At 44.6% G+C, this 230,686-nt stretch carries 166 protein-coding genes and 4 pseudogenes (1 of these 170 cut by a window edge); 150 read left to right on the forward strand and 20 right to left on the reverse strand.

What is annotated here, in order from left to right; translation table 11 throughout:
* The first annotated feature begins 368 nt into the window (after positions 1–368).
* The 4 genes from AC58U0_RS09955 to AC58U0_RS09970 all read left to right on the forward strand — a co-directional run bounded on the left by AC58U0_RS09955 (position 369) and on the right by AC58U0_RS09970 (position 6,742).
* On the forward strand, positions 369–1,256 hold the full coding sequence (locus AC58U0_RS09955; protein ID WP_497378859.1) for a LysR family transcriptional regulator: 888 nt from the start codon (positions 369–371) through the stop codon (positions 1,254–1,256).
* Between the two features lie 315 nt (positions 1,257–1,571).
* On the forward strand, positions 1,572–3,251 hold the full coding sequence (locus AC58U0_RS09960) for a type 2 periplasmic-binding domain-containing protein (protein WP_497378860.1): 1,680 nt from the start codon (positions 1,572–1,574) through the stop codon (positions 3,249–3,251).
* A 23-nt stretch (positions 3,252–3,274) separates the two neighbouring features.
* Positions 3,275–5,170: a sensor histidine kinase gene (locus AC58U0_RS09965; RefSeq protein WP_497378861.1), complete on the forward strand. Its 1,896-nt coding sequence runs from the start codon at positions 3,275–3,277 to the stop codon at positions 5,168–5,170.
* A gap of 6 nt (positions 5,171–5,176) precedes the next feature.
* On the forward strand, positions 5,177–6,742 hold the full coding sequence (locus AC58U0_RS09970) for a response regulator (RefSeq protein WP_497378862.1): 1,566 nt from the start codon (positions 5,177–5,179) through the stop codon (positions 6,740–6,742).
* Between the two features lie 209 nt (positions 6,743–6,951).
* Here the strand turns inward: AC58U0_RS09970 and AC58U0_RS09975 are convergent.
* A pseudogene (locus AC58U0_RS09975) lies at positions 6,952–7,113 on the reverse strand (IS110 family transposase); the annotation flags it as partial.
* Positions 7,114–7,361: 248 nt separating this feature from the next.
* Here AC58U0_RS09975 and AC58U0_RS09980 point away from each other — a divergent pair.
* On the forward strand, positions 7,362–8,258 hold the full coding sequence (locus AC58U0_RS09980) for a LysR family transcriptional regulator (RefSeq protein WP_060648314.1): 897 nt from the start codon (positions 7,362–7,364) through the stop codon (positions 8,256–8,258).
* A 638-nt stretch (positions 8,259–8,896) separates the two neighbouring features.
* Here the strand turns inward: AC58U0_RS09980 and AC58U0_RS09985 are convergent.
* A complete protein-coding gene (locus AC58U0_RS09985) occupies positions 8,897–9,040 on the reverse strand; it encodes a YodN-related protein (protein WP_156390177.1) in 144 nt (47 codons plus the stop codon).
* Positions 9,041–9,175: 135 nt separating this feature from the next.
* Positions 9,176–9,766, reverse strand: coding sequence for a hydrolase (locus AC58U0_RS09990; RefSeq protein WP_497318306.1), 591 nt, complete (start codon positions 9,764–9,766; stop codon positions 9,176–9,178).
* Positions 9,767–10,408: 642 nt separating this feature from the next.
* On the opposite strand from AC58U0_RS09990, the gene AC58U0_RS09995 reads away from it, so the two are divergent.
* The 7 genes from AC58U0_RS09995 (at position 10,409) to AC58U0_RS10025 (ending at position 15,336) form a co-directional block, all read left to right on the forward strand.
* Positions 10,409–11,356, forward strand: a complete 948-nt coding sequence (locus tag AC58U0_RS09995; protein ID WP_497378863.1) for a ring-cleaving dioxygenase — start codon at positions 10,409–10,411, stop codon at positions 11,354–11,356.
* Positions 11,353–11,577 (forward strand): (4Fe-4S)-binding protein, encoded by a 225-nt coding sequence (locus AC58U0_RS10000; RefSeq protein ID WP_497378864.1) that lies wholly within the window; start codon positions 11,353–11,355, stop codon positions 11,575–11,577. Before AC58U0_RS09995 ends, AC58U0_RS10000 begins: the two co-directional genes overlap by 4 nt.
* 14 nt (positions 11,578–11,591) lie before the next feature.
* Positions 11,592–11,867: a GNAT family N-acetyltransferase gene (locus AC58U0_RS10005; RefSeq protein WP_497378865.1), complete on the forward strand. Its 276-nt coding sequence runs from the start codon at positions 11,592–11,594 to the stop codon at positions 11,865–11,867.
* Positions 11,868–12,038: 171 nt separating this feature from the next.
* Positions 12,039–12,737 (forward strand): pirin family protein, encoded by a 699-nt coding sequence (locus AC58U0_RS10010; RefSeq protein ID WP_497378866.1) that lies wholly within the window; start codon positions 12,039–12,041, stop codon positions 12,735–12,737.
* A 20-nt stretch (positions 12,738–12,757) separates the two neighbouring features.
* Complete coding sequence (locus AC58U0_RS10015; protein WP_060648311.1) at positions 12,758–13,084, forward strand: hypothetical protein; 327 nt, start codon at positions 12,758–12,760, stop codon at positions 13,082–13,084.
* 49 nt (positions 13,085–13,133) lie between these two features.
* Positions 13,134–14,132, forward strand: coding sequence for a type I glyceraldehyde-3-phosphate dehydrogenase (locus tag AC58U0_RS10020; RefSeq protein WP_497378867.1), 999 nt, complete (start codon positions 13,134–13,136; stop codon positions 14,130–14,132).
* Positions 14,133–14,247: 115 nt separating this feature from the next.
* Entirely contained in the window at positions 14,248–15,336 is a 1,089-nt protein-coding gene (locus AC58U0_RS10025) for a low temperature requirement protein A (RefSeq protein ID WP_497378868.1), read from the forward strand.
* A gap of 121 nt (positions 15,337–15,457) precedes the next feature.
* On the opposite strand, the gene AC58U0_RS10030 is transcribed toward AC58U0_RS10025, so the two are convergent.
* Entirely contained in the window at positions 15,458–16,072 is a 615-nt protein-coding gene (locus AC58U0_RS10030) for a TetR/AcrR family transcriptional regulator (RefSeq protein WP_057305688.1), read from the reverse strand.
* 212 nt (positions 16,073–16,284) lie between these two features.
* On the opposite strand from AC58U0_RS10030, the gene kynU reads away from it, so the two are divergent.
* The 4 genes from kynU (at position 16,285) to kynB (ending at position 20,650) form a co-directional block, all read left to right on the forward strand.
* Positions 16,285–17,526 carry a kynureninase gene (kynU, locus tag AC58U0_RS10035; protein WP_442952726.1) on the forward strand — a complete coding sequence of 414 codons (1,242 nt, stop codon included), beginning with the start codon at positions 16,285–16,287 and terminating at the stop codon, positions 17,524–17,526.
* Between the two features lie 30 nt (positions 17,527–17,556).
* Positions 17,557–18,936, forward strand: a complete 1,380-nt coding sequence (locus AC58U0_RS10040) for an amino acid permease (protein WP_497378869.1) — start codon at positions 17,557–17,559, stop codon at positions 18,934–18,936.
* A gap of 58 nt (positions 18,937–18,994) precedes the next feature.
* Positions 18,995–19,843 (forward strand): tryptophan 2,3-dioxygenase, encoded by an 849-nt coding sequence (gene kynA / locus AC58U0_RS10045; protein ID WP_057305685.1) that lies wholly within the window; start codon positions 18,995–18,997, stop codon positions 19,841–19,843.
* 156 nt (positions 19,844–19,999) lie between these two features.
* The gene (gene kynB, locus AC58U0_RS10050) at positions 20,000–20,650 is read left to right on the forward strand and encodes an arylformamidase (protein ID WP_497378870.1); all 651 of its coding nucleotides are present in this window, start codon (positions 20,000–20,002) and stop codon (positions 20,648–20,650) included.
* A 148-nt stretch (positions 20,651–20,798) separates the two neighbouring features.
* Here kynB and AC58U0_RS10055 read toward each other — a convergent pair whose 3' ends face one another.
* Positions 20,799–21,725: a DMT family transporter gene (locus tag AC58U0_RS10055; RefSeq protein ID WP_497378871.1), complete on the reverse strand. Its 927-nt coding sequence runs from the start codon at positions 21,723–21,725 to the stop codon at positions 20,799–20,801.
* Between the two features lie 171 nt (positions 21,726–21,896).
* On the opposite strand from AC58U0_RS10055, the gene AC58U0_RS10060 reads away from it, so the two are divergent.
* Positions 21,897–22,796 carry a LysR family transcriptional regulator gene (locus AC58U0_RS10060; RefSeq protein ID WP_497378872.1) on the forward strand — a complete coding sequence of 300 codons (900 nt, stop codon included), beginning with the start codon at positions 21,897–21,899 and terminating at the stop codon, positions 22,794–22,796.
* A gap of 212 nt (positions 22,797–23,008) precedes the next feature.
* Complete coding sequence (locus AC58U0_RS10065) at positions 23,009–24,694, forward strand: glycoside hydrolase family 2 protein (protein WP_497378873.1); 1,686 nt, start codon at positions 23,009–23,011, stop codon at positions 24,692–24,694.
* A gap of 186 nt (positions 24,695–24,880) precedes the next feature.
* Here the strand turns inward: AC58U0_RS10065 and AC58U0_RS10070 are convergent, their stop codons facing one another.
* Positions 24,881–25,528: a GntR family transcriptional regulator gene (locus AC58U0_RS10070; protein ID WP_497378874.1), complete on the reverse strand. Its 648-nt coding sequence runs from the start codon at positions 25,526–25,528 to the stop codon at positions 24,881–24,883.
* A 398-nt stretch (positions 25,529–25,926) separates the two neighbouring features.
* Here AC58U0_RS10070 and AC58U0_RS10075 point away from each other — a divergent pair, with 398 nt between their 5' ends.
* The 49 genes and pseudogenes from AC58U0_RS10075 to garD all read left to right on the forward strand — a co-directional run bounded on the left by AC58U0_RS10075 (position 25,927) and on the right by garD (position 96,048).
* A complete protein-coding gene (locus AC58U0_RS10075; RefSeq protein WP_057305680.1) occupies positions 25,927–27,147 on the forward strand; it encodes a cystathionine gamma-synthase family protein in 1,221 nt (406 codons plus the stop codon).
* Positions 27,131–28,213 carry a homoserine dehydrogenase gene (locus AC58U0_RS10080; protein WP_497378875.1) on the forward strand — a complete coding sequence of 361 codons (1,083 nt, stop codon included), beginning with the start codon at positions 27,131–27,133 and terminating at the stop codon, positions 28,211–28,213. The genes AC58U0_RS10075 and AC58U0_RS10080 overlap by 17 nt, the downstream gene beginning before the upstream one ends.
* Positions 28,214–28,252: 39 nt before the next feature.
* Positions 28,253–29,698 (forward strand): aldehyde dehydrogenase family protein, encoded by a 1,446-nt coding sequence (locus AC58U0_RS10085; protein ID WP_497378876.1) that lies wholly within the window; start codon positions 28,253–28,255, stop codon positions 29,696–29,698.
* Positions 29,699–29,758: 60 nt separating this feature from the next.
* Positions 29,759–31,174 (forward strand): amino acid permease, encoded by a 1,416-nt coding sequence (locus tag AC58U0_RS10090; protein ID WP_497378877.1) that lies wholly within the window; start codon positions 29,759–29,761, stop codon positions 31,172–31,174.
* Between the two features lie 77 nt (positions 31,175–31,251).
* Positions 31,252–31,582 (forward strand): annotated as a pseudogene (locus AC58U0_RS10095) (malic enzyme-like NAD(P)-binding protein); the annotation flags it as partial.
* Between the two features lie 90 nt (positions 31,583–31,672).
* Positions 31,673–32,611 carry a homocysteine S-methyltransferase gene (gene mmuM / locus AC58U0_RS10100; RefSeq protein ID WP_497378878.1) on the forward strand — a complete coding sequence of 313 codons (939 nt, stop codon included), beginning with the start codon at positions 31,673–31,675 and terminating at the stop codon, positions 32,609–32,611.
* A gap of 110 nt (positions 32,612–32,721) precedes the next feature.
* Positions 32,722–32,865, forward strand: a pseudogene (locus AC58U0_RS10105) (RNA polymerase factor sigma-54); the annotation flags it as partial.
* 175 nt (positions 32,866–33,040) lie between these two features.
* The gene (locus AC58U0_RS10110) at positions 33,041–34,822 is read left to right on the forward strand and encodes a cache domain-containing sensor histidine kinase (protein ID WP_497378879.1); all 1,782 of its coding nucleotides are present in this window, start codon (positions 33,041–33,043) and stop codon (positions 34,820–34,822) included.
* A 4-nt stretch (positions 34,823–34,826) separates the two neighbouring features.
* Entirely contained in the window at positions 34,827–36,047 is a 1,221-nt protein-coding gene (locus AC58U0_RS10115) for a response regulator transcription factor (protein ID WP_497378880.1), read from the forward strand.
* On the forward strand, positions 36,044–37,324 hold the full coding sequence (locus tag AC58U0_RS10120; protein ID WP_497378881.1) for an ABC transporter substrate-binding protein: 1,281 nt from the start codon (positions 36,044–36,046) through the stop codon (positions 37,322–37,324). Before AC58U0_RS10115 ends, AC58U0_RS10120 begins: the two co-directional genes overlap by 4 nt.
* 213 nt (positions 37,325–37,537) lie before the next feature.
* Entirely contained in the window at positions 37,538–39,004 is a 1,467-nt protein-coding gene (gene sacB, locus AC58U0_RS10125; protein WP_497378882.1) for a levansucrase, read from the forward strand.
* Between the two features lie 182 nt (positions 39,005–39,186).
* Positions 39,187–40,659 (forward strand): glycoside hydrolase family 32 protein, encoded by a 1,473-nt coding sequence (locus AC58U0_RS10130; protein ID WP_497379159.1) that lies wholly within the window; start codon positions 39,187–39,189, stop codon positions 40,657–40,659.
* A gap of 223 nt (positions 40,660–40,882) precedes the next feature.
* Entirely contained in the window at positions 40,883–40,993 is a 111-nt protein-coding gene (locus AC58U0_RS10135) for a LacI family DNA-binding transcriptional regulator (RefSeq protein ID WP_497378883.1), read from the forward strand.
* A gap of 6 nt (positions 40,994–40,999) precedes the next feature.
* Positions 41,000–41,413, forward strand: coding sequence for a LacI family DNA-binding transcriptional regulator (locus AC58U0_RS10140; protein WP_497378884.1), 414 nt, complete (start codon positions 41,000–41,002; stop codon positions 41,411–41,413).
* A 263-nt stretch (positions 41,414–41,676) separates the two neighbouring features.
* A complete protein-coding gene (locus AC58U0_RS10145) occupies positions 41,677–42,684 on the forward strand; it encodes a substrate-binding domain-containing protein (protein WP_497378885.1) in 1,008 nt (335 codons plus the stop codon).
* Between the two features lie 38 nt (positions 42,685–42,722).
* The gene (locus AC58U0_RS10150; protein ID WP_497378886.1) at positions 42,723–44,327 is read left to right on the forward strand and encodes a response regulator transcription factor; all 1,605 of its coding nucleotides are present in this window, start codon (positions 42,723–42,725) and stop codon (positions 44,325–44,327) included.
* A 13-nt stretch (positions 44,328–44,340) separates the two neighbouring features.
* Positions 44,341–46,119, forward strand: a complete 1,779-nt coding sequence (locus AC58U0_RS10155; RefSeq protein ID WP_497378887.1) for a sensor histidine kinase — start codon at positions 44,341–44,343, stop codon at positions 46,117–46,119.
* 592 nt (positions 46,120–46,711) lie between these two features.
* The gene (locus AC58U0_RS10160) at positions 46,712–47,041 is read left to right on the forward strand and encodes a hypothetical protein (protein ID WP_497378888.1); all 330 of its coding nucleotides are present in this window, start codon (positions 46,712–46,714) and stop codon (positions 47,039–47,041) included.
* A 597-nt stretch (positions 47,042–47,638) separates the two neighbouring features.
* The gene (locus AC58U0_RS10165) at positions 47,639–48,637 is read left to right on the forward strand and encodes a substrate-binding domain-containing protein (RefSeq protein ID WP_497378889.1); all 999 of its coding nucleotides are present in this window, start codon (positions 47,639–47,641) and stop codon (positions 48,635–48,637) included.
* A gap of 197 nt (positions 48,638–48,834) precedes the next feature.
* Positions 48,835–55,797 (forward strand): GH32 C-terminal domain-containing protein, encoded by a 6,963-nt coding sequence (locus AC58U0_RS10170; RefSeq protein WP_497378890.1) that lies wholly within the window; start codon positions 48,835–48,837, stop codon positions 55,795–55,797.
* A 434-nt stretch (positions 55,798–56,231) separates the two neighbouring features.
* Complete coding sequence (locus AC58U0_RS10175) at positions 56,232–57,230, forward strand: substrate-binding domain-containing protein (protein ID WP_497378891.1); 999 nt, start codon at positions 56,232–56,234, stop codon at positions 57,228–57,230.
* A gap of 103 nt (positions 57,231–57,333) precedes the next feature.
* Positions 57,334–58,890, forward strand: a complete 1,557-nt coding sequence (locus AC58U0_RS10180; protein WP_497378892.1) for a sugar ABC transporter ATP-binding protein — start codon at positions 57,334–57,336, stop codon at positions 58,888–58,890.
* Between the two features lie 50 nt (positions 58,891–58,940).
* Positions 58,941–59,864: an ABC transporter permease gene (locus tag AC58U0_RS10185; RefSeq protein ID WP_497379160.1), complete on the forward strand. Its 924-nt coding sequence runs from the start codon at positions 58,941–58,943 to the stop codon at positions 59,862–59,864.
* A 20-nt stretch (positions 59,865–59,884) separates the two neighbouring features.
* Positions 59,885–61,939 carry a methyl-accepting chemotaxis protein gene (locus AC58U0_RS10190; protein WP_497378893.1) on the forward strand — a complete coding sequence of 685 codons (2,055 nt, stop codon included), beginning with the start codon at positions 59,885–59,887 and terminating at the stop codon, positions 61,937–61,939.
* A 655-nt stretch (positions 61,940–62,594) separates the two neighbouring features.
* The gene (locus AC58U0_RS10195; RefSeq protein WP_497378894.1) at positions 62,595–63,737 is read left to right on the forward strand and encodes a GntR family transcriptional regulator; all 1,143 of its coding nucleotides are present in this window, start codon (positions 62,595–62,597) and stop codon (positions 63,735–63,737) included.
* A 20-nt stretch (positions 63,738–63,757) separates the two neighbouring features.
* Positions 63,758–64,576, forward strand: coding sequence for an MBL fold metallo-hydrolase (locus AC58U0_RS10200; protein WP_497378895.1), 819 nt, complete (start codon positions 63,758–63,760; stop codon positions 64,574–64,576).
* Between the two features lie 71 nt (positions 64,577–64,647).
* The gene (locus tag AC58U0_RS10205; RefSeq protein ID WP_497378896.1) at positions 64,648–65,760 is read left to right on the forward strand and encodes an extracellular solute-binding protein; all 1,113 of its coding nucleotides are present in this window, start codon (positions 64,648–64,650) and stop codon (positions 65,758–65,760) included.
* An 83-nt stretch (positions 65,761–65,843) separates the two neighbouring features.
* The gene (locus AC58U0_RS10210) at positions 65,844–66,854 is read left to right on the forward strand and encodes an ABC transporter ATP-binding protein (protein ID WP_497378897.1); all 1,011 of its coding nucleotides are present in this window, start codon (positions 65,844–65,846) and stop codon (positions 66,852–66,854) included.
* A 12-nt stretch (positions 66,855–66,866) separates the two neighbouring features.
* The gene (locus tag AC58U0_RS10215) at positions 66,867–68,576 is read left to right on the forward strand and encodes an ABC transporter permease (RefSeq protein ID WP_497378898.1); all 1,710 of its coding nucleotides are present in this window, start codon (positions 66,867–66,869) and stop codon (positions 68,574–68,576) included.
* A gap of 403 nt (positions 68,577–68,979) precedes the next feature.
* The gene (locus AC58U0_RS10220) at positions 68,980–71,634 is read left to right on the forward strand and encodes an OmpL47-type beta-barrel domain-containing protein (protein WP_497378899.1); all 2,655 of its coding nucleotides are present in this window, start codon (positions 68,980–68,982) and stop codon (positions 71,632–71,634) included.
* A gap of 162 nt (positions 71,635–71,796) precedes the next feature.
* The gene (locus AC58U0_RS10225) at positions 71,797–73,347 is read left to right on the forward strand and encodes a response regulator (protein ID WP_497378900.1); all 1,551 of its coding nucleotides are present in this window, start codon (positions 71,797–71,799) and stop codon (positions 73,345–73,347) included.
* On the forward strand, positions 73,344–75,044 hold the full coding sequence (locus AC58U0_RS10230) for a sensor histidine kinase (protein ID WP_497378901.1): 1,701 nt from the start codon (positions 73,344–73,346) through the stop codon (positions 75,042–75,044). Before AC58U0_RS10225 ends, AC58U0_RS10230 begins: the two co-directional genes overlap by 4 nt.
* Positions 75,045–75,145: 101 nt before the next feature.
* Positions 75,146–76,042, forward strand: a complete 897-nt coding sequence (locus AC58U0_RS10235; protein WP_497378902.1) for an ABC transporter permease — start codon at positions 75,146–75,148, stop codon at positions 76,040–76,042.
* A 24-nt stretch (positions 76,043–76,066) separates the two neighbouring features.
* Positions 76,067–76,942, forward strand: a complete 876-nt coding sequence (locus tag AC58U0_RS10240; RefSeq protein WP_497378903.1) for a carbohydrate ABC transporter permease — start codon at positions 76,067–76,069, stop codon at positions 76,940–76,942.
* 62 nt (positions 76,943–77,004) lie between these two features.
* A complete protein-coding gene (locus AC58U0_RS10245; RefSeq protein ID WP_497378904.1) occupies positions 77,005–78,603 on the forward strand; it encodes an extracellular solute-binding protein in 1,599 nt (532 codons plus the stop codon).
* 25 nt (positions 78,604–78,628) lie between these two features.
* Complete coding sequence (locus AC58U0_RS10250) at positions 78,629–78,991, forward strand: cupin domain-containing protein (RefSeq protein WP_497378905.1); 363 nt, start codon at positions 78,629–78,631, stop codon at positions 78,989–78,991.
* Between the two features lie 14 nt (positions 78,992–79,005).
* On the forward strand, positions 79,006–80,004 hold the full coding sequence (locus AC58U0_RS10255; protein ID WP_497378906.1) for a Gfo/Idh/MocA family protein: 999 nt from the start codon (positions 79,006–79,008) through the stop codon (positions 80,002–80,004).
* A complete protein-coding gene (locus AC58U0_RS10260) occupies positions 80,001–81,794 on the forward strand; it encodes a glycoside hydrolase family 36 protein (protein WP_497378907.1) in 1,794 nt (597 codons plus the stop codon). Before AC58U0_RS10255 ends, AC58U0_RS10260 begins: the two co-directional genes overlap by 4 nt.
* 200 nt (positions 81,795–81,994) lie before the next feature.
* Positions 81,995–83,359, forward strand: coding sequence for a glucarate dehydratase (gudD, locus tag AC58U0_RS10265; protein WP_497378908.1), 1,365 nt, complete (start codon positions 81,995–81,997; stop codon positions 83,357–83,359).
* A gap of 35 nt (positions 83,360–83,394) precedes the next feature.
* A complete protein-coding gene (gene dapA, locus AC58U0_RS10270; protein ID WP_497378909.1) occupies positions 83,395–84,288 on the forward strand; it encodes a 4-hydroxy-tetrahydrodipicolinate synthase in 894 nt (297 codons plus the stop codon).
* A complete protein-coding gene (garR, locus tag AC58U0_RS10275) occupies positions 84,285–85,172 on the forward strand; it encodes a 2-hydroxy-3-oxopropionate reductase (protein ID WP_497378910.1) in 888 nt (295 codons plus the stop codon). Before dapA ends, garR begins: the two co-directional genes overlap by 4 nt.
* A gap of 113 nt (positions 85,173–85,285) precedes the next feature.
* Positions 85,286–86,428: a glycerate kinase gene (locus AC58U0_RS10280; RefSeq protein WP_497378911.1), complete on the forward strand. Its 1,143-nt coding sequence runs from the start codon at positions 85,286–85,288 to the stop codon at positions 86,426–86,428.
* Between the two features lie 90 nt (positions 86,429–86,518).
* Positions 86,519–87,220, forward strand: coding sequence for a FadR/GntR family transcriptional regulator (locus AC58U0_RS10285; protein WP_497378912.1), 702 nt, complete (start codon positions 86,519–86,521; stop codon positions 87,218–87,220).
* A 342-nt stretch (positions 87,221–87,562) separates the two neighbouring features.
* Complete coding sequence (locus tag AC58U0_RS10290; protein WP_497379161.1) at positions 87,563–88,495, forward strand: ABC transporter permease; 933 nt, start codon at positions 87,563–87,565, stop codon at positions 88,493–88,495.
* A 22-nt stretch (positions 88,496–88,517) separates the two neighbouring features.
* Positions 88,518–89,399, forward strand: coding sequence for a carbohydrate ABC transporter permease (locus tag AC58U0_RS10295; RefSeq protein WP_497378913.1), 882 nt, complete (start codon positions 88,518–88,520; stop codon positions 89,397–89,399).
* A gap of 54 nt (positions 89,400–89,453) precedes the next feature.
* Positions 89,454–90,962 (forward strand): extracellular solute-binding protein, encoded by a 1,509-nt coding sequence (locus AC58U0_RS10300; protein ID WP_497378914.1) that lies wholly within the window; start codon positions 89,454–89,456, stop codon positions 90,960–90,962.
* A gap of 99 nt (positions 90,963–91,061) precedes the next feature.
* The gene (locus AC58U0_RS10305; protein ID WP_497378915.1) at positions 91,062–93,311 is read left to right on the forward strand and encodes a helix-turn-helix transcriptional regulator; all 2,250 of its coding nucleotides are present in this window, start codon (positions 91,062–91,064) and stop codon (positions 93,309–93,311) included.
* 46 nt (positions 93,312–93,357) lie between these two features.
* Positions 93,358–94,467 carry a glycoside hydrolase family 88/105 protein gene (locus tag AC58U0_RS10310; protein ID WP_497379163.1) on the forward strand — a complete coding sequence of 370 codons (1,110 nt, stop codon included), beginning with the start codon at positions 93,358–93,360 and terminating at the stop codon, positions 94,465–94,467.
* Positions 94,468–94,509: 42 nt separating this feature from the next.
* Positions 94,510–96,048, forward strand: coding sequence for a galactarate dehydratase (gene garD, locus AC58U0_RS10315; protein ID WP_497378916.1), 1,539 nt, complete (start codon positions 94,510–94,512; stop codon positions 96,046–96,048).
* A 72-nt stretch (positions 96,049–96,120) separates the two neighbouring features.
* Here the strand turns inward: garD and AC58U0_RS10320 are convergent, their stop codons facing one another.
* Positions 96,121–96,903 (reverse strand): helix-turn-helix domain-containing protein, encoded by a 783-nt coding sequence (locus AC58U0_RS10320; RefSeq protein ID WP_497378917.1) that lies wholly within the window; start codon positions 96,901–96,903, stop codon positions 96,121–96,123.
* A 161-nt stretch (positions 96,904–97,064) separates the two neighbouring features.
* Here AC58U0_RS10320 and AC58U0_RS10325 point away from each other — a divergent pair, with 161 nt between their 5' ends.
* From AC58U0_RS10325 to AC58U0_RS10360, 8 genes are all read left to right on the forward strand, one after another.
* On the forward strand, positions 97,065–97,832 hold the full coding sequence (locus AC58U0_RS10325) for a phytanoyl-CoA dioxygenase family protein (protein WP_497378918.1): 768 nt from the start codon (positions 97,065–97,067) through the stop codon (positions 97,830–97,832).
* Positions 97,833–98,019: 187 nt separating this feature from the next.
* A complete protein-coding gene (locus tag AC58U0_RS10330) occupies positions 98,020–98,940 on the forward strand; it encodes an ABC transporter permease (RefSeq protein WP_497378919.1) in 921 nt (306 codons plus the stop codon).
* Between the two features lie 21 nt (positions 98,941–98,961).
* Positions 98,962–99,837 (forward strand): carbohydrate ABC transporter permease, encoded by an 876-nt coding sequence (locus tag AC58U0_RS10335; RefSeq protein ID WP_497378920.1) that lies wholly within the window; start codon positions 98,962–98,964, stop codon positions 99,835–99,837.
* 23 nt (positions 99,838–99,860) lie between these two features.
* On the forward strand, positions 99,861–101,495 hold the full coding sequence (locus AC58U0_RS10340) for an extracellular solute-binding protein (protein ID WP_497378921.1): 1,635 nt from the start codon (positions 99,861–99,863) through the stop codon (positions 101,493–101,495).
* 286 nt (positions 101,496–101,781) lie between these two features.
* A complete protein-coding gene (locus AC58U0_RS10345; RefSeq protein WP_497378922.1) occupies positions 101,782–102,873 on the forward strand; it encodes a response regulator transcription factor in 1,092 nt (363 codons plus the stop codon).
* Positions 102,873–104,675 (forward strand): sensor histidine kinase, encoded by a 1,803-nt coding sequence (locus tag AC58U0_RS10350; protein WP_497378923.1) that lies wholly within the window; start codon positions 102,873–102,875, stop codon positions 104,673–104,675. The genes AC58U0_RS10345 and AC58U0_RS10350 overlap by 1 nt, the downstream gene beginning before the upstream one ends.
* A gap of 351 nt (positions 104,676–105,026) precedes the next feature.
* Positions 105,027–110,609, forward strand: a complete 5,583-nt coding sequence (locus AC58U0_RS10355) for a golvesin C-terminal-like domain-containing protein (RefSeq protein WP_497378924.1) — start codon at positions 105,027–105,029, stop codon at positions 110,607–110,609.
* A 1,051-nt stretch (positions 110,610–111,660) separates the two neighbouring features.
* Positions 111,661–114,006: an FAD-dependent oxidoreductase gene (locus tag AC58U0_RS10360; RefSeq protein ID WP_497378925.1), complete on the forward strand. Its 2,346-nt coding sequence runs from the start codon at positions 111,661–111,663 to the stop codon at positions 114,004–114,006.
* Positions 114,007–114,084: 78 nt separating this feature from the next.
* On the opposite strand, the gene AC58U0_RS10365 is transcribed toward AC58U0_RS10360, so the two are convergent.
* The gene (locus AC58U0_RS10365) at positions 114,085–115,686 is read right to left on the reverse strand and encodes an AraC family transcriptional regulator (RefSeq protein WP_497378926.1); all 1,602 of its coding nucleotides are present in this window, start codon (positions 115,684–115,686) and stop codon (positions 114,085–114,087) included.
* A gap of 274 nt (positions 115,687–115,960) precedes the next feature.
* On the opposite strand from AC58U0_RS10365, the gene AC58U0_RS10370 reads away from it, so the two are divergent.
* From AC58U0_RS10370 to AC58U0_RS10380, 3 genes are all read left to right on the forward strand, one after another.
* Positions 115,961–117,037: a Gfo/Idh/MocA family protein gene (locus AC58U0_RS10370; RefSeq protein ID WP_497378927.1), complete on the forward strand. Its 1,077-nt coding sequence runs from the start codon at positions 115,961–115,963 to the stop codon at positions 117,035–117,037.
* A 48-nt stretch (positions 117,038–117,085) separates the two neighbouring features.
* On the forward strand, positions 117,086–118,987 hold the full coding sequence (locus AC58U0_RS10375) for a golvesin C-terminal-like domain-containing protein (protein ID WP_497378928.1): 1,902 nt from the start codon (positions 117,086–117,088) through the stop codon (positions 118,985–118,987).
* A 165-nt stretch (positions 118,988–119,152) separates the two neighbouring features.
* The gene (locus AC58U0_RS10380; RefSeq protein WP_497378929.1) at positions 119,153–119,962 is read left to right on the forward strand and encodes a polysaccharide deacetylase family protein; all 810 of its coding nucleotides are present in this window, start codon (positions 119,153–119,155) and stop codon (positions 119,960–119,962) included.
* Between the two features lie 47 nt (positions 119,963–120,009).
* On the opposite strand, the gene AC58U0_RS10385 is transcribed toward AC58U0_RS10380, so the two are convergent.
* The gene (locus AC58U0_RS10385; protein ID WP_497378930.1) at positions 120,010–120,870 is read right to left on the reverse strand and encodes an alpha/beta hydrolase; all 861 of its coding nucleotides are present in this window, start codon (positions 120,868–120,870) and stop codon (positions 120,010–120,012) included.
* A 344-nt stretch (positions 120,871–121,214) separates the two neighbouring features.
* The gene (locus AC58U0_RS10390) at positions 121,215–121,595 is read right to left on the reverse strand and encodes a DoxX family protein (RefSeq protein WP_497378931.1); all 381 of its coding nucleotides are present in this window, start codon (positions 121,593–121,595) and stop codon (positions 121,215–121,217) included.
* Between the two features lie 244 nt (positions 121,596–121,839).
* On the opposite strand from AC58U0_RS10390, the gene AC58U0_RS10395 reads away from it, so the two are divergent.
* From AC58U0_RS10395 to AC58U0_RS10460, 14 genes and pseudogenes are all read left to right on the forward strand, one after another.
* Entirely contained in the window at positions 121,840–122,409 is a 570-nt protein-coding gene (locus AC58U0_RS10395; RefSeq protein ID WP_497378932.1) for a TetR family transcriptional regulator, read from the forward strand.
* A 242-nt stretch (positions 122,410–122,651) separates the two neighbouring features.
* Complete coding sequence (locus tag AC58U0_RS10400) at positions 122,652–123,968, forward strand: spore germination protein (protein ID WP_497378933.1); 1,317 nt, start codon at positions 122,652–122,654, stop codon at positions 123,966–123,968.
* On the forward strand, positions 123,965–125,047 hold the full coding sequence (locus tag AC58U0_RS10405; protein ID WP_497378934.1) for a GerAB/ArcD/ProY family transporter: 1,083 nt from the start codon (positions 123,965–123,967) through the stop codon (positions 125,045–125,047). The genes AC58U0_RS10400 and AC58U0_RS10405 overlap by 4 nt, the downstream gene beginning before the upstream one ends.
* Positions 125,034–126,083 carry a Ger(x)C family spore germination protein gene (locus AC58U0_RS10410; protein WP_497378935.1) on the forward strand — a complete coding sequence of 350 codons (1,050 nt, stop codon included), beginning with the start codon at positions 125,034–125,036 and terminating at the stop codon, positions 126,081–126,083. The genes AC58U0_RS10405 and AC58U0_RS10410 overlap by 14 nt, the downstream gene beginning before the upstream one ends.
* 119 nt (positions 126,084–126,202) lie before the next feature.
* Positions 126,203–126,604 (forward strand): GNAT family N-acetyltransferase, encoded by a 402-nt coding sequence (locus tag AC58U0_RS10415; protein ID WP_497378936.1) that lies wholly within the window; start codon positions 126,203–126,205, stop codon positions 126,602–126,604.
* A 237-nt stretch (positions 126,605–126,841) separates the two neighbouring features.
* Positions 126,842–127,045: pseudogene (locus AC58U0_RS10420) on the forward strand (GNAT family N-acetyltransferase); the annotation flags it as partial.
* Positions 127,046–127,298: 253 nt separating this feature from the next.
* Positions 127,299–127,787: a MerR family transcriptional regulator gene (locus AC58U0_RS10425; RefSeq protein WP_497378937.1), complete on the forward strand. Its 489-nt coding sequence runs from the start codon at positions 127,299–127,301 to the stop codon at positions 127,785–127,787.
* 18 nt (positions 127,788–127,805) lie between these two features.
* Complete coding sequence (locus AC58U0_RS10430) at positions 127,806–128,252, forward strand: SRPBCC family protein (protein WP_497379164.1); 447 nt, start codon at positions 127,806–127,808, stop codon at positions 128,250–128,252.
* Positions 128,253–128,357: 105 nt separating this feature from the next.
* Entirely contained in the window at positions 128,358–128,945 is a 588-nt protein-coding gene (locus AC58U0_RS10435; RefSeq protein WP_497378938.1) for a hypothetical protein, read from the forward strand.
* 93 nt (positions 128,946–129,038) lie between these two features.
* Complete coding sequence (locus AC58U0_RS10440) at positions 129,039–129,923, forward strand: serine/threonine-protein kinase (protein WP_497378939.1); 885 nt, start codon at positions 129,039–129,041, stop codon at positions 129,921–129,923.
* Between the two features lie 60 nt (positions 129,924–129,983).
* Positions 129,984–130,910, forward strand: a complete 927-nt coding sequence (locus AC58U0_RS10445; protein ID WP_497378940.1) for a phosphotransferase family protein — start codon at positions 129,984–129,986, stop codon at positions 130,908–130,910.
* Between the two features lie 141 nt (positions 130,911–131,051).
* The gene (locus AC58U0_RS10450; protein WP_497378941.1) at positions 131,052–131,249 is read left to right on the forward strand and encodes a hypothetical protein; all 198 of its coding nucleotides are present in this window, start codon (positions 131,052–131,054) and stop codon (positions 131,247–131,249) included.
* Positions 131,250–131,362: 113 nt separating this feature from the next.
* Positions 131,363–132,331 carry an MraY family glycosyltransferase gene (locus AC58U0_RS10455; protein ID WP_497378942.1) on the forward strand — a complete coding sequence of 323 codons (969 nt, stop codon included), beginning with the start codon at positions 131,363–131,365 and terminating at the stop codon, positions 132,329–132,331.
* Positions 132,332–132,437: 106 nt separating this feature from the next.
* Positions 132,438–132,980, forward strand: coding sequence for a GNAT family N-acetyltransferase (locus AC58U0_RS10460; RefSeq protein WP_497378943.1), 543 nt, complete (start codon positions 132,438–132,440; stop codon positions 132,978–132,980).
* Between the two features lie 271 nt (positions 132,981–133,251).
* Here AC58U0_RS10460 and AC58U0_RS10465 read toward each other — a convergent pair whose 3' ends face one another.
* Complete coding sequence (locus tag AC58U0_RS10465) at positions 133,252–134,013, reverse strand: SDR family oxidoreductase (protein ID WP_497378944.1); 762 nt, start codon at positions 134,011–134,013, stop codon at positions 133,252–133,254.
* Positions 134,014–134,041: 28 nt separating this feature from the next.
* A complete protein-coding gene (locus AC58U0_RS10470) occupies positions 134,042–134,416 on the reverse strand; it encodes a MerR family transcriptional regulator (protein ID WP_497378945.1) in 375 nt (124 codons plus the stop codon).
* Positions 134,417–134,769: 353 nt separating this feature from the next.
* Between AC58U0_RS10470 and AC58U0_RS10475 the strand changes: the two genes are divergently transcribed.
* Entirely contained in the window at positions 134,770–134,943 is a 174-nt protein-coding gene (locus AC58U0_RS10475; protein WP_497378946.1) for a hypothetical protein, read from the forward strand.
* A 111-nt stretch (positions 134,944–135,054) separates the two neighbouring features.
* Here the strand turns inward: AC58U0_RS10475 and AC58U0_RS10480 are convergent, their stop codons facing one another.
* Positions 135,055–135,150, reverse strand: coding sequence for a hypothetical protein (locus AC58U0_RS10480; RefSeq protein ID WP_497379165.1), 96 nt, complete (start codon positions 135,148–135,150; stop codon positions 135,055–135,057).
* Here AC58U0_RS10480 and AC58U0_RS10485 point away from each other — a divergent pair.
* Positions 135,110–135,277, forward strand: coding sequence for a hypothetical protein (locus tag AC58U0_RS10485; protein ID WP_497379187.1), 168 nt, complete (start codon positions 135,110–135,112; stop codon positions 135,275–135,277). The genes AC58U0_RS10480 and AC58U0_RS10485 overlap by 41 nt on opposite strands.
* A gap of 230 nt (positions 135,278–135,507) precedes the next feature.
* The gene (locus AC58U0_RS10490; RefSeq protein WP_497378947.1) at positions 135,508–136,767 is read left to right on the forward strand and encodes an FAD-binding protein; all 1,260 of its coding nucleotides are present in this window, start codon (positions 135,508–135,510) and stop codon (positions 136,765–136,767) included.
* A gap of 69 nt (positions 136,768–136,836) precedes the next feature.
* On the opposite strand, the gene nagA is transcribed toward AC58U0_RS10490, so the two are convergent.
* Together nagA and AC58U0_RS10500 are read right to left on the reverse strand one after the other, a co-directional pair.
* Positions 136,837–137,982, reverse strand: a complete 1,146-nt coding sequence (gene nagA / locus AC58U0_RS10495) for an N-acetylglucosamine-6-phosphate deacetylase (protein WP_497378948.1) — start codon at positions 137,980–137,982, stop codon at positions 136,837–136,839.
* The gene (locus AC58U0_RS10500) at positions 137,972–138,766 is read right to left on the reverse strand and encodes a DeoR/GlpR family DNA-binding transcription regulator (RefSeq protein ID WP_497378949.1); all 795 of its coding nucleotides are present in this window, start codon (positions 138,764–138,766) and stop codon (positions 137,972–137,974) included. Before AC58U0_RS10500 ends, nagA begins: the two co-directional genes overlap by 11 nt.
* Before the next feature lie 198 nt (positions 138,767–138,964).
* Between AC58U0_RS10500 and AC58U0_RS10505 the strand changes: the two genes are divergently transcribed.
* The 22 genes from AC58U0_RS10505 (at position 138,965) to AC58U0_RS10610 (ending at position 163,690) form a co-directional block, all read left to right on the forward strand.
* Complete coding sequence (locus AC58U0_RS10505; protein WP_497378950.1) at positions 138,965–140,218, forward strand: MFS transporter; 1,254 nt, start codon at positions 138,965–138,967, stop codon at positions 140,216–140,218.
* 160 nt (positions 140,219–140,378) lie between these two features.
* Positions 140,379–140,747 (forward strand): hypothetical protein, encoded by a 369-nt coding sequence (locus AC58U0_RS10510; RefSeq protein WP_497378951.1) that lies wholly within the window; start codon positions 140,379–140,381, stop codon positions 140,745–140,747.
* Positions 140,748–141,035: 288 nt separating this feature from the next.
* On the forward strand, positions 141,036–143,297 hold the full coding sequence (locus tag AC58U0_RS10515; RefSeq protein WP_497378952.1) for an AraC family transcriptional regulator: 2,262 nt from the start codon (positions 141,036–141,038) through the stop codon (positions 143,295–143,297).
* Between the two features lie 255 nt (positions 143,298–143,552).
* Entirely contained in the window at positions 143,553–145,184 is a 1,632-nt protein-coding gene (locus AC58U0_RS10520; protein ID WP_497378953.1) for an extracellular solute-binding protein, read from the forward strand.
* 177 nt (positions 145,185–145,361) lie between these two features.
* Entirely contained in the window at positions 145,362–146,219 is an 858-nt protein-coding gene (locus AC58U0_RS10525; protein ID WP_497379166.1) for an ABC transporter permease, read from the forward strand.
* Between the two features lie 25 nt (positions 146,220–146,244).
* Positions 146,245–147,135 carry a carbohydrate ABC transporter permease gene (locus AC58U0_RS10530; RefSeq protein ID WP_497378954.1) on the forward strand — a complete coding sequence of 297 codons (891 nt, stop codon included), beginning with the start codon at positions 146,245–146,247 and terminating at the stop codon, positions 147,133–147,135.
* Between the two features lie 139 nt (positions 147,136–147,274).
* Positions 147,275–147,382: a YjcZ family sporulation protein gene (locus AC58U0_RS10535; RefSeq protein WP_497378955.1), complete on the forward strand. Its 108-nt coding sequence runs from the start codon at positions 147,275–147,277 to the stop codon at positions 147,380–147,382.
* A gap of 261 nt (positions 147,383–147,643) precedes the next feature.
* Complete coding sequence (locus AC58U0_RS10540) at positions 147,644–147,964, forward strand: NIPSNAP family protein (protein WP_497378956.1); 321 nt, start codon at positions 147,644–147,646, stop codon at positions 147,962–147,964.
* Positions 147,965–147,998: 34 nt separating this feature from the next.
* A complete protein-coding gene (locus AC58U0_RS10545; protein ID WP_497378957.1) occupies positions 147,999–148,949 on the forward strand; it encodes an aldo/keto reductase in 951 nt (316 codons plus the stop codon).
* Between the two features lie 12 nt (positions 148,950–148,961).
* On the forward strand, positions 148,962–149,723 hold the full coding sequence (locus AC58U0_RS10550; protein WP_497378958.1) for an SDR family NAD(P)-dependent oxidoreductase: 762 nt from the start codon (positions 148,962–148,964) through the stop codon (positions 149,721–149,723).
* A gap of 18 nt (positions 149,724–149,741) precedes the next feature.
* On the forward strand, positions 149,742–150,608 hold the full coding sequence (locus AC58U0_RS10555) for an NAD-dependent epimerase/dehydratase family protein (protein WP_497378959.1): 867 nt from the start codon (positions 149,742–149,744) through the stop codon (positions 150,606–150,608).
* 180 nt (positions 150,609–150,788) lie between these two features.
* A complete protein-coding gene (locus AC58U0_RS10560; RefSeq protein WP_497378960.1) occupies positions 150,789–153,023 on the forward strand; it encodes an AraC family transcriptional regulator in 2,235 nt (744 codons plus the stop codon).
* 157 nt (positions 153,024–153,180) lie between these two features.
* Positions 153,181–154,152, forward strand: coding sequence for an ABC transporter permease (locus AC58U0_RS10565; protein WP_497378961.1), 972 nt, complete (start codon positions 153,181–153,183; stop codon positions 154,150–154,152).
* 1 nt (position 154,153) lies between these two features.
* The gene (locus tag AC58U0_RS10570; RefSeq protein ID WP_497378962.1) at positions 154,154–155,053 is read left to right on the forward strand and encodes a carbohydrate ABC transporter permease; all 900 of its coding nucleotides are present in this window, start codon (positions 154,154–154,156) and stop codon (positions 155,051–155,053) included.
* A 60-nt stretch (positions 155,054–155,113) separates the two neighbouring features.
* Positions 155,114–156,781, forward strand: a complete 1,668-nt coding sequence (locus tag AC58U0_RS10575; protein ID WP_497378963.1) for an ABC transporter substrate-binding protein — start codon at positions 155,114–155,116, stop codon at positions 156,779–156,781.
* An 84-nt stretch (positions 156,782–156,865) separates the two neighbouring features.
* On the forward strand, positions 156,866–158,491 hold the full coding sequence (locus AC58U0_RS10580) for a glycoside hydrolase family 43 protein (RefSeq protein ID WP_497378964.1): 1,626 nt from the start codon (positions 156,866–156,868) through the stop codon (positions 158,489–158,491).
* Positions 158,448–159,281 carry a ThuA domain-containing protein gene (locus AC58U0_RS10585; protein ID WP_497378965.1) on the forward strand — a complete coding sequence of 278 codons (834 nt, stop codon included), beginning with the start codon at positions 158,448–158,450 and terminating at the stop codon, positions 159,279–159,281. The genes AC58U0_RS10580 and AC58U0_RS10585 overlap by 44 nt, the downstream gene beginning before the upstream one ends.
* Positions 159,278–160,276 (forward strand): zinc-dependent alcohol dehydrogenase, encoded by a 999-nt coding sequence (locus AC58U0_RS10590; protein WP_497378966.1) that lies wholly within the window; start codon positions 159,278–159,280, stop codon positions 160,274–160,276. The genes AC58U0_RS10585 and AC58U0_RS10590 overlap by 4 nt, the downstream gene beginning before the upstream one ends.
* Positions 160,277–160,283: 7 nt before the next feature.
* Positions 160,284–161,129: a sugar phosphate isomerase/epimerase family protein gene (locus AC58U0_RS10595; RefSeq protein ID WP_497378967.1), complete on the forward strand. Its 846-nt coding sequence runs from the start codon at positions 160,284–160,286 to the stop codon at positions 161,127–161,129.
* Between the two features lie 13 nt (positions 161,130–161,142).
* Complete coding sequence (locus tag AC58U0_RS10600) at positions 161,143–161,940, forward strand: alpha/beta fold hydrolase (RefSeq protein WP_497378968.1); 798 nt, start codon at positions 161,143–161,145, stop codon at positions 161,938–161,940.
* Positions 161,941–161,971: 31 nt separating this feature from the next.
* Complete coding sequence (locus AC58U0_RS10605; protein ID WP_497378969.1) at positions 161,972–162,868, forward strand: sugar phosphate isomerase/epimerase family protein; 897 nt, start codon at positions 161,972–161,974, stop codon at positions 162,866–162,868.
* Positions 162,869–162,871: 3 nt separating this feature from the next.
* Positions 162,872–163,690, forward strand: a complete 819-nt coding sequence (locus AC58U0_RS10610; protein WP_497378970.1) for a sugar phosphate isomerase/epimerase family protein — start codon at positions 162,872–162,874, stop codon at positions 163,688–163,690.
* Positions 163,691–163,755: 65 nt separating this feature from the next.
* Here the strand turns inward: AC58U0_RS10610 and AC58U0_RS10615 are convergent, their stop codons facing one another.
* From AC58U0_RS10615 to AC58U0_RS10625, 3 genes are read right to left on the reverse strand one after another with little or no spacing between them, the layout of a single operon-like run.
* Positions 163,756–164,184: a hypothetical protein gene (locus tag AC58U0_RS10615; protein WP_497378971.1), complete on the reverse strand. Its 429-nt coding sequence runs from the start codon at positions 164,182–164,184 to the stop codon at positions 163,756–163,758.
* Positions 164,185–164,215: 31 nt separating this feature from the next.
* The gene (locus AC58U0_RS10620) at positions 164,216–165,190 is read right to left on the reverse strand and encodes an aldo/keto reductase (RefSeq protein WP_497378972.1); all 975 of its coding nucleotides are present in this window, start codon (positions 165,188–165,190) and stop codon (positions 164,216–164,218) included.
* Positions 165,191–165,195: 5 nt separating this feature from the next.
* Positions 165,196–165,930: a phytanoyl-CoA dioxygenase family protein gene (locus tag AC58U0_RS10625; RefSeq protein WP_497378973.1), complete on the reverse strand. Its 735-nt coding sequence runs from the start codon at positions 165,928–165,930 to the stop codon at positions 165,196–165,198.
* Between the two features lie 133 nt (positions 165,931–166,063).
* Here AC58U0_RS10625 and AC58U0_RS10630 point away from each other — a divergent pair, with 133 nt between their 5' ends.
* The 25 genes from AC58U0_RS10630 to AC58U0_RS10750 all read left to right on the forward strand — a co-directional run bounded on the left by AC58U0_RS10630 (position 166,064) and on the right by AC58U0_RS10750 (position 202,051).
* Positions 166,064–166,906 carry a helix-turn-helix domain-containing protein gene (locus AC58U0_RS10630; protein ID WP_497378974.1) on the forward strand — a complete coding sequence of 281 codons (843 nt, stop codon included), beginning with the start codon at positions 166,064–166,066 and terminating at the stop codon, positions 166,904–166,906.
* A gap of 197 nt (positions 166,907–167,103) precedes the next feature.
* Positions 167,104–168,798 carry an ABC transporter substrate-binding protein gene (locus AC58U0_RS10635; protein WP_497379167.1) on the forward strand — a complete coding sequence of 565 codons (1,695 nt, stop codon included), beginning with the start codon at positions 167,104–167,106 and terminating at the stop codon, positions 168,796–168,798.
* Positions 168,799–168,865: 67 nt separating this feature from the next.
* Positions 168,866–169,798: an ABC transporter permease gene (locus tag AC58U0_RS10640; protein WP_497379168.1), complete on the forward strand. Its 933-nt coding sequence runs from the start codon at positions 168,866–168,868 to the stop codon at positions 169,796–169,798.
* A 95-nt stretch (positions 169,799–169,893) separates the two neighbouring features.
* Complete coding sequence (locus AC58U0_RS10645) at positions 169,894–170,742, forward strand: carbohydrate ABC transporter permease (RefSeq protein ID WP_497379169.1); 849 nt, start codon at positions 169,894–169,896, stop codon at positions 170,740–170,742.
* A 15-nt stretch (positions 170,743–170,757) separates the two neighbouring features.
* Positions 170,758–171,858, forward strand: a complete 1,101-nt coding sequence (locus tag AC58U0_RS10650; protein ID WP_497378975.1) for a fatty acid desaturase family protein — start codon at positions 170,758–170,760, stop codon at positions 171,856–171,858.
* A gap of 28 nt (positions 171,859–171,886) precedes the next feature.
* A complete protein-coding gene (locus AC58U0_RS10655; protein WP_497378976.1) occupies positions 171,887–172,207 on the forward strand; it encodes a MocE family 2Fe-2S type ferredoxin in 321 nt (106 codons plus the stop codon).
* Between the two features lie 200 nt (positions 172,208–172,407).
* Entirely contained in the window at positions 172,408–173,253 is an 846-nt protein-coding gene (locus AC58U0_RS10660; protein ID WP_497378977.1) for a helix-turn-helix domain-containing protein, read from the forward strand.
* A gap of 171 nt (positions 173,254–173,424) precedes the next feature.
* On the forward strand, positions 173,425–175,212 hold the full coding sequence (locus AC58U0_RS10665) for a family 43 glycosylhydrolase (protein WP_497378978.1): 1,788 nt from the start codon (positions 173,425–173,427) through the stop codon (positions 175,210–175,212).
* Positions 175,213–175,296: 84 nt separating this feature from the next.
* On the forward strand, positions 175,297–177,075 hold the full coding sequence (locus AC58U0_RS10670) for a cache domain-containing sensor histidine kinase (protein WP_497378979.1): 1,779 nt from the start codon (positions 175,297–175,299) through the stop codon (positions 177,073–177,075).
* Positions 177,076–177,078: 3 nt separating this feature from the next.
* On the forward strand, positions 177,079–178,683 hold the full coding sequence (locus AC58U0_RS10675; protein WP_497378980.1) for a response regulator: 1,605 nt from the start codon (positions 177,079–177,081) through the stop codon (positions 178,681–178,683).
* Positions 178,684–178,799: 116 nt separating this feature from the next.
* Positions 178,800–180,386: an extracellular solute-binding protein gene (locus AC58U0_RS10680; protein WP_497378981.1), complete on the forward strand. Its 1,587-nt coding sequence runs from the start codon at positions 178,800–178,802 to the stop codon at positions 180,384–180,386.
* 27 nt (positions 180,387–180,413) lie between these two features.
* Entirely contained in the window at positions 180,414–181,370 is a 957-nt protein-coding gene (locus AC58U0_RS10685; RefSeq protein ID WP_497378982.1) for an ABC transporter permease, read from the forward strand.
* Positions 181,371–181,383: 13 nt separating this feature from the next.
* Positions 181,384–182,277, forward strand: a complete 894-nt coding sequence (locus tag AC58U0_RS10690) for a carbohydrate ABC transporter permease (RefSeq protein ID WP_497378983.1) — start codon at positions 181,384–181,386, stop codon at positions 182,275–182,277.
* Positions 182,278–182,301: 24 nt separating this feature from the next.
* A complete protein-coding gene (locus AC58U0_RS10695; RefSeq protein ID WP_497378984.1) occupies positions 182,302–184,314 on the forward strand; it encodes an alpha-L-arabinofuranosidase family protein in 2,013 nt (670 codons plus the stop codon).
* 60 nt (positions 184,315–184,374) lie between these two features.
* Positions 184,375–188,229 carry a carbohydrate-binding protein gene (locus AC58U0_RS10700; RefSeq protein ID WP_497378985.1) on the forward strand — a complete coding sequence of 1,285 codons (3,855 nt, stop codon included), beginning with the start codon at positions 184,375–184,377 and terminating at the stop codon, positions 188,227–188,229.
* Positions 188,230–188,350: 121 nt separating this feature from the next.
* A complete protein-coding gene (locus tag AC58U0_RS10705) occupies positions 188,351–189,862 on the forward strand; it encodes a sulfatase family protein (protein WP_497378986.1) in 1,512 nt (503 codons plus the stop codon).
* A gap of 21 nt (positions 189,863–189,883) precedes the next feature.
* On the forward strand, positions 189,884–190,870 hold the full coding sequence (locus AC58U0_RS10710) for a formylglycine-generating enzyme family protein (protein WP_497378987.1): 987 nt from the start codon (positions 189,884–189,886) through the stop codon (positions 190,868–190,870).
* A gap of 91 nt (positions 190,871–190,961) precedes the next feature.
* Positions 190,962–191,888 (forward strand): ArsR/SmtB family transcription factor, encoded by a 927-nt coding sequence (locus tag AC58U0_RS10715; RefSeq protein ID WP_497378988.1) that lies wholly within the window; start codon positions 190,962–190,964, stop codon positions 191,886–191,888.
* A gap of 226 nt (positions 191,889–192,114) precedes the next feature.
* Positions 192,115–193,452 carry an extracellular solute-binding protein gene (locus AC58U0_RS10720; protein WP_497378989.1) on the forward strand — a complete coding sequence of 446 codons (1,338 nt, stop codon included), beginning with the start codon at positions 192,115–192,117 and terminating at the stop codon, positions 193,450–193,452.
* Positions 193,453–193,531: 79 nt separating this feature from the next.
* Positions 193,532–194,473 carry a carbohydrate ABC transporter permease gene (locus AC58U0_RS10725; protein ID WP_497378990.1) on the forward strand — a complete coding sequence of 314 codons (942 nt, stop codon included), beginning with the start codon at positions 193,532–193,534 and terminating at the stop codon, positions 194,471–194,473.
* A 1-nt stretch (position 194,474) separates the two neighbouring features.
* Complete coding sequence (locus AC58U0_RS10730) at positions 194,475–195,281, forward strand: carbohydrate ABC transporter permease (protein ID WP_497378991.1); 807 nt, start codon at positions 194,475–194,477, stop codon at positions 195,279–195,281.
* Positions 195,282–195,284: 3 nt separating this feature from the next.
* Positions 195,285–196,316, forward strand: coding sequence for a hypothetical protein (locus AC58U0_RS10735; RefSeq protein ID WP_497378992.1), 1,032 nt, complete (start codon positions 195,285–195,287; stop codon positions 196,314–196,316).
* 77 nt (positions 196,317–196,393) lie between these two features.
* Entirely contained in the window at positions 196,394–198,715 is a 2,322-nt protein-coding gene (locus tag AC58U0_RS10740) for a family 43 glycosylhydrolase (RefSeq protein ID WP_497378993.1), read from the forward strand.
* A 42-nt stretch (positions 198,716–198,757) separates the two neighbouring features.
* Positions 198,758–200,518 (forward strand): glycoside hydrolase family 2 protein, encoded by a 1,761-nt coding sequence (locus AC58U0_RS10745; RefSeq protein ID WP_497378994.1) that lies wholly within the window; start codon positions 198,758–198,760, stop codon positions 200,516–200,518.
* Between the two features lie 300 nt (positions 200,519–200,818).
* Entirely contained in the window at positions 200,819–202,051 is a 1,233-nt protein-coding gene (locus AC58U0_RS10750) for an MFS transporter (protein WP_497378995.1), read from the forward strand.
* Between the two features lie 391 nt (positions 202,052–202,442).
* Here AC58U0_RS10750 and AC58U0_RS10755 read toward each other — a convergent pair whose 3' ends face one another.
* Positions 202,443–204,860 carry a beta-propeller domain-containing protein gene (locus tag AC58U0_RS10755; protein ID WP_497378996.1) on the reverse strand — a complete coding sequence of 806 codons (2,418 nt, stop codon included), beginning with the start codon at positions 204,858–204,860 and terminating at the stop codon, positions 202,443–202,445.
* 489 nt (positions 204,861–205,349) lie between these two features.
* Between AC58U0_RS10755 and AC58U0_RS10760 the strand changes: the two genes are divergently transcribed.
* The 6 genes from AC58U0_RS10760 (at position 205,350) to AC58U0_RS10785 (ending at position 212,810) form a co-directional block, all read left to right on the forward strand.
* Positions 205,350–207,458: a hypothetical protein gene (locus tag AC58U0_RS10760; protein ID WP_497378997.1), complete on the forward strand. Its 2,109-nt coding sequence runs from the start codon at positions 205,350–205,352 to the stop codon at positions 207,456–207,458.
* A 124-nt stretch (positions 207,459–207,582) separates the two neighbouring features.
* Positions 207,583–208,692: an efflux RND transporter periplasmic adaptor subunit gene (locus AC58U0_RS10765; protein WP_497378998.1), complete on the forward strand. Its 1,110-nt coding sequence runs from the start codon at positions 207,583–207,585 to the stop codon at positions 208,690–208,692.
* The gene (locus tag AC58U0_RS10770; RefSeq protein WP_497378999.1) at positions 208,689–209,375 is read left to right on the forward strand and encodes an ABC transporter ATP-binding protein; all 687 of its coding nucleotides are present in this window, start codon (positions 208,689–208,691) and stop codon (positions 209,373–209,375) included. Before AC58U0_RS10765 ends, AC58U0_RS10770 begins: the two co-directional genes overlap by 4 nt.
* A complete protein-coding gene (locus AC58U0_RS10775; RefSeq protein ID WP_497379000.1) occupies positions 209,375–210,577 on the forward strand; it encodes an ABC transporter permease in 1,203 nt (400 codons plus the stop codon). The genes AC58U0_RS10770 and AC58U0_RS10775 overlap by 1 nt, the downstream gene beginning before the upstream one ends.
* Positions 210,578–210,640: 63 nt before the next feature.
* Positions 210,641–211,282, forward strand: coding sequence for a 4'-phosphopantetheinyl transferase family protein (locus tag AC58U0_RS10780; RefSeq protein WP_497379001.1), 642 nt, complete (start codon positions 210,641–210,643; stop codon positions 211,280–211,282).
* Positions 211,283–211,367: 85 nt separating this feature from the next.
* On the forward strand, positions 211,368–212,810 hold the full coding sequence (locus AC58U0_RS10785; protein ID WP_497379002.1) for an alpha/beta hydrolase family protein: 1,443 nt from the start codon (positions 211,368–211,370) through the stop codon (positions 212,808–212,810).
* Positions 212,811–213,297: 487 nt separating this feature from the next.
* On the opposite strand, the gene AC58U0_RS10790 is transcribed toward AC58U0_RS10785, so the two are convergent.
* Complete coding sequence (locus tag AC58U0_RS10790; RefSeq protein WP_497379003.1) at positions 213,298–214,887, reverse strand: esterase/lipase family protein; 1,590 nt, start codon at positions 214,885–214,887, stop codon at positions 213,298–213,300.
* A gap of 465 nt (positions 214,888–215,352) precedes the next feature.
* Between AC58U0_RS10790 and AC58U0_RS10795 the strand changes: the two genes are divergently transcribed.
* Positions 215,353–216,156 carry a thioesterase II family protein gene (locus tag AC58U0_RS10795; protein ID WP_497379004.1) on the forward strand — a complete coding sequence of 268 codons (804 nt, stop codon included), beginning with the start codon at positions 215,353–215,355 and terminating at the stop codon, positions 216,154–216,156.
* A 30-nt stretch (positions 216,157–216,186) separates the two neighbouring features.
* On the forward strand, positions 216,187–230,686 hold the 5' portion of the coding sequence (locus AC58U0_RS10800; RefSeq protein WP_497379005.1) for a non-ribosomal peptide synthetase. Its footprint extends 2,570 nt past the window's final position; the window shows 14,500 of its 17,070 coding nt (coding positions 1–14,500); it begins with the start codon at positions 216,187–216,189; its stop codon lies beyond the right edge, outside the window.

Here is a 230,686-nt window from a genome sequence, read left to right on the forward strand (position 1 = left end):
AACCAAAAACGTCCACAGAGAAAGTTAAAAAAACTGACGCCGGTTCAGTACCGACGCCAGTTTGCTGCCTAGAGGTTTTTTCTACTGTCTATAAAATGGGGTCTTGACCAATTGAGAAGCGGGCTCTTCATATTTTCAGACTACACACATAGTGTTCCAAACGCACCAACCCTAAAATCTAGCAACCTTCACCTGAAATCTAGCGGATATATTACATGACAGGTTCCTTGATATAATGTTTACAAAGTCCAGCAATCACCCGATACGGGAATTTTGGATGCAAAATACGCAAGTGTACCTTGAGAACAGGGATGGGCACTTGGGGGCGGTTTCATACATCAGTACTTTCCTATTCTGGGATGATCGGGGTGATCTATATAGAGCTTCGCCAGCTTGAATATTTTATTCAAATATGCAAATCGGGAAGTTTCACCAAAGCTAAAGAAGAATTAGGTGTGACTCAGCCTACACTAAGTCAGCAAATTCGGGTTTTGGAAGATGAGTATAATATTCCATTGTTCGATCGGGTAAGTAGGGGAGTTGAAGTAACGGAAGCGGGAAAAATTCTCTTGAATAAGGGCAACGCTATTATGAATCTTCTTGAAGAGGCACGAAATGAAATATACGGCCGAAACAATATATCTAGAGAAACAATTTCTATTGGATGTTGTCCTGCTGAGCTTGGATACCTTGCTCCTTATCTCATGAGATTTCGCGAAAAGTACCCAAATATTTTATTGAAAATTATCGCTGCAGAGGATGCCGAGAATAAAGTTTTGGAGCAAAGGGTAGACATTGGAATCACTGCAAATCCGATTTCTGATGCTTCGGTCATTTCGACTCATTTGTATAGACAAGAAATGGCGCTATTGATTCATTCAGAACATCCTTTAGCCGATAAATCTTCGATTCCTTTTCGATCCTTGAAGCAAATGAATTCGATCATGTTTCGAGAACAAAACAATTCATTAATTGAAATGTATTGTTTCTCTTATGGGTTTACCTTGAAGTCGATAATAGAAACGTCCTCCATTTCAGTATTGATTCATGGGGTTCGTCATGGACTTGGAGCAGCTCTTATACCAACATCTTTGCTCGAAAGTCTAAGGGACGATTCCTTGCGTATTGTAAAATTAGAAGGCAAAGTTCCATGTTGGGATATATCTCTTGTATATCTTAATTCCGTTACTACGAGGTCCGCTGTACGCAAATTCATTCAAGAGATGAATTCATATGTCCAAGCGGTGCTGCAATAATTATTTTGCCCTATAGCAGCTGCGATGATCTATCACGTAATGAATCATAACTAGAACATCATAGCTAACGAACGCGAGCAAGACGAAGGAATATTTCCTTGTCGTGCTCGCTTAGTGTTGGCGGCTTAAGAAACCTGAAATATAGTAACCCTATTTAAAATGTATGCTCTTTATTTTTCTTGCAGTAGCCTTTATACTAGCATGGGGGTTCTGCACGGCTTGAAAGCCTGTTTGCGTATGGCAAGATCACCTCTGTCCTATATACAATATAGGACATTAAGTTCGCCAACCTACACAGACGAAGGAGCATCATGAATGGGTAAAATGCGTAATTCAGCAATACTTTTGCTAGCTATGATGGCGTGTTTGACGTTAACAGCTTGTTATGGGAATACGGATGAGGATCATACGAACTCCAACGCCAATCTTATGAAAGCAGATGCTTCTCAAACGAAGCCTTCCCCGGATGAGCCTGCCTGGAAGCTAGACACGAAACCGATTACGTTTGACTGGTATATCAATTTCGATTGGTTCACCAGCAAGTGGGGAGGAAACATCGTTTCCGATTATATAACGAAGAAGACGGGCGTCAGCTTGAACTTTATCACGCCTGCTGGCGACGCCAGCGAGAAGCTCAACACGATGATGGCGGCAAGGACGCTCCCTGACTTCATCACGCTAGGCTGGTACGAGGATGCCGTGTTGAAGATGATTAAGGGAGATATGGTGCTTCCATTGAATAAGCTAGCGGATCAGTATGATCCTTATTTTATTAAAGTCGCAGACCCCGCAAAGCTTAGCTGGTATACACAGGCTGACGGCAATGTGTATGGCTACCCGAATGCATCATCATCCCCTGCGGATTATCGAAAATATGGTAAACTTATTACGTCTAATCAGACCTTTGTTGTTCGGAAAGACATGTATGAAGCACTTGGGAAGCCGGATATGAGCACGCCGGAAGGGTTTCTAGGCGCGCTGAAGGCTGCTAAGGAGAAGTTTCCGGAAGTGGACGGCCAGCCGCTCATTCCGATCGGCCTGCATGAATTTACGGAAACCGGGAACTTTTCGCTGGATACGTATCTTCAGAACTTTCTAGCCATTCCGCAGCAGAAAAACGGAAAACTGTACGACCGCCGAAGCGATCCAACCTATCTGAAATGGCTGAAGGTGTTCCGCCAAGCGCATGAGGACGGACTGATGCCGACAGATGTCTATATTGATGAAAAGCGACTCGAAAAGGATGAGAAAATATCGCAAGGGCGCTATTTTGCCATGCTGTACCAGTGGTCTGATTTTACAGAGATTAATCAAGCGTTGTATCAGAAGGACCCGAATAAGGTGTATATCGCGATTGATGGTCCGGCGAATGATACGAATGATACGCCAACACTTGCAGGAAATGGCGTCTCCGGTTGGACGGTGACGCTCATCTCGAAGAATGTCAAGGATAAGAAACGGGCAATTGCATTCCTTAGCTATTTGCTCAGCGAAGAGGGAAACAAGGATCTGTACTTAGGAGAGAAGGGCATTACCTACGATACGATAGACGGCAAAGATCAGTTCCTGCCGGAGGTCATGCATCTGCTCAACACCGACCGTAAAGCGTTCGATAGCAAATATGGCGGTTCTTATATGTACTGGATGTTAATGGATACGAACATGAATCTAGCATGGATGACGGGAATGGATGCTGAGCCTGCCAAACAAATTGCCGATTGGACGAGGGGCAAGACGATCAGCATGACCGAGTTCGATAATTTGGATCCGGACCCGACGACGAAGGAAGGTATTGCGGAAGACCAAAACGTGAGGCTCTGGGCCGAGACCCTGCCAAAGCTGCTGATGTCCAAGTCGGATGCTGAATTCGATCAACTGTTCACCGAATTTATGAAAAGCATTACCGAGGATCCAGAGTATGAAGCTCTCGTAGCTAGCCGCCAAGCAGCCTATGAACGAAATGTGCAGAAGCTGAAGTCGTCGCTTAATCAATAGTTCGATAGAGGAAGCAGCAGGATGTGAAACAGGAGATGGGATTCGCGGCAATCCGTAGGTTATTGGGGATACGTGCATTTACGTTTAAGCTTTCGCTTCAAGTCAAACTGATTCTGTCATTTGTGTTCGTTATCTTCATACCGGTTGTTCTATTCTCCTGGTATACGCTCAATGAAGAGTCTACCAAGGCAATGGAAGAATTGACGAAGAAAAACGAGAATGTGCTGGCGGTCGAGAAGATAAACATTGAGAATAACGTGGAGCTGATGGGATGGACCGATCAGCTTGCGTTATCCAACCGGGAAATGAACAATTATCTGCAAATTAAACAAATTCAGGACACAGCGCGTGTTATTCGTATTAAGCTTGATGTTGTCAACAACTTTCAATATTTTTTGTTCAACAATCCACGAATTGCCAATGTCCGATTGTTCACGGACAACCCTTATGTGAATGAGATTTGGCCAGTCATTCTAAAGGAATCACGTATTCAGGACAAGCCTTGGCATGATGAGGTGATAAAGCAGAGCGGTTTGCCCTGGTGGGAGATACAGGAGAACGTTGCCCTCACCGGTATGCCATCCGAACCATCGCAGAATGAGCCCTTCATGACGTACTTGCAGGAATTTAAATATGCGGATAACAAACATAACGGGATTCTAGAAATATCGATGAAGTTGTCGGATTTCTTCTCTCGAACGTTCAGTAGTGTGCAGGACAAGAACTCCCAGCTGATCATAGTAGCAAGGAGCGGACAGGTATTCAGCTTGAAGGCTTCACCTGTGTTCGAACAGCACAGTTCGGAGCAATTGATGAACAACGTGAAGCTGACGAGGAATACAAATTTCGAGACAGTACAGTTTAAGGTTAATGGGCAGTCCTACATAGCATTTCAGAGCTACATTCCATCGATCGACGTACATCTGGTCAATATGGTTAGTCTTGCGGACACGATGGAAGGCATTAACCATTCGAGAGTTCTTTATATTTCACTCATTTCGTTACTAGTGGCCTTTCTCGTACTGCTTTCTTACTCGATGCAGGCGATAATTTTGCGCAGGCTTAAGGCGTTAAGAGAATCGATGCAACAGGTAAGAAGCGGTAACTTCAACGTCGAGCTGCCGCCGATAACTGGTACAGATGAGGTAGGAGAGCTGGGCCTGCATTACCATAGGCTCATTCTGAAGATTAACGAGCTCATTCAAGAGCAAGCAGCTAGGCAGGCGGCAGGCAAAGAAGCCGAGCTCCGGGCGCTGAAGAACCAGATCGATTCCCACTTCCTCTACAATACGCTGGAGAACGTCAAGATGCTGGCGGAGATTGAAGGGCAGTACCTTATATCGGACATAATGACCTCGTTAGGCGGTATGATGCGGTATTCGTTGGAATGGAAGCAGGATCACGTGATGCTCAGCGATGAGATTCAGCAGGTCCAGCATTTTGTATCCGTCATGAACATCCGTTATGATGGAAGACTTGATCTCCGATTGTCGGTTGCACCGGAATGCCTCAAGCAGGAATCACTCAAAATGTCACTGCAGCCCTTAGTCGAGAATGCAATCAAGCATGGGACGAGCCGCATGCATTCCAGCGACGGAAATCTTGTCATTACGATCTCTGCCGTCTGGCGTGATCAAGCTTGTGTCATAGAGATCACTGACAGCGGCTGCGGCATACCGGAAGAGAAGCTGGGCTTATTGAATCGAATGCTACGAATGGAGGAGTCCGCATACCAGGATGTTCGGCAATTAGTCGTTCGCAAAAATAACCAGGACAGCAATGGAATTGGTCTGCGTAATGTGGACCAACGCTTAGTGATGAGCTATGGGACGGAATATGGGATTCAGATCGAGAGTCAGGAAGGAATCTATACACGCATAATCATGACTTTGCCATATCGGGTCATGGAAGGGGATTAGAGATCTATGATTAGCTTGCTAATCGTCGACGACGAGAAGATCATTCAGAGAGGCTTGCAATCGGTGATTGAGAGGCAGTTTCCTAATCTGTTCAACTACCGATTTGCCGAGAATGGTCAAGAGGCGCTGGAGCTGCTTAGCCAGGAGCCTGCGGATATTATGTTCACAGATATCCGAATGCCAATTATGGATGGGATTGAACTGCTCGAGCAACTGCAAGAGCATCCCGTAAGGCCCGAGATTGTACTGCTGTCTGGCTATAATCAGTTCGTATATGCGCAGAAAGCGATTCGCTATGCTGTGAAGGATTATCTCGTGAAGCCTGTGATACGGGAGGACTTGTTTGCCGTCCTGGAGCGATTAATTAGGGAGATAAGGATGAGAGAAGAGCGAGCAGACAAGGCAGGCGTAGATGCCAGCCTTGTTGCTGCCGAGCTAGTTACCCAGCATTTGACCCAGAAGGATGTGTGTGATGCGATAACACAAAACAAGCTGGAGCAGGCCGGCTTTAGCTGGTTGGATGCAGGATATACGCTGGGCTTGCTCACGCGACGCGGTGAAGGATCGCAGCCTAGCAGTACGGATGCTGCTTCTTTCAGGAATCAAATCGCTGAGCTGTTACAAGGGCATATGGATTGGATGCTCACGCGTGATGGAAAAGGCGGAACGATTATGATCGCACGCGATCCGGTTATGTTCTACCAGTTGGCGGAACGGTGGAAGTTGAGTATATACGAGACGCAGCTGCGAATCGCGATTAGCGAGTCTGTTCAAGGGATAGAGCAGATAAGGTTGGCATATAGCCAAACGAAACAAACCTTGAAATACAGTATTGTGCTTCCAGAACTCGACGTGCTGGACTACACCAGCATAAGTAAGCGCAATGAGCGGCATGTCGTTCCTGTTGAGTTGATTCAACGTTTATCGAATCTGATGGGAATGGGACGCGGGGACGAAATGAAACAGCTTCTCGATCAAATTCTAGATGCTCGTATCATTAGCTGCTGTGAAATCGGCTACCTGGAGCGGATTAGCCAGCTGCTCAATGAAGAGCTGTTCGACAAGGTGTTCCGAATATACGGAAATAGAGTGCTTGGCCTATTAAGTCAGTACGCCTCTGTTGGCCATATCGGGAATTTCGATCGATTTGAACATTATTATGCAGTTGTTGAGCAGCTTCTCGATAGATTGGATCGGTTCATCCAAGATCGGAGAGAGCAAGCGCCTACGGAGCCAAATACGATGCAAAAAGTTCTCGCCTACTTGCAGACGCATTATGCCGACGATTTGAACATGGCGGTCGTGTCCAACCACTTCTCACTCAATTACTCGTATTTCAGCCAAGCCTTCCAAGAATACTACGGTGAGAGTTTCTCGAACTATGTTCGCCGGTTAAGGCTGGACAAGGCGAAGGAGCTGCTGGTGCACTCCGATTTGAAGGTGTACGAAATCAGTGATCAGGTTGGATTCGAAAATGTGAAGCATTTTACGAGAATATTCAAGGATACCGAAGGCATCACAGCGTTGGAATACCGAAGCCAGCGAAGGCTGTTTGAAATCAAAATGGGTTAAAATTGCACTGAACTTCAGAACCCTCAAATCATGCGACTACACCTAAAATCGGTAACGACAGAAAACGATAACTCAAGCGAAGCTTAAGGCAGCTGGCCAGAACGGTCAGCTGCCTTTTCTCAACAAACGGGCAGGAAAGTTCTGATTCGAGGAGAATAGTGGTGAATAGTGAAGAGCGTAGTTTAGCGATAAAATTCATTCATACCTATATAAACTTGATCTAATACGGCTTGGAACTGAAGTTTCACCTGTACATACATTTGCTTAAGCGAGTCAAATTGACGCGTTAGATGCCTAAGATTCAGCAGTTGAACCCCTCGTTGTTTATGGTCTTTAAATTCCTCTTTGTAGTACAACTCACAACACACATAGTGTTCCCAACGCACCAACCCTAAAATCTAGCAACCTTTACCTGAAATCTAGCGGATATATTACATGACAGGTTCCTTGATATAATGTTTACAAAGTCCAGCAATCACTCCGATCACGCTCATCGGACCGACCAGGTGAGTATAGGTGTCTGGGCAATCGCCATGTTAAAGAAACCGAATGATAAAAACAAACCAGCAAATGCTTAAGTGTGTTACAACTTTATTGTGAAAACAGGAGTGAGATTTTCATGTTCAGGCAATTAGAATATTTCATTCAAATTTGCAAAGAAGGAAGTTATACTAAGGCTGCAGAAGTTTTAATGATTTCTCAACCTACTTTAAGTCAACAGATCCGATTTTTAGAGGGAGAAGTTGGAACCCCTTTGTTTGAGAGAGTTGGTAGAGGGGTAAAGATTACAGCTGCCGGGGAAATACTTTACCAAAAAGCTCTTTTCGTGATGAGGCTCATTGAAGAATCGAAGAAAGAAACTTACGAGTTACGCAATGCTCGAACAAATAAACTTTTGATAGGCATCTCGTCTATGGACTTTTTTTGTTTAAAACCCCGGTTTTTGAAATTCCATGAACAGTTTCCTGATATCACATTAAAATTTTCCAGTCAAGAGAATACATCACAGCAATTATTGAATAGTAGTATCGATATTGGAATTACCGACAATCATGAACCAAACAAAGAAATTCATATGATGCACCTATATAAAGAAGAACAAGCTTTGGTCGTTTATGAGGATCATCCATGGGCAGATCGAACCGTTATTTCTTTTCAGGAGCTAGAAGATTTAGAATCTGCCTTATTTGTTAGGGATATAAGTGTAATCGAGCAACTTCATACATTCAGCGATAAGATCACCAAATCTTTGCAATCAAAGTTTGAGTCAACTTCTGCGGAAATTCTTCTTTTTATGGTACTGCATAAGATGGGGGTAGCTATTTTACCTGCTTCTTTAATTGAAAGCTTTTTTGGTCAGAAATTGAAAATGATTCGTCTTGTAGATCCAACGCCTGTTCGTGAGATCAAGCTTATTTTTAAAAAGCATCATTACAACAATCCTTCGGTTCAAACATGTATCAACTTTTTTCTAGAACAATCGAAAAAGTGGGCAGACTATGGCCATCACAAATAGGAATTATGAAAACGCTCATTCGATTTGCCCTCCAGCCCATATTTTGCGATAGGGACTGACCCATAAAGTGAGACAAATCAAAACACCTTTCAAGAGAATGCATCCCATGTCGTAAGATGTGGAGGACAACTTGGAGGTGCTTTTGTGTTGGCAACTAGAGTAGCTATCCAATGGAAATGAAGATGAAGGCCAGTGAAATGAAGTTGGCGGGTGTCCTGTAAGTGAAGTGATGGAGGTATGGGGGATACGGAATTCAACACAGCTTAAGGTTTGGAAGAAATGGTATCGTGAAGGGGAACTACATCGGTTAAAGCAGCCTGTTGGTAAACATAGAGCTGCGGAAAAGGACCTGAGTTCTCCTCAGAACTCGAGAAATTGAAAGCAGAAACTCGGTTTCTAAGGCAGCAATTAGACATGCTAAAAAGTACAAAGAGATGAAAGGGGGTGGAACCGCGAATTGTTGTCGCCTGGATGGAGTCAATCCGATACGGACGAAGAGATCCTGCCGGGCAGCATATCTGGCCTCCGCCTCATGGACAGGTTGAATGAAGGAATGTAGGAGAGTTGACCACCATGAGCCATGGCCTCCTATAGCAACTGGTAATATCAAACTTCTGTAATTCTTTAACGAGATGCTTTCAAGCACTAGCACAAACATACTTTTTCATACTCTCCAATATTTCTTTTGCTTCATCAAAATATATTTGATCACCGAACATTTTATAGAGCAGCATATAGTCATTGTATTCGTCCAGCCATTCGTTTACCAGAATTGGTATCACTTTTCATCCACTTCCTTCCTCTGGCTTCATATCTTCTAGTATCTTGAATTTAACACTTATAGGAACGATTCAATTTGATTGATGAAAAAATTCACGAAGTAATATTTTACTTCGTGAATTTTGCTTGCTTATCGATTAATGTCCCTCTTTACCGCCAAACATTTCTTGTGAGTAAAAAATACCTAATCCATATGCGCCGCCGTGTTCTTTAGCAATATCTGTTGTCGCTTTGTACGTTTCGGAACGTGCCCAATCACGTTGCAATTCAAGCAGGTACTGTTCCCAAGTAATTGGTGTCACACCAGCTTGAATCATGCGCTGAATGGCCATGTCGTGAGCTTCTTTTGATACACCGCCTGAAGTATCGGTAACGATGTATACTTCATATCCTTGATCGATCGCGGAAAGCGCAGCTGATAAGTCGCAAACCTCTGTCCATAGACCAGAAATGACTAGCTTTTTATTACCATAGCTGTTCACTTTATCTACAACACGTTGATCCTCCCAGGCATCCATCGTTGTACGGTCGATTGGCTGCTGGTCAGGGAATACCGCTTGGATTTCCGGGAAAATCGGTCCGCTGAACGACTTTGAAGCTACCGTTGTCAAAACGGTCGGAACATTAAAAGCCTTAGCTGCTTTAGCAAGTCCAGTTACATTATTACGCAAATCCTGGATGTTAATCGACGATGTACCAAATGCCATTTGCGGCTGGTGGTCGATCATTAGCAGCGTATGGTTCGTTGGTGTCAGCAATCTTGGAGACGGAACCGCCTTTGCCTGAATGGCAGGTTTGTCTTTGCTAGCGGCAGTCGCAGCAGGCGTTTCTGCCTTTGCAACGATCATAGATCCGAATGCGCTTGTCGATACGACAGCAGTTAAAAGTGCTAGTGTTGTTACTGTGCGGCTTGTAAGTAATTTTTTCATGGTTGTTAGCTCCTTTTTTGTTGAAATATTAGACACCTTATCGACTTGTTTATAATTTGGTAAACATGCTGCCCCTTCGTGCCTCAGAGGTTCCACCCGCAGCATCTGCTACAATGGGTGCATTGAATACGAGAATCCCACCTTTCATTTTATTAGTTACGACAGCATCTGAAACAACTAGTTATGAAGTCCGTTGCATGTTTCTATAGTATTGAAACGTAATATATCAATCAATTCTCTTTTTTCTATACGTTCTATAGATTAAAATTATAATATCGTTCCTCGTTCCTCTACATAACTTAAGTATTCCCGAATAGCTTCGCCCTTGAAGATATAGCTTATGGCTATATGTGATATAGAAATAATGGAATTGTTCATGAAGGATAATTTCAATATGATAAGACATAAACAGTTAAAGATCATACAAGGAGTGTTTGCAAAATGGAAAAACAAACAGAAGGAATTCACCATATAACGGCTTTTGTAAAGAATGCTCAAAAAAATGTGGACTTTTATGCAGGGGTACTAGGTCTGAGACTTGTAAAAAAAACGATCAACTTTGACGCTCCGGAAGTTTACCATTTGTATTTCGGTAATGAATCAGGTCGTCCAGGTACTATAATTACATTTTTTCCATTTGAATTAGGTCAAAAAGGGCGTATTGGTGGAGGTCAGGTCGGTGTAACCACATATGTCGTTCCTATAGGTGCACTCGATTTTTGGAAAGAGCGCTTAGAAAACTTTAATATTCTTTATTCTATGAAGACGAGGTTTGATGAGAATTACTTAACATTTTCAGATCAGGATGGTTTGCAGCTAGAGATTGTAGAGCGCGAGGAAGGAGATTTGAGTCAGTGGTCTTTCGGTGGTGTTTCAATAGATAAAGCTATCAAAGGTTTTGGCGGTGCTGTCCTGTATAGTACTGCTCCCGAAAAAACGATGAATGTACTAGAGCAGGTCTTGGGTCTTCAAAAGGTGGAACAAGAAGGAGACTTTATGCGATATAAATCGACGGGGACTATTGGCAATATTATTGATGTAAATGTTGCGGCGATGGAGTGGGGCAGAAGTGGAGCTGGTACTGTTCATCATATTGCATGGCGCGCAAAAGATTATGAGGATCATGATTCATGGAGAACTCATGTAGAGCAACATGGCTTCCATCCCACTGACATTATCGACCGACAATATTTCAATGCGATTTATTTTCGTGAAGAAGGGGGCATCCTGTTTGAAATCGCCACGGATCCGCCAGGTTTTGCAGTTGATGAGCAACCAGATGTATTAGGTGAAAAACTGATGCTTCCGGAATGGTTTGAAGCTGAACGTGCAGAAATTGAAAAAGGTTTATCACCTATTCAAGTACGTGTGATGGAGTCAGATAAATGAAAGATTTCAAAATATATAAAGGGAAAGATATTGATGTTTTATTTCACTCTGGAAAATGCGGTCATTCGGCAAATTGCGTGAGAGGGTTACCAGGAGTGTTCAACGTTAAAAAGAAACCATGGATTCAAGCAGATGGAGAAACGGCTGACAAAATCGCAGATCTTATCGATAAATGCCCAAGCGGTGCTTTGCAATATATAAGAAAAGATCATCAAGCATGAATGGGGTAACAATAATGATTGAAATTAATAAAGATACGAACAGTTTTTATGTAGGAGATCAGGATAAGAGGGATGCAGAAATACATTATGTTCCATCTGGGAATGGAATTATAATCGTAGATCACACGTTTGTTTCCGATCATCTGCGAGGACAAGGGGTAGGACAAGAATTGGTTAGGCGCGTAGTCGAGTTTGCTCGGAAGGAAAGTTTAAAGATTATGCCACTATGTCCTTTCACCAAGAGTCAATTTGACCAACATCAAGATTATGATGACGTATTATTAAAATAATTTTGATACTTTTTCCCGAGAGGAGTGAGTTCATTTGACGATTGTGCCTATCTTATTGGTTGCAATAGGTAAGGGAGATACGTCCAAACAGCGGCCTCAAGGTTATCGTAAACCCGTTCGTGAGTTTGTTAGTCTTAATCAATTTAAATAGCTGATAAGGAGAGTTCTAAAATGATCCAGGTATTCCCGGCAGACTCCCGGTTTAGCGTAGATCATGGATGGCTGCGCAGCCGTTTAAGCTTCTCGTTCGGCAATTACTATGACCCCAATAACACCGAATTTGGGGTTTTGCGAGTATGCAATGACGATGACGTAGATCCCAGCAAAGGATTTGGTGCTCACCCGCATAGTGATATGGAGATTGTGACAATCGTACTTTCAGGATCCGTCCGTCATGAGGACAACTTGGGCAACACGGAAGTAACGAAAACTGGGGAAGTGCAGCGAATGAGCGCGGGATCCGGAGTTGTTCATGCTGAATACAACGCTTCGCAGGATGAGCCGATGAGAATTCTTCAATTGTGGTTCATGCCAAAGGAACGGGGATTAGATCCTTCCTATGAAACTCGCAGGTACAATTCAGAGAAGTTAAAGAATGCCTTGCTCCCGATCGTTGATCCGCAGGGATCAGAGCAGATTGTTAAAATCCATCAAGACCTAACTCTCTATTTATGCAGGTTGGATAGAGATAAAAAGATTACCTTTCGGCAGGAAGAGGGACGCCGGATATTTATTTTCGTCATTGAGGGACGACTCACAGTAAATGATACTCGGTTAGGTGAAGGAGATACGGCTCGAATCGAATCTTTGGCTCAGCTCGGCATCATGGCGGAGGAAGATGCATTTCTAATGCTGATTGACCTTCCATAAGAACGAATAGGAGGGTTTGTATGAAAGAGGTACTTGTGGTTAGGCATTCGGTTGGAGGTAGAACATTTATTCATACCGAACAACAACCCATGGAATATTCGGTGACACGTATGGGTCAGGGGTGGAGAATTACTTTAATCATTACACAGGACGTGGATATTCACGAGATTCTCCGTTGGAAACAGGAATTGAATGTGTTTCTATTTCGGGAATATGATGATCAACCTGCGAAAAAAATTTGGTTTTATGTGAAAGAAGGTCCTGTCACGTACGACGATCAGCTCAAGCAGATTACTATTTTCGCCGAGTCTCGGATCGAATATATCCCGGATGAATTTGGCATTTAAATCATCGATGGCTAAGATAATTTTATTTAACATTCTATGGAGGTTAACTATGGGCAAAATAGGAATATTCGGATTTGGGCGTATTGGAAGGCAATTATTAAGAGTCGCTTTGCAAGATCAACTTTTCGTTCCGGTTTCCATTTCAGATATTAAAGATGAAGCGACGCTTGCCGCTCTTTTCGAAGTGGATACTAACTATAAACGCTGGCCCGAAGATGTCTCCGGACGGGATGGTCTAATGGTTATCGGCGGACGAGAAATTCAGTTTATCAATTCGTCTAAAGAAGTTCCGGATTGGAAGGCCTTGGATGTGGATCTGGTAATCGACTGCACAGGCCGAGCCGTTACCCGTGCTATTGCTCAAATTCATTTGGATCGTGGTGCAAATCGAGTACTGGTTAGCGGACCTAGCAAGAGCCTTGAAGATTGTGATGCTGTATTACTTAAAGGAATAAATCTGGATAGTTTCGATCCGGAGAAGCACAAAATCATTAGTATGGCTAGTTGTACGACGAATGCATTAGCTCCTGTCGTCAAAATCGTAAGAGAAAACTTCGGGATCAAGTATGGTCTATTCTCGACCGTCCATTCCTATACAAACACGCAATCGCTAACGGATCAGCCTATGAAGGATCGACGGGATTCGTGGGCCGCTGCGGAAAATATCATTCCTTCTTCATCTGGAGCCGCAAAAGCCCTTAAATTCATATGGAACGATTTACAGATTACGGGTAAGGCATACCGAATTCCAACTCGTACCGGAAGTATTGCTGAATTAAACCTTGTTACGGAAAAACCATGTACGGTGCAGCAGGTAAATGATATTTTCCGTAGTGCCGCTACAGATGGTCAGTTGAAGGGAGTCTTGGATATTTTAGAAGGCGAATGGGCCTCTTCTCGTATCGTAGGCGATTCCCATTCCTCTATCATTGACCTTCCATTGACTCAAGTACAGGGCGAACTGCTGTCCATCGCAACATGGTACGATAATGAATGGGGTTACGCTTCACGATTAGCTGAAGTAGCGGCTTATCTAGTAAATAAGTAAAATTGCTAATATATTGAAATTTAATTTTTTATATTTAGGGCTATCGAACATTACCGATAGTCCTTTACCTCATTTATTAGTGAATATGAAGTCAAATAAAGGGGGTTTTGAAGTTATGGTTGAGAAAAAAGTAACCTGGTTGGAGCTTTTTTACGATCTACTTTTTGTAGCAGCCGTATCAAAAGCGAACCACGTCTTGCTGCATGTCGATCATGGGAGCATTTCCATTGAATACTTAACCAAATTTGTTTTAATCTTCATTCCAATCTGGTGGGCGTGGGTGGGACAAACACTCTTTAATAATCGTTTTGGTCAAGATATCGTTACTCATAGGATATTCATGTTCCTACAACTATTTTTTGTTTTAATTATGACTGCAAGCCTATCTGTTAATTTTGATCACTTCTATATTCCCTTCTTTGTAGGCTATATTGGTTCGAGAGCACTGACAGCTATTCAATATCTTACGGTACACAAAGCAACAGGCACACATCAACAAAAGACCGCTAAATACTTGGGGACTCGCTTTTGGATCGGAATATTGATATCTTCCTGTTCGCTATTCTTTGATTCATGGATCCGATACGCGATTCTATATGCGGGAATTGCTGTAGATATTTTGCTGCCGTTAATCGGCCGACGGTACCTAATAAAAACCCCCATACATACCCATCACTTATTGGAACGCTTTGCATTGTTTACACTTATTCTTCTTGGTGAATCAGTGATCAGTATACTTGCTGTATTGCAGTCAAGTGATTGGACATTGCCATCCATTTTGTTTGCCTCATTTACATGTATATTAGTTATTGCTTTGTGGTGGCAATATTTTGATCATATTGAACGGAAAGTGAGCAAAGAAATACAAACTGCCGGTCAAACGATTATTTATGGCCATCTATTCATTTATTTATCCATGAGTTCGATAGCTGCTTCGATCCAATTGTTATTTAAGGAACAACTCAATTATCTATTCATGTTGGGTTTTATTTTTGGATCCGTACTGCTTTATTTTTTCTCTACATATCTGGTTTTCTATCGATATAGACATAAACACCTACCCTTGAAGCACTATCATTTGGGGATTTTATTAGGAATAATTGGATGTTTTATGGCGTTGGACTTGGCTTTTCATGTACCTAATTATGCAATCATCGGAGAAATGATGGTATTTTTTATCGTGTACGCCAAATTAACGACTTAACAATCTTTTAAAACTGAAGAACACACAAGCGCGGAATCGAAGCCAAGCATATGATGAAGAGAAGGCAGGTCGAATGTAACCATTCATCTGCCTTCTCTGAGTTTCACCTATAAAAATATAGTCATAGATAAAGACCTGTCGTGTAAAGAGATGTGATTGTATTAGCAATCTCTTCTACAGAACGATGATGTTCGTTTCGAACAATTTCCCAAAGATACATTTCATTCGTGAAAAACCAACCTCGTGCAACAATTTCATAGTTTAATTCAGCTCTGGCTAGCCCATTTTGCTGTGAATAGGCAATATCCATAGATATTCGATGAATAAACTTTTCACGAATTGCCTTCCACTTATCCGAAATAACAGAGGATACCCCAATAGCCTGCTCGAAGATTTGCATCATATTACGTTCTGCCTCTGCCATTTTTAAAAAATCATGGGTTTGTTTTTTTATGATTTGCTCTGCTTCGTCTTTCGATTTCGGGAAGAAGGAGATCTCGGCAATTTCATAAAACTGAGCCATGACATTCTCCATTAATACGCAAAGAAGATCCTCTTTTCCTTCAAAATGAACATAGGCTGTTCCGTACCCAATGTTTGCTTTTTTGATCATTTGAGAAATCGTCGCTTTTTGAAAACCATCGTCTAGAAAAACTTCCCTTGCGGCTTCCAATAACTTTTGACGTGTCACTGCTGAGCGTAAATGTCGTTTATCCCCTATTTTGTCATTGCTCATTCCAATTCCCCCCTTTTAATAATTATCTTCTAGGATATAAGGATTTCTCTGAAAAGGAAAGATTTGTTTAGATTGAATCGTCTGGATAATAATATTGACACCATGTCATATTCATTGATATGATGTCTTTAGAAAAAGTGATTTTAAATAAAGAAGGGGATGATACGGTGCTTTCAAATTTCTTTCAACCTACATTAGATTTCGCAAAACAATTGGACATAGAGGATAACCTTTCGCGTTTTCGGGAAGAATTTTATTTACAGCCTGATTCCATCTATATGGATGGGAATTCATTGGGGCTGCTTTCGAGAAGAGCTGAACGTACACTTTTGGAGTCTTTAGCCGATTGGAAAGAACATGGCATCGATGGATGGACACAAGGGAATCATCCATGGTTTACCTTATCGGAGAAATTAGGCGAGATGAGTGCACCGTTAGTAGGAGCTTTTCCTAATGAAGTTATTGTAACCGGTTCCACGACTATAAATTTACATCAACTTGTTGCTACTTTTTATAAGCCTCAAGGGACACGTACCAAAATTTTGGCAGATGAACTAACGTTTCCATCTGATATTTATGCTCTTCAAAGCCAACTTCGCACCCATGGATACGATCCAGATACCCATCTCATCCGTGTGAAAAGCCGGGATGGCCGATTTTTAGAAGAAGATGATATGATCGAGGCTATGACCGATGACATTGCTCTGATCATCTTGCCTACCGTTCTGTATCGCAGCGGTCAAATCTTGGATATGAAGCGATTAACGGCAGAAGCTCATAGAAGAGGCATTTTAATCGGATTTGACGGATGTCATTCTATCGGGGCGATCCCGCATTCGTTTAGCGAATGGGATGTTGACTTCGCGTATTGGTGCAATTACAAACATTTAAACGGCGGACCTGGCTGTGTTGGCGGTTTATTCGTAAATCGTAAACATTTTGGAACTAACCCTGGATTGGCTGGATGGTTCGGGTCCAGAAAAGATAAACAATTCGACATGGAACATACATTAACACCAGCTGAATCAGCGGGAGCCTACCAAATTGGAACGCCCCACGTATTAAGCCTTGCACCTTTACTAGGATCTTTAGAAATTATTGCAGAAGCCGGTATTGCGAATATTCGCCAAAAGTCTCTTCAAATCAATCAATATTTAATGAACTTAATTGAACATGAGTTAGCAGATTATGGGTTCGCCATTGGAAGTCCCAGAGAAGACGTACGTCGCGGAGGTCACGTGAGCCTTGAGCATGGGGAAGCTGCGCGCATTTGCAAGGCTTTGAAAAAAAATGGCGTGATACCGGATTTCCGAGCGCCAAACATCATTCGTCTTGCTCCGGTTGCGCTGTATACTTCTTACGCAGAAGTTTGGGAAGTCATACAAATTCTCAAAAAAATCATGGCAGAAGAACAATACAAACTATTTCATAATGAACGTGAAGTGGTTGCATAAATGCCTTTTGACGAAAAAGGGGGATGAAATATGACAAATAAAGATACGCAATCGAATAATGGAGATGAAATAGAGAGTGGGCTAAAGCGTGATTTAAAAACAAACCAACTTATGATGATTGCCATGGGTTGTGCCATCGGGACGGGATTGTTCCTAGGCAGCGGGCTAGCCATCAAAACAGCAGGTCCAAGTGTATTGTTGAGTTATGGAATAGGCGCATTTATCGTATTGTTGTTAATGGGATGTTTAGCGGAAATGACGGTCGCACATCCTACTTCGGGATCTTTTGGAACGATTTCTGAAAAATACATCAATCCCATGGCAGGCTTTCTTGTTCGTTATTCATATTGGATAGCCAATGTTCTTGCTATTGGGGTAGAAGTAAGTGCAATAGCTGTTTATATGAAATACTGGTTTCCGACTGTGCCAGAAATCGTATGGATTTTATTGTTTGCCACTTTGCTAATTTATATAAATGCCAAGAGTGTTCATATATTTGGTACTGTTGAGTATTGGTTCTCTATGATAAAAATAAGTGCAATTGTCGGCTTTATTCTTCTTGGATCTTATATCCTATTTGGAACATCCGGACAGTCAAATATCGGACCCGGAAACTTAGTGAATGATGGAGGTTTTTTACCCTTTGGCTGGTGGGGCATGTGGGTAGCTATCTTTATTTCTTTATTCAGCTTTTTGGGAACAGAAATGATAGCGGTTACAGCTGGGGAGTCAAAAGACCCCGATGTAGCCGTACCTAAAGCATTGAAATCAACCGTATTCCGTTTGTCTACCTTCTATGTTTTGACAATTGGTATCATGCTAATGATTGTTCCTTGGAAATCAGCGGGGATCGATAAAAGTCCATTCGTAAAAGTAATGGAAATCTTGAATGTTCCTGGAGCATCTGGAATCATGAATTTTATCATTTTAACGGCTGCTTTATCGGCAATGAACAGTCAACTGTATGCTTCAACACGTATGATGTTCTCATTATCACGCGGTAATCATGCCCCTGCCTTTTTGGGGAAAATTAATAATAAAGGGGTTCCAGTCAGCGCTCTTGCTGTTTCTACACTTGGGATTTTTATTGCCGCAGCAATTAATGCAATACTCCCAGATTCATCCTATGCATTGATGATGGGAATTTCCATGTTCGGAGCTATATTCACTTGGCTTATGGTGTTCATTTCTCATTTATTTTTCAGAAGAAAGTGGGAGAAAATGGGTGGTCGCCATTTGCCGGTGAGAATGCTTGGTTTTCCTTATTTAACGATTCTGGGAGCGGTTCTTCTACTTAGTTTAATGATTTCTACATGGTTTACAGGTTTTAAAATTATGCTTCAATTTGGGATTCCATGGTTACTGTTTCTGTCTGCTGCTTATTTCGTTTGGAAAAAAAGGAACAAGTAATCATCATGCCGTGCAGCAAACTGTTGGATTTCTCTTACGAAGAGAGGGGCGTTACAGAATGAATAATAATGAACAAAACAAAAGTATGGGGCTCGAAAAAGAAATTCAAACAGATTTTAGCAAAGCGATGTCTTACGGAGATTATCTCCATCTGGATAAGATTTTATCTAGTCAACATAGATGTTCGGATCACCATGATGAAATGCTTTTTATCATTATCCACCAGGCTAGTGAGTTATGGATGAAGCTCATTTTACATGAGGTGAAAGCAGCAACCCTGAGTATACGCAATAACGATTTGGAACCATCATTTAAAATGTTGTCCCGTGTTTCGAGAATTCAGCACCAATTGATACAGTCATGGAGCGTCCTCTCTACGTTGACGCCAGCCGAATACATGGAATTTAGAGATAAACTGGGCCAATCTTCCGGGTTCCAGTCTCATCAGAATCGTTTGATTGAATTTGCGCTAGGCAACAAGAATGTCCATACGTTATCCGTATTTCAACATCAGAGCGATCTATACGAGCAAATGCAGCAGTCTCTTCATGAGCCAAGTATTTATGACGCGGCTATCAATGCGCTTGCATTGCGTGGATTACCTATTGATCAAGAAGCACTTAACAGGGATTGGTCGCAAAACTATCAACCAAATGCCAGTGTAGAAGAGGCGTGGCTGACCGTTTACCGCAATGTCGAGCAATATTGGGATTTATATGAGCTGGCAGAGAAACTAGTGGACATTGGAAGTCAACAGCAATTATGGCGTTTTAATCATATGACTACCGTGGAAAGAATTATTGGTCATAAACAAGGAACAGGCGGCTCATCAGGTGTTACTTATTTAAAAAGAGCTCTGGACCAACACTTCTTCCCGGAGCTATGGAGTCTAAGAGCGAAGCTATGAGATAAACCTCTATCGAGGTCATTCGAAGATGAGCGACCGCGTTTAAAGGTAGGTTTATTCGCCAATCTGAATGCCGCTCTACTCGCTTTAGCGCTGTAAAGAACTTGAACATTCTGATGTGGAGAGAAGAAATCGGAAGAAATGGAGGTAATATGCTTGGGTACATGGATTGATATTTCACAGCCGCTAGACAAAAAGGTTGCAGTCTGGCCAGGAGACACACCCTTCTCATACAAAGTGAATTGGAGTAAAGAAGAGAGTGGATCTGTCAATGTAGGTCAAATTAACATGAGTGTACACACTGGTACTCATATAGATGCACCTTTTCATTTTGATAATGAGGGAGAAAGAGTAATTGAACTGGATCTTGATTTATATATTGGACCTGCCCGTGTCGTTTATTTGCCAAACTATACATCCATCGGAGTGGGTGAAATATCCGGTATAGATCTAAACGGGATTACCCGTCTGTTAATTCGTACAGATGCATGGAAGGATCGGTGCGTGTTCCCACAAACAATTCCTCACCTCCAACCAGAATTAGCGGCTCATCTTGCAGAACTCGGTGTTCGTCTTATTGGTCTTGATTTGCCGTCCGTAGACCCATTAGATAGCAAAGAACTATTAGCTCATCATGAACTTGCCAGTCATGGCATTCACATCTTGGAAGGGCTTGTCTTAGATAATGTTTTACCAGGGGATTATGAATTGATAGCCCTCCCATTACCATTAGTTGAAGCCGATGGAAGTCCGGTACGTGCCGTGTTGAAGAAACTCCCTTTAAATGAATTGAATCGGCGTAAATAGAAAACTGATATCTGCAAATTTTCAGGTTTGATTATGCTGCGAAACTAGTTACGCGAACGAGAAACGATAGTTGAATAAAAAACTATAACACGGCTACCGGCATGGATCGGTAGCCGTGTTACGTTATCGGGAAGAAAGTGAAAATTCCTTAAGCCATGCCTGTGCGCCGTTTGGTTATCGTTTTGGTTTTTGCTCCTCTCACCCGATTCATCAGGTTAGCCGACAACAGCATGCCCACAATGACGATAACGCCACCTACGATTTGTGAGACCAGCAATTCCTGACCAACCATCACAGATATGATTGCTGTGAAAATCGGCATCAAATTCATTGTGATGCTGGCTTTGCTCGGTCCAAGCTCCTTAATGCCCTGGTTCCAGAACAGGAATGACCCGATGGAAGGGAATAAACCCAAATAGATGATACCTGTAATGCCGAAAGCGGTGATGTGCTCTTTATGTAAAGGCTGAATAAACAGCAGCGGGAGCATGCAAACGACGCCAATAGAAGCTGTAAATGCAACAAATGTAATCGGAGGAAGATGCTGCACTCTTTTGCTGATTATCGAATAGATGGCCCATAGAAATACCGCTACCAGCAGGATGCCGTCTCCTTGGTTATAATGTGTGCTAAATACACCAAGCAGATGCCCTTTCGTCAATACCGTGAGTACACCCAGGAAAGATAACACCAGCCCCACTCCCTGCCAAACGGTAATTTTGTCCTTCAGGAACAGCAAGGATAACACGATCATGACCGCCGGAGTCAAACTGTTGATCAGACTGCCGTTTGTAGATGAGGTGTGCTGGAGTGCCGTGTAGGTAAGAAGCGTGTAAGACACGACGCCTACCAGCGAGAAGAATAACAGAATGCCCCAGTTGTTTTTCCAAATCTTCAGCCAGTTCGGTTTCTCCACCAGTTGCGCAATCGGAATCAGCACCACGGCCGCAATCGCCCAACGCAAGAAAGAGGCCCAGATTGGATGGAAATCGGACGTAACCGATTTGCCGAATATCAGATTACCAGCCCAAAACAGATTCGCCAATACTAGAAAAATCCAGGCTCTTGTTTTCATAATCAGACTCCTATCCCATTGTATTCCAGGTCACAGCTCACTGCAGCAGCGTGTTTAAGGCCTGGTAAGTCTCTCAACAACATGTTCTTTCTCTTGTTCTATTATCATGATACAATAAGGTATATCATAAATAAAATGAATATAAGTCATGAGGGAGATAACAAAATTGATATGAATAAATCTCTGTTACAGTTGATCGTCGCTATTTCGGAAACCCGAAACTTTACGACTGCCGGGGAAAAAATGAATATGACGCAGCCGGCCGTCAGCCGTGCGGTCACTTCCCTGGAACGTGAGCTCGGGGTAACATTAATTATCCGAGATCGGCGTCACGGCGTTGCGCTCACGCCAGTTGGAGAGCGAACCGTTCGGGTTTTCCGGGAGATTCTTCAAGGATATGACAAAGTCGACCAGGAAATCGCCAAGGAAAAAGGACTGGAAACCGGCTGCGTCCGCATCGGCGCCTTCCCGGTAGCGGCGTCTTATTTTGTTCCGAAACTGATTAGCCAAATCAAACAGCATTATCCAAAGCTGGAGTTTAGCATCGTGGAAGGTACCATTGCGGATGTGCAGGAATGGCTAGATAACCGGCAAATCGATGTTGGATTGCTTATCCCCTCGGATAAAACCACCGATTCTTTCCCTCTTTACCGGGAAGGTATTTATGCGGTCATGAGAGACGAACACCGGCTAAATGGGAAGAGAATAATCCGCCCTGAAGATTTGCGGGAGGAACCGATGCTAATCTGTAAAGCGGGTTATGAACCGCCTGTCCTGAGTTGGTTTGAAAGTGCGGGGGAGACACCAAAGGTGAAGTACATTCTCTACAACTACAGAACCGCGCTTCAAATGGTTCTTGCAGGCGAGGGTTTGGCGGTAATGTCTGAGCTGTCCCTTTTGGACCGTCCTCAAGGCCTCACGCTAAAGCGTCTGTCTCCCCAGGCCTACCGGGATATTCACATAGCCACTGGACCCGTGGAGGACTGCACCATTGCGGTAAAACTGTTTATCGAGGCAGCTCAGAAAGTGTTCCCTTTTCAAGCTGAACATGAGCCCTTGATTGAAATTTAAGCTTTTCTCTCCCCTAGGCTATGGTAAGACCATTTCTGATTTTGTTCTCGATGTCCGCATAGGAAATGCTCAGGTACCAGAGGGCTGCTTATTTCGCTTACATTTTTAAAAAGGCAGTCGGTTGTACACCTCAAGAGTTCAGGGACTACCGCTAAAGCATTTATTCTATAGTTGACTATATCAAATAATCAAATAGAAGGAGCTGCGCTAAAATGTTACGACTTTTCCCGACAAATCAAATCCGTCAGGTGCAAGAATTGGAAGGCGATTGGGATTTTCAACCGATTGAACAAAACGAAGGTATCCCAAAGGACTATCATTACCGCCTACCTGTTCCAGGTTGTTGGGAGATGCATCCTGAATTGTTGACTTATCGGGGGAAAGGTGTTTATCGGAAGATAATCACCTTACACGAAACAACATCGGTCAGGTTGCTGTTCAAGGGTGTGAGTCACACAGCAGTTATCTATTTTGACGGAGAGGAGGTTGGGTTTCATTATAACGCTTATACTCCTTTCACAACCAAAGTTATCACGGATGCTGCTCCTGGCAGCCATGAAATCGTGGTCGTCGTTGATAATTCTTTTACGAAAGAATCCAAACTTCATTTTGCGAATGATTATTATACGTATGGCGGTATCATCCGGCCAGTTGGAATTGAGTGCATTTCTGATGTCTACATTAACCGTATTCAATTCACACCCTCATGGAAAGATGGCCAGTGGCATGGGGAAGCCAGTGTATATGTGACGAATGCCAGTCGCAATCCTACTGAGGTTGAGCTCAAAGGTACGCTCGGGGAATTCGCGCTGCAATGGAAGAAACAAATAATCGCATCGGGTGAAACATCCGTTTTCCGTGTCTCAAGCGCATTTCCGAACGTAAAGATTTGGTCCAACAAGACACCAAATATGTATTTGGTCAATGTACAACTATTTAGAGATGGGAATAAGAAGCCTTCTGATGATTTAATTGAACGGGTCGGTTTCCGCGAAGTCACGACCTTCAACGGTAAAATTCAAGTAAACAGGGAGGATATTATTCTAAAAGGGTTTAATCGTCATGAGGATCATCCGATGGTTGGCGCTGCTTTCCCGTACCAGCTCATGGTTCAGGATATGGAGCTCATGCTGGAAGCGGGATCCAATGCCGTACGGACAAGTCATTATCCGAATGACGAACGCTTTCTGGATTTGTGTGACGAGCGCGGAGTCTTCGTATGGGAAGAAAATCATGCCAGAGGATTTCAACTCGATCATATGCTGGATCCCCAATGTCAGGAGCAATGTATGGTATGTAATCAAGAAATGGTTGAAAACCATTTTAATCATCCAAGTATTATTATGTGGGGAATTCTGAATGAATGTGCCAGTAACACGATAGAAGGGAAAGAGTTATACCGTCAACAGCTGGAACAAATCAGAGGAATGGATCGTTCCCGCCCGTTAACCTATGCTACCCATCATCGCGAGCAAGAACTATGCTTCGATCTGGCAGATATCGTCTCATTTAACCTCTATCCAGGATGGTATACGAATGAGGATCCGGGTGAACTTAGCGACCAAGCCAGGAAATGGGCGGATGAGCTCGGTGGACTCGGCAAACCGATGATTATGAGTGAATTCGGCGGTGATGGATACTACGGGCTGCGTGATCCCAACAAAGTACGCGGTACGGAGGAAAGACAGGCTGAGATCATTGAGCAAAATTTGGCGGCATATACGTCTAAACCTTATATATCCGGTATGTTCATATGGCAATTTTGCGATTGTAAAGTGGTAGAGGATACAGGATGGCTCTTATCTCGAGCAGGGACGCAAAACAGTAAAGGCATCGTGGACAGATACCGCCGGCCGAAGTTGGCGTTTGAAATAGTGAAGAAGTATTTCCGGGAATAAAATGAAACGGCATTCAGTGAGTCTTAATAGAGACTAACTGAATGCCTTATTTACATTAGAAAGTCTGGTGCGAAAAGGTGTAATTTGCGGCCGCAAGCAGAACATTATCCTGAGCTGTATGCCAAATAAGCCTATTCAGCATTGTCTTTGACAGCTGAGTGGCTTATATTGTCAAAAAGCATTTATCTAGATCATATCCGTGTAACTGATGTGCCAATGAACATTTTTCACGAAATCTTCCATAACTGCTTTATTTTTTTCTTTAAATAATTGGATCATTTGTCTATGTTCCCTATTCATTTGCTCCAGTACCGAGAACAGTTTTGGTTTGTCGTCGCTTAAATACGTTTGTCTAACAAAACTGTTTTGCAGTGTTTTAAGCATGTCAATTAAAGTGCTGTTGTTGCATTTATGAAGGTATACGTTATGAAATTCGGTTTGGTAGAATTGGTAATCAGTGTAGCTTTCTTCTTTAATTGATGTTTCGATTTTATCGGCGATCTCCTCCATTCTTGATATCTCCTCATCGGAGATATGATCGATGGATAATGTGGCTGCCAATGCGTCCAATGTGCCAATGATTTGAAAAACGTCAAGTTTCTTCTTGGTATCCAGTTCTTTTACAACAAATCCTCGACGTGGCAAATATTCTAAATAGTTTTCGGAGGCCAACTGTATGAGTGCTTCTCGTACTGGAGTCCTGCTAACTTCAAGTTTTTCGCAGATGGAGAGCTCGCTTAACTTTTGATTGGGTAGAAGAGTTCCATTTTGAATGCGCTCGGCGATGTAAGTATAGACGTGGTCTTTTAACGACTGATATTTATTTTTATTCATAGTACTTACCTCCTAAATCACGAACAGAAAATACAATATATTATATAATAAGTATTTTGATTTTATCATTGAACATCTTTTTATACAAGTAATCCCATCTATGTCATCCTCATGTGAGCAAATAGGTTAAAAGATGCTAAAATTCATATTGAAAAAACAATTCTGCAATGGTAGTATAAATTGTATACAATATACAAAATACATTTTGTGAAAATTAAAACCGATAAAGTTAAGTTTTTTATGCATGCTTTTGAAAGAGAGGTGTAAAGTAGTAATTTGAGTAGTTAAAATACGAAGTATTATGTATACAATATTAAATATACAGTATAATCAAAAAAAGTTTGATTTCGTACTTTCATTTTTTTGCGGCATGGAAGTCAAACGAAAGGTGAGAGAACATGAACCAAGAAATCGATCATGTAGAGATGGGCACAAAAGTAGTCTGGGCAGGGGAAAAAGAATTCAGGGCTTTCGGGGCAACCCAAGTACCTGTGGTGATGAGTGTTGCTTACGATTATGACGACGTGGATGAATGGTATGAAACTGCTTTGGGCAATCGACCGGGCTACATCTATAACAGGATGACGAATCCTACTGTTAGGGCATTGGAAGAAAAGGTTAGGATTCTCGAAAGTGCAGAAGCAGCTGTTGGTTTTTCATCGGGGATGGCTGCAATCAGCAGTTCACTTTATACATTCTTAAGACCTGGAGACAGGGTTGTATCGGTTAAAGACACTTACGGCGGGACGAATAAAATCTTTACTGAATTCCTACCTAACATTCATGTAGATGTTACATTATGTACAACTGGCGATCATGCCGAAATTGAACGTGAAATAGCTAAAGGCTGCAAGGTCTTGTATTTGGAGACACCCACAAATCCTACGCTGAAGATTACGGATATCAAACGATTGGCTAAAGCGGCAAAAGCAGCAGGTGCCTTGGTGTTGGTAGATAACACGTTCGCAACGCCAATTAATCAAAATCCGCTGAAGCTGGGGGCAGATATCGTTATTCACAGCGCTACGAAGTTCTTAAGCGGGCATGCGGATGTGCTGGGGGGAGTGGTCTGCGGGGCCAAGATACTGATGGATCAAGTGTACCATTATCGCGAGATTAATGGGGCTACGATGGATCCATGGTCGGCTTATCTCATTCTAAGAGGAATGAAAACTTTGAAGCTTAGGGTTCAGCAGCAAGCGAGAAGCGCTATGGAGATCGCTAAATTTATGCAGACACAAAGTCTTGTAGAGGCCGTTTATTACCCTGGTTTGGAAACGCATACAGGACATGAGATTGCTAAAGAGCAAATGAGAGGATTTGGCGGTATTCTGAGTGTTGTCTTAAAAGATGAAATGGAGGCCATCAAGATTTTGCTTCCTAAGCTTAAATATGCCAATAGAGCGGGGAATCTGGGTGCTGTTGAAACCATATATGGACCCGCCAGAACGACCAGCCATGTGGAGTGCACGTTGGAAGAAAGGAAGTCGTTGGGGATTTCGGAAGGTCTTCTTCGGATCTCGGTGGGGATTGAAGACACGGAAGATTTGATTGAGGACTTGCGGCAAGCCTTGGCCTATTTACAATCAAAGCTTCCTGTATGTGAGAAAATCAACTAATTCAACGAGGTGTACTATGGAGCATAATGAGCATAAGATCGCATTGCTTGGCTTTGGCGTAGTCGGCCAGGGTTTGGCGGAAATTATTCTGGACAAAGGGAATATCTTATCGCAGGAGATTGGCTTAAACGCAAAAGTCGTAGCTGTTTCGGATCTCATGAAGGGTTCCCTTTATCATCCGAGCGGATTGAATCTTGCACAAGTTCTCCGTGTGGTTAAAGAAACAGGAAAGCTCGATGATTATCCCGATGAACCTGGCCTGATTCGGGGACTGGATAGTTTTCAGACGATTCAGGAAACCAATGCGGATACTGTAGTAGAATTAACCTTCACGGATGTCAAAACGGGCCAACCGGCGATTGATCACTGTAAGGCCGCATTCGAGAGTGGAAAAAATGTGGTGATGAGCAATAAAGGGCCGGTCGCCTTGGCCTATCAGGAATTAGCTGCATTAGCTCAAAAGAATGGCGTCCGTTGGGGATATGAAGGGACTGTTATGAGTGGAACACCTGCCTTACGCATGCCGATTGTTTCACTCGCAGGCAATATTATTTACGAAATCAAGGGAATATTAAACGGAACGACTAACTATATGTTGACGAAGATGGAAGAAGGAAAGAGCTATCAGGAAGCCCTTGCTGCGGCCCAAGCATTAGGCTATGCGGAGGCAGACCCGACTAACGATGTAGAAGGTTATGACGCCCAGTACAAAATTACGATTCTCGCTAATATCGTAATGAATGCTCCGCTTAAGAGAGAAGACGTGATTTGTGAAGGTATAAGCCATCTGACGCCAGATGACATTCAAAGGGCCAGGGAGGAAGGAAAACGCTGGAAGCTTATTGCCACCTGCACAAGAGATGGCGATAGGGTGATTGCGAAAGTAAGTCCCGAAGCTCTTCCGTTAACGGATCCCTTGGCAGCAGTTGGAGGAGCGATCAATGCCATTACGTACTATTGCGATTTGGCTGGTCCTATCACACTTATGGGAGCTGGAGCGGGTCGTAAGGAAACCGGTTTTTCCATCTTAATTGATTTGATCAATATAAGCCGTAGACAGCTTTAAGAGGAACGTTTTACAAATAAACCATTAGAGGTGACTGGGATGCTTATGGAAACATTGACAAAGAGAAAACAAATGCTTTTGGCCGGTGAATGGGTATTTCGGGAAAAAACCATCGATGTGTTCGATCCGCAGGATAATAGTCTAATCGCTACGGTTCCTTCTGCATCCGCAGAAGATATGCATTATGCGATTGAACAGGCAAAAGAGGGTTTTCGTATTGCAGCGGCCATGCCTGTTTATGAACGAATCGCTATTTTAAATCGGGCGGCGGCTTGGATTGAAGAGCATACGGAAGAGTATGCAGTTACGATCGCCCGGGAAGGCAGCAAGACGATTCGCGAAGCGAGAAAAGAAGTCAGGCGCTGTATGGAAACGCTTCGTATTAGTAGCGAGGAAGCTAGACGAATCCATGGGGAAACCATTCCGTTCGACCAAATGCCTGGAAGTGAAAACCGTATCGGATATTATTATCGATTCCCTATTGGCGTGATCGGGGCAATCACCCCTTTTAATGATCCGCTGAATTTGGTTGCACATAAGGTGGGGCCAGCCATTGCAGCCGGCAATGCCATTATAGTCAAACCTTCCCTTGCGACTCCCTTAAGCGCATTTATGCTGGCAGAAGCACTTGTTAATGCGGGGCTTCCTCCAAAAATATTATCCGTGATTACGGGAGAAAGCCGAGAAATCGGCGATGTATTGGTGACACATCCGGATGTACGGATGATTTCCTTTACGGGCGGACTTGAAACAGGCAAATCCATTATGCAAAAAGCGGGGCTGAAAAAAATGAGCATGGAACTTGGTTCCAACTCTCCTGCCATTGTTTTGAATGACGCAGATTTACCCAATGCTGTTGCCTCTACGGTATCCGGAGCATTCTGGGCAGCAGGTCAAAACTGTCTTGGTGTACAACGGATTTACGTACAGGAAGGCGTCTATGAGCAATTCGTCTCGGAATTCGTGTCGCAAACCAAACAATACCGCATCGGAGATAAGCTTTCAGAGTACACGGACATGGGACCGCTCATTAATGAAAAGGAAGCCAAAAGGATCGAAAGCTGGGTCAATGAAGCTTTGGAGAAAGGTGGTAAATTACTGTGCGGCGGCATTCGCGAAGGTGCCTTCTACTATCCTACCGCCATGGAGAGCGTTCCGACAGATTGTAAATTAGCCAAAGAAGAAGTCTTCGGGCCCGTTGTCACTATTTACCCTGTGTCTGATCTTGAAAGCGCTATTCAGCAGGCAAACAGTGTGGATTTCGGCTTGCAGGCAGGTATATTTACAAAGGATTTGGAGAAGGCTTTTATCGCGGTTCGTCAATTGGATGTAGGAGGCGTCATGATCAATGATAGTTCCGACTATCGCATTGATGCTATGCCTTTTGGCGGTGTGAAAGGATCGGGATTGGGAAGAGAAGGCGTTAAATTTACAGTTCATGAAATGACCGAACCGAAAGTGGTATGTGTAAAGTTATCCAATTAAATGGGAATCCGGGCTCCCGGTTATTTCCGCCAAAATTCCTTCTCTTAAGGAGAGATTAGAATGAGTAATGACGTCAACCAACGATCTGAATTGAAACGCTCGATGAAGAGCAGACATTTATTTATGATATCACTGGGAGGGGTCATTGGTACTGGGGTTTTTCTTAGTACTGGTTATACATTAAACCAGGCGGGTCCCGGAGGTGCTATGTTAGCCTATTTAATTGGTGGACTGATTATGTATCTTGTCATGCTTTGTTTAGGTGAGTTGAGCGTAGCAATGCCTGTGACAGGTTCGTTTCAGTCGTATGCAACGAAATATATCGGACCGGCGACCGGATTTACCGTTGGATGGCTTTATTGGCTAACTTGGGTTGTAACCGTTGGATCTGAATTTACGGCGGCAGGACTTTTGATGCAGCGTTGGTTTCCGGATGTTTCTGTTTGGATATGGAGTGCAGTTTTTGCCGTTTTGCTTTTTCTATTAAATGCCCTTTCTGCCCGTTTTTTTGCGGAATCTGAATTTTGGTTTGCCGGTGTGAAAGTTATTATTATTATCTTGTTCATCATTTTGGGCGGGGCTGCCATGTTCGGCTTTATTCACATGCAAGGAACCGAATCAGTACCCATGTTATCCAATATTTTCAATCAAGACGGTCTGTTTCCTAACGGTTTTCTTCCCGTGTTGTTCGTCATGATTTCGGTAAACTTCGCCTTCTCCGGCACGGAATTAATAGGTGTGACCGCAGGGGAAAGCGAGAACCCGGTTCGGGACATTCCTAAATCCGTTAAAAACGTGATATGGCGGACCATGCTTTTTTATATCGGGGCGATATTCGTTCTGGCTGGTCTTATCCCTTGGAGAGAAGCGGGAGTCATTGAAAGTCCTTTTGTTCTTGTTTTTGACAAAATAGGTATTCCTTACGCTGCCGATATTATGAATTTTGTTATTCTTACCGCGTTATTGTCCGTAGGAAATTCTGGTCTTTATGCTTCCACTCGAATGCTATGGGCACTCTCCCAAGAAAAAATGATCAGTCCGGCATTGGGGAAAGTGACCACCAGAGGGGTACCGCTAAACGCGCTAATCCTCAGTATGCTGGTTGCTTGCGTGTCTCTTTTCTCCAGTGTGATTGCGGCCGATACCGTTTATTTAGTACTCATAGCGATTTCCGGGTTTGCCGTAGTAGCTGTGTGGATGGCAATCGCAGCGTCGCAGTTTATGTTTAGAAGACATTATCTGAAAGAGGGCGGGCAACTCGGAGAATTGAAATTCAAGACGCCGCTATACCCGATCGTGCCGATTGCAGCCTTCATCCTGTGTTTGATCTCTTGTATCGGGCTGTATTGTGACCCTAGTCAACGAGCAGCTCTTTATTACGGCATTCCATTTGTTGCTTCATGTTACTTGTATTATTATCTGAAAAATAGGAGCAAGAGCAAGGTGATAGAGCAACGGATTCAGCCTATTGAATAGACAACGGATTGAAGAACACTCGCATTTAAAGAGGACAGTCAAAGGAGAGAAATACATGGTTACAGCTGCATCGGACAGCACGAGTATGTATGGCGATTCATGAAGACCCTTGGAAAGCCCATACGCTTACGATTAAACGAAACACGGTTGCCGTATTGTCAGATGGTTCTGCCGTGCTCGGGTTAGGGAATATAGGTCGGAGGCATCAATCTAGAGGACATTTCGTCGCCGCGCTGTTTCGAGATCGAACGCAGATTAATGGATGAATTGGATATCCCCGTGTTCCATGACGATCAGCACGGTACGGCTGTCGTCTTGATTGCTGGGCTCATGAATGCGTTGAAGCTCGTGAATAAACGATTAGAGAACTGCAAAGTGGTTATATGCGGGATCGGCGCAGCTGGGATCAATGAAGCGCCGGAACAACATTATCAAGCAATTTTTTAAGGAGGAAGGCAAGATGATAAAGAAAAGTCGGACACATCTTGCTGATTATTAATGAATCCTATAGAAAACATTCTTAAAGATTTTCCTGCGATGATTTTGGACGGTGCCTTATCAACAGAGTTGGAACGCCGTGGCTGTGATATTAACGACCCCCTATGGTCTGCAAAAATGCTGCTGGAAAACCCCGATCTGATTGGTCAGGTTCATACAGACTATTTTGCTGCAGGTGCGGATTGTGCGATTACGGCAAGCTACCAGGCAACCGTTGAGGGGTTTGTCAGACGAGGTTTAAGCGAAACTGATGCCATTGGCCTTATACAGAAATCTGTTCAAATTGCGGTAAAAGCAAGGGATCAGTTTTGGGATAACATGGTGGATAAAACCAAAAGACCAAGGCCGATCGTAGCCGCCTCAGTTGGCCCCTACGGTGCTTATCTAGCAGACGGGTCAGAATACCGTGGAGACTACAAGCTGACTGAAAACGAGCTCATTGATTTTCATCGACCTCGTATGAAGGCGCTGGTAGATGCCGGTGCAGATATCCTTGCATGCGAAACCATACCTTGTTTAATGGAAGCAAGAGCACTTGTCAGATTGCTAGAAGAATTCCCTGGGGTTTACGCATGGGTGTGTTTCAGTGCAAAGAACGAACTGCAAATAAGCAATGGGGATCGAATAGCCGATTGTGCTGCGTGGCTGGACCATCACGATCAAGTGGCGGCTGTCGGTGTTAATTGCACGCCTCCCTCGTATGTATCATCGCTGATCGGTGAAATCCATAGACAAACAGCGAAGCCAATTATCGTTTATCCAAATTCAGGCGAGCAATATGATGCAGGTACACGAGGTTGGAAGGGAGCTGCCTCAGAGGATACTTTTGGCTGCAGCGCCCGGGGCTGGCATGAACTTGGTGCCCGGCTAATAGGCGGTTGCTGTCGAACAAACCCTGACGATATCAAATCCATAGTTGCTTGGGTTAGAGAAGGATAGAGGTCTCAGATTCCGAAGAATTAGCTTTGAAAAAGTTGAAAACCTGCGCTCTGCCGTTCCCGGCATGTGCAGGTTTTTCTTTCTTTTTATTGATTACGGGTTAGGCGTATGTGCATCAAGAGGTGAAGACGCAGCCTTTATCAGACCAACAACTGACGGATTTGCTGAATAAGGAAGGTATTCAAATTTCGCGGCGTACGGTTATGAAGTATCGGGAGGAGATGAAAATACTTTCGTCGAGGCTTCGCTCGTAACAATGAAATGTCGTGGTTTAGTATAGCTTGAAACATTTCTACGGACTGATTTTTTCATCAAAGACCGAATCTTATAACAGTTGGAGGATCCCTTTACAGATATTGGCGAAACAAATCACATGGCTAAGAGGTTACAATAATAGCAAGGTGATTTTTAATAAAAGGAGTATTTTTTGTGAAAAGCATTCAAAGCCGTTTATTAATCATGCTGCTGGTTTTTATTATCCTTCCGTATTTTCTGTCCATGGTGTTGATTTATCGGCAAACGAAAGAAAATGTGGAACGGCATGAGCTTGAGAACAGCCGCGAGCAAATTGGGCAAGCGTCCGAAGACCTGGAGCAATATTTTGATGACATCGTTAATCTTCCGTATATTTTATACCGAAATCCTGACTTGTTCATGATTTTCGAAAAAGGCTTCGATAGTTCCCTTTATTTCAACCAGCTTGAAATCTATAAAGGCATGACAACCTTTTATCTGATGAGAAACGAAATTAGGCAGGTTCGGTTATACATCGAGGAAGGAAAAAACTCGTTTACGGTTTATAATGCGATGATAAGTTCCCGTAAGCGGCAGCCGGATTTATTGAAACAAGCCTCTATTCAGAAGCTAATAAACTCTGATTCGAACTTTCTAATCGAACCGCCGCATCAGATTGAAAATTATAACCATACAGCCATTATGCCCCCATCGGACAAAACGATGGTATTGACGATTCATCACAAAATCTTGGATGCCCTTTCGAAAGAATTTCTCGGTATTATCACGATAGACATCGATTTGGACAAATTTGCTCGCATCTCTAATCATTTTATTCAAAAAAATAAAGAATCTGTCTTGCTTTCCGATTCGGACGGTTATGTCGTCTATGCTAGTGATGCAGCCATGATAGGGAAGGCTGTTCCGGCAGAATTACAAAAGAAAATCAATCAGTCGGCAGCAGGCGCACAGTTTTCGAATGGCGATATTATCTTTTCCAAAACGTTGTCGGAACCGTTAAATCAATGGCACTTTGTTAAGATAACCTCAAGCAAATTTTTATTTAATGACGTGAGGAAAACCGCGTACACGAACATCATCGTCGGTGTAATCGTGGGAGTTCTGGGCTTAATCATGATAGGCATCATATCATACAAGATTACTCGTCCGATCAAGCTGCTTAGCCGGAAAGTACTGAGCATTGAAGGCGGGAACATGAATGCTCCGTTTGACGATAAGAGGGAAGATGAAATCGGTAATCTGGAGAGGCATATCAAGGAAATGATGAACCGGATCAATCGTCACATCGACCGTGAGTACAAGCTGGAGATTGAGAACAGAAAGAATCAGCACAGAGCGCTAAAGTCACAGATTAATCCGCACTTTTTATACAATTCCCTTCAATCCATTGGTGCGGTTGCCCTATTCACCGAATCTCCGAAAGTATACCAATTGGTAGTCTCCTTATCCAAAATGATGCGATACTCTATTCGTGTGGATCAAAAGGCCACAGTTCGGAGTGAAGTAGATTATGTAAGAGCGTATTTGAACCTTCAAGAGGAGCGTTTTCAAACCGATTTTAGTTATTCCATTGACATACCCAAGGACATTCTTGGTATTTCAGTTCCGAGTATGATTTTGCAGCCGCTCGTTGAAAACTTCTTTAAACATTGTTATGAAGAGGGATGCGAACAAGCCCACCTGCGTATTTACGGTGAAATGCGAGAAGAATATTTGAAGCTGGTTGTGGAAAATAACGGCCCGAGTATGACGGATGATGAGCTTACGGCATTAAAAAATAAAATCTACGCGCCGGTATACGAAGAAAACTACTCGCTTGAGCATATCGGCTTGAAAAATATTCATGACCGCTTGGTTCTTAATTATGATCCGACAGCGGGGATCCTACTTGATTCTATGCAGGGACAAGGATTTTCAGTGAAGCTGGTGATTCCACTCTACCTCAAGGAGGATTGACGTAATGAAAGCTCTTATCGTGGATGATGAGTCTAATGTAAGGAAAATTATTCGTTTTATGGGACAGTGGCAGAAACATGGGATTACTGATATTTTGGAAGCCAGAAATGGTGAAGAGGCAAAAGCGTTAATTGATTTAGAAAGTCCGGAAATCATCATGACAGACGTGAAAATGCCCAAAAAGAACGGGATAGAGTTGATCGAGTGGTTGGATGCCAATTCCTATCCGGGAAAAGTGATTTTGATTACAGGGTTTGACGACTATTCTTTCATGCGTAAAGCGATTAAGCACGGCAGCTTCGATTATTTGTTGAAGCCTATTGAAAATGAAATGCTAAATGAAACACTTGCGGGAGCGGTAGAATCGTGGAAAAAAGAAGAGGAAGAACGCAGCAATGTAGAGCCGGGCGTCTATGAAGAGGCTAAGAAGCTTCGCTTAAATAAGGGGGTTACCTCGGCATGTAACGGGGAACTTTTTGATCCGGGCGAAATTGCCTTGTCTCTTCCGCAAGCGGAAGCATACGATCTTACTTTGATTTATTTTTACCAAACCCATCATTCGGATCCCTACCTCCAGCATTTGACGGATGAGCTGGTTACTCGGGAATGGGGGAATGCCTATGCTCTTCAGAACGAACCTAATGTCTGTGTGATACTTTCTGTTCACGGCCAATTCTTCCCGGTAGAGGAATGGATTACCCAGCATATCGATATTCCCGTTCGTCTGGTTAGCGGCCTCCCACTGACATCGGTTAAAGAGCTCCCGCAATCTTTTCAATCTGCGCAAAGGGCAATGGCTGAGCAAAATTTCAGAGCCATACACCGTTTGACGGATTTGGATGATGCCAGGCGGATGCATGACATTGTCGCTTTTGTAAGCGAACATTATATGCAAGAGTTAAGTTTAGACAAACTTTCAAACCGATTCTTCCTGAGCCGCGAACATATCTCGCGACGATTCAAGCAAGAAAACGGGATGACCCTCTCCAACTACGTTATTCAATTAAGAATAAAACAAGCAAAACAGTGGTTAAGCCAAACGGACGAGAAAATGTACTCGATTGCATTAAAGCTCGGGTACCAGGATGAAACTTACTTTTCGAAGTTATTTAAACGAATTGTTGGCATGACGCCTCTTGAATATCGGAATAAGGAGGGAGACCGGGAAATAAGGGAATTGGAATTGCTTCATGAAAGTTGTAAATGTAACGAGGGGGTATTATGATAATCAAGGTTTTTCAATGCATGTTAGCCGGATTGCTTACCTTATCGCTTTCGGCTTGCGGGGCGGACAATCGTTCGGTGAAGGAAATAGATACAATAAGTGCTGATCAGAAAATCACTTTAGAGGTACTGAATCCCAAAGTAGAAATTTCCACGGAGTTCGAGCAGATGGTAAAGGAGTACGAGAAAGAAAATCCGAATGTTAAGATGAATATTTTAACCTTTGGCGGAGGGGCAAACTACCTTGCCGAATTAAAAGCAAGATTTGCAGCAAATAAAGGTCCCGATATCTTTCCTAACGGCGGTTATGAAGAAGCGGTAGTCTGGAAAAGGTATTTGGAGGATTTATCCGATCAGCCATGGGTGAAAAATGTGGTTGATGAGGCGCTTAAGCCGATGAAGATGGACGGGAAAATTTATGGGATGCCTATAAATTTGGAAGGCTACGGCTTTATCTATAATAAGGATTTATTCGCAAAGGCCGGTATCGAGACCCTGCCAAAAACGCTTACCGAATTAAAGGGTGCGGCGGAAAAGCTGCATTCCGCTGGTATTACCCCCTTTGCAGTCGGATATTCAGATAGTTGGTTTTTCATTCTCATGATGAATATTGCTTTTTCCCAGCAGGACGACCCGGACGCTTTTATTCAAGCTTTGAACGACGGGACGCAAACTATCGAAGGGAACAAAAAGTTCGAAGATCTGACTCGAATGCTGGATTTGACCGTTCAATACGGAAATAAAGATTTTCTGACGACCGACTATAATACTGAAGTCTCTTTGTTTGCAACCGGCCAAGCGGCGATCCTTAAACAAGGGAATTGGGCTCAATCTAAGATTGATCAAATAACGCCGAATATGAATATCGGTTTCTTACCCATTCCTATAAATGATGATGCCAGAAACGATGCCTTGGCGGTGGGTGTATCCAATAATTGGGTTGTAAATAAAGAATCTTCGCCGGAGAAAAAGAAAGAAGCCAAGAAATTCTTGAACTGGATGGTTTCGTCGGAACAAGGCAAAACGTTTATGAAGGACCAATTCCATTTTATTTCTGCGTTTAAAAATATAGAGACGGACCGTTCAGGACCGCTCGCGGCCGATATTATTCGTTACACAAAGGAGAAGAAAACATTGTCCTGGAACTGGTTTAAATTTCCCTCGAGGGCAAGAGAAGAGTTCGGCTATGCTATGCAAGCTTATGTAGGCAAACAGCTTAACCGCGATCAATTACTGCAGGAGTTCCAAAGATCCTGGAAAAAGGCTGAGCAGAAATAATTGGCTGGCACACATATTAGATACATAACCCTTTCGCCTCTGATGCTTAGTCTCAAGGCGGTAAGGGTTATTTTGTGCTTGATAAGCTCGTCGAGTTGAATCAATATAAGCCTGTAAATCTATCAATGTACGACATGTTCTTACCTGTTCCTTTGCCTTAAACTATAAATTGTGGAGAGAAAAAACATACAATAGAACAGGAGTTGTAAGATTATGAACATCAAAAAATTGGTTAAACGAGCAACAACAGTAAGCTTGACTACAGCAATGCTGGTAGGAGGTGGTGCTCAAGCATTTGCGAAAGAAAAAGACAATACGGATTACAAAGAAAATTACGGTTTTTCCCATATTACACGCTCTGACATGCTGAAAATTCCTGAACAACAAAAGAGTGCACAGTTTCAAGCGCCTAAATTCGATCCATCAACAATAAAAAATCTTCCTTCGGCAAAAGGTTATGATGAGCAGGGCAACTTGATCGATATCGATGTTTGGGATAGCTGGCCGCTGCAAAACGCTGATGGAACAGTAGCAAATTATAATGGCTACAATATCGTTTTTGCTTTAGCAGGAGACCCTAAAAGAGGATGGGACACATTTGTCTACATGTTCTATCAAAAAGTAGGCGATACTTCCATTGATAGCTGGAAAAATGCTGGAAGAGTATTTAAGGATAGCGATAAATTCGTTCCAAACGATCCTTTTCTCAAATATCAAGCAGAAGAATGGTCAGGCTCCGCAACCTTAACATCGGATGGAAAAGTTCGTTTATTCTATACGGATCGTCAAGGTTGGGACCCCAATCACGGGTTTTATGGTAAACAAACCTTAACAACAGCCCAAGTCAATGTATCACATCCAGATCAAAGTACGCTGAAAATTGATGGCGTTGAGGATCTCAAATCGATTTTTGATGGCGGAGACGGCAAAATCTATCAAAATGTTATGCAAGGAATCGAAGCGGAGAACTATTCGGATAATCATACATTAAGGGACCCTCATTATGTGGAAGACAATGGTCATAAATACCTTGTTTTCGAAGGTAACACAGGAACGGAAGTTGGTTATCAAGGAGAGGCATCGCTCTTCAACAAAGCTTTCTACGGCGGAAACACGCCATTCTTCCAGGATGAAAAAAATAAATTGCTGCAAGGTCCTAAAAAACGTGCTGCTGAGTTAGCGAATGGCGCATTGGGTATTATTGAATTGAACGACGATTATACGTTGAAAAAAGTCATGAAACCGTTAATTGCATCGAACACAGTAACAGATGAAATCGAACGTGCTAACGTTTTTAAAATGAATGGCAAATGGTATTTGTTCACGGATTCCAGGGGCTCCAAAATGACGATGGATGGAATCGGCGGGAATGATGTCTACATGTTAGGCTATGTGTCCGATTCCTTAACAGGAACATACAAACCGTTAAATGACAGCGGACTTGTATTAAATATGAATCTTGATCCTAAAGATCTTACCTGGACTTATTCTCACTTTGCAGTACCGCAAGCTGACGGTAAAAATGTGGTCATCACAAGCTACATGACAAACAGAGGTTTATATGCAGACCACAAATCTACTTTTGCGCCGAGTTTCTTGCTGAACATTAATGGTTCAAAAACTTCGGTTGTGGGTGATAGTATCCTTGCACAAGGGCAATTAACGATTGACACGAAGTAGGAAAAATAAAAGCATCCATCCTCAATAAAGCAAAAGAAAATGCCGATGTAAATCGGCGTTTTCTTTTTTACAAAAAGGAATAAACAGCAGCACAGCGAGGAGGTATCAACTTGAACTATACAACGAATCATAAGAAAGCAGTAAAACGAATAGGTGTCGTTATGATTTGTTTCATTATTTTGATGACGATAGGATTATTGAAGAACGAAACCATCGATTCCGTTATGCCAACGTATCGAGCTAGCTATCATTTCACTACGCCAGACAAATGGAAAAACGATCCTCAGCGGCCGATTTATTTGGATGGAAAGTATCATTACTATTATCTCTATAATCATGATTATCCGAACGGAAATGGAACCGAATGGCGGCATGCGACATCAACGGATTTGGTACACTGGAAAGATGAAGGGGTGGCCATACCTAAATATACGAATAAAAATGGTGATCCATGGTCGGGATCAGTCGTCGTAGATGATACCAATTCAGCAGGCTTTGGAAAAGGTGCTCTTGTGGCGATAGTCACACAGCCGTCTGCAAAAGGCGGAAAGCAGGAACAATATCTGTGGTACAGTACGGACAGAGGAAAAACATTTACTTCTTATAGTGAAGACCCCATTATGCCAAATCCAGACACAAAAGATTTTAGAGATCCGAAGATCATCTGGGATCATCAGATGAATAAATGGGTAATGGCATTGGCGGAAGGAACGAAAATTGGTTTCTATGAGTCTCCGAATTTAAAAGATTGGCAATATACGAGTGGTTTTATGACAGAAAATATCGGAATTGTGGAGTGTCCTGATCTTTATTTGATGCGTGCGAATGACGGGATTTATAAATGGATTCTTGGTGTCAGCGCAAATGGTAAGTCGGCAGGTCAACCAAACACTTACGCCTATTGGACTGGAAACTTTAATGGAAAGGGATTTTCCCCTGATCAAAGTGACCCTCAGTGGTTAGATTACGGCTTTGATTGGTATGGTGCTGTCACGTTTGAAGAAGGAAAAGACAACGATAAATACAATTATCGGTATGCTTTGGCTTGGATGAATAATTGGGATTATCCCCACAATAGTCCAACACTGCAAGAGGGTTTTAACGGAATGGATTCCATTGTTCGTCAAATTAATTTAAAACATGATGGCGATACGTATCGTTTGGTTTCACAACCCATTGAAGCATTGAATCAATTGACACAGTCAACGGATTCGTTGAAACAAATAGAGGTTAATGGCTCTGAAACTCTTCGTGTAACAGGCGATGCGTACCAGCTTGAGACAGATATATCATGGTCAGAGATCAAGAATGTAGGATTAAGACTTCGAGAATCAACAGACAAAAACCGCCATGTAGATGTAGGTGTTTTTGCAAATGGCGGGTACTCTTATGTCAATAGAGCTTTTACAGGTCAACCTGACAAGAGTGGAAAATATGTTGAAAGCAGGGCACCCTTTGATGTGAGTAAGAAGAATGTTCACTTAAAGATACTCGTCGATAAAACAAGCATTGAAGTCTTTAAGGATGATGGAACCATCGTTTTTTCCAATGAAATTTTCCCGAAATTAAACGATCAAGGGATTACCCTTTTTTCAGAAGGCGGCACCGCGATCTTTAAAAATGTTGTAATCAAGCACTTCAAATCCTCTGGATAGTGTTCATAGAAAATCAGATATATTTGTCGAATTAGATACCGGAAACTCCAAAACACAGGTTAAGGTGAATTCTTTGATTCCCTTACTAAAGGTTTGATGGGTAATAAAAAAAGCACCGCGTGGGAGGTATTGACACTAATGGTTGGTCGCGCTTACAATGTAATTAATTGATTACGTAAACGTTTACGTATTTCAAATTCCAAAAACTAATGGGGAAAAGCGAATGACCAGCATTAGAGATGTGGCCCGATCTGCGGGAGTTTCTACCGCAACCGTATCTCATGTTATTAACGAAACTCGCCTCGTGGCTGAAGAAACCAAAATTAAAGTTTAATAGGCGATGAAAGAGCTTGATTATCGCCCGAACTCGGTTGCACGCAGCTTGCGCAGCAGAAAATCCAAGATTATTGGATTACTGGTTCCGATCCTTCCTGAGGATACGTCCAACTTTTTCTTCATGTCTATTGCGCAAGGGATAGAGAGCGTTCTTAGAGAGAACGGATACAATCTTATCGTTAGCAACTCCAATGAAAACATACGGATAGAGCAGGAACAAATCAAACGCTTCAACTCTCAATTAATCGACGGGCTCATCTTGGCACCGACCTTTGAGGATCATCAGTGTTTGGACGAAACGTTGTCGGGGGATCCAGTCGTGTTCATCGACCGTAAGCACAGCATCCTGGCCGATGGGCTTAGCGGCACCTATGAAGCCGTAAGCCTGTTGCAATGTGATGACTATGGGCGCCATTAGGTTCTTGCAGATTACGTAATCGTTTACGCAAACGATTACAGTGGGGAATGGAAGTTGGAATGTGCATCAACCCTCATGATAAAGGCCATAAGGGAAAGTTTCACGGGGTGATCTAAAGATTGTTCTTCTCTATTTTGAGGCTGAAAAACAAAAGACCCTAGCCTGAAAGCTATTCTAGGTTTCGCTTATCATTATTATTTGGTTGGTTTGCTCGTTGTGATTGTTATTTATTTCTACAGCCATAAAATAGGGGATAGTCTAATATGAAAAGTATTAAAGTATTATCATTTATTTTAATTGCCTTTGCTTTGGTTGCACTTACCGCGTGCTCTTCAAGTAAAATAACGGAACCTTCAAAAACACCTGAAGAAACGGTTATACCTTTGGCAACAGAAAAAGCAGTACCGGCAAAAAAAGAGAAAGAAGTAGTGGTAGGATTTACTTTACAAAATTTAAGTAATCCATTCTTCGTTGCGATGTCCAAAGGCGCTACTGCTGGTGCTATGCTGCATGGTGCTAATGTAATCATAGTAAGTGCAGAAGGTGATTTGGCTAAGCAAACAGCTCAAATTGAGGACTTTATTACAAAAAAAGTAAGTGTGATTCTTCTAAATGCTGTAGATTCCAAAGGTATAGCGGGTGCTGTTAGTCAAGCTAGAGCGGCGGGAATCCCCGTTATTGCAGTTGACGTAGGTGCAGATGGAGGCGTGAACACGGTTGTAACCTCAGATAACTTTCTTGCTGGAAAATTAGCTGGGGAATATATTGTTAAGCGCTTAAATGGAAAAGGAAATGTTGTTGTCATTGATGGTCCTCCTGTATCTGCTGTAACAGAACGTATCGCTGGATTTGAAGAAGCAATTAAAGCTACTCCAGGAATTAGGGTAGTTGCTAATCAAAATGGGTATGGCAACCGTGAAACATCGGTTACATTGATGAAAACCATTTTGCAAGTCAAAGGAAAAGGAAAGATTGACGTTGTATTTGCAACGAATGATCCTTCTGGAGTTGGTGCTAAAATTGCTGTTGAACAAGCAGGTCGCGACAAAGAAATGTTTATTGTTGGTGTAGATGGAGCGCCAGATGCTGTTAATGCGCTTAAAGAAAAGAAAAGCTTTGTTGCAACCTCAGCACAGTATCCATTTGAAATGATTAAATTGGCAATGGATGAAGGCTTTAAAGTTCTAAAAGGCGAAAAGGTAGAATCGTTAATTAAAATTCCAGTTGACTTGATTACTCAAGATAATGTTGAAACCTACAAAGGTTGGTAATATTCTTTGAAAAATTCGAAAGCGTAGTGGTGAAATGTATGTATAAGATTATCATTGCGGATGATGAAGACAACGTAAGAGAAGGAATACGAGATAGTCTAAACTGGAATGAGTTGGGATTTGAGGTGGTTGGCGACTTTGAAAATGGCCGTGAGGTGCTTCAGGCCCTCGAACAGCTTCAACCCGATGTGGTTTTAACGGATATTAACATGCCTTTGATGGATGGTTTAGAAGTGTCACGCTACCTCTTTGAACATTATCCTCAGACCAAAATCATTATTCTTACGGGCTACGATGAATTTGAATATGCTCAGCAAGCCGTGAAGTTGAAGGTGCATGATTATATCTTAAAGCCGAATACAGCTGATGAATTACGTCAGATCCTCTCCAAAGTAAAGGCGGATCTTGATGATGAGAATCGTAAGGTGGAGGATTTAAGCAAGCTTAAGCAGCAGCTTAGAGAGAGTTTGCCTCTCGTAAGAGAGCGGTTCTTGAATCAGTTGGTTACCGGAGATCTACGAGAAAGCAAGCTTGAGGATAAGCTTGTCTATTTGGATATTGATTTACCCGGAAGCCATTTTATGGTCGCAGTCATTGATGTAGATGATCATGGGGAACTTCAAAGATTTTATCCAGAAAGCGAGAGCGAACTGCTTTATTTTGCCGTGTGTAATATTGCCGGGGAAATTATTTCAAGAAAAAAGAACGGAATGGTGTTCCAAAACAATAATGAAAAAACAATTATCATCCTTTCTGGCGAGAATGTGGAAACGCTCCGTGAAGAGGCAGTGGGAATTTTTGAAGAAATCAACCTATCCGTAAGAGAGTATCTGAAGTTTACTGTGTCCATTGGTGTAGGAGATATTTGCTCATCACTTAATAAAATTCATTATTCTCATAAAAGGGCTTCACTTGCTCTTGATTATCGTTTTTTTCTTGGAAAGAATCGGATCATACATATTGGCGACATTGAAGGGGGATCGAGTGAGAGCATTCCTTACGATAAGCATTGGGAAAGAAAGCTCGTCACTTGCTTAAAGTCAGGCACGCAGCAGGAAATCGAAGTGATCGTAGAGAAAATCATTGAAAATCTGAAGGAATCCTATCTGCCAATGGATCGCTGTTATATTCATATACAGCAAATCATCGTCTCGATTTTGGATCTTTTAGATGAACTTGAGATTCGCGAAACACTTCAGAGCATGTCTTCAAGCCCATTGACCGAAATTTACGGGTTAAAAACACTGGATGAAGTGGAAGATTGGCTGAAAAATTATTGTTTGCATACCACGGGTTCCATCCTTGAAACAAGAAACAATGCTTGCAAGATTCAAGCTTTGATGGCGGAAGGATATGTGAAAGAAAATTATGCGGATGCGAATATGTCCATGGATATGGTTTGTAAGTATCTGGTTCTAAGCACAAGTTATTTTAGCCTTATATTTAAAAACCATACCGGAGAAACTTTTATAAGTTATCTAACCCGGATTCGTGTGGAAAAGGCGAAGGAATTGCTTAAATGTACGGATTTGAAGACTTACGAAATCGCAGACCGTATAGGTTATGTGGACCCCCATTATTTCAATTTGATTTTCAAAAAAGCGACGGGTATGACCCCGACTATGTATCGCAGAATGGTGTAAAAGGGGCGTAAACATGGTAAGGAATCGAATCAAACATTTTTTCCGTTTCAAAAGTATCCAGTCAACCATTGCTGTCGCTTTCTCATGCTTAATCGTGGTCACAATTATGGTGATTGCATGGATGTCTTATAATCTTTCCACAGATGCCGTTAAAAAAAATTCGCGTGACTATACGTATCAGCTTATGGGACAAGTAAGCTCGAATATAGATAGTTACATCAATTATATGGACAACATTTCACGAATGGTTCTTTCCAATTATGACATCAAAGAGTACCTCTTGAAGCAGGTATATCTTGGTGCAATCGGCAAGGAAGATTTGAAACAGAAAATATCCTTCCAGCTGAATACCGTGTTGAATACAAGAAAAGATATTTCATCGATTCTAATATTTGGTACAAATGGGCAGATTATCCCTTACAATGAAAAGATTAAACTAAATCCACAAGTGGATCCAACGGAACAAAGCTGGTATAAGAAGGCAATTGAAGCGAAGGGGAAAGTCGTTATCTCTTCTACACATGTACAAAATATGATTCTTAACGACTATAATTCAGTGATATCCTTAAGTCGTGAACTGAATAGTGATGTCGGGGATGAAAAGCTTGGCGTTCTGCTTGTAGACTTGAACTATAGTGTCATCAACGATATTTGCAACAAGATTAAACTTGGAAATAGGGGATATGTCTTCATTCTGGATGCAAACGGAAACATTGTTTATCACCCAGAGCAGCAAATGATTAATAACAATCAGAAAATTGAATTGATCTCTCAAGTTATGCGTACTCCTGGCAGCAGCTTTGTCACTTCAGAAGGTAAAAATAGCCGGATGTATACGATTAAAACATCGCAAAGCACCGGATGGAAAATTGTCGGGGTCACTTATGTGGACGAATTAGTCTCCAATAAGAATGAGCTGAAAACGTATACTTTTTTTGGAGGTATAGCATTTCTTATTATCGCAGTGCTGCTTTCAATCATTCTATCCTTGCGTATTTCAAGGCCCATTAAGCATCTTGAAAGTTCGATGAAAGAGGTAGAGAAGGGGAATTTCGACATTCAGGTTGATATTCAAAGCTCCAATGAAATCGGGCATTTAAGTAATCGATTTAATCGAATGACGACAGAGATCAAAGAACTGATGCTGCAAAATATGAAGGAACAGGAGTTAAAAAGAAAGAGCGAGTTGCAGGTGTTACAAGCTCAGATTAATCCTCATTTTCTTTATAATACGTTGGATTCAATTATATGGATGGCAGAGACTGGAAAGTCGAAAGAGGTTATCCTTATGACAGCTTCCTTAGCAAAGTTATTCCGTTTAAGCATTAGTAAAGGACAAGAATTCCTTTCTATTTTTAACGAAATTGAGCATATCAAAAACTATTTGACGATCCAGGAAATGCGGTACAAATCTAAATTGGATTTTGAAATCAATGTGGATAAGAGTATTCTTTCCTATAAGCTGATCAAGATTATTTTACAGCCTCTAGTAGAAAATGCCATTTATCACGGAATAAGAAATAATGCGGGGAAAGGTCATATTCAAATAACTGGTATACGTAAGGGGGACCGTATTCTTCTTCAGGTCATCGATAATGGAATTGGAATGTCTCCGGAGGAGATCCATAACATATACCAAAAAGATTGTACGTCTGCGAAAGGTAGTGGTATCGGCGTGCAAAATGTGGATCAAAGAATCAAGCTCCATTTTGGCGATCCGTATGGGCTGCATTTCGAGAGTGAATTAGGGAAAGGAACTACCGTCAATATTTGGCTGCCAGTCATAGAATAGAAGTGAAATCCGCCGCCACCGGGCGCTAGCGCAAAAAAATTGTGCGCAAGGTCGTCGGATCGGTCGCCACCGGACGCTAGCGCACAAAAATTGTGCGCAAGATCGTCAGATCGGTCGCCACCGGACGCTATCGCACAAAAATTGTGCGCAAGGTCGACAGATCTGCCGCCACCGGGCGCTAGCGCACAAAAATTGTGCGCAAGGTCGTCAGATCGGTTGCCACCGGGCGCTAGCGCACAAAAATTGTGCGCAAGGTCGTCGGATCCGTCGCCACCGGACGCTAGCGCACAAAAATTGTGCGCAAGGTCGTCGGATCGGTCGCCACCGGGCGCTAGCGCACAAAAATTGTGCGCAAGGTCGTCGGATCTGCCGCCACCGGGCGCTAGCGCACAAAAATTGTGCGCAAGGTCGTCGGATCCGTCGCCGCAGGGCGCTAGCGCACAAAAGTTGTGCTTCTTTTAAAAGACCTATTGTAATTTTGCTTAACTTGAAGTAAATTATCCATTATCAGGTCGTGAAGTACACGCCGCTTGCTCCGGAAATTCTTTTCCGGAGCAAGCGGCTATTTTATTTCCTCAAGGTGGAGAAGAAGATGGAAAAAATAAACGGTGAAATGAATCTGCAGCTTCGTGCTGCATACGAAAAGTGGATGGCACTTCAAATCAAGTCGTGCACAGGGGAACGGCGTAAACGGCTGCAAAAGGACCTAAGTTTTTCACTAAAGAAATTCATTATCCATGTGTTTTGGCCCGCTGTCGGGAGTTTTGACGATTGGCTTGCTGAGTACGAAGTGATCGATTTTAAAGACGGCTTCAGATACCTGGATTTGGCCAAACCATCGCCTGTCGTCAAAATTTGCATCGAAGTAGACGATAAGGGAACACATGGTTATAATGCGGATTCGTATAAAATTTTCAGATGACCGGTTCCGCCAGAATGACCTTGTAATTGACGATTGGAAGGTGCTTCGCTTTTCACTGCATAGCATACTGGAGCAGCCTCGCCGCTGCCAACAACAGATGATGCATGCATTAGCGAGGTGGGGGATTGAATCAAATATAATTGAACCGCCTTTGTCTCCAACGGAACTAGCTATTTTCAAATTTATCGAAAATAAGATAGAGGCCTATTCCCCGATTACGATAGCTCAAGCAGTTGGAATCCACAGAAATACTGCTTTAAAATATCTTAAGTCTCTAGTTGAAAAGGGCAAAGTGATGCCTGATGTCAAAACTGGTGGTCCAATAAGGCGGTACCGCAGCAATAGGCTTTAAAAACGCAATTCCTCGAAAAAATTTCAGAAGACGGATCAGCTTCCGGGGGAAAGTCATTCGCCCCAACTATGGCAGAAACTCGATTGTTGAAATGTGAGCATTATCAAGCTGGTATAACCGAAACAGCCTATTAGAAAAATTTCAACAGTTGCGAGAAGATTTTCTATTATTTTTAGTTTTGATCGAAGGTATGATGAAGACACAAAAAACAAACATAAATTATAAAATTTCGGAGGAAATTGAACATGAAAAACGTGAAGATTTTGTTGTTACTATTTGTTGTATTTGCACTTTCGGCTTGTGGTAAAGCAGTTGAAACAAAACCTGCAGCAGCAACTGGGGCGCCAGCAGAAACAGCTAGCGCAGCTAAAGCAGCAGATCCGGCACCAAAGAAAAAAGTAGTTATCGGTTTGACCGTACAAAACTTAAGCAATCCTTTTTTCGTAGCGATGTCCAAAGGTGCAGCTGAAGCTGCTAAGAAACACGGCGGTGAAGTTATCGCAGTTAGCGCAGAAGATAATTTGGCTACACAAACTGCTCAAATCGAAGATTTTATTACTAAAAAAGTAAGTATGATTATTCTAAGTTCCGTAGATACCAAAGGTATTGCGGCAGCAGTGGGCCAAGCCAAAGCAGCAGGCATCCCGATCATTTCTGTCGATACAATTTCTGAAGGCGGTGTTAATGCGAGTGTAACTTCCGATAACGTTCAAGCAGGACGTATAGCGGGTGAATATTTGGTTAAACGGTTGAATGGAAAAGGAAATATTGCCGTATTAGATGGACCGCCGGTGTCCGCTGTAACAGACCGCATTGCAGGATTTAATGAAGCTCTCAAAGCAGCTCCGGGAATTAAAATCGTTGCTAATCAAAATGGTAACGGTAATCGTGAGACCTCGCTTGCCAAGATGGAGACCATCCTGCAAGCAAACGGTAAAGGACAAATCGACGCCGTATTTGCTATTAATGATCCAACAGGTATTGGCGCCAAAATTGCTGCAGAGCAAGCCGGTCGCGACAAGGAAATGTTTATCGTTGGGGTGGATGGATCTCCGGATGCTGTGACGACACTGAAAGAAAACAAGAGCTATGTTGGAAGCTCAGCACAAAATCCGTTTAATATGATTACCATTGCGGTTGAAACGGCATTTAAAGTTCTTGCTGGTGAAAAAATTGAACCATTAATTAAACTTCCAACTGATTTCATCACTACGGAAAACGTAAAAGACTATAAAGGCTGGTAATTTGGAGTCATTATTACCGATGTGGTACCTGCTAGCGGGTACCACATCGTGCTTTAAGGGGAGAGAACGGCGCCGGTAAGTCGACGTTTATGAAGACGGCGTAATTCATGTATCGAAGGGAGGTGCTGAAACCTAAGTATGCTCCTGTAGGATATTTAAAACAATTGATCCATTAATTTATGAAAGGGGTTACAAAAATGGCGATTAGCGCCCGAAAGGTAAAAAGTAATGTTGCGTTAGGTTTAGCTAGTTTTATGTTATTTTCTAATGTGGTTGCTTTTAGCGGAATGTCAACAAAAGCGCATGCTTTGCAGCTTTCAAATACGATAGAAAATCCTGACTTTGAAACTGGTGATTTATCAGGATGGACGACAACTGGGAATGCATTCAGCGATCTACCCTCAACTGCACAGCATTTTTGGGGTGTTCATCCTTTTAAACTGAACGGCAATTACCATGCATGGGGATGGAATCCAGCGGTAGTAGATTCCAACAACGTAAACATCTCAGATCCAAGAACAGGTACGTTGAGATCGAGTACGTTCAGGCTCTCCGGAAATGGTGAAGTTAACTTCTTGGTTGGCGGAGGCAATGACATCGATAATTTGTATGTCTCTCTCGTTCGCGCTTCTGATCATACAATCTTGTTTAAAAGCGCTGGGTTCGCATTGCCTGATCAATATGAAAGATATGTACGAGTGAATTGGCAAGCTCAAGATTACATAGGGGAAGATCTCTATATTGAAGTTGTGGACAATAGCACAAGTCAGCACATTAATGTGGACGATTTCCATGTATATAATGTAACGAATAGTATTGACAATCCAAGCTTCGAAACGGGAGATTTGAGTGGTTGGAACGCTAAGGGCGATGCTTTTTCAGTCTCAAACGCGGTAACTTATGGTGAGGATCAAACCTCTTATTATCAAAAAGGAAAGTACTTTGTATCGGGCTTGAACGGTGATGCCGGAAGTGCAGAAGCAAAGTTAGGTTCTCTGCAGTCTACCTCATTCAAGCTCGAAGGAACAGGTGAAGTAAACTTTCTTATCGGCGGAACGAATGATATGGATCATACTTATGTCACTCTAGTCAGAGAGTCCGACGATACAGAATTATATAGAGCAACCGGTTCTTCACTAGGTGACGGTCCCGAGTCCATGAAAAGAGTGATCTGGGATGTTTCCGCTCATCTTGGCGAAGTGGTCTACTTGAAAGCTGTTGATCTGGGTCAAGGACACATCAATGTTGATGATTTCCACGTATATAATACCATTCATAACGTTGTAAACCCTGACTTCGAAACGGGCGACTTAACAGGATGGACCGTTGAATCCGGAGAAGCGCCCGGTCAAGTTTCGCCAACCGTAAAATATTGGCATGAAAATCCGATTAATAAGACAGGTCAGTTCCATTTTTGGGGCGATGACATGAAGCAAGGATCAATCAAATCCAGTGTGTTTGTCCTTGGCGGAACTGGTGAAATTAATTTCATGATGGGTGGCGGAAATCTCGATACCCAGTATGTTGCTTTAATGCGTGCTTCTGACAATACAGAACTGATGAGAGCAAATCATACACAATTTGCAGATTCGGAGGCGTATGCAAGAGTGACTTGGGATGCTTCGGTTTACCTAGGCGAGCAAGTCTATTTAATGCTTGTGGACCAGATAGCAGCAGGCGGGTGGCAGCACGTGAATCTTGACGATGTCCAAGTTTATAATCTGCCTCATGACATTGTGAATCCTGACTTTGAAACCGGGGACTTGACGGGCTGGACGGTTACGAGCGGCGAGGCGCCTGGTAGGGTTACTTCAGAAGTAAATTACTGGCATCCTGACCCAATTAATAAAGTCGGTGAGTATCATTTCTGGGGTGATGATTGGAAGGAAGGTACTATTCAATCAACCACGTTTGTACTTGGCGGGAATGGCGAAATTAATTTCATGTTAGGTGGAGGTAATTTCCCTCAAACCGAGTATGTTGCGCTTGTTCGTGCTTCTGACGGGAAAGAACTGATCAAATCCACGCATACTGCTCATGCAGGCTCTGAGGGGTACGACCCGGTTGTGTGGGATGCTTCTGCGTTTACAGGTGAGGAAGTGTATCTGAAAGCAGTGGATAGCGTGCCTGGCGGCGGGTGGCAGCATGTTAACCTTGACGATATTCATGTATTCAACAACGACCCGGCAGATATCTTGAATCCAAGCTTCGATACAGGCACTTTAGAGGGCTGGCAAGCTGCAGGTGATGCTTTTACAGGAACTGTTTCCGCTGAGACAATGTCGGGTGAAGACCCAATCAACCAAATAGGCAATTACTATATTCAAGGCTTAGCCGGTGCCGGTTTGGGTAATGCGGATGTAAAAACAGGCTCTCTCCAATCGTCAGTCTTTAAACTTGGCGGCAACGGTGAAATTAACTTTATGTTAAGCGGTAATCATGATCCGAATCATCTTTACGTTGCGTTAGTAAAGGCGGAAGACGATTCAATCCTATTCAGTGAGACGCCGGCAAATGGTGCGGTAAGTCCTGAATCTCTTCGACGGATCGTTTGGGATGCCAAAGCCTACTTAGGGCAAAAGGTGTTTTTGAAAGTTATGGATAATAGCCTAACAGGACACTTGAATGTCGACGATTTCCATGTTCGCAATACAGGTTCTCCTTCTTATGTGATGAATAATGAAGATTTTGAAAAAGGAGATTTATCTGGATGGACAGTAGGTGGAAACGCATTTTCAGTTTCTGATCAGGACACTGATTCTTCGGGAAATGCCTACGGGCAACAGCGCAATTATCATGTTATTGGAAATAACGAAGCGACAGGCACTTTAACATCCAGTACATTCAGGCTTGCCGGGACAGGGACTGTTAATTTTAAAATTAGCGGAGATATAGACGTTGACCATCTTTATGTATCATTAGTTCGAGCATCCGACCATAAAGAATTGTTTAGAGCAACGGGTCACAACTCTCACAGTTATCAAACCGTCAGTTGGGACGCTTCAAAATTTATAAATGAAGATCTTTATTTCTCCATTGTCGACAATGTGGCGACAGGTCATATCGATGTCGATGATTTCAACTATTATGTGTCACATGAAATTATGAATGGCGATTTCGAGAGCGGAGACTTACGAGGTTGGAAGATCGTTGAGGGTAACGCTTTTGATAATACGGTAACAACGCAGGATAAATTCTGGGGAACAAAGCCATTTATGCAAAATGGACTGTATCATCTCTGGGGCTTTCAAGGCGGCGGAGACGGCAGAAAGGGAATTATGGAATCCAGCCATTTCATCGCTTCGGGCGATAAGAATATCCCTACATCGGGAAGATTAACTTTCCTGATGGGCGGCGGTTCGGATATCGATAACTTATACGTTGCGCTAGTTAGGGATCGAACAGGCGAGATTCTTTTCACGACTACAGGCAAGGGTGATGAACAATATTCAGAGCATGCTTTTGACGCTACCCCGTATGCCGGTGAAGAACTGTATTTCCGGATTGTGGATCAAACAACTGCCGGATGGGGACACCTCAACCTAGATCGCTTTGTAACGGTGAATGCTGTTTCACAATTAGAAAACCCTGATTTTGAAACTGGCGATTTGTCTGGGTGGACGATGGAAGGTGAAGCATTCGCAGATTCTATCTCAAATTTACCCGGGAATGGAAACTATGGAACGTATTATGTGAACGGGAATAAAGCGAAAAACCCTGCCTTGACAGGTACATTGTCATCAAAAGTATTCCAATTGACAGGGACTGGCATTCTAAGCTTTTTGGTCGCTGGAGGCAAGGATGCTGAACAGCTGCATGTAGCACTAGTCAGAGCTTCTGACCATATGGAACTGTTTAAAGCCACGGGATCGGACTCAGACAACTTTCAGGATGTTACATGGGATGCATCAGCTTACCTGGGGGAAGAAGTATATTTTAAAGTCGTAGACCATAAAACCTCAGGTGCTTTTGGTTATATCAGTGCAGATGATTTTCAATTAAGTATTCCGCGTGAAAAATACTTAGAGCAATACAGACCACAGTTTCACTACACACCTGAAAAAAATTGGATGAATGATCCAAACGGTATGGTCTATTATAATGGAGAATACCATCTGTTTTATCAGCATACTCCTTTCTCTACATCTCCTGCTTTCGATAAGATGCATTGGGGGCATGCGGTAAGTACAGATCTTACCCATTGGAAAGAACTTCCACCGGCCATAGCGCCTGATGAACATGGTGCCATATTCTCAGGAGGTGCTGTAGTCGATGCGCATAACACATCCGGATTTTTTAATGAAGAAGGTTCCGGTCTGGTAGCGTTCTATACGCAAAATGGATCGCAGCAGGTGCAGAGTATCGCTTACAGTAAGGATAATGGCAGAACCTGGACGAAATATACAGGAAATCCTGTCCTGTTATCGGAAGCTGCAGCGGATGTAAGGGAACCTAAAGGAACTGCGCCGGATTTCAGGGATCCTAAAGTATTCTGGCATGAGGATACTCACAAATGGATCATGCAATTAGCAGTTGGTCATCACATTGAGTTCTATTCATCGACAAATTTAAAGCAATGGAATTATGAAAGCTCATTTGGTTCTGACGGTCTTGGCTCACATTTCGGCATCTATGAATGTCCTGATTTAATCGAATTGCCCGTCGATGGAGATCCAACCAAGAAGAAATGGGTTATGCTCATTAGCACCGGTGATGGTAACGGAAACAGAAGAGATGTTGACCCTCAGCCTCCTGGCAAAGGATCAGGTATGATGTATTTTGTCGGCACGTTCGATGGCAAAACCTTTACACCGGATGAACGGCCAACTCCTGATCAATCCAATTGGATTGACTATGGTTCAGATTTCTATGCAGCAGTAACATGGAGCAATATTCGGGATGAGCAAGGAAGACCCGTATGGCTCGGCTGGATGAATAACTGGAGATATGCGAGCAATACGCCTACAAGTACTTGGCGGGGTGGAATGAGCATTCCGCGTACGGTTGAGCTTAAGACGACAACGGATGGAATCCGTCTGACTCAGGAGCCGGTTCAGCAGTTGGAACAATTAAGAAAGCCGGTTCTGTATTGGACCAATTTCCAAGTTCAACAGGATAATAATGTGTTGCAAGCCGTATATGGAAGTACGATGGAAATTGTCGTGGAATTCGGTATTCAGGATGCATCGGAATTTGGATTTAAGGTTCGTAAGTCCAACTCGCAGGAGACAGTGATCGGGTATGACACGTCAAGTCAAAAAGTGTTTGTGGACCGTACACATTCAGGAGGACCTGATGTAAGTGATATTATCCCTGTCCGGCAAGAAGCTCCTCTGCTTCCGGAAAATAACAAAATTAAACTTCATATCTTTGTAGATGAGGATACCCTTGAAGTGTTTGCAAATGATGGAAGAAGAGTCTTCACAGATCAAATATTCCCTGATTCGAACAGCAAGGGTCTCGAGCTTTATGCAAAAAATGGGGAAGTGAACGTCAACTTTTTAAGTATTTATCAGCTTGACGGCATTTGGGCAGATAGGTCGATCAAGAAGCTTCAAATGGATAAAAGAAGCTACACGCTTGAAACGAATAGAACCCACTCAACCGTTGTATCGGCTCTTGTTTTAAGTCCAATGACTCAAACTGTAAATCAAGCGGTATATGGCGGTGCCATTCATGATGCAAACAACTCTGTAACGGGAATCGTTTATGGAGGTTTGCAGGGTATGCCATTAACGGTGTATGGATTTGGCGAACTAACAAGCAAACAAATGGTTACGGACCAAGCTGTATTCAAAAGCTCTGATCCTTCTATAGCCATTGTGAGTGCTGCTGGCATAGTGTACGGAAAGCGACCTGGTCAAACCTTGATTACAGCTGCGTATAAAGGACATGTGACAACAGCTTCCGTCACGGTTGTACAATCAAATGAAACTGATTCAGAACCTACGCCAGTAACCCCAGTAACTACAGGTGTGGGCACAACGCCTAACAATCATGACCGACTTGTTGTTCCGACTAGTTTAATTAATAAAATTGCTATGGGTAAAGTTTCAAAAGAGATGTTGAATAAAGCGTTGGATGCAGTCAGGAATGACGCTAAAGGCATCAAAAAGATAACAATCGAATTGGACAAAGCGGATGATGTTAAAGGGTACAGCATCGAGATACCATCTACGTTCTTATCGAGTGATCATGCTAATCGACAATTTGAAATTCGTAGTCCAATAGGCACAATGACTTTATCGAGTCAGATGTTTACCGAAGGCGCGTTCAATGAGAATGACAACATTGTTTTAAGTATGACCCTTGCTAATCAAGAGGCAGCTGGTAACGGCAAACAATCTGAAATCGGAACAAGACCGGTTCTTGAATTAATTGCCACTTTGAATGGTAAAGTTATTCCATGGCGTAATGCGGCTGCTCCTGTACAGGTAGCTATCAATTACACGCCTACAGCAGAAGAAATTAACCATACAGATCATTTAGTTGTTTGGTATCTGGATCCATCCGGCAGCATCGCGCCTGTTCCAAATGCTAAATTTAATAAAGCAACGGGTGAAATGATCTTTAAAACGATTCATTTCAGCTATTATGCAATTGCTTACGTGAATAAGTCCTTTGATGATCTTAATGATTATGCTTGGGCTAAAAAGCAGGTCGAACTCCTTGCATCCAAAGGCATTATTCAAGGCACAACTGAGACAGCTTTTGCTCCGCAAAAGGATATTACAAGGGCAGACTTTATTCTGCTGCTTGTACGCGCACTTGAATTAACGGCCCAAGCGGATTCCAACTTTGATGATGTTAAATCTGATGATTATTATTATGAAGCGGTCAGCATCGCTAAAAAGCTAGGTATTACAAATGGCATAGATGGAAGTCACTTTAACCCGAATGCTTCCATTACAAGGCAGGATATGATAGTTATGCTGAATAGAGCGATGGCTGCAGCAAAACGCGATACAGCCAAAGGTACAAAATCGGATTTGAATATATTCCAGGATAGTAATGATATTTCGTCATATGCCATTGACAGTGTTTCTACTCTTGTGAAATCCCATATTATTGAAGGAAACAACGGGAAGATTCATCCATTCGATCATACGACAAGGGCTGAGACGGCTGTAGTGCTTTACCGATTATTGATACTGGAATAATCGCAGCCAAGACGATAGTAACAAGATATAGCCCTAGCCTGCTTCATAACAGGCTAGGGCATTTTTTGTTTAGTAGAAAAATTTCAACAGTTGCAAGAGAATTTTCTATTATTTTTTGTATTTATCACAGGTATGATGAAGACACAGAAAACAAACATCCATTCTTTTAGGGAGGTGAGGTTTCTTTTAGGTAAGTGATTAGTGTCAATCATGATTGACTTTATTTGGGGGATTTGGTTGTATTCAAAAAAAAGGAAGGAGAAAAGAACATGCTAAAGAGCTTTGCAATTGAATAACTGTGTCGCTAAACGTGGTAGACAATTGGACTCTAAAACATGTTCATAGAAAACAATTACATTTAAATTATCACATATTTTTCTATTGTTCGACAAACTTTTTTTGAAAAAATTACTATAATTCGGAGGAAATTGAACATGAAAAACATGAAGATTTTGTTGTTACTTTTTGTTGTATTTGCACTTTCGGCTTGTGGTAAAGCAGCGGAAACCAAACCCGCAGCAGCAACTGGGGCGCCAGCAGAAACAGCTAGCGCAGCTAAAGCAGCAGATCCGGCACCAAAGAAAAAAGTGGTTATCGGTTTGACCGTACAAAACTTAAGCAATCCTTTTTTCGTAGCGATGTCCAAAGGTGCAGCTGAAGCTGCTAAGAAACACGGCGGTGAAGTTATCGCAGTTAGCGCAGAAGATAATTTGGCTACACAAACTGCTCAAATCGAAGATTTTATTACTAAAAAAGTAAGTATGATTATTCTAAGTTCCGTAGATACCAAAGGTATTGCAGCAGCAGTGGGTCAAGCTAAAGCAGCAGGTATCCCCATCATTTCAGTCGATACAATTTCTGAAGGCGGCGTTAATGCGAGTGTAACTTCCGATAACGTTCAAGCAGGAAGAATCGCAGGTGAATATTTGGTTAAACGGTTGAACGGAAAAGGAAATATTGCTGTATTAGATGGCCCGCCGGTATCCGCTGTAACAGACCGTATTGCCGGATTTAAAGAAGCTCTCAAAGCAGCTCCGGGAATTAAAATCGTTGCTAATCAAAACGGTAACGGCAACCGTGAAACATCGCTGGCGAAGATGGAAACCATCCTGCAAGCAAACGGTAAAGGACAAATCGATGCGGTATTTGCTATTAATGATCCAACAGGTATTGGCGCTAAAATCGCAGCAGAACAAGCCGGTCGAGACAAGGAAATGTTTATTGTTGGGGTGGATGGATCTCCGGATGCAGTAACGACACTTAAAGAAAACAAAAGCTATGTTGGAAGCTCAGCACAAAATCCGTTTAATATGATTACCATTGCAGTTGAAACGGCATTTAAAGTTCTTGCTGGTGAAAAAGTGGAACCATTAATTAAACTTCCAACTGATTTCATTACGACAGAAAACGTTAAAGACTATAAAGGCTGGTAATATTGAATCATTATTATGATGTGGTACCTGCTAGTGGGTACCACATCGTAGTTATTCAGTCTTCTATCATTGATATAAATAAATAATTTGGTGGAGTGAGAACATGGAAGCTGTGCAAGCGGAAGTTGAAAATAACATTTCCTCTGAATCGTCGTCACAAGTCTTAAGCATGCGTGCGATCACCAAGTCTTTCTCAGGGGTTACTGTATTAAAAAACATAAATATTGACCTGCATAAAGGTGAAGTCCATGCTTTAATGGGAGAGAACGGCGCAGGTAAGTCGACGCTTATGAAGATTATGGCAGGGATATACCGTCCAGATAACGGCGAGATTATGTATCGAGGCAAATCGATCACATGGCATAATGCGATGGAAGCGCGAGAGAAAGGCATTAGTGTCATTCATCAAGAGCTGAATCTTTCTCCGAATATAACCATAGGTGAAAACGTATTAATGGGAACCAAATTCCCGAAAAATAAGTTCGGTATGGTGGACTGGAAGAAAGTTCACGAACGAGCACATTTCCTATTAAAATCAATCGGATCTGATCTAGATCCTAGATCATATGTCTCAACCTTAAGTGTCGCCCAACAACAAATGGTGGAAATCGCTAGAGCCCTATCAATAGAAGCAGAAGTTCTAGTGATGGATGAACCAACAGCTTCGTTAACACACAAAGAAATAGATAAGCTGTTTATTATTATTAATGAATTAAAACAAAAAGGTGTTGCGATTGTTTACATTTCACATCGCATGGATGAAATTTTTAAAATTTCTGATCGCTGTACCATTTTGCGTGATGGAGAGTGGATTACAACGATTCCTATCGCCGAAACCAATCCGGAGCATCTAGTTAAGACAATGGTTGGCCGTGAATTAACCGACTTATTTCAAAAACCGCCTTCACATACGATTTGGATTAAAGATAAAACCCCGGTTTTAGAGGTTAGAGGTTTATCTGATAACAAAAATGTAAAGGATATTTCGCTAGAGGTGCATTCAGGAGAAATTGTTGGGATTTCAGGATTGGTAGGGGCAGGAAGAACTGAATTAGTCAGAGCTATCTTTGGTTTATCGGAAATATCATCAGGTGAAATTCTGATTAACGGTCAACCGGTGAAAATCACTTCTCCACAAGACGCTATACGATATGGTATTGCTCATGTTCCGGAAAGTCGTAAAGAACAAGGATTATTCCTGAATATGTCTGTCAAAGAAAATATTATGATGGCTGAAATGTATAAATATCGAAAAGCAGCCCTCTTAGATTGGTCGCAAATAAGCAATGAAGCTGACATGTATATAAGAGAACTAGGCATTAAAACGGCAAACAAAGAACAAAAGGTGGTCAGCTTAAGCGGAGGAAATCAGCAAAAAGCGCTGCTTGCACGTTGGTTATCCATCCAGCCCAAAGTGCTTTTGTTAGATGAACCGACGAGAGGTGTCGACATTGGCGCCAAAACTGAAATTCATAAAGTGATTTGTAAATTAGCCAAAAACGGTCTTGCTGTGCTAGTCATTTCCTCTGAACTGCCAGAAATACTAGCGCTGAGTGATCGTATACTTGTTATGCATGAGGGTAAATTACGGGCAAACTTACAACGTGAAGACGCGACACAAGAAAAGATCATGTATTATGCAACGGGGGAGATCAAATGAGCGCTGGAATGGAAGCAATCGTGAATAAAAAACATAATGTTGGATTATCTATGGGGAAAATTTGGAACCAACTAGGCATGTTAATTGTATTAGTTGCTATTTGTATCATACTAGCCATTTTTGCACCTAATTTCACGGATACGGGCAATATTCTTAATATATTAAAACAATCATCCGTTAACGGAATTCTTGCGGCGGGTATGACATTAGTTATTCTGACTGGCGGGATTGATTTATCTGTGGGATCTACGATCGCACTTTCGGGCGTTATTTCCGTATTGCTTTCAAAACAAGGAATTAACCCTTTTATTGCCATGTTCGCTGGGATTGCGGTGGGATATGCAGCTGGTTGGATCAATGGTTTCCTGACTGCAAGAACTAAACTTCCATCCTTTATTGTTACATTAGGCAGTATGACTTATATAAGAGGTGCTGCTTTTGTGATTAGCGGGGGATTACCTACCATACTGGCATCAGAACCGTTTAAGTTTATTGGATCAGGGAAGATCCTATCGGTTCCAACACCGATATACATTATGCTCATTGTCTATTTGGTGATGTTTATCGTACTTAAATATACGATGTTTGGTAGACATATTTATGCGATTGGCGGTAATGAAGAGGCAGCGAGATTAACAGGTATTAAGGTTGAAAAGACATTAATTAATGTGTATGCCATAAGTGGTTTATGTGCGGGATTAGCTGGCGTAGTTCTTGCAGGGCGTTTAATTTCCGGTCAGCCGAATGCTGGAAGCATGGCCGAGCTTGATGCTATTGCTGCTGTTGTTCTCGGCGGCACGAGCCTAGCGGGGGGAATTGGCCGAATTCAGATGACCATCATTGGTGTGTTAATCTTGGGCGTAATTAGAAATGGATTGACACTTTTAAATGTTAGCTTCTTTTGGCAAACCGTTATTACAGGTGTTGTTATCGTACTTGCGGTGCTATTGGATCGTCTTCGCAGCGATAAGTAAGAGGAAGGGCTGTTACTATGGTGAAATTTCATTTCAAGAGCATACGTACCCGCACATTAGTCACGATTCTACCATGGTTAATTTTATCTATGTTTGTGTTGTCTGCGTTAAGTTACAGCTATTCTAAACAAATTATCAATGCGGAAATCCAAGATAAAATGGCATATCAATTAAACGCAACGATCAACAATATGCAAACCATATTAACAGCGCACAGTAAAATACCTGAAAGCTTAGCACGCACGATTGAACCTGTAGGTGACAAGATTGATAAAGGTAAATATTTTCAAATTATTCAAGGTTTGTTGTCCACTAACCCGGATACCTTTGGCGTTGGGATTTGGTATGAGCCCTACCAATATAAAAATTATTTGCAATATTACAGCTCCTATGCCTACCGGGATAACGGTCGCATTTTATTTTCCAATGATTATGATACGAAAGAATATAATTATCCCGAAAAAGAGTGGTATCTGCTTGGTAAAAACACAAAGGAAACCATGGTATGGACGGATCCATTTTATGATAAAACCTCTGGCGCTATGATATTAACAACGGCTGTTCCGTTTTATAACAATAATAAATTTCAAGGGGTCGTTACAGCCAACATCAATTTAACCAACTTACAGCAGAAAATTTCAGACATGCATGTTGGAAAAAATGGATGGGCTTTTTTGTTGGATCGAAATGGGAACTTTATTGCTAATAAAGATAACCAGAATGCAACGAATCATCAGATCATGAATGACCCTAATGTAAGTTTGGCCCAAATTGGCCAAGAAATACTGTCGAATAACAATGGAAATGCCGTTTTTAGTGACGATAAAGGATCCAATAAAGTGTATTATCAGACGGTTCCGGATACATCTTGGAAACTGGCAATCGTTATTTCGCAGGAGGAGCTTTACCAAAAGCTAAACGATTATTTTATCATTTCGCTTATGATTATAATTGTGTTGATTTGTTTTATTATCATGGTAATTTATTTCTACAGTTTATACATTACCAATAACATTAAGAAAGTAAATATACTTTCTCAATCGATGTCAAACGGGGATTTAACCCAAACTATACCTATAAAAACGGTCGACGAATTTGGCCAAATGGGCACAAATCTAAATACAATGGCAAGTAACTTGAAGTCCATTCTATTGCAAGTATCTGAAAGTGCGAAAAGCGTGTCTGTCACTTCTGTTCTTTTATCCGATAATGCGGAACAATCTGCGAAAGCAACAGAAGAAATTGCTCAATCGATTCAAGAAGTAGCGAGTAGTACACATACACAACTTTCATTAACTGATGAAGCTGTTGAAGAAACAACAGACATGTTTGTAAATATCAAAAAAATTACACAACGAATTGAACTTTCAAGCCAATCAGCAGAGGATGCGCTGCAAACGGCCATTGAAGGAAAAGCGAATATTGCGGAAGCAGTAAGTCAAATCAATGTGATTTCGCGAAACTCATCCGATTCGGTTGCGATCGTCCACCAATTAGAAGAGAAATCCAAAAAGATCAATCACATCATGACATTACTATCCACCATTGCAAAGCAAACAAACATGCTTGCTTTAAATGCGGGTGTTATTGCTGCTCAAGCAGGAGCAAATGGAAAAACATTTACGGTGATTTCTCGGGAAATTCGCCTTCTTGCTGAAAATTCGATGCAATCGAATCAGGAAATCAATACCTTAGTAACGGAGATTCAGGAGGATATCTCGAAAGCAGTGAAAGCCATGGAAGATGGTGATTCTGCAGTTCAAGAAGGGAAGCTGCTTACGAAGAAAGCAGGAGACTCCTTTACTAATATCCTTAAACTAGTTGAAGGGGTTTCTGAGCAAGCGGGCGAAATGACAAATGAAATTAAATGGATTCAAACGAATATGCAAAAAATGGTTGAAATTATGGAGGTAGTCTCTAATCTATACGGAAGTTCAGCAAGTTCGACCAATCACATCTCGGCAACGACAGAGGAACAGACAGCGGCAATCCAAGAAGTTGCTTCCTATTCCAGCGAATTAGCCCATATGGCTAAGGTCTTACAACAAGCTGTGGCTTCATTTAAGCTCAAGTAATTCGTAGATCAAAGGATGCCAACTTTATCAGAGATCAATGAACTAATTGACTATGCGTGATAATCGGAAACATGAGGTAGTTTGCTCTAAGCTGATAATAGCTAGGCAGACTGCTTTTTTTTCATTTTTGCAAGCGGTTATATTTTATTTAAAGGATGTGATCGATATGCAAGTAATATTTTCCCTCAGAGTTATCTGGTGGCCAGCAGCCGCTCATTTTTTAAAGCCACACAGCACGCATTGAATACATCATTATTTATTTCCCCGCTACATCATTTCCTTGAAAGGTGAACGATTTCTTTATCAAGTTTGTTGATTTCGTTCTGTACCATCTCAGTTTCCTTATGTTTTATGATGTAGATGCGCACTTTTTTGACCCGTTTTTCTGATAGGTTGCGCATACATATAATTGACGGTCAACATCGTGTAAGATAGTTTAAGCATCTAATTGTATCAATATTGTAAATTTTATGGTAGAAAAGAATGGATATAAATTGATATAGAGATCGTTGATTAATCTAGAATTTTTGAAGCGAAATGCTTATTTTACAAAAACTTAACGACTTAAGTCATTGTATATGTCAGTGACATGGATTAAGCTCACTATAGATCACTGATCTATGTGTGATTCTTAGCAAACGAGGGATAACCAGGGATGAAAAATGCACACGCGTCAAAGAAATCGAGCCTACTGTATCTGCAAATAGCTGATAAGGCCATAGGCATTATCCAGAGCCGCAGGCTTCAACCGCATGATCCCGTCCCTTCGGAAGGAGAGCTTGCGAAGTTGTTCGGTGTTAGCCGGATGACGAGTAAGCTGGCGTTGGAACGGTTGGTCGAGCAGGGTCTGGTGTACCGTTTGCCGAGAAGGGGAACCTTCCTTTCCGGACCAAGGGATGGAGAGCCTTATAACGGAGTACTACCGTCAGAAAGTAAAGCGCTTCCAGTTGAGGATAAGCAGAGTAAGCAGATAGCTCTTATAGTGCCCCATCTATCTGATTACACTTCAAAAATTATCGCAGCAGCAGAGATCGAAGTGCGAAAACACGATTGCGATCTTATTCTGAAAATCAGCAAGGATAAAGATGATGAGGATCGTTGCCTGCAGAGACTTGTTGAAGGGGGAATAGACGGCATCGTTTTATTTCCTCAAGGGCGCAAGACATGCAGTGACCAGGTGCTGAGATTGAAATTACAGCAGTTTCCGATTGTTATTATCGACCGAATCTTTCGTGAGGTTCAGATTGATTGCGTGTATCACGATCACTATCAGGGCTCTTACCAGATGACCAAGTATTTGATCGAGAAGGGGCACCGGGAAATCGGATATACCTCGAACTCGATAGATAATATCACTAGCAGGGAGGAGAGGTATCTAGGTTATATCCAGGCGTTGCTCGATCATGCGATTCCAGTCAAAAATCAATATATTCATTTTAAAACCGTGCCATGCAATCCAAGTCGTATTAACGAGAGCGACCCTGAACAGGAAGGGTTTATTCAGGAAAATCCGCAGATGACAGCCCTCATGTGCGGGGATGATCATGTGGCCATTTCAACCTTATATACTGCCTTGAGTATGGGGATCTCTGTCCCAGATAAGCTTTCAATTGTTGGGTTCTCCGATATCCAGTTATCAGCGTTAACGCCGATTCCTCTTACAACGGTCAGACAGGATACCGGGCAGCTTGCCCAATCGGCATTTAATCTTCTTATGAAACGCATAAATCATTCACATGAGAAAACGATTACAATCAAAATTCAAACGAAGATCGTAGAGAGGAAATCCGTTCTTTAGGATTGACAGAAGGAGTTTATATGAAAATTCATTTTCTAGGAACCGCAGCTGCAGAGGGCTTTCCGAATGCATTTTGCCGCTGTGAGCATTGCCTCAAAGCTCGGAAGCTCGGAGGAAAAAACATACGTACACGAACCTCGGCCATCATTGACGATGTAATCAAGTTCGACTATTCGCCAGATTCTTATATGCAGGCGCTTCGAGACAACATTGATTTGGGCGCTATCGAGCACCTGCTTGTCACCCATACGCACTCCGATCATTTTAATGCTTATGATTTGGAATGCCGGAGAGCGGGAATTGCTCACGAACTTCAGCATCCGATGCATATCTATGGGAATGATGCCGTGATGTACCATACGCGTGTTGCCATCGGCCGCTTTGAAGGAGAAAGGTTTGCTTTTCATCTGCTGCGCCCATTCGAGACGATAAAGGTAGGTGATGCACTTGTTACATCGCTCCTGGCGGATCATGACCGTATGGAAACATGCTTATTGTATGTGATCGAAAAGGATGGCAAAAAGCTGCTGTATGGACATGATTCGGGCTGGTTTCCAGAAGCTACTTGGGCATGGTTAAAGGGGAAAAATCTGGATTGTGCTATACTCGACTGCACGCACGGATACACGGGGAATTCACGAGATCGCAATCATATGTGTATTGAGACGGTGCTGGAGGCCCAGCGTGAGTTTCGGAAAGAAAACATATTGAAAGAGGAAGGGCACATCATCGTCACGCACTTTAGCCATAATTCCAAACTGCTTCACGATGAATTTGACGAAATTTTCAAACCCGCCGGGGTTGTAGTAGCCTATGATGGATTGATCTTTAATATCTAGAAATCCAGATGCTAATAGTCTCATTGTTTTTATAAAAAATCAATCTATAACCTAAAGGAGAGTCGAAAAATATGATGAGAAAAATGATAAGCGTATCTTTAATATCAATTATGTGTTTAGCGGTAACTGCCTGCGGTGGAGGCAATACAAACGGTAATACGGCGGGGACTACGGCACCGACTAGTACACCGGCCGCATCTGCACCTGCATCGAAAGAACCGGTTAAGAATGAAAAGTTGATTGTTTATACGAACGCGAATTCAGACGGCAGAGGCGATTGGTTAGTCCAGAAGGCGAAAGACGCTGGATTTGATATCGAAATTGTCGGTGCCGGCGGAGCAAATTTAACGAATCGCTTGATAGCCGAGAAAAACAATCCAGTTGCGGACGTCATCTATGGATTAAACAATATGCTTTATGAAAATTTAAAGAAAGAAAAAGTTCTTGCCAAATATGCCCCAGCATGGGCGGGAGAAATTGAAGCAGGCTTGAACGACACGGAAGGATATTACCATGGTTTGGTCAAGCAAGCCATTCTGATTGGCTATAATCCAAAGACTTATACAGCGGATACAGCACCGAAGGATTGGTCCGATGTGTATAGCAATCCGCAGTTCAAAGGTAAATATGAGACTCCCACTCAGCTTGATCAAATTACTCCTCAGCTAATAGTGGCAAGCATATTGACCAAATACAAAGATGACAAAGGCCAGTATGGAATTTCCAAGCAAGGCTGGGATGAAATCAAGAAGTTGTATGACAACGGTGTCCCAGCTGTTAAAGGCGAAGATTTCTATCAGAATATGGTTAACGGAAAATCCCCGATTGGAGCCGTCGTTTCGGGCACTCTGCAGGCAAAAGAGAAACAATATGGGGTTAAAGCGGGAATTGTAAGTCCAAGTAGTGGAGTACCCATGATTGTAGAACAAGCGGCTATCGCGAATGGGACTAAGAAAATGGAAACGGCAAAAAGGTTTATCGACTGGATCGGTTCGGCGGACGTGCAAGGACAATTTGCCGCACAATTCAATGCCATGCCTGCGAATACGAAAGCTGTCGCAAAAGCAAACAAAGATGTGCAAGCTCTTTATGCGTCAATCAAGCCAATAGCATTTGACTGGGTATTTGTTGCCGGAAACCTTGGGAAATGGGTAGAAAAAATTCAATTGGAAATTATGAAATAAGGTTTGATGATTCAAGCTGCATGTTGGAATATTCCATGCATGCAGCCTGTTTATTAAAAAAATACTTTTTACAGAGGTCAAAAATGATTACATTTAAAGATGTTCAAATTCATTTCGGCGATTTCCATGCTATCAAGAAACTTAATCTCGACATCAGAGAAGGAGAATTTTTTACGTTCCTCGGGCCGTCGGGATGCGGGAAAACGACTATTCTTCGGAGCTTGGTAGGTTTTATAAATCCTGCGAGTGGACAGATCCTGTTGAATGATCGGGATATCACCCAAGTGCCTATTGAAAAGCGTGAAATCAGCATGGTCTTTCAAAGCTATGCGCTGTTTCCCACATTAAATGTATACGAAAACATAGCTTTTGGCATGAGGGTGAAAAAGTTCTCTAAAGCCGAGGTAGATGCGCAGGTTAAAGAGATTGCCCGAAAAGTAGACTTAAGCGAGGAACAGCTCGTCAAAAAAGTGTCCGAGTTATCGGGCGGTCAGCAGCAGCGTGTCGCTATCGCGAGGGCTCTTGTGCTCAAGCCTAGCATACTTGCATTGGATGAGCCTTTGTCCAATTTGGACGCCAAGCTGAGAGTGCAATTGCGTAATGAGTTAAAGGATCTTCAGAAGAAGTTTGGGATCACTACGGTATATGTAACGCATGATCAGGAAGAAGCCTTAACTTTATCGGATCGAATCGCTGTATTTAACAAGGGGATTGTGGAACAAGTCGGTACGCCGCGGGAAATTTACAATGAATCTAAGACGGAATTTGTTTGTAACTTTATTGGCGATATTAATCTGATTCAACCGACGATTATTCAGAACTCTCCCTTAAAGGATTTCATTGATCCCGCCAAAAAATCGTATATTCGAAACGAAAAAATAAGCCTCACACCAATAGCTCAGGGTAAAAATGCCGTACAATTAAAAGGGAAAATTGTGGATCAGGAATTTTATGGCATTTACACAAAATATTCGGTGGAGATTGCAGGCGGCGGGATATTGAAGACCGTTGAAACAGAAAAAGGACATGACCAATACCAAACGGGAGATGAGATTGACATTTATATGCATGCCGGCGATATTTTGCAGTACTAGGGGGTCATATTGTTGAACGTACAGATTACTAAAAAAGCGCGGTCGTCCGTCCCTTTGTCCACATTGATATTCTATGCTTTGATAGCATGGTTTGTCATCGCCTTTCTGATTTATCCGAATCTTAATGTTTATTATGAAATCTTTTTCGGTAAGGGAAATTTTTCATTTGAACCCGTTCAAAAGCTGTTATCCTCCGCTCGTGCCATGAAAAGCTTGTACAACAGCTTTATTTTAGCGATTTCGCTTATTTTTACGGTAAACCTTGTCGGGATCTTCTTGGTTCTGGTTGTCGAGTACTTTGATATCAAAGGCGCAAAGATATTAAGGCTTGGCTATTTTACAACGCTCATCTACAGCGGCGTTGTGCTTGTATCCGGTTACAAATTGATTTACGGTGAAACGGGACTTATGACGAAAGTCTTGGCCTTTGTATTTCCTTCCTTTGATACGACGTGGTTTCACGGCTATTGGGCAGTGCTATTTGTCATGACGTTCGCCTGTACATCCAACCATGTGCTTTTTTTAAGCAATGCTATGCGTAAAGTGGATTTTCAAACAATCGAAGCAGCGAAAAACATGGGGGCATCGCCCTTTTATATTCTGAGACGGGTCGTACTTCCCGTATTGAAGCCGACTATTTATGCGTTGACGATTCTCCTCTTTCTTACAGGATTAGCTGCAACATCGGCGCCTCTGATTCTGGGAGGGACGGAATTTCAAACGATTACGCCTATGATTCTTGCCTTCGCCAACAGCACTTATTCCAAAGATTTAGCCGCGTTGCTTGCGCTCGTTCTCGGATTGGCAACCATGGTTTTGCTGTCCATCATGATCCGGTTTGAAAGAAAAGGAAATTTCATGTCGGTATCCAAAGTTAAATCCGAGATGGTTAAGCAAAAAATCATTCATCCGCTTGCGAATGTGCTTACCCATGCCGCAGCTTATCTTCTGTTTCTGATCTATGTCATTCCTGTCATTCTTATTATTGCTTTTTCCTTTACAGATGCCCAAAGCATTGCAAAAGCATCGATTTCCTTCAGCAATTTGACTTTGAACAATTATATCCAAGTGTTTTCAAGTCTTTCCGCTTTTAAACCTTATCTGGTAAGTGTCTGCTATGCAGCGGCAGCGTCAATTACCGTTGTGGCTTTGGCTTTAATGGCTTCCCGAATATTGCATAAATATAAGAACACCTGGACCGATATGCTGGAGTATTCCCTGCTGATCCCGTGGATGCTGCCTTCAACATTAATTGCAATCGGTCTGATTGTCACCTTTGGCATACCTCGGCTTATTATTGGCAATAACGTGTTGGTCGGATCCGTATGGTTGCTGTTCATTGCCTATGTGATCGTCCACATTCCATTTACCCTTCGTATGGTGAAGGCATCCTTCTTCAGTCTTGACAGTAATCTTGAGGATGCAGCCAAAAATTTGGGTGCCAAATCCTTTTATACCTTCAGAAGGGTACTTCTGCCCATCATTCTTCCCTCCACGCTGGCTGTCCTTGCTTTGAATTTCAACGGGATATTGGCGGATTATGACCTGACGGTATTTCTGTATCACCCTCTGTACCAGCCGTTGGGCATTGTTATCAAAAATAGTACAGATGCAGATGCGGTGGCTGATTCAAAAGCACTGACTCTTGTCTATTCTGTGATTTTGATGATTATGTCTGCCCTTACCTTATATTTTGTATACGGTAGAAGAAGTAAAGGCTAGCATTGAAAATGAAAAAACCTTCCTACTGATATTATCCCCTTATGGTTAACAGTGAAGAAAAGTCCATGGGTACAATGGACTTGAAAGCTGCTAAACTAGAGGGGATTTTTTCATGGCAAAATAGCGACATGTATTAATTAATGAAGTCAAGGATTGTCTTCCGCTAGCTATTAGCCCCGGCTGATAAATACTCGACAGTCTTTTTTTCCAGTAGGGCTAAAACCGTAAAAAATGACATGGAGATCATAAATTAATCTATACTAGGAATTTCATTAATTCATTATAATGATTGTTGAAAGCGTTTTCCGAATGAACGATCATACGGAGGAAGGGGTTGGATTTGGAAAGAAGTTGAGCCTGCTGTTTAAAGGTAGTTATTCACGAAAATAAAGGAGGCTTTTAGATGTTCTTCTTCGAAATGTCTAAGCAGCAAGTTTTTAAAAGGGGATTAAGCTTAGTTCTTTCGTTTGCCCTAATACTTTCGCTGATCAGCCTATCCGGTTTTCCGACATCATCGGTTCATGCAGCGACAGGAGATGGCTTAGGTTTATTGGAAATAGAAGTGAACAAGCCGGTAAACGCAGTCGTTGATCTGAATCAAGCAACCATTCATATATCATTGCCCTACGGCACCTTATACCAAATGTTGAATGTAAGGACAAACCCGGGCGTTACCTCGACGCTATTCAGAAGTAACAAATTAACCACCATCTCTTTTACTGTCAGCGGCATTAACAAAGGAGATGCCAAGATGGACCAATTTTCAACCAGCGGAACCACTTTATATTATCTGGTGGTAACCGACAAGAATAACAGTATGAACAGCCGAACCTATACCATAACTGTTAATGTAGATATGACTTTGCCTCCTATAACAGGGATGGGAGCCAATGACAAGTATTTGCCTCTCAATATTCGAGGGGGAGAATATGTATGGGATGTTTTGGGCGCATCCAAAATCGGCAATGGCAGTACTACGGGTTCTATTGAAGGCCCGAACACCCCCTCATCTTACAGTGGGAAAACATGGTCGCAATCAGTCTATGACCGCTCTGGGGACTACCCGGTGGCTTCGACAGTTCATGAAGCATGGCTGGGGGATAACATGTATTTGCAAACTATAGGCAGAAATGATACGAATTCACTTACAAAATACGGGATCGCAAATATGCCAGGAACCGACAAACTAGGCTCCGACATTTTGCGTTATCACGAATTTATGCCTTTTGTTGCCCCGGATGGCGTAAGCCGGGACGACGGCGATCGTGGCGAAGTGGGCAGCGATCGTCAGAGGCTGGAGATTAAAAGCAACACCAACGCTGCAAGTAGCGATGCAAACAGTAAGGGCGGCGACATTGTGACCCACCACTGGAGGCTTATGCTCCCATCGGAAACTTTAAGGTTTCAGAAGGATGTCGGCGATCACCATGCCGGAGATTTTATTGCTCCCCATAGGTTTTGGCACATCTTCCAACTGAAAGAAATAGCTGGAAACGCAGCAGGACAGCCAGTGGCCACCCTTTCTCTGGTATCAAGCGAAGGCAAAGGGCAACTAGAATTCAGGAACAATCCTGATGGCGGCTATGCAGACAGAATAAAGCCGTTATTCACGATTCCATTTGAACAGGTCGTTGACCGCTGGCTCGATTTTGATGTTACGATTTTAACAGCCGATAACGGTTATATTTACGGTAAGCTTATCGATTTGGAAACAGGTAAGGTGCTTTTTGAAGGCGGTATGACAGCCGAAACCTACAGACGCCCTGAAGTGGAAAACCCGATTACCGGCAGAAACGAAAGAGGCGACCTGCCTGTTGAATCGGGCCAGCAAAACCGTTCCAAATGGGGTCTTTACCGGGGCATGTATAATGGTGCAGGAGATGCGGCCTATGCAGATGAATTCCAATCCGCAACCATGTATCTCTCCGATACATACTTGATCAAGAGGGATAAAGACAGCTATATTTTCCATGATGGATGGAATCCCAAAGATCAACCTAAGGATATTGTAGCGTGGTCAAGGACGAAAGAAATTACAGCTTCCAAAGGTACAGCGTTTGGAAGTTTAAGCTTGCCTTCACAGCTGGATGTAACCTTGAGTACGGGGTTGACAGAAAAGGTGAACGTTACATGGAGCTCCGCAGGTTATAAACCCGATGACATGGGCACTTACAGGATTTATGGCGGATTTAACGCTACTACGAGCTTGACGAACACCAAAAACATTAAGCCATATATCGATGTTACCCTGTGGGATCTGACTCCACCGATTACGAAGGCTCAGATGGATCCGATGCCGCAGAACGGCTGGCTAAACAAGGAGGCGTCCGTCACGCTTTCGGTTTATGACGATCTCTCAGGTGTAGCGAAAACGGAATACAGGCTGGGGGATCAAGCAAATTGGCAAACCTATGCCGGACCGATCACCTTTACGAATGACGGCGTAAGCCGGCTGGAGTACCGTTCTATCGACGTCGTAGGCAACATCGAGCAAACGAAGGAGCTCATCGTCCAGATTGACAAATCGAAGCCGGTTTTTGTGCTGACGGCAGACGGGAAACCGCTTGCGGAAGGTGCAGTTTTCTCAGATGATCGCCCGATTGCACTTCTTCTTAACGCGAACGATGCACTATCCGGTTTATCGACCCAGGAACTCACCCTGAACGGAATGCGGCTAACGAACGGCGCTTCCGTTGATTTGGCCGGTAAGCTTGGCCTTCATACCCTGAGGATCGTCATCACCGACCAGGCCGGCAATACGACGGATGAGTCTGTCGACTTAACAATAACCGCCACCCCCGAAGGAGTATCCAAATTGATGGACCGATATGTCGAAGCCGGTGAATTGAAGAGTCCGTTGGTTGAACAATTGCGCAACAGTTTGAACCAGGCTTTGCATCAATTGGACAAAGCCGATAAGGACAATGCGGCCAAACATATGCAGGACTTCTTGAAGCACCTGAATAACGAGCCGCAGGCGAATAATGTCTCCGAAGCCGTGAGGTTCGTCCTCGGAATAGACGCCAATGCTTTGATCACAGAATGGTCCGCGAAGTAAATAATACAGCATCGTGCAGCACATAAACAAAAGCATCCGGCCCGGATTGGCGGATGCTTTTGCTCTCTGGACTTAGAACGGCTGCCATTGAGGCAGCCACTTTTTAATTGGACCATACATGTGCAAAAGAAAGAAAACATTAATTAGAGTGGGAGGAATCCAATGTTTAACGTGTTGATCGTGGACGACGAAAAATTTGAACGTGACGGGATCAAATTTCTGCTCTCCAAATACAACTTTAACGTTAGCGTTACCGAAGCGCAAAATGGTAAAGAGGCGCTTGATTATCTTCTTCACCATGAAGTGGATGTAATGATTACGGATATTAGAATGCCGATCATGGATGGAATAAGCTTGGTGAAGTCGCTTAGAAAGCATAACGAATCGTTGAAAATCGTCATTTCCAGCGCATACGGCGAATTCGAATATGCCAAGAAAGCCATCGAGCTTGGCGTGGAACATTATATATTAAAACCAGTTGACATCGAAGAGTTTATAGACGTCATTCGAAAAGTGTTCAGCTCGTGCGAAGCCGGAAGAATAGAGAAAGAAAGAAGAGAGAAGCTGTTGGCTGGTTATCATCGAAGCATCAAATACGAGAAGGAACAAATCATGCTGGATCTCATCCATGGGGCAAGCGTCGATGTGCCGATGAAGACAAGAATGCGGCAATCCGATTTCGATTACCCATATAACTGTTTCCAATTGATCTTGATCCAAGTGAACTTCAAAATATTTGATTTGGTAGCCTATCGGCTGGAGAATGATTTGCGCATGATGATTCAAACGCCATATGACCATGTCAATTTGAATGAATATCAAAGTGTGATCTTGTTAAAATCACACCATGTGCTCACACATTCCGAATTGCTGGAGATTGGCAGCCGGATGCAGCAGTTTTTTACTACTAATGACCTGACCGCCGCGTGGATCGTATTCGGCAGATCGGTTAACAAAATCGAGGATCTTCATGATGCATATGCGGATATGGAGACGATGCTTGACTACCATCTCTTCGGTCATGGAGAAGGCGGTTTATTGTTCGTGGATCAGTTCTATGTGAAGGAAGAGCAGCCTTCCTCGATCATGAACCGGGATTTGGAGGAGATAAAGGACTTGATTCGATTTCGAAACCTCAAAGAAGGAAAGCGGCGTATCTCCTTGTTCTTTGACGAGCTTCAGGAAAGCAATCATTTCTCTAGTATTTACGTCAAGCATTTGTGTGTGGAGATTATAAAAGAAATTTGCGCAAATTACCCCATTCATGCTCATAAATTTCAAAGTGTCATTCGAGACGTGTATTTAATTCGTACGCCTGCTGACATCAAGAAGATTATTTACGCTTTGCTCGATAATGAAGATTCCGATACGACCAGCGACAATATCGACCAGAATCGTAAAGTGATCCAGGAAGTTATTGACCTTATCGCCAAACAGTACAATCAGGATATTAGCTTGGACACGATCGCTGCAGGCGTTCATTTGTCCCCAAGCTATTTAAGTCATTTATTTAAGAAAGAAACAGGCGAAAATATGGTCAAATATATTACAAGCATAAGACTTAAGGAAGCCAGCCATTACTTGAGGAGTACGAATATGAAGATCGTTGACATCAGTAAAGAAGTGGGGTTCTCCAATTTGCCTTACTTCTGCACCTTATTCAAGAACTATTACGGTCTTACCCCTGCAAAGTATAGGGAGAAAGTAGAATGAAGCGGGCCCACCGGATTCATGCATTTCAATTCGCTTCTATTAGGCAAAAACTGTTCTTCTCTTATATATTACTAATTGTGATCCCGATTGTGGTATTGGGCTTGTATTCTTATTATCAGTCTAAGTTATTGCTCCAAAAACAGGCGCTACAGGGAATACAAGAGACGATTCGAACGATTTCTGACAATATGGACTATAAGGCGGATCAATATAACCGGATTATGGATTCCATTGTGTACAATACTGGCATCCTCAAAATATTTAATAACGATTATACGGACGTATCCAATTTATCTTATGATTTAAGAAGCTACCTAGATCCTACGTTCAACATGATTAAGGGAATGAACAAGGAGATTATTCAGCTTACCGTTTACACGCAAAATAAACTGCCAGAATACGGTGATTTCATTCAAAACAGCAGCCGTGTATCGGAAACGAATTGGTACCGGAGCGCTTCGGTTAACGTTAATACGGAATGGTATTGGGAAGATGGAAACTTGATTGTAGCCAGGAAAATACCGGACATATTCCAGCTCCGAAATCCCAGTACAGTCTCTATGAATCTTACCTATAGCAAAATGTTCGAAGGTGTGCAGGGCAAAGAAATGAACAATTTCGGTATCGTCGTAAGAGATAAGAATGCAAATGTCGTTTACAGCAATTCCGCCTACCTCAAACAACGCCCCCTTTTTGAGGCTATGGGCAAATCCTCCAAGATCGGAAATCAAGAATACTTCATGATCGAAGAGCAAATTCAGCACCCGAACTGGACGTTATCGTATTTTATTCCGCTTCATGAGGTATCTATCAATGCAACGAGCATCATTAAAGCGACTGTCATTATCGTACTCGTATGTTTTTCAATCCTGCTGCTGATGATTTGGATATTTTCCAACATGTTTACCATACCGATCAAACGGTTGATCCATAAAATGAAACTGATCGAAAACGGGAATTTGGATATCGTCGTCTCTTCCAATTCAATAGACGAATTCGGCATACTGACCAACCGATTCGGACAAATGCTGCAAAAAATAAATGAGTTGATTCTGGTTGGTTATCAGAACAAGATTGATCGACAGAAAGCGGAATTTAAGGCTCTCCAATCCCAAATTAACCCTCATTTCCTTTATAATACACTGTCTGCGATTAAGTGGAAGTCCGTTCAGGCTGGACAGGAGGAGATCAGCAAAATCGTCACCTCGCTCTCCAAATTTTATCGAACGGCGTTGAACAAAGGGGACACTATCATTTCCGTACGTGAAGAAGTTGTCAATATGAGATCCTATGTGGAGATCATGCTCATAATGAGAGAAAGCAGCTTCGACGTTCATTACGATTTTGAAGAAGACATATTTCGTTATGTGACCATTAGCTTGATTTTGCAGCCCATCGTGGAAAATTGTATCGAGCACGGGATTGCGGGCAAAACGGACGGGCGGGGAATGATCACGGTAACAGGACGAAGCTTTGACGGGTATATCGAGATCACGGTAGAGGATAACGGAGTCGGCATGACGGAGGAGAAAGTTCAAGAGGTGTTGTCTCGGGAATCCCGAGGCTACGGGTTGAAAAATGTAAATGACCGGATGAAGCTGTTTTTCGGAGAGGAGTATGGGATCTCGATTGAAAGCGGCCTGGGGAAAGGAACTGTAATGTCCGTTCGCTTTCCGAAAGGAGAGGAGCCAGGATAATGTTCGAAATTTATTGAAGCATATCTAAAGAATCTGAAATTGTCGGCGTGAACGGAAACTTCTACAATAAATACAAGGAGGTGGACGTTCTGGACAGCAGAATGAGGAGCTTCAAGAAGTATAAGGTGCTGTATGTGATGATGCTGCCCGCGATAGCTTATTACATCCTTTTCCATTATGTTCCGATGTATGGTGCTGTGCTGGCCTTTAAGGATTTTCAGCTTATGAAGGGGATATGGAATAGTCCTTGGGTTGGCATGCACCATTTTATGTATGCGTTTTCAGATCCGGTATTTTTGCAAGTGCTGAAAAATACGATCATCATCAGCTTTTACAAATTAATATTCGGCTTCCCTGTTCCGGTCGTGTTTGCCCTGCTGTTGAATGAAGTAGCCAGTGCAAAGTTCAAAAAATTAGCTCAAACGATATCTTATTTACCGCACTTTATTTCGTGGGTGGTGATGGCGGGGATTTTCATGAGTATCCTCTCGATCGACGGTCTCGTTAATTCCGTTATCAAGCTATTAGGGATGGATCCTGTCTTGTTTATGGGAAATGAACAGTATTTCCGGCTCATTCTTGTATTGACGGAAATTTATAAAAGCTTCGGCTGGGGAGCGATCGTTTATTTCGCCGCCATTTCGGGCATTAACGGTGAATTATATGAAGCGGCCATTATCGACGGCGCAGGCAGATTCAAAAGGGTTATTTACATAACGATCCCCATGCTCGCTCCAGTCATGGCCATCTTGTTAATTTTGTCGATGGCGGGCATTCTGGATGCCGGGTTCGATCAAATTTTCAATATGTATAGCGTTAACGTATACCGGGTATCGGACATTATCGATACGTATGTGTACAGAAAAGGCATGGTCGAGATGAAGTACAGCTATGCAACAGCGGTTGGTTTATTTAAATCAGTCGTTGCCTTGATCATGATCGTAACGGTTAACCAGGTCATCAAGACGATGGGCGGAAAAGAGCACGCATTATGGTAAAACCGGCATCTGGCGGAGGGACTTATGAAGAAAACGAAAAGTGAACAATGGTTTGATATCCTGCTGTATGCGCTCGTATCAGGAATCCTAATGGTTACCTTGCTGCCGTTCTGGAATCAGATTGTCATCTCCTTATCTTCAGGCAAGGGAGCTTATTCATCCGGGCTGATGTTGGTGCCTCAGAATTTTTCTTTAGCTGCTTATAAGCTTGCTCTGGAATTCACAGGTTTGTGGATCGGTTATGGAAACACGCTGCTGCGGACAGTGCTCGGAGTAACCTTAAGCCTCCTATTTACTTCGATGTTGGCTTATCCTCTTTCCAAGTTGGATCTGCCGCTTAACAGAACGATCACAATGTTCATCTTGTTTACCATGATCTTTAGCGGAGGCTTAATTCCTTCCTTTCTGCTAATCAAAAATTTGGGACTCTTGGACACGATATGGGCGTTAGTGCTGCCGTCCTTGGTCGGCACGTACAACGTTCTCATTATGAGAAATTTTTTTCGGTCGTTGCCGGAAAGTCTGGAAGAGTCAGCGAAGGTAGACGGCGCGGGTTATTTTACGATTTTCTGCAGGATCACGCTCCCCTTGTCGAAGCCTGTTCTGGCAACGGTTGCGCTATGGGTAGCGGTTTATCATTGGAATGCATGGTTCGACGCCATGATTTATATTAAGGATCCTGGCAAGCAGGTACTGCAAATCGTGCTTCGTAAAATCGTGCTCGAAAACAACCTCGATTCCATGCAGGCTTTGGTCAACAGGACGGATACAACGAAGCATTTGGGCAGAGAATTGTATGCGACTATCGTGATCTTGTCCATATTGCCTATGCTGATCATTTATCCGTTCGTGCAAAAATTTTTCGTTCGGGGCATTATGCTGGGGGCTGTTAAAGGTTAACCCGTTATAGGACAAGGGAGCCTTTATCCATACATATACCATATAAAAAGGGCGTGATTCAATTGAAGAAGAAAGTGTTAGCAGGCAGTATGATGGCAGTTACGCTTGTGGTCATGACCGCATGCGCTGGTCAGGGCAATCAAAGCGCCAACGGAGATGCGGCGGCGACTGGCGTCACTGGTAAAGAAGAACGATACAAGCTTACTTTCTTGAGCTGGGCTGGTGACAAAATGGCGGAACAGCCTTATGCAGTCAAAGTGATACAGGACAAGTTTAACGTAGACATCACCATTGACCCGGAAAAGGCGGAGACGTATCAGCAGCAGCTGCTTTTAGATATCGCTTCAGGAAAGGTGCCCGATTATTGGGTGGATTTGAAAATGCCTGACTACGATAAATTTGTCGCACAGGGCATTCCGGCCGAGCTTTCAGAGGATTTCATCAAGATGAACGCTCCCAATTATTATAAGTGGCTGGTCAAAAATTTGGGCCAAGACCCATTCAAGTATCAACGCCGGGACGGCAAAATCTACTCCTTGCCGATTATTTGGACACTCGGCAGCGATGCCACTGTAGTCGGCATCCGGAACGACTGGTTGAAAAATGTAGGGATTACCAAAGTGCCGGAAACGCTCGGTGAGCTGGAAGAAGCGTTAATCAAATTCAGAAACAATGACCCCGATAAGAACGGTAAGAAAGATACGTTCGGTATGACTGCAAAAGCCGAGCTCCAGCCCGGGGTGGTACCGTTCTCGGATATATTCACTTCAATCTTCGCGGCATTCGGCGTGTACCCAGGAGCATTTACCGAAGAAAACGGAAAAATTGTTAAAGGAGAAATTCAGCCCGGGGCCAAGGATGCATTAACCATACTCAATAAATGGTATAAACAGGACCTCATTGATCTCGAGTTTGCCGTGAACAAAAAAGCGAACCTAGATGATAAAGTCATTTCCGGGAAATATGGCGTCGTCGAAAGCAACTGGTGGAACTTCCTTCCCGCAAGAGCGTTCTCCGGAGGCAAATATTTTGAGAAAATACCCGATGTAGATTGGGCACTTTTTGCCGGACCTAAAGGCCCGAATGGAGAGTACGGCGCACTCCAGAAAAATCCGGTAGGCAATTCCGGTCAACAGTTTTCCAAGAAACTGGAAAAAGATCAGGGAAAACTGAAAAAATACCTTGAGATTATGGATGCCTACAGCTTTAACACGGATGTTCGTGCCTCAGTCATCTACGGAGAGAAGGGAAAAACGTATAACGTTACGCCAGAGGGCGATTATCAATTTATTCCACCATACGACCAAGAAAGCGAACGAATCAAGTTTGGGATCGGACCGCAATATCCGTTTATGGGCAGCTTTAACGATTATGATTTCCAGACTCCATTCATGACTGACGCGAAATATAGGGACTTGAGGAAAAAAGTCGAGCATATCGGCAAAGGAAAATTTGATATTTTGGAGCCCGTCTCCAGACCTGTGTTCAACGAGAATAAAGATCGTCTCGATCAATTTGCCGTCAAAGCTTTCATCGACTTTATTACCGGGAAACGGCCAATCAGTGAGTTTGATGCGTTCGTTGCGGAATGGAAGAAAATGGGCGGCGACCAAGTGATGAAGGAAGCTGAGCAAAAATACGACGAATTGTTCAAAAAATAAAAATGGAAAGAAGGAGAGATTTTTAATGAGAACTTATCGTTTACAGCAATTGGCCGATGTTACAGAAGGACATATTTTGAAAGACATTATGCCGGGGGATTACCTCTCTTACGGCGGGCTTGCCTTCGAGAAGCCGGGCGCGCGCGCTCATACGAACGACGGCCCAGGCGGCATCGATTATCATGTGCACGAAGATTGCGAAGCTTTCCTTATTCTGCAGGGTAAAGGCGAGGTTGAAATCAATAAAGAGCACATGTACCCCGTAAAGACGGGAGATGTCGTCATCATTGAGCCAGGAGAGGACCATCATCTCATTTCAAGCGTGGAAGATCCTATTGTCGTCGTTTGGTGCCATGCCGGACCGTCCCGCAACAAAAATCAAATATAAAGAAGCGAGAGAGGATGAGCAATATGAAGGCGGTTCTGGTCGGTTTAGGAAACTTCGGTTCAGGGTGGTACAAGAAACTGAGACGTCATGCGGGCGTGCAGGCGGTATGCGTTGTTGAAGCGAACGCTCAGCTACGGGAAACGATCGATCCAGAGACCCCGTTTTATTCGTCTTTGGAGGAAGCGATCAACAGCGAGAGCCCCGATTTCGTCATTAATGTTACACCTCCTCACATTCACACTGCGATTAACGAGATTGCGTTCGCGCATGGCTTGCCTGTGCTTTGCGAGAAGCCGATTTCGAACAATATTACGGATGCGCAATATATTGTCGGCCAGGCCGAACTGAAAAACATCCCGTTCATGATTTCCGAGAATTACCGTTTCTTCGCCCCGGTGCTAAAGGCGAAGGAGCTTTTAGACAGCGGCGTTATCGGCCATTTGTCATCGGTACACATCGAATTCGACCGCTATCATGTCGTACCCGTTCCGTATTTCGGTCGGCTGGCAAACGGACTGCTGGAAGATGTTACGATTCATCATTTCGATATGATCCGTTATTTTACCGGTCAGGAAGCGGTGAAATTGTTCGCCATGAACAGCAATCCGCCCGGAAGCTGGACAGAGACGACGACGGTCCACCTTAGCGCTTGGATGGAGCTTGACGGCGGGACGGTCGTGGATTATCACGGCAGCATGATGGCCAAGGGAAAAGTGACCGAATGGTATGGCGACTGGCGTTTCGAAGGTGCAGAAGGAGCGCTTGTGATAACGAGCAACCGAGTGCAGCTTGTGAAGGATGGAAGTGCCGATGAAGTGTACACTTTCGAAGGGGTAGGAAACGTGCTGTCGATCGATGAATTTCTAACGGCTTTGAAGGAAAAGCGGGAGCCAAGACCAAACGGAAGAGATTATTTAAAGTCGCAAAGTTTGGTGCATGCTGCCGCCGTATCGTCGAGAATGGGCAAAATGCTTTCCGTGGAAGAAGCACTGAGAGAGGCTGTCTTAAAATGATGAATTTGGACGATATCAAAAAAATCAAATCTAGTATTAGACTTTCCGATTGCACAACAGCTATAGACGGAGAGGTTACTGTAGAGAAATCATGGGCGAATAATCTTTTAAGTGCTAGAGTTGTCAATCGGGCCGATCATTCACTGCAGATTAAAGAGGTCGTGCTTTTTTCGGGTGACATGCCTCTCGCCCCCGATACGCCATTTTATGGTGAAGGCTTTCAAATGCTTACTCAATACGGAGGTACACTTTCTTCGCCCTATGTGATCGGGGCTTACGGCAAAGATCGGGACTTCTTCCGAATCCCTGAAACTCCGTTTCATGAGAACTTATGGACGGTTTACAATCTGATGGTCTTGTCTCCCTCTCATGAGGAGCACTTGCTGATGGCTTTTACTTCATGCAATCGCTTTTCCGGCGAGTTTCGATTCAGAAAATCCTATATAGAAGTGATTATGGATACAGAAGATTTAGAGCTGGGGCCTGGCCAGTCGTGGGAATTGGAGACATTCATGTTTGCTTCCGGAGCGAACCGCGATTCTCTTTTTAAAGAATTGGCTGAATGCCTTAATCGGAACCACCCGCGCATGCTTTATCCTGAAATTCCTACGGGATGGTGTTCCTATTATTGTCTTCGTCCAATAACCGCTGAGGGACTTTACGAGAATGCGCGCAGCATGGTCCAGCGAATACCTGAACTGAAGCGCATTCAAATTGATGGGGGCTACGCAGCAGCCGACGGCGACTTCTTAATTCCGAGTGTCACGCTTGGAGATGACGTCAAAACGATTAGTGAAGGTATCCGAGCAACAGGGATCGAAGCTGCCGGTTACCTATCTCCCTTTATTGTAGAACCGGGTTCGAAGCTGATGCTTGAGCATCCGGAGTGGCTGGTTCAAGATCACGAAGGCAAACCGTTCAATCGCATCGGCCAGAAAAAGAAACTGCCGGAAAAGCAATGGTATATGCTGGACGGAACGCATCCAGAAGCTCAAAACTATTTGAGGTCAGCTGTCAGGGTTATGCATGATGAATGGGGATGGCGGTATTTCAAGCTGGATTTTCTGCAATACGGTGCTTTGCCAGGATGCCGTTACGACAAACAGGCAACGAGAATCGAAGCCTTTCGCAGTGGAATGAGGGCGATTATTGATGAAGTCGGGCACGACAGCTTTGTTCTAGGGTGCAATGCTCCTTTCTGGCCGCTTCTTGGCTTAGTTCACGGGAACCGGGTGACCAATGATATTGCAAGGGACTGGAAACATGTCAGCGGCAATGCGAAGGAGCTTTTTCCTCGGAACTGGCAAAACGACACCTTGTGGTATAACGACCCAGATGTCATTGTCCTCGAAAGAGTAACGTTTCGTAACCAGACGATTAGCGGTGAAGTCATTGAGAAGAAGTCGGATATTTCGAATCAAGAGTTCGAATTTCATAAAGCCGTTATCCTAGCATCCGGAGGGATGATCCTAAGCGGAGACTTAATTCCAGCTCTGTCCGAGGAAAATATTCGTGTATTGCAGAAGCTCTTGCCTCCAACTGGTAAAGCCGCCCGGTTTGACGATGATACGTATACGATTGGACGAATAAAATTGGAGGATCGTAATCTCATTTGCGTCTTCAATTTTGACGATCAGCCTAAAGATATCGAGATAAGCTTGGATGGGAGCTATCGGGTTTACGATTTTTGGACGGACGAGGAAGTAGGTATCTATACAAACGCGATGAAACTTTACAGCTTAGAATCTCATTGTGCCAAAGTATTTTATTATGAGATCGGTGTCTTTTAGTTCTGTGGAAGTACGATGTGTCATTGCATAAATACCGCCAGGGGATCTCCATAATAGGGGGAACCGCTGGCTATTTCTTCCGCTATCGCAGATCATAAAGAATAAATTGACGTATAATTTAATTTGTCTTACAATATGACTTATAAATAACTGTTTCCTTATTTTATATTATTTTTTAATGAAGGGAAGAGAACAATCTGATGCAGGATATGAAACATGAGCAACTGAATAACCGTTTTTCAGGCACGCCGATCATTACTGAAATGCAGGTCATTCCTGTGGCTGGATACGACAGCATGCTGCTTAATCTCAGCGGTGCACATGCCCCTTTCTTTACACGCAATATCATCATTCTTAAAGATAACGCAGGCCATACGGGTGTTGGTGAGGTCCCGGGCGGTGAAAAGATTCGTCAAACACTAGAGGATGCAAGGGCGCTCGTCATTGGTCAATCCGTAGGTCAATACAATAACATTCTGAACACTGTACGCAAGCTGTTTGGTGATCGAGATGCTGGAGGACGCGGTTTGCAGACCTTCGATTTACGCATCACAATTCACGCTGTTACTGCTTTGGAAGCAGCGCTGTTAGATCTTCTGGGGAAATTCCTCGGTGTTCGTGTTGCTGCGCTCCTTGGAGAAGGCCAGCAGCGTGACCGCGTAGAGATGTTAGGTTATTTGTTCTATATCGGCGACCGTAATCGGACGAAGCTTCCTTACTTGAGCGGGCAGGATAGTGAGGATGACTGGACACGATTGCGTAATGAGGAAGCGCTTACACCGAAAGCTGTCGTGAAACTGGCTGAAGCGGCCTACAAGCGATATGGCTTCAATGACTTCAAGCTGAAGGGCGGCGTGCTTCGCGGAGAAGAGGAGATCGAGGCCGTCACCGCGCTAGCTGAACGTTTTCCGCAAGCAAGAATAACGCTGGATCCTAACGGCGCATGGTCTTTGTCTGAAGCCATTCGCCTTTGCCGAGATCAACACCATGTGCTGGCGTATGCCGAGGATCCTTGCGGAGCTGAAAATGGTTATTCTGGACGTGAGGTCATGGCAGAGTTTCGCCGTGCTACCGGGTTGCCGACAGCTACGAACATGATCGCCACGGATTGGCGCCAGATGGGACACACGATTCAAATGAACGCGGTGGATATTCCACTTGCCGATCCGCACTTCTGGACGATGCAAGGCTCTGTCCGAGTAGCTCAAATGTGTCATGAATGGGGGCTGACGTGGGGATCGCATTCTAACAATCATTTTGATATTTCGCTGGCTATGTTTACCCATGTCGCTGCGGCTGCACCGGGAAAAATCACAGCTATCGATACCCATTGGATTTGGCAGGATGGACAGCGTCTGACCAAAGAGCCGTTCCAAATTGTCGGAGGCATGGTGGAAGTTCCGAACAAGCCAGGTTTGGGCATTGAGATTGATATGGTTGAAATTGAGAAAGCGCACCAGCTTTATAATGAGAAAGGGCTTGGAGCACGTGATGATGCGATGGCTATGCAGTATTTGATTCCTGGCTGGAAATTCGATCATAAACAACCTTGTCTTGTACGGTAAGCGAGAAAATCAAATGAAATAAAGGAGAGATCACAATGGACATTACTCTTATTCGCGGAGTCATACCGCCTATCGTTACACCCGTTGATGCTGATGAATGCGTGGAAGAGCAGGGACTACGAAGAGTAGTCGAGCACGTTATCGCAGGAGGGGTGCACGGTATCCTTTCTTTAGGCAGTAATGGTGAATTTTACGGATTGGATCATGAGCAGCAGGAGCGGGCAGTTCGCATTACGATTGAGCAGGTTGCGGGCCGGGTGCCGGTTTATATGGGGATTGGAGCCATCACGACTAAGGAATGCGTTCAGTTAGCCAGATTAGGTGAATCGTTAAATGCTCAGGCGATTACAATATTACCTCCCATGTTTCTTGCGCCTTCGGAAGAAGAGTTGTATCAGCATTTCCGTAAAGTAGCTGAAGCCACTGCCTTGCCAGTATTGCTTTATAACAATCCGGATCGAGTAGGGAATAATATTTCCGTTAACTTGATTGAACGGCTTGCCGATATTCCCAATATCGTCGGAGTGAAAGATAGCAGCGGCGATCTAACTTTGACTTCCGAGTATATCCGCAGAACACGGGAAAAGGGATTTAAGGTCATGGCGGGAAGGGATGTCATGATCTTAGGCTCATTGGTTTACGGTGCTGTAGGTTGTGTCGCTTCAACGGCGAATATTGTGCCGGCATTGGTCGTTGAAATTTACGAGAAGTTTATAGCCGGGGATGTATCGGGAGCTTTGGAAGCCCAGTTTAAGCTGGCTCCTCTTCGCATGGCTTCTAATCTCGCTAGTTTTCCGGTGGTGACCAAAGAAGCTATGAACCTTATCGGTCTTGAAGTGGGAGGCTCAATCTTGCCGAACACGAGCTGCTCCGAAATCAATAGAAATAAGCTCGCTGACATATTGAAGCAGATGGGAGCTCTTAAATGAAAATGAAAGTAGGATTCATCGGGTTGGGTATTATGGGTAAGCCCATGAGTAGAAACTTGTTGAAAGCGGGTTATGAGCTAGTTGTTCTCGATACAAGTAAGAGTAGTTCGGAGCTTGCAGCGGCGGGGGCCAAGACGGCCTCTACACCTAAAGCCTTGGCTGAGCTGGTGGATGTCATTATTACCATGCTGCCGAATTCACCGCAGGTGAATGAAGTAGTTTTGGGCCCAAATGGCGTCATCGAAGGGGCTAAAACAGGAACCATCGTTATCGATATGAGTTCGATCGCGCCTCTGATCAGCCAGGAAATCGCCCGGAAGCTGGCGGAAAAAGGGATAGAAATGCTTGACGCACCAGTGAGCGGGGGAGAGCCTAAGGCGATCGCGGGGACTCTTTCGGTAATGGTTGGCGGAAAGAAAGAAGTATTCGATCAATGCTATGATGTGTTAAAAGCAATGGCTGCCTCTGTCATACGTACAGGAGACATCGGAGCAGGGAATGTGACGAAGCTGGCCAATCAGATCGTGGTTGCCATTAACATTGCCGCGATGTCCGAAGCGTTCGTGCTCGCGAGCAAGGCTGGCGTTCAGCCAGAGCTCGTTTATCAGGCGATTCGCGGCGGTTTGGCCGGCAGCACTGTCTTAGATGCAAAAGCGCCGCTGGTGATGGATCGCAATTTTGATCCGGGATTCCGTATTAACCTGCACATAAAGGACTTGAGCAACGTCTTGGAAACCTCCCATGAGGTAGGCGTGCCTCTACCGCTGACGGCTGCCGTCATGGAGATGATGCAGGCTTTGAAGGTGGATGGAATGGGGGATTGCGACCACGGCAGTTTGATTCGCTACTATGAGAAAATGGCCAAGGTTGAAGTTAATAGGTAAGAATCAAAGAGTCCGAGAACCCGAAGAAAACCTCTTATCACCTATAGGGTTTTCTTTGTTAAGTATAGAATTATCAGATTTTTGTATGCAAGAAAGAGAGGAGAGAAGCACAAATGCGTATTATATTAGCACCCGATTCATATAAAGGGAGCTTATCTGCCCTTGCTGTTGCTGATGCTATGGAACGAGGGATTCGGGACGTATTCCCTGATGCTGCAGTTAGCAAGGTACCTATTGCTGATGGCGGTGAAGGTACGGTAGAAGCGCTTATGACGGCTACCAGAGGTCGAATAATCCAACAGAGAATAGTAGGACCTTTGGGTGAAGAAATCGACTCCTATTGGGGGATTCTCGGCGATGGAGAAACCGGGGTGATCGAGCTTGCGGCCGCTTCCGGATTACCATTGGTACCGAGGGAACAAAGGAACCCGCTGTTGACGACGACTTATGGGACTGGACAATTAATCAAAGCGGCTCTTGATTACGGACTGCGCAAGCTAATTATAGGTATCGGAGGCAGCGCAACTAATGACGGAGGAGCGGGAATGGCACAGGCCTTAGGAGTCAAATTCCTGGATTCGCACAACAACGAGCTACCACAGGGTGGAGTGTCTCTTGCCAAACTCGCAAGAATCGATTTATCCGATTTGGATAAACGTATTGCCGAAACGGATATTAAGGTCGCATGCGACGTTGATAATCCGCTGTGCGGGCCGTTAGGTGCATCCGCGGTTTATGGTCCGCAAAAAGGTGCCACATCCGACATGGTGGCTCAATTAGATCATGCGCTTAAGAATTATTCGGTTGTTGCCCGATTGGCAACACGCAGGGACGTTGCGCTTATTCCAGGTGCCGGCGCAGCCGGCGGTGTAGGGGCAGGACTGTTGTTTTTTACGAATGCGAAGCTGATCCCAGGCATTCAAATTGTGTTGGAAGCTGCAGATTTCGCTGAAAAGCTAAAGCAGGCGGACCTTGTCATAACCGGTGAAGGCTCCACCGACTTTCAAACCGTGCACGGTAAAGCCCCTGTTGGTGTGGCTAAGATCGCCAAACAGGCGGGCATCCCGACGATCTGCTTATCCGGCGGGTTAGGTACAGGTGCTGAGGATGTACTTCAACATGGGATCGACGGACTGATGAGTATTGTGCCCCGGCCCATGGAATTAGAGCAATGTATAGAATCGGCTGAAGAGCTTATTCAAACAGCCACAGCTAGAATATGCAGATTGATTAGCATTGGAATCAAGATGAAATAATATCATGGCTATGGGGCTGCATTGTTATTTCATCTAATTCGTCTTACAATATGATTATGCGTATTAGTCAGCTAAGAGAGAAGGGGAACTATGGTAGAACTTAAAGGAAGCGTAGAATTGGAGACTGTTAAACGAAACACGCTGCCCAAGCAAGTCGTTGACAGCATTGTTCAACTGTTGGTCAGCGGTCAGCTTAAACCTGGAGATAAACTGCCATCCGAGATGGAACTGATCGATATGTTAGGCGTGAGTCGGCCAGTTCTGCGGGAAGCGTTAAGTTCGCTCGAAGCACTTGAAGTGATTACGAGAAAAACCCGTGGAGGTACCCATTTTAATAATAAAATCGGCAGCAATCCGTTCTCAGTAATGCTGGCTTTGTCCACTGGCAACCTTCCAGCGATCATCGAAGCACGGATGGCTTTAGAATTGGGACTTGTGGCCATGGCGGCAGAAAAGATTACGAACGAGAAGTTGAAGCGATTAAAGGAAACCATAGATGAAATCGCTGGCAGTGTTGATAACAACTATGGGGAAGCGGACAAGGAATTTCATCGGATTATTGCATTGAGTGCGGACAATCCGATCATTGAAGGGATGATAGATCCTCTGCTTATCACCCATGACAAAATGGATAGACAAATTAGGGAACGTGAACGTGATGTAACGGTCCAATTCCATACAGATATCTATAATGCACTCGTTAATCGGGATCCACACGAAGCTTTTACTCATATGTACCGACATCTTAGTTATGTCCGAAATAAGCTTTTGCAGGTATATCAAAACGAATAAACGGTCCATGACGGCCCAATTAAAAAGTCTGCCCAATCTCTCGCGACTGCGATACAGAGATCAAGCAGACTTTTTTCATTCAACGCTATCCACCATTTATATGTATATACGCTTCAATTCTATAAAGGGCAGAGGTTAAGAAAGTACGATGCAACTGAAAAGAATGGTAACTGGGGTCCAATTTAACCTATAAGCTGCAATTTCACTGAGAATTTAGATGGTTCGATCAGTACTATTGCCAGTTGTAACCGCGAAACTTATGATTTGAATTGTGATCGATACACAGATGAATTCAGTCAGGGGGGAAGGCGGATGAAGGAGCAGTATGAAGCTCAGTTACAAATGAGAACCAATTACCGTTTCTTTAAAGAATCTTTGTTCATAAGGGATATTGTCAGGGATCGATGGTTGTATGTAATCTTATTACCAGGCATTTTATATTTTATCATTTTTAAATATGTTCCTATGTTTGGCTTACTCATGGCATTTGAGGACTATAAACCGCATCTAGGTTTTATGAATAGTCCCTGGGCAGGGCTGAAGCATTTCGAACGATTTTTTTCAGAGCCTCAGTTTTGGATGCTGTTCCGTAATACCATTTTGTTAGCAATTTATAATTTGGTGTTTTTCTTCCCTTTGCCTATTTTACTAGCGCTTATGTTGAATGAAGTTCGTATTGGGATATTCAAGCGCTTTGCTCAGACGTTATTGTATTTGCCTCACTTTGTTTCATGGGTAGTAGCGGTTGGTATATTCTATGTTTTATTTACAACTGAAGGTGGAGTAGTAAACGAACTGATCCAAAAAATCGGTTTCGAGAAGATTCCGTTCATGCTAAGTGAGGATTGGTTCAGACCGATGATCATCAGCCAGTCAATCTGGAAAGAAGCAGGCTGGGGAACGATTATTTTCCTCGCAGCGCTGTCCGGAGTCGATCTTCAGCTATATGAAGCGGCTCGAATGGATGGAGCTGGGCGTTGGCGCCAGTTGTGGCATATTACATTACCAGCTATTCGCAGTACGATCGTCATCTTGTTTATTCTACGCTTGGGCAGTTTTTTGGACACGGGTTTCGAGCACATCTTTCTGATGCTAAACTCCATGAACCGAGAAGTCGGGGAAGTGTTTGATACTTTTGTATATATGAAAGGCTTGACGCAAGGTCAATACAGCTATAGTGCCGCGGTCGGGATGTTTAAATCCCTGGTAGGGCTTGTCCTAGTACTCGGGTCCAATTGGATAGCGAAGAAATTCGGCGAAGAAGGCGTATATTAAAAAGCGTCAGGAGGCTGTCATTATGCTGGCAGAGGATAAGAATTGGAGCAATCGGTTGTTTAATACGGTAAACTATTCGTTATTGACCCTTGTATCCCTAATCACAATCATTCCCTTCGTATATATCGTTTCAATGTCTTTTGCTTCCCCAGGGGAGGTGGCTAAAGGCGGGCTGCTCTTATTTCCTTCGAAGTTTACCTTGGGGGCATATAAATACATCTTTTCAACCGATACGATGGTTCGGAGTATTCTTATCTCGATTTATATTACAGTGTTCGGAACGTTGATCAACCTGCTGTTGACCTCTTTTACCGCTTACCCGTTGGCTAAAGCGACCTTACGAGGGCGAAGGACGATACTTCTCATGATTTTAATTACGATGCTGTTCAGCGGAGGTTTGATCCCGACCTACTTTGTAGTCAAGGCCTTTGGTATGATCAACACGTACTGGTCCCTGATGATTCCGACTGCTATAAGCGCATTTAATTTAATCGTGCTTAAGAACTTTTTTCAGCAAATTCCCGACAGCTTGGTAGATTCGGCGAAGATCGATGGCTGTAATGATGTAGGGATATTGTTCCGTATCATTTTGCCTTTATCAATGCCTGCGATGGCTACCTTCGGACTTTTCTATGCCGTAGGACATTGGAATACATTCTTTAATGCGGTGATGTATATTAACGATGCGGAGAAATTTCCAGTCCAGGTTATTTTGAGACAAATTGTTTTGTTATCTCAGGATCAAATCGGGAATACCGCATCACAGCAAGATCCAACCGACTTTTTACCGCAGACTATTCGAATGGCTTCCATTGTAGTTGCTACCGTCCCGATTGTGCTCGTCTACCCGTTCTTACAGAAGCATTTTGCCAAGGGTGTGCTATTAGGATCGGTAAAAGGATAACTCTATTTCTAAGAGTATCAATTTACATATACAAACATTCAGGAGGGGTTATGTATGGGAAGTAAGCGCTTTATTACTGTGGTATCATTGCTAACGACTGTAAGTGCTTTAGCGGGGTGCGCAGGCGAGAAAAGTTCACCAATTGCACAGCAGGATAATACGCCGTTGGTAGTTACTATCGCTACACCTCAAATCGGAGAAGCTCCGAAAAAAGGCAGTGAAGTGGAGCAGGCTATCGAGAAATACACGAATTCAAAAATCGATATACAATGGATTCCATCCGCTGCTTTCGAAGATAAGAAAAACATCATGATTGCCTCTAATGAAATGCCCAAAGCATTTAAAATTACATCAAACGCCACTACGCTTAGCGCGATCCAATCCGGCTTGTTTTGGGAAATCGGCCCTTTGTTGAAGGATTATAAGAACTTATCAGGTGTCAACGCACTGTATTATGAAAATTTAAAGGTTGATGGCAAGTTATATAGCTTGCCTTTGTACAGGGACATTGGCCGTGCCGGTATCACATACCGGAAGGATTGGTTTGATGAACTTGGCCTAAAGACGCCGGTAGCCTTAGATGACTGGTATAACCTCATGAAGACCATCGCGGAGAAGGATCCTGATAAGAATGGTCAGAACGATTCGTATGGTATTTTTCTTGATAAGTCCTATAACGACCCGGTTGCCAGCAGCTCCTTTCTGACCCGACTCGCCGTTTCTCAGGGAGCGCCGAATAAATGGGGTATAGAAGGTGGTAAGGTAACAGCTGAATTTATGACCAAACCATATTTCGAGTCCATGAAGCTGCTTCGCAAACTATATCAGGAAAAATTAATCAATCAGGACTTTTCCGTTGTACAAACAGCTGATGCCGATAATAAATGGAATGCAGGCAAGGTGGGGATTCGGGTTAATACCGTTGCCTCGGCAGCTGCGACCTCGCAAGACAATCTAAAAAAAGCTGTACCTAATGGTGTAGTTGATATCGCACCTTATATGGGACCGTCAGGCAATCGTGTACCGGCTGAGCCCGGCAATAACGGCTTCTTCGTCTTCCCGAAATCGAGTGTCAAGTCAGAAGCGGAATTAAAGCGACTGCTGGGCTTCTTCGATAAACTGCTGGAGCCAGAGATGTCGACACTTTTAACCAGAGGGATTGAAGGCAAACATTTTACGAAGACGGCTGACGGAAAAGCGGAGTTTAAAGACTTGACCCAATTTAATCTCGAAGTTAAGCCTTATCGTGACAGTCTGCCTTCATTTGAGGTGACCGGAACGGGTCTGCCTCTGAAATTATCAGATTTGCAGGCGAAGGGTTGGAAGGTCATTGCTGACAACCTGAAGAATGTGGTGCCCAATGTGGCGTTAACAATGAACTCCAAGACGTATTCTGAAAAAGGCGGAGAATTAGATACATTAATCCGTGATGCCCAAACCAAATTTATTATGGCGAAAATTGATGAGGCTGGTTGGCAAGCAGAAGTGGATAAATGGAGAAAAGCCGGCGGTGATAAGGTGATTGAAGAATATACGGCCGAGTATGCGAAGCAGAAGAAGTAAGACACTCTAATTCTAGTAGTTGTATGCATAGGCATCGTAGATTCCTCTGATATAATGGTAATGTCGAATCCTTGAAAGCGAAGAAAGGAGAGGTTTCCGTTGCCAAAATACTTATATCGAATGCTTGTCTTCTCTCTTCTGCTGAGCGCAGTTCCGGTCGTTTGCATTGGGCTCATCTCCTACTATATTGCCTCAAAGGATATTGGGAAGAAAGTTAATGAGGGGAATGTACAGATCCTGCTGCAAAACCAGATGCGAATGGAGCAAATCTTAAAGAACGTGGAGATGGGCGCTGTACAGTACATCAATTCACCGTTGGTAAGCGATTTCATCTACCATGATTTACAGAATGATGATTTTCAAACGATCAACAATCTCTCCAAAGGCTTGTATAATCTTCATTCGATTGCGGGTGTGGCCGACACGCAGCTGATTAATTTGGAGCACGACTGGATGATCAGCAATCTCGGATTTACAACAACAGACGATTTTGTGAATCGAGATTTACTGAGCGATTATGCCAAGCGCCCGCAAAATTTATTTTGGTTAGCTACTATCGGTAAATCCTTAGATGAAAATAAGATCCGGTTGGTCGTCAAGCTTCCAATGATTGCCTCTACGACCACTCCTAAAGCGTTGTTGATGATTGACATGTCGCATGATGCCTTACTGAGCAATTTGGCTCAAAACACCCAATTAGGAAATATTTATGTGCTTAATCGAAACAGGGAGCCGTTCTTAGCTAGTTCCAGCACCGTAGGGATCCAGCCTTCCATCCTGCAAAGGATGAATGTCGCGACGGAACCAGAGGGGGCCTTTGAAACAAACGATATGGGAGTTAACTATAGAGTTTCCTCCTATAACGGCTGGTCCTATATATCTATCGTGTCCATTGATGTAATTACGAAGGAATCTAAGAAAATTGCCTTCATCACCTTAAATGCTTGTGTGATTATTTTTATTCTAATCGCATTAGCCGCCTTCTATGGAACTAGCCGCATGTATAGGCCGATCCATCGGCTATTTATGATGATGGAGCAGTTCGGAGGAGAGTCCAAAGGGAATAAAAAGCGGGATGAATTCGCATTAATCGAAGAGCGCTTTTCTTCCTTGTTTAGCACGAGAAAGCAGCTTCAGCAGCAGCTGCAGGTTCAGAGTGGGCAGATGAAGGAATTTTTCTTATTGAAGTTGATCATGGGACAGGTCACAGAGAGCGAATTCTCCTATAAGTATGAGACCTATGGCTTTGGGGAAAAGGGGAAGGCGCTAGGAGTACTCGCCTTGCAGATCGATTCTCTTGAGGACACCAGATACTTGGATAGCGATAAGGAGCTGCTGTTATTCGCGATTAATAACGTCGTTGGGGAGCTGATCCCTAACGACCGTATCTTGGGTACTTTGCTGCTGGATCAGTCTCAGGTAACGATACTGCTAGGCGATTCGGAGGATCCGGATGAGTTGAAGGGCTACTTCTATCAAATGGCAGAGCTTATGAAGTCGAAGGTGCACGAGCTGCTTCAGCTCAAAATCAGTATCGGCATCAGTCGGCCGTTTCATAGGTACACGAATGCGATGGATGCCTACTCGGAGGCGTTGGAGGCTTTGAAACGCAGAATTAGTCTTGGAAATGAGCTCGTCCTGGGCTATGAAGATATCGAACCGGTTCACCGGAACAGCGTTCAGCCTGCTGCTTCTTGGAATCACCTTGAAGAGAGCTTGATGAATGGGCTTAAAACAGGCGATGCTGCTTCTGCTTACGAGCATTATAACCAGTATGCGTCAGCGATTCTAGAGAAGAGCGTTTCGTTCAATGATTTTCAAATATTTATGCTTCAATTAATCGCCAAAATGTATCGGCTTGTTGGGCAGCAAGGTGGCATGCTGGATGGATTAGTCGGTACCAAATCGGTCATTATCCGATTCATGAAATTGAATACGGCGGAGGAAATTATGACGTGGTTTAAGACGGAGCTGATCCCGCCCACCCTTGCCTTCCTGCAGAGCCGTATTGATTCGCAATATATCAATATTGCCCACCAAATGATCGAGCTCATTCACGAAAAATACGATCAGGATCTTACTTTGGAATCGTGCGCTGCGCAATTCCGTTTTCATCCCGTTTATTTGAGCCGAGTGTTCAAGAAAGAGATTGGAACGACGTTTATCGATTATTTGACGAATTACCGGATGAATATGGCGAAACTGTGGTTAAAGGACAGCAATATGAAGATTACGGAAATCGCGGAGCGTCTTAACTATACCAACTCCACAGGATTTATCCGGACCTTCCGCAAAGCTACTGGCATGACGCCGGGTCAGTATCGAGAGGCCCTTTCGAGATCACAGTAAACGCAAGCTCGGTGACTGAACCATAATCTCTTTATCCATCATGGAGGTGCACCTGTTGACCTACGAATTGATAGAAAAACTGAAAGCAGCCTATATGTCCAGTGAGAAGTGGTATTTCGTAAGGTGGCATTATATCGAGGGCTGTATCTTAAAGGCGTATTTGGACAGCTACGAGCAAACCGGCAGTGAAAGAGATTATATGTTTGTAAAAAGCTATATCGATCAGCTATTTGATGCCGATGGTAATATCCCTGAAATCCAGATCGGCAGTTATAATATCGACCAAATCCGGATGGCTGGAGTTTTGTTTACGCTATACCAAAGGGAGCGGGAGCCCAAATATAAAAGGATCATGGATATGTTGTATGAGCAGTTGGCTTCTTACCCGAGAACGAATTCCGGTTCGTTCTGGCATAAAGAAAACTATCCCTACCAGGTATGGCTGGATGGATTGTATATGGGGCAGCCTTTCTATGTTCAGTACGTGAAGCAATTCGTAGAGGTGAAGGATTATTCCGATACGCTGCAGCAGTTCAAAAATGTCCGCCAATTTATATATAACAATGAGAAGCGGTTGTACAGCCACGCATATGATGAGAGTCGTCATATGTTCTGGTGCGATAAATCAACTGGGCAATCACCAAATGTGTGGGGGCGTGCGGTCGGCTGGTTCGCGATGGCATTGGTGGATGTGCTGGAGCTGTTAGAAGGAGAACCGGCAGATCCCGCCATCCTCAAAGTCTATCTTAAGGAGCTTATAGATGACATGCTGCCGTACCAGCATAGCGAGGGTATGTGGTATCAGGTCGTGGATAAGAAGGAACATTCAGGAAATTATCTCGAAGCCAGCGGTACGCTGATGTTAGCTTATGCCATTCTGAAAAGTGCGCGATTGGGATATCTGCCAAAAGAGTATGCCGTATACGGCATACAGGCTTTTAACGGGACGATTGCTCGTTACCTGAGGGAAGAAGACGGTGAAGTGCTGCTAGGCGGCATTTGCAGAAGTGCTGGCCTTGGCAAAAAGCCGGAAACCGGACAAATGCGAGATGGCAGTCTTGCGTATTATTTCTTCGCCGAACAAATCGTGGACAATAACGGGCATGGTGTAGCACCGCTGCTGATGGCCTACAACGAGATTAATCGGCTTGGTTGATGATATCCGTGAGACCGGGATCATGATATAAGGAGGACATATATGTCTGAGCGAGCAAAAAGTCAAAATGAAGCGCCTCTTTACATAAAGGTTCACGCCGAGGATAATGTTGCGATTATCGTTAATTCCGGTGGGTTGTCTAAAGGGAGTATCTTTTCTTGTGGTCTAGAACTTAGGGAAAGCATTCCGCAAGGGCATAAAGTAGCCCTAATTGATTTAGAGCAGGATGAACCTATCGTTCGCTACGGTGAAGTTATCGGGTATGCGGATAGTCCGATCCTACAAGGTAGTTGGGTGGAGGAGAAGTTGGTAAGACTCCCCACACCTCCTGAGTTAGATGAGCTGCCGATTGCCAATCATGTACCGTTACCGCTTCCGCCGCTTGAAGGGTACACTTTTGAGGGATATCGTAACGAAGATGGCAGTATCGGCACGAAAAATATACTGGGAATCACTACCAGCGTTCAATGTGTTGCAGGGGTGCTTGACTATGCAGTGAAAAAGATTAAAGAACAATTGCTTCCGGGCTATCCAAATGTAGAGGATGTCGTGGCTTTAACTCATAATTATGGTTGCGGAGTTGCGATTAATGCTCCTGATGCTATCATTCCGATTCGTACTATTCAAAATATCGCGACCAATCCCAATTTTGGCGGTGAAGTTCTAGTGGTGGGGTTGGGTTGTGAGAAGTTAATACCGGAAAGATTGCTTCCGGACGGAGACTCTTCCAACATCGTATCTCTGCAAGATCATCATGGTTTTATGAGTATGATTCAGTCCATTATGAGTATGGCGGAAGAAAAATTGGCAAAGTTGAATCGACGACAGCGCGTAACTTGTCCTGTGTCCGACCTAGTGGTTGGTTTGCAATGTGGAGGAAGTGATGCTTTTTCCGGGGTGACGGCGAACCCGGCGGTAGGGTTTGCCGCTGATCTGTTGGTTCAAGCTGGCGCAACGGTTCTATTCTCAGAGGTCACCGAAGTGCGGGATGCCGTTCACCTGCTAACGCCGCGCGTAATCAATCAAACAGTGGGCCAGGCATTAATACAAGAAATGAAGTGGTACGATCATTATTTGCAAAAAGGTCAAGCGGATCGGAGTGCGAATCCGTCACCGGGAAATAAAAGAGGCGGCTTGGTGAATGTGGTAGAGAAGTCACTTGGATCGATTATCAAATCGGGCAGCAGTCCCATTGTAGGCGTATTATCCCCGGGTGAAAAAGCGACTCAAAGAGGGCTCATTTTTGCGGCGACACCTGCAAGCGATTTTGTTTGCGGTACTTTGCAACTAGCCTCGGGGGTAAATATGCAAGTTTTTACAACGGGTAGAGGCACACCTTATGGGTTAGCGATGGCACCAGTTATTAAAGTATCTACTCGAAATTCTTTAACGGAACAGTGGCATGATTTAATCGATGTGAATGCAGGAACGATAGCAACGGGTGAAGCAACTATTGAAGAAGTGGGCTGGGAGATTTTTCGCATGATCGTAGATGTAGCAAGCGGGAAAAAGAAGACTTGGGCAGACCACTGGGGATTGCACAATGCTTTGTGTCTGTTTAACCCGGCTCCAGTAACCTAATCGTTGTTGGGCGTTGTATGACGTGCCCGCTGCCCGCTGCTTCTTTTTTGCTTTAAACCATGAAATGAAGTTTTAAAATCGATAAGTTCTTCGGTAAACCGAAGGGCTTATTTTTAGTTTAGCGGTGAAAATCCGACTTAGATAAAAGCCGTTTTGGTATCCGCATTGCTCAGCGATATGATCGATTGTATGGTCTGTGTCGATCAGTAATGACTTTGCTCTCTGGAGTCGAAGTAAGGTTACATATTCAATTGGAGAGTATCTGTATGCAGCTTGAAATCGGCGGGATAGTTGAGAATTACTGATCCCAAGTTTTTCAGCCAAGAGCTGCATACTTAATTTCGCTCCAAAAGCGTGTTGATTTAGATAAGCCATGGCATGAACGGTGAGAGGGTCTTGTTTATCTTGGGACTGTTGTTCAGCTATTTTCTGTTCTCTGGCACTCACAAGCAGTAAATCATTAATTAAATGGTTTGCAAATTCATAGTGATCTTCTAAGGGTTCATCGGTGATTTGTCTGAGGTAGCTGAAAGTTGAAGAAAGGCGTTGAAAGTCTCTGACTAGAACTTTGCCTTTTGCATATTCACCATCCATTGTAAATTCAATGAAATGAAAAGAGACAGGCTCCAAAACCTTTCTTTTTAAGACGACATGAGGTGGGCAAATAACGAGATCTCCAAATCCAGCTTCGTTATACGCAGGCTCTTTAAGTACTGTTATTTCTTCTTCGAGAGAGAATTGAAATCGACCGGACTCCACGGCAAGAATGACCCATCCTTCATAAACATCTTCCTCAAGTGAGAATTCTTTTCTATGCGCCGTATAATAACACCTTGAGAGGCGGATTTTGTTCATAGCTGCTCTCTACTTTCTATAACAAATGCAAAAAAGTATATAAAATATAAAAAAGTAATGCATGTTAAACATAAATCATCAGGAGTATCATAAGAAACGAGGAGTCATTTAAGTGAAATAATTATATGATTTCCCCAAAAAAATGTAAAGGGGATTAGGGAATGAAAAGGATAAACATTCTTTCTAATGAGCAAATTCAGAGCTACAAGGACAAAGGGTATCTCGTACTGCGTAATGTATTTAGCGAACAGGAGGCTAAGGTGCTGCAAGCAGAATGTGATAAGCTGCTCACATTGAGTCAATATACGGATATCCATAATATCCGAGCAGGGCATAAGCGTTATGCGAACGGAGAAGTTAAGATCGAGCGTTTAGATCCCGTCCATGACATTTCCGCGGTAATGGATCATTTGGTTCGAGATGAACGTATTTTGGCACCCTTGCGTGATATTTATTTGGATGAACCGCTATTGTTTAAAGATAAATTGATTTTTAAGCTGCCTGGAGCAAGCGGTTATGCGATGCATCAGGATGCTGCTTGGTGGCAGGGCTTTCCAATAGAAGGACTTATCAGTGTGATGGTGGCAATAGACGGAGCGACAGTGGTTAATGGCGGGCTTGAACTATTCCCGGGTTATCATCATCACCTTCGTTCCGATATCGGAGAATTACGAGGCATGAATGCCAAGGAGATGGCTGAAATTGATCTCAAAACGGGGGAGATTGTGGAGACCAATCCTGGTGATATGATTCTGTTTCACTCTTTTACGCCGCATCAAAGCGGAATAAATACATCAGAACACAGCCGTAAGCAGCTGTATTTGACCTACTCGCCCGCTAAGAATGGACAGTTGTACAACGCCCATTATCAGCATTTTCAACGGTATTCCTTGCTGGACAAGGATAAGAGTGACTACTATTTCCTATAGTGCCATCGTAATCGTAAATATCATGCCTCCACATCATAACTCCGCATGATTGTCATAGATTTCTCGTTCTTGTCTGGTTGCGAGGGCTTACGGTATATCCATATAATTAAGATATACCAGAGGAGAATTGAGGTGCACCTTGGCAAGGATAACAGAACAGCACATGCTAGGAGCTATTGATAGGGGTTTGGCACCTAGTAGAAAGAATAACCTGTCGAAAAGAATCATTCAACATTGGGATCTCTATATGCTCATAGCAATCCCTTTGCTGGTTTTGCTAGTTTACAGCTACGTCCCGATGGTTGGAGTAGCACTCGCTTTTAAAAATTATAAAGTTTTCGATGGCTTTATGGCTAGCAAATGGGTGGGATTGGATAATTTTAGGGTGCTTTTCTCAGACCCGAAATTTTTGAGTGTTCTGGGTAATACACTTTTAATCAATTTGTACAAATTGATTTTTCAATTTCCGCTGCCAATTATTTTGGCATTGCTGCTCAATGAGGTGAGGAAAGGGTTTGTGAAGCGAATAACACAGACACTGACCTATCTTCCTCACTTTCTTTCATGGGTTGTGATCGCTGGGGTTTTCGTCGATATATTGTCGCCAAGCACGGGGATTGTCAACTCGCTGCTTCGCTTTCTCGGCATATCACCGATTCAGTTTCTCGGAGATGAGGGGTTTTTCCGCAGTGTGCTGGTAACCTCAACCGCATGGAAGGAAACAGGGTGGAGTGCTATCATTTATCTAGCAGCTCTTACCTCGATTGATCCGGAACTTTATGCAGCAGCTGAAGTAGATGGAGCCGGAAAACTGAAGCAAATCTGGCATATTACACTTCCCGGAATCGCAAGTACAATTGTATTCATTATCATACTTCGCATATCTCAAATGTTGGGTAGCGATACAGAGCAAGTATTGTTATTCTATAATCCTCTTGTTTATAAAGTGGGCGATGTTATTGGTACCTTTGTGTACAGAGAAGGCATACTTAATGCCAGCTACAGCTATACAACTGCTGTCGGGCTATTTACTTCCGTTATTGGCTTCACGTTGTTGATCATTGCGAACAAGGTCAGCAGCAAATACTCCAACCGTGGAATCTGGTAGCTGAAAAGAGGGATTCAACCCATGTTCGACAAAAGAATGTCTAATGGAGAAAAGGTATTTACCGTCTTTAATTACTGCTTATTAATCGCAATAAGTTTAATATGTTTACTGCCCTATGTCACTTTATTTGCGAAATCGGTTAGTGACGAGACTTATGTAATTAGCGGGCAGGTTAGCTTATGGCCGAAGGGTTTTCACTTCGATGCTTATAAAGCTTTAATTTCAGCAATTGACTTTCGCACTGCTTTCCGAAACAGCCTATTCGTCACAATTGCAGGCACGATGGTGCAAGTGTTTTTTACCGCGTGTGTTGGATATGCCATTTCCAGAAAACATCTACCTGGACACAAGTTGATCAATATCATGTATGTGTTTACGATGATGTTTAATGGCGGTTTGGTTCCAACCTATTTGATCATTAAGGAAACTGGCTTAATGAATAATTTACTCGTACTCGTTATTCCAGGTATGGTAAGTGTGTTTAACCTAATTCTGATTCGCAACTATTTTGAATCGCTACCGTCTAGCCTAGAAGAATCGGCAAGAATAGACGGAGCTGGAAATCTAACCGTACTGTTTCGTATCATGTTCCCTTTATCTAAACCAATACTTGCAACTATCGCGATTTTTTCGGCTGTTAGTATTTGGAACAGTTACATGGACCCGCTCATGTATCTAACAAAAAAGAATGTCTTGGTTTTACCCTTATTTTTGCAAAATGTCATTTCTGCCGCCACCCAGAATGGTACAGATAATTCGGAGGTACTTGCCCATATTGCCTCAGAAACGTTCAGAGCTACTGCGATCTTTATTTCCTCGTTGCCAATCTTGCTTGTATATCCTTTTTTGCAGAAATATTTTGTAGCTGGATTGACGTTGGGCGCCGTTAAACAATAATCGTTAATTTGGGGGAATGAAAAATGAAAAAGGGTTTCACCTACACAAAGTTTGTGTCTGTTCTGTTGGCGCTTACGCTGGTGTTACTTACCGCTTGCAGCCAAACAAAAGAGCCAACGGGAGAGAAAGGTACTTCTGTTACAGCTACAGATAAAGAGACGAATGCTGTTGCAGCGCCTAAGCTCGATAAAAACGCCAAAATTCGCATTGCAGTTCCAAGTAATAGTGGAGTCAAAGGCTTCGAACAAGGCGCAAGTGAAAGTGATAACCAGTTTTTAAACGCTATTAAAGAGAAAACAGGCTATAAAAATGTAGAGTGGACAATTATTCCAGCAGCAAGCCAGCTTGATAAATATAATTTGATGTTTGCATCAGGTGATGTATACGATCTTATTTATACGAATGACTTGACGATCTTCAAGAGATTCAGTGCACAAGGTGCGCTCACCCCCGTTGAACCTCTGGTCAAACAGTTTGGCAATGAGATTGAAAAGCATGTAACTGACAACGCATGGGCTGCTGTAACCTTAGACGGGGCAAGGCTTGCCATACCAGCTTCACCCTTTCAAAAATATAAAGACCAGGATTTAGGAAGCGGTTTCTTGGTTAGACAGGATTGGATCGATAAGCTGCACTTGTCAGCTCCGAAAAATCTTGATGACTTGTATACGTTCCTAAAAACAATCAAGGATAATGATCCAAGTGGCAAAGGTACGATTCCATATGTAGCTTCTGCTGGAAACAATGGGAATCCATTGGACGGTTTAGATGTCATTACAGGTGCATTTGGTTTATCCGGCTTAAACAACCTTGCTGTGCCGTTCATTGTCAAGGACGGGAAGTTGATTGATGCACAAGATGCCTATTTAAAAGAGATGCTTACTTACTTGGCTAAGCTGTACAAAGAAGGGCTTATAGACAACGAATATTTGTTCAACAAATCGCAGCAGGTTGCGGAGAAAATATCATCAGGTAAAGCAGCTTCCGGATACTTTGGCTATTATGAGCCTAATGGGTTCCGTCCTGCGTTGGTCAAAACAGACCCGAATGCCAAGCTCATGTATATGCCGCCAATTGAGGGGAAAGACGGACAAAAGGGCTATATCATTCCTGCGCCAGTATCCAACTATTATATGGTTCCGAAGAATGCAAAAAATAAAAATGAAGCGATAGATTTATTGAATACATATCTGAAGGACAAAGATTTGCAATTATTCATCAACTATGGCAAAGAAGGCGTTCATTATAATAAGGATGCGAGCGGTAATTTAGTGCCTATCAAACCCATTTATGATCAAATTATTTATAAATTATATTATAGAATGTGGACGACTCCAGAAATCTGGCTGCCCAATGCGATACTCGCAGGCCTCAATCCAGACATGAATTCCTATGTGGCAGCTGGACCCCATGATATTGTGTTCAATATTAATTACTATAGACCGCAGACGGATGCGGAGCTATCCAAAGGCAGAGCGCTGATAGATCTACGTAATGAGTACGTATCCAAGATCATTAATGGGGCACTCCCCATCAGTGCAGTAGATGAATATTTCAAAAAAGCAGATGCAAACGGCAGACAGGAAGTCATCAATGCCTCCCAGGATTGGTTTACCAAAACTGGCAAAGCACTTTATAACAATCTTACCAAAAAATAATCGGACGTGGTTTTATAAGTATAGGGAGGGCATGTGCCTCCCTATACTTTTTTGCAACCACATAAGAAAGTATAAGTTTTCGATTCACGAAAACCGCTTTCTTATTGGCGATAAAACTTAATATAGGGATCTTTGGTCGTAGACCAAAGTCTCTCCTCGTTAAACGCGGTCGCTCATTTTTGAATGACCTCGATAGAGGTTTTCTCATAATTTTAGCTATATATCTGATTGTCAATCTAGTGTATTGTTTTATTAGTACCTCAAACTAAACATTGGAGGTTGATTTATGCACAAATTACTGCTTGTCGATGATGATTATATTACCAGAGAAGGTTTAAGGGATTTAATTGACTGGAAAAGTTTGGGAATTATAATTGCCGGTGAAGCCGAGGATGGTGCAGAAGCCTTAAGAATCGCTCGGACGATCGTTCCGGATTTAGTCATAACCGATGTGGTCATGCCAGGCATGGATGGTATTAAGCTTGTCGAGGCGCTGAAAATCGAACACCCTGAACTAATGGTCATTATGATTAGTGCACATCAAGATATCCAATATGTGAAAGCCTCGATTAAATTGGATGCAATTGATTATTTGCTAAAGCCTTTCAATCGTGAAGAGATGATGCAGGTTGTTGGCAAAGTAATAAGCAGACTGGAAAAGGAACGTGAGTATAAAAGGTTTAAGGACGATATCAGCCATTATTATGTGGACAGTACTGTACCTACAGAACTTACGATAATTGTAGATTTAAGAGAGCGTATCGTTAAGCTGACCGGCAGTGGATTGACTGAAACACTAATCGACGAGTTAGAGCAGTTTTTTGCATCCATTAGGCTCTACAAGATGGACAGTATACTGATTCTGGTCATTCTTTGCAGTGAGCTTCTTATCAAAGCTTTTCGTTCTGCAGCTGCCATCATCGGACATGAAGCGGTCAAAGAGATGCAGGATTCACTGCAGCAATTTAGAATGATGCAGAGCAGCGCCCAGATAGAGACATTTGTATTCGAAAAGCTTCTTCACATCGAACAAATCGTCAATGAGTCGCGCAACAATAAATCGCGTAAGGTAATTCGCAGTGTTGAGGCGATTATACGGAAGAGCTACAATCAAAACCTAACGATTCAACAACTTGCGGAAGAGGTATATATGTCTGCTGGCCATCTTCAGGGGTTATTTAAAAAAGAAACGGGTCAAACGATTAATGAATATATCACGATGGTGAGACTTGAGAAGGCTCAGGAGCTGCTGCGTGATCCCGCAATTAAAATATACGAAGTAGCCAATCTAGTCGGATACCAGGATACTTATTATTTTACGAAAATATTTAAAAAGCTGGTGGGTGTTATTCCTGTACAATTTCGGGAGCGTGGCTGATGAGAAAATTAGCGGATGTACTGAGCGGATTTTATTACAATCTCAATTTGCGCACGAAACTCGTCTTCTCCTATTTAATTCTGATTATAGTTCCGGTTTTCTTGCTGGTTTATTTCACCTATACAACGATCCACAAGTCGGTTGTGGAGCAAACCGGAAACGCGTATCTAGAAGCGCTGAAGCAAGCGGAGAAGAATGTAGCATTTGGACTTGACGTGGGTTATGATATCGCAGATTTGGCACAAAATAATTATGATATTCAAAAAGTATTGCAAACTGTAGCCGAACGTCAACTGACTTCGGCCGAAGTCATCGATTTCTTCAATGTGCTCAACAAAAACGTTACCAATTATGAAGGGAAAAGAAATGTACTCAAGGTGAGCTTTTTTATGAAGGGCAATCCGGCATTCCTATCAGCAAATCCGAATTTTTTCAGTATTGGAGAGCTTGAAAAGGATTCTGCATTAAAGCCATTGCTGAATGAGAGCAAGAAGCAAGCTTGGTTTCATGCTGATGTGATTCAGCACTTACAATTAGCTCAAGCAGACGAGGTGCTCTTTATTAAAGAAATTCACGATAACAACCATATCCAACAAATCCTTGGTTATGTGATGATTGAGCTTGATTCGAAGTTCATTTGGGATATTCTTAACGATCTAAGGCTTCCTGATGGAGCAGAAACGTTAGTGCATACAGGTGGTGTGAGGATCGGAGTCAAGCATCTCCCCTTGGGTGATGTCAAGTTGGAACAGCAGTTTATGTCCTCGTTGCCCACCCGTCAGGAAGGGATCACCCATTTCGGTCCCGGTTTAGGTACTTATTATGCAGTGAACAGCAAGTTGAGCGGGTTGGACTGGAATATTTCTCTACTGATGACCGAGCGGCATTTAGGCATGAATAGTAGATCCATTCAAAATTTCATGTTCGCCTTGGCTGCATTCGTTTCTATTCTTGCCATTATTACTGCTTTTTTCATTTCAGGCTCTATTACTAAGCGCCTAAAGAAGCTTATTCGTTTAATTAAACTTGCGGATGTAGGACAATTTGAAACGGAAACAAATATTCGTGGTAATGATGAGTACTCTCGATTGCAGCGTTCTTTTAACCAGATGAGTATGACTACCAAAGCATTAATTGAAGAAGTGTATCAGGTGAAAATTAGCAAGCAGGAGACAGAGATGAAGCTGCTGTATGCGCAGATCAACCCACATTTTCTATACAACACGCTTGATATCATCCAATGGAGTGCCCTACGCATTGATGCGAAGGAAATTGCAGAAATTACGGAATCTCTGGCCAAGTTTCTTCGGCTCAGTCTAAACGAGGGCAAAGAGCATATAAGACTGTCCGAGGAAGTAGAGGAGGTCAGCCGTTATATGCACATTATCAATTACCGTTATCGTGGAGCAATCGAGTTTGAGACCGATATCGAAGAGGGGATTATGGACGTTGTGATTATCAAGATGATTCTGCAGCCTTTAGTTGAGAACGCTGTTATTCATGGTATTCGACCTAAACCAGGTAAGGCGGGTATCATCACGGTTAGGGCATCTCAGCAGGGGGAATTTGTATATTTGGAGGTAAGTGATGATGGTATCGGAATGACGGAAGAGCAATTGAAGAGGGTTTTAGAAATAGAAACTCGCGGTTATGGCGTGAAAAGTGTAAATCAACGAATCCAGGTTCATTATGGTGAGGAATGTGGTCTGCAGTTTTTCAGCCAGCCAGGATCAGGTTGTCGAGCAGTAGCGAAACTTAAGCCTCAGATGCTAGCTAACCCACCCTCACCATTATACTCGTAATTCGTCAATATAGATGCATCGTCATAGTAAGAACCGTGGGATAAATCCGCATTTTTGTCGTACATATCGCGTTTCTGTCCAGTTGTGCGCACTTCGTGCATTTCCTTATAATGAGTACCATACCACTTGAGAATGGAGGTGTATCTCGGATTAAATGAATGGATTCTCAGTTTTCTATAAGATTTAGCAACACTTGCATTTCGATAAAAACTAAAATGTAAGCGCTATCAAATGGGGGTGGTTAAAATCGAATTCTTGTAAGATTCATGAACCGCAGCAGAAAGAAAAAGCTTGAGAGCGGGTTTTTTATGCTGGATTCAGGAAAAACAACAATTTATTGGAGGTGTAGGTATGGCGAATAATATATTACCAGATTTTGTTGGAAGATACCGCTTGCTCAAAATATCGATATGTATGATGCTTCTAATGTCTGTTACCTTACTTGCTGCGTGTTTGATAGTCGTACCGTCAGCATCCGCGGACGGCGACACGGACAACTTCACGAATACTTCAACATGGTACCGTGATTTCGCTCCGGGCATTATCAACTCGAGTGAAGGAACAATTGAGCTGACAGCGCGTCTTGACAAGCCCTATACGGAGTTTGGTAACGATTATGATTTCTTATTTCGCCTTATTCCCGAGCAGAGTGGACCAGGGTTCACATTAATCAACGCCCATATTCCTCCGCCGACAACGAAGCCGACGGGGGCGACATTTGATCAGCCGCTTACCTTTTTCGTCAAAAACGGGGAAGCAACCAATGGCGCGTTCGCCTATGCGCAGCCGAATCAGTTGAACTATGTCGTCGGCCAGCCCTTCAATCTTGCCTTCACATGGAAAATGGGCGCTGGGGGTTACGCAGCCATCTACAAGGACGGTGTCTTGCTAACCAGCTCGCCGACCACGGTTAAATCCGTGATGGAGAAATTCATGCCTTATGAATTTATGATAGAGAGGGGAGCCCCTTATAACATTACGAATGTGAAAATTTCCACTCGGGCGCTAGCGGTTAATGAACTGGAGCATAGCACTAGCACCTTTACCCATGGTGTGGACACGGCTCTGCTGGCGGATGCCACGCTGGGGCAGCCCATTCAATCGCAGAAATTTATTACCCCGTGGCATACATCCTCCCAGTACAGCGTCGTTAAACCTGCATTCCGAAACGAGAAAGAAGTATTCTACCAAAATGAAGCGGCCGTTTATCCGGTTATGACAGTGAATTATGGAAGTACGGCGAAGACATATACGGTCAGTATTAAAGCGACGGATCCATCTGGCAATGTGGTGTTCACCGAGCCGAAGATCGTTACTGTACCAGCGGACGGCACCTATCGTATGGAGGAGTTGACTCTGCCGCAGTTAAACGGCCAAGTGGGCTTCTGGTATTTGGAAACGACGGTAAGCTCACCGTCGGCTGACCCCATCGTATACAAGAGTGGTATTTCCAAAGTGTCAACGAACGACACTAACGTCGCTGATGGCAATTACGCCAATTATTATGGGACGCACTCTAGTTACAGCTACGACATTTCCCCATGGAAGAAAATCAACACAAGCGCTACCCGCACTTGGGAAGACGCCAGGGTTTTCTTATGGAATAAAATCGAGCCGACGAAAGGACATTTTACATGGGAACATGCGGATCAATATGTGAAAGCGACGACGGATGCCGGCATGGATGTGTTGGCTGTTATGGGCTATCCCTCCAACTGGGCTTCGACAAGGCCACCTGTTAGTGAGATACCAACTGGAGGCTATCCATCCGACCTCCAATACCCGGCAGATCGTTGGGTTTCCAAAGATATTCAAGCGGGCAATGGTGCAGATTGGACCAATTACGTCTACCAGACGATGAAACGTTATGCGGGCAAAGTGAAATATTACGAAATCGTCAATGAGGTAAACTTTCATCCGCCTTATCTCGCTGCTGGTTTCTCAGGGACAAAGGAACAATATTTCATGATGCTGAAGATTGCTCATGAACAGGCTCAGAAGGTGAAAGATGAGTATTTGACAGAAACGGGAAACAATCTGGAACTGTATGTCACGACGAGCGGGTTCACCTCGGTTTCTGGTACTGCCGCCGACCGCCAAATGACGATTGATGCGTTGCAAGAACCTTATGTCGGTTACTACGACATCTATAATGTACATGGGTATCAAGGTACCAATTATATCCCGGATATACTCACCGCTTACGCTCAGGCGAAGATCACTCATCCGAATTTGAAGCTATGGCAAGGCGAGTTCTTTCCTCTTGGCGAGATTTATCCAACCATGACATCGAAATTATATGGTACGGTTCAGAAATATATGGAATTTCTGTCGGCGGGCTTCTCGAAATTTTTCACTATGGGTGTTCCCAATGCGGATACGTTCGTCACACGGTATTCGCAGTCTCCAACGGAAATTTTTCAGACGACGGCCGTCATGCAAAATCAGATCAGGAAGGCGGATCAGTATATAGGGTCGTATTCTGGGTTTCCCGGAGAGAATTTTCTGACGGTTAATCATTATTTGCATCGTACGGATGGGAATTACCTCAGCATTCTGTCTGCGGATAGCCAGATGCTTAATATCAACGTGGCCAATAGCACTAAAATCATTCGTGTAGTTGACAACTATGGAAATCCGGTATCGGTGGATTCCAACGGTAAAATCGTGAAGAAGAACACGGTCTTTGTCGTCAGCAGCGAGCCGCTTGCTATCGACAGTGTGACGGGGGATGTGCCGCTTACAATCATCCGTAACGGAGATATCGAGAAGCTGTCGGGTGATCCGATCGGAGGGCCAGCTGCTGTTACCATCGATAATTGGGGTATGGGCGCAGGTGTCTACGGGTCTAATGCTTATGTGAACAAAACAAGCCCGTTTCAGGGCGTAAATGCTGTGGAGTTCAACTCGGCGGGAGCAGCGGGAAATCGTACGTATATGTACCAGACGTTTACCGTTACGAAGCCGGGCACCTATGCACTCTCCGCATTTATCAAGAAGGTGGAGGGCGGAGCGGACGTTCAACCCGAGCTGAACATTTGGGCTGGGAACAGCGACCATCAGTTGGCTCCAGTAACCCTTAGCAGTCAGTATGCTTTTTATGCAAAGACGTATACTGTGACCCAACCGATGGATATTACCGTCAATATTGGTATCTTGTCAGGTGCTGGAAAAGTGGTATTCGACAATGTTTCTTTCGATCCTGCACCGGATAATGTCGAGATCATAATGGATAATTCAGATACGACGGGAGTGACGTTTACCGGCACCACCAACGTCTGGGACAATGCGAGAACGAATAGCGGGGCAAACAAAGGGAATTTCGCACTCAATACGAGCAAGGAAGGCAAATCAAGCGTCATCTACACGCCGTCCATTCCTCTAGCCGGGATGTACGATGTATACGAATGGCATCATTCAACGACCGGCACGACGGATGCGCCGTTTACGATCAATCACGGAGCGGGTTCTACAGTCGTGAAGGTGAATCAATCGACGAACGGAAATAAGTGGAACAAGATCGGCAGCTTTCCTTTCAATACGGGCTCAACAGGCAGCGTTGTCCTAACTAACGGTTTTACCTTAGGCAACTTTATGCTGGCGGATGGGATAAAGTTTGTTCGGACTGGCAACCTGCCGCCTGTTTTCGCGAATGGTAACTTTGAGTCAAAATCGGGGGACCCACTTGGTGGATCGTCGTCCGTTACATTTGACAACTGGAGTATGGGCTCAGGTGTTTATGGGACGAATGCCTATGTGAACACAAATAGTCCTTATCAGGGTGGGGCTGCGGCGGAGTTCAATTCGGCAGGGGCATCCGGCGGTCGAACCGATCTCATTCAGAAATTTACGGTACTTCAGCCAGGAACGTATTCGCTGTCCGCTTACATCAAGAAGCTGTCCGGCGGGTCGGACGTCCAGGCGGAGCTTAATGTGTGGGACGGGGTGAGCGACCATCAGATGGCGCCGATCGCGCTGACCGATCAATATGCTTATTATGCCAATACGTTCGTCGTAACGCAGCCGATGGAGATCACCATCAAGACCGGTATCCTTTCGGGCTTGGGGAAAGTATTATTTGACAACGTGTCGTTCGATCTCATACCGGACAATGTCGAGATCGCGATCGACAATTCAGATGCGACAGGAATCAAATTTACGGGATCAAATTGGGATAACACGAGAACAAATACCGGTGCCAATAAAGGGAATTTCGCATTAAATGCGAGCAAGAGCGGCAATGCAAGCGCCATTTACACCCCACTCATTCCAATAAGCGGAATGTATGATGTGTATGAGTGGCATCATTCGACGGCCGGAACGACGGATGCGCCATTCACCCTCAACGCGGCTACAGGCTCCACAGTCGTGAAGGTGAATCAATCGATAAATGGCGACAAATGGAACAAAATCGGCAGCTCCCCTTTTCTTGCGGGTTCATCGGGAAGCGTCGTTATTACAAACGGGTTTACTACTAGTAACTTTATACTCGCAGATGGTATCAAATTTGTTCGGATAGGGGCAAACGTGCCGGTACAAAGCATAATGGTAACGGGAAATCCTTCGGCTGTCGTACTGAAAGGCGCTGCGCTACCTATGATCGCGGCGATACAGCCGGCTAACGCTTCGAACAAGGCGGTCGTTTGGAGCGTCGTTGACGGAACAGGCAAGGCGGTGATCGATTCCGCGACCGGTATCTTGACTGGCGTGGAGACCGGTACGGTCACCGTTAATGCTGCAGCGGCCGATGGTTCAGGCGTAAAAGGCCAACTGCAGGTGAATGTAAACACGCTGGATCATGTGACGCTGACAGCTAGTAAACCCATCATGAAGAGCGGTGATCAGTCGACCTTGACTGTCATCGGCATTATGAGCAATGGATCGCAGGCTGACCTCAGTACAGCAAGCCTTAACTTCTCTAGTGATCGTGCGATAGCTACGGTGGACGCACAAGGAATCGTGACTGCAACGGCGGCAGGCGAAGGGACGGTTCAGCTTAAAGCGACCGCAACGCTCGGCGGAACAAGCGCGGAGGCTAGCGTGGCAATCCAAGTGGACAATTCCAAGCCAACGACCGTTGCCACAGTAAGTCCGTCTGCGCCGAATGGCAGCAACGGATGGTATACGACGGATGCTGTCATTACGCTTGGCGCGGAAGACAATCTCTCCGGTATAAATAAGACGGAATACAGGCTTGGAGAAAGCGGTGACTGGATCGCCTACACAGCACCGTTCGCGCGGGGATATGAAGGAGTAAATGCGGTACAGTACCGTTCAACGGACAACGCAGGTAACATTGAAACGCAGCACATCACAACTGTCAAAATTGACAAGACATCACCTGTAAGTATCGCAACGGTTAACCCGGCTGTACCTAACGGCAGCAATGGTTGGTATACATCAGATGTAGCGTTAAGTTTATCAGCTACTGACAACTTATCTGGTGTGGCGACAACAGAATACAAAGTGAATAACGGGGATTGGATCACCTATACGGGGGCCATACCTGCCTTTGGTGAAGGAATTTATACATTTGCCTTTCGCAGCACGGATCAAGCAGGCAATGTAGAACAGATTCAAACAATCGCATTTAAGATTGACAAAACAGCGCCAGTACTAATCGTTCAATTGGATAAAACATCGATATGGCCGGCGAATCATGAAATGGTGATTGTTCATACTACGCTGAATTCGAGCGATGCTATTTCAGGCGTTGCATCTGTGGTGTTAACCTCCATTGCCGGCAATGAACCGGATAGTGGGCAAGGTGATATTGGGGCCGATATGGGGTCAACGGCCACTACATTTAGTTTACGCGCGGAAAGATCAGGTAATGGAACAGGGCGCATATACACGATTACGTATACGATAACCGACAATGCAGGCAATAAATCAACAGCAGTAAGTACAGTTAGTGTTCCACATAATCAATAAGCCAAGGTGCATGTCAACTATGACCGGAATCATATCGAGCGACAAAATGATTGTGCAAAAAACTACCTGCAACGTTTGCCAAAGACGGAACGGCAAGTGTCATACACACCATCCATTCCAATATCGAAGCGTAGACCACAATATATCGGAGGCGGTCGTAACAAGGTTGTGTCTGCAAGATCAGGAGAAGCAGTTTAATTTGAAAAGGCAGAAAAAAAGACGAAACGATGTATGCGTTTCGCTTTTTTTTCTACGACTGACCAATCAACATACGGCTGTTGAGTAAGGAGATGGGTGCGAAATCAACTTCAGATTCATCTTTTACGGCTAATGGACTGGAGCGACGTTAATCCCCGAAAAAGATTGAATTTGAAAATCTAATGGACTCGACAGCCCTTAATCTACTTCAAATTATGAAAATAAGATAGATTGAAACCGAATAGCGGCGCTGAAGTCCGTAAGCTCGGAATCATCGCTTCAAATAGGCAGTTAACGGCATCCAGGTCCGTTAAACGTCTATTTTCGGTTAATTGGTCCATCGTAGCAAAAAAAATTTTTTGTACCACAAAAGAAGTTTAACTTCACTAAAGCGTATTGGGGCTTCCCCTTCCTGTTGAAAAGGGAGCAGATTAGACGTCCGTAAACTGCGGATTGTCGTTACTGGCTGGAGCATTTCATTCAAACGGATCGTGATGTGTGCAAGGGTTTGCATGTGAGCGTCTCGATTATTGTCATTATAGACGCCATACCAAGTACTGGCTCCGTGCGCCACTGCCATAGCATGTACAATCCATGTTTCAGGCTCTGATAAAAGATAACGGTCTTGAGTTATACGCATTCGTATTGCGGTAAGGTTGATGAATCGTTTAGAAGCTTTACTATGTGTCAGCGTGGGAGATGGAGGTTCTCTGTCCGTACCAAAATGAAGGCATCAAATCAAAAATGGAGATATTTTATTGTGTACATACTCAGGATAAAGTGTAGAGGAGGAAAAGAAAACGCTGTCATCTAGGGATAAGTAGATGCGGCTCCATAAAGGGAGATTTGAAAAATGACGACTGACTTCAAGGATGCGAGTATGGCGGGGAATCAATCAGCGAGAAAGAATGGGCTAAAGACCGAGAAGTATGACGTTGTCGTATGCGGTGGCGGACTGGCGGGTTTCTGTGCGGCTGTTGCTTCGGCTAGACAAGGAGCGAAAACATGTCTGGTACAGGATCGCCCCGTCTTCGGAGGGAATAGCTCCTCTGAGGTAAGAGTGACACCGCATGGTGCAGCTGCTTTTCATGTATACGCCAAGGAAACTGGGATCATATCTGAGTTATTGATTGAGGAACGCGCGCGAAATCATGAGCCGATATTTGAGAACGGCTGGACGAACAGCGTTTGGGATATGACGATGTATGACATGGCGCAGCGAACAGAGAATTTGACCTTTTATTTGAATACGTCCATTCTGGATGTTCGGATGGCAAATGAGCGAAAGATCGCGTCAGTCGTGGGTTACGTAGCTAACGCTGAGACGGAGCTCGAATTAGTAGCTGATGTATTCGTTGATTGCACAGGCGATGGCATCGTTGCTGACCGTGCAGGTTGTGAATGGCGGATGGGTTCGGAAGGACGCGAGGAGTTTGGCGAACCGCATGCGCCGCATGAGGCCAGCGGCGATGTGATGGGGAGTTCACTTCTTTTTAAAACGAAGGATCTAGGCTTCCCAGCTCCGTTCACCGCACCTGATTGGGCTGCGAAGCTCGATAATCCGGATTTTTTCTATAAACAGGGACGTAATCCGAACGATATGCGAGGCGGTTACTGGTGGATCGAGATTGGTGTGCCTTGGCATACGATTTATGAAAGTGAAGATATTCGCCATGAGCTAACACGGTATGTCTTAGGGATTTGGGATTGGATCAAGAACAAAGATCCGCTTACGAAAGAACTGGCCGCAAATCATGCGATTGATTGGATAGGTCAGGTGCCAGGCAAAAGAGAAAGCCGCAGAATTATGGGGCAGTATTTAATGACTGAGCATGATCCTTTGAACAACACAATATTTGAAGACGAAATTGCTTACGGAGGCTGGTTCCTGGATCTGCACACCCCGGGTGGACTGCTTGCGCCTACGAGCGAGCATGCTAGCTCAGAAGGATACGATGAAACGTCCGAGTATATGGTCAAAAGCTACTGTGGGCCTTATGGTATTCCACTCAGGTCAACGATCGCCAAGGATGTCGATAACTTGATGATGGCTGGCCGGAACATTTCGGTGACACATGCAGCACTTGGAACCGTGCGCGTCATGGGGACGACCGCGCTTGTTGGGCAGGCGGTTGGAACGGCTGCAGCTATTGCTTTGAAGAAAGGGCTGGCACTTGCTGATGTGCCGAGTCAGGCAATCTGGGAAGTGAAGCAAACCTTGCTTCGTGATGGCTGCTTCCTGCTGAATACGACGAACGAGGACGAGTTGGATCTTGCACGCAACGCGCAAGTTACAGCTAGCAGCCAAGCGGCGTTCCATGGCGCCGAAGTGAGGGGGGATCTGAAAGCGTCTGGTGAGTGGGGTCCTCAAGATGATTTTCTCCGCCAACGGAAAGGGCAATGGATTGCGATTTCGGAAGGAGTTTTGAACCGAGTTTCGGTTTGTTTGAGCAATTGGAGCGACACGCCTCAAATCGTGGAAGCGAAAATCATCCCTGTCGATCATATTTGGGATTATCATACTGAAGCGAGTCCAGCCATTGCCACAACGGAGCTGCTCATTATGCCGGGCAAGTATCAATGGATAGACTGGGATGTCCATCTGGACGAGACCACTGTCCTGAAGTCTGGCAGCTATGTTCGTTTGGACTTGCTTGCGAATCCCCACATCGTTTGGCATTGTTCTGACGGCATCGTGCCAGGGCAAACGTGTGCGTATGAAATGGGTGAAGGGAAGATGCGCCGGGATTGGAATGGACCGACCCGCAGCTTCCGAGTGGAGCCTCCGCAGTATGCCTACCGTCCTGAGCATGTCATTAGTGGGGTGACTAGACCATATCGGTTTACGAACCTGTGGCGGTCTGATCCGCGCGAGCCGCTTTCGCAATGGCTGGAGCTAAACTGGGAAGAGCATCAATCGATCAAACAGATTGAGATTACGTTCCCTGGCAGCCTTTTATGGGAATACCGTGGGTATGCGCCGTTTTATCGCGACCCGCAATGTCCGAAGGATTATCGGATAGAAGCCTTCGTTGGCGGCACCTGGAAGCAGCTTCTTGAGATAAAGGGGAATTACCAGCGTCATTGCCGCTATACGCTTGCGCAGTCTGTTCAAACCGATAAGCTGCGCGTTGTCATCGACGCAACCAACGGGGACTCGTCGGCGGCTATCTATGAAATTCGATGTTATCAAGGTTAATTCACTGAATAATAGCCCTAGTTCTGATGAACTGGGGCTGTTTCTCACTGATTTCTAATTTTCTCCAAGTGGTAAATGTTACATCGTTTTACGATGTTCCTTCGGGGATACGCCGAAATAATTTTTGAAAGCACGCGAGAAATGATAGAGATTGCCATACCCTACCTTTTCCGAGATCTCATTGATCCGTAAGGTGGGGTCTTTGAGCAGCTTCTGGGCTTCTTCCATGCGGACTTTGATTAAATAGGCAGTGAAGGTTAACCCGGTTCGTTCCTTAAAAAGCTTGCTGAAGTACGAGTAATTCATCGATACCCGATTGGCCACCTCTGCTAGCTGCAGGTCGCGGCTGTAATGCTCACGAACGATGGATTCCGCTACCGTAATAACCGTTTCGCCTAAATTAGCATGCTCTGAGATGAGATGTTTCGTATCTGTGGCATAGCTTTTTAAATAATGGCGAAGCTCGCCTAATGTATGGAATGTGTCGAAAGCTGTTGCGCGCTCAGCCTCTTCAAAAAGAAAGCGATCATGAACATGGCGATGGATTTCAGAAAGAACCAGATCATAAATCGATTTTAGCTGCTCCAAAGACATCTGTGGCCGCAAAGAATCGCTAAGATGACGGTCAACCCAAAGGCCGATACGTTCCAAATGCAGTGTCTCAACGGCTTGCTTGAACTCCTCCATATCCTTTTTGGAAGGCAGCCAAGCTTCCGTCCAACCGAGTGGTTCAACCGTCACTAAGACATCGCATGGTTCTCGTAAAATCCGCTCAGACATCGCGTTATGCGCTTGTTTATACAGACGCGATAAATCGTCCAAGCCCTGCCCAGATTGGCTAATCGAGGCGGTAGGCGTCCGAGGATTGCCTTTCCTTAGTATATTCACAGCTTTGCTAAGTAAGCCCTGAATGGTTTCAAAGGAAACGGATGCAGCATAATTAAACACAAGGCACACGCTTCCTTGCACATCATGAAAAGCTAGGAAGCGTAGATGTGATGCTAAATCATAGTCTCGAACGCATTGTTCCATACATTCAGTTACCGTATCCAAATGCTCCTCGCTGAAGGTAACATCGTCAAAGGATAGCATGGAAACGGCGAACAGAGGATGAAGAAAGTAAGCTTCGAGTGATTGCTGTGACTCGGATTCTTTGCTGCTCACAGCCGCTTCCTGATCGTAAGCAAGTGCAGACGAGGCTGAGCTTCGCTTCGACCCGTGGATCACTAGGGGTAATCGAGCAGTAAGCAGCGCCCTTGCATCCGTTAGGTTTCTTTCGACGAGCTGGTCGTTAAGGTTATCTTTCTCGATACTGACAATGGCGGACTGTACTTGCTTGCCAAGCTCATCGGAGGCCGCTGGCTTCAGTAAGTAGTCTTGTGCGCCGTATTTGAATGCTTCACGGACGTAGGGATAATCAGCATAGCCACTCAGCATAATGAATTTGGTCCGTGTTAGCAACGGAGCAAGCTCTTTAATCAATTGAATGCCATCTAACTCGGGCATACGAATGTCCGTGATAATGATGTTTGGTAGTAAGGTTGTAGCCATCTCAAGCCCCTGTAGACCACCGATCGCGACATAAATATCCCGGATGCCTGATACATTGGCCCTTTCAAGTTTGGCTTTCACGCCGCTGCCAATCAATTCTTCGTCATCAATTATTAATACTGTATACATGATCATTCTCCTCGATCCTTCTTGAGTCATAGGGAAGGGTTAATATCGTCTCTGCGAATTGGCCTTCGATGCTGTTTAACTGTAAGGGATAATTCTCACCGTAGAATAACTTTAAGCGTTCATTAATGTTGACTAGACCGATGCTTTCTCGGTCTTTCTCGCCTTTGGCGATATACACGGAGGTGCGGAATTGCTCGTTGATTTCCTCCAGCCGAGCAGCCTCGATGCCGGTGCCATTATCTTTTACACATAAACGGATGGAAAAATCACTCTCTTGGCTAGCATAAATAACATCAGTTCAATCTATTTCGAGGCAGGGAAAAAATTTGAAATCCTTGATATCGTTGCTTGTGCCGATTTGGATTTGGAACGGGCACAATCAAAAGCAGAAGAGTTCGGCGTTCCTAAAGCTTGTTACGTGGATGAGCTGATTTCCGATCCAGAAATCGACATCGTTGTTAATCTTACGATTCCAAGTGCTCATGCGGAGATTCATCTGCGAGCTTTGGAAGCCGGCAAACATACGTACGGGGAAAAACCTATAGCCATCGAATTGGAAGACGCACAGAAAATTCTCTCGTTAGCGAAGTCAAAAGGCCTTCTGGTGGGTTCTGCACCGGATACATTTTTGGGAGGAGGTATTCAAACCTGTCGAAAAATGATCGATGATGGTTGGATAGGCCAGCCTATTGCCGCAACAGCCTTCATGATGTCTCACGGACCCGAAAGTTTCCATCCTAACCCTGATTTTTTATATCAAAAGGGAGCAGGGCCGATGTTTGACATGGGGCCCTATTACCTCGCTGCATTAGTGAACTTAATAGGACCTGTCCGCCGAATTGCAGGTTCTACTCGTGTGACGTTCAAAGAGCGGATGGTGACCGGTGGACATCAGTATGGCAGGAAATTCCCTGTTGAGACTCCGACGCATATAAGCGGTACGTTAGATTTTGAGAACGGAGCGGTTGGAACGATCGTAACCAGTTTTGACGTCTGGGGAACCCGTATTTCGAATATTGAAATCCACGGAACTACGGGATCGTTAATTGTCCCTGATCCTAATCATTTTGGCGGTACTGTTTATTTGAAAAGACAAGATTATTCTGAGTTTAAAGAAGTTCCTTTCACACATGGTTTTACAACGAACAGTCGAGGTCTCGGTTTGATGGATATGGCCTACGCCATCGTAAACGGAACTGAGCATCGGGCGAGCGGCGAATTGGCCTATCACGTTTTAGAAATGATGCACGGATTTTACATCTCATCGGACGAAGGCAAGTACTATTATACCAAGAGCACCTGTAAAATGCCGGAAGCTTTCCCAATGGACATTCCGCAAAACGGGTTTTGATGCAATCGTTTTTTCAATTACTCTCCAATAAAAGAAGGAGTGATTACGATGAGTTTATCAAACGGTTTGCAAGTAAAAAAAAGTGTTTCATTTGTTTTTTCAGTGATTTTGGCAATGACCCTTTTACTGATAGCATTTGGTATGATCCATCAGGAAGAAGTCCATGCTGCTGCAACAAACTACTATGTTGCTACCACAGGAAATGATAGTAATCCCGGTACGCAGAGCCTACCCTTTGCTACGATACAAAAGGGTGTAAATATGGCAGGAGCTGCCGGTCCCGGTTCCTCAGTTATTGTGAGAGGCGGAACGTACAATATTACCTCGCCTATCAGTATAACTACTTCAGGGGCAAGCGGCAGTCCGATCACGATAAAGGCGTTCGCAGGGGAGATACCCGTTATATCCGGTCAGAATACCTATCCCAACAATGGTCTTCAAACAAATACTTATACGGGACCGGATGTTACAAATGACGGAGTGACCTATCATAACGGACAGCAATTCATTTTATCCTGGAATTCACTGATGAAAATCACTGCCAATTATATTACCATTGATGGACTTGAATTGACACAATCCTATGGTGGGGGAATTTATGCAGGTAACTCGGGTACAACAAGATATCATGATATCATCATTCGAAATTCTAATATTCATGAGAACCGTGATGAGGCCGTGCAGTTAGAGAATGTCGATTATTTTACTTTGGACGGCAATACGGTGTGGGAGAATGCCAACTTTGGGCGCTTCAGCAGATTATCAAGTGAAATGAACTGGCCTTTGATTCTCATGATAAGAGGCAGCGCATTTGGAACAATCAAGAACAGCACCATCTACCACAACTGGGGTGAAGCGGTTGGATTCTGGTACAACACTCATGATGTAGTGTTAGAGGATAACTCTATTTATGATAATTATGCTTTGGAAGTCTATGTAGACAAGGCTCATGACATAACCATACAGAGGAATATGATATACAATACGGGGAATGCGATTTATTTCAGGGATGGAAGCCCTAGTATGGGGATTGTAATAGCGGATGAGATTTTTCAAAGTTATTCGCCGGGGTATAACAGGAAAATTTTCAATAATTTACTTAAAGGAAACAGTAAGAATTTTGCTTATTGGAATTCTGGATTGACAGGCACTCGTTTGAATAATGAAATTATTGCAGGCAATACCTTTATTGATTCGACTAGTACGGATATATCTATTACCGGAGGCGCAAGCCATGTAAACACAAGGATAGAAAACAATATATTCAAGACGAATGCGGGTACTTTACAGAATGTAGATCAGAATTCGCAATTAATGTTCTCCAATAACTGCTGGTCCAGCGCTGTTACCGGAGTTGCTTCGAATGGGAATGATGTCATAGGGGATCCGATGCTTGTAGGCGGTACATCATTCGGACCGAACTATTTTAAGTTGCAAAGTAATTCTCCGTGTATAGCTAAGGGCAAGAATAATGTAACGGACGTAGCAGGGGATTACTTTAAGAACCTGAGGAACAATCCACCAAGCATAGGAGGACATGAGCATCCTACAATCCTAATAGATAACAGTGATCCGACAAGAGTAACTCAGACAGGGATGACTGTCAGTTCTTTCAGCAGCCAAAAGTATGGCGCGGACTATCTGCATGACGGAAATACAGGGAAGGGGTCAAAGAGCGTCACGTTTACACCTAACATATTGTCTACAAACACATATGACGTGTATATGTGGTGGAATGCCGATACGAACAGAGCAAACAATGTACCGGTCACTGTAAACTATGCTGGTGGGACGGACAGTACGACAGTCAATCAGCAGGCAAACGGGGGGAAGTGGAACTTAATAGGGAGTTACCCATTCAATGTAGGAACAGCGGGAAATGTGGTTATCAGCAATACAGGAACAAATGGATACGTTATTGCGGATGCAGTCAAATTTGTCCCCAAATAATACAATAGGGGCTAATAGAGATTAATTTGTGATCCGGTGAGGTGTAGTACTTAAACCATTGGATTATTTTATTCAGGGGCGGATCCGTGTGTCCGCCCCCCCATTCATTGGTGCCCTTCAAATGTCAATGTCTAGAGACAAGCGTAAAAAGTGGAGGGATTACATGTGAGAATTCGGTTAGACAGGTTTCCAAAAGGATTAAAAAAAGCACTGACTCTGAGCTTCGATGATGGTCGATTGCAGGATCGGAAGCTCGTTTCTTTATTGAATACATATGGACTTAAAGGGACATTTCATCTGAATAGCGGTTTTTTGGGAAAAGACGGGTATTTAGAAGCTTCAGAGGTTAAGTCGCTTTTCGATGGACACGAAGTAGCTGCACATACGACAAGTCACCCCTATCTGGACTTATCGCCAACTGAGCAGATCTTGCGTGAAATTTCGGACGATCGCTACAAGTTGGAATCGCTTGTAGACTATCCTGTTCGTGGCATGAGCTACCCTTTTGGCAGCTACTCTGATCAGGTTGTCAGCTTGCTGCCTGCGCTCGGCATCGAGTATTCTCGAGCAACCAGTAGTCATGGCGGCTTCCAAATGCCAAATAATTATTTAATTTGGAATCCGACGTGTCATCACGAGCAAATGCTAGAAAAGGCGGATGAATTTATTCAGCTTGTACAGCAGCAGCCACACTTCAAGATGGCGTTGTTCTATGTTTGGGGGCACAGCTATGAATTCGATGATGACAACAATTGGGACATTGTGGTTAAGTTCGGAGAGAAAGTAGGCGGACGAGATGATATCTGGTATGCAACTAACGCTGAGATCGTGGCCTATATGCAAGCGTTAAAACTTCTCCGTTTTTCGACTGACCGAACTATCATCCAAAATCCCTCAGCTTTATCGGTATGGGTAACCGCTGAGGGAGAACTGGTAGAAATCCCTTCTGGACAATTAGTTTGCTTACGAGGATAAATGGTTGATTACGGCAGACGCTGTTTAATGGCGTTCTCTCCACTAGTTCATTTTGTTTGTCCCTCTCCCAGCATCACTCTGAGCCAGTTCCCCATGATTGAGAGTGCATTTTCTGTTTTTACAATAGAGTCGTGATTTTGATCAGCGATGATGCGGACCTCAGCCTTGCAAAATCTTTCGTAAAGTGGTTTATATGCACCAGCGTCGAATACCTCATCTTCAGCCCCAACCATAACGAAAGTCGGTTGGGTCAACTGCGACAAATATTTTTCGTAATTATTCCCTACCATGCGCGACAAGGCGAGCCGATAGCTAAGATTGCAGGATTCAGTCCCATGCAGCTTTTCAATCGGTGTGAGTCTGCGGTATACAATAGCGTGGTTATAACGGTGAATGCCAAGTGCATTAAGCAGCATTAACAACAGATATCGTGGAATGCTCACCTTGGATTCGTTTCCAGATCCACCTTTTCGATCAAGTGGCGCATTGGGGCTAAGTGCTGGTGAAACGAGTAAATAGGCAAAAATGTCCTTGTGAATCGGTCGAATTGTTTGTCTGAGTGCGGTTGCACCTCCCGCAGAATGACCTCCGACAATGATCCTTGCACCGGGATGACGCTTCTGAACAAAACGGAACAGGTCTTCCATATCATCATCAAGTTGCCCGATGTAGTCAATATCGCCGCGTCGAATGGGATGATTTCCATATCCACGTAGATCCGGAAGGTACACGGTGGCGAGCCCAAGTTGGGATACATATTGGCCGAATTCCCTCAAATACAGGCTAGGTTCCGTAATGCCGTGCAGAAAAATAAGCACTACATCGGATGGACCCTCAAAAAAACGGTATGGAAGTTGAGCACCATCACGGGCGGTGTATGTTTCAAAGTCTTCAGGGTAAGTATTCATAAATGATTGATCCCTCCGTATTTCTGTTAACCTTCTTATATATAAATCTTACAAGAGGCAATCGTTAATGGAAAGAGTTATTATCGGAAAGTGTGGCGAGCTTATTCAACAAATTCCGGGCTTCATCCGCACCCCACCGCCATCATGACTTGCAATATGCACGATGTAAATATGCTACGGAAAATAAATATTACAGTACATTGCTTAATGAGCAGGGGTATTTCTGGGTGGATATGAAATATGGAGTAATTTGTAAAATTTTCTCAGTGGAATAGAAAAAGCACACCAATTGTAATAGGTGTGCTCATTTTTGATAATAAATCTAATTCCTTACTGAGTAAGGTTTAATTCAAGCTTAAAGGACCAGAACCGAAATAGAGAATCATTAATGATGCCCCCATAAGAGAAAGGTTCTTAAAAAAATGAACTGTCTGAATTTGCTTTTGATCATTTGGCAATCCCCAAAAACGGTGGATGATAAAAGTTGTCGGTATTAGAAAAATAATAAGAAGAATTGCACCGATTTTTGAATAAAAGCCAAGTGCAACACTTAAACCGCCAACAAGAGCAAAGAGACTCATAGCAGCAGCTGACAATTGGGGAAAAGGAGCTTTGGTTTTCTTCGCCATCTCTACTGTGTGAGTAAAACCTTTTAAATGATTAAACCCTGCCGAAATAAAAATAATTGAAAATAATATTCTTCCAATTAAAAATACAAAATCCATAAATAACATCCTTTCGTGTTAGTTCTTCGCCATATTCCATTTCATGTGATTTCAATTAATGCCTTCCTTCTATCGTTACCTACATCATAAATCTAAAACCTGTTGCATATGGAACAGTTGTTGTATAAATTAGATTATAGACATTACTTCACCGCCACTCAACCAACATAATCTTAATATTGTTCCATAAGCTACATTTTATCTAAACTGTCTAAAAATTATTTCTGGAATGGAGGTATCTTTGATGGAGGGCAATAAAGACCTGCGTTTGATTCGAACAAGGAAATTCATTATTGATTCCTTTATACAACTTTTGATGAAAAAGGATTTTAAAAGTATCAAAATCAGTGATATTACATCACAAGCCATGATTAATCGGGCAACCTTTTATCACCATTTCGTCGATAAATATGAATTGCTCGAAAAAGTGATTAAAGAAGAATTAATGGCGAATGTTCTTCAGGAAATTTCAAATAATGAAGAGTTTAATGATGAAATGCTTAAAAGTGTATTTTTATCCATAACTAAATTTCACTTAAGTTTATCTGAACGCTGTCAGCGGAGTTATGATGATATGAGTGTGAATGTAGAAGCCATAATAAAAAAAGAACTTGAACATATTATTTATCAATTACTGTTAAAAAAGTATCAGGGTGAAGGTAACGAAAAGCTAAGAATTGTTGCAACTATGCTATGTTGGATGATTTACGCAGCTGCAGTTGATTGGAAGCAGAACAGCAGTAAATCACCAGAGGATTATTTTGTTTATGCAATTTTGTCTATTAGGCAATTATTAGGGAATGGAACAGCTTAACATTTTATAAGTCTCCCCGAAATTATTAAGGATTGTCAGGGATAGCTTTCTATTCCCATGAAACAGTCATGTTTGGATGTGGTCGTATCAGACAGACTTTACATTCGAATGCAAATAAAAAAAGGGCAGTTTGCATAATGCAAGCTGCCCTTTTTTCATACTCCTAAAGCACTTGACCGTGCATAATCATTCCATTTGCTGGAAACAATAGGGCTACACGTTACTTGAAGGGGCATGGTTTCATGGGCAATTTCGTTCAGGAAATGAAATCCACGTTCGCCGAGCATGATGATTTTTTCATTCACGAAGAGCAATTTGATCATACGGCGATTTTTCTTATAGGGTTTAATTCGCTCATCAATTTTTCCAAGTCCAATTTATACGTTCGGCAAATGGCGGAATTGTCTGATTCCGTTGATGAACTATTTAAGAACCTCAGTGATCAGCATGATGTTGATGCTAAACAAATCATAAAGGCCATTCTAGAAGGCAAATTGGTCATCTTAACAGGAGACGATCAACGTAACGCCATTGTGGAACCCGTCCCCCAAAATTTGAGGAGAAGCATTGAAGAGCCCAAAAATGAAAGCCCTATTCAAGGTCCTTTGGACGCATTTGGAGAGGATATTGATATTAACATAGGGCTGATCCGAATGAGACTGGGCACTGAGCGTCTGATCCATAGCTCATATCAATTCGGAGAGCTGCCAAAGCGAAGGATTTCCATGCTTTATCTTAAAGGAAAAGCTCCGGATGATCTTATTGAAAAAATAGACCAGAAGTTGAAACAAGCTCACTCAGATATTGAAACGATAAATGACCTGAATAATCTTTTTGGTGCCCACAAATTTGTACCTGTCAGTCATTTCTCCATAACTGAACTTCCGGTGCAAGCCGTCTATTCGTTAAAACGGAACAGAGTCGTTCTCTTTTTGGACAATACTCCCTACGCCTTTGTTCTTCCGCATCTGTTCTGGGATATGCTGTCCACTGCAAACGATCGCAATTTCCATGTCAGTTTCACATATATGATTCGAACCCTCAGGGGATTGGGGATATTGTGCAATCTCATCCTTCCCGCTTTATATATTGCCATAACGTCAGTCAATCCTGAGATATTGAAAATAGACCTCGCCTTGTTTGTCGCAGAAAGCAGAGAAGGCATTCCGCTAGCACCCTTATTTGAAACCCTTGCTATGGTCGTATTAGTTGATTTAGTGACTGAAGCAATTATCAGACTCCCCAAAACCGTAGGACCGACCGTTACGATGGTTGGAGGAGTCATACTAGGCCAAGGGGTCGTGGAAGCGAAGTTGGTCAGTAATTTATTGGTCATTGTCATCACCGGAATGTTGATTTCAGGTTCAGCAATCGTTGGAGTTCAAAACTCGTTGTACATTCGTACGCTAAAATACTTTATTTTAATTGCGGCATCCGTTTTCGGCATACTGGGTATATGTACCGGATTATTATTTGTATGCATAATTCTGGCAAGTTTTAAGACATGCGATATTCCGTATATGGCATTTCGGATAACGGAAAAGGGGGATGCCAAGTGAACCATAGGGTACAACTTGGAATGTTGGTTTGTGTCATGAGTGGGGGCTTCGTTTTTTTGCAGTATCCCAAAATCATAAATTCGATCACGGTAGGTGGTCATTGGGTAGTGATTCTTTGTGCAGGATTGCTGCAAATGGTATTTATGCTGATCTACAAAAAAGGGTTGGATTATTTTCCGAAAAAGGATGTGATCGATATATTTAGGCAAATGGGAAAGTGGGCTGCATGCATCGTGCTTGTCCCATTGGCATTTGTTTTCACAGCAATGGTTGGATTCGGCCTTCGCGCCCACAGCGATGCAACTATAGCAATTTTTTTGAATCGGACTCCTTCTTGGGCGGTTCTGGCTGTTTTCGTTTTCCTAGCTGCTTTGGCAGCAGTAAAAGGGTTGGAAACGATGATGCGTGCTTCTGTCATTGTATTCATTATCGTTAATTCATTGGTATTGTTCATAGCATTTACTGTAATCATCAATTTTGATGTACATAATGCTTCACCCGTTTTGCCTACATCTCCAAAATTTTTATTGAACACAAAGTTTTACTATCTATCGGGTTTTTCAGCGTTATTATTTATAGGCTTCGTGCCTTCCGAAAACAACATGAAATACGGTCAACTGTTTATGGTATGTACCTATGTGACGTTGCTCATTCTCCTCATAGTTTATATTCCGATTTTCGTATTTGGACAAGAAACGGTTGTCACGTTTCGTTATCCGGTAGAAGAGGCGGTGAATATCGTTGACTTGAGATGGTTTATATTCAGTCGGCAAACGGTGTTCTTCGGTATCTCATTAATCGGATTCACGATCTTCTTGAATGCCGTAATACTATGGATGACCGGACAAATTATGCAGAAAACGTTCAATTGGCAAAGAACCAAATCTTATTATTGGATCATTGCTTTGGCTCTAATCGCATTTCTTATGGGAGTATATGTCCCAAACCGGGACATGGTTGAAAAACTTTTGGTGTTGAGTACAAATGCTCACGCTTTGTTTATCGTCATCATTACATTTACCATTTTTATCTATGGAGTCTTAGGTAATCTAAGGATGGCGAGTTATGAAAAGAAATAATCGATTCAAACTTTTCATTGTACTTACGGCTTTAACCCTTCTATGTGGTTGTTGGGATGTTAAAGAAATCAATTTACGTACCCCTCCTTTACTCATCGGCATTGCCAAGGGAAACGATGATGAATACAGAGTGACACTGTATATTCCCGTAACGCAAAAAGGTAAAACAACATCAAGAATAGTAACGGGAAAAGGCAATTCAATTTTCAATATTCTGCAACAAATGCAGACAAACTCTGATGATGCCCTCGATTACACACAAGTACAATTCATTCTTATCCAAAACAACTTGGCAGAGAACGAAGAGGAAATGGGTAAACTTTTTCGACTTTTAATGGAGATGGAGCAACTGCCGTCCAAAGCGTTGGTTGCCATTACAGATGAGGGTATTGAGAAAATGCTGTCGAATATTGACAAAGTAACAGGTGCTAGAATAACCTCTATCCATGAATTTTTTAATAAAGGGGAGTGGGCACCAGAGGTTTCGAGTACCCGCATTATGGAATTTTATGGAAGTTTATATTCCTATACGAAGGATATAAACGTTCCGATCGTCATTTCCGGCAAAGAAACAGTATTACGCTTCGAAGGCTCCGCTTTTTTCAAAAAAGAGAAAATGGTGGGACGGATCAACTCAAAGGAAAATCTGCTAGTTAATTTGTTTCATCACCGCAATGTAACAGGCGAGATTGAGAGCCTGGGTTCTGCCGACATGATCGTAAAAAACAGCTCATTGCACATCAAGTCGTCAATGAAAAAAGATGAACCGTTAGTGTCATGCGATTTGAAATTAAAGATACATGTTATGGAAAGAAAAGAGGGCGTGACGGATAAACAGATCCAAGAAGAACTCGAACAGCTGATCGAAAAGCGGTTTAACAAGATATTCGAACAAGCCCAAGAAAACAAATCAGATATTTTTGGGTTTGGCCAACATTTCCGCAATCGGATTCCATATCAGGAATTAAAAAACTGGAGAGAACAATATTATCCAAAGCTAAAAGTGAATTTTCAGGTCCATGTAAGCCATTTGTAATTTTCAACTAGCTGTAGCTGTTGTTGTTCCAGAGGGCGGCTTCTGGTGAAACGGCAAGCATGATATAATGTGTGCACACAGTATCGGAAACGAAATCTCTGGATGGAGATGATTCAACTTTGGATATTAGGTTCATACAGAAAGAACAAGCATGGCAGCTGCGTCATAAGGTAATGTGGCCCGAAGAGGATTTTGATTATGTTAAGCTAAAAGATGATGACGAAGGAACTCACTTTGGTCTTTTTGAAGAGGAGCAATTGATTTCAGTGCTATCTCTTTTCGTTCGTGGGGCAGAAGCGCAGTTCCGAAAATTTGCTACGTTAACTTCTCATCAAAACATGGGCTACGGGAGCAAGCTTCTAATATATGTGTTAGAGGAAGCAGAGCGCACAGGTGTGAAGCGGATATATTGTAATGCCAGGAAAGAGAAAGCATCCTATTATGAGAAATTTGGTCTTTGTAAAACAGAAGACACGTTTAGTAAAAGCGGTAAAGATTATGTTGTGATGGAGCGTGTGTAGGAAACACTGGAAGACGAGAACAGAAGAAAAGATGACTGATGATTTAACGTGACAAATTTTCCGAAGATCCGTCTAACGGGGAACTATAGTTAAATGAACACCCAGGACGAGGCTACCGGCATGATCGGTGGCCTTCATTACGTTAACGGGCAGATTCCCTCGTTCGTGGCTTCCTTGGAGGGAAAAAGAGGAAAACAACGAACGTATATGTAAGTGCTTGGGATCAGGAGCGGATTTTATTTGACGGAGTTGAAGGAAGAAGGCATTCCGATCGGCATCTGCGGATTGGTAAAAAGAGACTTCTTAGAAGATGTAGATATTGGATTTGCTTTGCTTCCAGCTTCGGCCAAACTTTTAGAAAGACTAGGGTTGCATTTTGAAAGCATGATCCGATATGCGGGTACAGATGAAGAAGTCCGTTTATTTGCAATTAACGTCTAGCGTCCTTATGTATAGAATATTACTCCAGAAATATTAATTACTTCAGAACAGACTAAGGAGGAGACATTAGATTTTATCAATTAGTTGAAGGATAATAATATAGATTCTCAATGTCGAATGCAACTATGCTAACACTATTATTAACTCTTGGGTCATGGTTTTGAAGTAAACAATAAAGTCTTGAACATTACGTTACGTAATGTTTTATAATTTAGTTACCGGTAAATGAATGGCGCTGCAGAAGGGGTTGATTATGAAACCGCATTGGAAAGTCGGAGAAATTGCCAAACTGACAGGGTTAACCATTCGAACATTACGATTTTATGATCAAATCGGCTTGTTCTCGCCATCCGATCAGACGGATTCGGGGCACAGGTTGTACACTGAATCTGACATTTCGCGTCTGCACCAAATTCTCTCATTAAAGGAATTGGGTTTAGCGTTGGAGGAAATCAAGTCGCTTCTGGCCCAGGAGCATTGCAGTCCAATTGAGATAGTATCCATACAAATCGCCAGTCTAAAAGAAAAAATAAAGATTCAGCAGAAGCTTCTTGAAGAGTTAGAACATGTGTCAACACTCATGGAAATGAAAGAACCGTTGACCGTAGACGATTTTACAAAAGTATTGGTTATGATGAAAAAGAGCCAAGACAAATATTTCTTTGAGCGACAGATGAAAGTAGAACAAAGTCTCGATCGACTAGGCGACTTCCTCGCCGAACAAGATCTTGACGAACTTTAACATTGGGAGGAACACATGATGAACGAACGATCTGTACACCACGCTACGTTTACCGTTGAGCGAACTTATCAAGCATCACCCGCGCGAGTGTTCGCCGCTTGGGCAGACTCTGAGGCCAAAGCCCGTTGGTTCTCGAAAGCCAATGAATTCGACTTCAGGGTTGGCGGACGGGAATTTAGTCGTGGAGGCCCGCCAGACGGCCCAATCTACACTTTTGATGCCTGCTTTCAGGAAATCGTGCCAAATCAGCGCATTGTCTATTCGTATACGTTGGACATGGGCGAGACACGAATTTCGGTATCGGTGACAACAGTGGAGTTAAAGCCAACGGATGCAGGCACGAGGTTGATCTTTACAGAACAAGGAACTTATCTCGATGGCCGCGATACTCCGGAACAGCGTGAACATGGTACGAAGGCCATGCTCGACACTCTCGGGGAGGTATTGAGGAACGAATCGAATTAAAAATGGCTATGTATTTGAGATTCATAACAGAAACGATAGCACAATTACAACAGGCTGCCGGCTTATTCGGCAGCCTGTTGTAGTAACGGATAGGATAGTTATAACTTGAATTTGTGTGGTAAAATATGGTACGAGGAGGGATTTTATGGGTTCGCGGTTGATGCTGCTTTCTCGTTTGAAAGGAAAGTTATTACTCATTATTTCGAAGGAGATGTAGACAAGAGAACTAGGCAGGTAAACTATCAAAGATACATTGATACATACTTATCAGATATAAAAGATGACTACTCATTAGGTTATTTGACTCATTTAATTTCCGACAACATGTGGATGGAGTATATCTATTATCCATATGAATTGAAGCAGAAGCAAGATTTAGACCCGACCTTTTTATCAAGATGGCATTCAGATTTTAGAAAAATGAATACAAAATTACTTTTCCATTATGATATGGGCTACCTAAAAGATTACTTAGAGATTGATGTTGTCCCGAGAGAAATAGATGATGTAACTCAAGAAGACTTACAAAAATTTATTGAAGAGATGTACGGAGATTTTGAAATTATAGAAAAAAATAAGGATTGCGAGCTTGAAGTATATAATTTTGATGACATTATCCAGTACATAAACTTTTCGAAATCAAAAGCTATTGCTGTCATTGAAGAAATTACTTCTGACTCCACACACGATTAAGCTAACCGAAACAATATTTGAAATACGGCAGGCAGTTGAGACGGCCATGCTCTGTGGTGCTTTGCAGGAGACTACATTTGGAGGAGGAAGCAAATGAATGGTTCTTTAGATATTAAAATTGACGATGCTATGTTCCAGTTACAAGAAGAACATGATTTTGGTTGGCTTGCGAAGTTGGGGCATGTATTTGAAGTCTTTTCCCAGCAGGATTCTGGCAATATAAGCTTTGGTATTGAAAAATATAGCGAAAGATTTTTCATCAAATATGCGGGTGCTAAAAGCACAGCATTTTCGGGTGACCCTCAAGATGCAATAAACAATTTAAAAAAAGCCATGCCACTTTATAGAGAATTAAGCCACCCCTCCCTAATTAAACTAATTGATCATTATGAAGTTGGATCTGGCTACGCAGCTGTATTTGAATGGTTCGACGGTGAATCTCTTCACCCGCATTGGTCTTTTCCTCCCCCAGCGAAGTACAATAATCCAAATTCCCCATTTTATAGATATAAACAATTATCTGTCGCACAAAGGTTAATCTCGTTGGATCACATTTATTCCTTTCATGAATTTGTCGAGAAAAAAGATTTTGTCGCCATTGATTTTTATGATGGGAGTCTGCTGTACGATTTCTCCAAAAATGAAACTAAAATATGCGATATTGATCTTTATCAAAGAAGACCATATTACAACACAATGGGGAGATTATGGGGATCCTCCCGATTCATGTCCCCCGAAGAGTTTTCTCTTGGTGCTGAGATTGATGGTAGGACAAACGTATTTACCATGGGAGCAACATCGTTTGCTTTGCTTGGAGGAGAGCGTGATCGTTCATTTGAACACTGGGAAGCTGGAAAGGAACTTTATGAGATAGCTTTAAGGGCTGTTGAGCCAAGTAGAAAAAATAGGTATGGCAGTGTGTCAGAATTTAAATCTGCATGGGATTCGGCAGTTAAATTCACTGATTTACAAAACTAACGGAAACAATAGAGTAGTTACAATAAGGGTTATGTAACAAATCGAGGGGAAGTGTAAGCAATGACTGCATATGAAAAACCAAGCTTGGACATAAGTAAGGTTGAGGGAGTATTGAGGACTCATCTAGGTTCTAAAGTGGCAGAGATAACGCCAATGGCTGGCGGTAACTTGAGTAGTGTTTTCTCTTTCAACCATGAAGGAAAAGGATACGTAATTAAATTCAGTGACATGGAGGGAGCGTATCAAACTGAACGCTATATTTCGGATCTACTCTCTGGCCATGGTATACCGTTCCCTAGATGCTTTGGACAAGGGAAAGTCGGACATCTAGAATACTCCATAATGGAACGGATTGACGGCGGCAATCTAGCGGATTTCTCAGCTGAGCAGCAAAACCGCCAACTTCCAGAGCTTATAAGGATCTTGACACGTATAAACCATGTGGATCTCGGGCCAACAAGCGGATATGGGTGGATCGGGCCTAAAGGTGATGGAGCATTTCAAACATGGAAGGACTATTTGGTTACATCATTTACGGAAGATCAGACAGGGACCTTCTGGGAGAATTGGTACGACTTATTTCAAAGTACTTGTTTAGAAAAAGACGTGTTCGATGAATGTTATAGCCGTTTAATGGCTTACTTACCCTATAATGAACCCCACCGCTACTTTATTCATGGGGATTTTCACCAATGGAATATCCTATCCGACGGCACACGTATAACCGGTATTATTGATGGCAACTGTGCATATGGCGATTTTCTTGTCGATCTAGCAATTCTCGATAGACACATGGAGGGTCGTGAAGTAATTCGAGTTTATCAAGACTACCAAGAAAAAGTTGGAATAATGATCCCGGATTTCAAAGAGAGATTAATTGGAGCCTATTATTTCAAAGGAATAGATGGACTTCGTTTCTATGCAAAAATGGGATGGAAAGATGCTTATTACAGTACTCGTAATTTTCTTCTCGACTTAAACACTTAAGTAATTCTCATGTGGAGACTGTTGGGGTAAACAGTCATTGGAGACCTATCATCACAAATGGTAAGACCAGGCATCACCTGATGGAACCATTTGGAAGAATCAAACGTCAACTTTTTAGATCTATTATAAGGAGGCTTGCTTTTGAAAAAAATAGCGTTGATCCTAGTTCTGTGCATGATTTATATGTCTACTGGCGTCCTAGCGGCGTCTGATATGCAAAGCGGAAAAGCAAACCTGCCACCGGAGATGCCTAAGACAATTAGTCTTTTGGACACTACACCGCTGTATGCAGAACCTTCGTACGATTTTCAAGAGCCGCTGGCTGAGCTCAGTCCTTAGGATGTTGAGGTAGTCTCTACATATCGTAGGCCAAGGTGATTGGACGAATTACTTAAAGGTTACTATTAAAGTAGATCAAGGATCAGATCATTCATAATCAGCATTCATTGGAGTTGATATTTATCGCATACGCAGCAGCATTTCTACTATCCTTTTTCATCGTCTACTTATTAATTCCCCCGTTGGGTAAACTGGCTTTTCGTCTTAACTTTGTGGATAGACCTAGGCAAGATGTCGAAAGAAAAATACACCGTGAACCGATTCCGCTAACAGCGAGTTACGCTATTTTTATAGGCTTCATCATTACTTTATTGTTATTTATAAAAGGTTTTACGCTCCAGACAGGGGCTATTGTAGCTGGGTCTGTGCTTTTACTGATCATTGGTACCGTAGATGACTGGTATAAAACCAATGGTAAAGATTTTCCGAGTTTACCTAAGTTCATTGTTCAGGTATCCTCGGCTGTGCTGGTGTATGCCTCGGGGATCACATTTAGTGGATTTTATAATCCGTTCAGCGGAGAATTTGTGCTGCTCTCGGATTGGCTGCAGTTCATTTTAACTATCCTATGGATATTCGGCGTGACGACAGTAATTAATTTCTCGGATGGAATGGATGGTTTGGCTGGGGGTCTTTCAGCGATATCCGCAATCACTTTGTTCGTTGTGGCGTTAGCAAAAGGTCAATCCGACTCCGCCATGATGGCCATGATCCTAGTCGGCGTCACCGTCGCCTATCTACGCTATAACAAGCCACCAGCCAAAGTGTTTATGGGGGATGCGGGGGCAACATTTCTTGGCTTCATTCTGGGTGTGATTGCACTGGATGGTGCCTTCAAACAAGCAACGGTTTTGTCCCTTTTTATCCCTTTCTTGGCGCTTGGTGTTCCCATTTTTGATAATATATTTGTTGTCATCAAACGTTTATTACAAGGCAAACCAGTCTATCAGGCCGACGCAAGTCAGGCCCATTACCGATTGCTTCGTACAGGACTTAGCCCGAAACAGGTTGTCATGTTCCTCTATTTGATTAGCGGCTGCTTAAGCTTGTCGTCCATCATATTGCTGTTACTTCATGTGTAACTTATCCTCTTCATTGAGTGTCAGGTGACAAGGATATTATCCATACAATCCGCCTCCCCTCTTATGATATAATTATCCATTATCTTAGTTTGTGGGGATGGTGCATATGTCGAAGGAGCAAGTGTACGTCCGGTTCCCTGAGGAGGCGGACGCCGGAGAATTAACAGCAATGTATAAGCGTAATCGGGAGTTCTTTAATAAGTTTTCGCCAAGCAACCCGGAGGAATACTATACGGAGGAGCACCAGCTCCAATCGATTATTAAGAGCAAGGCCGACAGGGTGGAGGATCGGAAATATGCTTTCTTGGTATGCCACAAGGAGGACGACTGGATTATTGGCATCATAGGGCTATCCTTTGTGGCGCGGGGACCGCTTCAAAGCTGCATGATCGGATACAGCCTTGACCAGGCTTATAACGGAAATGGCTATATGACGGAGGCAGTGAAGCAGGTGGTACGCTATGCCTTTGAGGAGCTGAAGTTTCACCGGATCGTCGGTGAAGCCTCACCCCGAAATCCAGGATCTATCCGCGTACTTGAGAATGCCGGCTTCCACAAAGAAGGCATCTCCCGTAGCAACGTGAAGATCAACGGGGTGTGGGAAGATCATCAGGTTCTGGCACTTATCAATCCGTCCGAGGATATCTAGTCAACCAACGATGAATAATAACACAGGAGCTGCATTGAAGCAGCTCTTTTTTTTGATTTCAATGATAGTGTAAATAGTTTGGGTCGAAGTTTAATTCATACCAATAGCTGAGGGGCTTGTTTCGCGGCAGCGGTGGTTTGAATTATAGTGAATCTTGAAGTTGGATGGATAACTAAAATAAAGAAAACTCGCCAACACTGCGGCGAGTTTTGCTTTTTATATGCCAAGGCGAAGTCAAAAGAACTGACATTTTGATTTATGATTTCGGAAGTTATTCAATTGTGTTTTTCATGGCCTTATACATATTTTCTACGTGTTCGTCGACTTCATCTCGTGACATGCGTAAGCGATTCACAGAAGTACCATATCCAATTTCCTTTTTACCTTCTTCTAATCCTTTGAAAATTCCATCTGCGAAGGCATCTAAAGGTTCCGCATGCGTATGCAACCCCGCCACACCTAAATCTGTATTCACTGCCGGAGGAGCAATTTCAATTACTTCTACAGACGTATTCGAAAGTTGGTGTCTTAGACTCAATGTAAATGAATGAAGCGCCGCTTTTGTTGCTGAATAAATCGGAGCAATTGCAAACGGTGTAAAAGCCAGCCCAGATGTCACGTTAATGATAGTCGCTTCTCCTTTAGTTGCAAAAAATGGAGCGAACAGCATAGAGAGATGGAAAGGTGCTTCTATGTTGGTGGTGATTTCTTTATTGAAATAACGCCAATTGTTCTTCGGATCCGCTTTTAACACATTAAAGCGTTGTTGGATCCCTGCATTGTTAACAAATACATTCACTTCTGGATAGTTCGCTGTTACCCAGTCAAACAATGCTACACGCTCGGATTCAATATCCAAATCACTTACACGAGTAATAAGACTAGGGAAATTTTCTTTCGCATTTTGAAGTACATGTTCACGACGTCCGCAAATAATGACTTTATTTCCAGCTTTTATAAAGCGCTCAGCAAAAGCTAATCCTATTCCAGTACTTCCGCCTGTAATAAGTATTGTATTTCCTGAAAGTTTCATTATAGTTCCTCTTCCGTCCAAGTCTTTTTCACTCTTTTCTTTCCTGAGTACGATTAGTGTAACGTGTAATTTTTACGTCAATTCCTTTTAAGGATTCTGTCATCAACGAAATCTCAGCTAGCACAGCTTGCTTGTGATTCTTCATCATTTCAAGGCGGAGTTGGGTGGTGTTATCCCCTTCTACTATCCAATCCATATATTGTTTGATATCACTTATTGGCATGTGCGTGTTTTTTAAACAAATAACGGTTTCAAGGAGCGCCATTTGATCTTCTGAAAATAACCGCCTACCAGCTTTATCTCGCTCGATTAGTGGTAGTAGTCCTTTTTTTTCATAAAAACGTAACGTGGATTCTGGGATATTGAATTTGTCTGAAGCTTCGCTAATTGAACAATACTTCATCTGGAGGCCTCCAAATTTTTATCTTTCATTGTCGACAAGAATAGGATACGACTTAAACCATGGTTTAAGTCAACAAAAAAATATTTTGTCTGAACTAATCTTCATTCATTACTGCGACTACAATCGTGTTATCAGCCACTTTATTTGACGGTGAAATCGGAACCGCCAAGGGTGGCTTTTTGCTTTCGTTACCGACAGGGTGCACAAATAGTATTGTCAGCGATTCCCGGAATACTTCCCGATTTTATCCTATAATCTTCCCTAAGGATTTCCCGGCCATGTCTCATGCTAAGGGAGTACACCCGGTGTAAGATGAATGTAGTAAGTGAATTCATTTTATGGAGGTTATAACGATGAACAAAATGAACAAAGCAGTGAAATGGATGTTGGGAGCTGTGTTGATTGCAGCAATTGCTGTTCCAACAACGGTAAGCGCAAAGCCGGAAGCAAAGCCGGAGATGGCTTCAGTCTCGAAACCGGGAGCGATGTTTGCAGCTAAGCCGGAGGCAAAACCAGAGGTATCTTAACCGGGACGGAAATATACCTCGTTGTTAAGATTCCTTAGCATTTCATTTGTAGCAATCTAGGTCAGGAGCAGCTTGAGTTGGCGCAGATACGAGCGCAGCTCTGTAACCGCCTCAAGATGAGCCTTCAGCAACTTTTGCCACTCTGCACGCTTCGGCGATGTCCTGCATGGAAGCGGTACTGAAGCCCTTCTTCCGTAACAAATCCATGGCCGTATCGAGGATTTTATCCTTCTTTGAATACTCCATTCTTATCGAAAGCGTCGTCTGCTACCACGGCGGACTGATGCGAGGAGACATTAACAAGCTGATCGCGGATTTGACCGTAAGGTTATAATCTGTTTCCCGAGCGCTTCGAGAATTATCTCATCTTGGAGTCTAACGAGGAATTACAGCTCAATAACCACGAATAGGATAAGGCTGCCGGCATCTCGGCAGTCTTTTTTCACCTACAGCAGGAATATTCAATATTGTTTTGAATTAATAAATAATTAAAGCAAACAAGTTGAAAATTTGATCAAAGAAATATTTTATCAATTATAAATACTTTCGGAGGCGAGTGAAGATATGAAAAATATTTGGAATTGGGCTGGCAACTACAAGTATAGTACCTCTGAACTCCATACTCCCACAAGTGTGGAGCAAGTACAGGAATTAGTGGCTCGCAGTAAGCAAATAAAGGTGCTTGGCACACGGCACTCGTTTAATAGCATCGCCGATTGTACCGAAATCCTTCTTTCGCTTCAGAACATTAACCGTGTGGTAGACTTAGATACTGTAAAAAATAAGGTAACTGTTGAAGCAGGAATCCGGTATGGAGAGCTATGTGAACATCTTCATAACCATGGCTATGCGCTTCACAATCTGGCGTCGCTTCCGCACATAACCGTTGCTGGTGCATGCGCTACGGCAACGCATGGTTCTGGTGATCGGAATGGCAATCTTGCTACAGTGGTTGATTCAATGGAAATTGTTCAGGCGAATGGGGACATGGCTGTATTCTCCCGCGAGCAGCAAGACATCGCAAGTTCAATTGTTGGGCTTGGAGGATTGGGTGTAGTCACTAAAATTACACTGGATGTGATCCCAACATTTCAGATGAGTCAGCATGTTTACGATAATCTGTCTCTAGTGCAACTAAATGAGCACTTTGACGATATTTTTTCCAGTGCTTACAGTGTTAGTCTATTCACCGATTGGAAGAATCCGAATTTCAATCAAGTCTGGCTAAAGCAGAAACTGACGGATCAAGTCTCTGATCAAGTGGCAACTGAGTTTTTCGACGCGCAATTAGCAACTTCACCACGGCATCCAGTGCCAGGACACACAGCAGAGAATTGCAGCGAGCAGATGGGCATCGCGGGACCATGGCACGAGAGATTGCCGCACTTTCGTATGGATTTCACTCCGAGTGCTGGAGAGGAACTGCAAAGCGAGTATTTCGTGCCGCGACAAGATGCCTGTCAGGCATTGAATGCGCTTAATGGCATACGGGAGTATATCTCACCGCACCTTTATGTTTCTGAAGTTCGTACCATCGCCAAAGATAATTTGTGGATGAGCCCTAATTACAATCAGGATTCAGTTGCTATTCATTTTACGTGGAAACCGAATTGGGAGGCAGTCAAACAAGTGCTGCCGATGATCGAAAAGCAACTTGCGCCGTTCCGGGCTCGTCCGCATTGGGGGAAGCTGTTTACCATGCAGCCCGATCAGTTGAAGCCGCTCTATGAGAAGCTGCCAGACTTCCGACAACTGATGCTTCAGTGTGATCCACACGGTAAGTTTCGTAACGACTTTTTGAATACATATTTGATGGAAAAATAGATTACACATGACATTTCGATTGCTCAACAGGCGAATCGGATTGTGCGGTTTCGTGATGGACGGTTGACATTAGATGATATCACCCTTAATCATTGTCCATTGCACTTGGAATTGTTCATCTAACAAGACAAGATCAGCGTCAAGTCCCGTGGAGATTCTGCCTAGGGTATCAAGGCTTAATATTCGTGCAGGTGTGGTTGAAGCCATTTGAACCGCGTCTTTTAAAGAAATGCCGGTTTCAACAGTTAGACGCAGTGCCTCATTCATCGTAACCGTACTGGAGGCTAAAGTCCCGTCCTCTAGTCGAGCTACACCGTCGGAAACCGTAACATGATGGCCACCAAACATATAATTCCCATCACCTAGTCCCATGGCTTGTAAAGCATCTGTGATAAGTACCATGCCATCGGGTCCTTTCAAACGATGCATCATTCGAACGATCGCAGGATGCAAATGAATGCCATCCACAATCGCTTGAAGGCTTACATGTTCTTCTTCAAAAGCGGCTACAACCAGGCCTGGATCACGATGATGAATCGGACGCATGCCATTGAAACAATGCGTTACGTGACTCGCTCCGGCTTCAAAAGCTTGCTTTGCTTCCTCGTATGTGGCGTCTGAATGCGCAACGGCGATTATGACGCCCTTTTCTTTCAGAAAAGAGATGAGCTCCATCCCGCCAGGTAATTCTGGAGCTATTGTAACCATCTTAATCAGTCCATCTGCTTCGTTAAAAATTTCTTTCATTTCAGTAAGATTCGGATGTCGTAAAAACCGTTCATTTTGCATACCTTTACGCTTCGGATTCAGGTAAGGACCCTCTAGATGAAGACCGGCAATTTTTGCCCCGACTTCATGCCCGATGACACGTTTCACACTGCGAATCATGGCTAGTAATTCTTCAATTGTAGAGCTAACAGAGGTAACCAGAAACGAGGTGCAGCCCGTTTTAGCACAAGCCCGCGAAACCTCTTGAATACTCGCCTCACTGCCATCCATCATATCGAACCCGTTAGCACCGTGGATATGCACATCGATCATTCCAGGTATCAATAAATGTCCTTGGCCATCCATAAGTTCATATTCGCCCTCGGGAAGAGAAGAAAGACCACTTTCTAACTTTTCAATAATTCCGTTTCTTATCCAAAGTGTGGCAGGTAGAACGAGGTCGTCTGGTTCAACCACATATACGTTGTGCAAAATTTTAAGACTCATCTTTGTTATCCTCCTCGTATTTGTCTTTCTCCTCACATTCAATAATCGCTATATTTTTATTATGGAGTACTTCTCTTATTTCATTAGGCACCTCTTGATCGGTAATCAAAATATCCACAAAGTCAAAATCTAAACGATAAACCGATTTGCTTGTAAACTTCGTGAAATCAGCCACAACGATTACCTGATCTGATCTGCGGGCCATTTCTTTTTTTACAGAAACATCATCTTCGTATGGAAAGTAAAGCCCATCAGTTTGTATAGCTGTAGCTCCGATAAATGCCTTATCAGCTCTCAATTCTCTTAGCTTATCGATGACGGAGGGACCATATAATAACCGATTTTTGGTATGTAAATAACCGCCGAGCACATAAACTTGCAGATCCTCCCGACCTGAGAGAATCCCCACAATGTCTATGGAGTGTGTGATAACCGTAATATGGTTAGCAGAAATTTGTTCTGCTACAGACTGTACCGTTGTTGATACGTCTAAAATGACTGTTTCCCGATCATGAATTAGTTTAGCTGCTATCTTCCCAATTTTTCTTTTACTGTCTGTTTCGTCTATTAACCGTTCCTGATAGGTGGCTATTTCCTTCTTCAATTGAGGCAAAGCGACGCCTCCATGTGTACGAATAACGACCCCTTCTTGCACTAATTTAACAATATCTCTTCGGGCTGTATCCCTTGATACATCTAGAAGAGAGCAGATATCCATAACACTCATCGCATGGTGTTCATTAATATAGTCGAGTATTTTTAGCAATCGTTCTTCTTGGTACATCGTTATCACCTCTTGTAAGTAAGTTTATCATTATATTTAAGTATTTTAAATTAATTTTTAAGTATATATAAGTATTTAACGAGGATTCTATTTTTTTACTTTGATTGAGTAAATAAGTCATTTCACTATAGGATTGAAACGGATGCGCCAGCCATGTAAGATAAAGCACATACTTGTAGCAAGAGGAAAGGTACATCTATGTGGACTTATACCGTAAATCTAGTTCGTGATTTATCTCCCGGCGTGAAGCGGTTCATCGCAACCGAAAGCTTGTTTGGCATCGGAGTGGGCATCTTCAGCCTCATCCTGAATTTACATCTTTTGGACCTCGGCTTTTCCAAAGGTGACATCGGTAAAATAACGTCGCTTGGGGCGTTGACAATTGGCCTGGCCAGTCTGCCGGCAGGTTTCATTGTGAAGAGCGTTGGGCGCAAAACGATGCTCGTCACCGGCATGCTCATGGCATTCCTGTCGCTCGCGCTATTCGGCTTTGGAACCAGCCTTGGCGCGGTTACCGCCGCGCAGCTCATCTGGTCGCTTGGGATTACAGCGATCGTGAACTCCGAAATTCAGTTGATCTTCCAATATTGCCGCAGCAAGAAAGAAGAGACGAGCGCGTATTCGTTGCTATTCGCCGTATTCACATTTTTTACCGGCCTCGGCACATGGCTCGGCGGCTACCTGCCGGATTGGATGCCAGGGCATACCACGTTGTACCAGTTTGCATTCTTCATTGCCGGCGGATGCTTGGCGCTCTCAGGCATATTACGGGGATTGCTGCTTCCATCTACACATGCAAGGGTGAAAAATGCTACGGTAACAATGGCCAGCGGCATTCAAACAGCGAAACCTTCGGACCGGCCGAAGAGAAGGCATGCCGTGTATTTTCTGCTGATGCTTTCGCTGCTTATTTTCATCTCTGGCTTTACGTACGGGCTGCTTAGCCCGTTCCTGAACGTCATCCTGAAATTCCGGTTTCAGATGGAGGACGGCAGCATCTCCGGTTTGCTCGCGTTGTCCGGATTTTTCTTTTTTATCGGATCTATCGTAATGCCGTATGTCGTAGAGAGATGGGGCAGCCGCAGCACGTTCGTCTTCCTGTTTCTGTATAACATGTTTGTCGTGGCGTTGATGGCGCTCGCCATGCCGGCCTTCATATTTGCCGTACTACTGCTCATTCGCGGGACAGGCTTCACGATGCTAAACAACTTGCTGGACAGTGAATGCATGTCGGCAGTCGCCGAAGAAGACCGCAACTTGTTCGCAGTCATGCGGACAGTATCGCGCAGCATCGGCAACACGATCGCCTCTTATTGGGCGGGCTATATTTTGGCTGGAAATCATTATTCGCTGCCCTTCCTTCTTACGGCGGTTGCCATACTTGCGGGGTATGCCTTTTATGCGTGGTTCGTACAGGGCATGCTGGATAAGAGACTGCAGGGACAGTCTTGACGCGGCCGCGAATGTCAGCCAATCGTAAGGAATGATCGCGGCATAACGAGTGGACCGATAAAAATGTGTTAGATATTGAAAATGATGCATTGTACCGGAGGGAAGAGTCCAATCTAAATCTATCAATCATGCATCTACTATCGTATCAACTAGAAAGGTGATGATAGATTTGAAGAAAAGCACACTCCAGCTCATTCGCAAAGCCGAGATCAAGCTGGGAAAAAAATTCACCAAGCGTACCGTCGTGTTGAACATCAAGAAAGCTGTTCGGGTAACGCAACTGGGCGACGGCTTTGCCCGGTTTCAATTCGCGCCGATTACCGTCGCTCCCTTCAGTTTCCGGAGCACGCCAATCAACGGAAACGCCTACAACATTATTAGCGGCTCTTGGATTTTTTCCGGTAATCAGCAAGGGTATTTGCTCGACAACTACTCATCCTCTGAAGACAGATGGTTCTTCACCGCCTGGAACCCGACAGCGGTTTCCAGAACAGTCACTTACGCCGTTATTGCCAAATTGAAAATGTAATGAAGAAAGCGCCTGTTCGGTTTATCCGGACAGGCTTTTGGTTGACATGAATAAACGGGAGGATTAACTAATGAGTGAAATCTGAAACGGCAAATTACGAAAATAAAAAGGATAAATTAGCGAAAATGTGGAATATTCAAAGGGGTATTCCCGAGGTAGATACATATGTTATTTCACTTATCTTAACCCATGGGAAGTCGGTGATCTCATCAACATAGGTTCAACCCATCTTGTAACCGCTTACTTGGAATGCTGCATTTTGAGATCAATTCCTGAAGGGAGACACTTATGAAAAAAAACAGGTTCAACCTGTTGGCCAAATTGTTAATTTCCTACATATTGGTGCTGCTGTTTCCCGTCATCGTTATTCTATTCTACTATTACCCGAATTCAACGGAAGTTGTGAAGCAAAAGGAAATGGACTGGAACGCTCATGTCACCGCACAGTTCATGAACTCGATGGATATTTTCACCCGTTATGTGTATAACCTCCCGTCGGAGCTGGTGAACAACCAGGAGATCAAGTTGTACTTGGCTGGGGACGACGATTATCAAAGAGTCGTCATTGCAAACGAAATGCGGAAATACAATGCGACGGATGCATTCATCGACAACACCTTCTTGTATGTTAAAAGCATCGGCTTTTTGTTTGCCAAGACAGGGAATGCCTACAGTATTCACGATTTCGAGAGTCCAGGCGTCGGGTATTATTACGAAAATTGGCCGCATAAAGCCATGTTCGAGGAATTGAACAACTTGACTTCACCAACGGTACGGCCGGCGGAAAACGTCATCGTATCCGGCAATAACCGGACGCGAATGTTGACTTTCTTATCGCCGTTGCCGTTAGGCGGACTCAACTCGCCCGGTACAGTTCTCATCATGGTGAAGGAGGAAACGATTATCCGGCTGATGAAGTCGGTTTCCGAAGCGTTTACTGGTGATTTCTTTATTTTTGACCCAAAGGGAAATCGTTTGGTCGCTTCAAACGAAACCTCCTACAGTAATTCGAGTGAATTTAAAGATTTGGTGTCCGGCTTGGGTGAACGTCGGTCTGGATCAGGTATTTATCAGATCAACGGCAAATCTTTTATCGTTTCGCACGAAGTATCGGATAAAAATGCCTGGAAATATGTTACTCTGATGGCTGTGTCTGAAACGTTGCAAGATATCCGATTGATTCAGCGTAACACCGTCGTTCTTTTTATTCTGATTTTATTACTCGAAGTGATCGTCATCTATGTGTCCATCCGTAAAAATTATCATCCGATCAAAGGTTTGGTCCATTTCGCTAAAAACCTGTTTACGCTAAGAGAGCCGAGAACCATGAACGAAATCGATACGATAAGGTATGCGCTCGATCAACTTTCCTCCGCCAACAGCAGTCTGGACGAGAGGGTAAAAAGCACGCTGCCAGTCATGCGTGATAATCTGTTGTTCGAGCTGATATGCGACCGTTACCCGACATGGGATGCGTTTCAAAAGGAGGCCGATCCGTATGGAGTTTGCTTCAACTATACTCAAATTATGGTTGCTGTCCTTTCTTGCGAAACAAAAGAAGGCGGCATCGAAGCGATTGCTGAATATTGCCGGATGGAGGAAAACAGATTGCCAGAAGGACTTCAAGGGTACTTCTTCAATAGCATATATAATCAAGAGATCGTCTTTGTTGGTTCCCACAACCCGATCTTTCAATTAAAGACGTATCTCTGCGGTCTTCAGCAGGAGCTGCTCGAACGGATCGGCATACGTACGCTGATCGGAATTGGAGCACCGGGACAATCCCCGGAGGGGATTCACCTCTCTTATTTGCAGGCCATTCGCGCTGCCGAGCATCTTCGGGTACGGAATCATTACTCGGTTCTTGTTTTCGACGAAATCGAAGTCCAGCAAACCAGCGCAGTTTCCTATTTTGCAGAACAACTGCAATCGCTTGAGCTGTTAATTTTAAAAAACGACTTTTCCGCAATTGAATCGGTTATGGAGCGCATCATCGCCTATATCGGGCACGACGGTACTCCACCGCATATGGTCAGAGCTGTTTATTTGAACACGGTCATCGTCATATTCAACGGATTGCAGCGTTTCCGGCAGGGCGACCCAAGCTTGCTGCAATTGACCAGCGTCTCTTACCTTCATCGTTATACGACCCGGCAGATGATCGATATTATGCGTGAAAGCTGCTGCAAGCTTTGCGATCTCATTCGCAGCTCACAGCCAACTTCCAGGACAGCGTCACCGAATGACATCCTTGCGTTCATTGAAGGAAATGGCATGCATCCTGAATTTTCGCTGCAGCTCATTGCCGATCATTTTAACATGTCGATTTCGGGCTTCAGCTATCACTTCAAGAAAACGATGGGACAAAATTTCAAGGAATATATCGATCAACTTCGTATTCAAAAATCCATCGCATTACTTCGAAAATCAGATGAAACGCTGGAATTGGTCGCGCAGCAAGTCGGCTATTCGAATACGTCGAGTTTTATTCGCTCCTTCAAAAAAGTAGTCGGCATTACGCCGGGCCAATACCGGGATTCAAACAAATGAAAGGAAGCTACCCGTTGAAGACAGCGTGGTAGCCGTTTTTTTTTTTTCGTAAAGATTCATTTTTTGAAGATATGCAATTTTTGAAATCTGTCTGTAAGACGTATTTGCAAGTATTCTCCATTACCGAAGTTAAGCGTTTTCAAAAAATGGGGATTCATCAAAAACTGATCGTTTACGCCTCCTCGAACGAAGATTAAAGTTAAGGTGGAATCGGCAAGGATTGTGCATAACCAATACTTTTGAGGGGTGACGGCAATGCGTAAAAAGTTAGCAGTTATACTATCGTTGTTTATGGTTTCTGCCGCAGTAATGGCAGGCTGCAGCGAATCCAGCTCCAAAACCGAAGGAACTAGCGACACTGGTTCGGGAAATGCAGGTAAAAGCGGTGCCAAGGTACAATTAACGGGCATCATGGTCAAACACCCGCTGACAAAACCGCTTGCAGAAATGGAATGGCTGAAAAAAGCGGAAGAAGAAGCAGGCGTTGAAATCAAGTGGCAAGAGATTACGGCAGACTGGGGACAGAAAAAGGGTACCATGCTTGCCAGCGGTGATGTTCCGGATTTATTTGTTGGTCCTAATGTCATTACAGACGCCGATTTTGCGCAGTTCCAAGGCCTGTTCCAAGATTTATCCGATTTGGTCAACAAAAACGCTCCGAATGTGCAAATGATGTTTAATGCTAAACCCGAAACAAAAGTCATTGCCACGCAGCCTGATGGGAAAATTTACGGTTTGCCCAAATACCAACGCTTTTGGCCCGCTTCTGCTACAAGACAATTTATTAATAAAAAATGGTTGGACAATCTGGGATTAAAAATGCCGACTACGTGGGATGAATTATTTAACGTGCTGGTCGCATTTAAAGAAAAAGATGCTAACGGCAACGGCGATTTGAACGATGAGATCCCCATGGACTGGCCGGGAGGTATCGGCGGATATTTCAATCCTGCAGTTCTCCTGGGGAGTGAGGGCATTACATTATCCGATGGAAGCGGCCAAGGCTATTATGTGGAAAACGGGAAAGTGAAAAACTTCCTGATCGACGAACGTTTTAAAAACTTGGTTGTATTTTTGAACAAATGCTACGCAGCCGGGTTGATTAACCCAGAAGTATTTACGCACGATTACACGAAATACCAGTCGATTGCCCGCGGCACCGGAGATACAGCGAAGGTCGGCTTTACATGGGGTTGGGTCGCATCGGACAGATTCGGAGACCAGGTAGCGCCGCAATATGCGTCGATGTCCCCCTTAAAGAGGTCAGCAGATTCTAACACGAAACTATCTTGGAGCTATGATTACAACTCCCTTAACTTTGGAAGCAACATGGTAGTCATGTCGGCGAAAACGAAGAATAAAGACGCGGCAATGAAATTCATCAATAACTTGTATGATCCTAAAGTCAGCATGCAGGTCTTGTTCGGTTCATTAGGTCCGAATATCAAGGATAATGGAGATGACAGTTATAGCGTACTACCTCCGACAGATTCGAAAATGGATCCTGGAACATGGAAATGGACATCATCTATGGCTGATAACGGACCTATGTATATTGCTGATGCTTTAAAATTGAATCTCGGCAAAGATATGAGCGAGGTTCTCACACAATCCGAACCGCTGAAGAGCGCTCTGAGTGTAAGTACGAAGACCGACGTCTATCCTAACTTGTTTATCAAATATTCGACTGCGGATAATAACACATTAAGTCTGAACAACACGAACCTCATGAATTTGGCGAATCCCAAATTTGCGCAATGGGTTACGAAAGGCGGCATTGACGCTCAGTGGGATGCTTATGTGAAAGAATGCCAGAAAGCCGGTTTGCAGCAAAATATCGAGATTATGCAAAAATACTACGATAGCTTTATGAGTAAGAACAAATAAAATAGCATGATGATAGATGCTATGCTTCCTATGCGGACGGTATAGCATCTATCTAAAAGGGAGAATGCCTGGATGAGCTCTCAAATAAGTGAAATCGACAAGCATACGGACAGTATCCGATTAACTAGAAAACCAACCGTTGTAAGCACATTCAAACGCGACCATCAATTGTGGATCATGATTTTTCCGGCAATCGCTGTCATATTAATTTTTAATTATGTGCCGATGTACGGCATTCAACTCGCATTCCGGGACTATGATTTTTCCAAGGGCCTTACGGGAGGAGCATGGCACGGACTCTACTATTTTAAACAATTTATGAACAGCTATTTGTTTGCCGATTTAATGAAAAATACGTTTACCATCAGTTTGGCGTCGATTGTTCTCGGGTTTCCCGCTCCTATTATTCTGGCATTGATATTGAATCAGATCAGAAGAAAAAAAGCAAAACAAACCTTGCAAACGACGGTGTATTTACCCCACTTTATTTCGACGATCGTTCTGGTCGGGATGCTGAACGTTCTGTTGTCGCCGGAAACCGGCATTGTTGGACATTTGATGAAGTCCATTGGTATGGGCGATGTTAACTTGCTAGCTTCTACAAATACATTCATGCCTGTCTATGTGCTTTCTGATATTTGGCAGCATTGCGGATGGAACAGCATTATTTATTTAGCTGCGCTTTCCACGGTCGATCCGCAATTGTATGATTCTGCCAAAATTGATGGGGCCAGCAGATGGCAAACGATACGTTATGTGGATATACCTGCTATTGTTCCTACGATGATTATTTTGTTTATCCTCAGCATGGGGAATGTGCTTGGCACCGGCTTTGAAAAAATCTTTTTAATGCAAAATGCGTTAAATCTCCCTGTTTCCGAGGTTATTGCCACTTATGTATATAAGATCGGTATTGTATCTAATCAATTCAGTTACTCGTCGGCAATTGGTTTGTTCAATACTGTCATTAATTTTATTTTCTTGATTGCCGTGAACGCCATCTCGAAGAGATTTTCAAATATGAGTCTATGGTAATTGGATGTAGAAGGGGGGAGTGGAGTTGAGTCTATTAAGCAAGAATGGTAATGAAATCATATTCCGTCTTATTCTATTTGTGCTATGTGTCTTGATCTTTTTAATCATTGCATATCCGTTGTACTTTATCATTATTGCATCTGTTAGTGACTCTACCCTTGTTTCAACCGGTCATGTCTTATTTCTACCGAAAGGCATCAGTTTTTTTGGATATCAGGAAATTTTTAAAGACGCAAGAATTTGGGTCGGTTATCGAAATACACTTGTATACACATTGCTCGGAACTTTTGTGAATTTGCTGTTCACTTTACCGGCAGCCTATGTGCTTTCAAGGAAAGAATTTAAGGCTAGACGTCCATTAATGTTGATCTTCGTCATTACATTGTTTTTTAACGGGGGTTTAATTCCAACTTACTTATTGATAAAAGGTCTGCACTTGACAAACACGATGTGGGTTTTCATTTTGCCATTTTCCGTTAATGTGTTCAATCTCATTATTGCACGAACGTTTTTTGAAACGTTGCCATCGGAATTGTATGAGGCAGCTGCTATGGACGGTTGTTCTCATTTCAAGTATTTTATCCAGGTGGCTATGCCCTTGTCCAAAGCGCTAATATCCGTTATCGGCCTTTACTACTTGGTCGCGCACTGGAATGATTTCTTCACGGCTTTAATTTATATAAGAAATAATGAGCTGCAGCCGCTGCAAATCATTTTAAGGGATATTCTTTTATCGAATCAGGTTTTTGCCAGTGGAGCAGGCGTTGGCGGCGATGCAGGTGGTTATGCGCAAAGATATGCCGATCAAATCAAGTATGGTGTGATCATCGTATCTACGCTGCCAATTTTAATCCTATATCCTTTTATCCAAAAATATTTTGAAAAAGGCGTATTGATTGGCTCTATAAAAGGCTGAGCGTGGGAAGTGATTGAATTGTTTAGAAGAAAGTATAGAACTAGGCGTTTGCCTCCCAGAGACATACGTCCAATCAAGCACTTTGTACCGCACATATGATTATACCGTAGTGAAAAATCACCGAGGGGAATGAGTAAACATGAGTGGAGTAGGTTATGGTGAGGGTTATGGTATGGGCCGCAACGTAGCATTTATCTTGGTTCTTTTTATTCTTTTAGTTATCATCACATCAGCTTTTGTAATTTAATTTTCCTTCATCCAACACAAAACATATTGAGAAAAATAAAGACGGTCCTATCGCGAAATAGATGCGATAAAGGCCGTTTTTTCTTTTTGTCGAACATCTACAATAAACGAAAACAGGACCGTGCGAGTCGGTCTGATTTATCTGCCTATTTTAAGCCTATAGTTAACTTAAAGTAACTTAGTTTAAATTTATTCACTCCTTCTCATGACAGAAATGATTATCTATAATTGAAAATGTTAGGTGATCGGAGGTGAATGACGAATGATTTACGAATTGAGAATTTATACGATTCTTCCAGGAAGAATTGATGCGATTCGAAAGCGCTTTTCCAATCATACGTTTGATATTTTCGCCAGACTCGGCATGCAGGTGTGTGATTTCTGGGAGGATGATTTGGAAGAGCAACCCAAGCTATATTACACAATGAAGTACGAAAGCATGGAAGAACGGACAAGACAGTGGGAAGCTTTCTCGCAGGACAAGGAATGGAACGAAGTGAAACAAAAATCCGAGCAGGATGGAAAAATTGTTGAACGCGTCGAGCAGATTTTTATGAAACGAGCGGAATATTTTAAAGGATAGATAGGAAAATGTGGAAGTAGGAGGGGTTATACTCATGAAATATCGTAAACTTGGCAAGAATGGTCCAGAAATTTCAGTTATTGGCTTCGGCTCTTGGGCAATCGGTGGAGGAGGCTGGGCCAGTGCTTGGGGCAACCAGGACGATGAGCTGTCAACTGAAAGCGTGCGAGTTGCTTTGTACAATGGGATCAATTTTTTTGACACTGCGGCCGTCTATGGTTTGGGCCATTCAGAGGAAGTTATCGGGAAAGCGTTGAAGGGCGACCGTGACAAAGTGGTGTTGGCGACCAAATGCGGTCTGGTTTGGGACGAGAATAAAAACATTTCCAAGAACGGAACCTACGACTCCATCCTTCGTGAAGCGGAAGCATCCCTGCGTCGTCTCGGTACCGATTATATTGATTTATATCAAATGCACTGGCCGGATACGGATGCGAATGCTCCTGCGGAAGAGACGATGCATGCCATGGATAAGCTAGTACAAGATGGCAAAGTACGTTATGTAGGCGTAAGCAATTACAATGTTTCGTTATTGGAAGCGTCGCTTTCCGTAAGACATGTTGATTCTCTTCAGCCGCCTTATTCCATCCTGAGGCCTGCCGTTGAGAAGGAGATTTTGCCGTTCTGTCTGGAGAAAGGAATCGGCGTCGTTGCCTACAGCCCGCTAACTTCAGGTCTCTTGTCAGGAAATTATACCTACGACACTAAATTCTCAGATGACGATTGGCGCTCCCGCAACGCTGCACATACCGGGGAGGGTTTGAGGAAAAACGTGGACCGCGTAGAGAAGCTGAAAGTTATCGCGAGCCGGTACGGCATGACCATGCCACAGCTTGCTATCGCATATGATCTCGCCCATCCGGCTTTGACCAGCGCTCTTGTAGGCGTTCGCAAGCCGAGTCACATCTTAAGCGTACTGCCGGCCGTCGATCTGACTTTGGATGAGGCTACACTTGCGGAAATTCGCAAAATAGCTGTCGAATAAAGGAGAGTCTATATGAACATTGATTTGAGAGGTCAAACAGCGCTGATTACCGGGGCTTCGGGACAGCTTGGACGTGTCATGGCCCGAACATTGGCTCTATGTGGAGCGGATATTGTTATTCACTACAATCAGAATGAGTTGAAGGCAGCCGAGTTACAGGCTGAGATCGAAGGTATCGGGCGCCGTGCTGTTACTGTTCAAGCCGATGTGACCAAAGCGGAGGAGGTCACTGCGCTGAAGGAGCGCGCGCTCGGACTTACAGGGGCTGTAGATATTGTTGTTGCAAATGCCGTTGTACAGTACAAATGGACATCGGTACTCGATCAGCCGATAGAAGACTACATCAGTCAGTTTGAATCGTGCGTTATACAAAGTGTACTGCTCGCAAAGGCATTCTTACCAGACATGGTGAAACGCAAAAAGGGCAGGGTTATCGGTATTAATACAGAATGCTCCATGCAAAATTTCCCTTCCCAATCCGCTTATGTGAGCGGCAAACGGGGGATGGACGGGTTGTACCGGGTACTGGCAAAGGAAGTCGGCGAACATCAAGTGACTGTTAACCAAGTGGCACCGGGCTGGACGATCAGCGATAAGGATCGGGAAAACCTTACGGAACGCCAAGAGTCATATGAAAGCCATGTACCGTTGAAACGCCGTGGCACCGATCAGGAAATCGCCAATGTGGTAGCGTTTCTGGCATCTGATTTGGCGAGTTTTATTACGGGAGCATTTATTCCCGTGAACGGCGGCAACGTAATGCCGACGATATGAAATAAGGAGCTAGATTCGATGAAAAAGAGAATAATCGTGACAGGCGGAAGTGGAAAAGCCGGTAAATGGATTGTGAAAGAGTTGGTTGAGCAGGGGTATGAGGTATTGAATTTGGATTGGAAGCTGCCGGAAGAACGCTTGTGCAAGACACAGATTGTAGATTTGAACGATTTGGGTCAGGTTCACAATGCCTTATCGCAATTCAGTGTCAGGGATAGACAACCCGTGGAAGCGGTGATTCATTTCGCAGCGATACCGGAAGCGTTTATTTATCCGAATGATGTGACATTCCGGAATAATGTCATGAATACGTATAACATCTTGGAGGCTGCAGCTAACCTCGGTATCCGCAAGGTGGTACTCGCATCCAGCGAATCATCATACGGTATCGTGTTTGCAAGTCAATTTTTCGCGCCGAATTTCCTTCCTGTTGATGAAAGCCATCCTCAGTTGTCGGAAGATAGCTACGGATTATCCAAGATGGTTAATGAAATAACAGGGGAAGCTTTCCATCGAAGGACAGGTATGCAGGTTATTTCCTTCCGTCTTGGAAATATTTTGGAACCCAAGGATTACCCGCGAGTAAAGCAGACTTTCGCAAATCCAGAAGAACGAATTCGCATTCTTTGGAGCTATATTGATGTCAGGGATATGGCAGTAGCCTGTAGATTGGCTGTGGAGAAAGATGGGCTTGGTGCACAATCACTTATTTTGGCAGCTGACGACACTTCATCCGATCTGTCTAGTGAAGAGCTGATTCGTAAGTTTATGCCTGAGCTTGCTGAATACGTCCAACATTTGCCTGGACGAGCCAGCTTTCTATCGAATGCCAAGATCAAAGAAGTTCTCGGCTGGAAACAGCAGCATTACTTCATGGAACAATAAACGCCTCTAATGCAAAAATGAAATCTTAAGAAACGGGAAAAATAGTTGAAGAAGTAGGGATTTTCGCTTGGAACAAAGGCCATAACCTAAAGGTTAGGTCTTTTTCATCGTATTGTCACCAAGTAGACGAACTGTTAAAATGATAGCGTTACCATAACAAGCAAGGAAAGGGAGATGGAGATGAAGAAAACATGGTATTACCGTTTGCTTTTTTCTTACATGCCGGTCTTCCTTTTAATCATTTCGTTTCTGTTTTTTATTTTTTTTCAAATTTTAAGCGAGCGGGCGCAACAGGATGCGGCCAGCGTTTACACAAGCATCAATAATCAGTCGCTTCAGACAGTGGAGCAGACACTGCAAGCGATCGATCATTTAATGGTGATCAAACAAACGAGAAATAATAATCCTTCCGATTTTAATATGTTGGACTTTTTCAATCAGAGGGGCCAGCCTTCAACCTATTTCACCTACCAGGTGACCCAAGAATTCAATAATATGAAGCAGCTGAACCCATTCATTCATTCCCTATATCTCGTACGTGATAGCGATGGTTATGTACTCAGCTCAAATACAGTCGCCCCGCTGCAGTCTTTTGCCGATCGCGAATTTATTCAAGGACTGATGAAGGATACTTATTCTTATCATTGGACGGATAAGCGGCTGTTCAAAGAGTTTGGAACGTCAAGAATGGAAGCAGTAGTCTCCATAGCGCGCAAGTATGTAACGAGCTCGGGAGAAAGCGGCCTCATGGTAGTAAATGTGTCGATCAATGCCTTGAATCAGCTGATCTCTAAAAGTCTGGATCAATCGGTCAGTTTTGTTACGGTTACCGGCTCGGAAGGCATGAGTTTGTTTCCGGAGCGCGAGGATAAAGAAGGAAATCGGAAGGTCATGTCAACGATTGTATCGGAATATACAGGCTGGACGTATAAAAGCGGCTTAGTGAATGGGAATAGATTTTCTATTGTCCAAGTGTTCTCGGGAATTTGGTTTGTTTTTGCCGCAGCTGTCGTTTTGATCGGGTTATTATCGATCCTTTATATGACGAACCGGAATTATAAGCCGCTTCGGGCGCTTATTTCCAAATTGGATGAGATGTCGCAAGCAGGCGCGGCCCAAAGCGGCAATAAAGATAATGAATTTCACTATATCGAGACAACGTTTCATTCGCTCGTTGAACGATTCAATGTGTTTAAGTCGCAGTCGGATCAGAATGTTAATTATCGTAAAAAGTCCATCTTCCTTGAGGTTATGAACGGCTCCAGATCGTTAGCGAACGAGGAATGGATTAACGAGCTGGAGAGGCACGGCTTCAAAGGCGGGTTCAAAAAGGCGGCGGTCCTGGTCGCTTCCATTGATAAATATTCGGAAATCCGCAACCGGTTCACGGATCAAGATCTTATTTTATATCGCTTCATCATTCAGAACATGTATACGGAGCTTGTCCAGAAATCGTCCCTTCGCAGCTGGACCGAGTGGATCAACGATAAGGAAATGTGTGTCTTCATTTTTACGCAGGAGGACATTCCTAACGAATTATTCGATAACATCAAGCCGTTCACGGAGCATGCGCTTACCTGGATCCGCAACAATCTGCCTTTCACGGTAACTTTCGGTGTAGGTCAAGTGACAGAGACAGTGCCTCAGCTCAAAGACTCCTATAAGTCTGCCATCGAAGCGATTAATTACAGGTTCGTACTTGGGAATGACCGCGTGATCGGGTACTGGGAGACGGCCAAAGAATACGAGGTTGAGCTGTATTACCATCTTGAACGGGTTCGCAGTATGGTGTATTCGTTTCGGATGCTGGAGCCGGATTGGCGGATCAAATATAATCGGATTTACACGGAAATCATTGCGAATAGGCTGAAGCGGGACGATATTGTCAATTTGCTACATTACTTATCTTTCCACTTGTTTGAACATATTCACGGCCTTGTACTAAACGATGAGATCGTGCATACGAACAAAGCGATTATGAAGGATGTTATTGAGCAATTCGAGACAATTGAGGAAGTACAAGATCAGCTGCTTGAAATTATGGAGAAACTAGAATATGTCATGTCGGAGAAAGCCCGTAATGGAAGCGAACATGTCATTGCGCTTGAAATGAAGCAATATATCTCCGACCACCTGTCAAATCCGGATCTGTCGCTTGTTCATCTTAGCGAGCAATTCGGTATCCCTTCAAAAAATGTCAGCTCATTGTTCAAGGAGCAATTCGATATTAAGTTTATTGATTATCTGATCAACCGCAGAGTCGAGCTTGCCAAACAGCTACTGACGGAGACGGAGTCCAGTATACAAGAGGTTGGGTATCGGGTAGGTTATTTGAACCCTGTATCATTTAACCGTGTTTTCAAGCGATTGGTAGGCGTGACACCTGGAGATTACCGGAAAGAACGCAATTGTTAATAGCGGAAAATTGTTAATCGTTACGTCGGATTGGGTCATTATGGCCTGATCCGATTTTTGTTTACCGCCAGAAACATGTAAATTGCAGGGCTGCTCTCGGGTGGGGTATAGTTGCCCCATCAACAACAATCGTCTCATGGAAGGAGATGGGTTCAAAATGGCGGAAACAGCCAAACTGTCATCTGCGTCAAAATTAAAGAGCAGATCTTCAAGCAGCACGCTATTGGGCGGATCGCTTAAAAAGATGCGGCGGCATTGGCAGCTTTATCTATTAGTTTCACTGCCGGTTGCTTATTTCATTCTTTTTAAGTATGTGCCGATCCTAGGCGTACAGATCGCCTTCAAGGATTTGAATCCGATCAAAGGCATTTGGGGCAGCCCATGGGTAGGTTTTAAGCATTTTCAAGCATTTTTCGAACACCCGAATTTTTGGCTGCTTATTAAGAACACCTTGTATTTAAGCTTGTATTCGTTAGCGGTTGGTTTCCCTGCTCCGATTTTACTTGCGCTCATGCTGAATGAGTTGAAGAATGGTTTGTTTAAGCGTTCTGTACAGATGATTACTTACGCTCCCTATTTTATCTCTACGGTCGTTATGGTCTCGATGATTATTTTGTTTCTGTCGCCTAGAATTGGCGTTATCGATCATATCCGGACATGGCTTGGATTAGCTTCGATTAACTTTATGGGCAAACCATCCTTGTTCTCGACCATCTTCGTTCTCTCCGATGTATGGCAGTTCATGGGGTATAGCGCAATCATCTATATTGCAGCCCTTGCCGGTGTGAATCCACACTTGTATGAAGCGTCAAAAATCGATGGGGCGACCCGGTTGCAGAAAATCATTCACATCGATATCCCCAGCATTATGCCGGTTATGGTGCTGCTGCTCATTTTGAACATGGGCCATCTGCTCAGCATCGGGTTTGAGAAGGTGTATTTGCTGCAGAATCCGCTGAACATTGGAGCCTCGGAAATCATTTCGACTTACGTATACAAAGTCGGTCTCGTTCAAGCAAATTACAGTTTTTCATCGGCGGTTGGGTTGTTCAACTCTTTCATCAATCTTATACTGCTTCTGTTTGCCAATTACGGGGCAAGACGAATTACGGGATCGGGGTTGTTCTGACATGGAAAAAACAGTCAAAATCAAAGAACCGCTTGCGGATAAAATTTTACTCTCGCTCATTTATGTCGTCCTGTTCCTTATCCTTGTCATTGTGCTGTACCCGCTTATTTACATCGTCAGCTCTTCGATCAGCTCCCCGCAGGCAGTAGTAGCCGGCAGAGTTTGGTTATTTCCCGTGGAGCTATCTTTGAAAGGGTATAACGCTGTTCTGAATAATCCGCGCATTTGGTCAGGCTATTACAACTCGCTCCTTTATACGGGAATCGGGACACTTATCAGTGTATCTTTAACGATCGCACTCGCCTACCCGTTGTCCAAACGGACCTTTCATGGAAGAAAGCTCCTTATGTACATGATCATGATCACAATGATTTTCAGCGGTGGGTTGATTCCTTACTATTTGACCGTGAGGGATTTGGGATTGATCGATACGCGCTGGGCGCTGCTGCTTCCGCAAGCGGTAGCCGTATGGCAGGTTTTTATTGCGAAGACGTTTTTTGAAGAAACGATCCCGGAAGAATTGAATGAGGCTGCCCAACTCGATGGCTGCAGCGACTTCAAATTTTTAAGCTCGATTGCGCTTCCGTTATCCAAACCGATCATTGCTGTGCTTGTACTTATGTATGCGATTGCAAACTGGAACGCGTATTTTGATGCACTCATCTTTCTGCGAAAGCCGGATTTGTTTCCGCTGCAGCTCATATTACGGGAAATATTAATTCAAAATTCGGTAGACAATACAATGATGGTTGATGTGAGAACAATGGAAGCCAGACAAGGGATGAAAGATCTGTTGAAATTTTCGCTGATCGTCGTCTCCAGTTTGCCGGTACTTATCATATATCCATTCGTTCAACAATATTTCGTGAAGGGGGTAATGATCGGTTCATTGAAAGGATAAAGGAAATACGCTTACTAGAATAGAACTGTATGTGCAATCATCATTCAGGAGGGTGTCGATATGGGAAAATTATGGAAAGTAGTTACTTATACGGCTCTAACCGCAGCCTTATTGCTCAGTGCTTGTTCGAATGACGGCAGCGAAAGCAAAGGACAGGAAGCCGGCACAAGTCCAAACGGCGGAGACGGAGCACAAAAGCCATTAACGATAAGCGCGTTTATTAACCAATCGCCTAACCTTACAACCTTAGACAATCCGTTTACGAAGCAAGTTGAACAGAAAACGAATGTGAAGCTGAATTTCGTCGTCGGACCTCCGAACGATAACAACGACAAGCGCAATGTTCTGATGGCAAGCGGAGATTATCCGGAAATTTTCCTGAGCGGCAACTTCGCGCCTGCGGATCAGATGAAGTACGGCAAGCAGGGCATTTTCCTTCCATTGAACGATCTCATCGATCAGTACGCACCGAATATTAAACAAGTATTCAAGGACCGTCCGGATCTGAAAACGGCGGTAACGTCTTCGGACGGGAAAATCTACGCCATGCCGCAAGTGAACGAATGTTATCACTGCTGGTATTCCCAGAAGCTGTGGATCAACCAAACGTGGCTGGATAAGCTTGGGCTGAAAATGCCGACGACGACAGAGGAATATGCGAACGTGCTGCGCGCCTTCAAGACGAAAGACCCGAACGGCAACGGTAAAGCGGACGAAGTGCCGCTGAGCGGGGCATTGAATACATGGCATGGCGATTTAACCGGCTTTCTCATGAACGCGTTTATTTATAACACCGGTGACGGACAGCCTTATTCTTATATCCGGGTGAAGGACGGCAAAGTCCAGCTTTCAGCGAGTCAGCCGGAGTGGAGAGATGGTCTCCGTTACATGAATTCGCTATATAAAGAAGGTTTGATCGATCCGCAAGCTTTTACGCAAAATCAGGAAGGCTTGCAGCAGCTCGGCAACAAAGCAGGCGAGACCGTTCTGGGTTCATTCACGATCGGCCATGTGCAAATGGCTGTTGGCGCCACTGACCCGCGGAATAAAGACTATACAGCGGTCCCTCCGTTAAAGGGCCCGAATGGCGTACAGTTATCTGGTTTTTACAAATCCGTAGGCAACCAGGGCCGTTTCGTTATTACGAATAAAGCGAGCAAAGAAAAGCAGATTGCGGCCATCAAAATGCTCGACTATTTATGGACCGAAGAAGCAACCAGAGGTCAAGAGTTTGGTGTAGAAGGACATACGTGGAAAAAAGCTGACGAAGGCCAGCTAAATGTCAATGGTAAACCTGCGAAGTATCAGGTAGACCCGAAATATCGCAGTGAAACCATTCATACCGACGGTTGGGATCAAGCCGGTCCGGATTTCCGGCCTCGTGAGCGCTTTGAATCTCAAGCGGTTTCACAGGATATGTATTCACCGGATGGTTACGAGCTGCGTTTGGTGAAGGAAACGCAGAAGTACGACGGCTTCCAACCGAAAGAGCAGAATTTCTTCCCGATTGACATTTTTATTAGCTCCGAGGAAGGCGAAGCGGCCGCTCAATTAAAGGCGACGATCGAGGATTACGTCAAATCGAATATGCTTCAATTCATTACCGGAGATAAAAACATCGAGAGCGGCTGGGATACTTATATCAAAGGATTTGACGGTTTGAAGCTGAATGATTACTTGAAAATTTTGCAAAATGCTTATGATGCCGATCGCAAAAAAGTAAAATAATCGGTTTAGAAGCATGTACGGAAAAATACGGCCAGCGGCAGAGTGCTGCAGGCCGATTGTATAAGAAAGCAAAGGATGTGCCGTATGGAGCCAAATCTGCAATCCCAAATCGTGAATCCGATTCTGAGTGGGTTTAATCCCGATCCTTCGATCCTCCGCGTGCAGGATGATTATTATATCGCAACATCAACCTTCCAATGGTTCCCAGGCGTGCAGATTCATCATTCACGCGATCTCGTCCATTGGAGACTGCTCACGCGTCCGCTTGAACGGGCAAGCCAGCTTAACATGCTGGGCAATCCGGATTCCGGCGGCGTGTGGGCGCCATGTCTAACTTACAGCAATGGGACGTTTTATCTCGTATTTACGGATGTAAAAAGCCATGCGGGCGCTTATAAAGATACGCACAATTATGTCGTCACCGCTAGCGATATAATGGGGCCTTGGTCCGATCCTGTGTACTTGAACAGCAGCGGCTTTGATCCTTCGATGTTTCATGATGACGACGGGAAAAAGTGGCTCATCCATATGGCATGGGATTATCGCAAAGACCGTGATCCGTTTAACGGCATATATTTGCGGGAGTATTCGGAGAGTGAAGGGAAGCTGGTCGGTCCTTCACATCTCATTTATACAGGTTCCAAGCTTGGTTTGACGGAAGGGCCCCACATTTATAAGAAGGATGGCTACTACTATTTAATGGTTGCGGAAGGCGGAACGAGCTATGAGCATGCCGTTACGGTGGCGCGCTCCAGGCAGTTGACGGGTCCTTATGAGACGGATCCGCAGACGCCGATGCTCACGGCGGTTCATGCTCCGAATTTGACGCTTCAGAAGGCCGGTCATGCCAGCTTGGTTCAAACGCAAAGTGACGAATGGTATATCGTCCATTTATGCGGGCGGCCTCTGGATACAGAAGACAGAAGGTGCAACTTAGGCCGTGAAACGGCGATTCAACGTTGTGTTTGGAGCGAAGACGGATGGTTTCGGCTATCCGGGGGAGGAAGTGAGCCGCGCGATTTCGTGCAGCCTCCATCGCTGCCGGAGCATAAGTTTCCGAAGTCTCCAGACAAGGACGATTTCGATGGAGATAAACTGAATATCCATTGGCAGTCGTTACGCCAATCGTTCGCCGAAGATTGGATCTCACTTGCCGAACGTCCTGGTTATCTAAGACTCAAAGGGATGGAGTCGCCAAATTCACGATTCAGGCACAGTCTAATCGGGCGACGCCAGCAATCGTTTCGCTGTGAAGCGGAAACGGTCGTCGAGTTTGCTCCGGATTCCTATCAGCAGATGGCCGGCTTGATGTATTACTACAATTCGCAAAATTACTATTACTTGCGGTTAGGTTTTGATGAGAGCCTGGGAGCGAACCTCGGCATTATTGGCAACGATCATGGCGTATATCAGGAGCATACGGAGAGGCTCATACCGGTTGCGGTACAGAAGCCCTGCTATTTAAAGCTGAAGCTTAACTACAGCGAGCTGCAATTTTATTATTCTGTTAATGGGACGGACTGGCTAGCCATTGGTCCGGTGCTGGATGCCAGTAAAATATCAGATGAATATGCGACGCATCTGGTCGACGGTTATTTTACGGATTGGGGCTTCACCGGAGCGTTTATCGGGCTGTGCGCCCATGATTTGTCAGGCGGCCGCAGACATGCCGATTTTGATTATTTCACCTATTCGGAAATGGAAAACTGACAATGGAGAGATGCACGTGGAGCAGATGAATGAAACGTTAAAAGGCCGCCATCTTGTGTTCGTAATCGGAGAAGATGAATATGCGTCGGAAATCACGATCCCGCTTATCGCTCAAGAGGCTGAGCATATGCATGGAGCTCAAGTGACGGTGTTATCCGCGCATCCGGGACCAGCTGAGCCAGCGAATATTCCAGGACTTGAGGCGCTTCAAACGGCAGATCTCGCCGTATTCTACCTGCGGTTTCGGCAGCTGCCGGAAGAGCAGTTTGGTTATATACGAGCATTTCTGGAAGCGGGGAAGCCGGTAATCGGCTTGCGCACCAGCACGCACAGCTTCCAGTATCCGGAGGGGCATCCTCTGGCGCGCTGGAATGACGGCTTCGGCATCGATGTGCTTGGCGCGCCATGGATACGGCATTTTGGGCATTCGTCTTCGACGGATGTTTCCCTCGCCTGGGGGGCTAGCGAGCATCCGATTCTGAGAGGCGTGCCGACGCATTTCTCATGCCGCTCCTGGCTGTATCAGGTACTGCCCTACCCTCCAGAAGGAGCAGCGCTGCTGCTGAATGGACATACAGTAAATCCAGAGGATAACGGCTGGTCGTATACGGAAGATACACCGAGGGTGCAACCTGTGGCATGGACACGTACACATTTCGGAGGCGGCCGCGTCTTTACGACGACGATGGGGCATCCCGAGGATTTCGAGCAGCCTGCTTTTAGAAGATTGTTATTGAATGGCATCCATTGGGCTGTCGGAGCCGAACATTTAATATCGGAAGGAGAATGAGGATGAAAATTGCGGCGATTACCGGCATAAGGCAAGCGGAGTTGGTAGAGAGAGAGAAGCCGGCACTCAAGGAGGGCTGGGCGCTCGTTAAAGTGCATGCAGCGCCGATGTGCGCGGAATATAAAGGGTTCGTTCACGGCCATACATCGGACTGCCTAGGGCATGAAGCGGCCGGTGAAGTGGTTGAAACGGCGCCGGGCAGCAAGGTGAAGGTTGGCGACCGGGTCGTCGTCATGCCGCAGTATCCTTGCGGCGAGTGCGAGCTTTGCCTAGCAGGCGATTTCATCTACTGCGAGCACAATATGGATCATTACGAGCCGACGATGACCCAGTATATTTCCAAGCCATCCTGGATGCTTGCGCGTATCCCGGATGGTATCACTTACGAGCAGGCTTCGCTGGCCTGCTGCGGGCTTGGCCCTTCTCATGGCGCGTTTTCGGCAATGGGAGTGGATGCCTTCACGACGGTGCTTATCACCGGGCTCGGGCCGGTTGGCCTCGGAGCGATCGTCAACGCGAAGTTTCGCGGGGCAAATGTCATTGCGGTCGAGATGAATCCGTATCGGGTACAGCTTGCGAAAAAAATGGGAGCTGACAGTATCATCGATCCTCGTGAACTCGATGCGGTGCAGCAGATCAAAGCTTTAACCGGCGGCAAAGGGCCTGACTGCGGTCTTGACTGCTCAGGCGTCGTTTCGGCTCATCGGCTCCAGATTGATGCGGTGAAGCGCAAAGGTAAAGTCGCTTTCGTCGGGGAGTGCTTTACGGAGACTCCGATTAAAGTTAGCGACGACTTGCTCCGCAAGGGCATCCATCTGATTGGATCGTGGCATTACAATATGAACGAATTTCCGCAGCTGATGAAAGTGATCGAGCAGTCGCCGTTAACCGGATTGCTGATCTCACATACGTTTCCAATGAGCCGCATTCAAGAAGCCTTCGAAGTGTCTGCCTCACAGCAAAGCGGCAAAATAATTTTAAAGCCATGGGAGTGAGCGATTGATGAAGATCGGTATGAATTTGCTGCTGTGGACGGATCAGCCTAAGCCTTCCGAGCATTTAGCATTGCTGCAATCTATCAAGCAGTGGGGCTTTGACGGGATTGAATTGGCTGCCGACAATATGGATCCTGCGGATGCGCGCGCTTTTGGCATGATATTGAAGGAACTGGGCCTCGGCTGCACCGCAATCGCCGCACTTGATGCAGGCTCGGCGGATCCGGCAAGCCGGGACAGAGCGCTGCGGCAAGCCGCGCTCCAAACGCTGAAGCGGGCGATCGACAACACGAAGGCTTTGGGGGCGGAAGTGCTGTGCGGGCCATTATTTCAAGGGCTGGGACGATTTACCGGTCAGGCTCCGCAGCAGGATGAGTGGGATTATGCCGTCGAAACGCTGCGCGTGGCGGGTGAATACGCGGGATCGGTTGGCGTGAAGCTAGCGCTGGAGCCGATTAACCGTTTCGAGATGTATATGGTGAACACGCTTGCAGATGGGGTACGGTTTGTGAAGCAGATCGGCTTGCCTAACGTTGGCTTACTAGCGGATACGCATCATGGCAACATCGAGGAACGCAATGTGCCTGAAGCTTGGCGTCAGGCGGCGGCACACATCGTGCATGTCCATATTTCAGAGAATGATCGCGGAGTGCCTGGCAGCGGTCATGCGGTACCGAAGGAACTATTTGATGTGCTTACAGAAATCGGTTATGACGGTTGGCTCACCATAGAAGCATTCGGGCAGCAGGTTCCCGGACTGATCTCACGCCTCCATTTGTGGCGGGATTATGCGAACCATCCGGACGATGCCGCTCGTTTGGGCGTTCAATATATTCGGCAGCAATTAGGTTAAGGAGGTTCTGCTCATGCCAATCGTTCATGCAAATGGGATAGAGCTTCATTACACGGAAAGAGGTCAAGGTCAGCCCTTGATTCTACTGATGGGCCTTGGGGCGGACGGCAGCGTATGGGAGGAGCATGTGCGCGCCTATGAGCGGCATTATCGCTGCCTATTGGTCGATAACCGGGGGGCTGGCCGCTCCGGCAAGCCGGAAGGACCTTATACGACACGGATGATGGCTTTAGACACCATCGGATTGCTGGATGCGCTTGGGATCGATCAAGCGCATTTGTCCGGCATCTCGATGGGCAGCGCCATTGCGCAGGAGGTGGCTTTTGCCGCTCCGGAGCGTGTCCGGTCTTTAACGCTGAACTGCTCATGGTCGGAATGCGATGCGTACACGACGCGCATCTTCGAAACCTTCGGAGCAGCTTATCAGGTGATGAGAGCAGATGATTTCCAGAAGCTGTTGCAGCTCATCATTTACACGCCGGCGTATCACGAACAGCATCTTGATAAACTTATTGAAGGTCAGAACAGCGCATTGACGAACGACAATCCGATGCCGGTTCATGCTTTTCAAGCGCAATGCAGCGCTTGCATGTCTCATCATACGACAGGGAAGCTCGGGACCATCTCCGCTCCGACACTGATTACTGTTGGAGACCAAGATGTGTTTACGCCGGTTCATCTATCGTTGTCGATCGCAAGCGAAATTTCCCATGCTGAGCTGAGTATATTTGAAGGCAGCGGCCATACGCATCATTGGGATCGGCTGGAAGATTTTAACCGGATCACATTGGATTTTCTTAACCGTCATTAATGATTTGAATAAAGCTTAAGGAGTGATTACTTTGAATCCCAAACTATCCATTGGTTCTTGGGCGTTCGCTTTCGGTCCATTCGCTAAGTCTCCGTGGCCTTTTACACAAATTTTGCGGTATGCAAGGGATTCCGGCTATGACGGAGTGGAAATCAATGGCTTTGCACCTCATCCGACCCCTTACAGTCATCCGACCAAGGAGAACCGTCAAGCGCTGTTGGAAGAAATTCAATCTTATGGACTCGGAATATCCGGCTATGCGCCGGATTTCACCTCGGTGCCTCCCGACCGATGTAATCAGGAGGATTATTTGGCGCTGCTGAAAACGTATATCGCATTTAGCGCAGATTTGGGCATTGATACGATTCGTGTGGATACGGTCAGCCCGCCGGCCGATTTGTCAGTGGACGCGTATGAGGACAATTTCGCCAGACTCGTTGCTACTTGGCGGGCATCGGCAGAGCTTGCTGCCGAGGCGGGAATGACCATCGTCTGGGAGTTCGAGCCCGGCTTTTGGCTGAATAAGCCAAGCGAAGTGAAGCGCCTTGTGGAAGCTGTGAATCATCCTGGCTTCAAAGTTTTGTTCGATACGAGCCATGCGTATATGAGCGGAGTTGTCGGTGCGCGTCATGCCGGTGAGAAGGAGCTGCTTCAAGGAGGCATAATTGAATATGCGAAGCTGCTCCAAGGTCATATCGGTCATCTTCATCTCATCGATTCAGACGGAACGCTTCACGATGAAGAAACGAGCACGCATGCTGCCTTTGGGGCTGGGAAAGTGGATTTCACCGGTTTTTTATCGGCAATGAAACCGGTAATTTCACCGATGGAATGGTGGTGCATCGATTTCTGTTTCAATGCGGAAGTCGAGGAGTGGGGCCGTCTAGCGATTCCTTTCATCCGCGAGAAGATCAAGGAGGCTGAATAATCGATGACGATCCGATATGGATTTCAAACGTATACATGGCAAATGTCTTTTGCGAAATATGGTAATCGGTTGGACCATATTCTCGATGTGATCGAGCAGGCGGAAGGCACAGGTGTAGAGCCGGAGGTATGTATGCTTGGTTCTTATACGCGGGAGCCGGCTGCATTGCAGGAAGCGCTGGATCGCCGTAACTTGCGGCTCAGCGCCCTTTGTCTCGCGCTCGATTGGCGCGGACCTGAAGAAACGGAGGCTGAACGCATCGAGGCGGATCGGGTCATTCAATACTTGCAGCTTTTCCCAGATACGGTTTTGACGCTAGTTCAGCTTCCGGGCAAGGACCGGAGCGATCTGGAGCAGCGGCAGAAGAATGCGCTGGCTAACATTAATGGTGTTAGCCGCCGAGCTTCCGAGAACGGAATCATTTGTGCGTATCATCCGAATTCGCCAGCGGGGTCTGTTTTCCGCATCGAGCAGGACTACCGGATTTTGCTGGAAGGACTCGATCCCCGGTACTGCGGCTATGCGCCGGATACGGGACATATTGCCAGGGGAGGGATGGATGTGGAAACGATTTTCCGCACGTACCGCTCCCTCATCAAGCATGTTCATTTCAAAGATATGAACACATCGACTGGCGAATGGTCTGCTCTGGGGCAAGGCTCCATCGATCACCTGCGCATTGCGCAGTATTTGAACGCAACGGGGTACGACGGGTGGATTATGGTCGAAGAGGAATCAATCAGAGCGGAAGTGGATCCCAATCAAGTGACATTGGAGAACGGAATTTATATACGAGAAAGACTAACCGCAGCGGGGCAATAACTAATAATCAATCGCTAAAAAACGCCATCCCGCATGATCATGCGAAGGGATGGCTTCTCTTGACTTCAAATTACTTCAGAAGAGGCATAATAGTTGAACTGTGCGTGTTCTTCATGTGCGATTTCGAGTTTAGCTCGTAAATCGCTCATTTCTTTTGCGACTTGAACGAATTGAGCATTGAGAGCGCAGGCCATCTCAAAATCATCTTCACAACTTAGGCGCATAAGCAAGCTATCCATCTGAACCTCCAGCTCATGAATACGAGCAGTCATACTGTCATGAACCGATTGCTGAAAGGCCGATATCGTCGTCAGAGCATATGTCTCACCGTTGCGGGTGTAATGAGCCGAACGGCGGCATGTGCCGCAATTGTTCAAACACCGCTCGACTTTAATGGAGCAGCCGGCTTGCTGCAGCTTGGCCAAGTCATCGCTCAGCTTATGTTGGATAACGTTCGAAAGGCAGAACAGGATGTTGTTAGAATCTCCTAACATGTAAATCACTCCTCTCCGGAGCCGACTATTGCTACCAGTAATGGGCTTCATAAAAGTTCCTAACCCAGCGATGATGCCGGCGAATGTCTTCGAATATAGATTCGGGAAGCTCCGGCCGATCCATTGCAGCGATATTCTCATCCGCATAGGCTGTGATGTGCATAGAGGTAAGGGCTGTCGTAATTCCCGGGTGGGCGGTGACAAACTTGATGGCAAGCTCCGCCAGCGTTTCCGCATACGCCGGAATATACGACCGAAGCCGCTCAACCCGCTGCATATACATATCTCGCGGGATCGAGCCAAAAAACAGCTGCCGGAAATCGCCGTCCTCAAATGTAGTGTCATGAGTCAGGAAGCCGGTCAGGCCGCCCTCATCCAGAATGCAACGGGCGATAACGGCGATATTCGCTCGTTGGCATAACGGCACTAAGCTGTCGAAGGCGAGCGGGTCAAAAATGTTAATGATCGTTTGTACGCTGTCGATATGGCCGCTTTGAACGATGTGCGTCGCCAGATCGTGACGATGGTCCGGCAGCGAAATGCCGATGAAACGCACATGTCCCCGTTCTTTTAAAGCTATCAATTCTTCCATCCAATAATCGCTGTAATCCCAATCCGGCCAATATTGATGCATTTGAACGAGGTCAATGGCATCGAGCCCTAATGCGTTCAGCGAGGCTTCTACGCTTTTGGTAATCGCGCCTTGCGGGTAAGCTCGGTTCACGGGGACCGAAGTCCCCCAACCTAGCGGTTCTTGGGAAAGTGCTTTCGTTGCAATAAAAGGACGGGGACCCTTCCACTGATTGAGCGCTTCGCCGATTAATGACTCGGAGGGGCCGTAGATGCGGGCGGTATCAATCAGGTTAACACCTTTATCGAGGGAATGAAGCACCCCCCGGATGAAATCGCCGTCTTCCAGTCGGCCGAATGAGCCGCCAAGACCCATTGCCCCAAAGCCGATTCTCGAAACATGTACGTCCGAACCTGCAAACGTTGTATATTTCATTGTGCTCACCTCGCCTGCGGGGTGTACACATACTCGCCATTCTTTGTCATGACCGGCCCGTTATCGAAGGCAATTCCCGTCTCGGGATTCACCGCACCGGCTGCGGAATATTGAAGCACCAATCCTTTGCGGGTTGCGCTGCTGCGGTTCGGCGTGCTGCGATGGAACAAAAGCGAGTGAAAGATCACCATGCTGCCGCTTTTCAGCGGAACCGGAATGCCCGGATCTTCTCCAAAGTAGCATTGCCATCCGATATCCGTCTTCTTGTGTTCCACAAAGCCTTGTTTATGGGATTCCGGCAAAACCCAGATGCAGCCATTTTCTAACGTAGCATCCTCCAAGGCGATCCAGCAGGTTAAATAATGCATAGGTTCGATCGGCGCATATCCGTTGTCCTGGTGCCAAGGGAAATCCCGGTTTGCTTCAGGGCGTTTGTACACTGATTGGTCAAAATAGAGCTGGACATCCGGACCCAAAATATCCATTGCGATGGCTGCCATTTTATCCTGACAACAAAACTGTTGGATAGCTGCGCTTTTTTTGTTGAGCTGCGCGTTGAAATTGATTTGCCCAGGGATATTGAGGAAATTTTGACCTAATTTTTGCAATTCTTTTTCGGCTTGATCATCGAGTTCATCAATCCGCGCCGTCACTGCGTCGATCTCCGCCTTCGAAAAAAAATGATCGAAAATAATATAGCCTTGATCCTCGTACTGCTGCAGCTGTTGGTTGGTTAGCATGGTCATTCGCTCCTTCAAGTTGGTTTTAGAAAAGTTGTGATTGTGATTTTATTATGCTTACAGGCCCGATCTTCTCACAATGGCGAAACCGAACTACTTATTGTAAATTTGGAACATTACGGGGGTGCTGTTGGTGCACACAAAGCTTAGTATCCGTGAAAATATGGACTTCTCTTTGTATCATGTCGAGAAAGCCGCTTATGACTCGTTTCACCTGGAAATGGTCAAACCGTATTGGACGGTTTCATTTGTGCTGGAAGGGGAAGTGGAATCAAGGTCGTGCGGTGTGGCGGATATGGCGAAGACGGGGGATGTGATGATCCACCCTCCGAATTTGCCTTTCACGGAAATTGCCGTCGGACCAGGGGTTCATCTGTGGATGCTGATCGATGTACGGGTCATTCCGCAGCTCAGCTTCTTTCAACGGTTTCCCGTAAGCCGGGTCATCACGCTGCTTCACGCGGATAGCTATGCATCCGCCTTTGAGGTGCTGCTCCATTTGTGGAATGAGCCGCCTTCACCGTTGCGTGATTATAAGGGGATTTCGGTTGCGATTCAACTGCTGGGCGACATTTTGGAGAGTTGGATGGTTTCCGGCAGCCCAAGCCGACCGGCCTCAAAGCTTTCTGCCGAGGACCGGTTTCTTCAAGTTGTGAAGCATATGGAGGACAATCTCGACAAAAAGCTGATGAGAGAGGATTTGGCGCAGCTGATGCATTTGCATCCAGGTTATTTTAACCGCGTGTTCAAGCAAACTTACGGCGTGTCGTCCGTGCAGATGCTGAAAATGCTGAGGCTGCGCAAAGCTATGCAGCTGCTGGAGGAGCCAGACAATACACTCGAGCGAATCGCAGCGGTGTGCGGGTTTGGCGATGCCGCCTATTTCAGTAAAATATTTAAGGAAAGCATAGGGAAAACGCCGGGAGATTACCGCAAAAGTATCAAAAGTACAAAAGAAGGCTTTGTATCCACTTGAGCGCATGGCGGATCAATTCGGCTGTAAATTTATCACGCTGCCTGCTAAAGATGTTCCAAAATTACAATATGTTGTTCACATCGTCGATTGTCCGCGGTTTGAACGGTCCCCTATACTTTATGTATGTTCCAACATGACATGTATAAGGAGTGTAGACCATGAGCCGGAACCAATTAGCGGGAAGGGGCAACAAACAAATGAAAAACAGAAATCTCAGGTTTGTATCTTTGATGCTTGCAATGATGCTCTGGATGATCGGTTGTTCCAATGCCAGCACTACGAGTCAAAACGCAACCGCTTCCAACGCACCCAAGTCGCAGACGGACGACATGTCAAAGTCAGCCAAACCGCCAGCGACATTTACTTACTTTAATGCAGCGCGTCCCGGCAAAGATGTCAATACGAACGAAACGACGATCGGTAAAAAATTAGAGGAGCAGACCGGGGTCAATTTTAAAATTGAACATCTGGTCGGTGACATTAACACGAAAATCGGGGTTATGGTTGCCAGCGGAGATTACCCGGATGTGCTTATTCCGGATAGTGCGATGGATAAAGTTCTCGATGCCGGGGCTTTTATTCCGTTGAACGATCTTTTGAAGGAACACGCACCCAACATTATGAAGCTCTATGGTCCTTACTTGGAAATGATGAAGGCTAAGGATGGGAAAATATATCATATTCCGTTCGAGGCGGCGCAGGGCTATATGCCTGACCCTAATCCGACTTCCGGCTTCTGGATTCAGCGTGGCGTGTTGAAGGAATTCGGCTATCCAACCATTACAACACTGGATGAATACTTTGACATTATTAAGCGTTATAAGGAGAAACATCCGCAAATCAATGGAAAAGATACGATCGGATTTGAAACACTGACGCATGATTGGCGATTTTTCACGCTAACGAATCCGCCTATGCATCTGGCTGGTTATCCGAATGACGGTGGCGTTATCGTTGATATGAAGACGCACGAGGCACAATATTACGGCGATGATGAGATTACCAAAAGGTATTTAAAGAAGCTTAACGATGCGAACAATCAAGGCTTGTTCGATAAAGAATCGTTGGTAGCGAATTATGATCAATATTTAGCGAAAATTTCATCCGGCCGCGTTCTCGGCATGTTCGATTATGCATGGCAATTCCAGCCAGCAAGCCAAAGCTTGCTAAAAGATGGCGACGACGATAGAAGATACATTGCTTTGCCTATCGTATTTGACAAGGGGACGAAGAACCAGTATTTGGATCCGCCTACATTTGTTCAAAATCGGGGAATCGGCATTACCGTCAAAGCGAAAGATCCGGTTCGCATTATTGAATATTTCGATAACATGGTGACGGAAGACAATCAAAAGCTCATTAACTGGGGGATTAAGGGTGATACCTACGAGGTAGATGCCAGCGGCAAGTTTACCCGCACACCGGAGCAAATTAAGAAAACGAGCGATCCGAGCTTTCAGCAGCAGTTTGGCATCGAAATTTACGGCTATTTATGGCCGATGATGGGCAACTTCAGCGTATTCGCCGACGGCAATCCGAAAAATCCGAATTTGCAGCCGACTGTTGTGGAACAAGGATATACAGATGGAGACAGAGCGATATTGAAGGCTTATCATGCAAAAGTATTCTCCGATTTGTTCTCGCCGCCCGACGAGCGCAAATGGTATCCAGCCTGGAGCGCAGGGATTGGCAAAGGGACGCCGGAAGAAATATTTGTCCAAAAAAGCGGTGACCTGCAGCGCAAATATTTCCCGAAAATGATCTTAGCCCGCGCAGCCGATTTTGACCAGCAATGGGAAGAATATAGCAAAGAATTCAACAAATTAGATGTCAAAACCTATGAAAATACGATAACCCGAATTGTTAAAGACCGCATTAACGGTAAATGGTAAACGTTTTCACATAGGGGTGAATAGAGTGGCTGATTCCATTGCAAAGCCGGCGTCCCTTAAGCGGACGCTGGCACTTAAACCGACAGGGGCAAAACTTTTTTTCATAAAATTGAGAAATCAAAAGGCTTTAGCCGCCATGTCCTTACCCTTCGTTATTTGGCTGCTTGTTTTTAAATATGTACCCATATGGGGCTGGACGATCGCGTTCCAAAACTTTAAACCGGCGAAAAAGCTTGCTGATCAGCAGTGGGTGGGATTCGATAACTTTAAATTTTTGTTTCTGGACGATGGATTTTACCGGGTTATGCGCAATACGGTGGTCATGAGTTCCATTAATTTGGTGCTCGGCTTTGTGACTGCGATTACGTTAGCTATTTTATTAAACGAGCTGCGCAGGGCAATGTTCAAAAGGTTCGTGCAAACCATCAGTTACCTGCCGCATTTTATTTCTTGGGTCGTGGCGGCAAGCATCATTTCCAGCGCTCTATCGACTGAGAACGGTATCGTCAACATTTTGTTGATAAAGCTGCATGTGATCAACGAGCCTATTCTTTGGTTGGCTGAGGGGAAATATTTTTGGGGCATTCTTGGTGCAGCCGAAGTGTGGAAAAATGTGGGATGGAATACGATCATTTACTTAGCTGCGATGACGACGATCGATCCGACCTTGTATGAAGCGGCAGAAATGGATGGCGCGAGCCGTTTTGGGCGAATTGTACATGTTACTTTACCTGCTTTGAAGCCGATTATCGTTATTTTGCTCATTATGAATTTAGGGAACATCCTGGAATCGGGTTTTGAGCCTCAATACTTGCTCGGCAACGGATTGACAGCAGACTATTCCGAAAATCTGGATATATTCGTTCTGAAATACGGGATCGCGATGGGCAAATTTTCGTTCGCGACTGCTGCCGGCATGTTCAAGACGGTCATCAGTTTTATTTTTCTCTTCTCTGCGAATCATTTGGCCAAGAAATTAGGCCAACCACGGCTGTTCTAAGGGGGGACGGAGACGTGTCAACGAAATCCATTTCAGCAAAAAGACGTGATAGCCGTTTAGGCGATCGTATTTTTGATTGTAGCAACTACGTGTTTATGATGATGCTCATCGTCGTTACGCTTTATCCTTTCATTAATATGCTGGCGATTTCCTTGAATGATGCCAACGATTCGATCAGAGGAGGCATCTTCCTCAAGCCGCGAGTGTTTACTTGGTATAACTACGAGTATGTGTTCAAGGAAGCGAGTATTTTTCATGCGACACTTGTTTCCGTGTTGCGGACCGTGCTTGGTACCGTTATATGCGTATTTTGCTCGGCGATGGTAGCTTATACGATCAGCAGGCAGGAGTTTGTGCTGCGTAATTTCGTCACAATCGCTTTTGTATTGACGATGTATTTTAACGGGGGATTGATTCCGAATTATTTGCTGATCAAAGAGCTTCATTTGCTTAATAGTTTCTGGGTGTACATTATTCCGGGCACGGTGGGCGTGTTCAATGTCATCGTGATCCGCTCCTTTATTGAGGGGCTTCCGGAGGGGATATTGGAAAGTGCGCGTATGGACGGATGCGGTGAATTTGCTACATTTATGAGAATCGTCCTTCCGCTGTGTACGCCGGTGCTTGCCACCGTCTCGTTATTTGTTGCGGTCTGGCAGTGGAATTCTTGGTTCGATGTGTTTCTTTATAATTCATCGAATATTGATTTAAGCACATTGCAATATGAATTAATGAAAATTTTGCAAAGCTCGAACGCTTCCATGTCGCAAAAATCGGCTGCAGATGTGTTCAGCAATGTGGCCGGACAAACGACGAATCAGGTTACGCCTCTTGCCGTCCGAGCTACTATGACTATTGTAGCAAGTTTGCCGATCATCGCGGTTTACCCGTTTTTGCAAAAATATTTTGTGAAAGGCATGACCTTGGGCGGCATTAAGGGTTAAGGAGGGTACATGAAAGTGGCTGATCCCCATATAAAAAGAAGAGACTATCGTGTGAGTGGTCCTGAAAACAAACGCGCACAGGAAAAAGGACTGGCAGAAGCGGATTGGTATACTTGTCCGATTCCTCGCCAGCGGCTTAAGGAGCTGATGAAACGAAAAGACGGGCCGGCGATTCGAGACACAATCATCTGGTTTGGCGCGCTTATCATAATGGGAATTATAGCTTACTATTCTTGGGGAACATGGTGGGCGATTCCGGCATTCGCACTTTACGGCATTCTATACGCAACTCCCGGTGATTCTAGGTGGCATGAATGCGGTCATGGGACAGCTTTCAAGACGCCCTGGATGAATGAAGTTCTGTATCAGATCGCATCCTTCATGGTTTTGAGGTCGGCAACACCAATGCGATGGAGTCACACGCGTCATCATACCGATACGATCATCGTAGGCAGAGATCCGGAAATCGTAATGGAGAGGCCACCGATCTGGAGAATTTTGTTTTTGCAAATTTTCCATCTCTATGGGGGGCCGCAAGAGTTCTACAAGTTTTTCCTACATTGCTTCGGTAAACTCGATAAAGAGGAATATGCGTATATTCCTTCATCGGAGCATCGCAAAACATTTCTAGAAGCTCGTATATACTTACTTATTTATATGATTATCCTCATATGGTGTATGCAAATGGGAAGCCTATTGCCGGCCATGCTTGTCGGCTTACCTTCCTTTTATGGCATGGTTATCGTTCTTCTCTTCGGTATGACCCAGCATTTGGGGCTGCATGAAGATGTGCTGGACCATCGATTGAACACACGTACGATCTACATGAATCCCATCCTTAGGTTTCTTTACTGGAATATGAACTATCATGTCGAGCACCATATGTTCCCCATGGTACCTTATCATGCTTTAGCAGAGCTGCATGAAGAGATCAAAGGGGATTGCCCGCCGGCTTCCCGCGATTTTGGGTCTGCCCTCAAGGATGTAATCATAGCGCTTGTGAAACAAAGGAAGGACCCTGCTTATACGATCGATCGCCCATTACCGGATGCTGCATGTCCTTATAAATTCGGCACAGATGAGGCAACGCATGGAGTGGAGCGAGTTGCAAATTGAACTATCCCAAAAGCTGGAGGAGTCATGAATGGAACTTAACGGTTGGATTGAAACATGTACTGCAGAAGATATCGACCAAGAGGATGTGCGGCGATTTGACCATGGAGACCGTACATTTGCTCTCTATCGAACGGATAACAACGAGTTTTTCGCGTCAGACGGCTTTTGCACACATCAAAAAATTCATTTGGCGGACGGCTTAGTTATGGGCCATGTCATAGAGTGTCCGAAGCATAACGGCCGATTCGATGTGAAGACTGGAGAGCCCAAGCGTGCGCCGGTTTGTGTCAAGCTTACAACTTACCCTGTCAAAGTGGAGGCTGGCAAAGTGTATATTAAAATCGATTGAGGTGATGGGGAACTATTGTAACACTAGTTTAACGACTTATAATAAGAGGCCTAATGCAGCGTTGCGCATTAGGCCTCTTAAGTCATCGCCGCCAATCTTTAGTAAGGCTCTTTCTTCCATCTCACTCCATGTCTCAATACTTGAAATTGTGCTACAATATACTCTTGATAACTAGGAACCAAGTTGTTAAGAGAGGTCCAATGACGATGATTAATAAACCCGGCAAGCATGGGCCTGTATATCACCTGCCTCCGTTAGGAGAACCTCCCCCTCTGAGCGTCCAGTTCTTAGGGGTTAATTACTGTGATACGGATTACCGCAATATTCGAAAGATTGCACAAATTACCGTTTTCGGTTTTGTACTATCAGGGCAAGGCAGTGTTCAGGTCGGTCCCCAAGCCTATATGGCTCGTCAAGGAGATTTGTTCATCCTACCTGCAGGGTATTACCATGAAGTTGCCTCAGACCTAGACCACAAGGAGCAATGGAGTTATATATGGCTAAACATTAGCGGAAGCTGGATTCTGAAGATGCTTGAAGCCTACCAACTGCTTTCCCATGTCGTGACGTCCAGCAGCGGATTGGAGTACTTGTTTAAAGAGGCTATTGAAAGCGCTAAACAAAAAACAGTAGAAGAAATGCAAAGTGAGCTGCAGATCATCCTTATGCGAATCATTGTCAGCCTCTCCGAAACTTTACGTAAAAGAGGGGAAGCGTTAACATCAACGGTTCAAGCTATAAAGCAATTTTTGGATAACAGTATCCTTCATCCTTTCGATCCGACCCAGCTCTCTTCACAAATGGGCATTTCCAATAAGCAGATAAACCGCTTGTTTAAAAGAGAAATCGGAACTACCATCTATAACTATGTCATATCCAAAAAGATAGAATCCGCTAAACTGATGCTGCTCGACACCCATCTGACCATAAGTGATATTGGTTATAAGCTTGGATATGTCGATCCGCATTATTTTTCGAACCTGTTCCAAAGCAAAACCGGAGTGAGACCAAGCGCTTTCCGAAAGCAATTTATTAAAATTCAATAAACATGCCGCGAATTGTTCAGGAATTGAGAATGATTCTTCACGGCATGTTTTTGTTTTATGAAAAAGTAATGGACGTCCATAATCCTCACCCGTTGTACCGCTTATTCTATTAAAAAGTTCTACAAACCACGATATACTTAATCCAGATTATTTTATGAAGGGAAAAATACAATGAACAGTGATTTTATTACTCAACCACCTCATCCTGAAACGGAATGGTCCGCCTGTACAGGCTATTCTGAATCTGCAGTAATAATAGAACGAATTTTGGATGTCTCTCTAAAAGATGCCAGTATTTGCACAGGACCGGATCATATGTACTATATGACCGGATCGACAGAGGGCTCAAGCTTGCAGGTATGGACGTCCGCAGACCTAAAAACATGGACGGGGCCAGCCGCCGTATGGAGCTTGGAGCAAGAGGGTACGTGGCAAAAGGAGAGCGAGGGCTCCTCTGGTATTTGTGCTCCGGAAATACACTATTTAAAAGGAGCGTTCTGGATCACATACGGGTTGAAACAAGGCGGCACCGGTTTGCTCAAAAGCTTGTCCGCCTCTGTCCTGGGCCCTTACCAGGATATGGGGAAGATAACAGATGACGGGCAGGATGCCTCTTTATTTGAGGATGAAGACGGTGTTCTGTATTGGATTTATAGCAATGGCAAAATTGCCAAAATGAAAGAGGATAGGACCGGCCTTGAGGAAATTCCCCGAATGGTAGAAGTGCAGCCTTGGAAGGTCGCGGGGCGGGAGGATCATCCATCGTACATACGGAATCTGCAGGTAGGAAGTTACGGGGCTTTTTTATACAAGCGGGATGGGTACTACTATATGTTTTGTGCAGATGCGCTTGAGAGGATGGGCAGCGATGCTGTAGACACCTTTGTAGCGGTGAGCCAATCGATCTATGGTCCCTACAGTCGGCGGTATTTGGTACTTCCCCATGGCGGACAAGTCTCCCTATTTACCGGTCCGGACAATCAGCTGTATGCATCTTTCACTGGCTGCGGAAGCTATTCACCGGTGGAGCATTATCCTTCCATTGTACCCATGTCCATTGCAGGCCCTGGATTCATTAGACCAATGGAGGGAACTGTGCTGGAGAAGGGAGCTGTGGGAAGTCTTAGACCCGTCGGGGATTTCCTGATTCGGGATCCTCATATTAGCACAGGACCGGATGGGATGTATTATTTGACGGGGACAACAGATAAGCCGCATCGAAATTTTTGGGAACGCAATAATCAGCTTCACTTGTGGAGCTCAAATGATCTGAAGGAATGGAACCATGTGGCCAAAGTATGGGATTTATCCGAGAATGGCACATGGGAGAACAACATTTATGAGAATCCTTGTCTCTGGGCCCCGGAGATGATCTATCTGTACGGAACATTCTGGATTACTTATTCGCTAAAAGGCGGAGGCACCGGGTTGATTAAAAGTGTATCTGGACATGCAGAAGGACCGTTTATCGATATGGGTCGCATGACGAATACGGATATTGACTCCAGCCTGTTCCAGGATGAAGATGGACAAGTGTATTTTGTTTGGCAGGACGGCAAGATTGCCAGGATGAAGAAGGATATGACGGGTTTTGCCGAAGACCCCCGCAAGCTTTTATGCTCAGATGGACAGCGAGTTGGATATGAGGGTGCATTCATCGTGAAGTACCAAGGGAAGTATATTCTTGGTGCGGCGGAGTGGAATGGGGATAAACGCGTGGACGGTACGTATGATTTGATGTATGCCGTTGCGGATGATTTGTACGGCCCTTATACCCCAAGACGATTGGCGGTACCTCACGGAGGCCACGGAACGATGTTTATCGATAATGACGGCAGACTCATGTCTACAATTTTTGGTAATGATCGGACCGCTCCATTTCGGACTCGTGTGGGAATTGTCCTGCTGGGGGCCGAAGAGGATGGAGAGGGGCTATGCATAGAGCCTTGTTGTGAGTAATATAAAAACATGAATCAAGCTCATGATCGGGCTGGATTCATGTTTTTTTCTACTATTCGTGAAATGGAAAGGAGCTGCCGGTCCATGAAGTTTTTCTCCGTAAAAAAGTTGGTTTCACCTACGGTAAGCATCCAGGGGAAAATCTTTGTCGCATTCAGTCTGGTTACTCTGATTGGAATCGTTGCTGTGACAAGTATTGTTTATTTGTACATGAGAGAAACGGTGAAGAATAATGCAATTACTTCCGTTACCGAAAGCATACGCCAGGCGGACGAATCCTTAAATCTCCGATTGGAGGAGGTGAGCCGATTAAATACGGTGGTCGCTACCAATAAAACGGTGCTGGATACACTGTTAAGTAAGACAGAGGAACCAAGCTACGAGTGGTTCCAGGAACAAAAGCGGATTGAGGAGTTTTTATCCGCTTTAATTGCCTACAAGCCTTACATTTCACGCGTTGCCGTCATAGGGTTGAACGAAAAGGTGTTTTTTGTCGGATCCCCATGGCTCGACAAGAACATTTTATACACACCGATGATGGATTATTTACTTCAAAATGGCTCAGGGCATGCTTATTTTCATCAAACCGGTTTCAGTGACTCCATTGTGACCGGGCGCGAGCTCCGATATAACCGTAATTTAATCGGTATGGTGATGTTCGATCTGAATGACGAGTTCATTAACAAAATATATGATGTCAAACCTACATCGGACAGTATGTTATATGTGGTTGATAGGAACAACGAATTTATTTATCAACCCCAAACAAGCGTCTTTGACAAGGCAGTGATCACTTTGCTCAATCAGGAGATGTCCGGTTCAGATGGTTCGGTTGAAAGGGTCATCGGACAGAAATCTTACCTGGTCATCACACGGAAATCGGATTATACGGGATGGTCCACAGTGGCACTCGTTCCTATGAAGTCTCTCTTAACTGAAACGACGCGGATCCGAAATGTATTAGCCACAGTAGCCATTGTTGTGTTTATCATTATCGTCATCGGTACTTTACAGGTTTCCTCGAGAATTACAAGAAATATTCGAAGGCTGAGATCTATGATGATGCATGTCATGGAAGGCAATATGACGCTCCCGGCTGTCGAAATTCATTCTAAGGATGAAATAGGTCAGCTCTATCAAGTTTTCAAAAGTATGGTAGAGGAATTAAAGCGTTTACTTGAGGGAATCGTGACGACTGAGAAGGAGAAGCGTGAAGCGGAGTTGGCTGTTTTGCAGGCTCAAATTCGCCCCCATTTTCTTTATAATACGCTTAATACGGTAAAGTATTTGGCCAAACTGAACGGGGTGCCGAATATTGTTGAGGTGTCGGAATCCTTAATAGAGCTCATGCGCGGTGTTTTGGGGAATACGAATGAATTTCTTTCCCTGCAAGAAGAGCTGCAGTATGTCCGCAGCTACGTCAATATTGAAAAATACAAATATGTGGAACCCATCCATGTGAAAATAGAAGTCGAAAATGAAGAGCTTTTACAGTTCAACGTGTTGAAGTTAATGCTGCAGCCTCTTGTGGAAAATGCCATCATTCATGGGCTATCCTCCTCGGAGCACGAAGGCCTGGTATTGATTCGCATCTATGAGGAAAACAAAGAACTGAGAATCGAAGTGAGAGATAACGGCAAAGGGATGTCAAAGGAACAGATCGATGCGCTGTTTGAAGCGAATAAAGTCCAGACGAACACACGCTTCAGCGGCATGGGAGTTCGCAATGTGCACGAGCGCATTGTTCGACTGTTCGGGGAGCCTTACGGCGTGTTTCTTTATAGTGAGCCAGATACCTATACCACTGTACAGATCAGATTTCCATTGGTGCCGGGTACGGATCGAATAGAGCAGGAGGAATGAGGAATGTATCAGGTATTATTGGTCGATGATGAGGCGTTGGCACGAAACGATGTGAAGAGTATGTTGGATTGGGAAAAGCATGGATTCACCATATGCGGTGAAGCACATAACGGATCTATGGCGCTTTCCATGATGGAGCAGCATACTCCGCATATCGCAATCTTGGATGTGAGTATGCCGTTAATGAATGGGGTAGAACTGAGCCGTATGATCAGAGACCGATTTCCCAAGGTTAAAATGATCATGCTGAGCAGTTTTGACGATTACGATTATGTTCGGACCTGCCTCATGAACGGGGCTATGGATTATTTGCTCAAGCATCGCTTGAACGCGGGAGCTCTATTAACGCTTCTGGATAAAGCGGTTCAGGAATGGCAGAGTGAAGAACGGGAGCATGAAACTCGAAGTGCTCAAACCCAAATGATTGAACGTCTAAGTCCGGTTATTCTTCGCGAGCATGTAGCTAATTTGGCTAGAGATGTACAAGAAGCCGGGGAAGCGCTGCAGTCTTATGCACGGGACAATGATCTGTATACCGCTTCCATCACTTATGGAACCGCAGCTGTACAAATCGTTCCTTTTCTGTTGTTGACGGAGTCCTTTACCGATATACAGAAAAATCGGTTCGTTCAGCAGGCCACGGAAGTCATGCAAATGGCAATTGGCGACATTCAGAAGCGGACGGTAGGCTATGCAGGAGAGGGACGCTTTATTGTCTTGTTTTCTTCGGAAGATCGAAGTGAACATGCGGTTACAACCCAAATCAATCAAGCTACGAGCTCCATTGCTCATTCTCTCGAGAAATTCCTTAACTTAAAATGCGTCTATGCCATGGGGCCGCTATGCGGAAGTTTGCGATTGGTTGGCTCCAGTTATACCAAAGCAAACCAGGATATAAACGTCATGTTCGATCAAATCTCGAACGTATCCATCTTGAAAGATTCTCTTTTTATGGAAGAACAGAAGCAATTGCTGCTTTTTCTGGAGCGTTTTGAGGGGGAAAGAATAAATCAAATCATTTCAACCATTTTTGCTGCACTGCGTAGTCAGCCGGTCTACGCAATGACGGTGCAAATTATTGTAAGCGAAATGCTTCATCTTGTTGAATTGGCATGGAAGCGGCATTTTCCTCATGCATCCTTAGCAGATAACGGACTCATCCCCTCAAGGAATGAGCTTGGGCGAATGGGTAGCGTTGCTGAGCTAGAGAGATGGTTGTTGAACTACTATGCGCGAATTGTTGAGGCCATCAAGAAAGAGCATGCAGGGGGATCCTATTCGCGTCATATCTCGAAAGCCATACAGTTTATCACCGATAACTATGCCTCCAATATTTCCTTGGACATTACGGCGAGTGCCCTTAATCTGAATCCTTCCTATTTAAGCAGATTGTTTAAAGAGGAAACAGCTATGACCTTCACAGAGTATTTGAATCGGGTTCGTATTAAAACGAGCTGCATGCTCATGGAATCCGGCACCTATGCGTTGAAACAGATTAGCAGTGAGGTTGGATTTTTGAGTTATACGTACTTTTTTAAAGTGTTTAAAAGCATAACAGGAAAGACACCTCAGGCGTACATGGATCATCTGAAAACGTCAAAAAAGTAGAATGGAAAGTCATAAATGTTGAATCATCTCCAAGCATTAATTAACTATACTTAGATCAACCCTTAGAAAACGCTTTCTTTTATGGGTGGAAACAACTTGATCGGAGGAACAAAAGAATGAAAAGAAATTGGGGGACGGTACTGCTTTCAACTTTAGTAGTATCCAGTATGACACTAAGCGCCTGCAGCTCGGATACCCCGAGTAAAGAGAAAGAGGGCAAGCCTCAAGCTGATGCTGCATCAAAAGGTGTATCTTCAGCTGGCTTTCCCATCGTCAACGAGCCGCTTAAGTTAAAGATGTTCACACGAATTGCGCCGGTAAATGGGCCCTTCAAAGACATGCCGGTGTTCCAGGATTATGAAAAAATGAGCAACGTTCAAGTTGAATTTATTGAGGCGCCGACGGATGGTTTTAATGAGAAAAAGAACCTGCTGTTTGCCTCGAATGAGCTCCCGGATGCTTTGTACCGCTCAGGCTTAACACCTCTAGAGGCTATTCGCTATGGCACGGGCGGCCAATTAATCCCGCTCGAGAATATGATTGATAAATACGCGCCCAATATTAAAAAACTAATGGATACGTATCCGGAGATTCGCTCAGCCATTACAACACCTGAAGGTCATATTTATGCTCTGCCGGGTATTGTAACTGTAAACGCTGCCAGAACCGATAAGCGCTGGATGAATCAAAACTGGCTGAAGAAGCTGAACCTGAAGGAACCCGAGACAACGGACGATCTGTACGAGGTACTGAAAGCTTTCCGGGATAAAGATCCGAATGGCAACGGCAAGCTAGACGAAATTCCGATGACAGCGCGCAGCGGTTTGAGTATCGTACCGATCATGGCCGGCTCCTTTGGTTTGGATTTTCAGTTGGGTTACAACATTAACCTGGAAAATGACAAGGTTAATATTTGGATGGGCAGCGATCGGAATAAAGAATTATTGATGTATTTAAATAAGCTGTATTCGGAGAAATTGCTCGATTCGGAGCTTTTTACCCAGAAGGAAGCGCAATATTTAGCTAAGCAAGGGACAGGAAATACCGGTTTCTTCTTTGACCAGACCAATAATCCAATGCTGGATACGAAAGTTGCGGATCAATATATCGGTATATCTCCAGTCAAAGGACCGCATGGTGACAGATTGCAGCTGGCGGCTCCAGTACCTCGGGATTTTGGGGCTTTTGCCATCACCTCCGTGAACAAGAACCCGGAAGCAACGCTGCGCTGGGTCGATTATTTCTTCGGTGACGAAGGATCCACTTTGCTGCGATTCGGCCGTAAAGGCGAGAATTATGAATTACGCGATGGGATTCCGTATTATACGAATGCCTTCCTGACGTCAGGTAATCAGGGCAAAATCACCCCTTATGCCGGAGGCGGGGCTCCGCATTTGATCAGTGAGAAGGTCGCTTCCTATATTAATCCGCCTCAGGTTCAGGAAGCCCAAAAGAAATTGGATCCATACATGCCGAAGATTCGCTATGCAGCCCCTATGTTTGACGAGCAAACAGCCCAACAGATCAATGTGCTGCGTAACGATATTGATAAGTATTACGAAGAGCAGAGTACAAAATTTATTGCTGGCGCCCTTAGCTTCGATAAGTGGGGAGAGTTCCAGAATACGTTAAAAAAAATGAAAATGGACGAGCTGCAAAAGCTGTACCAGGTCGCCTACGACAACCTCAAACAGCAAAAATAAGCACCAATGAAGGCTGGAGGGCTACAGATGAACAACACAGTAAGTACGGCGGGCGCTTCGTCTCGAACTAAATCGAAGCGCTCCAGCCTCTTTAAATCAATGAGTAGTCGATACGATCTCTACCTGATGCTGCTTATTCCGATCACATGGTACCTTGTGTTCCATTATGGGCCTTTGTATGGTTTGCAAATCGCGTTTAAAAACTTTAGTCCGGCCAAGGGGATCAGCGGCAGTGCGTGGGTGGGCTTCGATCATTTCCAGCGCTTCATAGAATCTTATTATTTCTGGAGGCTGCTGTGGAACACCATTTCGATTAACTTGTTCTCTTTATTGTTTGCTTTTCCAATTCCCATCCTTCTGGCTTTACTCATTACTGAAATCCGTAACAAAGCATTCAGCAAAATTGTGCAAAACATTACGTATATCCCTCATTTTATCTCCATCGTCGTGATGGTAGGGATGCTGATGCTGTTTTTATCTCCGCGAGGAGGTCCTGTGAATACGATGATTGAGGCATTTGGCGGATCACCGGTTCGATTTCTCGATTCGGCTGCCTGGTTTAAGTCGATCTTTATCGGCTCCAACATCTGGCAAAATATGGGGTGGCAATCGATTATCTATATTGCAGCGCTTAGCGGAGTCAATCCGCAGCTGTATGAAGCGGCCAAAATGGATGGAGCAAGCCGGTTGCGGCGCATCTGGCACGTATCCATTCCAGGCATTCTCCCGGTCATCGTCATTTTACTCATTCTCGATGTCGGACATTTCATGAATGTCGGTTTTGAGAAAATTTTGCTCATGCAAAATAACTTGAATTTAGAGTCAAGCGATGTCATAGCTACCTTCGTCTATTCGGCAGGTATTTTAAAAGGGGAGTACAGCTATACCGCTGCCATAGGCTTATTTAACTCTGTAATTAACCTGGTGCTGCTGTTACTGGTGAATCGCTTTGCCCGTAAAAAGGCGGAGACAAGTTTATGGTAAGGAGGGCCATGTGATGAAGGAACATACGCTCAAGAAAAGGAAGTCTGATGAAAAAATATTCGATGCCGTGGTCAGCACATTGGCCGTCCTTATCGTCGTAGCCGTGTTGTACCCGCTCATATTTATCGTTAGTGCCTCCTTCAGTGATCCTGCACTGGTGCTGAATGGGGAAGTGGTTTTGCTGCCTAAACAGATCACTTTGGAGGCCTATCGGAATGTCTTTCAAAACGATCAAATCTGGAACGGATATGGGAACACCATTCTGTATACAGCAGTAGGTACAGTCATCAACCTAATCATGACGACTTTAGCAGCCTATCCGCTGTCGAGACCAGACCTGCCCGGGCGGGGAATCATTATGTTTTTTGTAACGCTTACGATGTTTTTCAGCGGGGGTCTCATTCCGTCTTATCTCCTTGTGAAAAATTTAGGCATGGTGGATACGATGTGGGCGCTAGTTATTCCTGGCGCAATTGCCACCTATAATTTGATTGTCATGAGAACCTATTTTCAATCCAGCATTCCTTGGGAGATTCAGGAAGCAGCCCATATCGACGGGTGTTCGAACTGGAAGCTGTTAACACATGTCATATTGCCGCTATCCAAGCCGATCATGGCTGTCATGATCCTATTTTATGCGGTTGGTCATTGGAATTCATTTTTCAATGCCTTGATCTACATACGCAGCAAGGATATGTACCCGTTACAGCTTGTGCTGCGTGAAGTGCTGATGGTCAGTCAGGCGGATGCGGTTGACAGCAGTGTAGGACTGGAATCCAAAATCCTGCTTGCTGAAAGTATCAAATATGTGGTGATTATTATTTCCAGCTTGCCGGTACTGCTGATGTATCCTTTTGTACAGAAGCATTTTGTGAAGGGCGTTATGATTGGTTCATTAAAAGGATAATGGATGGAAGGAAGCGTTGTGTTCATGCAAGCAAGAGCTAAGATCCAGGTAAAGACGAATCAAGTCCGTAAGGACAGAATTAATCCTTACATATTCGGTCATTTTGTGGAAGATATCCGTGATCATATGGATGCGATGTTGGCCTATCCGCTTGCGGATATGGATTTTGAAAGTACAGACGAGGCATGCAGGGGGCTTTCAGGACGCTGGCGTCCTTATACGAACGGGAAAAGTACTCTTTATGCGCTCGAACCCGCTGCTGCGCATCATTCAGGACATAGTCAGCGGGTACGAATCTATAGCGACGATGAGGCTTATGCAGGACTAAGCCAAGCAATTGCTGTAAAAAAGGACCCGGATGGCTATTATTTGGCTCTGTATGCACGAGCTTCTATCGAAATCAAGTATGTTGTAGCAGAGATTGTAGATAGGAAAAGCGAAGAAGTGCTTGGTACCACGCGAATCGATGTGGTGAGCCATAATTGGAAGCACTATGAATCGCGACTGACGGTTAGTCGGTCTTGTGAGCATGCAGAGTTCCGATTATATGTACCTTTGGATCATGAACGCTGGCTGGATCATGTATCCACGGGGATGCTTTGGTTAGATCATATTTCGCTGCTTCCTTCTGACAGTGTAGGCAATGTTCGCAAGGAAGTTATGGATATGACTAGGGACTTGAACGCCGGCATAATGCGGCTTGCCGGGAATTATATTAGTGCCTATCATTGGCAGCAGGCGATTGGCCCTGTACATGAGCGCCCCAGTGTCATCAATGAAGCATGGGGGGGCTGGACGAATAAGTATTTTGGAACGGATGAGTTTATCGGGTTTTGCCGTGAACTGAATGTGGAGCCCCTTATATGTGTAAACGATGGTTCGGGAACACCGGAAGAAGCGGCTGAGTGGGTTGAATATTGTAATGGCGATGCCGATACACCTATGGGAAAACTGCGGGCTGCTAACGGGCACGCCGAGCCGTATGGCGTGAAGTACTGGGAGATCGGCAACGAAGTTTGGGGGGCATGGCAGGTCGGGTATTGCAGCGCTGAGCAATTCGCAGAACGCTACACGAAATTTGCTCAATCTATGAAAGCGATCGATCCCGGGATTAGGCTGCTCGCTTGCGGTAATGAGAAAATGGATTGGAACCAAACCTTGCTGGAACGAGCTGCTGAGCAGATCGATTACTTAACCTTGCATTTGTATCACGGATACAACCGTTTTGGGATGAATGCTCATACACCGAAAGAAGAGCGCTATAAGGCCATCCTCTCTTATCCGGAATGGACGAGGGAAACCGTAAGGCAATTAAGGGAGATGTTCGGATCATCCGCCCGTTATGCTCACCTGAAATTGGCGATCACCGAATACAATACGATGTATTATCCGAATACCATCCGCAAGGGTCTTCCGAATGAACACACCTTAGAAGCTGCGGCTGCCAATGCAGCGAATTTGAATGAATATATTCGAAATAGCGATTTGATTGAAATAGGCAGCTTCTCCGACCTCGTCAACGGCTGGCTTGGAGGATGTATCCGAGTAGGGGATTTCTATGCCGATCAGTTTCGCGGTAAGTCCGCTGGCAGAAGTGAGAATTCCTTAACCGTGTATGGCACTCCAAGCTATTATGTCATGAAAATGTATGCTAACCGAGACTTGGGCTATGTGGTGGAAAGCCATACCGATTGCGGCAGCTTTCAAGTGGGTAGTCTTGTGCCTGCTGCGCTCCAGCTTGATAGCCTGCCGAATTTGGACGTCGTGGCTTGTACGAATGTTAGTGGCGATAAACTGACGATCTTTATGGTGAATCGAAGTCTCGAAGCTACGCTAACCGACGTGCAGTTGGACGGATTTACCGAATCGGGCACAGCTCGTCTGTTGGAAGTAACGGCGGATGATTACGAATGTTTCAATAGCGTGAATCATCCGGATGCGGTGGTGTGCGAAGCTCATGAATTATCAGTAATGAAATCTCAAGTCACCTGTCTGCTGAGGGCGTCATCCGTTTATGTATTAGAAATCTTTCGCTAACAGGAGTAAAGGATAAATGGATGCTACAGATTAAGAAAACTTGATAGGAGCTGATGATAAATGAAAAAATGGTTGACGGGACTTCTTGCTTTTGTCTTGATCATGTCTTTTCCAGCATCAGGATTCGCTTACAGCAATCCGCAAATCGTACCGGACTCATGGCGTTGGGATAATGGGGATTTTTATGGGGAAGGCGATCCGTTCATCTTGAAATTTAACGGAGTCTACTATCTGTACACCAGTACGGTGGACGATAAGCCAGGTGTGAAGGTTTGGTCGTCGGAAGACCTGGTGCATTGGGAATATCGCGGTCTGTGCGCTACGGAACCGGTTACGAAAGGAGCCTATGCCCCGGAGGTAGTTTACTGGAACGGTGATTTTTACATGTATACGGCTCTTCTTCGGGATGACGGTACCACGCAGCGCGGTCATCGCGTGCTGAAGAGCTCCAGTCCTACAGGTCCTTTCATGGCCCAAACGGGCAACAAGGTAAATGGCATTGACGGAGACGTATTCATTGACGATGACGGACAATGGTACTTTTACAGCACGGGAAATGGCAATATCGATGTTCGTCCGATGTCAGATCCGTATACATTCGGTGAGAAATCGAATACCGGAGCCGTGATGAATGGTTGGACCGAGGGTCCGACGGTCATCAAACGCAATGGTAAATACTATATGACGTATACCGGAAACCACGTGTGGAGCGATGCTTACAGGGTGGATTACGCGAGCAGCTCGAGTCCGGTTACGGGCTTTGTGCCGGCTGCATCCCAGAACCCGATTCTTCTCGTTGTGGAAGGAGATCATGTCGGGCTTGGGCATAACTCCATCGTTCGCGGTCCCGATCTGGACTCCGATTATATGGTCTACCACAGCCATGCCAATCCGGGGCGAAATCTGAACTTGGACCGGGTCGTGTGGAACGGGGACAAGATGCTCGTGCTGGGTCCCACGACATCCGAGCAGCCCGACCCGGCAATGCCTGAGTTCAGCGACCGATTCCAAAGAAATGGATTGGGCAATGATTGGAAGGTTGTAGGCGGAGGGAATTGGGGAATCCGGGACAGCAGCACGTTGTATCAAGATGCCATGAGTGAACCGGGACAATCTCGTATGCTTATATCCCAGAAAGCGACGGATGACAACTTCACGGCGGAGTTCAACCTGAAGCAAGTAGAACAGGGGAACAGTACGAACCCGCAGATGGGTGCAGTTTTCTCCTACAAGAATGAGAAAAATTATGGTGTTGCCGTACTTAACAGCAAACAAAATCGTCTTGAGACGTTTTTCCGCGTAGACGGCAAGGATACTGAGACGGTAACTGCCTCCCTTCCGGATGGCTATGATTATACGAAATGGCATCAGATCCGTGTGGAGAAGGAGGGCTCCGACTACCGCATCTATGTAGACGGCATGTTGAAGCAAACCCGTTCCATCGAGCGGCTTGACAAGGGCAAGATTGGTTATACAACTACGGATGCGCATGCAGATTTCGGATATGTCGCGTTTAGCAATAAGGTGGGCGGTAACAGCGCCAACGCCGCTTATAAGCCGATTCCCGGTGAGATCCAGGCAGTCCATTTCAACCCGAAAGGTAATGGCAAGTCTAATGGTAATTCCGATCATATCCGTATCTCTGAAGCTACATATGGCGGTCAATATGTCACATCGTTTAATAAGGGGAATTTGCCATATAACGTAAATGTATCCGAAGCGGGAACTTATGATGTTGTAATCAGGTATGCCGCAGCAGCCGATGCGCGAGTGAAGTTTGAACTCGATGAATTGACCGAATTGACGGACACGGTACGGCTCCCCTCGACAGGTGGTGCGGATCAATGGAATAATCAGATCATACGGGATGTCAAGCTTCCGCAAGGGCTGCATAAGCTCAAAGTGATAGCAGACGGTGGAACATTCGATTTTGCCTCACTGAAGTTGGGCCGTTCCACTGCAACGACTGCGGTAAACGATGATTTCAACGACGGCAACGATTTCGATTGGACGAAATTTGAACAAGGCTGGCGGGTAGACACTGGGGATGCACCTCCGTTTGATCTTCCCAAGTCGGTTCCTGGTATCATAGAAGCACCTTTCTACAATACGGGCGGAGAAGGTATAGCTTATCATGATAACACGCCTGATAACATCGGCGGCGCATATCGAGGGGATTCCGTCGATATCCGAACGAACAGCAATTTCAACGGGCTTAACGTCGGTTGGAACCAAGCCGGTGAATGGCTCAAATACAACATTGACGTGAAGCGCGCCGGAATGTACAGGGTTGAAGTAACGGCAGCAACCACGTTCAAAGATAATCAGGCACGTATATGGCTTGATGATCATACGGATCTGACAGGTGCGATCAATATACCGAGTACAGGGGCTTGGAACACATGGCAGACAACGGTGTCCGAAGGCGTCTATTTGCCGGAGGGCCAGCATACGATTACCTTCGAAACGCTTAAAGGGGAGTATGACTTCGCGAGGCTGAAGTTCGTATCCTTCGACGTTCCCAAATCTGTTCCGGGTATTGTTGAAGCCGTTCATTATAACACGGGTGGCGAGGGTGTCGGCTATCACGACAATACGCCTTCGAATATCGGCGGCCAATATCGCAGTGACACGGTTGACATTCGTGTCAATCCAAAAGGAGGCTGGAACGTCGGTTGGAACCAGACTGGCGAGTGGCTGAAATATAATGTGGGCGTTGCCAAGTCCGCTGCCTATGACGTCAGTGTCAGGATTGCAACGGCACTTAACGGCGGGAAAATCCGGTTGTGGCTGGATGATAAGACCGATTTGACCGGTGTGGTGGATATCCCCAATACCGGAGGTTGGAATAACTGGAGAAACGTCAAGCTTGGTGACTTAACGCTGCCGGCAGGCGACCATACCATCAAGGTTGAAATCGTCCAAGGCGAGTATGATTTCGCAAGTCTGTCGTTCAATACGCTAAATGAATCCAAAGCACTTCCGGGCACCGTTCTTGCCGTGGATTACATGAATGGAGGGGAAGGGGTCGCGTACCATGACAACACGCCGGATAACATACGAGGTCTATATCGTACCGATGACGTCGATATCCGCTTGCTCCCGGAAGGGTTCACGACGGGTTGGAACCAGACCGGCGAATGGATGAAATACAATGTGGATGTCGCCGAATCAGGTCCGTACAAGCTGGATTTGCGAGTAGCTACGGCTATGGACGGCAGCCAAGTCAGATTTTGGCTTGATGATACAACCGACCTAACAGGAATCATTAATGTTCCGAATACCGGCAATTTTCAAGAGTGGATGACGGTAAAGAAAGAAGGAGTGACCCTTCCCGCAGGCAAACACACCATTAAGGTGGAAATTGTAACCGGCGAGTTCGACTTTTATAGCTTCCGTTTCCACAATGACCCGATCGTTCCTAAACAAGGCGTATACAAATCTGTGCCGAAAGGGTATCCGAAATCGGTTATCGGCGACAGCGGCTGGTCGGACTATATCGTGGAGACGGATATCAAGTTGGGCGAAAATACGCAATTTGGAGGTAACGCAGGCATCATTTTCCGAGTAAACAATTCGGCTGACGGAACGTTATTAGGGCAGAACAGAAACGATTTCCTTCAGGGTTACATCGCATACCTAGCCGCAGACGGCGTGCATCTGGGTAAATTCAATTATAACTTCCAGTACTTGACCGGAACGGCGTTAGCAGGCACGGTTGGGAATTGGCAGCATATGAAGGTAGTGGCGAGCGGCACTAGGATCAAGGTGTATGTTGGGGACATGGAAAACCCCCTTATTGATTACACGGATCGGAGCGAGACGGCTTTCACGCATGGTAAAATAGGAGTTAGAAGCTTCAACAGTGAAAGCTTAATCGATAACTTCATAGTGACGCCGAATCCGGGCGAATAAACGGCAAAATCACCCTCTTCTGTGGCCTATCCGGCATAGGGGAAGGTGATTTGTTTAGTATAGAATGTTTAAATAGAATGTTTACAATGAAAGATATGGATAGTTAAAGGAGCTGAAGTTTGTGAATAGACCCAACATTTTGCTTATCACCAGCGACCAGCAGCATTGGAATACAATAGGAGCGTTTAACGAGGAAATCCTCACCCCTAATCTGGACCGATTGGTTAGGGAAGGGACGACATTTACGAGAGCATATTGTCCGAATCCGACCTGTACTCCGACCCGGTCGTCGATTATTACCGGCATGTATCCAAGTCAACACGGGGCGTGGACACTTGGCACCAAGCTGCTGGAGGATCGGCATACCGTAGGGGAGGATTTCAACAAGAACGGTTATCAAACAGCTTTAATCGGTAAGGCTCACTTTCAACCCCTGCGCGGTACAGATGAGTATCCTTCGCTTGAAGCATACCCGCTACTTCAGGATTTGGATATCTGGAGAGAATTTACGGGGCCTTTCTACGGCTTTGACCATGTCGAGTTAGCCCGAAATCATACAAATGAAGCGCATGTAGGCCAGCATTATGCCATTTGGATGGAGGAGAAGGGCTGCAAGAACTGGCGTGATTATTTTCTACCCCCAACCGGCACTATGGATAAAAGCATATTGCACAAATGGCCGATACCGGAAGAGTTTCACTACAATACTTGGATCGCTGAACGGTCAAATGCGCTGCTCGAGCAGTACAAGGAGAATAACGAGCCGTTTTTCCTATGGTCAAGCTTCTTCGATCCGCATCCGGATTATCTCGTGCCTGAGCCTTGGGATACGATGTATGATCCGGACCAGCTTACGATACCGGCGGTCACACCAGGAGAGCATGACCGGAATCCGCCGCACTTTCGGATGACACAGGAGGAGAATCCTGATTTCTCCGCATGGCGCGAAAGCGGCCAAGGGATTCACGGCTACCAGTCTCATACTCTGCAATCCACGGACGAGCGTAAAAAACTGGTTGCGACTTATTACGGAATGATCAGCTGTATGGACAAATATATCGGCAAGATTCTCAATAAGCTGGATGAGCTTGGTCTTGCAGACAACACGATTGTTGTGTTTACGACGGATCATGGGCACTTCTTTGGTCAGCATGGGCTGCAGTACAAAGGCGGCTTTCACTACGAAGATTTGATCAAACTACCCTTTATTGTCCGTTATCCTGCCCATGTCCCGGAAGGCCGCGTTTCCCCGGCGATTCAATCGCTTGTCGACCTTGCGCCCACCTTCCTGTCGCTTTCCGGTATTCCGATTCCTCCTGTAATGACAGGGGTGGATCAAAGCGGCGTCTGGTTCGGTACACAACCGGAAGCCAGAAATCATACCGTTTGCGAGTTCCGGCACGAGCCAACGACCATTCATCAGAAGACGTATGTCGATGTACGGTATAAAATCACTGTATACTATAATCAAACATACGGTGAGATTTTCGACCTTCAAGAGGATCCCGGAGAGCTTAATAACCTTTGGGATGAGCCGCAGTATGCTGCACTTAAATCCGATTTGCTTTTGAAATACGTTTGGGCAGAGTTGGGAAAAGAAGCGATGCCCATGCCACGCATTTGGCACGCTTAAATAGAAAGTGAGGCACAGAGCATGTCAGAACATACTTCTCTCAAACCATCCTGCTGCGGTGCAGGAAGAAACCAGATAGAAACAGGTTTCGTGAAATTGGATAAGCTTGAGCAGAAATCCGGTGCGTTTGATATAACTGCTGGAACGTCCAAAGATAACATGATTTATTTGCCGGGCGGCTCTTTTCTGATGGGAACGGATGACGGGGAAGGCTTTCCTGCGGATGGCGAAGGACCTGTCCGTACAGTAGAGATCAGCTCCTTCTATATCGACCCGTGTGCCGTTACGAATGCAGAATTTCACACATTTGTCGAAGCTACCGGGTATGTGACTGAAGCAGAGAAATTCGGCTGGTCATTTGTTTTCCATCTGTTTGTTTCTCCGGAAACAGCTGCGAAGGTGAAAAACAAAGTGCAGCATACACCCTGGTGGTTGGTCGTGGAAGGCTCGGACTGGAGGCATCCGGAGGGGCCGGATTCCAGCATCGAAGAGCGTCTGAACCATCCGGTTATCCACGTCTCCTGGAATGATGCGACGGCTTACTGCCGCTGGGCGGGCAAGTGTTTGCCGACGGAAGCGGAGTGGGAATATGCCGCGCGCGGCGGATTGGAACAGAAACGATATCCATGGGGAGACGAATTAAAGCCGGGAGGTGTTCACCGTTGTAACATTTGGCAGGGCAAATTTCCGGATAAAAACAATCAAAGCGATGGATATGCAGGAACAGCACCAGTGAATGCGTATGAGCCGAACGGATACGGGCTGTATAACGTATCTGGCAATGTGTGGGAATGGTGCGAGGATTGGTTCAGTCCGACATATCATCTGAATAGCTCTAAAGTTAACCCGCTCGGTCCGTCATCTGGTGATAACCGAGTGCTTCGAGGGGGATCTTATCTATGTCATAAGTCTTACTGTAATCGCTACCGGGTAGCGGCAAGAAGCAAAAATACACCGGATAGTTCTACAGGGAACATCGGTTTCCGCTGCGTCATTAGGACATTATGACGATCATTCCAATCGAATATGCATCCGTGGACGTATAACACCATTTGTTATATGATACATGTATTCATACAAAAATTCGGGAGTGAATACGATGCTAGAGTTAAATATAGAAAATCCAGATGAGCTTGTTCTTGTAGCCCATGCTTTATCCACTGACTTAAGGGTCAACATCATCCAACTGTTAAATACAAAGAAGTTGAATATAAATGAAATTGCTGACGCACTTCAGATTCCTGTATCCACCGCAGCTTCCAATGTGAAGATATTAGAAAAGGCTCGACTCATTGAAACTGAGCTGCTGCCGGCGACACGCGGAGCTATGAAAGTATGTACGCGAACTTACCATGACATTCATATCATATTAAATTCACAGTTCTATCATCTTCAGCCGGATAAAAATTGCTATGAGATCGAAATGCCCATCGGATACTTTACGAATTGCCAGGTGTCGCCTACTTGCGGGATGGCCAATACGGAGAAAATGATTATTCAGGAAGATTCGCCTGCCGGATTCTTCCATCCCGATCGCTTTTCTGCACAAATCATCTGGTTTCGCAAAGGATTCGTTGATTACCGCTTTCCATTGGAACTTCCGAAAGGTGCTAAAATTCAATCCGTCCAGTTCAGTTTTGAAATCTGCTCTGAAGCTCCAGATTATGATAACAACTGGCCATCTGATATTTCGTTTTGGGTGAACGGGGTCGATGTGGGTACATGGACCTCGCCTGGCGATTTCGGAGGGCGAAAAGGGAAGTTAAATCCGGGCTGGTGGGCAGAATCTGCTACCCAGTTTGGATTGCTAAAAACGTTAAGTGTGGACGGTACCATGACCGCAATTGATAACGTACAAGTGTCTTCGGTCAATTTGCATCAATTAGTGCTTGGAAATAATAGCTTCATCGATTTAAGATTAGGCGTAAAAGATGATGCGACACATAAGGGTGGTATTAACTTATTCGGCAACAAATTTGGGGATTACGAACAAGGGATCGTCATGAAAGTGTTCTTTACGGTTTAAATGATGGGAAATGAGGTCATACAAACAATAATGTTGTATTGACCTTCCTTTACGTACAAATAAATTGTAATAATAGAGTGAAAATTTTCTTTATATACAATAATATTAAAATAAACATTGACGTATTGCAATGTAAGCGGTATTATTTTCTCATAAGATACATAAAAATGGTTATAATACAAAATTATTGTTTTGTATCTTTCAAATGAAAAAGGGAGCGATTGAATTGAAAACAAAAAAAGTTTTATCGTCAATGCTAGGCGCCACAATGTTAGTATCCCTAATGGCAGGTTGTTCAAGTAACAGCGGTGGTTCAAGCACAACGCCAGCCAGCACTGAAAAAGCAGCCGAGACGGCGAAAACGGATAATACCGGGGGCAAGAAAACAGAGCTTGTATTCTGGACGTTGTTTGCTGGCGGCGATGGCGAATACATGGATCAGATCATTAGTTCCTTTAATAAATCGCAGGATAATATTTCAATCAAGAACGTCAAGTTGGAGTGGGCAGAATATTACACCAAGCTCGTGACTGGTGTATCTGGCGGTAAAGGTCCGGATATCGGGATTTCCCATACATCTAAATTACCTGAGCTCATTAAGGCGGGGGTTGTATCTGAGCTAGACACGACTGGTAAGGCCATTAATCTCAACTGGGATAACTATAATAGCAATATTTTGAGTTCAGCTACTGTAAATGGAAAGCATTATGCAGTACCGATCGATACGCATCCGTTCATCATGTATTACAATAAGAAGCATTTGCAAACTGCCGGATTGCTAGGCGCTGATGGCAAACCTACAATGGAGTCAGGAGCTGATGGCTTCGTCAAATTCTTAACAACGCTGAAAGATAAGCTTCCTAAAGATGTAACGCCATTCGCTTTTTCTAATAATGCGGATGATCCATACCGATTGTGGTGGGCGCTCTATTCCCAACAAGGCGGAAATGACGTTATTTCGGATGACGGCAAAACACCTGCGATTGATACGGATAAAGCAATTAAAGCTGCAAACTATATTAAGGACTTATATTATACAAGTAAAGTAATTAAACCGCAGGACCCTGATTTTTACAAAACGTTCCAAAGCGGCAAAGGTGCCATCATGATGACAGGCGTGTGGGCTACAGGAACTTGGGAAACGACCAAAGATCTTGATTTCGGTGCTATGCCAATTCCTAATATCTATGGAAATACGAAAACATGGGGAGATTCCCACACTATCATCTTGCCAGTGACCGCGAAGGAAGATCCTAAAAAGCGCGAAGCTGCATTGACGTTTGCCAATTATGTTGCTGAAAAAGGCGGCCAAGTTTGGGCGAAAGCAGGTCACATTCCTGCTAACAAAACGGTTTTCGATACAGCAGAATACAAAGGTCTGAAATACCGCAGTGACTACGCAAGTGTAGCAGCTGATGTGGTATTCCCTAAGGTATCAGACAAAACATGGCCGAAGAATGATGTTTTGAAAAAATATCTGGATGAAATTTGGTTGAATAAAACCCCTACGGATGCTGTGTTTAAGAAGATTGATGGTGAGTTAAAAACGTTGCTCTCTAAATAAATGCCATTAAACCGGATAACAAGCTTGGAGTATCATACTTCAAGCTTGTTACTTTCAAGAAAGAGAGGTGCGACACTGCATGCGTACAAATGAAGCTGATTTGAAGAAAACATCGGTCACCGCCCGTTCACAAACGAAAGCAAGGCAGTGGCAGCTGGACATCCTGGCTTTTCTATTTCTTCTGCCATTTCTGGCCGTATACATCGTGTTTACGATATTCCCGATGATCAAAGGACTGCAGATGAGTCTGTACGACTGGACGCTAATTAAGAAGATGGATTTTGTTGGTCTTAATAATTATATCGCGATGGTACAGGATACAAATTTTTGGCGTGCGCTCTGGAACTCAACGTACTTTGTTATCTTATCTACGCCTAGCATGCTTATATTTGCTCTACTGCTTGCGGTCATTGCCAATCAAAAAACGAGACTTCAGAAATTTTTCCGCAGCGTCTTTTTCTTGCCAAGTGTCCTGTCTGTATCTGTCGTTTCGTATGTAGGTCTTTTTGTTATACAGCCTTACACAGGCTTTCTGAATAATTTACTTAAATTAGTTGGTATTCTTTCTGTCGATCAAGAGATATTCTGGTTGACGGACTCATCACTTGCCTGGATTGCCATTACGGCCATTACACTATGGTGGACTGTTGGGGTTAACATGATTCTGTATTTGTCGGCCATGCAGGATATTCCAGATGATATTTATGAAGCTGGGAGACTCGATGGTGCTTCGGAGAGACAAATGTTTTTTCGAATGACACTTCCACTTCTAGGCCCCATTACAAAAACGATATTACTGCTTCAAATTATTGCTTCTTATAAAGTGTTTTTGCAAATTTACATTATTACACGCGGTGGACCGGGTACAGATACACGGCCAATTATTCAGTATATTTACGAGGAAGGCATCAAAAACAACCATATGGGTTATGCAGCTACTATGTCGTATGCGCTATTTGTCATACTCCTTGTCTTGTCGTTGATCCAACTGAGAATGAGTACGAAGAAGGAGGCGGTCTAAGATGCGGGCTCTTCGCTTGTCCTTATCGGTGCTTCTTGCCCTGTTTTTTCTAGTTCCCATCTCATGGATGCTGATTGTTTCTATAAAAGATGAAGGTATGAAGATTACAGGTGTGCTGGATTGGTATAAACCGCCTTACACCTTTGAGACATATGCGTATATTTTTCAAGAAACGTCTCTGTTAAGGTGGATGTTAAACTCCCTTGTGGTTGCTATCGTCGTTACATTGCTAACGCTGTTGGTTTCTTCACTGAGCGCATTCGCCTTGTCCAAAATCAAGTTCCGTTATCAAAAGTTCATGTTCGTCTTGATCTTGGCTGGTCTTTTGATCCCAGGCGAAGCGATTCTCATTCCGCTTTATCAGGTTGTGAAAGAACTGGGGATGTTAGATTCTTATCAAGGATTGATTTTACCGGCGGTGGCCTCTCCATTCGCAGTTGTTGTACTGAAAAGCTTTTTTGACGCGGTTCCCAATGAGTTGCTTGAAAGCGCTGAGATGGATGGGGGAAGCAAGTTAAGGGTTTACGCCAGTATCGTGATGCCGCTCGCTAAACCTGCCTTGGCCTCCATTGTCATTCTTACGTTTATTGCCCAATGGAACAACTTCCTATGGCCGTTTATCGCAATTACATCAGAAGAACTGTTTACTCTGCCGATGGGGATCCCTACCCTGATGTCCCAGTACTCAGAAGATTATGTAAGACCTATGGCCATTAACTCAGTAGCATCTATTCCTGTCATGGTCGCGTTCTTGTTCTTCGAGCGGCAAATTGTAAAAGGTCTGAGCTTCTCGGGTATAAAGGGGTAATCCATGGATAAAGAAAGAGATTATAGCATCGACATCTTCAAAGGGTTATTGGTCATTGGGATGGTGTACTGTCATATTTTGCAGTTTTTTAGCGATCCTATGATCTTTACGGGAGCACAACGAGTGATCGATGTTGTTAATATTGTCACGTTTACAGGTTTCGTATTTAGTTTCGGTTACGTTGGCCAATTAGCCTATTACAATAAGCCGCTCAAAGCTGTATACGGAAGAATGCTGTCTACTGTGTTGAAAACGTTAATTGCCTTTTATATTTCAGGTACATACTATCGCTTGTTCTTAGATCGAAAGCCCCTCTCTTGGAGCACAATCAAGCCTATTCTGATTCTTCAAGATATTCCTGGTTGGTCAGAGTTTCTGATTTCTTTTTCACTTATCATGTTGGTCGGGTTGGTCTTATTTAAGCCATTAACTTGGTTAGTTGAGCGAAAGTTCAAATTTTGGGTGGTCGTCGTTTTGCTGCTGATTACTACGTATCTACCCTATGATAAAGTGACAGTGAATCAGTTAGGGCTATTGATTGGCACAAGAAAGTTTGCTTCTTTTCCCGTACTGCAATATTTTCCCTACTACTTGATTGGGATGTATGCCGCACGCTACAAGCTGGGGTGGAACTGGAAATTTTTCATTGGTTCCGTCGTCTCCTCAGGCCTATTTATCACGTATGTGATAGCGAAACATGGGCTTCCGGAGCGTTTTCCACCGTCCATATTTTGGATATTAAGCTCAGCATTCTTACTATATGTGTACTTCTTAGTGGCAAAAATGTTTGTAAATAGATTGAGATATACGGGTTTCTTGCTCGTTCTAGGGCAAAATGTGCTGCTATATTTGCTTCTGAGCAATATTATGATTTTTACGTTAAAACATAATCAAGGGCAGCTTCTGTTAAGCACGATGGAATGCCTTTGGTTTGATGTTGGTATTCTTTTACTGATTAGCTTTTTCATCCGGATCACGATAAGTACTAAATTGGGTGCGAAGGTCGCTTTGAAATCGGAAGGTGTAAATCATTGAAGAGATTGGTGAGCGTAATGGTGACGATCTGTTTGGGTATATTTCTAACCTCATGTCAGGGAGAGGGACCTAAGAGAATGGAGCTCGAACGCTGGTGTCAAGTTCCCACCAATAGTAATCCCATGGAGTTAGCTGAAGAGTGGGAGGATTATGGGATTGGCGATCCATTCGTTCTCCGTTACAACGGTATGTACTATTTGTACTGCAGTACCCAGGATGATCAAATTGGAGTAAAAGCGTGGAGTTCTGCAGATTTAGTGAATTGGAAGCCGGAAGGACTCGTTACTGAGGAGCTAATAACAAAAGGGGCGTATGCGCCAGAGGTCGTCTACTGGAACGGTTACTTCTACATGTACACCTCACCGGGAGGCGGCGGTCATTATGTGCTCCGCAGCCAGAGTCCCACAGGTCCTTTTACGGTCCAAACGGATAATTTGGGGATGTCGATCGATGGCTCTGTATTTATTGATGACGATGGAAAATGGTACTTTACACATGCTTCCGGTCGAGGCATTTTGGCTAACGAAATGTCAGATCCTTATACGTTTGGCCCCGATACGCTGATCCCGGAAGCCTATTTGCAGCACTGGACAGAGGGCTCATCGATCTGGAAAAGAGAAGGGAAATACCTCATTACCTATACCGGTAATCATGTCTTCAGCACAGGTTATCGAATTCAATATTCGATTTCTGATCAAGGACCCTTAGGTCCTTATCGGACGCTGGAAAACAATCCATTCGTGATAAGCACGGACGATAAATTTAATGGACTAGGTCACAGTTCTACTGTTCTAGGGCCGGATCTGGATTCCTATTATTTGGTGTATCACAATCTGGAAGGCGCATCGACGTCAGGCCCGCCAGTACGCAAGCTGAATATCGACCGTTTGCAGTTTAATGGGGATCGTATGTCTCTACTCGGTCCTACCTTCGCGATGGTCCGCCCTGTTGCCAAAATGCCTGACTTTTCGGCCAAAGAAGTGGTTCCCGGAAGTACGGTTGGTTGGAAACAAGAGCAATTACGTGATAAAACGATTGTCGTGAGTAACACTAAAACGGAACAGGCATTTACAGCTGAGTATAATTTTCACGCATTGTCGACTGACGACAGTTCTTCCCATATTGGCGTTGTATTTGCATACGAGAATGAGCGAAATTTTATGTTTACGGACGTAGATTCACAAAGTCATGAGCTAGTCGTACAGATGGTTAATGAGGGTAAGATAGTCCTTGAGGGTAAAGCTCAAATCCCAAAGGACACGGACCTAACCAAACTACATACGATTCGAGTAATAAGTGTAAATGGCAAGATTCAGGTTTATTGGGACAATATGCATAAGCTAGAGGTAGATAGGCAGATTGCCGGAGGTAAAATGGGTTACATCTATGCTTCTGCATCGAAGTCCGCTCCTGCTATGTTGTTCACGGCTTATAGCAATGATGCGGGTGGAAGCAGTGATTATGAAACCGTCAAGCCTGTCCCAGGCAGTATTGAAGCCGTACATTATTTGAAAGATAAGAACCGTGGCTATTCAGATACCTTAGCCAATGAGCATCGAGGAATTGCAGCGGATGATGACAGTATGGCAGCTGTTTTGCCGAAGGCCGGAGATTGGCTGCAGTACCCTATACAGGTGAAGCAGGCAGGAACCTACGGCATAGATTTGGATTTGCTGCCATCGGATGCGGAGACAACGATAGAAATAACTGCTGGAGCAGAAAAGCAGCGTTTTATCATACCAAAGCGCAACAAAGCTGATCAAACTTGGGAACGAACCCGCATCGGGAGTATGGCATTGAAAGAAGGCTACGCAAACCTGAAAATCAAAGTTGTCCAAGGTTCGCTTTCGTTCAAGACGATGACGTTCTATCCGGGTGATGAAGCGTTCTCTCCAATAGACAATGTGCCTAAAGGGATGGTGGGCATGTGGATTCCTGTAGATGGCGGTTATGAAACTCGCTCTCACGAATATATAAAAACATTCGCGGGAAGTGAAGACTGGACGGATTACCGGATGGATGCGGAGTTCCATTTCCCCACGATACCGACAAGCGATGCAGGCATGCTGATCAGATCTGTTCATGAATCTTACTATCCGCATCAAGTGCAAGATGCCTTCACAGGTTATTATGCGTCTGTGAACCAAGATGGACTAACGCTTAAAAAAGTAAATTACGGAAAACAGGAGATTTTGAAAACCGTGCCTTTAACGATTCAAAAAGATACGAGTTATCGAATGAGCGTACAGGTTACCGGCAATCGAATACGTGTATATTGGAACGGATCAGCGGATCCTGTTCTCGATTATCAGGACCCGAGAGCTTATACACATGGCAAAATCGGTCTACTTTCCAACCATTCCGATATTATTTTTCATAAAGTTTCTGTTTCGAAGTGAAATGCGCAGTTGTAAATATAGAGAAGATAGAGGAGTGCAGATATGACAACTAAGATGTATATCAAAGATTATCCAAGACCGCAATACGTTCGTGATTCTTGGCTCAATTTGAACGGGGAATGGGATTTCCGTTTTGACGATGAGAATATAGGAGAAATCGAAAAGTGGTATAAACAGCTTAACGGAGATCGCAAAATAACCGTTCCTTTCACTTATGAAACGAAGGCGAGCGGGATTGGAGAAGAGAAGTTTCACCCGAATGTATGGTATGAGCGTGCTTTGGATATCCCGAAGGAGCAAGAAGGGAACCGAGTTATCCTTCATTTTCAGGCTGTAGATTATTTAGCTAAGCTATGGGTTAATGGCGTTTTGGTCGGACAACATCAAGGCGGGTATGCAGCTTTTTCTTTTGACATTACACCCTATCTGCAGTTTGGCGAATCCAATACCCTCGTGTTGAAAGCGGAAGACTCACAAAGCTGCACACAGCCAAGAGGCAAACAGCGCTGGGTTGATGATAATTTTGAGTGCTTTTATGTGCAGACAACAGGCATTTGGCAAAGTGTGTGGGTAGAGTATGTAGCGGCCTCGTATATAAAATCTGTTAAGATGACGCCTGATCTCGATAATTATTCCGTTCGCTTTGATTATCAGGCACACATAGCTGCCAAATCGAAACAACTCCGTCTGGAAACTCGAATTAGCTTGAAGGATGAAGTTCTTAAGCAAACGAGTCTCATTATCGATCGCCCGTGGCTCCAACTGGATATGAATTTATTACACGAAGTGAACGGGCCTTGGAAGGTTCGAACATGGTCACCGCAAAACCCGAACTTATATGATGTGGAATTTATCCTGTATGAAGATGATATCATCATTGATCATGTGTATTCTTACTTCGGTATGAGAAAAATTTCGATTGAAAAAGGAAAAGTACTCCTTAACAATACGCCGATATATCAACGTCTTATTCTTGATCAGGGTTACTGGCCAGACAGTCACTTAACTCCACCATCGGAGGAGGCGTTGATTGAAGACATTGATGCAATTTTGGCGATGGGTTACAACGGGGTAAGGAAGCATATGAAAATTGAGGATGCCCGATTCCTTTACTGGTGTGATGTGAAAGGCGTGCTCGTCTGGTCCGAAATGGCGGCAACTTTTGAGTTTAACGATGATGCGATTGAAACATTCACATCGGAATGGACAGAAATCGTCCGCCAGCAGTACAATCACCCTAGTATCGTGACATGGGTACCTTTTAATGAATCATGGGGGATCGCACAAATTTACACCAACTTGAGACAACAAAAGTTTACGGAAAGCATCTATCATTTGACTAAATCATTAGACCCGTATCGGCCTGTTATCGTAAATGATGGCTGGGAACACACCGTTTCTGACATCTTGACATTACATGATTATGAGGAGAAAGGCTCTGCCTTCTTAAAGCGTTATACAGACAAAGATGGACTGCTGAACAACGAATTCTCATTCAATAAGGGGAAATATGCCATGGCCCAAGGATACGCCTATCGCGGCCAACCGATTATGATCACTGAATTCGGAGGTATTGCTTTTAATACAGGGAAAGGCTGGGGCTATGGGAATCAGGTTGAGAATGAGGAAGCCTTTATCGAGCGTTTTAGAAATATTACACAAGCGATTAAAGATACAGATTACATTAGTGGATATTGTTACACTCAAATAACCGATGTTCAACAGGAAGTCAACGGATTGCTTACAGAGGATCGGAAGCCTAAGATACCACTCGAACTAATAAAAGAGATTAATCTTGCTTAGGTTTAAAAAGAAGGACATGGCTTGTTTGTGGAGCCATGTGCTTTTTTTTGACTGAGTATGATAAATTTGTTAAGACGAACGGTACTCCGTTGTAGATCCTGTAATGGGAAAGCAAGCGAAATCCGTGGTCACTCTCGGATTAGGCTTGCTTTTTGTGTTGGTGTAGGTAGCAACATCGAGTGGCGATCGCCTGAGCGTTGTCAAGAGATCTACTTAGGAAACTTGTTCTAATAGACACCTACCGAACGTACGTGCTATAATTGGAAGATTCTGAGTATCATCATAGATTGGAGATTAGGTATGAATCATTCGTTACTTCGGAATCGGACATTTGTTTTCATGATGATCGGAGAAGCCATTCAAGGCGCAGGTATTTGGACAAGCATCATTGCTAATTTGCAATTTATGCAAAGCCACGTCCCGTCGGATTTAGGCAAGAGTTTGATCTTGATGTGTGGTTTATTTCTCGGTGTACTCATTTCGCCGCAAGCCGGGGTGTGGGCAGACCGCTATGATAAGAAAAAAATATTGTTTATATCAGGGCTTGTCCGCTGTCTGGCTCCGATTGTCATGTTTGCGGCTATACACTACCAATCCGTCGCCATCATGCTCTTGTCCGTCGTCATCATGCAAGTAGCGGCAACTGTTTATATGCCTACCGTACAAGCAGCACTGCCTTCCGTCGTTCCGGCCTCCGAGCTGCTTAAAGCGAACAGCTTAAACTTTAACGTGATTACAATAGCGAGAATAGGAGGCACTGCAGTAGCAGGTATATTGGTATCCATGATGAATTTGTACACGGTCTACGCGCTGTCGCTTGCTTTTTATGTCATCCTCGTGATGCTTATTACACAATTGAGGATTCCCAATACTGCGGATTCCGCGGCTGCAAGAAAGCAGGAGAAAATCCGCTTTACGGAGTTATTTCCGCTCATTCGGGCAGAACCGTCAATATTCATCGGACTTATCAATAGCGGGGTTATTACTTTGTTTCTGGGCGGTTTTAATTTGCTTGTACTGAAGTTTAGTCAAATTCAGCACAAACCGGAACTGATGGGCTGGATCTATTCTTTAGAAGGCACCAGCATTTTGATTGCAGGAATATTCGCAAAGCGTGTGATCGGTATGCGGAATCTGGTAACCAGCTCTACGTTGTTCATGTTACTATTTGCGCTTGCTTTTGCAGGAATGTCCTTCAGCGAGAGCAGCTATGCGGTTCTTGGCTCCTTCGTTATGTTCGGTTGCGCAGTCGCTTTTTTCTTTCCGATGGTATCCACATTATTCCAAATCAAAGTGCCCAAAGAAGCACAAGGCCGCTTTTTCTCATTTCGAGGCATGCTTGACCGCGTCATGTTCCAGATTTCGCTGCTAGCGACCGGCGCTTGTCTCGATTGGTTCGGGATCTCCACATTTTTACTTACGCTCGCCATTCTTACAATATCGAGCGGGATCTTGACGTTGTTCATAGCCAAACGAAAATCAATGGACGTCCGGCAACAGATCCCTATAGACACCGTTGCGGGCGGGAAATAAATCAATCTAGAGAACGAACAAGGGGCTATCCCAAAAGTTCATTATGAACTGGGACAGCCCTTTTATTTTGATTATAATAGAAAGTCACCCCGAACACTATTTAGAGGAACGTAGGGCCGCTATTTCGGGAAATATGCGAATAAAATCGTATAAGAGGAACGTGAGAGCGCTATTTGATCAAAAGTGGCGATTCGGAGACAAAAAACCGTGAAATAACGCCTCCTCGTTCCTCTTCCTCATCATTTCGGGTGTTTTTCAACCCAATAACGCGTCTACGTTCCCTCGGTAAGTTCTAGTTACCAAACCATAGCACGTTACAGTACGATCAAAGTGCCTGCCATCACTCCAAAAACGCCTTTTGAGACAGCCCCTTTATTCGTCGTGACAAGGACTACGGAATGACCACCGAGTTCTTTTCCTTCAGCGTGCTGAGGTCGTTCGCTTTGATCAATCCGTTGGAGACGGTGTAAAGCGTATCACCGATATAAAGAACACGCTGCACCTGTTTATCCCCGGCATGAACGTACTGTCCGGCTTTTTGCAGATCTTCCGGTGATAGATGGGTTATGCCTCCACGGAACTGGAAACCTTTTTCTAAATCGAGGTTGTAGACGTACGCGCCTTGGAAAGCAAAATTGCCGTATGCGCTAGCTGGCATTTTCGGATTGTTCGTCGTCTGACTCGGATCGACTTTCATTACGTTAACGGGGAAGGAAAGTAGATTTTTTTCCTTGTTAAAGAGCAGTGCACGGTGATTGTGCAGCAGCTCGGAATCCGTGCCGCGGTCACCGATTAGCTCCTTAAATTTCTCCTTCGGATTATTCACATCGGTAACATCGAACAGTGCCACTTTCATGCCCTGGTAGTAGGCAATGGATTGCGGTCCATTCGGATTTTTGTTGTCGACCTCTATTGTATCTTTCCCGAAGCCAATAATGTGGTTTTCATCATAAGGATGCAGATAATCGCTGTAGCCAGGAATCTTCAATGCACCTAACAATTTCGGTGCAGCGGGATCCTTTAAATCCATGACAAATAGCGGATCGGTGTTTTTGAAGGTAACCATGTAAGCCCGGTCGCCCATGAAGCGGGTGGAATAAATCCGCTCTCCTGGAGCGATGTTCTCGATCTTGCCTTTCTCTTTCAGGTTCCCGTCAAGTATGAAAACATGATTCTTCGAGATCCCATCATCCGTCCGACCCATTTCTCCTGTAGTTGTAGCAAGCCGGAAATGGCCGTTATACTCATCCATAGAAAATTGATTGAGTAAGCGTCCGGGCACCTTGCCTGTATTTTTGTACGCTGCTTTTCCTGCGTTCAGCCCGAATTGATAAATGATCGTTTCTTGCTTAGGAAGTTCATATGGTTGACTGTCTTCGTTTGGCTCACCGATTCGTATGCCTTGTGCAGGAGCACCAGCGGGTATCCTCAGTGGCTGGATTCGCATCTGTTCATAATTCGTCACGGCCATATACAAGTTCTCTTCGGATGCGTACACGTTCTGGCCGGAGCCGAGGTAAGAAGTAACATTCATCGTCTGCTTCAGTTCATTCAGATTGATGCCTCCGATGAGCACGTAGTTAGGCTCCAGAGCTTTCGGCAAGTAATAGACCTGATTGAGCGGAATAGAAGTAAAGGAATCGCCTGCCGCTGAATCCCGATAAGCAGGAGTTAGGGCAGTTTTCGCTTTTTCTTTATCCGCCATTTCTCGGTACTGGTAGTAATTCACGTACTTATTGGAGATAAAATAGAGCGACGATCCGATTTTGCGGGAAGAAACGTAGTTTCCTTCAAGCTCAGCTTCCTTCATAAGCTTCAGGCTGCTCCGATCGGTGAGGTCGTAAACCATGACCTTCGCGGTTCCCTGTGACCTCATCGGCAGGATCATTTTCATCGCAGTGGCGCCGTCTGCACCATCATAAGGGATTGGTTGATAGTTCTGATAAGAATTACCAAGCACGATCAGATGCTTGTCATCCACGTAGATTTCACTTGGCTGGAATTGAGTGTCTTGATTTCCCGGGAAATCAAGAATGCTCAGTACTTTCATCTGATCGGCGGGATAAGCCTGAGTGACTACGATACGCTGCTTGTTTACCGAATAGATATACGTTCCATCTGTCTTGACGACATCGGATTCATCCACGCCCTGCACTTGCACATTCGTGCTGGAGTAGCCGGGTGCCGCTTCCCTGGCCGAATCTTGGACTGCAACTGCAGCACCGGCACTAGCTGGAGCCGAAGCGATACCGGAGGTGGTTTCAGATTTAGCTTGTTTGGTTAGTAAACTAACTCTGGCGGACCTACTGCTCTCATTCTGCGTCAAAAGTGTGACCAAGTGGTCATAGGTACCGACTACAGGCAAGCTGTCCGCCTGCTTCGTGATGTTCACTGAGCTGGTGGCCGAATCCCAGCGAACAACTTGATTTGCGCTTTCCATAAAGAAGCGCAGCGGAACGTACATAGAACTATTTACCATTTGCGTGCTGCCGTAAATGGTGTTTGCTTTACCGTTCACGTAGGCAAAATCCGAATTCAACGGCAGCCTAAGCTCGTACCCGTTTCCAGTAACAACGGCAAGCCGCTCGGCTTCATTCCATGTCACTTCTAAACTTAAAGCCTTTGCAAGATCCCGAACAGACGCCATTAGAATACCGTCTATTAATTTAGGCTGCAGTGAGAACGTGATCGGCTGGCCCTCTAACCGGACAACTGGTGCCTGATCGGCGTTAGTGGTAGCGGGGGCAAAGGCGGACGTTAAGATCGTAGCGGATAGCAGGAGGCCGGCGGCCAAAGCTTTTTTCTTCATCTTTTTCATCCTTTTCATGTGTTTTGAGGATTTCCATTATTTTCATCTATATCCTCTTAACGGATGAGCTTTCTGATTTGTTTCAGTGGTTCGAAAATATTTTTCGGTTTTGACTATGGTTTAATCTATACTAGGAATTTACAGGAAATGATGAATATGGCATTTACAATTAATCTATTTGTATTTAATACGGTGTAAATAAAAAGAGATTAAACTAATCACATGGATCAGTCGTGAAGGGAGACAAGTTGGTTGGTAAAATTGCAACCTCCTTTTATCAGTACAATTGGCTTAATTCGCTAATAGTCAAGATTTACTTCATAAATTCCAAGTAACCATAGTCAAGGAGCACGCTTTCGCAGTTGCTCCTTTTTAATTGTTCAGCTAGAGTACGCTGGTTAAAAATGAAGTAATTATGAAGCCAGAGGATTATCGCTAATTGTAACGAATACTTTCAAAAAATCCCTAAAATGGAGAAAGGATGAAATTATGGTTATGAAGTCGCCTATCTTGAAATTGGCAGCATTGGCTTTTTCTATTTCACTCACTCTAAGCACTGTAACATCTGCTATTGCTTATGGGGAGGGATCCGCTAACATTGGAAAGGTCTCCATTTCGGAGCAAAGTTACTTTGAATTAAAGCAAATTCATTTGACGACATCTCAGAACAGTAAGCTGGCTGTAATCCAAATATCGATTCACAATGGAGGCAGCAGCGCATTAAAAGTGATCGATTATTGGATCCGCTTAAAAAGCAAATCGGGCAGCCAATTCCCCGCACGCTCACTTCCTTCTGATAAAGACAAGACTTACGTTGCTCCAGGCTCGAGTGTGGATATGACTTATTATGCGAACGTGAATGAAAACACGCAGCTTCAAGATTTGGTTGTAGAGTTTATGAACTGGGATTTTAACCGCTCCAATTTCGAAAGAGTACTGGGTCAGGTCGCCGTACCCGACGCTTACACGGACGTGACTCCGTCACAAGGGAGTTCAATCGTTCAAGTAGGAGACACGGAAGTGATGGCTTCGATCAAGAAGCTCGTCAGCAACAAAAACGAAAAATATCATGTACCAACCGTTTATTTAACGCTTGAGAATGTCGGCACAACGGCGGTTACAATTCCTTCCTACCTATTTTCGATTCGCACGCCGGAAGGACTTCTGTATCCTTTGGAAGCGAAAGGACTCAAGGATTTAGTTATCAAACCGAAAGAAAGCAAAGAAATCCAGTTATCCGGAACGATTCCGATTGCCGTTTCTTCGAATCATTGGGAGCTTGTCATAACGGAGACTGCCACTGATTTGAAAATCAACCTGCCTGTGGCCGCATTTCAGCTTCCTGACGCAACCTTGAATCAAGGCGGTTCCATCGGCAAAGCGTACTCTTTCACAAGCAAATCCGGCGTTTATACCGCTGAAATGAATGCTTTATACCGGCTCCCATGGGAAGATCAGGATCTAGTGAGCGCAGATATGACTTTAAGCAATAAAGGTCCGGATACACTGTCCATACCGAACTTGACCGGATACTTTCTTCTAGACGATGCGGTAAAAATCGAAGCCACTGTCGTGCAAACGGCGAATGAAGTCGGTATCGCATCCGATTCGTCCCTGAATTTGCAAATGATTGGTAAAATTCCTTATACATCGAAGTATTCGCGAATGAAGTTGGTGCTGCAGGAGAAAGAAAGCGACACGGTCACAACGGATGTCGTTGAGTTTACCAGTCAATCCGAGCTGCAGGCGATTCCCTTCCACAGTTTGGATCAGCCGTACACCCTTGACGATGCGGGTAGAAAAACCGGCTTTAAGATCCGCAGCCTTAATCGCTATACAAGCCAGACAAGCTCATTGGTTATCGCACAAGTAGAAGCGACGAATATGGAGAAAAGATATACGGCGCCCATAAAGCTAGTCGCTCATTTCAGGGCAGCTGACGGAACGGTGCTTCCAGCTTCGGTTGCCGAAGTCAAAAATAAAGTAAGTCCGAATGGCACTGCACTGCTGAACGTATCGGCTTCGCTCCCTAAAGGGTTTTCGACGGAAAACATGCACCTGATTATCGGTGAGTCCGTAACGGAAGGTAAGCTGACGGAAAGCGGCGGCAAACCCGATTCTTACGTGAAACCCGTGGCGTTCATGCTTCCTGAAGCGAAGGCTGATGTGAAGGACTCACTGAAGAACGTTATCGTATACCCTTATCAGATTTCACTCTATCAATTTGGATCAATGGTCGAAAACAGCACGTTTACCCTTAAATTCAACTATGAAATCAGTCGCGAGGGCTATCTGGAAACGAATGTAGACGGACATAAGCTTGTGCTTGTATTCGAAGACGGAGGCGGTCAAAAGTCATTTGAGAAATCGTTCGAGATGAAGGATTTCGATCCAGTCGAAGGTGAAACGCCCGAAACAGTGGGGACGAAGCTGAAAATCGGCAAACACGAGAACTTTAAAATACTAGTAACGGATGCCGATTTGATATTCAAATCTTCCTTCTTGAAACAGTATAAGCTTAGTTTATTTGATGAATTTCAAGGGCAAAGAAAGCTATTGGCGACCCAAAAGGCGGACTGGTTCATTACAACGGACTAAAGTATGGAGCATTTGAATCGGAGCGTCAGGGTCGTCGCATTTATCTCAATAAAACCTTTATTTGGAAATAACACACAGAAAACATAAAAAGGCTAATATAATCTTGAATGGGGAGAGAATGATCGTGTTGAGAAAAGCGCTTTGGGGAGTATTGATTGTCGTCCTTTTGGTTGTTGCAGTACTAGTTACAGGTGTATTTACCTCAAAAGGTAGTACGGCGGTTGCCGTAAAAGTCTCCACAACAAAAGAAGGGAACATAACGAAACAAGTATACGCGAACGGTAAGATCGAGTCTAAAGTCATTAAGGAACAATTTGTAACATCTGGCGGTATTATTGAGAAGATTCACATCAATAAAGGTGATCCTGTCAAAAAAGGTCAAGAGCTGCTCACCTTGTCTACGACGGATTTGGATGCGAAGCTGAAGCAAGAGAGGCATCTACTTCAAGTGAATCTCGCTGAGAAGGAGAAGTTTCTGAATGATCAGGAAAAGGTGAGAAAGCAAACGTTTGAAACGGCGAAAAAAGAAATGAGCGAAACGGGTTCATCTTCGAGTTTGGAATCTTTTGACGGAAATAGTGCTGCTGATGTGAAATTGTACGATCTAAAAATTCAAGACGCGCAGTCCAATATCGATGACATCCAAAAAAAGCTTGAAAAGAATCAATTACTTGCTGATATTGACGGGATTGTGACGGGGATTTCCGTCAAAGAAGGACAAGAAATCGCACTTGGCACGTCATCATTTATGATTACGAATGTGTCTCAATTACAGATTAAAGCGAACTTGGCGGAAAACGAAGCCAACCTGGCTAAAGTAGGGATGAAGGTTCAGGTATCGGGCGACGCATTTACGAATACCTATGCAGGAACCATTTCGTATATTTCTCCGGTCGCCGTCACTTCCGAGCTGGATGCGAAGGAGTCAGTCGTTGAATTCAGGGTTGATCTCGAACAGCCGGATGTAGAGCTTCGTCCAGGATATAAAGCTACCGTTCAAATAACGATAGAGAACGTTGCTCACCATATCGTACCTCTTAGCGCTGTAAAGCGGGAGGGTCAGCAATCTTACGTATTTAAGGTTGTCGAGAATAAAGCCGTTCGAACCAACGTTAAGCTTGGGGAGGAAAACGACGAATTTATCGAAATACTCGAAGGGCTGCAACCAGGTGACCAGGTTATCGAAGGACCTTCCGCAGACGTGAAAGAAGGCGTGCAGGTGGTAATAAAATGATCGCATTGGAGGGAATTCATAAAGTTTACCGCAATGGCTCCTTGGAGGTTCAAGCCCTTAAACCGACGAATCTGACTATCGAAAAAGGGGATTACGTAGCGATTATCGGACCTTCGGGATCTGGGAAATCGACGCTTATGAACATTTTGGGCTGCTTGGATATTCCTAGCGGCGGCACTTATAAGTTGGATCGTCAAGAAGTCCAATCGTTGACGGAAAAAGAATTAGCCAAGGTTCGGAATAAGAAGATTGGGTTCGTGTTTCAAAATTTTAATCTGCTCGCCAGACAATCTGTTCAGAGCAATGTGGAGCTCCCGATGCTGTACGGTGGCGTTGCATCTTCAGTTCGTACGGAGCGGGCAAGCAGCTTGCTGGAGAAAGTCGGCTTGGGAGGGCGCGTGCATCACCGCCCTAGTGAATTGTCCGGCGGGCAAAAGCAGCGTGTCGCGATAGCGAGAGCGTTGACGATGAATCCATCCATACTGCTGGCCGATGAGCCGACTGGAAACTTGGATCAAAAATCGTCTCATGAGATTATGGCTCTATTCACTCAGCTGAACAATGAAGGGTCTACGGTGATTGTCATCACCCATGAAATGGACATTGCCGAGCATGCCAAACGCATACTCCGCTTCGGAGATGGGGAAATCATCGAAGATCGCCGAAAGGGAAGTGAGCGATAGTGAGTATATGGAAAAATCTTTTGATTTCCTTGGACAGCTTGAGAGTGAATAAACTGCGTTCCTTGCTTACGATGATCGGTATTATCGTTGGTGTGGCATCCGTCGTCTTGGTTGTATCCATCGGTCAAATTGGTAAAGGCTCCGTCGTATCGGAGCTAGCTAAATATTCCCCCGGCGTTTTCTTCGTAACGCCATCCTCGAGCGCAACAAAAGCCGATAAGATCCAAATAACGATGACGGATTTAAAGCAGGTGAGCAGGCTGGAAGGCGTTCAAGCAGCTTCAGGCTCATTAGGCATGACCATGACTTCCAAATCGGGGGACACGGTGATCACTTTTAACGTGACAGGCACGTTTGCGGACATCATCAAATTTATGAACTTGAAAACGGAAGCGGGCCGTTTTTTTACCGTAAGCGAACAAAAGTCGCGCCAAAAGGTGATCGTCGTAGAGTCGGACTATGCCACCAGTCAGTTTGGCTCCGCAGATCAGGCTGTAAACCGAAAGATCACGTTGGATGGGAATAAATACGAGATCGTTGGCGTGTACAAATCCGATAAATCGATTTTATCCGGGCTGGATGGTAATATTTATTCCGCTTATATGCCTTATGATTCCTTGCCCCTGCTCAAAGAGGGCACTAACAATGAACTGGATTCACTGATGGTGATTGCAAACACCACGGATACCATGCAAAAGGATAAGGCCGGAAAAGCGATAACGAGCCATTTAGCCAAAGCGCATAACGCAGAAAACGGTGATTATGAAGTTCAGAAGGTAGAGGATTTCCAGAAAAACCTCGATGTTGTATTTAATGTCATGCAGATTCTCATTGGTTCCATTGCGGGTATTTCCTTGCTAGTCGGCGGTGTCGGCGTCATGAATATTATGCTAGTGTCCGTTACGGAGCGCACGAGGGAGATCGGTACCCGCAAAGCAATCGGAGCTACGCCAGGGCTGATTTTACAGCAGTTTATGATGGAAGCGATCATTCTTTGCTTGCTTGGCGGGTTGGTTGGTATTTCAATCGGCGTATTAGGTTCGTTTGCCTTTTCGCTTATCACCAAGTGGCAATTCATTTTGTCAGGTTGGACGATCGTGATCGCTTTTGGATTTTCCACTTGTGTAGGCCTGTTCTTTGGTTGGTATCCCGCTAAAAAGGCGGCCAACATGCAACCTATTGAATCATTAAGATACGAATAAGCTTAGTAGGAGGGTTTATATCTGCTCAAGCTGCAGGTTTTTGCTATACATCTGTCTGAAGAGTTGGATAGACAAAAGTTTGGCCGGATGTTTAATCAATTATCGCTGGAGAAGCAGAGTAAGGTCCGGCGGATGTTAAAATATGATGATGCTGTTCGCTCGTTGGTGGGGGAGTTGTTGGTCAAATACGCGATTGGAATAACGACGAAGCTGCCTCGGCATCAGATCCGTTTTGGCATGAATGCCTATGGCAAACCCCGCCTTGTCGGCACAGATTCCATCTACTTCAATGTTTCACATTCTGGAGACTGGGTCGTCTGCGCCATTGATTCAGATGCTGTAGGAATCGATGTTGAGAAGATTCATTCGATTGATATGCAAATCGCTCGTCAATTTTTCTCTATAGCGGAGTATGAGCAAATGATGACTTTGCCTGCCTCGCATCGTTTGACCTATTTTTTTGACATTTGGACGCTAAAGGAAAGCCTGATCAAAGCAGACGGGAGAGGGCTTAGCCTTCCTTTGGATTCGTTTAGCATCCACAAGCAAGGTTCCGATATTCAGCTGATCGCCGGAGACGAAATAAGAAAATACCAGTTTAAACAATACGAGATTGATCCGGCCTATAAACTATCCTTATGTGCGATATCCGGGTATTTTCCTGATAAGGTCAATCACGTTAACGTCGACTTGCTCGAGACATAAATTACCAATCCTATCCGAATTCTTATATTTATATTATGTGCGCAATTGGAACATAATGGTAAAGATAATCGGAAGGGAGGGCTCCATGCGAATATGCGAGATCATGATGCTTGTAAGCACTGTAATGCTATGGATCGTTGATAGATGGGGAAGACGAAAAGTCATTGACCTGGCATGCAGCTTGGCTATAGGTATTGCACTGCTTCATTTCATTTTCGAAGGCTACAGATGGCAAATGGTTCCGCTCTACGGTTTAATGGCAGGCTATATGTATTATTTGTTTGCAAAGGCAAGGCGCCATAAAGAGCGAAGCAAGCGGACCCATATAATTTGGAGCTTTCTGCTGGCGTTCTTATTGGCAATTTCTGCGATACTGCCCATTCTGCTTCCCGTATTTAAAATCGATGCACCATCCGGTCCTTACTCGGTAGGAACAGTCACCTATCATTGGACCGATGCGTCAAGAGAGGAAATATTGACGGACACTCCGAATGATCGACGGGAGCTTCTTGTTCAATTATGGTATCCTGCTCAAATCGATCAGGCCTCCTCTAAGGCACTTTATATACCTGAGTATCGTCAGTTTGGGCAAGCAATGCAGCGGGAATACAAGATTCCTGCATTCATTTTCCAGTATTTGCGCCATGTAAAAACAAATTCTTATGCGGCGTCTCCGCTCTCTGCAGAGCAAGCCCAATATCCGCTCATTGTGTTCTCTCATGGGCTGCCAGGCACGAGGTTTACGAGTACGAATCAAATGGAAGAACTGGCCAGCAACGGTTATCTTGTTGCCGCGATTCAGCATCCCTACTATGCGATGACTACGGTGTTTCCTGATCAGCGCATCGCTCCCAAGACGAAAAAGCTTCCTGCCGTAATTGACATTGACGGTTGGGATCGAATGATTGAAGTCTGGGTGAAGGATGCTCAGTTTGTACTGGACCAATTCGAAAAGATGAATAAACAAGACCCTCAGGGTCTGCTAACCGGAAAAATAAACTTGGATAAAATCGGCATGCTGGGCCATTCCTTTGGAGGGGCGGCAACGATCCAAACGCTCTATGCGGATCAACGGCTAAAAGCAGGCATCAACATGGATGGAACTCCTTTCGGCAAAACCATTGTAAACGGCCTGAAACAACCATTCATGCAGATGAAGACGGAGTCTGTAGAGACGAACAAGGATGTGGAACCGACCGAACAGCAATTGGCGAAGATCGGAGTTACTAAACAAGCATACGACAAATATAAAACGGAGATACCGATTCGAAATCGCGCCATGTTCGGAAGCGGCGGCGGTTATGCGGTAACCATCCGTGGGATCAAGCATATGAGCTTTACGGACTACTATTTATGGTCCCCTGGGCTGCGCCTCATGGATGGCTTGAAATTGCCCCCCATACAGGAACGGCATATGATTAATAGCTACGTGCTCGCATTTTTCGAGAAGTATTTGAATCAAAAGTCATCTACTATTTTGGATGAACCGATACCGCCATTTAATGAAGTAACCGTTGAGAAAAAATGATGCCATAACGCTCCGGAATAAAAAACGAATGATTCGCAAACGTGAACGGTGACCCGAAAGCTGGACACTTTGAAAAAAGTGACCTCTATCGGGTTTTTTTAAGTTAATAATCGATGAATAAGAACGGTTGAGGTAGTTGGAGTGCCATACAGGCCATTTCGCGACAAATAGGATTGAATTGTTGCACAAACTACAACTCTTACTAGCAAAATAGCCATTTGGCATGTGAATTGTTGGAGAAACTACAACATTGGTAATCGTTTTTCGGGAGCACATCGAAGTCGCCAAGCTAACTGTGGTTAAAGCTTACTTTGAGCGCTTTGAACTCATTATATCGAAGTAGCAATCGTTATCAATGGACATTAAAAAAGATGACTCCCGGCGAATACCGGAGCCATCTTTTAGCAGCTTAATCTAGGGTCTCTCTTTAAAATATCCACGAAAGGGGTTCAGTTCTATGATGCGAAATAGCCGTATTTTCAATGGTTTAGTGTCTGTCACCCTTTTTGTCGATGTAAATGGAACGAATCAGCGTTCTTTCGAAAGGAACACCTTTCACTGTTTGTCCCTTTACGACGAATGAAGCTTGGTAGACACCTGGACTGATTATGTCAGATAGATTTACATCACTATCCGTATCGATGGTTACAAGATTTTTTAATTTCGTTGTTTGCTTTTTGTCGGCGTTGCTGCCCTCAGGAGTAAAATCAATTTGATATTGGACTTTAAGCTTGTCTCCTTGCAATAAAGCCTTATCGCGCCCGACCTGAATCTTTGTCTTGTCGGCGTTTAGCTTCAATTGAATGGATTTGTCCAAAGCTGAATCGTATCGGACTGTCATCAGGTAGCCACCTGATTTAGCGTTGTGTGTCTTGAGTGTCCATTCTCCTTGCTTGGGATTATTCACCACGGCAATGTGATGCCAAGCGTTTTTGAACACCTGCTCATCTTGATAAGATTTGACATTTACGCTCGTTTGGCCGCCTGAAGGGGATATCAATTCTACTTGATCTGCTTTCTGGTCGGAGATCCAATCCACGGTAATGCTTTTAACGTCGTTTTCAACAAGAAAGCTTTCGCTGGCAGTTCCATTGTGCGCCCCGCCGCGTACTAATAAATTGCTTGCTGTCCCAACAGTATTTTCTTGCGAAGCATCAGATGGTTTATTGCTTGCATTCGTGACAAGGTCGCTAGGAACAGCAGCTTTTGCCGCTGCTGTGCTAGTAGTGGCTGTTAAATACGGTTTGAATAAAGAAAACGTGGTGGCTCCTTTGCGGATCGTATTATGATCCCAATCTCCGATCGTAATCATAGTGCCCTTAGGCACATAGGAACTGTTTACAGTAACCACACCGTCGTTATTTCCGAATAGCGACAAGTAAAGACCGCCGGCAAAATAAGAGCTGCTAGGTGATGAGGCCCAGCCTTTTCCTGCGAGTGTATAGAATTTATTGTAAGAGCTATTAGCATTCGAATCCGTAACAGAGCGGAAGTAGTTCATGTAGGAGGTTTGCATGGAATAAGTGGCGTCGTTTTTGTAGCCGATGAGGTCGGCTAACCATCCGGCCCAGCTTGAATAAGCAAGATCAGCCAACTCAGAACCATGATGCGGAGAGCTTAGTGTAATCACATTTGTAACGTAAGGATAGGCATTGTAGTGCACAAGAGCAGCTTGCGTATCCACGCCTCCCTTGCTGTGAGCGACGATCACAAGTTTCTTATTAAAGTATTGGGAGATGACAGCAATTTTTTGAGCTAACAGCTGTCCGTTGTCCCACATATTTCGAGGAGTTCCGCCTGAATCGTTCAGTTCAATAAAAGCAGTCTGATAGCCGTTATTGTAAGCTGTTTGATACATATCATTGGTGTCATACCAAGATCCTGCATTGCCCCCGAGTCCTTGTACGAATAAAATGACAGGCAATTTGGCATTCAAATTGGCTGGCGTCGCTCCCGGCGACCATGTGCCTGGGACACGGTTCAAGTTAGGGTTAGAAACGGCAGCGGAGGCAGGCGCGATAACGAAGCTTATGACCAGTATGAAAGCTAGAATGATGGAAGTGGTAAATTTCTTCATGATTTCATTCCTCTCAGTTCTTAATATGAATCAACGAGTCGGCATTACGACTTCAAATGGGCTGGCCAGCCAATTCAATTATCTCATTATTTTCCTAATTTTGTATTTTAATTGTTTATGAAGATGAGGCTTTTACCTGCATTATAATTTATTTTTATAAAGATGTTATTAACAAAAGAGAATGGAGCTAATAGGCTCTTCTCAACTGTTATCAGGGCTTAAACCAGGTTGTATCCGATATTTTACCATGTTAACTTTCCTGTAATTAACAATTCATTCACATAAACTTTAATATTTACCATTATTTTCTTTATAAATATTTCTTATTCAGTTAACACTACGCTAATAAATCAGCATTAACTTTAAGAGGTCAGGTTTATGTTTCTGGACAGGGGGGAAATAGCAATTATTTAGGTTAGAAGTGTTCTTTTAAAAACAATTTATAAGAGTGAAAGAGGTAAAGAGATGACATCCAAACTTCATTCATGGTTCTTAAATGCAAATGTGAATTCCCGTGCTAACCTTCGATTGTTTTGCTTTCCGTACGCTGGAGGAGGAGCTTCGGTATATCGGGAATGGTCCCGATTTTTCCCTAAGGATGTTGAGGTATGCCCCGTTCAGTTACCTGGCAGAGAGAGCAGGGGACTTGAATCCCCAATGACCTCATTGTCGCAAATTGTCCAAGCGATTGTTGTTGAAATTGGGCCTTTGCTTCAAACGCCCTTTGTATTTTTCGGTCATAGCATGGGCGCATTGATCGCTTACGAAACTGCTCGCCAAATTAGTAGAAAATATGGGAAACATCCTGTGCATTTATTTGTTTCAGGGCGATCCGCCCCCGGGCTTCCTTATACGAAGAAAAAGCTTCACCAACTTCCAGATGATGAATTCAAAATGGAATTGAAACGCATGAATGGCACGCCAGAAGCGGTACTGCAGCATGACGAATTGATGCAGCTGCTGATGCCGAGGCTGAGGGCCGACTTTGAAGTATGTGAGACGTATTCTTATATTCATGACCAGCCGCTGCGTTGTCCGATAACCGCATTCGGCGGGGATGCCGATTACGATGTGAGCGTTGCTTCCTTGGCTGCTTGGAATGAACAAACAAACAACGAATTTTTTCTACATATGTTTGATGGCGATCATTTTTTTCTGCACAACCAACAAGAAAACATCATGCAGACGGTTTATGATAGCTGTCACAAAGTTCCTGCGAAACCTACCAAGAAGCAAGTCGTTCACACTGGTAACGTAATTTGGCTGTAGAGAACTATTAAACATGGTGGAGGGAACCCAATGTCGAACCAACCGACTTACCCGTTAACTCATGCGCAAAAAAGAATTTGGTACACGGAGAAATTTTATCCGGGCACGAGTATTTCCAATCTAGGCGGTACATTAAATCTGAAGGACGCAAATTGGAATTACGGGCTGTTAAAACAAGCGATTCACGACTTCGTCAGGCTGCACGATACGATTCGTCTCCGTGTGCTGGACCAGCACAGCGGTGAACCGCGTCAGTATATCTCGGAATTCACCCCCTTCGACATTCCGTTCTACGATTATAGTGAATTTGACCATGCTAATGAAGCGGTACGGCAATGGGGCGAAAAAGGGATGAAGCAGCCTTTTCAGCTTCACGACGCCGATTTGTTCGAGTTTGCTGTTATCAAAATTAGCAGTGATGAGGCTCGCGTATATATTAAAATTCATCATCTGATTTCGGACGGGATATCTATGGTGCTTGCCGTGAACAAAATCATCGATATCTATGTAGCCCTTGTGAATGGAGTGGACACCGCTCTAGACGAGCGTCCGTCGTACGTGGACTACGTTCGGAATGAGCCAGACTATGAAGCATCGGACCGTTACCTGAAAGATCAAAAATTTTGGCATGAGGAATTTCAGACAATCCCGGAATTTACAGGTTTGAAAACATACGATTTGTACCGTGTCAGCACCGAAGCGGCGAGAGAATCGATCGTCATTCCACAAAAGCTACGTGATGAAATTGCGGGATTTTGCAAAGAACATAACGTCAGTGTGTTTACGTTATTTGTCGCCATGCTGTACACATATATTTATCGCGTCACCTCTCATGAGGATATTGTGATTGGTACTAATTTTTCCAATCGGACGAACGCGAAAGAAAAAAATATGCTGGGTATGTTCGTTAGCACGACACCGTTTCGAATGCAGGTGGAGCCTGAGCTAGATGCACTCGCGTTCATCCGCAAAGTCGGTAAAAAGCAGATGAACATATTCAGATATCAAAAGTACCCTTATAACGTATTGGTCAACGAGTTGCGGGAAAAGCACAGTGACATCAGCAGACTATTCGGTGTTTTCGTGGAATATCAGGTGATGGAATGGCAGAAAAAAGAACAGATCGAATACGTTACGGAACCGTTCGGCAATGGGCACGAAGCCAACGATTTCATCATACATATCAAAGATCGGATGGATCTAGATCAGCTGCAGCTGGATATCGATTATCGTACAGGCTTATTTACGAGTGAAGAAATCTCTTCCATGTTAGAGCACATGCTTGTGCTGCTAAAGGATGTATTAGATAATCCAGGCAAGCCATTGTTTGAGCTGGAGCTTTGCAAGGAGCAGGAAAAAAACCAGCTGCTGCACGTTTTATCAGGTGTGGAAGCTGATTATCCAATGGATCAAACGATACATGGAATGTTTGAAAAGCAGGCGGTTAGAGTGCCGGATCGCATGGCGGTCAAGTTCGGTACCGAAAGCCTTACCTACCGGGAGCTGAACGAACGTGCCAACCGTTTGGCGAGAAGGCTTCGCGATCAAGGTGTGAAACCTGACGATCGGGTTGGTCTTATGGTGGATCGTTCTATGGAAATGATCGTAGGCATTATCGCGATACTTAAAGCGGGTGGGGCGTATGTGCCTCTGGATCCTGATTATCCGGAAGAACGAATTCAGTTTATGCTTGAAGACAGCGGGGCTCTGGTATTGCTGACTGAAGTGCAGTGGCAGGATAGAGTATCTTTCGCGGGGACCGTTTTAGCCATCGATGGGGAGCTGCTTTCCTCAGGTGATAGTTCCAATTTGAGGGTCGTGAATCAGCCATCTGACATGGCTTATATCATCTACACCTCTGGTACGACTGGAAAGCCAAAGGGTGTAATGATCGAACATCGTAACGTGGTCCGTCTGCTGTTTAACGACAAGCTGCAGTTTGACTTTAGCGAGAATGACGTATGGACTGCGTTCCATTCGTTTAGCTTTGATTTTTCGGTATGGGAGATGTATGGCGCGCTCTTATACGGGGGTACATGCGTGGTGGTTCCGAGGATTATTGCGCAAAATCCGAAGGAATTTATTCAGCTGCTCCGACATGAAAAAGTAACTGTTTTGAATCAGACGCCTACGGCATTTTATTCATTGATCAATGAAGAACTGCTGCAGGAAGACAGCTTGCTGGCAATCCGTTACGTCATTTTTGGCGGTGAGGCGCTTAACCCGAAGATGCTGAAACCATGGCGGGACAAGTACGCTGAGACGAAGCTGATTAATATGTACGGCATTACAGAAACAACGGTGCACGTTACGTTCAAAGAGATTGGCGAACAGGAAATCGAAACGAATGTAAGTAATATCGGTTCGCCGATTCCGACGTTGACCTGTTATATTTTTGACCAAAATAGGAAATTAGTGCCCATGGGTGTTACGGGCGAAATGTATGTCGGCGGAGCAGGCGTAGCCCGAGGCTATTTGAACCGTGATGAACTGACGCAGGAGCGTTTCAGCATGAACCCGTATAAGCCCGGGGAACGGTTGTATAAAACGGGCGATTTGGCGAAAATGCTCCCGAACGGAGAAATGGCGTATTTGGGCCGGATCGACAATCAGGTGAAAATCCGCGGACACCGCATCGAATTAGGTGAAATCGAAACGAGATTGCTTGAGCACCCAATGATTCATGAGGTTACCGTTATCGCACTCGATGATGCGCAAGCGCAAAAATATTTGTGCGCGTATCTGATTAGCGAGGCGGAGCTAACGGTTTCTGAACTGCGCATGCACTTAGCGCTGGAGCTTCCGGCGTATATGGTACCTTCCCATTTTGTACAATTGGATAGAATGCCGATCACAGGGAACGGAAAGATTGATCGTAAAGCGCTGCCTAAGCCTGCAGGGCTCGCTGTGACTGGCCGTGATTATATGCCGCCAAGCAGCGATACGGAAGAAAAGCTTGTTTTAATCTGGCAGGACATCTTGGAGCAGGAACGAATCGGCGTGCAGGACAACTTTTTTGAGCTGGGCGGCCATTCCTTAAAAGCTATGCAGATCATTTCGCGCATTCATCAGTTATTTCATGTAGAGCTGCCGCTTCGCGTTTTGTTTGAGACGTCGACGATTACTGCCATTTCTACATATATCGACCAAGCTAATAAAGGTACATACACCGCAATTTTACCAGCTGAACAACAAGAATATTACCCCTTATCCTCATCTCAGAAGCGACTTTATGTGTTGAACCAATTCGAAGGCACGGGAACGACCTATAATATGCCTGGCGTTTTTACCGTCGAAGGTCCTTTGGATCCAAGACAATTGGAAGCTGCCTTTAACCGATTGGCTGTTCGTCACGACATGCTTCGCACTTCCTTTCACACCATCGATGGATACCCTGTACAAAAAGTACATAACCACACCAATTTTACCATTCAACATGATATTCAAGAGTCTGACGACTCTATTGATGTTCTAGTTTCCAGGTTTGTCCAGCCATTTAAACTGGATCAAGCCCCGCTAATCCGAATAGGACTTGCAAAAATCAGTGAAAATCGCCATCTTTTCTTGTTTGATATGCATCACATTATTTCCGATGCACTGTCGATCGAGATTCTCATTAGCGAATTGGCGGAATTATACCGCGGTTTAGAACCTGCTGCGAGATCCGTGCCCTACAAAGACTTTGCGGTCTGGCAGAACGAATTATTCGAATCAAGTGCAATGATTAAGAAGGAAGCCTATTGGCTGGAAGCTTTCGCCGGTGATATTCCTGTGCTGGATATGCCAGCCGACTTTCCGCGACCGTCGGTGCAGAGCTTTGAAGGTGACAGCATCATGTTTGGCACGGGCCATCAATTGATGACTCGACTAAACCGCCTTGCTGCTGAAACGGGCACGACCATGTACATGCTGCTGCTTGCGGCGTACAACGTTCTTCTCGCTAAATATGCGAGTCAAGACGATATCGTAGTGGGCACACCGGTGGCAGGCAGGCCTCACCCTGATGTTGAGCATACGATCGGAATGTTCGTTAATACGATTGCTCTCCGCAACCGGCCGATCCCAGAATTAAGCTTTCGCAATTTCCTGGAAGAAGTAAAGCAAAACGCATTGCACGCTTTTGAACATCAGGATTATCCGCTTGAGCTGTTGGTGGAAAAGCTGGATGTAGCACGGGATATGAGCAGGAATCCTTTGTTCGATACGATGTTCAGTCTTCAGATGAAGGACCTGATGATGTTGGAGCTTGGTGACTCATTGACCTTCGTACCGTACATTTCGAATAACCGTATCGCTAAATTCGACCTTTCACTCGAGGCAACGGAAAAGGAACTGGAGCTTGTATTCCAGCTGGAGTATTGTACGAAGCTGTTTGCGAAGTCGACGATAGAACGTCTGGCTGGGCATTATATCGAAATTTTGAAGTCTGTTACGGAATGTCCGGATATCACACTAGCTGATATTGCCATGCTAACGGGGGATGAAAACCGGCTGCTCTTGGAAGGGTTCAATGAGACGGAGCGGGCGTATCCATCTGGCAAAACGTTCACTGAGCTTTTTGAAGAACAAGTGAAGAAAACACCTAATCATGTAGCGGTAGTTTGTGAAGAGGAGCTGCTTACCTACAGGACGCTTAACAGCATGGCGAATCAGCTTGCGCGGAAGCTCCGTACCAAAGGAATTCAGTCGGAAAGCGTCGTAGGAATTATGGTTGATCGTTCGATTGACATGATCATCGGCGTGCTCGCTGTTTGGAAAGCGGGAGGCACGTATGTGCCGATTGATCCCGAGTATCCGGATGAACGGATTGGTTACATGCTGGCAGATAGCCGTGCGGAACTATTGTTGTCTCAGCGAGCGATTGCACGCCGGGTATCTTTTGATAAAGAAATTGTTTGTTTTGAGGATAATGGCTTGTACTCCGAGGCTTCAACCAATCTCGGAATTGTAAACAGAGAGAATCAACTGGCCTACATCATCTATACTTCGGGTACGACTGGGAAGCCAAAAGGCGTTATGATCGAACACGGCAGCTACACGAATGTTGCTTTCGCTTGGAGAGAGGCATACAAACTGGATACGTTTCAGGTTAGCCTGCTGCAGATGGCGAGCTTTGCATTCGACGTGTTTGCCGGGGACATGGCGCGGGCGCTGCTGAACGGCGGTAAGCTGATCATTTGTCCAAATGATGTAAAGCTCGATCCAGCTTCGATTTACTCGCTGATTAAGAATTATGAAATCAATATTTTTGAATCGACGCCAGCGCTGATCGTACCGTTGATGCAATATATTTACGATCACGGTTTGGACATGAGCCAGCTGAATTTGCTTATTTTGGGATCGGACAGCTGCCCTGCTGAAGATTTTACCAATCTGCAAGCACGATTCGGTCATATGATGCGGATTGTGAACAGTTATGGCGTGACAGAAGCTTGTATCGATTCGAGCTTCTACGAGCACACCGATGCATCACTGCCGTATTTCGGCAATGTGCCGATCGGGAAGCCTTTGCCGAATATGAAGTTTTATGTGCTTGACCCGCATCTGTTGCTGCAGCCGGTTGGCGTCATTGGCGAGCTGTGTATTGGCGGAATCGGGGTTGCTCGGGGTTATTACAATCAGCCTGAGTTGACCGCTGATAAGTTTGTCGATAATCCGTTTGAACCCGGTGAACGCATGTATCGCACTGGGGATATGGCCAGATGGATGCCTGACGGTAACATTCAGTTCCTCGGCAGGGGCGACCATCAGGTGAAAATTAGAGGCTACCGCATCGAGCTCGGAGAAATCGAAGCGAGCCTGCTGAAGCATGAAAGCGTCAGGGAAGCTGTTGTTATCGCCAAAGATGACCAAGCGCAGCAAAAATATTTGTGCGCATATCTCGTTGCGGATAGAACGCTGACGATTCCGGAGCTTCGCGAACACTTGACGGGTCAGCTGCCAGCTTACATGGTCCCGTCCCATTTCGTGCAACTGGATAAAATGCCGCTTACGCCAAACGGTAAACTGGACCGCAAAGCACTGATGGCACTCGAAGGCAGTGTTCAATTAGGAACCGAATTTACTGCACCGACGAATGTCATGGAAGCGAAGCTTGCTTCTGTATGGCAAGAGGTGCTTGGCGTCGACCAAATCGGCATTCATGACGATTTCTTCCAGCTCGGGGGTCACTCGCTGAAAGCGATGATGCTCATCTCGCAAATGCACAAAGCTTGCGGTGTAGAAATACCGCTGCGTACGTTGTTCCAAAATCCGACGATTGCTGCCGTCTCAGCATACATGATCGATTCGGATGAGAAGAGCTATTTAGCGATTACGCCTGTGCCTGAGCAGGATTTCTATCCCTTATCATCAGCGCAGAAGCGGATGTACGTCATCCATCAACTGGATGAAACAGGCACAAGCTATAATATGGCGGATACGATGCTGATTGAAGGAAAGCTGGACCATGAACGGTTAACAGAAGCATTCCGGGGATTGATTCTGCGCCACGAAGCGCTTCGTACTTCGCTGCATACGGTGGATGGCGTGCCGGCACAAAAGGTGCATGCTCATGTGTCGTTCGAAGTTGAAGTTATGAAAGCGAGTGAGGATAATATTGCTGCGATCATACGCAATTTTATCAAACCGTTCGATCTGGAGCAGGCGCCTTTGTTGCGAGTCGGTCTTGTAAGCTTGGCTCCGGAACGCCATTTGCTGCTGTGTGATATGCATCACATCATCTCGGATGGAATATCCGTTTCGGTGCTCATTCGTGAATTTACCGATCTATACGAGGGAGCAAGATTGCCTGAGCTTCGCATACAATACAAAGATTTTGCCGTATGGCAGAATGAACGGCTGCAAAGTGAGGATTTGAAGCGCCAAGAAGCCTACTGGCTCGACGCTTTTGCCGGTGAAATTCCAGTGCTTGATTGGCCTACCGACTATGTAAGACCGCCCGTACAAAGCTTTGATGGCGATCGGGTCACATTCGATACCGGCAAGGAGCTGATGCAGGAGCTGCACAAGCTGATGGCCGAATCCGGTACGACGCTTTATATGGTGCTGCTCGCAGCCTACAACGTGCTCATGGCCAAATATTCCGGTCAAGAGGATATTATCATCGGTTCGCCAATTGCCGGAAGACCGCATGCAGATGTGGAACACACAATCGGTATGTTCGTTAACACACTAGCCATTAGAACCCAACCGGAGGCAGGGAAATCATTCAAACAGTTTTTGGCGGAGGTAAAGGAAACTTCTCTGAGGTCCTTTGAAAATCAAGATTATCCTTTCGAAGAGTTGGTCGATAAGCTGAACGTTCGACGCGACTTAAGCCGCAATCCGCTGTTTGATGTCTTGTTCGTGCTGCAAAATACGGGAGATGAAGCGATTCGAATCGCCGATCTGACATTCTCACCTTACAGTTTAGACAGAAACATAGCGAAATTCGATCTGTCGCTCGAAGCTGCTGAAGGGGAAGACGGGATCGCGTTCCATCTCGAATATGGCACAGCCTTATTACATCGTGCGACTGCAGAAAGGCTGGCGCAGCATTTTCTGCAAATTCTTCACGCTGTATCAGCGAATTCAGATATCCGGCTAGTGGATATCGATATGCTCACTGATGCGGAAAAAACGCAGCTGTTGGACGAATTCAACCAGACCAGGGCGGCGTTCCCGCAGGATCAAACGATCCACGGTCTGTTCGAGGAGCAGGTGCAAAGAACGCCGGAGCGCATCGCTGCTTCTTGCGGCGAGGAACGGCTGACGTATCGCCAGTTGAATGAACGAGCCAATAGTTTGGCTTGCGTACTTCGCAGCCATGGAGTGGGTCCGGACGTTAGGGTCGGCCTGCTGGTTGAGCGCTCACTCGATATGATCGTCGGCATCCTCGCGACGCTCAAAGCCGGCGGCGCTTATGTACCGCTGGACCCTGACTATCCGCAGGAGCGCACGCAGTTCATGCTGGAGGACAGCGGGGCTCGCGTCCTGCTGACGCAGCCGCATTTGGCCGGCAAGGTGCCTTATGACGGAGTCATGCTGGACATGAGTGATGTAGAGCTGTATGCCTGGGATTCTGCAGATTTGGAACCAGTGAATGGACCGCATGATATGGCTTACATCATCTATACATCCGGCACGACCGGCAAGCCAAAGGGTGTTATGATCGAGCATCAGAACGTCGTGCGTCTCCTCATTCATGACCGGCTGCAGTTCGATTTCAGCGAGCGCGACGTGTGGACGGTATTCCACTCCTTCTGCTTCGATTTCTCCGTGTGGGAAATGTACGGTGCTCTGCTGTACGGCGGCAGGTGTGTGGTTGTGCCAAAAACAACCGCACAAAACCCAAAAGCATTTGCCCAGCTGCTGCGGCAGGAGCAAGTGACGATACTGAATCAAACGCCGACCGCGTTCTATACGCTGATTCAAGAGGAGCTGCAGCAGCCGGGCAACGAGCTTGCCGTCCGCTGCGTCATCTTCGGCGGGGAAGCACTGAATCCGGTCATGCTGAAGCCGTGGAAGACGAAGTATCCAGATACGCTGCTGATCAATATGTACGGGATTACCGAAACGACTGTGCATGTTACGTATAAAGAAATAACGGATCGTGAAATCGAAACGAACCTGAGCAACATCGGCCGTCCGATTCCAACGCTGACGAGCTACATCTTCGACGCGCAGCGCAGGCTGGTGCCGATCGGCGTCGTCGGAGAGCTGTACGTGGGCGGAGACGGCGTCGCCCGCGGATATTTGAACCGCGAGGAGCTGACGGCTGAGCGGTTCGTCGCGAATCCATACAAGCCGGAGGAAAGGCTGTATCGATCAGGCGACCTCGCGCGTCTGCTGCCCAATGGCGAGATGGAATACTTCGGACGGATCGACCATCAGGTGAAGATCCGAGGGCACCGTATCGAGCTCGGCGAGATCGAGACGCAGCTGCTGCGTCATGAGCGGATCAAGGAAGCGACGGTGCTGGCGCAGGATGACGAGCAGGGGCAGAAGTTCCTGTGCGCCTACTTCATCGCAGACGGGGAGCTGACCGTATCCGAGCTTAGGGCGCATATCGGCAGCGATTTGCCGGCGTACATGATTCCGTCGCATTTTGTGAAGCTGGACAAAATCCCGCTTACCGCCAACGGCAAAATCGACCGCAAAGCGCTGCCGAAGCCGGAAGGCGGGCTGGACTCAGGCACGGCCTATGTGGCGCCGAGAACAGAGTTGGAAGCGGAGCTTGCACAAATTTGGCAGGAGGTACTCGGATGCGGCCAGGTCGGGGTGCTGGACGATTTCTTCGCGCTGGGCGGGCATTCGCTGAAGGCGATGTCGCTTATTTCCGCCATACACAAGGTATGCCAAGTGGAAGTGCCGTTAAAGGTATTGTTTGATGCTCCGAACGTCGAAGCGATTGCTGCGTATATCCGATCAGCCGCAAAAGAGGCCTATGTATCCATTGGGCGGGTGACGGATGAACAGAACTATTATCCAGTATCATCGGCGCAAAAACGGATGTACATTCTCAGCGAGTTTGAAGGCTCAGGTACCGGATATAACATGCCAGAGGCTTTCATTCTTGAAGGCAAGTTAGATGTGACTAGGCTAGAAACAGCTTTGAAGGAGCTTATTGCCAGACATGAGATACTGCGAACTTCCTTTGAAACGATTCACGGCGAACCGGTGCAGCAAATTCATACGGACATTGTATTCTCAGTTGAAACTATCGTCGAAACCATCAATGCGAATGAAACTGAACTTGCAGAGCTCGCAAAAAGGTTTGTGCGTCCATTTCAATTAAACAGAGCTCCGCTCCTTAGAGCGGGTCTGGCCAAACTTACCGATGGGCGGCACTTATTCCTTGTTGATATGCATCATATCATCTCAGACGGTGTATCGATGGGCATTATGATGGGCGAATGGATGCGGTTATACAAGGGTGAGCGCCTTTCTGATTCAGGGATTCAATATAAAGACTTTGCCGTATGGCAAAATGGCTGGTTCGAAACCGATGATTTTAAAAAGCAAGAGACCTATTGGTTAGACACGTTTGCCGGAGAAATTCCGGTGCTCAATTTGCCGGCAGATTTTGTTAGACCTGCCGTACAAAGCTTTGAAGGCGATCGTGTTCGTATCGTCGTCGAAAGCGAGCTCTGCACGCAGCTTGTACAGCTTGCTGCCCAAACGGACAGTACTCTGTTTATGGTGCTCCTAGCCGCATACAACGTGCTTCTAGCCAAATACACCGGGCAGCAGGAGTTCGTAGTCGGAACCCCAATCGCAGGGAGATCGCATCCGGACACGGAGGGCGTACTCGGGATGTTCGTTAATACGCTGGCTATGCGGAATCGGGTCGATGCGGAAAAGACTTTCCGTGAGTTCATAGCCGATGTGAAGCATCATGCGCTGGAAGCCTATACGAATCAGGATTACCCTTTCGAACGGCTGGTTGAACACATTGGCGTGGCTCGGGATCTAAGCCGTAACCCGCTATTCGATACGATGTTTATCCTGCAGAATATCGATGCACACTCGCAATCGGACGGCCCAGGCGACGACTTGAAATTGGTTGCATCAGCTATGTATGACGGCATTGCCAAATTTGATCTGACGTTTGAAGCTAGAGAAGTTAACGGCGGAATGGAATTGTGTATTGATTACGGCGTCAACTTGTTTAAGAAAGCAACAGTGGAACGGATCGGACGTCATTTCGTTCAATTGCTACAGTCAGCGGTTACAAACGCGGATATCTGTCTAGCGGACATGACGGTGCTGAACGAAGCGGAACTGCACCAATTGCTTGTTACATTCAATGAAACAAAGATAGACTTGCCTACCGGCAAGACACTTCACGGGCTGTTCGAGGAGCAGGCGGAGAAGACGCCGGATCAGCCGGCAGTCGTCTGTGCAGGCATGCAAATGACCTATACGGAGTTAAATGCCACGGCTAACCGTTTGGCAAGGACACTCCGAGATCAGGGCGTCGTTCGGGAGACCTGTGTAGGCATTATGGCGGATCGTTCGTTAGAACTGGTTGTTGGTATCCTGGCAATTCTGAAAGCAGGCGGGGCGTATGTGCCGATCGACCCGCAATATCCAGTGGAACGGATTCGCTACATGTTGAAGGACAGTAACATCAAACTCGTCCTAAGTCAGTCGCATCTAGTCGCAAGCATGAGTGAAGATGTTCATTCGGCCTTCGACGGCAAATGGCTCGATCTCCATGACGAGCGCCATTATAACACGGACGGATCGAACCTGCCGAAGGTTAATGATCCTGCTGATATGGCATACATCATTTACACATCTGGTACGACAGGAATGCCTAAAGGCGTCATGATCGAACACGCCAGCATTGTCAGTAATCTGCTGTGGAGAAAAGTTGAATATGCGCTGGATACAAACGACTCGGTGCTGCAGTTGTTCTCCTTCGCTTTTGACGGCTTCGTGACCAGCTTTTTCACGCCGATCATTGCCGGAGCAACGGTCATCTTGCCGCAGGAAGAGGAAGCGAAGGATCCGTTGCTCATGAAAAAGCAAATCGCTGCGCACTTAGTCACGCATTTCATTAGTGTACCAAGCCTGTATGCAGCGCTGATCGAGTGCATGAGCGAAGAAGAATCTAGCTCCCTTCATATTGTGACGTTAGCCGGGGAAAAAGTGACCGATAACGTGGTCTCACGCAGCAAGAAGCTTCACCCTCACATCGAGTTGGTAAATGAATACGGACCAACGGAGAACAGTGTTGTAGCAACTTATGAAAGAGGCCTTACGCCAAACAAAGAGATTTCGATCGGGAGACCGATTGCGGGTACGCAAATCTATATTGTGAGTGGAGAGGGCGGTCTGCAGCCGATTGGCGTCATCGGCGAGTTGTGCATCGCCGGTAACGGTTTGGCACGCGGGTATTTAAACCGCGAGGAACTGACTGCCGAGAAGTTTGTGAGCAATCCGTTTGCAGCCGGTGATAATGGAAACGAACGTATGTACAAGACAGGTGATCTTGCCCGTAGATTGCCTGACGGTACAATCGAATTCATCGGTCGTCTGGATGAACAAGTGAAGGTGCGAGGTTACCGTATCGAGCTCGGCGAAATCGAATCCGTCATCCTGCAGCATCCGGTTATTAATGAAACGGTTGTGTTAGCAAAGGACGACCATCGCGGGCAAACGTATCTATGCGCTTATATTACCGCAGACGATGTGTTTACACTTGATGATTTAAAGGCGCACGTTGGGAAAAAACTGCCCGCCTATATGGTTCCGTCGTACTTCATGCAGCTGTTAGCCATGCCGCTTACCCCGAACGGCAAAGTAGATAAACATGCTTTGCCGGAGCCGGATACGGATCTTATGGTCAAAAAAGATTATGTAGCTCCATCCAACGCAGCGGAAGCTACACTGATTCGTTTGCTGCAGGATTTGCTGGTAATCGGACAAATCGGGTTGCTTGATAACTTCTTTGATCTTGGAGGCCATTCGCTCAGCGCAATGACGTTAGTCTCTCAAATGTACAGAGAATTTCAGGTCGAAGTTCCGTTAAGAGCTGTCTTTGAGGCTGCTACTGTCAAGGAGCTAGCAGCTTACATACAAGGAGCGGGACTCTCTCGTTACGAGTCGATTCAAGTGGAGGCGGAGCAGCCGTATTACCCGCTGTCGTCGGCACAAAAGCGATTGTTCATCTTGAATTTGCTGGATAGCGGAAGCACCACCTATAACATGCCGGGTGCCATGACGATCGAAGGCAAGCTCGATGTCCAGCAGTTTGAAGGAGCTTTCCAAAGGCTGGTAGACCGCCATGAAACGCTGCGCACATCGTTTGATACGGTCGATGGAGAACCGGTTCAGAGGGTTCATTCTAATCTTAAGATACAGGTGGATTACATCGAGTATGCGGTAGATTCGCTGCCTTCATTTGATGAGATGACCAGAAGGTTTGTACGGCCGTTCGACTTGAAGACCGCGCCTCTCTTCAGAGTCGGACTGGTGAAGCAGGAGGAAGAACGCCACTTGCTGTTGTTCGATATGCACCATCTCATTTCTGACGGGGTATCGATGGGTATTTTCATCCAAGAATTCGTACAGCTGTATCAAATGAAACCACTGCCTCAGCTCCGAATTCAATACAAGGATTTCTCGGCATGGCAAAACCGTCTGTTCCAGTCGGAAGAGATCAAAGCACAGGAATCATACTGGCTAACGATGTTTGACGGTGAGATTCCGCTGCTCGATCTGCCTATGGATTATGTAAGACCGTCTATGCGCAGCTTTATTGGACACAGCGTAACGTTCAGAGCGGATAAATCTCTGCTGAAACAGCTTCATCAGCTGGCAGCTATGAGCGGCACGACACTCTATATGGTACTGCTTGCTGCTTACAATGTGCTGTTGTCGAAATACGCCAATCAATCGGATATTGTGGTCGGAACGCCAATTGCCGGCAGGTCGCATGCTGATTTGGAACATGTCATCGGGATGTTCGTCAATACGCTTGCCATGAGGAACCGACCAGAGAGCTTCAAGTCGTTTAGGCAGTTTTTGGCCGAAGTCAAAGAACAGGCGCTTATGGCTTTCGAGCATCAAGATTATCCGTTCGAAACACTGGTGGAAAAGCTGGAGCTGCAGCGGGATTTAAGCCGCAATCCGCTGTTTGATACGATGTTTATTATGCAAAATATCGGGAACCAATCGATTGGCATCAAGCCATTAGCATTTGTTCCGGTTGAGGTTCCGCATACAACATCGAAGTTCGACCTGACCATGCTTGCCATGGAAGATCAAGACGGATTGGAATTGACGATCGAGTACTGCACCGCGCTGTTTAAACAAGAAACGATGGAACGTTTTGGCCGGCATTTCGTTCGTGTTTTACAGGAAATTGCCGATCAGCCTGATGCGCAGTTAGCGCAAATCGACATGCTTTCATTGGAAGAAAAGAAGCAAATTGTTGTAGATTTCAACCAAACGAAAGCCGATTACCCGCAGAACTGTACGATACAGGAGCTATTCGAGCGGCAAGTAGGGAAGACACCGGATCATGTGGCTGTCGTCTGGGAAAATGAGCGGATGACTTACCGCCAGTTGAATGCCAAAGCCAACCGCTTAGCGAGGGTATTGCGCGAAAAGGGCGTCGCCGCAGACTGCATTGTCGGCGTCATGATGGAGCGTTCCACGGATTTAATCGTCACCATACTGGCCATTCTTAAAGCCGGAGGCGCGTACCTGCCGATGGATATCGACTATCCGGCGGATCGAATTCGCTACATGCTTGAAGACAGCGGTGCACCGTTAATCGTTACTCAGAAGGCGGAACGTCCAGTAGGATTTGCCGGTGAAGTTGTAGCTCTTGATGAAACGGATCTGTCTTTCAAACTAGACAGCAACTTGGGCTCAGCAAGTACATCCTACAATTTGGCCTACATCATCTATACGTCGGGGACAACAGGCAAACCGAAGGGGATTATGCTCGAGCATGCCGGTATTGCTAATTTACAGGCATTTTTTGAGAATCAATTGGGTGTGACGGCCGATGACCGGATCGGACAATTTGCCA

It is taken from the genome of Paenibacillus sp. J31P190, from assembly GCF_059692075.1.

Excerpts from the sequence above, each read along its gene's own strand:
- AC58U0_RS09960 (WP_497378860.1), top strand. The coding sequence starts at position 1,572 with ATGGGTAAAATGCGTAATTCAGCAATACTTTTGCTAGCTATGATGGCG.
- AC58U0_RS09970 (WP_497378862.1), top strand. The coding sequence starts at position 5,177 with ATGATTAGCTTGCTAATCGTCGACGACGAGAAGATCATTCAGAGAGGC.
- AC58U0_RS09980 (WP_060648314.1), top strand. The coding sequence starts at position 7,362 with ATGTTCAGGCAATTAGAATATTTCATTCAAATTTGCAAAGAAGGAAGT.
- AC58U0_RS09990 (WP_497318306.1), bottom strand. The coding sequence starts at position 9,766 with ATGATCGACCACCAGCCGCAAATGGCATTTGGTACATCGTCGATTAAC.
- AC58U0_RS09995 (WP_497378863.1), top strand. The coding sequence starts at position 10,409 with ATGGAAAAACAAACAGAAGGAATTCACCATATAACGGCTTTTGTAAAG.
- AC58U0_RS10000 (WP_497378864.1), top strand. The coding sequence starts at position 11,353 with ATGAAAGATTTCAAAATATATAAAGGGAAAGATATTGATGTTTTATTT.
- AC58U0_RS10005 (WP_497378865.1), top strand. The coding sequence starts at position 11,592 with ATGATTGAAATTAATAAAGATACGAACAGTTTTTATGTAGGAGATCAG.
- AC58U0_RS10010 (WP_497378866.1), top strand. The coding sequence starts at position 12,039 with ATGATCCAGGTATTCCCGGCAGACTCCCGGTTTAGCGTAGATCATGGA.
- AC58U0_RS10015 (WP_060648311.1), top strand. The coding sequence starts at position 12,758 with ATGAAAGAGGTACTTGTGGTTAGGCATTCGGTTGGAGGTAGAACATTT.
- AC58U0_RS10020 (WP_497378867.1), top strand. The coding sequence starts at position 13,134 with ATGGGCAAAATAGGAATATTCGGATTTGGGCGTATTGGAAGGCAATTA.
- AC58U0_RS10025 (WP_497378868.1), top strand. The coding sequence starts at position 14,248 with ATGGTTGAGAAAAAAGTAACCTGGTTGGAGCTTTTTTACGATCTACTT.
- AC58U0_RS10030 (WP_057305688.1), bottom strand. The coding sequence starts at position 16,072 with ATGAGCAATGACAAAATAGGGGATAAACGACATTTACGCTCAGCAGTG.
- AC58U0_RS10040 (WP_497378869.1), top strand. The coding sequence starts at position 17,557 with ATGACAAATAAAGATACGCAATCGAATAATGGAGATGAAATAGAGAGT.
- kynA (WP_057305685.1), top strand. The coding sequence starts at position 18,995 with ATGAATAATAATGAACAAAACAAAAGTATGGGGCTCGAAAAAGAAATT.
- AC58U0_RS10055 (WP_497378871.1), bottom strand. The coding sequence starts at position 21,725 with ATGAAAACAAGAGCCTGGATTTTTCTAGTATTGGCGAATCTGTTTTGG.
- AC58U0_RS10060 (WP_497378872.1), top strand. The coding sequence starts at position 21,897 with ATGAATAAATCTCTGTTACAGTTGATCGTCGCTATTTCGGAAACCCGA.
- AC58U0_RS10065 (WP_497378873.1), top strand. The coding sequence starts at position 23,009 with ATGTTACGACTTTTCCCGACAAATCAAATCCGTCAGGTGCAAGAATTG.
- AC58U0_RS10070 (WP_497378874.1), bottom strand. The coding sequence starts at position 25,528 with ATGAATAAAAATAAATATCAGTCGTTAAAAGACCACGTCTATACTTAC.
- AC58U0_RS10075 (WP_057305680.1), top strand. The coding sequence starts at position 25,927 with ATGAACCAAGAAATCGATCATGTAGAGATGGGCACAAAAGTAGTCTGG.
- AC58U0_RS10085 (WP_497378876.1), top strand. The coding sequence starts at position 28,253 with ATGCTTATGGAAACATTGACAAAGAGAAAACAAATGCTTTTGGCCGGT.
- AC58U0_RS10090 (WP_497378877.1), top strand. The coding sequence starts at position 29,759 with ATGAGTAATGACGTCAACCAACGATCTGAATTGAAACGCTCGATGAAG.
- mmuM (WP_497378878.1), top strand. The coding sequence starts at position 31,673 with ATGAATCCTATAGAAAACATTCTTAAAGATTTTCCTGCGATGATTTTG.
- AC58U0_RS10115 (WP_497378880.1), top strand. The coding sequence starts at position 34,827 with ATGAAAGCTCTTATCGTGGATGATGAGTCTAATGTAAGGAAAATTATT.
- AC58U0_RS10120 (WP_497378881.1), top strand. The coding sequence starts at position 36,044 with ATGATAATCAAGGTTTTTCAATGCATGTTAGCCGGATTGCTTACCTTA.
- sacB (WP_497378882.1), top strand. The coding sequence starts at position 37,538 with ATGAACATCAAAAAATTGGTTAAACGAGCAACAACAGTAAGCTTGACT.
- AC58U0_RS10130 (WP_497379159.1), top strand. The coding sequence starts at position 39,187 with ATGACGATAGGATTATTGAAGAACGAAACCATCGATTCCGTTATGCCA.
- AC58U0_RS10135 (WP_497378883.1), top strand. The coding sequence starts at position 40,883 with ATGACCAGCATTAGAGATGTGGCCCGATCTGCGGGAGTTTCTACCGCA.
- AC58U0_RS10140 (WP_497378884.1), top strand. The coding sequence starts at position 41,000 with ATGAAAGAGCTTGATTATCGCCCGAACTCGGTTGCACGCAGCTTGCGC.
- AC58U0_RS10145 (WP_497378885.1), top strand. The coding sequence starts at position 41,677 with ATGAAAAGTATTAAAGTATTATCATTTATTTTAATTGCCTTTGCTTTG.
- AC58U0_RS10150 (WP_497378886.1), top strand. The coding sequence starts at position 42,723 with ATGTATAAGATTATCATTGCGGATGATGAAGACAACGTAAGAGAAGGA.
- AC58U0_RS10155 (WP_497378887.1), top strand. The coding sequence starts at position 44,341 with ATGGTAAGGAATCGAATCAAACATTTTTTCCGTTTCAAAAGTATCCAG.
- AC58U0_RS10160 (WP_497378888.1), top strand. The coding sequence starts at position 46,712 with ATGGAAAAAATAAACGGTGAAATGAATCTGCAGCTTCGTGCTGCATAC.
- AC58U0_RS10165 (WP_497378889.1), top strand. The coding sequence starts at position 47,639 with ATGAAAAACGTGAAGATTTTGTTGTTACTATTTGTTGTATTTGCACTT.
- AC58U0_RS10170 (WP_497378890.1), top strand. The coding sequence starts at position 48,835 with ATGGCGATTAGCGCCCGAAAGGTAAAAAGTAATGTTGCGTTAGGTTTA.
- AC58U0_RS10175 (WP_497378891.1), top strand. The coding sequence starts at position 56,232 with ATGAAAAACATGAAGATTTTGTTGTTACTTTTTGTTGTATTTGCACTT.
- AC58U0_RS10180 (WP_497378892.1), top strand. The coding sequence starts at position 57,334 with ATGGAAGCTGTGCAAGCGGAAGTTGAAAATAACATTTCCTCTGAATCG.
- AC58U0_RS10185 (WP_497379160.1), top strand. The coding sequence starts at position 58,941 with ATGGGGAAAATTTGGAACCAACTAGGCATGTTAATTGTATTAGTTGCT.
- AC58U0_RS10195 (WP_497378894.1), top strand. The coding sequence starts at position 62,595 with ATGAAAAATGCACACGCGTCAAAGAAATCGAGCCTACTGTATCTGCAA.
- AC58U0_RS10200 (WP_497378895.1), top strand. The coding sequence starts at position 63,758 with ATGAAAATTCATTTTCTAGGAACCGCAGCTGCAGAGGGCTTTCCGAAT.
- AC58U0_RS10205 (WP_497378896.1), top strand. The coding sequence starts at position 64,648 with ATGATGAGAAAAATGATAAGCGTATCTTTAATATCAATTATGTGTTTA.
- AC58U0_RS10210 (WP_497378897.1), top strand. The coding sequence starts at position 65,844 with ATGATTACATTTAAAGATGTTCAAATTCATTTCGGCGATTTCCATGCT.
- AC58U0_RS10220 (WP_497378899.1), top strand. The coding sequence starts at position 68,980 with ATGTTCTTCTTCGAAATGTCTAAGCAGCAAGTTTTTAAAAGGGGATTA.
- AC58U0_RS10225 (WP_497378900.1), top strand. The coding sequence starts at position 71,797 with ATGTTTAACGTGTTGATCGTGGACGACGAAAAATTTGAACGTGACGGG.
- AC58U0_RS10230 (WP_497378901.1), top strand. The coding sequence starts at position 73,344 with ATGAAGCGGGCCCACCGGATTCATGCATTTCAATTCGCTTCTATTAGG.
- AC58U0_RS10235 (WP_497378902.1), top strand. The coding sequence starts at position 75,146 with ATGAGGAGCTTCAAGAAGTATAAGGTGCTGTATGTGATGATGCTGCCC.
- AC58U0_RS10240 (WP_497378903.1), top strand. The coding sequence starts at position 76,067 with ATGAAGAAAACGAAAAGTGAACAATGGTTTGATATCCTGCTGTATGCG.
- AC58U0_RS10250 (WP_497378905.1), top strand. The coding sequence starts at position 78,629 with ATGAGAACTTATCGTTTACAGCAATTGGCCGATGTTACAGAAGGACAT.
- AC58U0_RS10255 (WP_497378906.1), top strand. The coding sequence starts at position 79,006 with ATGAGCAATATGAAGGCGGTTCTGGTCGGTTTAGGAAACTTCGGTTCA.
- AC58U0_RS10260 (WP_497378907.1), top strand. The coding sequence starts at position 80,001 with ATGATGAATTTGGACGATATCAAAAAAATCAAATCTAGTATTAGACTT.
- gudD (WP_497378908.1), top strand. The coding sequence starts at position 81,995 with ATGCAGGATATGAAACATGAGCAACTGAATAACCGTTTTTCAGGCACG.
- dapA (WP_497378909.1), top strand. The coding sequence starts at position 83,395 with ATGGACATTACTCTTATTCGCGGAGTCATACCGCCTATCGTTACACCC.
- garR (WP_497378910.1), top strand. The coding sequence starts at position 84,285 with ATGAAAATGAAAGTAGGATTCATCGGGTTGGGTATTATGGGTAAGCCC.
- AC58U0_RS10280 (WP_497378911.1), top strand. The coding sequence starts at position 85,286 with ATGCGTATTATATTAGCACCCGATTCATATAAAGGGAGCTTATCTGCC.
- AC58U0_RS10285 (WP_497378912.1), top strand. The coding sequence starts at position 86,519 with ATGGTAGAACTTAAAGGAAGCGTAGAATTGGAGACTGTTAAACGAAAC.
- AC58U0_RS10290 (WP_497379161.1), top strand. The coding sequence starts at position 87,563 with ATGAGAACCAATTACCGTTTCTTTAAAGAATCTTTGTTCATAAGGGAT.
- AC58U0_RS10295 (WP_497378913.1), top strand. The coding sequence starts at position 88,518 with ATGCTGGCAGAGGATAAGAATTGGAGCAATCGGTTGTTTAATACGGTA.
- AC58U0_RS10300 (WP_497378914.1), top strand. The coding sequence starts at position 89,454 with ATGGGAAGTAAGCGCTTTATTACTGTGGTATCATTGCTAACGACTGTA.
- garD (WP_497378916.1), top strand. The coding sequence starts at position 94,510 with ATGTCTGAGCGAGCAAAAAGTCAAAATGAAGCGCCTCTTTACATAAAG.
- AC58U0_RS10320 (WP_497378917.1), bottom strand. The coding sequence starts at position 96,903 with ATGAACAAAATCCGCCTCTCAAGGTGTTATTATACGGCGCATAGAAAA.
- AC58U0_RS10325 (WP_497378918.1), top strand. The coding sequence starts at position 97,065 with ATGAAAAGGATAAACATTCTTTCTAATGAGCAAATTCAGAGCTACAAG.
- AC58U0_RS10335 (WP_497378920.1), top strand. The coding sequence starts at position 98,962 with ATGTTCGACAAAAGAATGTCTAATGGAGAAAAGGTATTTACCGTCTTT.
- AC58U0_RS10340 (WP_497378921.1), top strand. The coding sequence starts at position 99,861 with ATGAAAAAGGGTTTCACCTACACAAAGTTTGTGTCTGTTCTGTTGGCG.
- AC58U0_RS10345 (WP_497378922.1), top strand. The coding sequence starts at position 101,782 with ATGCACAAATTACTGCTTGTCGATGATGATTATATTACCAGAGAAGGT.
- AC58U0_RS10350 (WP_497378923.1), top strand. The coding sequence starts at position 102,873 with ATGAGAAAATTAGCGGATGTACTGAGCGGATTTTATTACAATCTCAAT.
- AC58U0_RS10355 (WP_497378924.1), top strand. The coding sequence starts at position 105,027 with ATGGCGAATAATATATTACCAGATTTTGTTGGAAGATACCGCTTGCTC.
- AC58U0_RS10360 (WP_497378925.1), top strand. The coding sequence starts at position 111,661 with ATGACGACTGACTTCAAGGATGCGAGTATGGCGGGGAATCAATCAGCG.
- AC58U0_RS10365 (WP_497378926.1), bottom strand. The coding sequence starts at position 115,686 with ATGTATACAGTATTAATAATTGATGACGAAGAATTGATTGGCAGCGGC.
- AC58U0_RS10375 (WP_497378928.1), top strand. The coding sequence starts at position 117,086 with ATGAGTTTATCAAACGGTTTGCAAGTAAAAAAAAGTGTTTCATTTGTT.
- AC58U0_RS10385 (WP_497378930.1), bottom strand. The coding sequence starts at position 120,870 with ATGAATACTTACCCTGAAGACTTTGAAACATACACCGCCCGTGATGGT.
- AC58U0_RS10390 (WP_497378931.1), bottom strand. The coding sequence starts at position 121,595 with ATGGATTTTGTATTTTTAATTGGAAGAATATTATTTTCAATTATTTTT.
- AC58U0_RS10395 (WP_497378932.1), top strand. The coding sequence starts at position 121,840 with ATGGAGGGCAATAAAGACCTGCGTTTGATTCGAACAAGGAAATTCATT.
- AC58U0_RS10400 (WP_497378933.1), top strand. The coding sequence starts at position 122,652 with ATGGGCAATTTCGTTCAGGAAATGAAATCCACGTTCGCCGAGCATGAT.
- AC58U0_RS10410 (WP_497378935.1), top strand. The coding sequence starts at position 125,034 with ATGAAAAGAAATAATCGATTCAAACTTTTCATTGTACTTACGGCTTTA.
- AC58U0_RS10425 (WP_497378937.1), top strand. The coding sequence starts at position 127,299 with ATGAAACCGCATTGGAAAGTCGGAGAAATTGCCAAACTGACAGGGTTA.
- AC58U0_RS10430 (WP_497379164.1), top strand. The coding sequence starts at position 127,806 with ATGAACGAACGATCTGTACACCACGCTACGTTTACCGTTGAGCGAACT.
- AC58U0_RS10440 (WP_497378939.1), top strand. The coding sequence starts at position 129,039 with ATGAATGGTTCTTTAGATATTAAAATTGACGATGCTATGTTCCAGTTA.
- AC58U0_RS10445 (WP_497378940.1), top strand. The coding sequence starts at position 129,984 with ATGACTGCATATGAAAAACCAAGCTTGGACATAAGTAAGGTTGAGGGA.
- AC58U0_RS10460 (WP_497378943.1), top strand. The coding sequence starts at position 132,438 with ATGTCGAAGGAGCAAGTGTACGTCCGGTTCCCTGAGGAGGCGGACGCC.
- AC58U0_RS10465 (WP_497378944.1), bottom strand. The coding sequence starts at position 134,013 with ATGAAACTTTCAGGAAATACAATACTTATTACAGGCGGAAGTACTGGA.
- AC58U0_RS10470 (WP_497378945.1), bottom strand. The coding sequence starts at position 134,416 with ATGAAGTATTGTTCAATTAGCGAAGCTTCAGACAAATTCAATATCCCA.
- AC58U0_RS10475 (WP_497378946.1), top strand. The coding sequence starts at position 134,770 with ATGAACAAAATGAACAAAGCAGTGAAATGGATGTTGGGAGCTGTGTTG.
- AC58U0_RS10485 (WP_497379187.1), top strand. The coding sequence starts at position 135,110 with ATGGAAGCGGTACTGAAGCCCTTCTTCCGTAACAAATCCATGGCCGTA.
- AC58U0_RS10480 (WP_497379165.1), bottom strand. The coding sequence starts at position 135,150 with ATGGATTTGTTACGGAAGAAGGGCTTCAGTACCGCTTCCATGCAGGAC.
- AC58U0_RS10490 (WP_497378947.1), top strand. The coding sequence starts at position 135,508 with ATGAAAAATATTTGGAATTGGGCTGGCAACTACAAGTATAGTACCTCT.
- nagA (WP_497378948.1), bottom strand. The coding sequence starts at position 137,982 with ATGAGTCTTAAAATTTTGCACAACGTATATGTGGTTGAACCAGACGAC.
- AC58U0_RS10500 (WP_497378949.1), bottom strand. The coding sequence starts at position 138,766 with ATGTACCAAGAAGAACGATTGCTAAAAATACTCGACTATATTAATGAA.
- AC58U0_RS10505 (WP_497378950.1), top strand. The coding sequence starts at position 138,965 with ATGTGGACTTATACCGTAAATCTAGTTCGTGATTTATCTCCCGGCGTG.
- AC58U0_RS10510 (WP_497378951.1), top strand. The coding sequence starts at position 140,379 with ATGATAGATTTGAAGAAAAGCACACTCCAGCTCATTCGCAAAGCCGAG.
- AC58U0_RS10515 (WP_497378952.1), top strand. The coding sequence starts at position 141,036 with ATGAAAAAAAACAGGTTCAACCTGTTGGCCAAATTGTTAATTTCCTAC.
- AC58U0_RS10520 (WP_497378953.1), top strand. The coding sequence starts at position 143,553 with ATGCGTAAAAAGTTAGCAGTTATACTATCGTTGTTTATGGTTTCTGCC.
- AC58U0_RS10525 (WP_497379166.1), top strand. The coding sequence starts at position 145,362 with ATGATTTTTCCGGCAATCGCTGTCATATTAATTTTTAATTATGTGCCG.
- AC58U0_RS10535 (WP_497378955.1), top strand. The coding sequence starts at position 147,275 with ATGAGTGGAGTAGGTTATGGTGAGGGTTATGGTATGGGCCGCAACGTA.
- AC58U0_RS10540 (WP_497378956.1), top strand. The coding sequence starts at position 147,644 with ATGATTTACGAATTGAGAATTTATACGATTCTTCCAGGAAGAATTGAT.
- AC58U0_RS10545 (WP_497378957.1), top strand. The coding sequence starts at position 147,999 with ATGAAATATCGTAAACTTGGCAAGAATGGTCCAGAAATTTCAGTTATT.
- AC58U0_RS10550 (WP_497378958.1), top strand. The coding sequence starts at position 148,962 with ATGAACATTGATTTGAGAGGTCAAACAGCGCTGATTACCGGGGCTTCG.
- AC58U0_RS10555 (WP_497378959.1), top strand. The coding sequence starts at position 149,742 with ATGAAAAAGAGAATAATCGTGACAGGCGGAAGTGGAAAAGCCGGTAAA.
- AC58U0_RS10560 (WP_497378960.1), top strand. The coding sequence starts at position 150,789 with ATGAAGAAAACATGGTATTACCGTTTGCTTTTTTCTTACATGCCGGTC.
- AC58U0_RS10565 (WP_497378961.1), top strand. The coding sequence starts at position 153,181 with ATGGCGGAAACAGCCAAACTGTCATCTGCGTCAAAATTAAAGAGCAGA.
- AC58U0_RS10570 (WP_497378962.1), top strand. The coding sequence starts at position 154,154 with ATGGAAAAAACAGTCAAAATCAAAGAACCGCTTGCGGATAAAATTTTA.
- AC58U0_RS10575 (WP_497378963.1), top strand. The coding sequence starts at position 155,114 with ATGGGAAAATTATGGAAAGTAGTTACTTATACGGCTCTAACCGCAGCC.
- AC58U0_RS10580 (WP_497378964.1), top strand. The coding sequence starts at position 156,866 with ATGGAGCCAAATCTGCAATCCCAAATCGTGAATCCGATTCTGAGTGGG.
- AC58U0_RS10585 (WP_497378965.1), top strand. The coding sequence starts at position 158,448 with ATGCCGATTTTGATTATTTCACCTATTCGGAAATGGAAAACTGACAAT.
- AC58U0_RS10590 (WP_497378966.1), top strand. The coding sequence starts at position 159,278 with ATGAGGATGAAAATTGCGGCGATTACCGGCATAAGGCAAGCGGAGTTG.
- AC58U0_RS10595 (WP_497378967.1), top strand. The coding sequence starts at position 160,284 with ATGAAGATCGGTATGAATTTGCTGCTGTGGACGGATCAGCCTAAGCCT.
- AC58U0_RS10600 (WP_497378968.1), top strand. The coding sequence starts at position 161,143 with ATGCCAATCGTTCATGCAAATGGGATAGAGCTTCATTACACGGAAAGA.
- AC58U0_RS10610 (WP_497378970.1), top strand. The coding sequence starts at position 162,872 with ATGACGATCCGATATGGATTTCAAACGTATACATGGCAAATGTCTTTT.
- AC58U0_RS10615 (WP_497378971.1), bottom strand. The coding sequence starts at position 164,184 with ATGTTAGGAGATTCTAACAACATCCTGTTCTGCCTTTCGAACGTTATC.
- AC58U0_RS10620 (WP_497378972.1), bottom strand. The coding sequence starts at position 165,190 with ATGAAATATACAACGTTTGCAGGTTCGGACGTACATGTTTCGAGAATC.
- AC58U0_RS10625 (WP_497378973.1), bottom strand. The coding sequence starts at position 165,930 with ATGCTAACCAACCAACAGCTGCAGCAGTACGAGGATCAAGGCTATATT.
- AC58U0_RS10635 (WP_497379167.1), top strand. The coding sequence starts at position 167,104 with ATGAAAAACAGAAATCTCAGGTTTGTATCTTTGATGCTTGCAATGATG.
- AC58U0_RS10645 (WP_497379169.1), top strand. The coding sequence starts at position 169,894 with ATGATGATGCTCATCGTCGTTACGCTTTATCCTTTCATTAATATGCTG.
- AC58U0_RS10655 (WP_497378976.1), top strand. The coding sequence starts at position 171,887 with ATGGAACTTAACGGTTGGATTGAAACATGTACTGCAGAAGATATCGAC.
- AC58U0_RS10660 (WP_497378977.1), top strand. The coding sequence starts at position 172,408 with ATGACGATGATTAATAAACCCGGCAAGCATGGGCCTGTATATCACCTG.
- AC58U0_RS10665 (WP_497378978.1), top strand. The coding sequence starts at position 173,425 with ATGAACAGTGATTTTATTACTCAACCACCTCATCCTGAAACGGAATGG.
- AC58U0_RS10670 (WP_497378979.1), top strand. The coding sequence starts at position 175,297 with ATGAAGTTTTTCTCCGTAAAAAAGTTGGTTTCACCTACGGTAAGCATC.
- AC58U0_RS10675 (WP_497378980.1), top strand. The coding sequence starts at position 177,079 with ATGTATCAGGTATTATTGGTCGATGATGAGGCGTTGGCACGAAACGAT.
- AC58U0_RS10680 (WP_497378981.1), top strand. The coding sequence starts at position 178,800 with ATGAAAAGAAATTGGGGGACGGTACTGCTTTCAACTTTAGTAGTATCC.
- AC58U0_RS10685 (WP_497378982.1), top strand. The coding sequence starts at position 180,414 with ATGAACAACACAGTAAGTACGGCGGGCGCTTCGTCTCGAACTAAATCG.
- AC58U0_RS10690 (WP_497378983.1), top strand. The coding sequence starts at position 181,384 with ATGAAGGAACATACGCTCAAGAAAAGGAAGTCTGATGAAAAAATATTC.
- AC58U0_RS10695 (WP_497378984.1), top strand. The coding sequence starts at position 182,302 with ATGCAAGCAAGAGCTAAGATCCAGGTAAAGACGAATCAAGTCCGTAAG.
- AC58U0_RS10700 (WP_497378985.1), top strand. The coding sequence starts at position 184,375 with ATGAAAAAATGGTTGACGGGACTTCTTGCTTTTGTCTTGATCATGTCT.
- AC58U0_RS10710 (WP_497378987.1), top strand. The coding sequence starts at position 189,884 with ATGTCAGAACATACTTCTCTCAAACCATCCTGCTGCGGTGCAGGAAGA.
- AC58U0_RS10715 (WP_497378988.1), top strand. The coding sequence starts at position 190,962 with ATGCTAGAGTTAAATATAGAAAATCCAGATGAGCTTGTTCTTGTAGCC.
- AC58U0_RS10725 (WP_497378990.1), top strand. The coding sequence starts at position 193,532 with ATGCGTACAAATGAAGCTGATTTGAAGAAAACATCGGTCACCGCCCGT.
- AC58U0_RS10730 (WP_497378991.1), top strand. The coding sequence starts at position 194,475 with ATGCGGGCTCTTCGCTTGTCCTTATCGGTGCTTCTTGCCCTGTTTTTT.
- AC58U0_RS10735 (WP_497378992.1), top strand. The coding sequence starts at position 195,285 with ATGGATAAAGAAAGAGATTATAGCATCGACATCTTCAAAGGGTTATTG.
- AC58U0_RS10740 (WP_497378993.1), top strand. The coding sequence starts at position 196,394 with ATGGAGCTCGAACGCTGGTGTCAAGTTCCCACCAATAGTAATCCCATG.
- AC58U0_RS10745 (WP_497378994.1), top strand. The coding sequence starts at position 198,758 with ATGACAACTAAGATGTATATCAAAGATTATCCAAGACCGCAATACGTT.
- AC58U0_RS10750 (WP_497378995.1), top strand. The coding sequence starts at position 200,819 with ATGAATCATTCGTTACTTCGGAATCGGACATTTGTTTTCATGATGATC.
- AC58U0_RS10755 (WP_497378996.1), bottom strand. The coding sequence starts at position 204,860 with ATGAAGAAAAAAGCTTTGGCCGCCGGCCTCCTGCTATCCGCTACGATC.
- AC58U0_RS10760 (WP_497378997.1), top strand. The coding sequence starts at position 205,350 with ATGGTTATGAAGTCGCCTATCTTGAAATTGGCAGCATTGGCTTTTTCT.
- AC58U0_RS10770 (WP_497378999.1), top strand. The coding sequence starts at position 208,689 with ATGATCGCATTGGAGGGAATTCATAAAGTTTACCGCAATGGCTCCTTG.
- AC58U0_RS10785 (WP_497379002.1), top strand. The coding sequence starts at position 211,368 with ATGCGAATATGCGAGATCATGATGCTTGTAAGCACTGTAATGCTATGG.
- AC58U0_RS10790 (WP_497379003.1), bottom strand. The coding sequence starts at position 214,887 with ATGAAGAAATTTACCACTTCCATCATTCTAGCTTTCATACTGGTCATA.
- AC58U0_RS10795 (WP_497379004.1), top strand. The coding sequence starts at position 215,353 with ATGACATCCAAACTTCATTCATGGTTCTTAAATGCAAATGTGAATTCC.